The organism is Acrocarpospora corrugata (assembly GCF_009687845.1).
Lineage (GTDB): Bacteria > Actinomycetota > Actinomycetes > Streptosporangiales > Streptosporangiaceae > Acrocarpospora > Acrocarpospora corrugata.
Window position 1 is genome coordinate 113338 of record NZ_BLAD01000036.1, and the last position, 230686, is coordinate 344023.

Annotated in this window: 203 protein-coding genes, 1 other RNA gene and 1 pseudogene (2 of these 205 running past the window's edge); 101 read left to right on the forward strand and 104 right to left on the reverse strand. The window is 69.8% G+C overall.

The genetic code is table 11. The features are described 5' to 3' along the window. Positions 1-68: the 5' end (the start) of a sigma-70 family RNA polymerase sigma factor gene (locus tag Acor_RS02305; RefSeq protein WP_218034092.1), read on the reverse strand. The gene continues 484 nt to the left of window position 1, outside the view; the window shows 68 of its 552 coding nt (coding positions 1-68); it begins with the start codon at positions 66-68; the stop codon falls past the left edge of the window. Between the two features lie 107 nt (positions 69-175). Between Acor_RS02305 and Acor_RS02310 the strand changes: the two genes are divergently transcribed. From Acor_RS02310 to Acor_RS02335, 6 genes are all read left to right on the forward strand, one after another. Continuing rightward, positions 176-1774 (forward strand): isovaleryl-CoA dehydrogenase, encoded by a 1599-nt coding sequence (locus Acor_RS02310; protein WP_155334817.1) that lies wholly within the window; start codon positions 176-178, stop codon positions 1772-1774. A gap of 372 nt (positions 1775-2146) precedes the next feature. Beyond that, positions 2147-3268 carry an agmatinase family protein gene (locus tag Acor_RS02315; RefSeq protein WP_218034093.1) on the forward strand — a complete coding sequence of 374 codons (1122 nt, stop codon included), beginning with the start codon at positions 2147-2149 and terminating at the stop codon, positions 3266-3268. After that, positions 3268-4260 (forward strand): ABC transporter substrate-binding protein, encoded by a 993-nt coding sequence (locus Acor_RS02320; protein ID WP_155334818.1) that lies wholly within the window; start codon positions 3268-3270, stop codon positions 4258-4260. Before Acor_RS02315 ends, Acor_RS02320 begins: the two co-directional genes overlap by 1 nt. 37 nt (positions 4261-4297) lie before the next feature. Next, the gene (locus Acor_RS02325; RefSeq protein ID WP_218034094.1) at positions 4298-5110 is read left to right on the forward strand and encodes an ABC transporter permease; all 813 of its coding nucleotides are present in this window, start codon (positions 4298-4300) and stop codon (positions 5108-5110) included. Beyond that, positions 5107-5886, forward strand: coding sequence for an ABC transporter ATP-binding protein (locus tag Acor_RS02330; RefSeq protein WP_155334820.1), 780 nt, complete (start codon positions 5107-5109; stop codon positions 5884-5886). The genes Acor_RS02325 and Acor_RS02330 overlap by 4 nt, the downstream gene beginning before the upstream one ends. 66 nt (positions 5887-5952) lie before the next feature. After that, positions 5953-6381: an OsmC family protein gene (locus Acor_RS02335; RefSeq protein ID WP_155334821.1), complete on the forward strand. Its 429-nt coding sequence runs from the start codon at positions 5953-5955 to the stop codon at positions 6379-6381. Positions 6382-6428: 47 nt separating this feature from the next. On the opposite strand, the gene Acor_RS02340 is transcribed toward Acor_RS02335, so the two are convergent. Both Acor_RS02340 and Acor_RS02345 read right to left on the reverse strand, forming a co-directional pair. Next, a complete protein-coding gene (locus Acor_RS02340) occupies positions 6429-7517 on the reverse strand; it encodes an ATP-dependent DNA ligase (protein ID WP_155334822.1) in 1089 nt (362 codons plus the stop codon). 14 nt (positions 7518-7531) lie between these two features. Further along, positions 7532-8257 carry a pyrimidine reductase family protein gene (locus Acor_RS02345; RefSeq protein WP_246238364.1) on the reverse strand — a complete coding sequence of 242 codons (726 nt, stop codon included), beginning with the start codon at positions 8255-8257 and terminating at the stop codon, positions 7532-7534. Between the two features lie 149 nt (positions 8258-8406). Here Acor_RS02345 and Acor_RS02350 point away from each other — a divergent pair, with 149 nt between their 5' ends. After that, positions 8407-8808: a hypothetical protein gene (locus Acor_RS02350; protein ID WP_155334823.1), complete on the forward strand. Its 402-nt coding sequence runs from the start codon at positions 8407-8409 to the stop codon at positions 8806-8808. Here the strand turns inward: Acor_RS02350 and glgX are convergent. Then, positions 8805-10919, reverse strand: a complete 2115-nt coding sequence (glgX, locus tag Acor_RS02355) for a glycogen debranching protein GlgX (RefSeq protein WP_155334824.1) — start codon at positions 10917-10919, stop codon at positions 8805-8807. The genes Acor_RS02350 and glgX overlap by 4 nt on opposite strands. A 110-nt stretch (positions 10920-11029) precedes the next feature. Between glgX and Acor_RS02360 the strand changes: the two genes are divergently transcribed. Both Acor_RS02360 and Acor_RS02365 read left to right on the forward strand, forming a co-directional pair. After that, on the forward strand, positions 11030-11671 hold the full coding sequence (locus Acor_RS02360; RefSeq protein WP_155334825.1) for a hypothetical protein: 642 nt from the start codon (positions 11030-11032) through the stop codon (positions 11669-11671). Between the two features lie 129 nt (positions 11672-11800). After that, entirely contained in the window at positions 11801-13240 is a 1440-nt protein-coding gene (locus Acor_RS02365; protein WP_155334826.1) for an aldehyde dehydrogenase family protein, read from the forward strand. A 17-nt stretch (positions 13241-13257) separates the two neighbouring features. Here the strand turns inward: Acor_RS02365 and ligD are convergent, their stop codons facing one another. After that, on the reverse strand, positions 13258-14259 hold the full coding sequence (gene ligD, locus Acor_RS02370) for a non-homologous end-joining DNA ligase (protein ID WP_155334827.1): 1002 nt from the start codon (positions 14257-14259) through the stop codon (positions 13258-13260). A gap of 93 nt (positions 14260-14352) precedes the next feature. Between ligD and msrB the strand changes: the two genes are divergently transcribed. Continuing rightward, complete coding sequence (gene msrB / locus Acor_RS02375; protein WP_155334828.1) at positions 14353-14751, forward strand: peptide-methionine (R)-S-oxide reductase MsrB; 399 nt, start codon at positions 14353-14355, stop codon at positions 14749-14751. Here msrB and Acor_RS02380 read toward each other — a convergent pair. The 3 genes from Acor_RS02380 to hemG form a co-directional block, all read right to left on the reverse strand. Further along, the gene (locus Acor_RS02380; protein WP_155334829.1) at positions 14748-15290 is read right to left on the reverse strand and encodes a hypothetical protein; all 543 of its coding nucleotides are present in this window, start codon (positions 15288-15290) and stop codon (positions 14748-14750) included. The genes msrB and Acor_RS02380 overlap by 4 nt on opposite strands. 109 nt (positions 15291-15399) lie before the next feature. Further along, positions 15400-16101 carry a hydrogen peroxide-dependent heme synthase gene (hemQ, locus tag Acor_RS02385; RefSeq protein ID WP_155334830.1) on the reverse strand — a complete coding sequence of 234 codons (702 nt, stop codon included), beginning with the start codon at positions 16099-16101 and terminating at the stop codon, positions 15400-15402. Then, positions 16067-17509 carry a protoporphyrinogen oxidase gene (gene hemG / locus Acor_RS02390; RefSeq protein ID WP_155335003.1) on the reverse strand — a complete coding sequence of 481 codons (1443 nt, stop codon included), beginning with the start codon at positions 17507-17509 and terminating at the stop codon, positions 16067-16069. Before hemG ends, hemQ begins: the two co-directional genes overlap by 35 nt. A gap of 120 nt (positions 17510-17629) precedes the next feature. On the opposite strand from hemG, the gene Acor_RS02395 reads away from it, so the two are divergent. Continuing rightward, complete coding sequence (locus Acor_RS02395; RefSeq protein ID WP_155334831.1) at positions 17630-18673, forward strand: DUF4349 domain-containing protein; 1044 nt, start codon at positions 17630-17632, stop codon at positions 18671-18673. Between the two features lie 34 nt (positions 18674-18707). On the opposite strand, the gene hemE is transcribed toward Acor_RS02395, so the two are convergent. Further along, positions 18708-19745, reverse strand: a complete 1038-nt coding sequence (gene hemE / locus Acor_RS02400) for a uroporphyrinogen decarboxylase (RefSeq protein WP_155334832.1) — start codon at positions 19743-19745, stop codon at positions 18708-18710. Positions 19746-20222: 477 nt separating this feature from the next. On the opposite strand from hemE, the gene Acor_RS02405 reads away from it, so the two are divergent. Next, positions 20223-20813: a DUF3000 domain-containing protein gene (locus Acor_RS02405; protein WP_155334833.1), complete on the forward strand. Its 591-nt coding sequence runs from the start codon at positions 20223-20225 to the stop codon at positions 20811-20813. Positions 20814-21019: 206 nt separating this feature from the next. After that, on the forward strand, positions 21020-22246 hold the full coding sequence (locus Acor_RS02410) for an HRDC domain-containing protein (RefSeq protein WP_155334834.1): 1227 nt from the start codon (positions 21020-21022) through the stop codon (positions 22244-22246). Here Acor_RS02410 and Acor_RS02415 read toward each other — a convergent pair whose 3' ends face one another. Continuing rightward, positions 22247-23794: an alpha-amylase family glycosyl hydrolase gene (locus Acor_RS02415; RefSeq protein ID WP_174876093.1), complete on the reverse strand. Its 1548-nt coding sequence runs from the start codon at positions 23792-23794 to the stop codon at positions 22247-22249. 130 nt (positions 23795-23924) lie between these two features. Here Acor_RS02415 and Acor_RS02420 point away from each other — a divergent pair, with 130 nt between their 5' ends. The 3 genes from Acor_RS02420 to Acor_RS02430 are packed head-to-tail and all read left to right on the forward strand — an operon-like array spanning position 23925 to position 27048. Next, positions 23925-25070 carry a Gfo/Idh/MocA family protein gene (locus Acor_RS02420; RefSeq protein ID WP_155334836.1) on the forward strand — a complete coding sequence of 382 codons (1146 nt, stop codon included), beginning with the start codon at positions 23925-23927 and terminating at the stop codon, positions 25068-25070. Further along, the gene (locus Acor_RS02425; protein ID WP_155334837.1) at positions 25067-26227 is read left to right on the forward strand and encodes a dihydrodipicolinate synthase family protein; all 1161 of its coding nucleotides are present in this window, start codon (positions 25067-25069) and stop codon (positions 26225-26227) included. Before Acor_RS02420 ends, Acor_RS02425 begins: the two co-directional genes overlap by 4 nt. Then, complete coding sequence (locus Acor_RS02430; RefSeq protein ID WP_155334838.1) at positions 26224-27048, forward strand: sugar phosphate isomerase/epimerase family protein; 825 nt, start codon at positions 26224-26226, stop codon at positions 27046-27048. The genes Acor_RS02425 and Acor_RS02430 overlap by 4 nt, the downstream gene beginning before the upstream one ends. On the opposite strand, the gene Acor_RS02435 is transcribed toward Acor_RS02430, so the two are convergent. Both Acor_RS02435 and Acor_RS02440 read right to left on the reverse strand, forming a co-directional pair. Beyond that, complete coding sequence (locus Acor_RS02435) at positions 27027-27803, reverse strand: sugar phosphate isomerase/epimerase family protein (protein WP_155335004.1); 777 nt, start codon at positions 27801-27803, stop codon at positions 27027-27029. The two genes, Acor_RS02430 and Acor_RS02435, sit on opposite strands and share 22 nt — an antisense overlap. After that, positions 27800-28792, reverse strand: a complete 993-nt coding sequence (locus tag Acor_RS02440) for a LacI family DNA-binding transcriptional regulator (RefSeq protein WP_155334839.1) — start codon at positions 28790-28792, stop codon at positions 27800-27802. Before Acor_RS02440 ends, Acor_RS02435 begins: the two co-directional genes overlap by 4 nt. A gap of 82 nt (positions 28793-28874) precedes the next feature. On the opposite strand from Acor_RS02440, the gene Acor_RS02445 reads away from it, so the two are divergent. Continuing rightward, positions 28875-29474, forward strand: a complete 600-nt coding sequence (locus tag Acor_RS02445) for a LysE family translocator (protein ID WP_170316759.1) — start codon at positions 28875-28877, stop codon at positions 29472-29474. Here Acor_RS02445 and Acor_RS02450 read toward each other — a convergent pair. Together Acor_RS02450 and dxs are read right to left on the reverse strand one after the other, a co-directional pair. After that, positions 29452-30918 (reverse strand): amino acid permease, encoded by a 1467-nt coding sequence (locus tag Acor_RS02450; protein ID WP_155334841.1) that lies wholly within the window; start codon positions 30916-30918, stop codon positions 29452-29454. The genes Acor_RS02445 and Acor_RS02450 overlap by 23 nt on opposite strands. 94 nt (positions 30919-31012) lie before the next feature. Further along, the gene (gene dxs, locus Acor_RS02455; protein ID WP_155334842.1) at positions 31013-32893 is read right to left on the reverse strand and encodes a 1-deoxy-D-xylulose-5-phosphate synthase; all 1881 of its coding nucleotides are present in this window, start codon (positions 32891-32893) and stop codon (positions 31013-31015) included. Positions 32894-33016: 123 nt separating this feature from the next. Here dxs and Acor_RS02460 point away from each other — a divergent pair, with 123 nt between their 5' ends. After that, complete coding sequence (locus tag Acor_RS02460; RefSeq protein WP_155334843.1) at positions 33017-33778, forward strand: neutral zinc metallopeptidase; 762 nt, start codon at positions 33017-33019, stop codon at positions 33776-33778. Here Acor_RS02460 and Acor_RS02465 read toward each other — a convergent pair. Genes Acor_RS02465 through Acor_RS02475 form a run of 3 tightly spaced genes read right to left on the reverse strand, consistent with a single transcriptional unit; the run spans position 33764 to position 38275 of the window. Next, positions 33764-35923: a hypothetical protein gene (locus tag Acor_RS02465; RefSeq protein ID WP_155334844.1), complete on the reverse strand. Its 2160-nt coding sequence runs from the start codon at positions 35921-35923 to the stop codon at positions 33764-33766. The genes Acor_RS02460 and Acor_RS02465 overlap by 15 nt on opposite strands. Next, positions 35920-36918 carry a hypothetical protein gene (locus tag Acor_RS02470; RefSeq protein ID WP_155334845.1) on the reverse strand — a complete coding sequence of 333 codons (999 nt, stop codon included), beginning with the start codon at positions 36916-36918 and terminating at the stop codon, positions 35920-35922. The genes Acor_RS02465 and Acor_RS02470 overlap by 4 nt, the downstream gene beginning before the upstream one ends. A 28-nt stretch (positions 36919-36946) precedes the next feature. Further along, the gene (locus Acor_RS02475) at positions 36947-38275 is read right to left on the reverse strand and encodes a hypothetical protein (RefSeq protein WP_155334846.1); all 1329 of its coding nucleotides are present in this window, start codon (positions 38273-38275) and stop codon (positions 36947-36949) included. A 295-nt stretch (positions 38276-38570) separates the two neighbouring features. Here Acor_RS02475 and Acor_RS02480 point away from each other — a divergent pair, with 295 nt between their 5' ends. From Acor_RS02480 to Acor_RS02490, 3 genes are all read left to right on the forward strand, one after another. Then, the gene (locus tag Acor_RS02480) at positions 38571-39977 is read left to right on the forward strand and encodes a DUF4407 domain-containing protein (protein WP_155334847.1); all 1407 of its coding nucleotides are present in this window, start codon (positions 38571-38573) and stop codon (positions 39975-39977) included. 7 nt (positions 39978-39984) lie between these two features. Then, positions 39985-41448 (forward strand): protein kinase domain-containing protein, encoded by a 1464-nt coding sequence (locus Acor_RS02485; protein WP_155334848.1) that lies wholly within the window; start codon positions 39985-39987, stop codon positions 41446-41448. Positions 41449-41547: 99 nt separating this feature from the next. Next, positions 41548-42372, forward strand: coding sequence for a neutral zinc metallopeptidase (locus tag Acor_RS02490; protein ID WP_155334849.1), 825 nt, complete (start codon positions 41548-41550; stop codon positions 42370-42372). Here Acor_RS02490 and Acor_RS02495 read toward each other — a convergent pair. From Acor_RS02495 to Acor_RS02520, 6 genes are all read right to left on the reverse strand, one after another. Continuing rightward, the gene (locus Acor_RS02495) at positions 42369-43577 is read right to left on the reverse strand and encodes an ROK family transcriptional regulator (protein WP_155334850.1); all 1209 of its coding nucleotides are present in this window, start codon (positions 43575-43577) and stop codon (positions 42369-42371) included. The genes Acor_RS02490 and Acor_RS02495 overlap by 4 nt on opposite strands. A 46-nt stretch (positions 43578-43623) precedes the next feature. After that, positions 43624-44868 (reverse strand): sugar ABC transporter permease, encoded by a 1245-nt coding sequence (locus Acor_RS02500; RefSeq protein WP_155334851.1) that lies wholly within the window; start codon positions 44866-44868, stop codon positions 43624-43626. After that, on the reverse strand, positions 44865-45641 hold the full coding sequence (locus tag Acor_RS02505) for an ATP-binding cassette domain-containing protein (protein WP_155334852.1): 777 nt from the start codon (positions 45639-45641) through the stop codon (positions 44865-44867). The genes Acor_RS02500 and Acor_RS02505 overlap by 4 nt, the downstream gene beginning before the upstream one ends. A gap of 70 nt (positions 45642-45711) precedes the next feature. Beyond that, positions 45712-46833, reverse strand: coding sequence for a sugar ABC transporter substrate-binding protein (locus Acor_RS02510; RefSeq protein WP_155334853.1), 1122 nt, complete (start codon positions 46831-46833; stop codon positions 45712-45714). 288 nt (positions 46834-47121) lie between these two features. Next, entirely contained in the window at positions 47122-49908 is a 2787-nt protein-coding gene (locus Acor_RS02515; protein WP_155334854.1) for an aconitate hydratase, read from the reverse strand. A gap of 136 nt (positions 49909-50044) precedes the next feature. Then, positions 50045-50770: a metal-dependent hydrolase gene (locus tag Acor_RS02520; RefSeq protein ID WP_155334855.1), complete on the reverse strand. Its 726-nt coding sequence runs from the start codon at positions 50768-50770 to the stop codon at positions 50045-50047. A 285-nt stretch (positions 50771-51055) separates the two neighbouring features. Between Acor_RS02520 and Acor_RS02525 the strand changes: the two genes are divergently transcribed. The 3 genes from Acor_RS02525 (at position 51056) to Acor_RS02535 (ending at position 52990) form a co-directional block, all read left to right on the forward strand. Beyond that, positions 51056-51745 (forward strand): PadR family transcriptional regulator, encoded by a 690-nt coding sequence (locus Acor_RS02525; protein WP_155334856.1) that lies wholly within the window; start codon positions 51056-51058, stop codon positions 51743-51745. A 6-nt stretch (positions 51746-51751) separates the two neighbouring features. Further along, positions 51752-52270: a DUF1707 SHOCT-like domain-containing protein gene (locus Acor_RS02530; protein ID WP_155334857.1), complete on the forward strand. Its 519-nt coding sequence runs from the start codon at positions 51752-51754 to the stop codon at positions 52268-52270. Between the two features lie 135 nt (positions 52271-52405). Beyond that, a complete protein-coding gene (locus tag Acor_RS02535) occupies positions 52406-52990 on the forward strand; it encodes a DUF6879 family protein (protein WP_155334858.1) in 585 nt (194 codons plus the stop codon). On the opposite strand, the gene Acor_RS02540 is transcribed toward Acor_RS02535, so the two are convergent. From Acor_RS02540 to Acor_RS02555, 4 genes are all read right to left on the reverse strand, one after another. Further along, positions 52973-54379, reverse strand: a complete 1407-nt coding sequence (locus tag Acor_RS02540) for a sugar porter family MFS transporter (RefSeq protein ID WP_155334859.1) — start codon at positions 54377-54379, stop codon at positions 52973-52975. The two genes, Acor_RS02535 and Acor_RS02540, sit on opposite strands and share 18 nt — an antisense overlap. A gap of 293 nt (positions 54380-54672) precedes the next feature. Next, positions 54673-57180: a polynucleotide kinase-phosphatase gene (locus tag Acor_RS02545; RefSeq protein WP_155334860.1), complete on the reverse strand. Its 2508-nt coding sequence runs from the start codon at positions 57178-57180 to the stop codon at positions 54673-54675. Beyond that, on the reverse strand, positions 57164-58651 hold the full coding sequence (locus Acor_RS02550; protein ID WP_155334861.1) for a 3' terminal RNA ribose 2'-O-methyltransferase Hen1: 1488 nt from the start codon (positions 58649-58651) through the stop codon (positions 57164-57166). The genes Acor_RS02545 and Acor_RS02550 overlap by 17 nt, the downstream gene beginning before the upstream one ends. A gap of 39 nt (positions 58652-58690) precedes the next feature. Beyond that, entirely contained in the window at positions 58691-59602 is a 912-nt protein-coding gene (locus Acor_RS02555) for an LLM class F420-dependent oxidoreductase (protein ID WP_155334862.1), read from the reverse strand. An 86-nt stretch (positions 59603-59688) separates the two neighbouring features. Here Acor_RS02555 and Acor_RS02560 point away from each other — a divergent pair, with 86 nt between their 5' ends. After that, complete coding sequence (locus Acor_RS02560) at positions 59689-60744, forward strand: glycoside hydrolase family 18 protein (RefSeq protein WP_155334863.1); 1056 nt, start codon at positions 59689-59691, stop codon at positions 60742-60744. A 100-nt stretch (positions 60745-60844) separates the two neighbouring features. Here the strand turns inward: Acor_RS02560 and Acor_RS02565 are convergent, their stop codons facing one another. The 3 genes from Acor_RS02565 to Acor_RS02575 all read right to left on the reverse strand — a co-directional run bounded on the left by Acor_RS02565 (position 60845) and on the right by Acor_RS02575 (position 64832). Continuing rightward, complete coding sequence (locus tag Acor_RS02565) at positions 60845-61210, reverse strand: hypothetical protein (RefSeq protein ID WP_155334864.1); 366 nt, start codon at positions 61208-61210, stop codon at positions 60845-60847. A 342-nt stretch (positions 61211-61552) separates the two neighbouring features. Continuing rightward, positions 61553-62797 (reverse strand): class I SAM-dependent RNA methyltransferase, encoded by a 1245-nt coding sequence (locus Acor_RS02570; RefSeq protein WP_155334865.1) that lies wholly within the window; start codon positions 62795-62797, stop codon positions 61553-61555. Positions 62798-62804: 7 nt separating this feature from the next. Next, a complete protein-coding gene (locus tag Acor_RS02575) occupies positions 62805-64832 on the reverse strand; it encodes an APC family permease (protein WP_425542257.1) in 2028 nt (675 codons plus the stop codon). A gap of 107 nt (positions 64833-64939) precedes the next feature. On the opposite strand from Acor_RS02575, the gene Acor_RS02580 reads away from it, so the two are divergent. Together Acor_RS02580 and Acor_RS02585 are read left to right on the forward strand one after the other, a co-directional pair. Beyond that, positions 64940-65605: a potassium channel family protein gene (locus Acor_RS02580; protein WP_155334867.1), complete on the forward strand. Its 666-nt coding sequence runs from the start codon at positions 64940-64942 to the stop codon at positions 65603-65605. Then, complete coding sequence (locus Acor_RS02585; RefSeq protein ID WP_155334868.1) at positions 65605-66264, forward strand: potassium channel family protein; 660 nt, start codon at positions 65605-65607, stop codon at positions 66262-66264. The genes Acor_RS02580 and Acor_RS02585 overlap by 1 nt, the downstream gene beginning before the upstream one ends. A gap of 9 nt (positions 66265-66273) precedes the next feature. Here the strand turns inward: Acor_RS02585 and Acor_RS02590 are convergent, their stop codons facing one another. From Acor_RS02590 to valS, 6 genes are read right to left on the reverse strand one after another with little or no spacing between them, the layout of a single operon-like run. Continuing rightward, entirely contained in the window at positions 66274-66972 is a 699-nt protein-coding gene (locus Acor_RS02590) for a DUF3159 domain-containing protein (protein ID WP_246238365.1), read from the reverse strand. Between the two features lie 41 nt (positions 66973-67013). Continuing rightward, complete coding sequence (locus tag Acor_RS02595) at positions 67014-67415, reverse strand: OB-fold nucleic acid binding domain-containing protein (protein ID WP_155334870.1); 402 nt, start codon at positions 67413-67415, stop codon at positions 67014-67016. Between the two features lie 48 nt (positions 67416-67463). Next, positions 67464-68135, reverse strand: coding sequence for a DUF3710 domain-containing protein (locus Acor_RS02600; RefSeq protein ID WP_155334871.1), 672 nt, complete (start codon positions 68133-68135; stop codon positions 67464-67466). 28 nt (positions 68136-68163) lie between these two features. Next, positions 68164-68601: a dUTP diphosphatase gene (gene dut, locus Acor_RS02605; protein ID WP_155334872.1), complete on the reverse strand. Its 438-nt coding sequence runs from the start codon at positions 68599-68601 to the stop codon at positions 68164-68166. Positions 68602-68612: 11 nt separating this feature from the next. Next, complete coding sequence (locus tag Acor_RS02610; protein WP_246238366.1) at positions 68613-69809, reverse strand: AI-2E family transporter; 1197 nt, start codon at positions 69807-69809, stop codon at positions 68613-68615. Positions 69810-69849: 40 nt separating this feature from the next. Beyond that, positions 69850-72366: a valine--tRNA ligase gene (gene valS / locus Acor_RS02615; RefSeq protein ID WP_155334873.1), complete on the reverse strand. Its 2517-nt coding sequence runs from the start codon at positions 72364-72366 to the stop codon at positions 69850-69852. Positions 72367-72435: 69 nt separating this feature from the next. Between valS and Acor_RS02620 the strand changes: the two genes are divergently transcribed. Continuing rightward, positions 72436-72735, forward strand: a complete 300-nt coding sequence (locus Acor_RS02620) for a DUF4235 domain-containing protein (RefSeq protein ID WP_155334874.1) — start codon at positions 72436-72438, stop codon at positions 72733-72735. On the opposite strand, the gene Acor_RS02625 is transcribed toward Acor_RS02620, so the two are convergent. The 5 genes from Acor_RS02625 to Acor_RS02645 all read right to left on the reverse strand — a co-directional run bounded on the left by Acor_RS02625 (position 72736) and on the right by Acor_RS02645 (position 77648). Continuing rightward, on the reverse strand, positions 72736-74112 hold the full coding sequence (locus tag Acor_RS02625; protein WP_155334875.1) for an alpha,alpha-trehalose-phosphate synthase (UDP-forming): 1377 nt from the start codon (positions 74110-74112) through the stop codon (positions 72736-72738). A 165-nt stretch (positions 74113-74277) separates the two neighbouring features. Beyond that, on the reverse strand, positions 74278-75060 hold the full coding sequence (locus Acor_RS02630) for a hypothetical protein (RefSeq protein WP_155334876.1): 783 nt from the start codon (positions 75058-75060) through the stop codon (positions 74278-74280). 19 nt (positions 75061-75079) lie between these two features. After that, positions 75080-75379, reverse strand: a complete 300-nt coding sequence (locus Acor_RS02635; protein WP_030505490.1) for a DUF4193 domain-containing protein — start codon at positions 75377-75379, stop codon at positions 75080-75082. A 269-nt stretch (positions 75380-75648) separates the two neighbouring features. Then, a complete protein-coding gene (locus Acor_RS02640; RefSeq protein ID WP_155335006.1) occupies positions 75649-76947 on the reverse strand; it encodes a sensor histidine kinase in 1299 nt (432 codons plus the stop codon). 47 nt (positions 76948-76994) lie between these two features. Beyond that, positions 76995-77648, reverse strand: coding sequence for a response regulator transcription factor (locus tag Acor_RS02645; RefSeq protein ID WP_155334877.1), 654 nt, complete (start codon positions 77646-77648; stop codon positions 76995-76997). Positions 77649-77847: 199 nt separating this feature from the next. Between Acor_RS02645 and Acor_RS41950 the strand changes: the two genes are divergently transcribed. Continuing rightward, on the forward strand, positions 77848-78012 hold the full coding sequence (locus tag Acor_RS41950) for a hypothetical protein (protein ID WP_170316760.1): 165 nt from the start codon (positions 77848-77850) through the stop codon (positions 78010-78012). Positions 78013-78042: 30 nt separating this feature from the next. Here Acor_RS41950 and Acor_RS02650 read toward each other — a convergent pair whose 3' ends face one another. Both Acor_RS02650 and Acor_RS02655 read right to left on the reverse strand, forming a co-directional pair. Continuing rightward, positions 78043-78849 carry an inositol monophosphatase family protein gene (locus Acor_RS02650; protein WP_155334878.1) on the reverse strand — a complete coding sequence of 269 codons (807 nt, stop codon included), beginning with the start codon at positions 78847-78849 and terminating at the stop codon, positions 78043-78045. Positions 78850-78859: 10 nt separating this feature from the next. After that, positions 78860-80830 (reverse strand): S9 family peptidase, encoded by a 1971-nt coding sequence (locus tag Acor_RS02655; RefSeq protein ID WP_155334879.1) that lies wholly within the window; start codon positions 80828-80830, stop codon positions 78860-78862. A gap of 70 nt (positions 80831-80900) precedes the next feature. Here Acor_RS02655 and Acor_RS02660 point away from each other — a divergent pair, with 70 nt between their 5' ends. Continuing rightward, entirely contained in the window at positions 80901-81875 is a 975-nt protein-coding gene (locus tag Acor_RS02660; RefSeq protein ID WP_155334880.1) for a ferrochelatase, read from the forward strand. Here Acor_RS02660 and Acor_RS02665 read toward each other — a convergent pair. Next, positions 81832-82989, reverse strand: coding sequence for a lytic transglycosylase domain-containing protein (locus tag Acor_RS02665; protein WP_246238368.1), 1158 nt, complete (start codon positions 82987-82989; stop codon positions 81832-81834). The two genes, Acor_RS02660 and Acor_RS02665, sit on opposite strands and share 44 nt — an antisense overlap. Positions 82990-83168: 179 nt before the next feature. On the opposite strand from Acor_RS02665, the gene Acor_RS02670 reads away from it, so the two are divergent. From Acor_RS02670 to sepH, 3 genes are all read left to right on the forward strand, one after another. Next, entirely contained in the window at positions 83169-84368 is a 1200-nt protein-coding gene (locus Acor_RS02670) for an MFS transporter (protein WP_155334881.1), read from the forward strand. A gap of 15 nt (positions 84369-84383) precedes the next feature. Beyond that, positions 84384-85658, forward strand: coding sequence for a D-arabinono-1,4-lactone oxidase (locus tag Acor_RS02675; protein ID WP_155334882.1), 1275 nt, complete (start codon positions 84384-84386; stop codon positions 85656-85658). Between the two features lie 269 nt (positions 85659-85927). After that, positions 85928-87808, forward strand: coding sequence for a septation protein SepH (sepH, locus tag Acor_RS02680; RefSeq protein ID WP_155334883.1), 1881 nt, complete (start codon positions 85928-85930; stop codon positions 87806-87808). A gap of 33 nt (positions 87809-87841) precedes the next feature. Here the strand turns inward: sepH and Acor_RS02685 are convergent, their stop codons facing one another. After that, positions 87842-89239, reverse strand: coding sequence for a PH domain-containing protein (locus tag Acor_RS02685; RefSeq protein ID WP_246238369.1), 1398 nt, complete (start codon positions 89237-89239; stop codon positions 87842-87844). A 195-nt stretch (positions 89240-89434) separates the two neighbouring features. Between Acor_RS02685 and Acor_RS41955 the strand changes: the two genes are divergently transcribed. Continuing rightward, positions 89435-89683, forward strand: a complete 249-nt coding sequence (locus Acor_RS41955; RefSeq protein ID WP_170316757.1) for a hypothetical protein — start codon at positions 89435-89437, stop codon at positions 89681-89683. A gap of 41 nt (positions 89684-89724) precedes the next feature. Here the strand turns inward: Acor_RS41955 and Acor_RS02690 are convergent, their stop codons facing one another. Beyond that, on the reverse strand, positions 89725-90201 hold the full coding sequence (locus Acor_RS02690; protein ID WP_246238370.1) for a PH domain-containing protein: 477 nt from the start codon (positions 90199-90201) through the stop codon (positions 89725-89727). A 1200-nt stretch (positions 90202-91401) separates the two neighbouring features. On the opposite strand from Acor_RS02690, the gene Acor_RS02695 reads away from it, so the two are divergent. From Acor_RS02695 to Acor_RS02745, 11 genes are all read left to right on the forward strand, one after another. Then, entirely contained in the window at positions 91402-91959 is a 558-nt protein-coding gene (locus Acor_RS02695; protein ID WP_155334884.1) for a YbhB/YbcL family Raf kinase inhibitor-like protein, read from the forward strand. Between the two features lie 183 nt (positions 91960-92142). Next, a complete protein-coding gene (locus Acor_RS02700) occupies positions 92143-93696 on the forward strand; it encodes a hypothetical protein (RefSeq protein WP_155334885.1) in 1554 nt (517 codons plus the stop codon). Between the two features lie 51 nt (positions 93697-93747). Next, positions 93748-95940, forward strand: a complete 2193-nt coding sequence (locus Acor_RS02705) for a SulP family inorganic anion transporter (RefSeq protein WP_155334886.1) — start codon at positions 93748-93750, stop codon at positions 95938-95940. A 47-nt stretch (positions 95941-95987) separates the two neighbouring features. After that, positions 95988-97001 carry an NAD-dependent epimerase/dehydratase family protein gene (locus tag Acor_RS02710; RefSeq protein ID WP_155334887.1) on the forward strand — a complete coding sequence of 338 codons (1014 nt, stop codon included), beginning with the start codon at positions 95988-95990 and terminating at the stop codon, positions 96999-97001. A gap of 206 nt (positions 97002-97207) precedes the next feature. Then, positions 97208-98971: a hypothetical protein gene (locus Acor_RS02715; RefSeq protein WP_155334888.1), complete on the forward strand. Its 1764-nt coding sequence runs from the start codon at positions 97208-97210 to the stop codon at positions 98969-98971. 240 nt (positions 98972-99211) lie between these two features. Then, a complete protein-coding gene (locus tag Acor_RS02720) occupies positions 99212-99301 on the forward strand; it encodes a potassium-transporting ATPase subunit F (protein WP_155334889.1) in 90 nt (29 codons plus the stop codon). Next, the gene (gene kdpA, locus Acor_RS02725) at positions 99301-100962 is read left to right on the forward strand and encodes a potassium-transporting ATPase subunit KdpA (protein WP_155334890.1); all 1662 of its coding nucleotides are present in this window, start codon (positions 99301-99303) and stop codon (positions 100960-100962) included. Before Acor_RS02720 ends, kdpA begins: the two co-directional genes overlap by 1 nt. Continuing rightward, positions 100962-103079, forward strand: coding sequence for a potassium-transporting ATPase subunit KdpB (kdpB, locus tag Acor_RS02730; RefSeq protein WP_155334891.1), 2118 nt, complete (start codon positions 100962-100964; stop codon positions 103077-103079). Before kdpA ends, kdpB begins: the two co-directional genes overlap by 1 nt. Next, positions 103079-103915 (forward strand): potassium-transporting ATPase subunit C, encoded by an 837-nt coding sequence (locus Acor_RS02735; RefSeq protein ID WP_155334892.1) that lies wholly within the window; start codon positions 103079-103081, stop codon positions 103913-103915. Before kdpB ends, Acor_RS02735 begins: the two co-directional genes overlap by 1 nt. A gap of 4 nt (positions 103916-103919) precedes the next feature. Further along, the gene (locus Acor_RS02740) at positions 103920-106451 is read left to right on the forward strand and encodes a sensor histidine kinase (RefSeq protein WP_155334893.1); all 2532 of its coding nucleotides are present in this window, start codon (positions 103920-103922) and stop codon (positions 106449-106451) included. Next, positions 106451-107119, forward strand: coding sequence for a response regulator (locus Acor_RS02745; protein WP_155334894.1), 669 nt, complete (start codon positions 106451-106453; stop codon positions 107117-107119). The genes Acor_RS02740 and Acor_RS02745 overlap by 1 nt, the downstream gene beginning before the upstream one ends. Before the next feature lie 139 nt (positions 107120-107258). On the opposite strand, the gene Acor_RS02750 is transcribed toward Acor_RS02745, so the two are convergent. After that, positions 107259-107447, reverse strand: a complete 189-nt coding sequence (locus Acor_RS02750) for a hypothetical protein (RefSeq protein ID WP_155334895.1) — start codon at positions 107445-107447, stop codon at positions 107259-107261. Then, positions 107447-107719: an SAV_915 family protein gene (locus tag Acor_RS02755; RefSeq protein WP_174876094.1), complete on the reverse strand. Its 273-nt coding sequence runs from the start codon at positions 107717-107719 to the stop codon at positions 107447-107449. The genes Acor_RS02750 and Acor_RS02755 overlap by 1 nt, the downstream gene beginning before the upstream one ends. A 252-nt stretch (positions 107720-107971) precedes the next feature. Here Acor_RS02755 and Acor_RS02760 point away from each other — a divergent pair, with 252 nt between their 5' ends. The 3 genes from Acor_RS02760 to Acor_RS02770 all read left to right on the forward strand — a co-directional run bounded on the left by Acor_RS02760 (position 107972) and on the right by Acor_RS02770 (position 110002). Beyond that, positions 107972-108400, forward strand: a complete 429-nt coding sequence (locus Acor_RS02760; RefSeq protein WP_155334896.1) for a hypothetical protein — start codon at positions 107972-107974, stop codon at positions 108398-108400. Between the two features lie 129 nt (positions 108401-108529). After that, a complete protein-coding gene (locus Acor_RS02765; protein ID WP_155334897.1) occupies positions 108530-109165 on the forward strand; it encodes a hypothetical protein in 636 nt (211 codons plus the stop codon). A 228-nt stretch (positions 109166-109393) separates the two neighbouring features. After that, the gene (locus tag Acor_RS02770) at positions 109394-110002 is read left to right on the forward strand and encodes a hypothetical protein (RefSeq protein ID WP_155334898.1); all 609 of its coding nucleotides are present in this window, start codon (positions 109394-109396) and stop codon (positions 110000-110002) included. On the opposite strand, the gene Acor_RS02775 is transcribed toward Acor_RS02770, so the two are convergent. The 3 genes from Acor_RS02775 to Acor_RS02785 all read right to left on the reverse strand — a co-directional run bounded on the left by Acor_RS02775 (position 109980) and on the right by Acor_RS02785 (position 111775). Continuing rightward, positions 109980-110672, reverse strand: coding sequence for a hypothetical protein (locus tag Acor_RS02775; RefSeq protein WP_155334899.1), 693 nt, complete (start codon positions 110670-110672; stop codon positions 109980-109982). The two genes, Acor_RS02770 and Acor_RS02775, sit on opposite strands and share 23 nt — an antisense overlap. Before the next feature lie 5 nt (positions 110673-110677). Beyond that, the gene (locus Acor_RS02780; protein ID WP_155334900.1) at positions 110678-110962 is read right to left on the reverse strand and encodes a hypothetical protein; all 285 of its coding nucleotides are present in this window, start codon (positions 110960-110962) and stop codon (positions 110678-110680) included. 327 nt (positions 110963-111289) lie between these two features. After that, on the reverse strand, positions 111290-111775 hold the full coding sequence (locus tag Acor_RS02785) for an alpha/beta fold hydrolase (protein WP_155334901.1): 486 nt from the start codon (positions 111773-111775) through the stop codon (positions 111290-111292). 47 nt (positions 111776-111822) lie between these two features. Between Acor_RS02785 and Acor_RS02790 the strand changes: the two genes are divergently transcribed. After that, positions 111823-112434 carry a TetR/AcrR family transcriptional regulator gene (locus Acor_RS02790; RefSeq protein WP_155334902.1) on the forward strand — a complete coding sequence of 204 codons (612 nt, stop codon included), beginning with the start codon at positions 111823-111825 and terminating at the stop codon, positions 112432-112434. 115 nt (positions 112435-112549) lie between these two features. Then, positions 112550-113272 carry a TetR/AcrR family transcriptional regulator gene (locus Acor_RS02795; protein ID WP_218034096.1) on the forward strand — a complete coding sequence of 241 codons (723 nt, stop codon included), beginning with the start codon at positions 112550-112552 and terminating at the stop codon, positions 113270-113272. On the opposite strand, the pseudogene Acor_RS43045 reads toward Acor_RS02795, so the two are convergent. The 3 genes and pseudogenes from Acor_RS43045 to Acor_RS02805 form a co-directional block, all read right to left on the reverse strand. Then, positions 113259-113531: pseudogene (locus tag Acor_RS43045) on the reverse strand (hypothetical protein); the annotation flags it as partial. The gene Acor_RS02795 and the pseudogene Acor_RS43045 sit on opposite strands and share 14 nt — an antisense overlap. A 106-nt stretch (positions 113532-113637) precedes the next feature. After that, on the reverse strand, positions 113638-114267 hold the full coding sequence (locus Acor_RS43050) for an LD-carboxypeptidase (protein WP_218034097.1): 630 nt from the start codon (positions 114265-114267) through the stop codon (positions 113638-113640). Positions 114268-114330: 63 nt separating this feature from the next. Continuing rightward, a complete protein-coding gene (locus Acor_RS02805; RefSeq protein ID WP_155334903.1) occupies positions 114331-115446 on the reverse strand; it encodes an epoxide hydrolase family protein in 1116 nt (371 codons plus the stop codon). A gap of 63 nt (positions 115447-115509) precedes the next feature. Between Acor_RS02805 and Acor_RS02810 the strand changes: the two genes are divergently transcribed. After that, on the forward strand, positions 115510-116481 hold the full coding sequence (locus Acor_RS02810; protein ID WP_155335010.1) for a helix-turn-helix transcriptional regulator: 972 nt from the start codon (positions 115510-115512) through the stop codon (positions 116479-116481). A 181-nt stretch (positions 116482-116662) separates the two neighbouring features. Next, a complete protein-coding gene (locus Acor_RS43960) occupies positions 116663-117094 on the forward strand; it encodes an NUDIX hydrolase (RefSeq protein WP_340163124.1) in 432 nt (143 codons plus the stop codon). A 73-nt stretch (positions 117095-117167) separates the two neighbouring features. Here Acor_RS43960 and Acor_RS02820 read toward each other — a convergent pair whose 3' ends face one another. Together Acor_RS02820 and Acor_RS02825 are read right to left on the reverse strand one after the other, a co-directional pair. Then, a complete protein-coding gene (locus Acor_RS02820) occupies positions 117168-118148 on the reverse strand; it encodes an NAD-dependent epimerase/dehydratase family protein (RefSeq protein WP_155334904.1) in 981 nt (326 codons plus the stop codon). Beyond that, a complete protein-coding gene (locus Acor_RS02825) occupies positions 118145-118636 on the reverse strand; it encodes a cupin domain-containing protein (protein WP_155334905.1) in 492 nt (163 codons plus the stop codon). The genes Acor_RS02820 and Acor_RS02825 overlap by 4 nt, the downstream gene beginning before the upstream one ends. 54 nt (positions 118637-118690) lie before the next feature. Here Acor_RS02825 and Acor_RS02830 point away from each other — a divergent pair, with 54 nt between their 5' ends. Next, entirely contained in the window at positions 118691-119353 is a 663-nt protein-coding gene (locus tag Acor_RS02830; protein ID WP_155334906.1) for a TetR/AcrR family transcriptional regulator, read from the forward strand. Between the two features lie 46 nt (positions 119354-119399). Here the strand turns inward: Acor_RS02830 and Acor_RS02835 are convergent, their stop codons facing one another. From Acor_RS02835 to Acor_RS02850, 4 genes are all read right to left on the reverse strand, one after another. After that, the gene (locus tag Acor_RS02835; protein WP_155334907.1) at positions 119400-120212 is read right to left on the reverse strand and encodes a cytochrome c oxidase assembly protein; all 813 of its coding nucleotides are present in this window, start codon (positions 120210-120212) and stop codon (positions 119400-119402) included. After that, the gene (locus Acor_RS02840) at positions 120212-120760 is read right to left on the reverse strand and encodes a DUF2243 domain-containing protein (RefSeq protein WP_246238371.1); all 549 of its coding nucleotides are present in this window, start codon (positions 120758-120760) and stop codon (positions 120212-120214) included. Before Acor_RS02840 ends, Acor_RS02835 begins: the two co-directional genes overlap by 1 nt. Before the next feature lie 508 nt (positions 120761-121268). Continuing rightward, positions 121269-121616 (reverse strand): helix-turn-helix domain-containing protein, encoded by a 348-nt coding sequence (locus Acor_RS02845; RefSeq protein ID WP_155334908.1) that lies wholly within the window; start codon positions 121614-121616, stop codon positions 121269-121271. 2 nt (positions 121617-121618) lie between these two features. Continuing rightward, positions 121619-121981: a type II toxin-antitoxin system RelE/ParE family toxin gene (locus Acor_RS02850; RefSeq protein WP_155334909.1), complete on the reverse strand. Its 363-nt coding sequence runs from the start codon at positions 121979-121981 to the stop codon at positions 121619-121621. Between the two features lie 330 nt (positions 121982-122311). On the opposite strand from Acor_RS02850, the gene Acor_RS46105 reads away from it, so the two are divergent. Further along, a complete protein-coding gene (locus tag Acor_RS46105; protein ID WP_422664784.1) occupies positions 122312-122533 on the forward strand; it encodes a tyrosine-type recombinase/integrase in 222 nt (73 codons plus the stop codon). A gap of 80 nt (positions 122534-122613) precedes the next feature. Here the strand turns inward: Acor_RS46105 and rnpB are convergent. Then, an RNA gene (gene rnpB, locus Acor_RS02860) (RNase P RNA component class A) lies at positions 122614-122999 on the reverse strand. Between the two features lie 139 nt (positions 123000-123138). Here rnpB and Acor_RS02865 point away from each other — a divergent pair. Beyond that, positions 123139-123732 (forward strand): GNAT family N-acetyltransferase, encoded by a 594-nt coding sequence (locus Acor_RS02865; RefSeq protein ID WP_155334911.1) that lies wholly within the window; start codon positions 123139-123141, stop codon positions 123730-123732. A 301-nt stretch (positions 123733-124033) separates the two neighbouring features. Here the strand turns inward: Acor_RS02865 and Acor_RS02870 are convergent, their stop codons facing one another. The 4 genes from Acor_RS02870 to Acor_RS02885 all read right to left on the reverse strand — a co-directional run bounded on the left by Acor_RS02870 (position 124034) and on the right by Acor_RS02885 (position 128060). Beyond that, complete coding sequence (locus tag Acor_RS02870; protein ID WP_170316761.1) at positions 124034-125017, reverse strand: DUF3800 domain-containing protein; 984 nt, start codon at positions 125015-125017, stop codon at positions 124034-124036. A gap of 108 nt (positions 125018-125125) precedes the next feature. Next, a complete protein-coding gene (locus tag Acor_RS02875; RefSeq protein WP_246238372.1) occupies positions 125126-126490 on the reverse strand; it encodes a bifunctional RNase H/acid phosphatase in 1365 nt (454 codons plus the stop codon). Continuing rightward, positions 126487-127227 carry a zinc ribbon domain-containing protein gene (locus tag Acor_RS02880; protein ID WP_155334913.1) on the reverse strand — a complete coding sequence of 247 codons (741 nt, stop codon included), beginning with the start codon at positions 127225-127227 and terminating at the stop codon, positions 126487-126489. Before Acor_RS02880 ends, Acor_RS02875 begins: the two co-directional genes overlap by 4 nt. Before the next feature lie 2 nt (positions 127228-127229). Continuing rightward, complete coding sequence (locus tag Acor_RS02885) at positions 127230-128060, reverse strand: Nif3-like dinuclear metal center hexameric protein (RefSeq protein WP_246238373.1); 831 nt, start codon at positions 128058-128060, stop codon at positions 127230-127232. A 78-nt stretch (positions 128061-128138) separates the two neighbouring features. Here Acor_RS02885 and Acor_RS02890 point away from each other — a divergent pair, with 78 nt between their 5' ends. The 5 genes from Acor_RS02890 to menC are packed head-to-tail and all read left to right on the forward strand — an operon-like array spanning position 128139 to position 133699. Beyond that, positions 128139-129572 carry a flavin-containing monooxygenase gene (locus Acor_RS02890; protein ID WP_155334914.1) on the forward strand — a complete coding sequence of 478 codons (1434 nt, stop codon included), beginning with the start codon at positions 128139-128141 and terminating at the stop codon, positions 129570-129572. 33 nt (positions 129573-129605) lie between these two features. Continuing rightward, positions 129606-130643, forward strand: a complete 1038-nt coding sequence (locus Acor_RS02895; protein WP_155334915.1) for a dipeptidase — start codon at positions 129606-129608, stop codon at positions 130641-130643. Then, on the forward strand, positions 130640-131767 hold the full coding sequence (locus Acor_RS02900) for a M20/M25/M40 family metallo-hydrolase (protein WP_246238374.1): 1128 nt from the start codon (positions 130640-130642) through the stop codon (positions 131765-131767). Before Acor_RS02895 ends, Acor_RS02900 begins: the two co-directional genes overlap by 4 nt. After that, on the forward strand, positions 131764-132585 hold the full coding sequence (locus Acor_RS02905; RefSeq protein WP_155334916.1) for a GNAT family N-acetyltransferase: 822 nt from the start codon (positions 131764-131766) through the stop codon (positions 132583-132585). Before Acor_RS02900 ends, Acor_RS02905 begins: the two co-directional genes overlap by 4 nt. Positions 132586-132595: 10 nt before the next feature. Next, positions 132596-133699 carry an o-succinylbenzoate synthase gene (gene menC / locus Acor_RS02910; RefSeq protein ID WP_155334917.1) on the forward strand — a complete coding sequence of 368 codons (1104 nt, stop codon included), beginning with the start codon at positions 132596-132598 and terminating at the stop codon, positions 133697-133699. Here menC and Acor_RS02915 read toward each other — a convergent pair. Genes Acor_RS02915 through Acor_RS02925 form a run of 3 tightly spaced genes read right to left on the reverse strand, consistent with a single transcriptional unit; the run spans position 133676 to position 137261 of the window. After that, positions 133676-135136 (reverse strand): AMP-binding protein, encoded by a 1461-nt coding sequence (locus Acor_RS02915; protein ID WP_155334918.1) that lies wholly within the window; start codon positions 135134-135136, stop codon positions 133676-133678. The two genes, menC and Acor_RS02915, sit on opposite strands and share 24 nt — an antisense overlap. Then, a complete protein-coding gene (locus Acor_RS02920) occupies positions 135136-136119 on the reverse strand; it encodes an acyl-CoA dehydrogenase family protein (RefSeq protein ID WP_155334919.1) in 984 nt (327 codons plus the stop codon). Before Acor_RS02920 ends, Acor_RS02915 begins: the two co-directional genes overlap by 1 nt. After that, a complete protein-coding gene (locus Acor_RS02925; protein WP_155334920.1) occupies positions 136116-137261 on the reverse strand; it encodes an acyl-CoA dehydrogenase family protein in 1146 nt (381 codons plus the stop codon). Before Acor_RS02925 ends, Acor_RS02920 begins: the two co-directional genes overlap by 4 nt. 137 nt (positions 137262-137398) lie before the next feature. Here Acor_RS02925 and Acor_RS02930 point away from each other — a divergent pair, with 137 nt between their 5' ends. The 3 genes from Acor_RS02930 (at position 137399) to Acor_RS02940 (ending at position 140299) form a co-directional block, all read left to right on the forward strand. Continuing rightward, entirely contained in the window at positions 137399-138742 is a 1344-nt protein-coding gene (locus Acor_RS02930; RefSeq protein WP_246238375.1) for a sensor histidine kinase, read from the forward strand. 30 nt (positions 138743-138772) lie between these two features. Then, positions 138773-139354 carry a TetR/AcrR family transcriptional regulator gene (locus Acor_RS02935; protein WP_155334921.1) on the forward strand — a complete coding sequence of 194 codons (582 nt, stop codon included), beginning with the start codon at positions 138773-138775 and terminating at the stop codon, positions 139352-139354. A gap of 108 nt (positions 139355-139462) precedes the next feature. Next, a complete protein-coding gene (locus tag Acor_RS02940; RefSeq protein ID WP_170316763.1) occupies positions 139463-140299 on the forward strand; it encodes a hypothetical protein in 837 nt (278 codons plus the stop codon). Here Acor_RS02940 and Acor_RS02945 read toward each other — a convergent pair. Both Acor_RS02945 and Acor_RS02950 read right to left on the reverse strand, forming a co-directional pair. Then, entirely contained in the window at positions 140294-141817 is a 1524-nt protein-coding gene (locus Acor_RS02945; RefSeq protein WP_246238376.1) for a thiamine pyrophosphate-dependent enzyme, read from the reverse strand. The genes Acor_RS02940 and Acor_RS02945 overlap by 6 nt on opposite strands. A 173-nt stretch (positions 141818-141990) precedes the next feature. Beyond that, positions 141991-142956 (reverse strand): NAD(P)-dependent oxidoreductase, encoded by a 966-nt coding sequence (locus Acor_RS02950; RefSeq protein WP_155334923.1) that lies wholly within the window; start codon positions 142954-142956, stop codon positions 141991-141993. A 207-nt stretch (positions 142957-143163) separates the two neighbouring features. Here Acor_RS02950 and Acor_RS02955 point away from each other — a divergent pair, with 207 nt between their 5' ends. From Acor_RS02955 to Acor_RS02975, 5 genes are read left to right on the forward strand one after another with little or no spacing between them, the layout of a single operon-like run. Continuing rightward, entirely contained in the window at positions 143164-145002 is a 1839-nt protein-coding gene (locus tag Acor_RS02955) for an SCO2524 family protein (RefSeq protein ID WP_155334924.1), read from the forward strand. A 2-nt stretch (positions 145003-145004) separates the two neighbouring features. After that, on the forward strand, positions 145005-145919 hold the full coding sequence (locus Acor_RS02960) for an SCO2523 family variant P-loop protein (RefSeq protein WP_155334925.1): 915 nt from the start codon (positions 145005-145007) through the stop codon (positions 145917-145919). After that, the gene (locus tag Acor_RS02965; RefSeq protein WP_170316764.1) at positions 145916-146860 is read left to right on the forward strand and encodes an SCO2522 family protein; all 945 of its coding nucleotides are present in this window, start codon (positions 145916-145918) and stop codon (positions 146858-146860) included. Before Acor_RS02960 ends, Acor_RS02965 begins: the two co-directional genes overlap by 4 nt. Before the next feature lie 29 nt (positions 146861-146889). Then, complete coding sequence (locus tag Acor_RS02970; protein WP_155334927.1) at positions 146890-147807, forward strand: SCO2521 family protein; 918 nt, start codon at positions 146890-146892, stop codon at positions 147805-147807. A 3-nt stretch (positions 147808-147810) separates the two neighbouring features. Further along, positions 147811-148764 carry a phosphatidylserine/phosphatidylglycerophosphate/cardiolipin synthase family protein gene (locus Acor_RS02975; protein ID WP_155334928.1) on the forward strand — a complete coding sequence of 318 codons (954 nt, stop codon included), beginning with the start codon at positions 147811-147813 and terminating at the stop codon, positions 148762-148764. On the opposite strand, the gene Acor_RS02980 is transcribed toward Acor_RS02975, so the two are convergent. The 7 genes from Acor_RS02980 to Acor_RS03010 all read right to left on the reverse strand — a co-directional run bounded on the left by Acor_RS02980 (position 148724) and on the right by Acor_RS03010 (position 158028). Next, positions 148724-149917 carry an NAD(P)/FAD-dependent oxidoreductase gene (locus tag Acor_RS02980; RefSeq protein ID WP_170316765.1) on the reverse strand — a complete coding sequence of 398 codons (1194 nt, stop codon included), beginning with the start codon at positions 149915-149917 and terminating at the stop codon, positions 148724-148726. The two genes, Acor_RS02975 and Acor_RS02980, sit on opposite strands and share 41 nt — an antisense overlap. 133 nt (positions 149918-150050) lie before the next feature. Further along, positions 150051-152036 carry an acetate--CoA ligase family protein gene (locus tag Acor_RS02985; RefSeq protein ID WP_170316766.1) on the reverse strand — a complete coding sequence of 662 codons (1986 nt, stop codon included), beginning with the start codon at positions 152034-152036 and terminating at the stop codon, positions 150051-150053. Beyond that, entirely contained in the window at positions 152033-153187 is a 1155-nt protein-coding gene (locus tag Acor_RS02990; RefSeq protein WP_155334931.1) for a Glu/Leu/Phe/Val dehydrogenase dimerization domain-containing protein, read from the reverse strand. The genes Acor_RS02985 and Acor_RS02990 overlap by 4 nt, the downstream gene beginning before the upstream one ends. Beyond that, the gene (locus Acor_RS02995; RefSeq protein ID WP_155334932.1) at positions 153184-154746 is read right to left on the reverse strand and encodes a thiamine pyrophosphate-binding protein; all 1563 of its coding nucleotides are present in this window, start codon (positions 154744-154746) and stop codon (positions 153184-153186) included. Before Acor_RS02995 ends, Acor_RS02990 begins: the two co-directional genes overlap by 4 nt. Then, positions 154743-155909: an acyl-CoA dehydrogenase family protein gene (locus Acor_RS03000; protein WP_155334933.1), complete on the reverse strand. Its 1167-nt coding sequence runs from the start codon at positions 155907-155909 to the stop codon at positions 154743-154745. The genes Acor_RS02995 and Acor_RS03000 overlap by 4 nt, the downstream gene beginning before the upstream one ends. Then, on the reverse strand, positions 155876-156811 hold the full coding sequence (locus Acor_RS03005) for a DMT family transporter (RefSeq protein ID WP_155334934.1): 936 nt from the start codon (positions 156809-156811) through the stop codon (positions 155876-155878). The genes Acor_RS03000 and Acor_RS03005 overlap by 34 nt, the downstream gene beginning before the upstream one ends. Continuing rightward, a complete protein-coding gene (locus Acor_RS03010; protein WP_155334935.1) occupies positions 156808-158028 on the reverse strand; it encodes a metal-dependent hydrolase family protein in 1221 nt (406 codons plus the stop codon). The genes Acor_RS03005 and Acor_RS03010 overlap by 4 nt, the downstream gene beginning before the upstream one ends. Positions 158029-158124: 96 nt before the next feature. On the opposite strand from Acor_RS03010, the gene Acor_RS03015 reads away from it, so the two are divergent. After that, entirely contained in the window at positions 158125-159954 is a 1830-nt protein-coding gene (locus Acor_RS03015; protein WP_155334936.1) for a S9 family peptidase, read from the forward strand. 42 nt (positions 159955-159996) lie between these two features. Further along, on the forward strand, positions 159997-160770 hold the full coding sequence (locus tag Acor_RS03020; RefSeq protein ID WP_155334937.1) for an SDR family NAD(P)-dependent oxidoreductase: 774 nt from the start codon (positions 159997-159999) through the stop codon (positions 160768-160770). On the opposite strand, the gene Acor_RS03025 is transcribed toward Acor_RS03020, so the two are convergent. From Acor_RS03025 to Acor_RS03035, 3 genes are all read right to left on the reverse strand, one after another. After that, on the reverse strand, positions 160767-162317 hold the full coding sequence (locus tag Acor_RS03025) for a glycoside hydrolase family 43 protein (protein WP_155334938.1): 1551 nt from the start codon (positions 162315-162317) through the stop codon (positions 160767-160769). The two genes, Acor_RS03020 and Acor_RS03025, sit on opposite strands and share 4 nt — an antisense overlap. Before the next feature lie 78 nt (positions 162318-162395). Next, a complete protein-coding gene (locus tag Acor_RS03030; RefSeq protein ID WP_155334939.1) occupies positions 162396-165338 on the reverse strand; it encodes an endo-1,4-beta-xylanase in 2943 nt (980 codons plus the stop codon). 40 nt (positions 165339-165378) lie between these two features. Continuing rightward, positions 165379-166758: a glycoside hydrolase family 5 protein gene (locus Acor_RS03035; RefSeq protein ID WP_155334940.1), complete on the reverse strand. Its 1380-nt coding sequence runs from the start codon at positions 166756-166758 to the stop codon at positions 165379-165381. Positions 166759-166919: 161 nt separating this feature from the next. Here Acor_RS03035 and Acor_RS03040 point away from each other — a divergent pair, with 161 nt between their 5' ends. Next, a complete protein-coding gene (locus Acor_RS03040; RefSeq protein WP_155334941.1) occupies positions 166920-167954 on the forward strand; it encodes a LacI family DNA-binding transcriptional regulator in 1035 nt (344 codons plus the stop codon). Here the strand turns inward: Acor_RS03040 and Acor_RS03045 are convergent. The 3 genes from Acor_RS03045 to Acor_RS03055 form a co-directional block, all read right to left on the reverse strand. Then, positions 167929-168780, reverse strand: coding sequence for a carbohydrate ABC transporter permease (locus Acor_RS03045; RefSeq protein WP_155334942.1), 852 nt, complete (start codon positions 168778-168780; stop codon positions 167929-167931). The two genes, Acor_RS03040 and Acor_RS03045, sit on opposite strands and share 26 nt — an antisense overlap. Continuing rightward, positions 168777-169667 carry a carbohydrate ABC transporter permease gene (locus Acor_RS03050; RefSeq protein WP_246238377.1) on the reverse strand — a complete coding sequence of 297 codons (891 nt, stop codon included), beginning with the start codon at positions 169665-169667 and terminating at the stop codon, positions 168777-168779. The genes Acor_RS03045 and Acor_RS03050 overlap by 4 nt, the downstream gene beginning before the upstream one ends. 148 nt (positions 169668-169815) lie before the next feature. Beyond that, entirely contained in the window at positions 169816-171111 is a 1296-nt protein-coding gene (locus Acor_RS03055; RefSeq protein ID WP_155334944.1) for an extracellular solute-binding protein, read from the reverse strand. Between the two features lie 279 nt (positions 171112-171390). Here Acor_RS03055 and Acor_RS03060 point away from each other — a divergent pair, with 279 nt between their 5' ends. From Acor_RS03060 to Acor_RS03080, 5 genes are all read left to right on the forward strand, one after another. Next, a complete protein-coding gene (locus Acor_RS03060; protein ID WP_155334945.1) occupies positions 171391-173109 on the forward strand; it encodes an alpha/beta fold hydrolase in 1719 nt (572 codons plus the stop codon). A 215-nt stretch (positions 173110-173324) separates the two neighbouring features. After that, entirely contained in the window at positions 173325-174623 is a 1299-nt protein-coding gene (locus Acor_RS03065) for a glycoside hydrolase family 30 protein (protein ID WP_246238378.1), read from the forward strand. Positions 174624-174711: 88 nt separating this feature from the next. Continuing rightward, entirely contained in the window at positions 174712-175743 is a 1032-nt protein-coding gene (locus Acor_RS03070) for a Gfo/Idh/MocA family protein (RefSeq protein ID WP_155334947.1), read from the forward strand. Between the two features lie 50 nt (positions 175744-175793). Next, the gene (locus tag Acor_RS03075; RefSeq protein WP_246238379.1) at positions 175794-176567 is read left to right on the forward strand and encodes a DUF6807 domain-containing protein; all 774 of its coding nucleotides are present in this window, start codon (positions 175794-175796) and stop codon (positions 176565-176567) included. Beyond that, positions 176555-177196, forward strand: a complete 642-nt coding sequence (locus Acor_RS03080) for a cupin domain-containing protein (RefSeq protein WP_155334949.1) — start codon at positions 176555-176557, stop codon at positions 177194-177196. The genes Acor_RS03075 and Acor_RS03080 overlap by 13 nt, the downstream gene beginning before the upstream one ends. Here the strand turns inward: Acor_RS03080 and Acor_RS03085 are convergent. After that, entirely contained in the window at positions 177193-178248 is a 1056-nt protein-coding gene (locus Acor_RS03085; RefSeq protein WP_308805619.1) for an MFS transporter, read from the reverse strand. The genes Acor_RS03080 and Acor_RS03085 overlap by 4 nt on opposite strands. 406 nt (positions 178249-178654) lie before the next feature. On the opposite strand from Acor_RS03085, the gene Acor_RS03090 reads away from it, so the two are divergent. The 3 genes from Acor_RS03090 (at position 178655) to Acor_RS03100 (ending at position 181267) form a co-directional block, all read left to right on the forward strand. Next, the gene (locus Acor_RS03090; protein WP_170316767.1) at positions 178655-179203 is read left to right on the forward strand and encodes a copper resistance CopC family protein; all 549 of its coding nucleotides are present in this window, start codon (positions 178655-178657) and stop codon (positions 179201-179203) included. Positions 179204-179385: 182 nt separating this feature from the next. Beyond that, complete coding sequence (locus tag Acor_RS03095) at positions 179386-180387, forward strand: copper resistance D family protein (protein WP_246238380.1); 1002 nt, start codon at positions 179386-179388, stop codon at positions 180385-180387. 217 nt (positions 180388-180604) lie between these two features. Further along, complete coding sequence (locus Acor_RS03100; protein ID WP_246238381.1) at positions 180605-181267, forward strand: pyridoxine/pyridoxamine 5'-phosphate oxidase; 663 nt, start codon at positions 180605-180607, stop codon at positions 181265-181267. On the opposite strand, the gene Acor_RS03105 is transcribed toward Acor_RS03100, so the two are convergent. The 4 genes from Acor_RS03105 to Acor_RS03120 form a co-directional block, all read right to left on the reverse strand. Beyond that, positions 181249-181734, reverse strand: a complete 486-nt coding sequence (locus Acor_RS03105) for a nucleoside 2-deoxyribosyltransferase domain-containing protein (protein ID WP_155334953.1) — start codon at positions 181732-181734, stop codon at positions 181249-181251. The two genes, Acor_RS03100 and Acor_RS03105, sit on opposite strands and share 19 nt — an antisense overlap. Continuing rightward, entirely contained in the window at positions 181731-182066 is a 336-nt protein-coding gene (locus Acor_RS03110; RefSeq protein WP_155334954.1) for an HIT family protein, read from the reverse strand. Before Acor_RS03110 ends, Acor_RS03105 begins: the two co-directional genes overlap by 4 nt. 57 nt (positions 182067-182123) lie before the next feature. Next, positions 182124-183167: a hypothetical protein gene (locus Acor_RS03115; protein ID WP_246238382.1), complete on the reverse strand. Its 1044-nt coding sequence runs from the start codon at positions 183165-183167 to the stop codon at positions 182124-182126. Between the two features lie 210 nt (positions 183168-183377). Then, the gene (locus Acor_RS03120; RefSeq protein ID WP_155334955.1) at positions 183378-186482 is read right to left on the reverse strand and encodes a DEAD/DEAH box helicase; all 3105 of its coding nucleotides are present in this window, start codon (positions 186480-186482) and stop codon (positions 183378-183380) included. A 197-nt stretch (positions 186483-186679) separates the two neighbouring features. Between Acor_RS03120 and Acor_RS03125 the strand changes: the two genes are divergently transcribed. The 5 genes from Acor_RS03125 (at position 186680) to Acor_RS03145 (ending at position 195570) form a co-directional block, all read left to right on the forward strand. Beyond that, positions 186680-189061: a glycoside hydrolase family 3 protein gene (locus tag Acor_RS03125; RefSeq protein ID WP_155334956.1), complete on the forward strand. Its 2382-nt coding sequence runs from the start codon at positions 186680-186682 to the stop codon at positions 189059-189061. A 68-nt stretch (positions 189062-189129) separates the two neighbouring features. After that, a complete protein-coding gene (locus Acor_RS45325) occupies positions 189130-191766 on the forward strand; it encodes an alpha/beta fold hydrolase (RefSeq protein WP_281353139.1) in 2637 nt (878 codons plus the stop codon). Beyond that, positions 191763-192611: an ABC transporter permease gene (locus Acor_RS03135; RefSeq protein ID WP_155334957.1), complete on the forward strand. Its 849-nt coding sequence runs from the start codon at positions 191763-191765 to the stop codon at positions 192609-192611. Before Acor_RS45325 ends, Acor_RS03135 begins: the two co-directional genes overlap by 4 nt. Before the next feature lie 389 nt (positions 192612-193000). Then, complete coding sequence (locus tag Acor_RS03140; RefSeq protein WP_155334958.1) at positions 193001-194329, forward strand: cytochrome P450; 1329 nt, start codon at positions 193001-193003, stop codon at positions 194327-194329. 119 nt (positions 194330-194448) lie between these two features. Beyond that, complete coding sequence (locus Acor_RS03145) at positions 194449-195570, forward strand: terpene synthase family protein (RefSeq protein WP_155334959.1); 1122 nt, start codon at positions 194449-194451, stop codon at positions 195568-195570. Here the strand turns inward: Acor_RS03145 and Acor_RS41960 are convergent. Next, a complete protein-coding gene (locus tag Acor_RS41960) occupies positions 195567-195737 on the reverse strand; it encodes a hypothetical protein (RefSeq protein WP_170316768.1) in 171 nt (56 codons plus the stop codon). The genes Acor_RS03145 and Acor_RS41960 overlap by 4 nt on opposite strands. A gap of 281 nt (positions 195738-196018) precedes the next feature. Between Acor_RS41960 and Acor_RS03150 the strand changes: the two genes are divergently transcribed. After that, on the forward strand, positions 196019-198046 hold the full coding sequence (locus Acor_RS03150) for an ATP-binding protein (protein ID WP_246238383.1): 2028 nt from the start codon (positions 196019-196021) through the stop codon (positions 198044-198046). Here the strand turns inward: Acor_RS03150 and Acor_RS03155 are convergent. Next, positions 198043-198432, reverse strand: coding sequence for an ankyrin repeat domain-containing protein (locus Acor_RS03155; RefSeq protein ID WP_155334961.1), 390 nt, complete (start codon positions 198430-198432; stop codon positions 198043-198045). The two genes, Acor_RS03150 and Acor_RS03155, sit on opposite strands and share 4 nt — an antisense overlap. An 88-nt stretch (positions 198433-198520) precedes the next feature. Between Acor_RS03155 and Acor_RS03160 the strand changes: the two genes are divergently transcribed. Together Acor_RS03160 and Acor_RS03165 are read left to right on the forward strand one after the other, a co-directional pair. Continuing rightward, a complete protein-coding gene (locus Acor_RS03160) occupies positions 198521-199426 on the forward strand; it encodes a proteasome assembly chaperone family protein (protein ID WP_155334962.1) in 906 nt (301 codons plus the stop codon). A gap of 14 nt (positions 199427-199440) precedes the next feature. Beyond that, on the forward strand, positions 199441-200484 hold the full coding sequence (locus Acor_RS03165; RefSeq protein ID WP_155334963.1) for a Gfo/Idh/MocA family oxidoreductase: 1044 nt from the start codon (positions 199441-199443) through the stop codon (positions 200482-200484). Here Acor_RS03165 and Acor_RS03170 read toward each other — a convergent pair. Beyond that, positions 200461-201264 (reverse strand): tyrosine-protein phosphatase, encoded by an 804-nt coding sequence (locus Acor_RS03170; RefSeq protein WP_155334964.1) that lies wholly within the window; start codon positions 201262-201264, stop codon positions 200461-200463. The two genes, Acor_RS03165 and Acor_RS03170, sit on opposite strands and share 24 nt — an antisense overlap. 141 nt (positions 201265-201405) lie before the next feature. On the opposite strand from Acor_RS03170, the gene Acor_RS03175 reads away from it, so the two are divergent. Beyond that, positions 201406-202272: a hypothetical protein gene (locus tag Acor_RS03175; RefSeq protein WP_155334965.1), complete on the forward strand. Its 867-nt coding sequence runs from the start codon at positions 201406-201408 to the stop codon at positions 202270-202272. On the opposite strand, the gene Acor_RS03180 is transcribed toward Acor_RS03175, so the two are convergent. Then, complete coding sequence (locus Acor_RS03180) at positions 202253-204823, reverse strand: ATP-binding protein (RefSeq protein WP_155334966.1); 2571 nt, start codon at positions 204821-204823, stop codon at positions 202253-202255. The genes Acor_RS03175 and Acor_RS03180 overlap by 20 nt on opposite strands. 188 nt (positions 204824-205011) lie before the next feature. On the opposite strand from Acor_RS03180, the gene Acor_RS03185 reads away from it, so the two are divergent. The 3 genes from Acor_RS03185 (at position 205012) to Acor_RS03195 (ending at position 209570) form a co-directional block, all read left to right on the forward strand. Beyond that, a complete protein-coding gene (locus Acor_RS03185; RefSeq protein ID WP_170316769.1) occupies positions 205012-206157 on the forward strand; it encodes an SGNH/GDSL hydrolase family protein in 1146 nt (381 codons plus the stop codon). Between the two features lie 64 nt (positions 206158-206221). Next, complete coding sequence (locus Acor_RS03190; protein ID WP_155334968.1) at positions 206222-207754, forward strand: choice-of-anchor I family protein; 1533 nt, start codon at positions 206222-206224, stop codon at positions 207752-207754. 70 nt (positions 207755-207824) lie between these two features. Next, positions 207825-209570, forward strand: coding sequence for a serine/threonine protein kinase (locus Acor_RS03195; RefSeq protein ID WP_155334969.1), 1746 nt, complete (start codon positions 207825-207827; stop codon positions 209568-209570). A gap of 14 nt (positions 209571-209584) precedes the next feature. On the opposite strand, the gene Acor_RS03200 is transcribed toward Acor_RS03195, so the two are convergent. The 9 genes from Acor_RS03200 to Acor_RS03240 form a co-directional block, all read right to left on the reverse strand. Beyond that, entirely contained in the window at positions 209585-211948 is a 2364-nt protein-coding gene (locus Acor_RS03200) for an ATP-binding protein (RefSeq protein ID WP_155334970.1), read from the reverse strand. Between the two features lie 133 nt (positions 211949-212081). Beyond that, positions 212082-212735, reverse strand: a complete 654-nt coding sequence (locus tag Acor_RS03205; protein WP_246238384.1) for an HAD family hydrolase — start codon at positions 212733-212735, stop codon at positions 212082-212084. Positions 212736-212758: 23 nt separating this feature from the next. Further along, positions 212759-216595: an ATP-dependent RNA helicase HrpA gene (gene hrpA / locus Acor_RS03210; RefSeq protein WP_155334971.1), complete on the reverse strand. Its 3837-nt coding sequence runs from the start codon at positions 216593-216595 to the stop codon at positions 212759-212761. A gap of 63 nt (positions 216596-216658) precedes the next feature. Continuing rightward, entirely contained in the window at positions 216659-217129 is a 471-nt protein-coding gene (locus Acor_RS03215; RefSeq protein ID WP_170316770.1) for a winged helix-turn-helix domain-containing protein, read from the reverse strand. A 159-nt stretch (positions 217130-217288) separates the two neighbouring features. After that, the gene (locus tag Acor_RS03220) at positions 217289-217984 is read right to left on the reverse strand and encodes a hypothetical protein (protein ID WP_155334973.1); all 696 of its coding nucleotides are present in this window, start codon (positions 217982-217984) and stop codon (positions 217289-217291) included. Beyond that, positions 217977-218516, reverse strand: coding sequence for a SigE family RNA polymerase sigma factor (locus tag Acor_RS03225; protein WP_246238385.1), 540 nt, complete (start codon positions 218514-218516; stop codon positions 217977-217979). Before Acor_RS03225 ends, Acor_RS03220 begins: the two co-directional genes overlap by 8 nt. Before the next feature lie 265 nt (positions 218517-218781). Beyond that, positions 218782-219081, reverse strand: a complete 300-nt coding sequence (locus tag Acor_RS03230; RefSeq protein ID WP_308805621.1) for a phosphotriesterase family protein — start codon at positions 219079-219081, stop codon at positions 218782-218784. 103 nt (positions 219082-219184) lie between these two features. Further along, positions 219185-219718: a hypothetical protein gene (locus Acor_RS03235; RefSeq protein ID WP_155334975.1), complete on the reverse strand. Its 534-nt coding sequence runs from the start codon at positions 219716-219718 to the stop codon at positions 219185-219187. 163 nt (positions 219719-219881) lie between these two features. Beyond that, the gene (locus tag Acor_RS03240) at positions 219882-220595 is read right to left on the reverse strand and encodes a TetR/AcrR family transcriptional regulator (RefSeq protein WP_218034099.1); all 714 of its coding nucleotides are present in this window, start codon (positions 220593-220595) and stop codon (positions 219882-219884) included. Positions 220596-220736: 141 nt separating this feature from the next. Between Acor_RS03240 and Acor_RS03245 the strand changes: the two genes are divergently transcribed. The 3 genes from Acor_RS03245 (at position 220737) to Acor_RS03255 (ending at position 222873) form a co-directional block, all read left to right on the forward strand. Next, positions 220737-221453 (forward strand): SDR family NAD(P)-dependent oxidoreductase, encoded by a 717-nt coding sequence (locus Acor_RS03245; RefSeq protein ID WP_155334976.1) that lies wholly within the window; start codon positions 220737-220739, stop codon positions 221451-221453. A gap of 28 nt (positions 221454-221481) precedes the next feature. Next, positions 221482-221721, forward strand: coding sequence for a tautomerase family protein (locus tag Acor_RS03250; RefSeq protein WP_155334977.1), 240 nt, complete (start codon positions 221482-221484; stop codon positions 221719-221721). A gap of 126 nt (positions 221722-221847) precedes the next feature. Further along, positions 221848-222873: a nitronate monooxygenase gene (locus tag Acor_RS03255; protein WP_155334978.1), complete on the forward strand. Its 1026-nt coding sequence runs from the start codon at positions 221848-221850 to the stop codon at positions 222871-222873. Positions 222874-222878: 5 nt separating this feature from the next. Here Acor_RS03255 and Acor_RS03260 read toward each other — a convergent pair whose 3' ends face one another. After that, positions 222879-223247: a MerR family transcriptional regulator gene (locus Acor_RS03260; RefSeq protein WP_155334979.1), complete on the reverse strand. Its 369-nt coding sequence runs from the start codon at positions 223245-223247 to the stop codon at positions 222879-222881. Positions 223248-223368: 121 nt separating this feature from the next. Between Acor_RS03260 and Acor_RS03265 the strand changes: the two genes are divergently transcribed. Then, positions 223369-224079, forward strand: coding sequence for an SDR family oxidoreductase (locus Acor_RS03265; RefSeq protein WP_155334980.1), 711 nt, complete (start codon positions 223369-223371; stop codon positions 224077-224079). A 12-nt stretch (positions 224080-224091) separates the two neighbouring features. Here the strand turns inward: Acor_RS03265 and Acor_RS03270 are convergent, their stop codons facing one another. Beyond that, the gene (locus tag Acor_RS03270; RefSeq protein ID WP_155334981.1) at positions 224092-224715 is read right to left on the reverse strand and encodes a DUF4386 family protein; all 624 of its coding nucleotides are present in this window, start codon (positions 224713-224715) and stop codon (positions 224092-224094) included. Between the two features lie 133 nt (positions 224716-224848). Here Acor_RS03270 and Acor_RS03275 point away from each other — a divergent pair, with 133 nt between their 5' ends. Further along, positions 224849-225415, forward strand: a complete 567-nt coding sequence (locus tag Acor_RS03275; RefSeq protein WP_155334982.1) for a TetR/AcrR family transcriptional regulator — start codon at positions 224849-224851, stop codon at positions 225413-225415. A 10-nt stretch (positions 225416-225425) separates the two neighbouring features. On the opposite strand, the gene ppgK is transcribed toward Acor_RS03275, so the two are convergent. Next, entirely contained in the window at positions 225426-226148 is a 723-nt protein-coding gene (ppgK, locus tag Acor_RS03280; RefSeq protein ID WP_155334983.1) for a polyphosphate--glucose phosphotransferase, read from the reverse strand. Between the two features lie 164 nt (positions 226149-226312). Here ppgK and Acor_RS03285 point away from each other — a divergent pair, with 164 nt between their 5' ends. The 5 genes from Acor_RS03285 to Acor_RS03305 form a co-directional block, all read left to right on the forward strand. Next, a complete protein-coding gene (locus Acor_RS03285; RefSeq protein ID WP_155334984.1) occupies positions 226313-227530 on the forward strand; it encodes an ROK family transcriptional regulator in 1218 nt (405 codons plus the stop codon). Next, positions 227527-228417: a carbohydrate ABC transporter permease gene (locus Acor_RS03290; protein WP_155334985.1), complete on the forward strand. Its 891-nt coding sequence runs from the start codon at positions 227527-227529 to the stop codon at positions 228415-228417. Before Acor_RS03285 ends, Acor_RS03290 begins: the two co-directional genes overlap by 4 nt. Further along, on the forward strand, positions 228410-229216 hold the full coding sequence (locus tag Acor_RS03295) for a carbohydrate ABC transporter permease (protein WP_155334986.1): 807 nt from the start codon (positions 228410-228412) through the stop codon (positions 229214-229216). The genes Acor_RS03290 and Acor_RS03295 overlap by 8 nt, the downstream gene beginning before the upstream one ends. A 20-nt stretch (positions 229217-229236) precedes the next feature. After that, positions 229237-230508: an ABC transporter substrate-binding protein gene (locus Acor_RS03300; protein ID WP_155334987.1), complete on the forward strand. Its 1272-nt coding sequence runs from the start codon at positions 229237-229239 to the stop codon at positions 230506-230508. Between the two features lie 9 nt (positions 230509-230517). Then, positions 230518-230686, forward strand: part of the annotated coding region (locus Acor_RS03305; protein ID WP_155334988.1) for a glycoside hydrolase family 15 protein (this coding region is incomplete at its 3' end). 703 nt of the annotated region lie beyond the right edge of the window; 169 of its 872 annotated nt are in view.

Here is a 230686-nt window from a genome sequence, read left to right on the forward strand (position 1 = left end):
AGAGCCGTCTCGTCGCCACCTACGACGCGCTGGTGGAGCAGACGGTCGTCGACAACCGGTGCCTCCACTGGCACCTCCCCTGATGAGCATCGGTTCGTCCGCGCGACCCGAGCATCGCATTATTCGCATGAGATGTTGAGATGGATGACGACATTTCCGATTTTGGAGTGATCAAGTGTCTCATGAAGTGATCAATCAGCCGCCGCCGCTGGTCGGGCACGACCTCTCCGCTGATCCGATGCTTCTGTCGGCGCTCGAACGGGAGGGCGCCGGGTGGGCCGCGGGGGAACTGCGGCAGCTCGGCGTGCTCGGGGGGACGGCGCGGGCGCAGGAGTGGGGACGGCTGGCCAACGAGCATCCGCCCGTGTTGCGGACGCACGACCGGTACGGGCACCGGATCGACGAGGTGGAGTTCCACCCCGCGTGGCATGAGCTGATGACCGTCGCGGTCGAGAACGGGCTGCACGCCGCCCCGTGGACGTCGGCCCGGCCGGGGGCGCATGTGGCGCGGGCCGCCAAGTTCTACGTGTGGTCCCAGGTCGAGGCCGGGCACGGGTGCCCGATCTCCATGACGTACGCGTCGGTGGCGGCGCTGCGGCATTCGCCGGGGCTGGCCGCCGTCTGGGAGCCGTTGCTGGCGTCGCGTTCCTACGATTTCGGGCTTCGTCCCGCTGCGGAGAAGCGCGGCGTGCTCGCCGGGATGGCGATGACCGAGAAGCAGGGCGGCTCCGACGTCCGCGCCGGCACCACCCGCGCGGAACCCCTCGCCGACGGAACCTTCGCCTTGACCGGCCACAAATGGTTCAACTCCGCCCCCATGTGCGACGCGTTCCTGGTCCTCGCCCAGGCCCCCGGCGGCCTGTCCTGCTTCCTGCTCCCCCGCGTCCTCCCGGACGGATCGCGCAACGCGATGCACCTGATGCGCCTGAAGGACAAACTCGGCAACCGCTCCAACGCCTCCGCCGAAGTCGAGTACACCGACGCCATCGCCCACCTGGTCGGCGAGGAGGGCCGAGGCGTCCGGACCATCATCGAAATGGTCAACATGACCCGCCTGGACTGCGTGATCGGCTCCGCCGCCGGCATGCGCCTCGGCGTCACCCAGGCCCTCCACCACACCGGACACCGCCACGCCTTCGGCCGCCCCCTCCGCGACCAGCCGCTCATGCGCAACGTCCTGGCCGACCTCATCCTCGAATCCGAGGCCGCCACCCTCCTGATGATGCGCCTGGCCGGCGCCACCGACCGCGCCGTCGCCGGCTCCGCCCCCGAAGGCCTCTTCCGCCGTACGGCCCTGGCCGTCGCCAAGTACTGGATCTGCAAACGCGCCCCAGGCCACGCCGCCGAAGCCCTCGAATGCCTGGGCGGCAACGGCTACGTCGAAGACTCCGGCATGCCGCGCCTCTTCCGCGAATCCCCCCTGAACGGCATCTGGGAGGGTTCAGGCAATGTCGCCGCCCTCGACCTGATGCGCGTCCTCACCCGCCAGCCCGAAGCCGTCGAAGCCTTCTTCACCGAAGTCTCCCTGGCCGACGACCCCCGCATCACCACCACCCTCACCGAACTCCAGAAATCCCTCACCACCGCCACCGACCCCGACGCCCGCCGCATCGCCCAGCAAATGGCCCTCCTCCTCCAGGCCTCCCTGCTGGTACGCCACGCCCCCGAACCCATCGCCGACGCCTTCTGCGCCTCCCGCCTCTCCGGAAACCACGGCGGCGCCTACGGAACCCTGCGAAACGCAGATCTGAACGCGATCATCGAAACGGCTTGACTCAATCAAAAACGTAACCATCCCGCGCGGAGGGTTCGGAAACTCCGGCGGTAACGCCGCTTCGGGCACGTGAACACGGCGGCGGCGTCTATGTAGATCCGATCTACATAGATTCAATCCACCCTTCGCCAGTTCGAGTCATCGGACCGCTACGTGAGGGAAACACGGGGGAAACAGGGCGGCGCTGTCATGAAGGGGACTCACCTCGATGGGTGGGGCGCATCTAGGGTTCCGCTTCGACCGGGTGGCCGGGGGCTGGTCCGAGAGGTGCAGGCGGGCGTCGGAGGGCGGCCGTTCCACGGCGGGAGAAAAGCCCGGGAGACAGTCATTTCGGCTGCCTCTCTGCTGAGGCTTTCCCGATGAGGAGTGCCCGTGGGACATCTTCACCACAATTACGGCCCGGAGGCGCGGTACGCGGTCGAGCGTGAGGCGTCGCTGCCGACGACCATGCATGAGCGGGAGATCGCGCGCGGTCTCGAGTACGGCCTGCAGGGTGCCGATTCGATCGTGGATCGGAGCATCCCGACGTTCTCCCGGGGGGAGTTGCCGCACTTCGCGGGCATCAACACCTTCCTCAAAGCGCCATATGTCGAAGATGTCAGGAAATGTGGCGAATACGATGTCGCCATTCTGGGTGCGCCCTTCGATGGGGGCACCACCTATCGGTCGGGGACTCGTTTCGGGCCGCAGGGGATTCGGAAGATATCCGCGTTGTACGGTCCGTACAGCTTCGAGCTGGGGGTTGACCTGCGGGAATCCATCACCATGTGTGATTTGGGGGACATTTTCACCATCCCGGCCAACATCGAGAAGACCTTCGACCAGATCTCGAAGGGCGTCTCGCATGTGTACGGCTCGGGCGCCTTCCCCGTCATCCTCGGCGGCGACCACTCCATCGGCTACCCGACCGTCCGGGGCATCGCCGAACACCATTCCGGAAATGTCGGGATCATTCATTTCGATCGGCACGTCGACACCCAGGAAACCGACCTGGATGAGCGCATGCACACCACCCCGTGGTTCCACGCCACCGATATCCCCAACGTCCCCGCGAAGAACCTGGTGCAGATCGGGATCGGCGGGTGGCAGGCGCCGCGGCCGGGGGTGAAGGTCGGGCGCGAGCGCGGAACCACGATCATGACGGTCACCGACTGCGTGGAGATGGGCATCGACCGCGCGGCCGAGCGGGCGCTGGAGGTGGCCTGGGACGGCGCGGAGGCGGTCTGGCTGTCCTTCGACGTGGACTGCCTGGACGCCGCGTTCGTGCCGGGGACCGGGTGGCCCGAACCGGGCGGGTTCCTGCCGCGTGAGGTGCTCAAGTTCATCCAGCTCATCGCCGACGCCCGGCCGCTGGCCGGCATCGAGGTGGTGGAGTGCTCACCGCCCTACGACAACGCCGATATCACCTCTCTAATCGCCACCCGCGTGATCTGCGACACCCTCGGTTGCCTGGTCCGCGCGGGTCACCTCCCCAAGAAGAAGGGAGCGGCGTGATGTTCCGTCGCTTACTACCCGCCCTGGCCGCCCTCGCCCTGTTCGGTACGGCGTGCGCCGGCGAACCCGAAGCCACCACCCCCTCCTCCGCCCCGGCCGCCGCGACGAAGATCACCCTGGGCTTCAGCGCCTGGCCGGGCTGGTTCCCCTGGCAGGTGGCCGCCGAGCAGGGCCTGTTCGAGAAGAACGGCGTCCAGGTCGAGCTGAAGTACTTCGACAGCTACACCGACTCGCTGAACGCGCTGGCCACCGGCACGATCGACGCCAACAGCCAGACGCTGAACGACACCCTGGCCTCGGTCGCGGGCGGCGCCAAGCAGAGCATCGTGCTGGTGAACGACAACTCCACCGGCAACGACCAGATCATCGCGGCCCCCGAGATCAAGACCCTGGCCGACCTCAAGGGGAAGACCGTCGCGGCCGAGCAGGGGACGGTGGATCACTACCTGCTGCTGCTCGCGCTGCGCAAGGCGGGGCTGACCGAGGCGGATGTCCAGTTCACCCCGATGCTGACCGACGCCGCCGCGGCGGCGTTCGTGGCGGGCCAGGTGGACGCGGTGGGCGCGTTCGCGCCGTTCACCTCGACCGCCCTGCAGCGCGAGGGCAGCCAGGCCATCGCCACCTCGGCCGACTTCCCCGGCGCGATCCCGGACCATCTGGTGGTCACCCGGGATCTGCTCGGCCGGGACGAGAAGTCGGTGCAGGCGCTGGTCTCGACCTGGTTCGACACGATCGAGTGGATCGCGGCGAACCGGCCGAAGGCGCTGGAGATCATGGCCAAGCGCGGCGGGGTGAGCGTGGCCGACTACGAGACGTACGACAAGGGCACGACGATCTTCACGCTGGAGCAGAACCGGCAGGCGTTCAGCACCGATCTGCCCGCCCAGGCCAAGCTGATCTCCGACTTCCTGGTGTCCACCAAGCTGGTGGACAGCGCGCCGCCGCTGGAGGGCCTGTTCGAGCCCAAGTTCGTCCAGGCGGTCCAGCCATGACCGTCCCCCACAGGTCACGAAAATGGTGAGCACGCGGATGGCTCCGCCCGTACTCCCCCAGGCCCCGGCACGGCGCGTCAAGCTGCTCAAGACCGAAGTCTCCCGGCGGACCGCCTGGATTCTGCGGGCGGCGTCGATTCTGGTGCCGCTCGCGGGCTGGTGGGCGCTGAGCGTCAGCGGTGTCGTCGAGGACACCTTCCTGCCGTCGCCGCCCGCCGTCTGGTCGGCGGGGATGGCCATGGTGGAGAGCGGCGACCTGCCCAATGACCTGCTGGCCAGCCTGGGCCGGATCGGGGCGGGCTTCGGGCTGGCCGTGCTCATCGCGGTGCCGCTCGGCTTCGCGATGGGCACGCTGGGCTGGGCGCAGCCGCTGCTGGAGCCGGTGATCGGCATCCTGCGCTACCTGCCCGCCTCGGCGTTCATCCCGCTGCTGATCATCTGGCTCGGCATCGGCGAGGTCTCCAAGATCGCCCTGCTGGTGCTGGGGGTGGTCTTCTTCAACACGCTGATGACCGCCGACGCGGTCCGCCAGGTCCCGGCCCGGCTGCTGGAGGTGTCTGCCATCCTCGGCGCCGGCCGGGCCCGGGTGGCCGCCCGGGTCGTCTTCCCGTACGCGCTGCCGGGCATTCTCGACGCGATGCGGGTGAACGCGGCGGCGGCCTGGAACTTCGTGGTGGTGGCCGAGCTGATCGCGGCGACCTCCGGGCTCGGCTACCGGATCACCCGGGCGCAGCGGTTCCTGCAGACCGACCGGATCTTCGCCATCCTGATCGTGATCGGGCTGATCGGCCTGACCATCGACATCACCCTCCGGCTGCTCAGGTCCCGGGTCGGCAGGTGGGCGCAGTGAGCCTGCGACTGATCGACGTGAGCCGCGAGTACGTCGCCGGGAAACCGGTTCTTTCCGGGATCGATCTGGCCATCGAGCCGGGCGAGTTCGTCACCGTCGTCGGAGCCAGCGGTTCGGGGAAGTCCACGCTGCTCTGCCTGATCGCCGGGCTGGCCCGCCCGACGACCGGCCAGGTGCTGCTGGACGGCCAGGAGGTGCTGGGGCCCGGCCCGGATCGGGGCATGGCGTTCCAGACGGCGTCGCTGTATCCGTGGCGGAGCGTCGCACGGAATGTCGCCTTCGGGCTGGAGGCGATGGGCGTGCCCCGCGACGTACGGGACGAGCGGGTGCGCTGGCTGCTGGACGAGGTCGGCCTGACCGCGTTCGCCGGCACCCTGCCCGGCAAGCTGTCCGGCGGCCAGCAGCAGCGCGTGTCGATCGCGCGGGCGCTGGCCTGCCAGCCGCGCGTGCTCCTGCTGGACGAGCCCTTCGGCGCGCTCGACGTCCAGACGAAGGAGGACATGCAGCTGTTCATCCGGCAGATCTGGCAGGACGTCGGCACCACGGTCGTCATGGTCACCCATGACGTCGAGGAGGCGGTCTTCCTGGGCCAGCGCGTCCTGGTGCTGTCCAGCGACCCCGGCAGGATCAGCCAGGACATCCAGGTCGACCTGCCAGAACCGCGCACGCTGACGGTGCGCCGCAGCGCCGAGTTCCTCGCGTTGCGGGCCCGGGTGGAGGACCTGGTCAGGGCCGAGCACCGGGCGCACCAAGCCCTCAACGGGCATGCCGGTTAGTCATAGCCGACGGCTACGGCACTAGGGTCGCTGGTGACAGTCTCTGAACTGAAAGGGATATCGACCATGGCGACCACGCGTACCGCGACGACCCAGTGGAAGGGCGCGCTTCTCGACGGCTCCGGCACGGTATCGCTCGACACCTCGGGGGTCGGCACCTTCGATGTGACGTGGGCTTCCCGTTCCCAGGAGGCGAACGGCAAGACCAGCCCGGAGGAGCTGATCGCGGCTGCTCACTCGTCCTGCTTCTCGATGGCGCTGTCGCACGGACTGGCTCAGGCGGGGACCCCGCCCCAGTCCGTCGAGACCAAGGCGGACGTGACGTTCCAGCCGGGTGAGGGCATCACCGGCATCGTCCTGTCCGTCCGGGCGCACGTCCCGGGCATCACCGCCGAGGAGTTCCAGGCCGCCGCCGAGACGGCGAAGGCGAACTGCCCGGTCAGCAAGGCCCTCACCGGGACCGACATCAGCCTGAACGCCGAGCTGCTCAGCTGAACCCCCTGAACTGATCCGGCCCTCGCCGCACAACGGCGAGGGCCGTTTCATCGGGCCAGGATGTCGTCCAGGTCGTAGGCGATCGGCTTCTCCAGCTGCTCGTAGGTGCACGACCGCGGCGTGCGATCCGTCCGCCAGCGCCGGAACTGAGCGGTGTGCCGGAACCGCTCCCCCTCCATGTGGTCGTAGGCGACCTCGATCACCAGCTCCGGCCGCAACGGGATGAACGACAGGTCCTTCTTGGCGTTCCAGCGGGACACCGCGCCCGGCAGCCGCTGCCCTTCGGGGCCGCCGCCGGGGCCGTTGATCGCCCAGGCCGCCCACTCGCCCCACGGATGTTCGGACATGTCCGTCACCCGGTAGGGCGCCAGTTCGGCCACCAGCTCCTCGCGCCGCTTCATCGGGAAGGACGCGGACACCCCGACGTGGTGCAGCCGACCGTCGTCGCCATACAGCCCCAGCAGCAGCGACCCCACGATCGGCCCGGACTTGTGCTCCCGGTATCCGGCGATCACGCAGTCGGCCGTGCGCTCGTGCTTGACCTTGAACATCGTCCGCTTGTCCGGCTCGTACGCCGACCCGCCCGGCTTCACGATGATCCCGTCCAGACCGGCGCCCTCGAACATCTCGAACCACTCGCCGGCCCGCTCCTCGACGGTGGTGATCGGCGTGAGCCGCACCGAATCACCGGCCTTCGCGGTGATCTCCTCCAGCCGGGCGCGGCGCTCGGCGAACGGGGCGGCCATCAGGTTCTCGTCGCCCACGGCCAGCAGGTCGAAGGCGATGAAGGAGGCCGGAGTCTGCTCGGCGAGGAGTTTGACCCGGGACGCGGCGGGGTGGATGCGCTGCTGGAGTGCGTCGAAGTCGAGGGTCTGCCCGCGCATGACGACGATCTCCCCGTCCACCACGCAACGGTCGGGGAGTTCACGCCGGACCGCCTCGACCACTTCCGGGAAGTAGCGGGTGAACGGGCGCTCGTTGCGGCTGCCCAGATAGACCTCGTCGCCGTCGCGGAACACGATGCACCGGAAGCCATCCCATTTGGGCTCGTAGAACAGCGAACCGTTCTGGGGTGGCATGCCTTTGACCGCTTTGGCGAGCATCGGCGCGACCGGCGGCAGCACTGGCAACGTCAAATCCGAAATTTCCGTCATAATGCGCCCTCCCGGACATAGCGGCAGAAAAGGAAGCCATCTTCCTCCAGCACGTGCGCCAGGTCCAGCGGGTGCTGGGAGGCGCCGCCGTTGAAGATCCGGGCCGCGTCGCCGCCGATCAGCATCGGGCTGACGGTCAGGCACAGCTCGTCGACCAGACCGGCCGCCGACAGCTGGGCGTTCACCCGGGGGCCGCCCTCGCACAGGACCCGGCCGAGCCCGCGGGCGCGCAGTTCCAGGGTGACCCTGGTCAGGTCCACCCGCTCCGCGCCGGCCACCACGACCTCGGCGGACTTGGCCGCCTCCCGGCGGCGCTCCTTGGGCGCGGCCTCGGTGGTGAACACGATCGTCCGCGCGGCCGGATCTGCGTCGGTGAACAGCGGGCCGCCCAGATCGAGGTCGAGCCTGCGGGTGACGACCGCGATCGGCGGCGCGGCCGGCCGGCCGGCCCGGAGCACGCGCCAGGACTCACGCGGATCGACCGGGCCGTAGCCCTCCACCCGCACGGTCGCCGCGCCCGCCAGGATCACGTCGGCCAGGCCGCGGAGCAACCCGAAGACGCGCTTGTCCCCCGCGCCGGACAGCCCGCCGGAGACGCCCTTCAACCAGGCCCCGCCGTCGGCGCTGGACACCATGTTGAGGCGCAGCCACGTGGCCCGGGGATAGCCATACGCGGCGACGAGATCCGGTTCCTCACTCGGGTGAGGAAGTATCTGACGCACGTTTCTACAGTGGCACAGCGCACCGACACTCTGGGAGTCCGACTACCCGAGTAACGGTTGCGTCTCTCTTAGTGCCTGAATGTCAAGATCGGTGTTGGATCGAGACAGATGTGACCGATGGGTGGGGAGACTTGTCGGAGGGGGCATTCGTGCCGCTTGTCGCTTTGGCGGCGTGGCTGCTGGCCGCGCTCGTCGGAATCTATTTGCTGTTCAGCTGGCTCAAAGGTGGCGGCCTGCGCCAGCAGGCGACGAAGGTCACCCGTTTTCCGATCACGTTGATCTTCAGCCATCCGGTGCTGGCGGTGGCCGGCCTCGGGCTGTGGGGCGGGTTTCTGATCACCGGGGCGCACTGGCTGGCCTGGCTGGCCTTCGTCGCGGTCACCGTGGTCGCGCTGCTCGGATTCACCATGTTCACCCGCTGGCTCGGCGACGGCCGGCACGCCCGGGGGGCCGAACGGCGGTTCCCTGCGCTGGCCGTGCTGCTGCACGGGGCGGCCGGGGTTTCGGCGTTCGTGCTGGTCCTGCTGACGGCGACGCGGGTCACCCGTTAAACGGCGCGCAGGATCCGGAGTGATCGCCCGATGACCTGGACCTCGGAGCCGTAGGTCCAGGCCGCGTCGGGGAAGGGGTCGTCGCTGACCCGCTCCTCGGCGGTGTCGACCATGACCTGCCAGCTGACGCCGTACTCGGCGCCGGGCAGGGTGAAGGTGACCGATTCGTGGTGGGCGTTGATCAGGAGCAGGAAGGACTGGTCGCTGATCTTCTCCCCGCGCGGGCCGGGTTCGGTGATCGCGTCGCCGTTGACGAACACGCCGATCGACTTCGCGTAGCCGGCGTGCCAGTCGCCGTGGTTCATCTCCCGGCCGGCCGGAGTGAGCCAGACAATGTCCCGCATGCCTTCTGAGTCCCTGCGGCCGGAGAAGAAGCGGCGGCGGCGGAAGACCGGGTGGTCGCGCCGGAACGCGGCGATGGCCTTGACGAAGTCGAGCAGGTCGCTCTCGGTCCTGGTCAGCGTCCAGTCCACCCAGGAGATCTCGTTGTCCTGGCAGTAGGCGTTGTTGTTGCCGTGCTGCGTTCGGCCGAACTCATCGCCCGCGACCAGCATCGGCACGCCCTGGGAGGCGAACAGGGTGGCCAGGAAGTTGCGCCGCTGGCGGCGGCGGAGCCGGACGATCTCCGGATCCTCGACCGGGCCTTCCGCGCCGCAGTTCCAGGAGCGGTTGTCGTCGGATCCGTCCCGGTTGTGCTCGGTGTTGGCCTCGTTGTGCTTGTGGTCGTACGACACGAGGTCGTTGAGGGTGAAACCGTCGTGGGCGGTGACGAAGTTGATCGAGGCGATCGGACGGCGGCCGCCGGTGGCGTACAGGTCGCTGGAGCCGGTGAGGCGCGAGGCGAACTCCGGCATGGTGGCCGAGGCACCACGCCAGTAGTCCCGGACGGTGTCCCGATATTTGCCGTTCCATTCCGTCCAGAGCGGGGGGAAATTTCCGACTTGGTAGCCGCCCGGCCCGACGTCCCACGGCTCCGCGATCAGCTTCACCTGGGAGATCACCGGGTCCTGCTGGATCAGGTCGAAGAAGGCCGACAGCCGGTCCACGTCGTGCAGTTCCCGGGCCAGCGCGGCGGCCAGGTCGAAGCGGAAACCGTCCACGTGCATCTCCAGGACCCAGTAGCGGAGCGAGTCCATGATCAGCTGGAGCGCGTGCGGGGAGCGCACGTTGAGCGAGTTCCCGCAGCCGGTGTAGTCCAGGTGGTAACGCTTGTCCGCGTCCAGCAGCCGGTAGTAGGCGGCGTTGTCGATGCCGCGGAACCCGATCGTGGGGCCCATGTGGTCGCCCTCGGCGGTGTGGTTGTAGACCACGTCCAGGATGACCTCGATGCCCGCTTCGTGGAGCGCGCGCACCATGCCCTTGAACTCCAGCACCTGCTCACCGCGCTGGCCGGCGCTGGAGTAGGTGTTGTGGGGGGCGAGAAAGGCCATCGTGTTGTAGCCCCAATAGTTGGTCAGCCCGCGCGCCACCAGGAAGTGCTCCGGGACGTACTGGTGCACCGGCATCAGCTCGACGGCGGTCACCCCGATCGACAGCAGATGCTCGATCACCGCCGGATGGGCGAGCCCCGCGTAGGTCCCGCGTTCCCGCTCGGGCACCTGGGGGTGGCGCATGGTGAGACCCTTCACGTGGGCCTCGTAAATCACCGTTTCGTGGTACGGCGTGCGCGGCGGGCGGTCGTTCCCCCAGTCGAAGAACGGGTTGACCACGATGTTCTTCGGCATGAAGGGGCCGGAATCGTCGCTGTTCAGCCGTCCCGGGTCGGCGAGATAGTAGGAGAAGAGTGCCTCGTTCCAGCGCACCTCGCCCTCGATCGCCTTCGCGTACGGGTCGAGCAGCAGTTTGGATGGATTGCAGCGGTGGCCGCGGCGGGGGTCGTAGGGGCCGTGGACGCGGTAGCCGTACCGCTGACCGGGCATGATGCCCGGCAGGTAGCCGTGCCAGACGAAGCCATCCATCTCCGGCAGGTCGATCCGGGTCTCGATCTGGTCGTCGTCGTAGAGGCAGAGCTCGACCCGGTCGGCGATCTCGGAGAACACCGAAAATCCCGTGCCCACCCCATCCCAGGTGGCGCCGAGTGGGTACGGCTCTCCAGGCCAGATGTCGCGCATGTATCCCCATTGTCCACTGATGAGCCCCCTTCTGCACCCCGTCAATTTCCCGGTCGATAGTCTGTTTTGGCAGTCCGTATCGTGGAGCATCGGGGGAGCTCATGAGGTACGTGGGGTTTCTTACCCTATTGTCGGGCATCGCGCTGACGACCGGATGCACCCACGAACCCGCCCTGGCCCTCGCGGCCGCAGCCCAGTCAGTGACCCCCGAGGGCTGGTGCAAGACCCATGGCGGCATCGTGCAGTCCTACGTCACGAAGAATCCGGAAGCTCCGACCGTGGAGCTGCCCATGTGCGTCTTCCGCAGCCCCGACGGCACCCAGATCCTCATCGGCGCGTCCACATTGGCCGCCGAGGAGGCCACCTTGGCAGCGGTGGCCTACGTCAACCGCCCGCCGATGCCCAACGCCGGCAGCGCCCCCAACCCCGCCGTCGCCTACTGCGAGTCCCTGGGCGGCAAATCAGACCCCGCAGGCTGGACCCCCACCAACCGCCCCACCGCCACCCCAGTCCCGCTCTGCTTCTTCACCGACAAGTCGGTCATCGACGCCTGGGGCCTGGCCGCCCGCGCCTCCAGCACCCCACGCGGCCCCGACCTGACCCCCAAATTCCGCTACCAGACACCCACGCCGGGCCTCTCAGCCGCGCCCCGAAACACCCCGCCCCCCGCCACTCCTTCAAACGCGGACCGGACGGCACCAAAGATCACCGAACCCCCGGTTTCGGACGCGCGCCCGCTTCCCCTTCCCTAGCCGCACCCCGGGCTCCTTCAAACGCGGTTCCTCCCGGACCGAGCAGCACCCGGATTGCCACCTCCGCCGGTTTCGACGATAGTCAAGCAAGCGTACGCTTGGTGGACTGTTTCGATGGTGGAGGCGGGTATGCGGGAGTACCGGAATCTGGTCGGTGGCGAGCTCGTCGATGCCGTCGAGGGGCGGTTACTGGATTCCGTGAACCCGGCGACCGGGGAGGTTTGGGCGCGGGTGCCCGCCAGCGGGGCCGCCGACGCGGAGGCCGCGGTGGCGGCGGCGCGGGCGGCGCTGCCGGGGTGGGCCGGGATGCCGGCGTTGGGGCGGGCGCATTTCCTGCGGAAGGTCGCGGCGGTTTTCGCGGAGCACGCGGAAGAGCTCGCCCGGGTGGAGACGACCGACAATGGCCGGATAATTCGGGATACGTTGAAACGTGATTTGCCGGGGATGACCTATCTCTGGCAGATCGCGGCAGGTCAGGTGATCGACGCGGTCAAAGGGGATACGGTCATTCTCGGGCCGGACACCTGGGGGTTCACGCGGCGCGAGCCCTACGGCGTGGTAGTGGGAATCATCCCCTGGAATTCCCCTATTTCCACCTTCTCGGCGAAGGCCGCTTACGCCCTGGCTGCCGGAAACACGGTCATCATCAAACCCGCGGAACAGGCGTGCGCGGGCGTCCTCCGCCTGGGCGAACTACTCGCGGACGTGCTGCCACCCGGAGTCCTGAACATCGTGAGCGGCCTGGGCGAGGACGTCGGCGACGCCCTGGTCCGCCACCGCGGCGTCAACAAGATCAGCCTCACCGGTTCCACCCAGACAGGCCAGATCATCACCCGAGCCTCAGCCGACTCCCTGAAGCCCCTGACCTTCGAACTCGGCGGCAAATCCCCAAATATCGTCTTCGCGGACGCTGACTTGGACGCAGCCGCCGCAGGCGTCACCATCAACTCGATCTACACCGGCAACGCCGGCCAGGTCTGCGTCGCAGGCTCGCGGATCCTGATCCAGCGACCGATCTGGACCGAGATGATCGAACGAATCGCCTCCACCGCAGCCCAGATCAGACTCGGTGACCCCCTGGACATGGCCACCACGATGGGCCCCATCGTCTCGTCCGGACAGTACGAACGTGTCCTCGGCTACCTCGAAATCGCCGAGAAGGAAGGCGCCGAACTCCTGTTCGGCGGCCGATTCGGAGCCGAAGTAGTGCCCTCACTCCCCGCCGGCTACTGGGTAGAACCAACCCTCTACACCACCACCGACAACCGCCTGAAAATCTGCCAGGAAGAAATCTTCGGCCCCGTCGCCGTCGCCATCCCCTTCGACACCGACGACGAAGCCCTCACCATCGCCAACGACTCCGACTACGGCCTCGCCTCCGGCGTATGGACCCAGAACCTGGCTCGAGCCCACCGCTTCGTCCGCGACCTCAACAGCGGCTGCGTCTGGGTGAACACCTTCCGCCAAATGCCCGCCGGCCTCCCCTTCGGCGGCCTCAAGGACAGCGGCTACGGCCACGACGGCGTCCTCGAATACACCCGGGAAAAGGCCGCGATCATCCAGACCTGACCTCCGCCCAAGGGCCCCTACTCGTCGTCGTGCCGCGCCTTGGATGGTTGCACGCGTTTCGGTTCGCCTGGCATCTTCGGATAGTTCGGCGGATACGGCATGTCGCCGCGGTCGTCCTCCTCATACCGGCGCAGCAGTTCCTCCAGGGAGAACGACTGGTCGTCGATGGTCTGGTGGACGTCGCCGAGTTTGGCGAAGCGTTCCGGCATGGTGCGGATGTCGAAGTCGCGGGGGTCGCAGTCGGACAGTTCGTCCCAGGTGACCGGGGCCGAGACCGTGGCCTCCGGTTTGGCGCGGACCGAGTAGGCGCTGGCGATCGTGCGGTCGCGGGCGTTCTGGTTGAAGTCGATGAAGACGCGTTCGCCGCGTTCCTCCTTCCACCAGGCGGTGGTGGCCAGGTCGGGGACCCGGCGTTCGACCTCCCGGGCGAAGGTGATCGCCGCGTATCTGACCTCGGTGAACGTCCAGCGCGGCTCAAGACGGATGGCGACGTGGATGCCGCGGTTTCCCGACGTCTTCGGGAAGCCGGTCATGCCGAGGTCGTCGAGCACGCTCTTGGCCGCGAAGGCGACCTTCCTGGCCTGGTCGAAGCCGGTGCCGGGCTGCGGGTCGATGTCGATGCGGAGCTCGTCGGGATGGTCGAGGGTGCCGCGCCGGGAGTGCCACGGGTGGAAGTCGATCGTCCCCAGGTTGGCGCACCAGGCGATGCCCGCGACTTCGGTGGGGCAGAACGCGTCAGCCGTACGCCCGCTGGGGAAACGGACGTTCACCGTTTCGATCCAGTCAGGGTGTTTGGGCATGCGTTTCTGGTAGATCGCCTCGGTTTCGATGCCATCGGGATGGCGTTTGATGTAGGTCGGGCGTTCGCGCACCGCCCGCAGCACGCCGTCGCCGACGCTCACGTAGTACTCCACCAACTCGCGCTTGGTCGCGCCGATGCCTGGGAAGTAGACCTTGTCCGGGTTGCTGACCTTGACGGTCCGGCCCCCGACGTCGAGTTCTATGTACGGCGATGCCATAACTGGACACTACCCAGTCCCACCGACAGACCGGGAAGCTTCTCGAACGGGTTCATGTTGACGTTGGTAACCCGACGAACAAGGCTGGTGAGCATGGACAAGGTGGTCAAGAGCGACGCCGAGTGGCGCGTGCAGCTGTCCCCGGAGGAGTTCCGGGTGCTGCGGCAGGCGGGCACCGAGCGGCCGTTCACCGGGGAGTACGTCGACACCAAGACCGTCGGCGTCTACAACTGCCGGGCCTGCGGGGCAGAGCTGTTCCGCTCGGACACCAAGTTCGAGTCGCACTGCGGCTGGCCCTCTTTCTTCGAGCCGAGCGAGTCCGACGCGGTCACCCTGATCGAGGATCGCACGCTCGGCATGACCCGGGTGGAGGTGCGCTGCGCGGCCTGTGACTCGCACTTGGGTCACGTCTTCCACGGGGAGGGCTACCCGACCCCGACCGACGACCGATACTGCATCAACTCGGTCAGCCTGACCCTCAAGCCCGTCTAGGCGTCCGGTTCCGGGTGGGTGACCCGGCAGTCGCGGTCCTCCGGGCCGAGGATGTTGGCGAGGACGGGATTCCCGTTCTCGCCGAACTCGGCCTGGACGAAGACGACGGGATCGTGTTCGCCGATGGACTCCAGGTAGAGCAGACCGCGCTCGCAGAGCCGGAGCGCGGTCCTGGAGTTGTTCGCACCCTCCGGCAGATCCGTATATATCCGCAGATAGCGCCCGGTGGTACGGATATCCGTTACCCGGCCGTTCGTACGGTCGGCCCAGCGCTTGTTGAAATAGGCGACAGCGGAATCGTCGCTGTGTTCCGTCTTCCCGGAGGCCGGCTTCTCGGCACCGCTCGCCACATGAAGCTCCCCCGAGGACGTCGGCGTCACGGACGCGGCCACCGGACGAGGCGGCGGATCGGATCGCAGCAGCGGAACCCCCACCGCGACACCGCCCAGCCCCAGGCAGACCGCCCCGACGCCGATCTCGGCGAGCCGCGACCTCGGCCGCCGCCGCCGTCCTCTGGAACGTGCCAGCCGAGCAGACATCGCCCCTCGCAATGACATGGGATTTCGTTTGAGTATCGCAAGAAAGGCGAGATCACGACCGGCAAACATGCGGAACGGGCATGCCCACCGGACATGCCCGACAACGGCGTTACGGCAGCGCGGCCACCAGTTCACTGACCGGCTTACGCGTGCCCGTGTAGAACGGGATCTCGATCCGGGTGTGCCTGCGGGCCTCCGCGCCGCGCAGATGCCGCATCAGGTCGACGATCCGGTGGAGTTCGTCGGCCTCGAAGGCGAGCATCCACTCGTAGTCGTTCAGCGCGAAGCAGGCGACCGTGTTGGCCCGCACGTCCGGATAGTCGCGGGCCATCTTGCCGTGCTCGGCGAGCATGGCCCGGCGCTCGGAGTCCTCCAGCAGATACCAGTCCAGCGACCGGACGAACGGATACACCGACACGAAGTTCTTCGGCTCCTCATCGGCGAGGAAGGCCGGAATGTGTGACTTGTTGAACTCGGCCGGCCGGTGCAGCGCCATCGCCGACCAGACCGGCTCGCTGGCCCGCCCCAGCCCGGTACGGCGGAACCGCCCGTACACCTCCTGCAGATCCTCCGCCGACGGCGCGTGCCACCACAGCATGAAGTCGGCGTCGGCCCGGAACCCGCCCACGTCGTAGACGCCCCGGGTGACCACGTCCTTCTGCTCGGACTGGGCCAGCAGCTCCGCCACCTCCTCGGCGACCGCGTCCCGGTTGCCGGGCAGGGCGTCGCGCAGCCGGAAGACCGACCACATGGTGTAGCGGATCACATTGTTCAGGTCACGCGCTCTTGGTCGCGGGGTGGCTTCCGTCATGACGCCATTCTCCCCCCGGATCCAGGTGCTCCAGAATCCGGGATGCTGCTCTCCTCGCCGTACCGACACAGGCGGGGATGCCGAGGCCGTCGTAGGCGGCGCCGCAGACGGCCAGGCCGGGCCGGGCGTCGACGGCGGCGCGGGCGCGGGCGATCCGATCGAGGTGGCCGACGTCGTACTGCGGCAGCCCGCCGCCCCACCGGCTGACCCGCGAGTCGATCGGCGGGCCCTGCACGCCCGCGGTGTGGGCGAGTTCGGCCGCGGCGAGGGCGACCAGGCCGGCGTCGTCGCGCTGGAGCACGTGCTCCTCGCCGACGCGGCCGATCGAGCAGCGGACCAGCACCAGTCCGGAGCCGGCCAGGTGCGGCCATTTGGTGGTGCTGAAGGTGACGGCCTTGACCGCGCGGCCCTCGATCGGCGGAACGAGGTAGCCGCTGCCCTCCGGCAGGGCGGCGAAGGCGTCCCGGGGGTAGGCGAGGGTGACGATGGCCATGCTCGCGTACTCGATCGCGGCCAGTTCCGCGGACGCGCCGGGCACGTCCCGGCTGAGCAGCCGCGCCGCCGCCGGGGCCGGGACGGCGACGATGACCGCGTCTGCGTCGACCAGTTCCTCCGCTCTGGTCGGCCCGGTCAGGAGCCGCCAGCCCGTGCTGGTACGGCTGAGCCCGCGCACCATAACCCCGGTCCTGACCTGGGCGCCCGAGGCCGCCGCCAGCGCGGGTGGCAGGCTGCCGAGGCCGCCCTTGAGCGTGGTGAACACGGGACCGGCGTCCTTCGGGCCGGCGGCCACGATGTTCTTGGCCGCTTGGAGCAGTGATCGTTCCGTCCGGGCCGCCGCCGCGACGGCCGGCATGGTCGCGGCCAGGGACAGCCGGTCGGCGCGGCCCGCGTAGACCCCGCCGAGCAGCGGTTCGACCAGCCGGTCGACGATCTCGTCGCCCATCCGGGCGGTGATGTACTCGGCAACCGATATGTCTCCGTCAACCAGGGTGGGCGGCAGCACCTGATCCATCGGTACCCGGGCCAAACCGCCTGGCGACAGCAGGCCCGATTTCGCCAGCGCGGCCAGATCGGACGGCACGCCCATGACCTGCCCGGACGGCATCGGGCGCAGTTCGCCCCTGGACAGAATCGACGACCGCGTGGTGCCGGGATCCACCAATTGATCCGCCAGCCCGATCGCCGCGACCAGTTCCCTGCCTTCCGGCCGCCGCGCCAGCATGGCCTCGGCCCCGGCGTCGATCAGCACCCCCGCGACCTCGGACGCGGTCAGTTTCCCGCCGATCCGGGGCGCCCCCTCCAGAACCGTGATCCGCAACCCCGGTCCGGCCTGCGCCCGCAGGAACCACGCCGCGGCCAGCCCGGCGACCCCCGCCCCCACGATCACGACGTGCTTGTCCATCCCCATGCCGTTCAACGCTACCCGCAGCCCCCGCCGGTCCCCCACCTAGATCCTGCGGACTCTGCCGTGACAGCATCGTGACGATCCGTTTCAAACCGGCTGCCGACTCGAAGCGTCTTCAAGGACATGAAGAAAATGCGGCCCACGCCCGGCAGGGCGGCACGAGGCCTGGGATATCTGCTGGTTCCGCTGACGGTGTCCGCGTTCCTGGCCGCCGGGTGCGGGGGCGCCGAGATGGGGGGCAGCACCGCCGCTCCCGCGATGTCATCGGAGAACGAGGCGGCGATGGGCGGGGTCGCGCAGGACTCCGCCGCCGCCAAGATGGCACCGTCGCAGGCGCCCGAGGGCGAGTCCGCCGACCAGTCGCGGCGGGCCGTCGGCAACAGCGGGCCGGTGCAGCCGATCAACATCCAGACGGTGGATCGGTCGATCATCTACACGGCCGAGCTGACCGTGCAGGCCAAGGACGTGGGCAAGGCGAGTGACAGCGCCAAGCAGCTCGTGCTCGGCGCGGGCGGTTACGTCTCGGACGAGAAGAGCAACGCCTTCAGCGGCAGCAACAGCGAAGCCATGATCACGTTCAAGATCCCGCCGGCGCGTTACGCGGAGGTGCTGGTCAAGCTCGGCACCGATCTCGGCGAGCGGCGCTCCCTGCACCAGGGCGCCCAGGACGTCACCGGCGAGGTGGCCGACGTGGCGGCCCGGGTCAAGTCGGCGGAGTCCGCGCTGGACCAGTTCCGGCTGCTGCTCACCAAGGCCGACAAGATCGGCGAGATCCTGGAGATCGAGCGGGAGATCCAGAACCGCACCGCCGAGCTGGAGTCCCTCCAGGCCCGGCAGAAGGCCCTCGCCGAGCAGACCGGCATGGCCACGGTGACCCTCACCCTGGTCGGCCCCAGCGTCGTGATCGAGACGCCGCAGGAGGAGCCGAGCGGCTTCTTCGGCGGCCTTGAGGTCGGCTGGAACGCCCTGGTGAAGGCGGTCGAGATCGGCCTCACCCTGCTCGGCACGCTGCTCCCGTGGCTGATCCTGATCGTCCTGATGTGGGTGATCGTCCAGCAGATCCTCCGCCGGGTACGGCCACGGCAGACGGCCCCCGCCGTCACCGTCCAGGAGAAGGCCCCGGAACCGAAGGACGACGCCCCGGTGGGCAGCACGTCCGAAAGCTGATCGGAAAGGGCTGCCCCAAGCGGGCAGCCCTTTCTCAGCGCCGGCTGGTGCTGTGGATGTGCTCGGTCAGCCGGGCCAGCTGGTCCGGGTCGGTGGCGGGCAGCACGCCGTGGCCGAGATTGAAGATGTGGCCCTCGGCGACCCGCCCGGTCTCCAGGATGGTGGTGGCCCGCTCGGCGACGACCTCCCAGGGCGCGAGCAGGATCGCGGGGTCGAGGTTCCCCTGCAACGCCTTGCCCGCGCCGACCCGCAGGGCCGCCTCGTCCAGCGGCACCCGCCAGTCGACGCCCACGACGTCCGCCCCCGCCTCGCCCATGATGCCGAGCAGTTCCCCGGTCCCCACCCCGAAGTGGATCCTCGGCACGTCCAGATCGGCCAGCCCCGCGAAGATCCGGCTGGTGTACGGCAGCACGAAGGTGCGGTAGTCGTGGGGAGCCACCGCCCCCACCCAGGAGTCGAACAACTGGAGCGCGGACGCGCCCGCTTCGGCCTGGATGCGCAGGAAGCCCAGAGTGATGGTGGTGAGCCGGTCCATCAATTCGTGCCAGAGGCCGGGATCGCCGTACATCATGGCCTTGGTGCGGTCGTGGTTCTTGGACGGGCCGCCCTCGATGAGGTAGGAGGCCAGCGTGAACGGGCCGCCGGCGAAGCCGATCAGCGGCACCCGGTCCAGCTCCTTGACCAGCGCGCCGATGGCCTCGGTCACATAGGGCACGTCATCCGGCTCGATCGGCCGCAGCCGGGTGGCCGCAGCCGCGTCCCTGATCGGGTCGGCCACGACCGGGCCGACGCCGGGCTTGATGTCGAGATCCACGCCGATGGCCTTGAGCGGCACCACGATGTCACTGAAGAAGATCGCCGCGTCCACCCCGTAACGGCGGACCGGCTGCAAGGTGATCTCAACGACCAGGTCCGGGGTGGCGCACGCGGCCAGCATCTCCGTCCCGGCCCGCAGCGCCCGGTATTCGGGCAGCGACCGCCCCGCCTGGCGCATGTACCAGACCGGCGTGTACGGAACGGGCCGGCGGCGGCACGCCAGCAGAAACGCGGACTCGGCAAGCTGGGCATTCACCCGTCAAGGGTGCCATGCCCAGCACCCGGTCGGTGCGGCAACCCCAAGCCGATCATGGAATCGGGCAATCCCGGAGACGTCCCTCCCCAACAGACCGGTACGGCTCGGCAAAGTGTTCGCCAATCGCACCTCGTGCATCGATTCCATTACCACTTTCGAGACACGCCGAGCGCGATGCGGGGAAATGTCGGCGGGACATGTCAACGTCGGACCGAGTTCACGGGTTCCGACGAAAGGGCGATGACTTCGATGTGGAGTTCCCCCGAACACCGCACTGAGCGCTGTGCCGCCTGCGCCGCCGAGCGCGCGTTCGAACAGCCGCCCTGCCAAGACGGACACGAGATCTGCGGTGAGTGGTCCTGTGTGGACTGCGGCAGCGCCCTGTTGCTGGCCCAGGCGGCGGCTTGATCATCAAATATGGCCACCACGACCTCCCCTCTGCTTCGCGCGCTCCCGAATCCGGCCTACTCTTCGGTCATGACCTTCGGTGATTCACCGGCGCCGCCGGCCGCCTTCCGGCGCGCGCTGGAGACGTTGCGCCCCGCCGAGGTCCGCCCAGAGATCGAACTGGAGGACATTCCGGCTCCGCAGCGGCTGGCGCCGTACTCGGGCGCGGTCGGCGCGTCCGTCTACCGGGACGACGACGAACTGGCCATCGGCCGCCTGATCATGCTGTTCGACCCGGACGGCCAGCGCGGCTGGGAAGGCCCGTTCCGGCTGGTGGCCTATGTGCGGGCGGACATGGAGCCGGAGATCACTTCCGACCCGCTGCTCGGCCCGGTCGCCTGGAGCTGGCTGACCGAGGCGCTGGAGGCGCACGGGGCCGCGTTCGCGGCGGCCGGCGGCACGGTGACCCGGGCGGTGTCCGAGGGATTCGGTAACAAGGACAACGATCCCGTCACAACCGAGCTGGAACTACGTGCGTCCTGGTCCCCGCTGGACGAAGATCTGTCCGCCCACGTGGCCGCGTGGTGCGACTTGATGTGCCTGGCGGCGGGAATCCCCCCGCTGCCGCCCGATGTCGCGGCGCTGAAGCCGCGACGTGACATTCATCCGAAAGTGCATTGATCGGAAAGTGCTCTGACGGCTCTTTCTCCGCCCTACCGAGAGGAGGCTCGGTTGATCGTCTCGGCCGCCGCCTCCCCATGCGGTCGCGGCATGCCATAGCTTGAGACATCGACCTACCCGGAGCACACCGTGCCGGACCGTTCCAAACTACTCGAACCCGCGAATTGCCGCCATGAGGGACGAGGTAGCCACACCGAGGGTGTTCAGTGAGCGATGAGAAAGACGTCCAGCCGCTGCTGGAGCCCCGGGAGGGCATCCCGGCCGTAGTGGAGAGCGACGCGGCGCTGGCCGCGACCGTGCGGACGTTCGCGGCCGGGACCGGGCCGGTCGCGGTGGACGCCGAGCGGGCGTCCGGCTATCGCTACAGCGGCCGCGCGTACCTGGTGCAGCTGCGCCGGGTGGGCGCGGGCAGCGCGCTGATCGACCCGATCGAATGCCCGGATCTGACCGGCCTGGACGCCGCGCTCGACGGCGCCGAAGTGGTGCTGCACGCGGCCACCCAGGACCTGCCGTGCCTGGCCGAGCTGGGCTTCCGGCCGAAGCTGCTGTTCGACACCGAACTGGCCGGGCGGCTGCTCGGCTACGAGCGGGTCGGGCTGGGCACCATGGTGGAGGTCGTGCTCGGGCTCGGCCTGGTGAAGGGGCACAGCGCGGCGGACTGGTCGACCCGGCCGCTGCCGGAGGACTGGCTGCGCTACGCCGTCCTGGACGTCGAGGTGCTGATCGAGCTGCGCGACGTGCTCCACGCCGAACTGGTGGAGAGCGGGAAGCTGCCCTGGGCGATGGAGGAGTTCGCGGCGATCCTGGCCGCGCCGACCGCGCCGCTGCGCAGCGACCCGTGGCGGCGGACCAGCGGGATACACCGCGTCAGGACGCTGCGCGGCCTGGCCGTGGTCCGCGAGCTGTGGACGCTGCGGGACGAGCTGGCCAGGGACTCCGACCTGGCGCCGGGCCGGGTGCTGCCGGATTCGGCGATCGTGCAGGCCGCGCTGGACCTGCCGCGCACCACCAAGGCGCTCACCGAGATCGCGCCGTTCACCGGCCGGAGCGCGCGGCGGCATCTGCGCGAGTGGCTGAACGCGGTGACCCGGGGCCGGATCATGGCCGAGGACGAGCTGCCGCAGCCGATCGGCCCCGGCGACGGGCCGCCCCCGGCGAACCGGTGGGCGGACCGGGATCCGGCCGCCGCGAAACGGCTGCACGCGGCCCGGACGGTGGTGGCCGCGCTGGCCGACGAGCACCGCATGCCGACCGAGAACCTGCTCCAGCCGGACGCGGTCCGCCGGCTCACCTGGGAGCCGCCGGAGTCCGTGGACGAGGACGTGATCGCCGAACGGCTGCGCGAGCTGGGGGCCAGGGAGTGGCAGGTCGGCCTGGCCGCCCTGCCGCTCGCCAAGGCCCTGCAGCGGCTGGAGACGAAGGGCGAGGTCTGATCAGCTGAGCCGCAGCCACACCGCGGTGTCCTGGGGCAGGACGCCGCCGGCGATCGTGCCACTGGCCAGCAGCACCGACGCGTGCACGGGCAGCGGCACCGCTTCCCGGCCCAGGTTGACCAGGCAGGCGAAGCCGTCGCCCCGGGTGAAGGCCAGGTCGTAGCCGGCCAGCCAGGCGAACTCGCCGCCGGGGCGGGCGGCGATGGCCGCGCGGTAGAGCTCCAGCGTGGAGGCCGGGTCGGCGAGCTGGGCCTCGACGGTCAGCTCCGCCCAGCCGTCCGGCTGGGGCAGCCAGGCGGCCGGGCCTTCGCCGAATCCGTACGGCTGAGCCGTGCCGGACCAGGGCAGCGGGACGCGGCAGCCGTCCCGGCCGAGGCGGGCGCCGCCGGTGCGGTGGAATACCGGGTCGTCGCGGTCGGCGGCGGGGATGTCGAGGAACTCCGGCAGGCCGAGCTCCTCGCCCTGGTAGACGTAGGCGGAGCCGGGCAGGGCGAGCAGCAGGAGGGCGGCGGCGCGGGCCCTGCGGGTGCCGAGTGCGACGTCGACGTCCGCGTCCGAGCGGGCGGGGGCGGGCGCGCCGTACCGGCTGACCGGGCGCATCACGTCGTGGTTGCTGATCACCCAGGGGGCGACCACGTCGGAGCCCTCGGCCAGGGTGATCGAGGCGGTGATCGTCTGGCGGAGCGCGGCGGCGTCCCAGGCGGACTGGAACAGGAAGAAGTTGAACGCCTGCGGCATGCCACCGGGGACGAAGTAGGGCTCCAGGTGGATGATCTCGTCACCCCAGAACTCCCCCACCGCCGTGCGGCTGCCGGGGAACACGTCCGCCGGGTAGGAGTCCAGGATGGCCCGCCAGGTGGCGTAGTGGGCGACCAGCTCCGGCCGGTGGAACCAAGGGGACGGGCGGTCGGACGGAGTTGGGTCCGGCACGTCGGGCAGTTCGGGGTCCTTGAACAGGCCATGCGCCACGTCCACCCGCAGCCCGGCGACGCCCCGGTCCAGCCAGAACCGCAGGACCTTCTCGAACATGGCGGGCACGGCCGGGTTCGCCCAGTTCCAGTCGGGCTGGGAGGAGTCGAACAGGTGCAGGTACCACTGCCCGTCGGGGGTCTGGGTCCAGGCCGGGCCGCCGAAGATGGACTGCCAGTTGTTGGGGGCGTCGCGGAAGATGAACAGCTCGCGTTCCGGGCTGCCCGGTCCGGCGGCGAGCGCGGCCTGGAAGGCCGGGTGCGCGGTCGAGCAGTGGTTGGGCACGATGTCGACGATCACCCGGATGCCGTGCCCGGCCGCCGCCGCGAGGAAGGCGTCGAAGTCGGCCAGGGTGCCGAACCTGGGGTCCACGTCGCAGTAGTCGGCGACGTCGTACCCGCCGTCGGCGAGCGGCGAGGGGTAGAACGGCGAGAACCAGACGGCGTCCACCCCGAGCTCCGCCAGGTACGGCAGGCGGGCCAGCGCTCCGGCGAAGTCACCGGTGCCGTCGCCGTTCCCGTCAGCGAAGCTGCGGGGGTAGATCTGGTAGACGACGGCATCACGCCACCATTGCGTCACGGGTTCTCCCTGTTCGTACGTTCTTCGCAAAGTTAATCAGCAGATCGGCACCGGAAAGCGCTTGCCCACCGAGCGATGGCCTCATATCCTCAGGAAAGCGCTTTCCACCCTTTGAGCAGGAGATATCGCGATGAGCGATCACGTCCTCGGCGTCGTGATGAACGGCGTCACCGGCCGGATGGGCTACCGCCAGCACCTGGTCAGATCCGTGCTGGCCATCAACGAGCAGGGCGGCGTCACCCTGCCAGACGGCGGCCGGGTCCGGCTCCGGCCGGTGCTGGTCGGGCGGAACGCCGCCAAACTCGCCGAACTGGCCGACCGGCACGGCGTCGCCGACCACACCACCGACCTGGACGCCGCGCTGGCCGACCCGGCGAACACGATCTACTTCGACGCGCAGGTCACCCAGGCGCGGGTGGCGGCCACGCTGAAGGCGATCGCGGCCGGGAAACACGTGTACACCGAGAAGCCGACGGCCGAGTCGGTGACCGAGGCGATCCGGCTGGCCCAGGCCGCCGAGGACGCCGGGGTGCGCAACGGGGTCGTCCAGGACAAACTCTTCCTGCCGGGCCTGCTCAAGCTGAAGCGGCTGATCGACGGCGGCTTCTTCGGCCAGATCCTGTCCGTGCGCGGCGAGTTCGGCTACTGGGTGTTCGAGGGCGACTGGCAGGCCGCGCAGCGCCCGTCCTGGAACTACCGGTCCGAGGACGGCGGCGGCATCGTGCTGGACATGTTCCCGCACTGGGCGTATGTGCTGGAGAACCTGTTCGGCCCGGTCGTCTCGGTGTACGCCCAGGTGAGCACGCACATCCCGGAACGCTGGGACGAGAGCGGCCAGCGGTACAAGGCGACCGCCGACGACGCCGCCTACGGGGTGTTCGAGCTGGCCGGGGGCGTGATCGCGCAGATCAACTCGTCCTGGGCGGTCCGGGTGAACCGCGACGAACTGGTGGAGTTCCAGGTGGACGGCACACACGGCAGCGCGGTCGCCGGGCTGCGCGGCTGCCGGGTCCAGCACCGGAGCGCGACCCCGAAGCCGGTGTGGAATCCGGATGTGCCGGCCACCGCGCGGTTCCGGGACGGCTGGCAGGAGGTGCCGGACAACGCCGAGTTCGACAACGGATTCAAGGTGCAGTGGGAGCAGTTCATCCGGCATGTGGTGGCGGGGACGCCGTTCCCGTACACACTGCGCTCCGGGGCCAGGGGTGTGCAGATCGCCGAGCTGGGGCTGCGCTCGCACGCGGAGGGCCGGCGGCTGCCGGTGACCGGCCTGTGAGCGCGTCGATCGAGCTGCCCGGCGGGACCTACCGGCTGCGGGAGCCGGTGTCGTGGCCGCGACCGTCAGGTCCGCCGGCCGGGCGGGTGGGGTACGCCGCCGCGCACGTGGTCGCCGATCCGCTCGGCGACAACACCCCCGGCGCTCCGGCCGCCATCGACTGGGCGGCCACGCTCCGGTTCCGGCGGCACCTGTGGTCCTGCGGGCTGCGGGTGGCCGACGCGATGGACACCGCGCAGCGCAACAACGGCCTGGACTGGGCGGCGACCCGGGAGCTGATCCGGCTGAGCTCGGCCGAGGCCCGCGACTTCGGCGACCCCGCCGACCTGATCGCCTGCGGCGCGGGCACCGACCACGTGCCCGGCGCGGGTACGCCCCGGGCCATCGAGTCGGCGTACCAGGAGCAGGTCAGGACCGTCCAGGAGAGCGGCGCGACCGTGATCCTGATGGCCAGCCGCCAGCTGGCCGCGATCGCCCGCGCGGCGGACGACTACCACGCGGTCTACGGCAAGCTGCTGGCCGAGGTCGAGCGGCCGGCCATCCTGCACTGGCTGGGCGAGATGTTCGACCCGAACCTGGCGGGCTACTGGGGCTCCCGCGACGTCGAGACGGCCACCGCGTCCTTCCTGGAACTGATCCACGCGAACGCCTCGAAGATCGAGGGCGTGAAGGTGTCACTGCTGGACGAGTCGCACGAGGTACGGCTTCGCGCGGCCCTCCCCGAAGGGGTGCGGCTCTACACCGGCGACGATTTCAACTATCTGTCGCTGATCAAGTCGGGCTCGCACGCGCTGCTCGGCATCTTCGACGCGATCGCCCCCGCCGCCGCTGCCGCCTTCCAGGCCCTGGACGCGGCCGAGAGCGCGGCGGAACCCGCGGACTGGCTGGCCGAGTACGACCGCATCCTCGCGCCGACCGTCCCGCTCTCCCGCAAGATCTTCGAAGCTCCGACATTTCACTACAAGACCGGGATCGTCTTCCTGGCCTGGCTCAACGGGCACCAGGACGCCTTCACGATGGTGAACGGCGCCCAGTCGGCCCGGTCACTGCCGCACCTGGCCGAGGTGTTCCGCCTCGCCGACCAGGCCGGGCTGCTGGCCGATCCCGACCTCGCCGTGCGCCGGATGCGCGCGCTCCTGGCGGTGCACGGCCTGTGAACCAGCTCTCGCTGAACCAGTGGACGACCAGGCGATGGACGGTCGCCGAGGCCGTGGACGGTTGCGTGCGGCACGGCATCGAGGCCATCGGCCTGTGGCGGCAGAACGTCGCCGAGCAGGGGCTGAACGAGACGGTGAAGCTCGTCCGGGGAGCGGGACTGAGAGTGTCCTCGCTGTGCCGTGGCGGGTTCCTGACCGGGCCCGAGCCGCTGGCCGACAACCGGCGGGCCATCGACGAGGCCGCGGCGCTGGAGGCGTCGTGCCTGGTCATGGTGGTGGGCGGGCTGCCCGGGGTGGTGCCGGGCGAGCCGCTGGGGGTGTTCTCCCGGGACTTGGCGGGGGCGCGGGCGCTGGTCGCCGAAGGGCTGGCCGAGCTGGCGCCGTACGCGGCGGATCGGGGGGTGCGGCTGGCGCTGGAGCCCCTGCACCCGATGTACTGCGCCGACCGGGCGGTGCTGTCCACGCTCGGGCAGGCCCTCGACTTCGCGGAGCCGTACCCGCCCGAGGTGGTCGGGGTGGTCGTGGACACCTTCCATCTCTGGTGGGATCCGGGGGTGTTCGACCAGATCGCGCGGGCCGGTGCGCGGATCGCCAGTTATCAGGTGTGCGACTTCCTGTGCCCGCTGCCGGCGGACGTGCTGCTCGGGCGGGGCATGATGGGCGACGGCGTGATCGACTTCGCCCCGCTCAACCGGGCGGTGGCCGAGGCCGGGTACCGGGGCGAAATCGAGGTGGAGATCTTCAACGCCGACGTCTGGGCCGCCGACCCCGACACGGTCCTGACCACGATGAAATCCCGCTACGCGGACTTGATCGCGTAGCGGGACACCCACTCCCGCGCCCCCGGCAGCACTTGGTCGACCGGTTCGACGTCCGGATACCAGGTGCGCTCCCATTCCAGGGAGACCCAGCCGCCGAACCCCCGCAGCAGCTCACCGCAGGTGTCCAGCGGCACGGAACCGGCCCACAGGGGACGCGGCGTGGTGTCCGTGGAAGACACGGCGTCCTTGATCTGTACGTACGACAGGTGGCCGTTCAGCGCCGCGCAGGTGTCGGCGGGGGTTTCGCCGTGCCGCCAGGGATGCACCACGTCCCAGATGGCGCCGGTGACATCGCCGAGGTCCACGACGTCCAGCAGCCGCCCGACCGCCGCCCCGGTCGGCAGCGCGTCGTGCGTCTCCACGAGCACCCGGACGCCGCGCTCCCGGCAGAGCCCGGCGACGGCCAGGATCCGCCGCCCGGCGGCCTCGGCGTCGGTTCCGCCGGGAAACACCCGGACCCCGGACGCACCCAGGTCGGCGGCGAGTTCCAGATCGGCGCGCAGCCCGGCGATCACCACTTCGTCCGGCCCTGCCTCCGCGATCCTGATATATCCGGCGACAGCCGCGACCTCCAGCCCCCGCCCGCGAATCGCCTCCCGGACCGCGACCCGTTCGCCCGCGTCCAGCCCGGCGAACACCCCCGTATCCGGATGCAGCCGAAGCTCCAGCCCTTCACACCCGAACCGCGCCGCCGTCTCGATCGCCGCCGCCAGGTCCTCCCCCGGCAGGCCCAGCGTGCTGACCGCCAGCCTCATCGCGCGCACACGCTTTCCCGCAGCACGACCTCTCCCTCCACCGCCACGACCCTGGGCTCCGACGCCGTGGTCAGCGCCAGTTCGACCGCGCGGGACCCCATCTCGGCGAGCGGCAGCCGTACCGTCGACAGCGCCGGCACGAGATCGCGCAACGTCGGGATGTCGTCGAAGCCCGCCACCGACACGTCGTCCGGCACGCGGACGCCGCGTTCCCTGAAGGCCGCGAGCGCGCCCACCGCCATCACGTCGTTGACCGCGAACACGCAGGTCACCTCGGGCAGGACCGAGGCCGCCGCGGCGTGGCCGCCGTCCCGGTCGAAGGGGCCGTGCACGATCTGCGGGTCCGGCAGGCCGAGTTCGGCGAGCGCGGCGCAGAACCCGGTGCGGCGGTCGGCGGCGGTGAGCAGCTGCGCCGGCCCGGCCAGCACCGCGAACCTGAGGTGCCCGAGCGCGGCCAGCTCCCTGGCCAGCCGCCCCGCGCCCGTGTGGTTGCCCGGCGCGATCGTGTCCACCCCGAGCAGATCCTGCCCGACACTGGCCACCCGCCCGCCCTGCGCCCGGTACCGGTCGAGTTCGGCCCGCAGCCGCCCGGTCAGCACCGGATCCGCCACCCGCGACCCCGCGATCAGCACCGCCTTGGCCCGCTGCGCGTTCAGCGTCGCCACATAGGCGATCTCCCGCTCCGGATCCCGGTGGGTGGCGCCGACCATGACCACGTGCCCGTCGGCGTCGGCCGCCCGCATCGCCCCGTCCGCGATCGCCGCGAAATACGGATCGACCAGGTCGTGCACCACCAGCCCGATCACGTTGCCGGCTCCTCTGGCCAGTGTCTGCGCGGCCACGTTGGTGCGGTATCCGAGCTCGGCCGCCGCCTTCTCCACCCGCGCCCGCATGGCCGCCCCGACCTGGCGGGTGCTCCCGTTGAGTACCCGCGAGGCCGTCGCCAGCGACACCCCGGCCTGCCTCGCGACGTCTTCCAGCGTGACCACAGGACCTCCACGGAAAGCGATTTCCCAGTATGCCAGGCCCGGCCTGCCCGCTACCCTCCCGAATGGACAAAACGGAGGTTACGTGCGCGAACTGCTGCTTGGGCTCGGGCTGGGTCTGGGCGCCGGGCTCTCACCGGGGGCCCTGCTCGGCCTGGTGATCACGGCCAGCCTGCGGGGCGGCTTCCCGGCGGGGCTGCGGATCGCGTGTGTGCCGCTCCTGTCCGACCTGCCGGTCGTGCTGATCACCATCACGGCCGTGGGCGCGCTGCCGGAGGCGTTCCTGCGCGGGCTCTCGCTGGCCGGCGGGGCCTATGTGGTGTATCTCGGCCTGCACGGGCTCCGCGACGCCAGGACCGCCGAGCCCCCCGAGCCCGGCGGCGAGGCGTCCGCGCAGGTGTTCAAGGGGGTCGTGGTCAACATGCTCAACCCGCACCCCTGGCTGTTCTGGGCCGCCGTCGGCGCGCCGATCTTCGTCGCGGCCTGGGACGCCGGGCCCGGCCGCGCGCTCGCCTTCGTGTTCGGCTTCTACCTGGTCCTGGTCGGCTCCAAGGCGGTGCTGGCCGGACTGATCGGCGCAGGCAGGCACCGGGTGGGCGTGCGCGGCTACCGCCTGCTGCTGGCCGCCAGCAGCCTGCTGCTCGCCGGAGCCGGGCTGGTGCTCATCGCCTCCGGGCTGGCCTGAACCCGACCCGGCTGTGCCGGGTGCTGTAGAGGTAGTAGACGACGACGCCGAGCAGCATCCAGACGATGAAGCGCAGCCAGGTCTCCACGGCCAGGTGCAGCATCAGGTAGACGCAGGCCAGCACCGACGCCGCCGGCAGCCACGGCACCAGCGGCGCCCGGAACGAGCGCGGCAGATCCGGCCGGGTCCGCCGCAGGACCACCACACCCACCGACACCACCACGAACGCGAACAGCGTCCCGATGTTCACCATCTCCGCCAGCGTGCTCAACGGGATGAACCCCGCCAGAATCGCCGTGACTCCCCCGATGATCATTGAGATCTTGTACGGCGTCCGGAACCGGTGATGCACCACCGCCAGCCCGCGCGGCAGCAGCCCGTCCCGGCTCATCGCGAAGAACACCCGGCTCTGCCCGAGCATCAGAATCAGGATCACCGTGGTCAGCCCCGAGATCCCGCCCACGCTGATCACCCCCGCCAGCCACGGCTGCCCGACCTCCTTGAACGCGTCCGCCAGCGGCGCGCTCTCGGTCAGCCGCGCGTACGGCCGCATGCCCACCACCACCAGCGACACCGCCACATACAGGATCGTGCAGACGGCGAGCGAGGCCACGATGCCGATCGGCAGATCCCGGTGCGGGCGGCGGGTCTCCTCCGCGGCTGTGGCGACCACGTCGAAGCCGATGTAGGCGAAGAAGACCACGGCCGCCGCGGTGAAGATCCCGGCCACCCCGAACACGGTGGGCGTCACCCCGAACAGCACCTGGACCAGCGGCGCGGCCAGCCCGGACGCGCCCTCGGTGGCCCTGGCCGGCGGGACGAACGGCGTGTAGTTGGCGCCGCTGACGAAGAACAGCCCGGCGAAGACGACCAGCAGGATCACAGCCACCTTGACGGTCACCATGACCAGGTTGAACCGGGCCGACATCTTGACGCCGGCGATCAGCAGCCAGGTCAGCAGCAGCACGACGAGCACGGCCAGATAGTTGAACGACCAGCCGCCGACCGACAGCACCGGCACGGTGACGCCGAGACTCTCCAGCACCGACACGACGTAGCCGGACCAGCCCACCGCCACCACGGCCGCGCCCAGCGCCATCTCCAGCATCAGGTCCCACCCGATGATCCAGGCCGGGAACTCGCCGATCGTCGCGTAGGCGAACGTGTACGCCGAACCCGCCACCGGCAGCGTCGAGGCGAACTCGGCGTAGCAGAGCGCGGCCAGCCCGCACACCACGGCCGCCACCACGAACGACAGCGCGACCGAGGGCCCCGCGTAGTTCTTGGCCGCGATCCCGGTCAGCGTGAAGATGCCGGTCCCGACGATGACGCCGATGCCGAACACGGTCAGATCCAGCGCGCTGAGCGTCCGCTGGAGACGATGCTCACCCTCATCCGCATCCGCGATGGACTGTTCGACCGATTTGGTGCGGAAGATGGCCATCCAGCGCCTCCCTGATCATGCCCGTCCCTGGACACTTCCCGGCCAAGCGCTTAAGAATCGGCGCGTTAGGCAAAGGAAGTGCCCCGGGCGGGGATCAGGTGAGTGCGGGACTGCGCTTCGCGATCCCCTCGGTGATCTGCCTGGCCAGGTCCTGCCCGGTCAGCCCGAACTCGGTCAGCAGCTTCTGCCGCTTGGCCTGGTCCAGGAAACGCTGCGGAATCCCGTAGGTCCGGACCGGCACGTCCACGTCCGCGTCGCGCAGCGCGCGGGCCACCGCGTCGCCGCTCGCGCCGACCCGGCCGTTGTCCTCGACCACCACCACCAGCTTGTACGCCGCCGCCGCCCCGACCAGCTCAGGATCCAGCGGCTTCACCCAGCGCGGGTCCACCACGGTGGCGCCGATGCCCTGCGCGGCCAGCAGCGACGCCGCCTCCAGGCAGACCTCCGCCATCGGGCCCACCGAGACCATCAGCACGTCCTTCTCGGCGGGGGCGGCGCGCAGCACGTCCATCCCGCCGAGCGCGGCCACCGGCTCGAACTCGCGGACCACCGCGCCCTTCGGGTAGCGGATGACCGACGGGCCGTCGCCGATGTCCAGGCACTCGCGGAGCAGTTCGCGCAGCCGGGAGGCGTCCCGCGGCACCGCCACCGCCAGCCCCGGCACGACCTGCAGGATGGACAGGTCCCACATGCCGTTGTGGCTGGGGCCGTCGTCGCCGGTCACGCCGGCCCGGTCCAGCACCACGGTGACCGGCAGCCGGTGCAGCGCCACGTCCATCAGCAGCTGGTCGAAGGCCCGGTTCAGGAAGGTGGAGTAGACCGCGACCACCGGGTGCAGGCCGCCCAGCGCCAGCCCGGCCGCCGAGGTGAGCGCGTGCTGCTCGGCGATGCCGACGTCGAAGATCCGGTCGGGGTAGGCGTCGGCGAACTCGGCCAGGCCGGTCGGGTGCAGCATGGCCGCGGTGATCGCCACCACGTCCGCCCGCTCGGCGCCGATCCGCACCATCTCCTCGGTGAACACGTTGGTCCACCCGTACGCCTTCGGGGTCTCCTCGCCGGTGACCACGTCGAAGGGCTGCGGCGCGTGGAAGCAGTCCTCCTCGTGGTTCTCCGCCGGGGTGTAGCCGTGGCCCTTGGTGGTGAGCACGTGCACGATGACCGGCCCGCCGAAGCTCTTGGCCTTGCGCAGGGCGGTCTCCACGGCCTGCTCGTTGTGGCCGTCGATCGGGCCGACATACTTCAGGCCGAGGTCCTCGAACATCGCCTGCGGGGCGATGATGTCCTTGATGCCCTTCTTGATGCCGTGCAGCGTGTCGTACAGCACCGGGACGTTGCCGAAGCGGTCCTTCACGAACTCCAGGACCTGCTCGTAGTTCTGGGTGACCCGGAGCTTGGCCAGGTGGGTGGCGAGGCCGCCGATCGTCGGCGAGTAGGAGCGGCCGTTGTCGTTGACCACGATGACCAGCGGCAGGTCCTTGTTGGCGGCGATGTTGTTGAGCGCCTCCCAGGCCATGCCGCCGGTGAGCGCGCCGTCGCCGATCACCGCCACCACGGTGCGGTCGGCCTGGCCGCGCAGCTTGATCGCCTTGGCCAGGCCGTCGCCGTAGGACAGGGCCGTGGAGGCGTGCGAGTTCTCCACCAGGTCGTGCTCGGACTCGGCCTGGCTGGGGTAGCCGGACAGGCCGCCCTCCTGGCGGAGCGTGCCGAACCGCCCGGCCCGGCCGGTCAGCATCTTGTGCACGTAGGACTGGTGGCCGGTGTCGAAGACGATCGGGTCCTGCGGGGAGTCGAAGACGCGGTGCAGGGCGATGGTCAGCTCGACCACCCCCAGGTTGGGACCGAGATGCCCACCGGCTCCCGAGCCCGCCACGGACGAGACCAGCAGGTCGCGGATCTCCGCCGCGAGCTCTGGCAGATCCCGTGGGTCCAGTCGCTTGAGGTCGTGCGGTCCGCTCACGGACTCCAGTAGCCCCACTGCTCACCCTCCGCTTCGGCGTCGATCAGGGACGAGTCTAGTTCGCCGTTCTCCTTACGCCTCCCCTACCTTGCCGGGAATCGCTTTGCCCGCCCTTGACTTGTCCCGTACGCTCCAGGTTTCGTGCGTATTCTGACTTTGCTGATCAGTGGCCTGCTCGGTGCCACTCTCCTCGCCGGACCGGCTCAGGCCGCGCCGGTTCCCACCGGCAAGGCCGCGCTCACCCAGAACCCGCTGTACAAGACGGGCGAGTTCGACTGGACCGAGTGCGTCGAACTGGACCGGCGGCCGGACGACCTCAACTCCTACCAGCTGTACCTGGATCACCTGCTCGACTGCCTGGACCGCTCCTGGTCGGAGGAGTTCGCGCAGGCCGGGCTGAAGTTCAGCAAGCCGAAAGTCCGCTACATCACCAAGAGTGTGGCCACCGGCTGCGGCAAGTACCCCATCAACTACGCGGCCGGTCTGTACTGCCCGGTCAACAAGACGATGTGGGTGGCCATCAGCAAGTGGCAGCTCGCCGACCCCGACGAGTTCACCCTGTTCAACGTGATCGCGCACGAGTACGGGCACTACGCCCAGGATCGGGCCGGCATCCTGCCGGCCGCCATGCGCCTGCAGAAGAAGGCCCCCAAGGCCAGGCAGTACGCGATCCAGCGCCAGGTCGAACTCCAGGCCGAGTGCTTCGCGTCCGCGTTCATCGGCAGCGTCTGGCACTCGCTCGGCCGTGAGGAGTTCGACTTCCAGGACCTGATGGACCTGACCTACGGCGACGTGCTGCACGGCAAGACCAAGAACATCCGCTACTGGATGAAGCGGGGCTGGGACGGCAACGGCCCGAAGGTGTGCAACACCTTCACCGCGCCGGCGTCACGGGTCTCCTGAGTCTGAGTCCTTCTTCTTCGAATCCTTCTTGTCGCTGGGCTTCCCCGACGGTGTGACGCCGTCGGGGGAGTCCTGGGCGCTGAAGGTCGCCGCCGGCGTGTACTGCGGCTGCGAGGTCTGGGTCTCCACCGGCGGCGTCACGGCGGGATCGCCTCGGTCGCCGAACAGGATCACCAGCGCGACCGTCACGGCGAACAGGATCAGCACGATCAGGACGAACACCGTCCAGCCCGACAGGGTGTGCGGCAGCCACCCGCGAAGCCTCCCGCCCAGGCGCCGGGCTCGGCCCTCGCCGGGTTCCCTGTCCTCCTGTAAACTCATGATCGGGTTGAGCGGCGGCCCGCCGGACGTCTTGCCGAAGGAGTGAACCGGGGAGGTCGTCCGGCGAATCGGCGGGCTCTCCGGACTCACCACGACAGGCTCGGGCGCACGCATCGCCGCCTCCAGCCGGGCCACCTCCGCCTTGGCCAGCCCTTCCGCGCGGAGATAGTCGCTCACGGCGGCGCGGACCGCCTCGCCCGAGTCCTGACCGGCCAGATCCAGGGCGGCGGCCAGCAGCGGGCCCTGGCCGGGCTTGAGCGGGAACCGCACGATCCCGGTGAAGTCCCGGACGCCGAGGGCGGGGCCGTACGCCGCGGACAGGAGCTTTCTGAGCTTGTCCTGCTGGAGTTCTGGCCGGTGCGGGAGGGCGACGGCGAGGGGAGCGGCCAGGTGACCGACATCCCGCAGCGCGGGAGCCAGATCCGTGTCCGAACGGCTCTCACCGCGCCGGACCAGCTCCTCGTGCACGGCCAGGACCACCTGTGCGTCGATCGGCTGCCGCCCGGCCGCCCTGACCACCTCGGGTGTCGGCGGCTTGTCCAGGGCGCGGAAAAGATCGGCGCCACCGAGCCTGCTGGCCAGGTAGAGGGAGACGGCGAGCTCGTGGGCCGGCATGGCGTAGAGGGTGTGCAGCAACCGGCGGGACGGGACCTCGATCTGGCCGATCACGTGCTGCAGCCCGGCCATGGTGAGGGCCGGGCCGTAGGCGACGTCGAGGACCACCTTGCGCGGCTCTTTCAGCCGGACGTCCGTCTGGCACAGCTGGACGAGCAGCCCGCTCTCCTTGACGATCTCCTGGAAGGCGGCCCGCTCCCCCGCGGCGAAGTCGTTGTCCGCGGCCTCCCGCAGGAACGCGACGGGATTCTCCAGGTGAGCGAGCTCGCCGCCGGTCAGGTGCTCCGCGCACTCGCGCAGCGCCTGCTCCACCGAGGACCGGTGGATCGGCCGCCGGCGGGTTCCCGGCCGCACCTCGAACTCCGCCAGGCGGGTCAGCGCCCCATCGCGGCCCTGCGCGTTGAAGGCGCGCTGCTCGGGGTCGGCGGCCAGCCAGTCGATCAGCTCGGTCAGGTGGGGGGCGCTCCCGGCGAGATGCTCGTAGTAGCTGTGCGCCGCATGGAAGCGCCCGGGAATCGCCGCCTTCTCCCCCCAGACCACCGACCTGGCCCCGGCGGGCGCGGCGTCGGCGAAGGAGAGCCGGATGGTGTGGTTGACGGCGACGCTGGTCCAGGTGGAGGCCCGCAGCTTGACCCGCAGGCCGTACGGCAGCAGGGCCGCCACCACGTCCAGGAAGCGCAGCCGCTGCTCGGCCGAGAGCGGGTCGCCGACGATGCAGACGTGCTGGTCGGACAGGAGCAGCGCGGCCACGCTCATCGCGGTGCGATCGACCCGCAGCGCCAGCTCGGCGGGGTTCAGGATCGGGACGGCGACGTCCAGCAGCTCGCCGTCGCCGGGGTAGGCGGGATCGGTCAGGCACTGGTCGAGCGCCCGGTAGAGCCCTTCGTAGGACACCCGGTGCTCGGCCAGCTGCCGGTAGGGCACGCTGAAGTAGCGGGTCGCCGCGATCCCCCTGCCGCTCCGGTCGGCCTGGTCCGACCAGCGCCGGATGATCAGCATGAGCCGGGCGTTGTCGCCGGCCCCGACCCAGCCGAGGGTGATCTGCGGCAGCTGGCGGGGGGTGCCGGTCACGTACTCGGCTCTGACCTCGGCGAAGCTGGCGCGGTTGAGGGGGCCGCGGCTGCACGCGATCAGGCCGTACTCGTCGTTGCTGCCGGGCTGCTTTCCCTCCACCGCCCATTCGACCCGCAGGCGCACGTCGCGGCTCATCGGCCGTTCCCGGGTTTCAGCTGATCAGCGTAGATCTGCTCGGCCAGCCAGGTGACCGGTTCGCGGACGTTGATGGGCCTGGCCTGGCCGCGGATCTCGAATTCGGTGGAAGGCTCCCGGCCGTTCGTGCCGTCCTGCGGTTTCCGAACCATATTCTGGTAATCGCGGGGATTGAAACCGCGCGTGCCCGGCTTGAGATAGAAGCCGATCGACGAGGTCACGAAGAACTTGATGCGGTCGGGCCGGAAATACTGCTCCAGCGCGCCCATGACGAATTCCGCGCTGCCGCTGGCCGAAATGTCGCAGAGATTGTGGAACAGCGTCTGCGCGTTCTCGTCGTCCACCGCCGGGAAACCGTGCGGATCGTCCGGATCCGTGGTGACGAGATTCAGCTTCTCGGCGGTCTCCAGCACCCGCCGGTCGTCGAATTTGGTGATGCAGACGGCCAGATAGTGCGGGAGCCGCCCGTCGGACGGGGCGTCCTCGGCGAGCATCCTGCTGGCCAGCTGGATCAGCGCGCCGTGCAGGTACTCGAAGGCGTTCCCGTCCTCGAATTCGCGGATCGGGTCGAAGAGGTAGACGATGCCCCGGCTCCGCTGCAGGTTCTCCAGCAGCTTCGCGTGATCGGCGGGCCGTTCCTTGTCGGTGTACACCCCGCCCGGCGGATCGATCAGGTTGAGGCCGACCCGGGGCGCCGGCATCGTCCTGGCCTTGCCGTTGAACCGCCCGGCGAACCGTTTCTGCAGCTGGACCGGGTCGCCGAGGAGCAGCCACCTGAACCGTTCTATGTCGATGGTGGCCGGCGGGAACTCCCGCCGGGCCAGCGCCGCGGACTTGTCCCGCAGGATCTCGATCGACGCAGGATCGGTGCCGACCAGCCGCCAGGGCCCGCGCCGCTGCAGCAGGGCGAAACTGAGGGCGGCCAGCAACGTGGTCTTGCCGCTTCCTGGGGCTCCCCACATGGCGATGTGGTCGGAGTCCTCCTGCTCGGACATCTGTTTCTTCACTCCACTCGGTTGATGATCACATCAGGGGAAAGTTGATCCGCTGGTCCCGCGCGGCCAGGCCCAGCGCGGTGCCGAACGCCGGGATGTCGACTGAGGACAGGTCGGCCAGCGCGGCCCGCCCCAGGCGGAACCACTCGGGACCGGCCTGGTCGGCCGGACGGTCGCAGATCACGCCGAGCGTCGCGCCGGGGCGGCTCTCGAACCGGAGCGCCAGCTCCTCCCAGTCGTGCTCGTCGGGGCACGGCAGGATGTGCGAACGGGCGTACGGCGGATGCGGCGGACGCCCGCCGACGATGAGCAGCGCGGTGTGGTCGCCGCCGTGCTCACGCCCGAGCCCGTCGAGCACCTCGGCGAGCATGTCCTCCACCTGGGCGCCGTCCGGATAGCCCGGCCGGACGGTCAGATCGAGCCGGAGCCGGGTCAGCGCGTCCAGGGACCTGGCGGGGTCCGCCGCCCATTCGAGCACCCTGACCGGCTCCTGCTTGGCCTTGAACTCGTAGGCGTGCGCGCCGTAGGTCAGGAGCGAGACCCGGAGCCGCCCGGGGAGCCGCCCGGCCGCCTCCTTCACCATCTGCTCGGCCCGGTCCAGCCGGTCCCCCACCGTGTACGCCTCACCGCACGTCTCGATCGCGCAGATCAGATGGGACGGCGACGCGTGCGGCCGCCAGTGACCGGGGACCGACGCGATCAGGTCGGACCAGTCCCGCCGGTCGGGGGCGAGCCCGCTCAGGCCGGTCAGGCGCACCCGCCCGGGGGCGCGCAGTTCCGCGGTCAGCTCGTGCGCGCCCGGCGGAAGCGCGGCGGCGTGCAGCGAGAGCAGGTCAGGGGTCTTGCCCTCCCAGGCCACCACGGCGAACGCGACGCCGGCCGGGTCGCTGAACTCGCAGTGGAACGGCACCCCGACGGTGTCCCCGCGCCTGGAGCCGATCGGGAACAGCGGGTGGCCGGCGAACTCCAGCCGGCCGGAGCCCGGCGCGCGGGTCAGCACGACCAGGTCGTAGGAGAGGGTCAGCGGGTCCTCGGCCATGGCCCGGCGCAGCAGCGCCGTCAGGTCGGCCCCCGGCGCGGTGCCGGCGGCGGCGTCCGGGCGGGCTTCGCGCAGCCAGGCCAGGGCCTGGTCGGTCGCGCCACCGGCGTGGGTGACGACCAGGAGGGCGGGGCCGCCGCCGGTGGCCGCGAGCATGTCGAGGATCGCGTTCCTGGCCGGTTCCGGGTCGGCCGCCCAGCCGTACTCGCCGCCAGGGCCGGGCCAGGGCCGCACCGGCTCGACCCAGCAGCGGGGAATGCCCGCCTCGTCGCGGCTCAGCTGGTAGACGACCAGCCCCGCCGCACCCAGCTCCAGCACAGCCAAACGCCCAGAAGTGACGATTCCGGCAATCGACCCAGCAAGTGCGTTACGCAGCAATTCATCGCCAGAATCAGCCAAAGTGGCCCCTACCGCCCTTTAACGACATTTCATATATGAGCGAATTTGACATCCAGCCCCCGCCGAATGATCACATTGCACGAAATAGCAAACTATGACCTGCTACATAATACTTTTCGGAGCCATGTTATGATGCCTCAGTTTTCGGGAAATCCGTAACGGTACGAACAGCTAAATCGGGCGGCGCCTGATCAACCAGAACGGACATTCTGGAATGGATCGCATTAAAAGGTTCCTGGTTGCCCTGTCCGGCGCCCGCCCGGAAGTCCTTCGGCGCTGCCCCACGGAACAGGGCAAATTCGAGGGCATCGGCGGCGCCGTGCTCACCACCGCCGTCCTCGCCGTCATCTCCATGACATTCGCGCTTTCCACCGCCCTCGACGTCCCGCTGCCGCTGGCCATTCCCGCCGCCCTCATCTGGGGCACCGCGATTCTGGGCCTGGACCGCTGGCTGGTCAGCACGATGCGCTCGGACGGCGGGCGCAAGTGGGGCATCGCGCTCCCCCGCATCCTGATGGCCGTGCTCATCGGCTTCGTCGTGTCGACCCCGCTGGTGCTCCAGATCTTCGACTCCGAGATCGAGGCCAGGATCGTCCAGATCAAGCAGGCGCGGGCCAACGAGTTCGCCCGCCAGCAGCAGCAGGACACGATCGGCCAGGACATCACCGCCCTGCGCAAGCAGGTGTCGAACCTCAACAACGTGATCAGCTCGGACGGCGACGTCGCCATCGACCCCGCCTCCGACCGCAAGTTCAAGACCCTCACCAAGGAGCGGGACGAGCAGCAGAAACTCGCCGACAGCAAGTACGCCGAGTGGCAGTGCCAGCTGTACGGCGGCCCAGCCTGCGTCAAGAAGGGCAACGGCCCGCTCGCCCGGGCCAGCGAGACCACCTACCGCAAGGCGCAGAGCGGCGTCGACAAGCTCAACCGGCAGCTGGAGAACCGCAAGAAGCAGCTCAGCACCACCGACGCGGAGAACAAGGAGGCCCGGCTGGCCCAGGCCAAGGCCGACCTGCCGAAGGTCCAGACCGAGCTGGACGCGGCCGTCGCCCGCCAGGCCGACCTGCAGCGGCTGGCCGACGCCCAGACCCGGGCCAACGGCGGCCTGCTGCTGCGGCTCCAGGCGCTGAACGAGGTGTCCGGCCAGGACTTCACCATGCGGGCCGCGCACATCCTGCTGTTCCTGCTGTTCCTGCTGATCGAGTGCCTGCCGGTGGTGGTCAAGCTGATGATGCGGCCGGGCAACTACGAGCGCATTCTCGGCATGGCCGCGGAGCAGGAGTTCCGCGAGGCCAAGCAGAGCTTCGCCCGGCGGCCCGGCGTGACCGGCGGGAACTTCGACATCGCGGAGCTCTGGCGGCGGCCGGAGACCGCCGCGCCGCCGGGGCCCGGCCACACGGTTCCGGAGACTCCACTACCGGAGCCCCCCGAGCCCGAGCCGCGCCCTGATCCTTCGCGCCCTGATCCTTCGCGCCCTGATCCTTTCGGCGTGACCCGTGACCACCGGTCGCTGGACGACGAGTCCATCCGCGAGATGCGGGACCGGCGGGGCCTGCGGGCGCACGTGCCGGACGGCTCCGACCGGACCAGCGGCTTCGAGCTGTTCCCCGAGGACGACTGAACCCCCCATGAGCTTCGAGAACGACGTGCTGATCGGCGGCGGGCGGTACCGGCCGATGACTCCCCTCGGGGAGGGCGGGATGGGCATCGTCTGGCTGGCCGAGGACCTCACACTGCGCCGCCAGGTGGCGATCAAGCGCCTGCGGCCCGAGCACACCACGAAGGAGCAGGAGGACCGGCGGAAGCGGGCGCTGCGGGAGGCCAAGATCCTCTCCTCCGTCGACCATCCGGCCATCGTCCAGATCTACGACGTGTTCCAGGAGGACGATCACCCCTGCATCGTCATGAACTACATCGACGGGGACTCGCTCCAGGAGCTGCTGGAGCAGGGCCGGCTGCCGGGCGAGCGGGAGCTGGCCTCGATCGGCCTGCGCGTGCTGGGCGCGCTGGACGCGGCGCACCGGGCCAAGGTGCTGCACCGGGACGTCAAGCCGGCCAACATCATGATCACCGACGCGGGGGACGTCTACCTGGTCGACTTCGGCATCGCGCACATGATCGGCGAGACCAAGCTGACCCGGACGAACAGCTTCATCGGCACGCCCGAGTTCCTGGCTCCTGAGCGGCTGGAGGGCCACGAGCCGGGACCGCAGGCGGATCTGTGGTCGCTGGGGGTGACGCTCTACCTCATGCGGGAGGGCCGCTCGCCGTTCCGCCGGGGCGACAACGCGCCCGCCACGATGCTGGCCATCCTGCGCGACGATCCGCCCCCGGCGCGGCCGGGCCGGCTCGCCGACACCACGGCCAAGTTGCTGGTCAAGGACCCGGGCCGGCGGCTGGACGCCCGGGGCCTGGCCGCCGAGCTGAAGTCGATCCTGGACGGCACGGGACCGTCCCGGCGGGAGTCCACCCGCCCGGTGGACCTGGGGTCGCTGCCGGCGGCCCAGGCCGCGCGGCAGGTCGCCGGGCTGCCGGCGGAACTGGCCGGGTCACTGGTGGCGCGGCTGCCGGCCGAGGCGGCGCGGGAACTGCTGCTCGCCGCCGAGCCGCAGGCGATCGCGAGAATCCTGCTGGCGCTGCCGCCGGGCCAGGCGGGACCGTTGCTGGCGCGGCTGCCGGCCAAGTCGGCGGGCCCGGTGCTGAACCTGATGGCCGCCGATCCCGGGCGGGCCGCCGCCGTCCTGGCCGTGCTGCCCCCGGCGCGGGTCGGCCGGAGTCTCAGTTACACGGCCGAGCGGCACGCCGCCGAACTCCTGGCCGCGCTGCCGCCTGAGGACGCCGCCACCGTCATCCGGCGGGTGGACCGCCGGGCCACCGGCGGGATCATCACGGCGCTGGCCGGGACCGCGCTGGCCGTCCGGCTGGTCGGGACGATGCCGATCGACGAGGCGTGTGACGTGCTGCGGTTCGTGCCGCCCCCGATCACGGCCGCGATCGTCAGGGCCCAGCCGCCCGATCACGCGGAGAAGCTGCTCAACGGCTTGAGCCCGGCCATCCGCCGCCCGGTGGAACGGCACCTCCAGGCACCCTGAACCCCACCGACCACAAGGGCATATCTGCCACTATCAGCCTATTCTTGTCTATTTGCGTAACTTTACTCGCATTCTGGCCTGCAATAGGGTCCTAAAACCATGCGAACACCCCTCATCGCAGTTGGCCTCGGCCTCAGTGCCGCCCTCCTGGTCGCGGGTACGGCGCAGGCCCAGGTGGCGCCGGATCGGGCCCCGGTGGCCGCCCCCGCGTCGGTCACGACGGCCGTCGCGGCGCCCTTCCCCACCGTGCTGTCGAAGAACAAGATCTACCGTTCCGGAAGCGTCGACACGATCGACTGCGCTCCCGCCGAGCCGCGCCCGGGTAGTGCGGCGGCGGTCAAGACGTACCTGCTGAAGGTGTATCGCTGCGTCAACCAGATGTGGGCGCGGCAGTTCAAGGCGGTCGGCTGGGCCTACCGGGTGCCCAAGATCGTCATCAGGACCAGCGGCTACACGACCCCGTGCGGCAAGCTCACCAAGACCTACCCGGCGCACTACTGCTCGCAGCAGCAGACGATCTACTGGGTGCTCCAGCGGCAGGACGTCAAGCAGCCGTTCCCGCTGGTGCTGGCCAAGACCATGGCGCACGAGATCGGGCACCACGTGCAGCAGCGGGCGGGCATCCTGAACCCGTACTACAACCTGGCCTGGAAGGCGCGGACCAAGACGGCCAAGAACCTGCTCAGCCACCGGGTCGAGCAGCAGGCCGAGTGCTTCGCCGGGGTGTTCATGGGCGGCGCGCAGGACTCGCTGCCGGTGGACTTCGAGGAATGGGACCAGATCAACACCTGGGCCAAGGAGAACGCCACCGACACCATGCACGGCAAGGGCGCCAACCAGGTCTACTGGCTGGAGCGCGGTTTCGACTCCGGTTCCCCGGCGGCCTGCAACACCTGGGTCGTCTCGAACGCCCGCGTGGCCTAGGTGGCGATCCTGGCCAGCACTTCCAAGGGGTCGGCGAGCACCTGGGCGAAAGCCAGCTCGGCGGCCCCGACGATGGTGGCGTCGTCCACCAGGGCCGAGGTGCGCAGCCGCAGCGACTCGCGCAGCGCCGACAGGGTGCAGGTGTTGAGGCGGCTGCGGACCTGGGCGGCCGAGCCGAGGTAGATCTCCCGCAGGGTGCCCCCGAAGATCACGACTTCGGGGTTGAAGATGTTGATCAGATTGGCCACCCCGAAGCCCAGCCAGTCGCCGACCCGGTGCAGCGCGTCCTGGGCGATGATGTCGCCCTTGTCGGCGGCCTCGACCACGGCGCGGATGCCGTCCCTGCCCCGCTCGCCGCGGGCCAGCCGGCCGGCGTGCTCCAGCAGGGCCCGCTCGCCGACCTCGGCCTCCAGGCAGCCGCGGGAGCCGCAGCCGCACGGGCGGCCGTCGGGGTTGACGACCGTGTGGCCGACCTCGCCGCCGTATCCGGCGACGCCGCCGAGCAGCTGGCCGTTGACGATGATGCCGCCGCCGATGCCGACGTCGCCGTGCAGGTAGATGAGGTCGCGGCTGCCGACGCCGATGCCCCTGGTGTGCTCGGCCAGCGCGCCCAGGTTGGCGTCGTTGCCGACCGAGACCGGCAGGCCGATGGCCAGCTTGCGGGAGAGCACCTCGCCGAAGGGCGCGTCTTCTAAGCCGATGTTGGGGGCGAACCTGACCACGCCATCGGATTTGCGCACCGCGCCGCAGAGGGCGGCGGCGGCGCCGACGCAGACCGTGTCGGGGCGGATCTTGCGCTGCATCTGCCGGGCGAACCCGGCCAGCGTCTCCACCACCTCGGTCATGTCGAAGGAACCGCGCGACCTGACGGCCTCGCGGCGGTCCAGGATCACGCCGCCGAGACCGATCCGGGCCGCCACGATCCGGTCCACGCCCACGTCGAAGGCGAGCACGTAGAACCGGGCCGACTCGGGACGCACCACCAGGGACGGGCGACCGGCCCGCCCGGTGTCCCTGGGCAGCTCCTCGCGGACCAGGCCGGCCGCGGTCAGGTCGGCCGTGAGCGCCATGATGGTGCTCCGGTTGAGTCCCATCCGGTTGGTCAGCTCGGCCCGCGACGTGGGGCCGCCCAGGTGCACGTGGCGTAGCAGCGTGCCCAGGTTGTGACGGCGGATCTCCTCCTGCGAGGGACCTGCGCGCAACATTCGTTCTGCCTCTGGTGCCGTTCGGGGGTCAGGTGTCGGGCTCACCCTATCGACGGCCGGAAGCGGACGCCCGCTTGCGGGACAGCGCGTCCACACCGGCCGACAGGAGCAGCACCGCGCCGGTGACCACGTACTTGACGCTGGCGCTGTAGCCCATCAGGCCCATGCCGTTGATGACCACCGCGACCACCGCGCCACCGAGCAGCGCGTCCAGCACCCGGCCCTTGCCGCCGAACAGGCTGGTGCCGCCGATGACGGCCGCGCCGACCGCGAACAGCAGCACGGTGCTGCCGCCCGTGTTCGGGTCCACCGAGTTGGCCCGGGAGGCGGCGATGATGCCGCCGATGGAGGCCATGAACGAACAGATCACGAAGGCGGAGATGCGGATCCGGTCCACGTTGATACCGGCCCGCCTGGCCGCTTCCGCGTTCCCGCCGACCGCGTACACGTGCCGCCCGTAGGCGGTGCGGTGCAGCGCGAACGTCCACACGATGAGCAGCACCAGGATCACCGGCACCACGATCGGCACGCCGCTCAGCGAGATGAGCGCAGGGTTACGGCTGCGCTCCAGGTTGAGCACGTAGACCGCGACGCCGGAGACGACCGCCAGCGCGCCGACCCGGACCGCGATCACGGCGAAGGAGTCGGCCAGCAGGCCGCGCCCGAGCCGCCGCCGCATCTGGGTAAGCTGAATGCCCGCGTAGATGAGCACGCCGACGACCAGCACCGCCCAGCCGAGCAGCGGAGGCAGGTTGCTGTTGGCGACGGCCAGGATGGTCTCGTCCCGGATCGAGATGTTGGTGCCCTCGTCCAGCAGGATCAGCGCCACGCCCTGGAACGCCAGGAAGGCGGCCAGCGTGACCACGAACGAGGGGATGCCCAGCTTGGCGACCAGGACCCCGAGCACCAGGCCGATCAGCACGCCGGTCACCATCGCGGCCAGCACCGACAGGTACCAGGGCCAGCCCTCGTTGGTGAGCAGCACCGCCATCACGGCCGCGCAGACGCCGCTGGCGAAGCCGGCGGACAGGTCTATCTCGCCCAGCAGCAGGACGAAGACCAGGCCCATCGCGATGACCGTGACGCCGGCGCCCTGGGTGAACAGGTTGGCGAAGTTGATCGGCGACAGGAACGACGGGCTCAGCGACGCGAACACCGCGCACAGGACGACCAGGCCGATCACCGCGGGCAGCGCGCCCAGGTCACCCCCGCGCACCCGCTCGAAATAGTCCCGGACCTGCGATCCGATGGCGGGGGAGCCGGTCTTCTGCGGGCTGGTTGTCGTCGTCATGCGCTTGCTCCGTTGCCGGTTGCCAGGCCGAGCTCCCCGCTGCGCCCCGCCGTGATGAGTTCCACGATCTGGGAGTGCGTGACCTCGGAGGTCTTGACCTGGGCGGCCATCCGGCCGAGGTAAAGGGCCGCGATCCGGTCGGACACGGCGAAGACGTCATTCATGTTGTGCGAGATGAGTACCACGGCGAGGCCGTTGTCGGCCAGCCTGCGGACCAGTTCGAGCACCTGCGCGGTCTGCGCCACGCCGAGGGCGGCGGTCGGCTCGTCCAGGATGACGACCTTGCTGTTCCACAGCACGGCCTTGGCGATGGCGACGGTCTGGCGCTGGCCGCCGGACAGGCTGGAGACGTGCTGGCGGAGGGATTTCACGGTCCGCACCGACAGGCCGGCCAGCGTCTTGGCGGCCATCTCCTCCATCGTGTCCTCGTCCAGCACCAGGCCGCTCTTGCGCTCCCGGCCGAGGAACATGTTCTGCACGATGTCGAGGTTGTCGCAGAGCGCGAGGTCCTGGTAGACGATCTCGACGCCCATCGCGGCGGCGTCCCTGGGCCCGCTGACGTGGACCTTCTCGCCCGCGAAGAAATACTCCCCCGAGTCCATCGGGTGGATTCCGCCGATGCACTTCACCAGCGTGGACTTACCGGCGCCGTTATCGCCGACAAGTGCGGTCACCTCTCCGGGATACACCGAAAAAGCGACATCGTGAAGGACCTGCACGGGGCCGAAGCTCTTGTCTATTCCGCGCAGTTCCAGGACGGGTGCCTGGGACATGGGCTCTCCTGGTTCCACAGTGGTACGGCTTGCGCCTTGAGAGGCGCAAGCCGTACCAGACGGAATGAAACTAGCTGATTCCGGCTTCGGTGCACTTGTCGGCGAAGTCGGCGGTGCAGAGTTCTTCCTTGGTCACGAAGCCGTCGGCGACGACGTCCTTGACGCTGTCGAAGAAGATGGGCTTGGGCACCAGGAGCACGGCGGGGACGTCCGCGCCGGTCTCGGTGTCCTTGACGGTGCCGCTGGCGGCGGGCTTCTGGCCCTGGGCCAGGCCGATGGCGAGCTCGGCGGTGGCGTCGGCCTCCTGCTTGACGGCCTTGTAGACGGTCATGCACTGGTCACCGGCGAGGATGTTCTGCAGACCCTGCACGGTGGCGTCCTGGCCGGTCACCGGGACCTTGCCGTTGAGCTTGTTCTTCTTCAGCACCGAGATGGCGGCGTTGCCGAGACCGTCGTTGGCGGCCAGCACACCGGCGATCTTCGGCTCCTTGGTCAGCTGCTGCTCGAAGATCGTGCCGGCCTGGGCGTTGTCCCAGTCCGGAACGGCGTCGGCCGGACCGGCGACGTACTCACCGGCGTCGTACTTCGGCTTGAGGACGCTCTCGTAGCCCTCCTTGAACAGGGTGGCGTTGTTGTCGGTCGGCGAACCGTGCAGCTCGGCCACGACCGGCTTGTCGGCCTTCAGGTCGGTGAGGCACTTGACCAGGCCCTCGCCCTGCAGCTTGCCGACGGCGGTGTTGTCGAAGCTGACGTAGTAGTCGGCGTTGCCGCCGAGGGTGAGGCGGTCGTAGTCGATGGTCGCGACGCCCTGCGCCTTGGCCTTGTCCAGGACGGCCTTGCCGGTGCCGCTGTCCAGGTTGACGATCGCCAGCACGGTGACGCCACCGGTGATCATCTGGTCGGCGATGGTCTGGAACGCGGTCTTGTCGCCCTGCGCGTTCTGGATGTCGTAGGCCACGCCGGCGGCCTTGAAGGCCTCTTCGAGGTACTTGCGGTCGGCGGTCTCCCAGCGAGCGGAGGACTTGCTGTCCGGGAGGATGACGCCGATCTTGCCGGGCTTCGACGCGGCGGCCGACGAGGCGGCGGGCGCGGCGCTGCTCGACGCGCCGGTGTCACCGCTCTCGCCCCCGCACGCGGTGAGGCCGAGGGAAAGTGCCGCGACCGCGGCGATGCTGAGGATCCCCTTGCGCATGATGCGTGGGTCCTTTCTCTGGCTGGGGGTCTATGGGGGGTGGGAGTCCATCACCGAAGTGGTGAATGTTGTTTGGGACAACGTAAGCCAGGACCAAAGGGGGAGGTAGACACAGGACGGTAACGTTTGTTGTCTGCGGTAACAATGAAGAAACATTGGACAAATCCACCTACGTCCAGCGAGGACACCGGTTGATCACCTGCCGGACCCCTGGAGGTCACCTGCTCAGGAATGCGGAAAACCGCCCGTCGTGGTGCGACGGGCGGCTCTCTGTGGGCCTGGTAGGGGCTAGCTCCTGGCGAGCAGGGACCGCAGCACGTACTGCATGATGCCGCCGTGGCGGTAGTAGTCGGCCTCTCCCGGGGTGTCGATGCGAACGACCGCCTGGAAGGTGGTCTCGCCCGCGGTGACGGTGACCGTGCTCGGGGTCATGCCCTTGTTGAGCTCCTCGACGCCGGTGATGTCGAAGGTCTCCTCGCCGGTCAGGCCGAGGGACTCGGCGGTCTCGCCGTCGGGGAACTGGAGCGGGAGCACGCCCATGCCGATCAGGTTCGAGCGGTGGATCCGCTCGTAGGACTCGGCGATGACCGCGCGGACGCCGAGCAGGGCGGTGCCCTTGGCGGCCCAGTCCCTGGACGAGCCCGACCCGTACTCCTTGCCCGCCAGGACCACCAGCGGGGTGCCCGCGGCCTGGTAGTTCTGGGCGGCGTCGTAGATGAACGCCTGCGGGCCGCCCCAGACGGTGAAGTCGCGGGTGTAGCCGCCCTCGACGCCGTCCAGCAGGGTGTTGCGCAGCCGGATGTTGGCGAAGGTGCCGCGGATCATGACCTCGTGGTTGCCGCGGCGGGAGCCGTAGGAGTTGAAGTCCTTGACCTCGACGCCGTTCTCGCGCAGGTAGTCCGCGGCCGGGGTGCCGGCCTTGATCGAACCGGCCGGGGAGATGTGGTCGGTGGTGACCGAGTCGCCCAGCTTGGCCAGCACGCGCGCGCCGGAGATGTCCGTCACGGGCTCCGGGGTGGCCGGCATGCCCTCGAAGTAGGGCGGCTTCCGGACATAGGTGGAGGCCGGATCCCACTCGAAGGTGTTGCCGGTCGGGATGGGCAGCGAGCGCCAGTTCTCGTCGCCCTTGAACACGTCCGCGTAGTCGCGCAGGAACATGTCCTGGCCGATCGAGTCGGCCACCACCCGGGAGACCTCCTCCGGCTCGGGCCAGATGTCCTTGAGGAAGACCGGCTGCCCGTCCGCGCCCATGCCCAGCGGCTCGTTGTTGAGGTCGATGTCCATCGTGCCGGCCAGCGCGTACGCGACGACCAGCGGCGGCGAGGCCAGGTAGTTCATCTTGACGTCGGGGTTGATCCGGCCCTCGAAGTTCCGGTTCCCCGACAGCACGGCGGTGACCGCCAGGTCGTTGGCCTGGATGGCCGCCGAGATCTCCTCCGGCAGCGGCCCGGAGTTGCCGATGCAGGTGGTGCAGCCATACCCGACCAGGTTGAAACCGATCTTGTCCAGGTACGGCTGGAGCCCGGAGCGCTCGAAGTAGCCGGTGACCACCTGGGAGCCCGGCGCGAGCGAGGTCTTCACCCACGGCCTGCGGGTCAGGCCCCTGTCGACGGCGTTCCTGGCCAGCAGGGCGGCGCCGAGCATCACGTACGGATTGGAGGTGTTGGTGCACGAGGTGATCGCGGCGATCGTCACCACGCCGTGGTCGATCTCGAACGAGGTCCCGTCCGCCAGGGTGACCGGCACCTTCCGGTGCGGCCGCTTGCCGTTGAGCCCGGCCGGGTGCGGCTGGTCGCCGTTGCCGTCGTGCGAGATCGCCGGGGAGTCGGAGGCCGGGAAGGACTCGTCGGACGACTCGTCCACCGGGCCCAGCGCGTCCTGCGGCAGCACGTCGGGGACGAAGTCCTTGACGGCGGAGCGCCAGGCGCGCTTGGCGTCGGTGATCGCGATCCGGTCCTGCGGGCGCTTCGGCCCGGCGATGGACGGCACCACGGTGGCCAGGTCGAGCTCGATGTACTCGGAGAAGACCGGCTCGGCCGCGGCCGGGTCCAGCCAGAGGCCCTGCTCCTTGGCATACGCCTCGACCAGCGCGACCTGCTCGGCCGACCGGCCGGTGAGGGTCAGGTAGTCGATGGTCTGCCCGTCGATCGGGAAGATCGCGCAGGTGGAGCCGAACTCGGGGCTCATGTTGCCGATGGTGGCCCGGTTGGCCAGCGGCACGCTGGACACGCCCTCGCCGTAGAACTCCACGAACTTGCCGACCACGCCGTGCTTGCGCAGGATCTCGGTGATGGTCAGCACCAGGTCGGTGGCGGTGGCCCCGGCGGGCAGCTTGCCGGTCAGCTTGAAGCCGACCACCCGCGGGATGAGCATCGAGATCGGCTGGCCGAGCATGGCGGCCTCGGCCTCGATGCCGCCGACGCCCCAGCCGAGCACGCCGATGCCGTTCTCCATCGTGGTGTGCGAGTCGGTCCCGACGCAGGTGTCGGGGTACGCCTTGCCGTCCCTGATCATCACGACCCGGGCCAGGTGCTCGATGTTGACCTGGTGCACGATGCCGGTGCCGGGCGGCACCACCTTGAACTCGTCGAAGGCGGTCTGCCCCCAGCGCAGGAACTGGTAGCGCTCGTGGTTGCGCTCGTACTCCCGGGTGACGTTGCGCCCGAAGGCGTCCGGGCTGCCGAAGTAGTCGACGATCACCGAGTGGTCGATGACCATCTCGGCCGGCGCCAGCGGGTTGATCTTGGCGGGGTCGCCGCCCAGGTCGCGCACGGCCTCCCGCATGGTGGCCAGGTCGACCACGCACGGCACACCGGTGAAGTCCTGCATGATCACGCGGGCCGGGGTGAACTGGATCTCCACACTCGGCGCGGCCGACGGATCCCACTGCCCGAGGGCATTGATGTGGTCGGCGGTGATGTTCGCGCCGTCCTCGGTGCGCAGCAGGTTCTCCAGCAGGATCTTCAGGCTGTACGGGAGGCGCTGCGACCCCTCGACGGCGGCCAGCCGGTAGATCTCGTACGACGCGTCGCCGACGCGCAGCGTGTCACGGCTGCCGAAGCTGTTCGCGGACACGAAGTCTCGCCTCCCCAAGGGTTCTGGTCCTAAGTCGCTCTCGCATCCTCCCGCACCGCCCGGCCACGCCGGTCAGTCAGGTATGCCTAACCCGAGAGCGAATAATGTCTCGACACCAAGATATCTCGACATCAAGCTACCCGCTGGTAACACCCAGGCGTAAGAACAACAAAACCACGACGGCGACCGACAGCACCGGGGCCAGGATGTTCTGCTCGAACCGCTTCCCGGTCTTGAACCCGATGTCGTACGGCAGCAGCCACTTGCCCGGAATCGGCCACAGCACCGGGCACCCGCGCTCGGTCAGGCAGTCCCCCAGCACATGGACGAGACATCCGATCCCGATGGCGAACCCCAGCCAGGCATACTGCACCCCCAGCGTGAGGAAGGTGGCGAACAGCCCGGCCGTCAGCCCGATGTTGACCAGCGCCGAGGTGAACTTCTTCCCCGGCACCCCGATCCCGATGGCCCGCAGCGCCAGCCCGATGGCCAGGACCACGATGACGTCCCGCCCGATCGGATAGTTCTGCGCCAGGAAGTGCGCCCCCACGCCCAGGCCCAGCGCGAACAGCAGCGAGTGGGTGGCGTGCCGGTGCCCCCCGCTGATCACGTTCACCGCCTTGCTCAGCGCCCAGGTGACCGGCCCGAACGTCTGGGCGATGGTGGCGCTCGGATGATCGAGGTCGGGCAGCATCGCCGCGCCCGCGCAGATCAGCGCCCCCGCCACCAACTCGGCCGGCGTCAGCGCCGACCCCACCACCGTCGCCAGCTCGGGGGCGACAACCGTCGGCAACGCGACAAGCCCCGGGGCGACACCCAGCCAGACCACGGCTCCGCTGAGCGCATGCGAATGCCCCATCATGCGTAGATCACGACCCCGGATGCTACGGCAAAGGTCCGACAAAATTGCGGACCACGGGCGGCGTGTCAGCACGCGAAGACGGGGTTGTTCCGCTCCAAGAGCACCCCCCAGCCCTCTCAGAGCAGAACAACCCCGTCTGTGAGTTGTAACGGCCTGGTATCGGTGGATGTTCCCGAGCCATCCCATCAATTTTTAGTGACCTACGTCACGATGTTGCCAGAAAGAATGTTCGCGATATATCTTTGAGGCATCGAGAGAGGTCGAGTAGAACAGTTGGGGGAAGTCATGACTTCTGCACACACCATGGGCGGGCCCTGGGGGCAGCCCCACGAAATCCATCGCCATCTGCGCGAGGCGGCACAGCTGCTCAGCGCCGCGTGGCACGACGGTCCCGGCGGGCCGCGCGAGCAGCGGCACCGCGGCCACCGGCACGGCTGGGGCGGCCCCGGATTCGGTCCCGGCGGCCCGTTCGGGCCCGGATTCCTGTTCGGCGGCGGGCGCGGCTTCGGCCGGGGACAGCGCAAGGCCAAGCGCGGCGACGTGCGGGCCGCCATCCTGGCCCTGCTGGCCGAGGAGCCGCGCAACGGCTACCAGATCATCCAGGAGATCGCCGAGCGCAGCCAGGGCGGCTGGAAGCCGAGCCCCGGCGCGGTCTACCCGGCGCTCCAGCAGCTCACCGACGAGGGCCTGGTCCTCGCCCAGGAGATCGACGGGCGCAAGACCTTCCGGCTCACCGAGGCCGGGCAGGCCTACATCGCCGAGCACGCGCACGAGGTCCGCGCGCCGTGGGAGGAGATGACGCCGGACATCGGCGAGGACGTGCACGAGCTGTTCGACCTGTCCAGGCAGGCCGCCTCCGCGCTGTTCCAGATCGCCCAGGGCGGCTCGGACAGCCAGATCCGGCAGGCCAAGCAGATCCTGGCCGAGACCAGGCGCAAGCTCTACCAGGTGCTGGCCGACGGCGACGAGGAGTGATCGGCGATGCCCGCTGGATTCGACCGGCCCCCGTCCAGGAGTGACCTCCGGATCGGGGATCGGGAACGGGACCAGGTGACCTCGGCCCTGCACGACGCGTTCGCGCAGGGCCGGATCACCCGCGAGGAGCTTGACGAGCGGCTGGAGACGACGCTCACCGCCCGGACCGCCGGCGATCTGCGCACGGTGCTGGCCGATCTGGTCAGCGCGGACGATCCGGTCAATCCGGTGAGTCCGCTGCCGGGCCCGCCGTACCCCTACCGGGGGGATCTGGCGACCTGGGGGCATCACTACGCGATGGCGCGGCGGCACGCCGACCGGCGGGCCGAGCGCCGGGCGCACCATGCGCACTGGGCGGGGCGGCGGCGGTCGGGGCCGCCGCCGCTGGTGCCCGCGATCCTGGTGTTCCTGCTGATCGCCGGCGCGGTGACGGGTTCGCTGTTCATCGTGCTCAAGGTGGCCATGTTCGTGCTGATCGGATCGGTCGTCTTCGGGATCGTGCGGCACCGGCACGCCCGCCGCTAATTCAAGAAATAACGTCGTATATCGGGATTTGGGTCTTGACGCGTTATTGCCGTCATTCAACGATCAATCCGGCGCGGACAACTGCATAGCTGCCGAGGAGGCCCGTCGGTGCGAGAGACATGCCGGAGCGATGACGTGTTCACGCGGATTCGCCAGGCCGGCGGGCTGACCATGGACCGGGGCGAGTACAGCGCCGACTTCTACGGCGTGTACCGGGAGATGGAGGGCGTGCTCTGGAAGCTGGAGCGCGCCCAGTACTTTCACGAGCCCTACTCCAAGAGCTGGGTGGCCTGGGCGGAGGGCGACTGGGACCGTTCCCTGGCCCTGATCGAGGCCGCCTCAGCCGAGTACGAGGCCGACCTGTCCCCCCGGGTGGAGCTGCGCCGGCTCCGCATCGTCGAACGTCCGCTGAGCCCGTACCTGGCCTGGGAACTGCGGGTGCTGGCGGCCCGCGCGACCGCCGGCGAGAAGGCCCGGGTCCTGGACGCGGACGCCGTACGCCACCTGGAGCGGGACCGGCCACTGCCCGAACTGCTGATCCCCGCCGGCGACCTGATGTACGAGATCCTCTACGACCGCGGCGGTTCCCACGTCGGCGGACGCCGGATCCACGACCGCGAACTCATCGAACCCTGCCTGACCCTCCTCACCGACCTGTACGGCCAGGCCGAGGAACTCCCCGCCTACCTGGACAGGGAACCCCTACCCCATCTCCTCTAGCGCCCGCCCCTTCGTCTCCCTGACCAGGAACAACACGAACAACAACGAAAGCACCGCGAAACCGGCGTACGCCAGGTACGTCAGCGCCAGATTCCACTCGGACAACGCCGGGAAAGTCACCGTGACCAGCCAGTTCGCCAGCCACTGCGCCGCGGCGGCGACGGACAGCGCGGCGGCCCTGAGCCGGTTCGGGAAGATCTCCCCCAGCAGCACCCAGACCACCACCCCCCACGACAGCGCGAAGAACAGCACGAAGCAGTTGGCCGCGACCAGCGCCACCGCGCCCTGGAACCCGGGCAGCGTCACGGCGCCCTCGACCAGCCTCCCGGCGCTGAACGCCCAGGCCGCGACCGCCAGCGACACCGCCATCCCGGCCGAGCCGACCAGCAGCAGCGGGCGGCGGCCGAGCCGGTCCACCAGCGCGATCGCGACCAGCGTGCCGACCAGGTTGATGATCGAGCTGGAGAAGCTGATCAGCAGCGAGTCGGCCTGGTTGATCCCGACCGACTGCCACAGCACCGACGAGTAGTAGAAGATCACGTTGATGCCGACCAGCTGCTGGAAGACCGACAGGATGACGCCGATCCAGACGATCGGCAGCAGCCCGAACCGGGGCCCGCGCAGGTCGGACAGGCGCGGCCGGCGCTCGCCGCGGAGCACGGCCGAGATCTCCGCCACCCGAGCGTCCAGGTCGACGTGCGCGCCCTCGACCTGGCGCAGCACCTCGCGCACCCGCTCATCCCGGCCGGCCGCGATCAGGAACCGCGGCGACTCGGGGATGACCAGCGCGAACGCCAGGTACGCCAGCGCGGGCGCCAGGCAGGCCCCGAGCATCCACTGCCACGCCTGCAGCGGGCCCAGGGCGTTGTTCACCTCGCCCCCCGCCCACTGCGCGATCCCGTAGTTGACCAGCTGGGACACCGCGATGCCGAGCACGATGGCGAGCTGCTGGAAGGAGCCGAGCCGCCCCCGGTAGGCGGGCGGCGCGACCTCGGCGATGTAGGCGGGACCGATCACCGACGCCATCCCGATCGCGATCCCGGCCAGCACCCGCCAGAGCGCCAGGTCCCAGATCGCGAACGGCAGCATCTGCCCGACCGAGCTGATCGCGAACAGCGCCGCGGCCACCTGCATGGTCCTGATCCGGCCCCACCGGTCGGCCAGCCGCCCGGCGAACCAGGCGCCGGCGGCCGAGCCGAGTAGGGCGATCGCGACCACGAACCCGATCGTGACCGGGCCGACGCGGAAGTGGCGCTGGATGCCGACCACCGCGCCGTTGATCACCGCGCTGTCGTAGCCGAACAGGAAGCCGCCGATGGCCGCCGCCGCGGTGATGAACACCACCCGCCCGAGGTGTTCCTGCTTCGCTCCCGCCGGCGATCTCCCCATGCCCTGGGTGCCTGCCCCGGAAAACCGGGCTTAGTCGATCCGGATGCGGCTCCTATGGCAGACCGCGCAGATCTGGACGTGGACGCGCCCGATCTGTTCGGCATCCTGCCAGTCGTGCCGAAAGTGGAACCACCGCCGGCGCCGCCGCCACCAATCACCGCCCGTTTGGTTCATGAGTGATCGCACGCTCACGCTCTGTTGCCTCACTCGATCGTAAGGCCAATTCCGGGCAGAGTCTCGCGTCGGAGTTGCCGATTTCTTGGCCGAATATTGCGCGCGATCAATATGGCTGGTCAGAGCCGGGGATCGACCGGTTCCGACTCCATCGCCAGCACGCCGAACACGGCCTCGTGCACCCGCCAGAGCGGCTCCCCGTCCGCCAGCCGGGACAGCGCCTCCAGGCCCAGCGCGTGCTCGCGCAGCGCCATCGAGCGCTTCCTGCCGAGGAAGCGCCGCCGCAGCACGTCCAGCGACTCGGTGTAGTCCGGGCCGTAGATGATCCGCAGGTACTCCTGGCCGCGCACCTTGACGCCCGGCTGCACCCGTCCCTCCGGCCGCTCCACCGGCTTGACCACCATGCCCTCGCCGCCGGCCGCCGTCATCGCCTCCCACCAGGCCACGGCGGCGTCCCTGGACTCCGCCGAGTCGAGCGAGACGTAGACGCGCCTGGTCGGCCCGATCAGCGGCGAGTCCAGCCGGGCCAGCAGGTCCAGATGCCAGTCATGCGGCTGGTGTACGGCCGTCGCCCGCCCCTCGGCGGCGAGGATCTGGAACGGCGCGAACCGGACGCCGTCCAGGCCGGAGACCGGCCAGCAGTAACGCGCATAGGCGTCCCTGAACCGGGCAGCGTTGTCCTGACGGCGTCGGGCGCGGTCCAATGTCGAGCCCACATCCAGTCCGCGCCCGGCCGCCGCTTCCAGCGCCGCGACCACCTCGGGCAGCGCCGCCCCGGCCGCCGCCCCGACCGAGGCGTACTGGCCGCGGATCAGGCTCTCCGCCTTCGCCGACCAGGGCAGCAGCTCGCCGTCCAGGACCAGCCAGTCGGTGCCGAGCTCGGCCCAGAGCGGCTCGGCCGCCGCGCGCAGGCCGTCCACCAGCTCACCCATCAGCGCGCCGAAGAACGGGCGGCCGGTCCGGGTGTACACCATGCCGGCGCCGCCGTCGGCGACCCCGAAGCGCTTCTCGGCCGCCTCCGGCGTCCTGGCCAGCACGGCCACGGCCCGGGAGCCCATGTGCTTCTCCTCGCACACCACCCGGGTGACGCCGGCGGCGGCGAACTCCTCGAACGCCTCCGCCGGGTGCTCCAGGTAGCCGTCCAGCCGGGAGGTCTCCGGCGGGGCCATCGTCGGCGGCAGGTAGACCAGCCAGCGCGGGTCCACCGCGAACCTGCTCATGATCTCCAGCGCGGCGGCGGCGTTCTCCTCCCTGATCCGGATGGTGCCGCCGAACCGGGTCTCCACGAACCGGTTCCCGCGCACGTCGCCGATGTCGAGGGCGGCCGGGTCGCGCTGCGGGGGGCCCGCCAGCGGGCGGGCGGGCTCGTACCAGACCTGCTCGGCCGGGACCGAGACCAGCTCGCGCTCGGGGTAGCGGAGCGCGGTCAGCCGGCCGCCGAAGACGACGCCGGTGTCCAGGCAGATCGTGTTGTTGACCCATTCCGGCTCGACGGTGGGGGTGTGGCCGTAGACGACCATGGCGCGGCCCCGGTACTCCTCGGCCCAGGGGTAGCGGATGGGCAGGCCGTACTCGTCGGTCTCGCCGGTGGTGTCGCCGTAGAGGGCGAAGGCGCGGACCCGGCCGGAGGCGCGGCCGTGGTAGGGCTCCTTCAGCCCGGCGTGCGCGACCACCAGTCTGCCCTCGTCGAGCTGGTAGTGGCTGATCAGGCCGTCCATGAACGCCGTCGCGGCGGTCACGAACTCCGGGTCGGCCTCGCCCAGCTGGGCCAGCGACTCGGCCAGGCCGTGCGCGACCCTGACCTTGCGGCCGTTGAGCGCGCGCACCAGCTTCTGCTCGTGGTTGCCGCAGACGCACAGCGCGGTCCCGGCCTCGACCATGCCCATCACCCGGCGCAGCACGCCCGGCGTGTCGGGCCCCCGGTCCACGAGATCGCCGACGAACACGGCGGTACGGCCCTGCGGGTGCCGGCCGTCCTGGTACCCGAGAGTGGAGAGCAGGGTCTCCAGCTCCGACGAGCAGCCGTGCACGTCGCCGATGATGTCGAAAGGCCCGGTCCGGTGCCGGAGGTCGGTCCAGGCGGGTTCGAGGGTGATCGTCACATTGTCGATCTCGGCGCCGCGCAGCACGTGCACCCGGCGGAAGCCGTCCCGGGAGATCTTGCCGAGCGAGCGGCGCAGGTCCTTGTGCTGGCGGGTGATCACGTGCGGGCCGAAGTCCCGGTCCGGGCGGGTCGCGTTCCGCTCGACCGCCAGCTCGGCCGGCACGTCCAGCACGATCGCGTCGACCAGCACGTTGTGCGCCTTGGCCAGCGCCACCAGCTGCTGGCGGGCCTGGTACTGCACGCTGGTGGCGTCGACCACGGTGAGCAGGCCGCGCCTGAGCCGGGTGCCGACGATGTGGTGCAGCATCTCGAACGCGTCCGGGGTGGCCGACTGGTCGTTCTCGTCGTCGGCGACCAGGCCGCGGCAGAAGTCGGAGGAGATCACCTGGGTGGGGCCGAAGTGCCTGCGGGCGAAGGTGGACTTGCCGCTGCCGGAGACGCCGACCAGCACGATCAGCGCCATGGCGGGCACGCCGATCTCGCGGGCCACCGGGGGTACCGGCTGCTCAGGCTGCTCGGACATCGTCGTCTCCTGCGGTGAAGATCGCCATCTGGGTGGGCGAGCCGAGTTCGGGGTCGTCGTCGCCGACCGGGCGGTAGGCGACGCGGTAGCCGTACCGGGCGGCGACGGCGGACGCCCAGTCCCGGAACTCGGCGCGGGTCCACTCGAAGCGGTGGTCGGGGTGGCGCATGCCGGTGAGGGTCTCGTAGCGCACGTTGTATTCGGCGTTCGGGGTGGTGACGATCACGTGGCCCGGTTTGGCCGCGCCGAAGACGACGCGTTCGAGCGCGGGCAGGCGGGGTGGGTCCAGGTGCTCGACGACCTCCATCAGGACGGCCGCGTCGAAGCCGGCGAAACGGATGTCGGTGTAGGTGAGGGAGCCCTGGAACAGGTCCAGCCGGTCGCGTCTGGCCTCCGGCATGCGGTCCAGTTTGAGTTTGCGCGCGGCCAGGGTGAGGGCGTGCGCGGAGACGTCGACTCCGGCGATCTTCGTGATGGCGCGGTTCGCGAGCAGCGCGCCGACCAGCTGTCCCGAGCCGCAGCCGAGATCGATCACGGTGCGGGCCCCGACGTCGTCCAGCGCGGCGAGAACGGCCTCCCGCCGGAGGAGGTTCAAGGGCGTCGGGCGCGGGGACGCCGCTGCCGCCTCCCCCGCGAGCCGCTCGCCGGTCGGGTCGCCGGTCAGTGGCTCCGCCTCCGTCGACGCCTCGGGGGTCTCCTCCTCGATCGGGGGCTCCAGTGCGTCTTCGAGGTCGTCGCCGATTTCGGCCAGGCGGGCGAGCGCCTCCCTGGTCAGCGCCGTGCGCCGGGTGAGGTAGCGGCGGGTGATCAGCGCTCGGGCGGGGTGCGCGGCCAGCCAGCCCTCGCCCGCGCGGATGAGCTTGTCGACCTCGTCGCTGGCCACCCAGTAGTGCTTGGCGTCGTCCAGCACGGGCAGCAGCACGTACAGGTGGTTGAGCGCGTCCGCGAGGCGGACTTCGCCGCGCAGCGTCAGCCGTACATATCGGGAATCTCCCCACTCGGGGAAACTTTCGTCCAGCGGTACGGCCACCGCCTCGACCTGCCATCCGAGCGGCTCGAAGAAGCGGTGGGCCAGTTCGGCCCCGCCCCGGCACGGCAGCGCGGGCAGGAAGATCTCCAGCGGGATCGCCCGCTCGGCCAGTTCCTGGCGCGCGGCGCAGCGGCCCGCCCGCGCCGTCCTGAACACCTCGGCCAGGGCCGAGGCCAGCAGCGACGAGGCGGCGTACGGCCGGTCGTTGACGTACTGCCCGAGCGAGAAGTCGGGTGAGGACGCGCCGCGCGAGCGCACCAGCCGGATCGGGTCGACGTCCAGCAGGAGCGCCGCCGTGCACCGTTCGTCGCCCGCCTCCGGATAGAAGACCTGGGCCGTCCCGAAGGAATGGGAGAACTCCTGCACCTTGTCCGGATGCTTGTGCAGGAGGAACCCAAGATCGGTGGCCGGGCGGTGAGTGGTGGAAATCGTCAGCAGCACGAGCAAAGTTTGCCGTATTTGTCCGGCAAGCTCGCTGGATTAAACGTGCGGCATGATCTCCGCCGCGATCAGCTCCAGGTGGTCGAGGTCGGCCAGATCCATGACCTGCAGGTAGAGATGCTCCGCGCCCAGCTCGCGGAACTGGTGGATCTTGTCGAGGACTTCGGCCGGGGTGCCCGCCAGGCCGGTCTTGCGCAGTTCGGCGGGATCCTCGTCGATGGCCTCCGCCCTCCTGGCCACCTCGGCCTCGTCCGCGCCCACGCAGACGGTCTGCGCCGCGGACAGGATGATCGACCGCCCGGTCAGGTCGCAGGCCGCGCGGACCCGGTGGAAGGCCTCGCCGGTCTCCTCCACGCCGTGGAACGGGATGTTGTACTCGGTCGCGAACGCCGCCGCCAGCCGGGGCGTGCGCCGCGCTCCCGCGCCGCCGATGATGATCGGCAGCGGGCGCTGGACCGGCTTCGGCAGCGCAGGGGAATCGGTCAGCCGATAGTGCTTCCCGGCGTAGGAGAACGGGCTCTCCGCGCCCCACAGCCCGGTCACGATGTCGAGTTGCTCCTCCAGCATCTCGAACCGCTGCCCGATCGGCGGGAACGGGATCCCGTACGCCGCGTGCTCGGCGTCGAACCAGCCGACGCCCAGGCCCAGCTCGATCCTGCCTCCGCTCATCTGGTCGGCCTGGGCCACACTGACCGCCAGCGGGCCCGGCAGGCGGAACGTCACCGGGGTCACCAGCGTGCCGAGCCGGATCCGCGAGGTCTCCCGCGCCAGCGCGCCCAGGGTCACCCAGGCGTCCGTGGAGCCGGGCCCGGGAGCGCCCGCGCCGATCCGCAGGTAGTGGTCGGAGCGGAAGAACGCGTCGAAGCCGAGCCGCTCGGCGGCCTGCGCGACCGCCAGCAGATCGTCGTAGGTGGCGCCCTGCTGGGGTTCGGTGAAGATCCTCAACTTCATCGTCCCATTATCCCCACCCGGCTCCCGCGCGGTTGCTAGGGTTCAACTCCCGTGTGCGGAATGTAGTCGGAAGACAACGCTCGGTGGTGAAAGTGGAGACGGCACGGCATGCCCGACCGGCGGGGACCCCGCCTCGGTCCGTCCTCGTCCTGGCCTCGCTCACCCTGGTCAACGGCACGGCGGCGGCCCTCTGGCTGCTCCCTGGACGCCCACTGAGCTCGCTGTCCGCGCCGCTCACCCCGCCGATCGCGGCTCAGCCCGCCGTCGTGGTGAGCGACCCGCCCGGTGGCGGGGTGCGGCGGCCGGCCTACGTGGCGTTCGTGGACGCGGTCCGCGACCCCGAGTTCAACCTGCCCGCGGCGGCCCGCAGGACCGGGGTGACCTCCTACACGCTCGGGCACATCAGCGCGGGCCAGGACAGCTGCGTGCCGACGTGGGGCGGGCAGTCGACGCCCCCGAATCCGCTGGTGCGCGGCCTCGACCGGCTCAGGGCCGAAGGCGGCGACGCGGGGCTCGCCTTCGGCGGGCCGGAGGGCCGGGAGCTCTCGGCCACCTGCGCCGACCCGGACCTGCTGCTGCCGGCCTACCGCCGGGTCATCGCCGCCTACCAGCCCGCCTCGCTGGACTTCGAGATCCACGACTCCGCCGACCCCGCCACCGCCGCCCGCCGCGCGACGGCCATCGCCAGGCTCCAGCGCGAGTTCAAGGCCGAGGGCCGGACCCTGCCGGTGACGTTCACCCTGCCCGCCTCCGCCCAGGGCCTCTCCCCCGAAGACCGCACGATGCTCCAGCGGACCCGCCAGGCCGGCGCCGAGATCAGCACGGTCAACCTGCTGGTCCCGTTCGAGCCCGGCGCCACGACCAACCTCCGCCGCCTCTACCAGGCCGCGAAGAGCGCCCACGGCCAGCTCGCCTGGGCCCTCGGCACCCGCGACCGCGCGAGCTGGCGCCGGCTCGGCCTCACTCCACTCCTGGCCGGCCCGCAGGACCTCTCCATCCAGGACGCCCGCCGCCTGGTCGCCTTCCAGGCCCGCACCCACCTGGCCTGGCTCTCCGTGCGCGGCGCGACCCCCACCGACGAGGTCTCCCGCACCCTCGGCTCAACCACCCCGACGAACCCGAAGCTGGCCCAGCTCAACTAGCCACGCCTACCCCTGCCGCCCGCGACGAGTCAGCCCCCGATCGGGTCTCGGCCTGCGAGTTCAAAGCCGCTGAATAGCCTGCCGGTGACACGGCCCAGGATCAGCCGTTGATCAGTTCGGCTGCTTCCGCCTCGGCGCGCAGGCGCAGAATGTATTCGGCGACTTCGACGGGGACCAGTGCCGCTACTCGTTCTCCCTGGTCGTCCCGGACGAAGGTGATGGCTCCGCGCTCGCGCGCCTCGCCCACGATGGTCGGCAGGTGCATGGTCGCCTGGTCCAGGTCGAGATCGTCCATGGCGTGCACCACTCTCTCGTCCTCCCGCCGGGTCAGCGGGGCCCGCCGCGCGGCCGTCTGCGCGGACAGCCGGCGGTATCGGTCCTCGCGGACCCCTTCGGCTTCCCGTCCCCAGCGCCTGCTCCGGGCAGCCCGATCGACGTGATCCCACATCCGCTCGTGCGCGTCCATGCCACCCATTGTCCCGCACCATGCTGGAACGCCAGGACCAGGCACGCGACGTCGTTACTTGACCACCTCAGCAGTCCCGGCAGTCCCAGGAGCCTCGTCCGGGCCTTCGCCGTCGCCCCCCGGACGCGCCGCGGAATTCCCCTCGATCATGTCGATGAAGTCCGGCGTGGTCGGCATTCCGGACGACGACGCCTCCAGCGGAAAGATCCCCTTGACCAGATAAACGATCTGGACCCAGGTGTCGATCTCTCTTTCGTTCCCCGTGACGCCCTCCTCTACGAAGAGTGCGTCACATTCCGTTCCATTTCCGCGATCAAGGTCCTACACCCGGCAAATCCTGATTCAGTCTTGGCCGACCGACTGGGTCAGGAGCGCCACGCACTCCACATGATGCGTCATCGGATATTGATCAAAAGCGCGGAGTTCGGCCAGCTCATAGCCCAGTTCGGCGAACCAGTTCAGGTCGCGCGAGAGGGTCGCCGGGTCGCAGGAGACGTACACGATCCTGGTGGGGGTCAGGGACGCGATGCGGGCCACCACAGGGCGGCCCAGGCCGGCGCGGGGCGGGTCGCAGACGACCAGGTCGGCTTGGGCGATGTCGAGGCGGTCCAGGGCCTCTTCCACCTTGCCGCGCTCGGTCTGGGCCTGCGGGAGGTCGCGGAGGTTGTGGCGGGCGTCCTGGACGGCGGGGGGCTCTGATTCGATGCCGAGGACGGCGCCGGTGGGGCCGACGGCTTCGGCCAGGGCGGCGGCGAACAGGCCGACGCCGCAGTACAGGTCCAGGGCCCACTCGCCGGGCTTGGGCTGGGCGAAGTCCAGGACGGCGCCCTGCAGCGTGGCAGCGGCGGCCGGGTGGACCTGCCAGAAGCCGCTGGCCGAGACGCGGTAGTCGCGGTCGCCGACGTGCTCGACCAGGGTGCCCTTGCCTCGCAGGACGCGGGTGCCGCGGCGGCCCTCGTCCAGCATGACGGAGGCGTCCAGGTCGGGGATGCGCACGTCGCGGTGGGGCTTCGGGGTCACGATGACCGCGCGGTCCCCGCCGGTGGCGGCGATGAACTCGACGGTGGCCGCGCCTCGCCAGCCCTCGGTGGAGACCCGCAGGTCCTCGATGTCGGGGTGGGCGATCAGGCAGGCGTCCACCCGCTCGATCTCGTGCGAGCGGTGCCGGCGCAGCCCGAGGCGGCCGTCGCGGTCGGCGGCGAACTGCACGCGGGTGCGCCAGCCGAGGCCGCCCGGCGTGCCGGGCACCTCCTCCACGACCACGTCGCGGGTGATCCCGGCCAGGCGCTGCAGCTGCTCGGCGATGACCTCGGCCTTGAAGCGGCGCTGCGCGGCCGGCGCGGCGTGCTGCCAGTCGCAGCCGCCGCAGCGGCCGGGGCCGCTGAACGGGCAGGGCGGCGTGACCCGGTCGGGCGAGGGCTCCAGGATCTCGACGGCGTCGGCGCGCAGGAAGCGGGTGGTCTCCTCGGTCACCCGGGCCAGGACCCGCTCCCCGGGCAGCGCGTGCCGGACGAACACCACCCGGCCCTCGTGCCGGGACACACACCAACCACCGTTCGCGACCGGGCCAACTGTCAGTTCGAGCATCCCTCAATCATGCCTTGGGCTGACGGTCGTCACGCCCGTACGGCCTGCGCACCTGCCCCGGGGCGGACGGCTCGGGCCGCCCCTGCAGCCGGTCCGCGGACTCCAGCTGCCACGGCACGCTGGTCACCATCACGCCCGGCTTGAACAACAGCCGCCCCTTCAGCCGCAACGCGCTCTGGTTGTGCAGCAGATGCTCCCACCAGCGCCCGACCACGTACTCGGGGATGTAGACCGTCACCACGTCCCGCGGCGACCGGCGCCGCAGCGACCGCACATAGTCCAGGATCGGCCGGGTGATCTCCCGGTACGGCGAGTCGAGGATCTTCAACGGCACCGGGATCCCGCGCCGGTCCCACTCCTCGCGCAATCGCGCCGACTCGTCCGGATCCACCCCCACGCTGACCGCCTCCAGCGTGGAAGGCCGGGTGGCCCGCGCGTACGCCAGCGCCCGCAGCGTCGGCTTGTGCACCTTGGACACCAGCACGATGGCGTGGTTGCGGGCCGGCAGCATGGAGGTGTCCAGGTCGCCCTCCGGCGCGGCCAGCTCGGCGGCCACCGCGTCGTAGTGGTGCCTGATGGCCTTCATCATCAGGAACAGCACCGGCATCGCGATGCAGACGATGTACGCGCCGTGCGTGAACTTGGTCACCAGCACCACGACCAGGACCACCCCGGTCATCATCCCGCCGAACCCGTTGATCATCCGGGACCGCATCATGTGCATCCGCAGTTTGGCGTCGGTCTCGGTGCGCAGCAGCCGGGTCCAGTGCCGGACCATGCCGATCTGGCTGAGCGTGAACGACACGAACACACCCACGATGTACAGGTTGAGCAGGCGGCTCACGTCCGCGTCGAAGGCCCAGATGAGCAGGCAGGCCGCGGTCGCCAGGATGACGATGCCGTTGCTGAAGGCCAGCCGGTCCCCCCGGGTGTGCAGCTGGCGGGGCAGGTAGCGGTCCTGGGCGAGGATCGAGCCGAGCACAGGGAAGCCGTTGAACGCGGTGTTGGCGGCCAGGAACAGGATCAGCGCGGTGACCGCGGAGACGAGCACGAACAGCACTGTGTCGGCCCCGAACACGGCGGACGCGACCTGGGAGATGATCGGTTCCTGGTAGTAGTCCGGGCCGACCGGCTGACCGCCGGGGGTGAGCAGGCTGTGCGCGACCTCGGCGGGGTCGGCCACGGTGACCCCGGACTTGAGGCCGAGGAAGATGATGCCGCTGAACATGATGACGGCGACCAGGCCCATCATGAGCAGGGTGGTCGCCGCGTTCCTGCTCTTCGGCTTGCGGAAGGCGGGCACGCCGTTGCTGATCGCCTCGACCCCGGTCAGCGCCGCGCAGCCGGACGCGAAGGCCCGCAGCACCAGGAAGACCAGGGCGAACCCGGCCAGGTCCACCTGTTCCGGCCGCACGTCGAAGCCCTCGGTGGGCGCGTGCAGGTCATGCCCGAGCACGAACATCCGGATCAGGCCCCAGCCGATCATGCAGACGACCGCGGCCATGAAGGTGTACGTCGGGATGGCGAAGGCGATCCCTGACTCGCGGATGCCGCGCAGGTTCATCAGGGTGAGGACGATCACGATGGTGATGGCCACCCCGGGCTTGTTCTCGCCCACGAACGGGATGGTCGCGCCCACGTAGTCGACGCCGTTGGCCACCGACACGGCGACGGTCAGCACGTAGTCCACCAGCAGCGCGCTGGCCACGGTCAGCCCCGCGTTGGGCCCCAGGTTGACGGTGGCCACCTCGTAGTCGCCGCCCCCGCTCGGGTAGGCGTGCACGTTCTGCCGGTAGGAGGCGACCACGGTGAGCATGATGACCACGACGGCCACCGCCACCCACGGGCTGAACGAGTAGGCGCTCACGCCCGCGATGGACAGGATGACCAGGATCTCCTGCGGTGCGTACGCGACGGAGGAGAGCGCGTCACTGGCGAAGACGGGCAGGGCGATGCGCTTGGGGAGCAGCTGACCGTGCAGCTCGGTGCTCCGCAATGCGCGCCCGACCAGCAGGCGCTTGGTAAGATCCGTCACTTTTGACACGTCTGACGATGCTAGCCGTCCCGGGCCCGCCCAGCGCACGCGGCACTCCTTCTGCGCGCCATACTGGGCACACAGACGTCTCGACACCGGCGGGGAGCATGCACATCGTGATCATGGGGTGCGGGCGGGTGGGGTCGACGCTCGCACACATCCTTGAGGACAACGGCCATTCGGTCGCGATCATCGACCGGGATCCGCAGGCGTTCCGGCGGCTGCGCTCCGGGTTCCGGGGCCGCCGGGTGACGGGCATGGGCTTCGACCGCGACGTGCTGGAGGAGGCCGGGATCGAGTCGGCCGCCGCGTATGTGGCGGTCAGCAGCGGCGACAACTCCAACATCATCTCGGCCCGGGTGGCCAGGGAGACCTTCGGCGTGGACAACGTCGTGGCCCGCATCTACGACCCGCGCCGCGCCGAGGTCTACCAGCGGCTCGGCATCCCGACCGTGGCGACGGTCCGGTGGACCGCCGACCAGATCCTGCGCCGGGTGCTGCCGGAGGGCGCGGAGCCGCTCTGGCGGGACCCGACCGGCACCGTGGTGCTGGCCGAGGTGACCTTCAACCCGGCCTGGATCGGCACCGCGGTCCGCGGCGTGGAGACGGCCACCGGCGCCCGGCTGGCCTTCATCAACCGGATGGGCGAGGCCCTGGTGCCCAAGCCCGACACGGTGGTCCAGGAGGGCGACATCCTGCACGTGGTCACCGCCGGGAACGAGATGGAGCGGGTCAACAAGGTGCTGTCCGGCGTTCCCGACGAGGAGATCTGATGCGCGTCACGATCGCGGGGGCGGGCGCCGTCGGGCGGTCCATCGCGGCCGAGCTGCTGGAGAACGGCCACGAGGTCCTGCTCATCGACATCGACCCGAAGGCCATCAAGATCGACAGTGTGCCGCGGGCGGAGTGGCTGCTGGCCGACGCCTGCGAGATCACCGCGCTGGACGAGGCCGGGCTCAACGCCTGCCACGTGGTGATCGCGGCCTCCGGCGACGACAAGGTCAACCTGGTCGTCTCGCTGCTGGCCAAGACGGAGTACGGGGTGCCCCGGGTGGTCGCCCGGATCAACCACCCGAAGAACGAGTGGCTGTTCAACGAGTCCTGGGGGGTGGACGTGGCCGTCTCGACGCCGCGCCTGCTCAGCGCCCTGGTCGAGGAGGCGGTCAGCGTCGGCGACCTGGTCCGCCTGATGACGTTCCGTCAGGGCCAGGCCAACCTGGTCGAGCTCACCCTGCCCGAGGACGCGCCGGTGGTCGGCCAGCGGGCCGGTTCTGTGCCGTGGCCGACCGACTCGGTCCTGGTGGCGATCCTGCGCGAGGGCCGGGTCCTGGTGCCGTCGGCGGACGACCCCCTGGAGGCCGGCGACGAACTGCTGTTCGTCGCCAGCCAGGAGGTCGAGGAGGAGCTAGGCCAGCTGCTCTCGCCGCACTAACTGACAGCGCTAACTGACAGCGGGCCGCATGGCCGTGCGGCCACGGGCGAGCACCCAGCCGACCGTGGCCAGCGCGGCCAGGTAGACCGGCCAGCCGAGCGCGATCTTGGCGATGCCGAGCCAGACCACCTGCCCGGCCAGGTACAGCGGGATCTGCACGGTCAGCTTGATCAGGCCGGGCAGCACCATGATCCAGGAGACCTTGGTGCACAGCTTCACGATGCCCTTGTCCCGGTGCCAGGCGAGCGGATCCTCCGGGTTGGTCGCGCCGAGCATGAAGCCCATGAACGGCCAGCGCACCAGGATCGAGAAGATCATGATGGCCTCGACGACCGCGATCCACAGCATGCCGGGCAGGAACGCGTCCTCGGCCTTGCCGCTGCGGAGCGCGAAGAACGCGCCGATGCCGATGCCGAACAGGCTGTTCAGCACGAACTGCGGGGTGGACCGCTGCACGATCCTGGCCACCAGCAGGACGGCGGCGATGCCGCCGCTGAGGATGAGCGAGAGCTGCAGCTGCTCGGTGGTGATCCAGGCCAGGGTGAAGGTGATCGTGGGCACGGCGGCCTCGACCGTGCCACGCTTGCCGCCGAACGCCTTGGCCAGCTGGGCCCGGACGGCCGCCTCGACCGTGTCGTAGACCGGTGCGGCCGGGGTGGGTTGCGGTGCCGTCGCCGTCACGGGCACGGCCTCATCGGCGGTACTCACTCGTCGTTCCCCGTTTCCTCTTAATCCGGAAATTTCCGGTTTCATCCGGCTGGGCGCAGCTCGTATCGCGGATTGAACATGACCTTGCGGCCGTCCTGCAGGCTCACCAAGCCCTCGGCGCGGACCACCCGGCCAGGTTCGATCCCGGCGATCTTCCGGCGGCCGAGCCAGACCAGGTCGATCACGTCCGACCCGTCGTAAAGCTCGGCTTCCAGTGCGGGCGCGCCGCCGCGCGGGCGGAGCGTCACCGTACGCAGCGTACCGGCCACGCAGAAACGCTGCCGCTCGCCGCAGGAGGCGATCGGGGTCGCGCCGTGCCGGTCCAGGTCGGATCGGAGTTCGGCGGCCTCGAGTTCGGCCTGGCTGCTGGTCAGTCGGCGAAAGAAGCCGCGCAGGCCGCCCCGATGCGGTCCGCCCTTATTTGGGGGCTCCTGAGTTGTCATGATTTATCAGCCTAGGCGATGCCTACCGCCGGGGGCCAACGGCGGTGGTCAGCGGATTTCGGTGATCTCCGGGCCCCGCTCGAACGGGTTGTAGTACTCCGGTTCCGGCTCCTGCTCCATGGCCTGCCGCGCCTCGGCGGGCAGCCGCAGCGCGATCGCCTCCTTGGGGGCCATCGGCTCCTCGCCCCGGACCACCACGATGTCCTTGATCACGTTCTCCAGCATCTCGGCGGCGGCCGGGTCGATCGCCGCCCGGCCGCTGACGACCGCGCGCAGGAACCAGCGCGGCCCGTCGATGCCGAGATAGCGGACCGGCTGCGGGGACTCGCCCGGCTGCTGCGGGACCTTGGCCGCCAGCTCGACCCCGAACGGGCCCTCCTGCTCGGTCACGGTGCCGCCGGCCACGCCGACCTCGCGGGTCAGCTCGGCCCTGACCTCGTCCCAGATGCCGCTGCGCTTGGGCGCGGCGAACGCGTGCACCTGCAGGGCGCTCTCCTCGACCAGCACCAGGGCGCCGATGATCTGGTCACCTGCCACCTGGAGCTGGACCTCGAAGCCGGCCCCGATGGGCAGCAGCAGGCCGCCCAGGTCGACCCGCTCGGCGGTGGGAAAGCCCTCGTCGGCATCCCACGGACCGGACTCGCGGACCGGACTCGCCGGTTCCGTCTCGGGCGGGGCCGCTGCCACGGTCTCGGCGGCGCCGCGTCGGCGTCGGAACACGTCTTCCACACTCCTTGACGTTGATTTGTTAGCGGCCGGTGGAGCCGAAGCCCCCGGCGCCGCGCGCCGAGCCGGGCAGTCGTTCCACTTCGTGGAAGGCCGCCTTCTCGACCCGCTGGATGACCAGCTGGGCCACCCGGTCGCCACGCCGCAGCCGGACCGCTTCCTTGCTGTCGGTGTTCAGCAGCGTGACCCGGATCTCACCCCGGTAGCCGGCGTCGACCGTGCCAGGCGCGTTCACCAGGGTGACCCCGAACCGGGCCGCCAGGCCCGAGCGCGGGTGCACGAAGGCCGCGTAACCGTCGGGCAGCGCGATCGCCACTCCGGTGCCGACCATGGCCCGCTCGCCGGGGAGCAGTTCGACGTCCTCGGCCGCGTACAGGTCCGCGCCCGCGTCGCCCGGATGCGCGTACGACGGGAGCGGCAGCTCGGGGTCGAGCCGGTGAATCAGCACCTCGACACTCATGAATCGAAACCCTACCCGCTCGAGGTCGCCGGCACCGCGTCTCCCGCGCCTGGTGGGGGCGGTGTTTCTGGCGGCGTCACCGGTGGTTCACCGGCGGCGGGCGGCAGCGCCGGCGGGTCGCCCCTGCGCAGTTCGGGCAGCGCCCGGTAGATCACGGCGGTCACCGGGACCGCCACCGCCGCCCCGGCGATCCCGCCGAGCACGCCCCCGATGGCCAGCGCCAGAATGATCGCCAGCGGATGGAACTCCAGCGCCCGCCCCACGATGAGCGGCTGGAGCACGTGGTTCTCCAGCTGCTGCTCGACCACCAGGACGCCGACGAAGATCAGCGCGTACACCCAGCCCTGCGAGCCGAAGACGACCAGGGTGGCGACCGCCCCGGCGAAGAAGATGCCCACGATCGGGATGAAGCTGGCCAGGAAGATCAGTACGGCCAGCGGCGCCCACAGCGGCACCCGCATCCCCGCCAGCACCACCCCGATGATCACCCCGTGCACGGCGGCCACCGCGACCGTGCCCAGCACGTAGTGGGACAGCGTCCGCCAGGCCGCCCGCCCGGCCCGGTCCACCCGGGGCGCCGCGGAGCCGAACGCCCGCAGGAACCAGGCCCAGATCCGGTCCCCGTCCTTGAGCAGGAAGAAGGTGATGAACAGCAGCAGCACGATGGAGGCGAGCACCTCGATGATCGCGGTCGCGCCGGTCAGCACGGTGCTGGTGATCTGGCCGCGCTGCTGGTCCAGCTGCCGGGTCAGCTCCTCCACGAAGTCGGCGATCTGCGCCTCCTTCAGGTGGAACGGCCCGGTGATCAGCCAGTTCTGCGCGTCCCTGGTGGTCTGCTGGATCTGCGCGACCAGGCCGGGGAACTCCTCGTTGGCGCGGACGCCGACCAGGAAGCCCACCCCGATGATGAACGCGAACGCGACCAGCATGGTGATCCAGGTCGCGTAGATCGGCCGCATCCCGGCCGCGCGCAGCCGGTTGGTCAGCGGGAAGAGCAGGGCGGTCAGCAGGAATGCGATGGCCACCGGCAGCGCGACGAAGCTCAGCCTGGCGATGATCATCGCGATCAGGTAGATGAACGCGCCGAGCACGATCACCCGCCAGGCCCACGCGGCCAGGGTGTTCAGGATGGGCGGGACGCCAGGTCCACGCCGGTGCGGCCGGTCGAGCCCTCGCTCTGAAATATGACGCTCCTTCTCCGAGATCACCTATCCACACTGGCACGCGCTGCCCGAGATCGCGCACCCATTAACCGATGACCGTGCGGACCGCGAGCGGCTCCTCCCCCGGTTCGAGCACGAACTCCTCCACGTTCCCGGCCGCGCAGAGATCGTCCTGGGCCGGCCGGACCAGGTCGGCCCCGGCGCCGCTGACCTCCAGCCGGGAGACCTCGGCGCGCATCGAGAGCTTGGCCGCCGACTTGGCCTTGCGCACCTGGCGCAGCACCTCGGCGACGGTCTCCAGCACGGCGGGGTCGCCGTCCAGCCCGGCCGGGACCGGCCAGGCGGCGCGGTGCACCGAGCCGGACCGCCACCAGGACCAGACCTCCTCGGTGACGAACGGCAGGAACGGCGCGAACAGCCGCAGCAGCACGTCCAGCGCGTGCCGCAGGGCGGCCACCGCGGAGGCGTCCCCGTCGTAGGCGCGGGCCTTGACGAGTTCCAGGTAGTCGTCGCAGAACTGCCAGAAGAACCGTTCGGTGCGTTCCAGCGCGCGGGTGTAGTCGTAGGCCTCGAACGCCGCGGTGGCCTCGCCGATCAGCGTGTCCAGCCCGGCCAGCATGGACAGGTCGATCGGCGCCTCGATCGGGCCGTCCTGCTCGCCGAAGCCGAGGATGAACTTGGCCGCGTTCAGGATCTTGATGGCCAGCCGCCGGCCGATCTTGATCTGGCCGGTGTCGAAGGCGGTGTCGGTGCCAGGACGCCCGTTGGCGGCCCAGTAGCGCATGGCGTCGGAGCCGTACTCCTCCAGCAGGCCGAGCGGGGTGAGCACGTTGCCCTTGGTCTTGGACATCTTCTTGCGGTCCGGGTCCAGGATCCAGCCGGAGATGGCGGCGTGCGCCCAGGGCAGCACGTTGTGCTCCTGGTGGCCCCGGACCACGGTGGAGAACAGCCAGGTACGGATGATCTCGTGCGCCTGCGGCCGCAGGTCCATCGGGAACACCCGCTGGAACAGGTCGTCGTCCCGCTCCCACCCCGCCGCGATCTGCGGCGACAGGGACGAGGTCGCCCAGGTGTCCATCACGTCAGGATCCCCCGCGAACCCGTACGGCTGCCCGCGCCGCGCCTCGCTGAACCCGGGCGGCGCGTCGCTGGACGGATCCACCGGCAGCATGCTCTCCGGCGGCACGATCGGCGCCTCGTGGATGGGCATGCCCTCGGAGTCGAGCTGGTACCAGACCGGGATCGGCACCCCGAAGAAACGCTGCCGGGAGATCAGCCAGTCCCCGTTGAGGCCGCTCACCCAGTTGTCGTAGCGGACCCGCATGTGCGGCGGGTGCCAGGTCAGCTCCTTGCCCCGGTCGAGCAGCTCCCAGCGCAGCTTCTCGTCCCTGCCGCCGTTGCGCACGTACCACTGCCGAGTGGTGACGATCTCCAGCGGCCGGTCGCCCTTCTCGTAGAACTTGACCGGGCGCAGCACCCCGCGCGGCTCCCCGTCCAGGTCGCCGGAGTCGCGCAGCATCTGCACCAGCCGCTCCCGCGCGCTGTGCGCGGTCTTCCCGGCCAGCTCCTTGTACGGCTCGGCCGGCACCCCCTCCGGCGGCTCGGGCAGCAGCCGCCCGTCCCAGCCGACGATGGCCCGGGTGGGCAGGTCCAGCTCGCGCCACCAGGTCACGTCGGCGGTGTCGCCGAACGTGCAGATCATCGCGATGCCGGAGCCCTTGTCCGGTTCGGCCAGGTGGTGGGCGAGCACCGGCACCTCGACCCCGAACACCGGGGTGCGCACGCTGCTGCCGAACAGCGGCCGGTACCGCTCGTCGTCCGGGTGGGCGACCAGCGCCACGCAGGCCGGGATCAGCTCGGGCCGGGTGGTCTCGATCCAGACCCGGTCGGCGAAGCCCTGCGCCTGCTGCTCGGGCGTCAGGTGGAAGCCGATCCGGTGGAAGGCGCCGGGCCAGTCCCGGTCCTCCAGCTCGGCCTGGGCGACGGCGGTGCGGAAGGTGACGTCCCAGAGCGTGGGCGCCTCCGCCAGATACGCCTCACCCCTGGCCAGGTTGCGGAGGAACGCCCGCTGGGAGGCCGCCCGCGCGTTGCCGTCGATGGTCGCGTAGGTCAGCGACCAGTCCACCGACAGCCCGAGCCGCCGCCACAGCTCCTCGAACGCCTTCTCGTCCTCGATGGTGAGCCGCTCGCACAGCTCGATGAAGTTCCGCCGCGAGATCGGCGCCTGCTGCTTGCCTGGCTTGTCCGGCGGCGCGAACCCCGGCTCGTACGGCACCGAGGGATCGCAGCGCACCCCGAAGTGGTTCTGCACCCGGCGCTCGGTGGGCAGCCCGTTGTCGTCCCACCCCATCGGGTAGAACACCTCACGCCCGCGCATCCGCATGAAGCGGGCGATCGTGTCCGTGTGGGTATACGAGAAGACGTGACCGACATGCAGGGAGCCGGAGACGGTGGGCGGCGGGGTGTCGATCGAGTAGATCTGCTCGCGGGTCTTGGTCCGGTCGAAGCGGTAGACTCCGTCGTTCTCCCAGCGGCCTACCCATACCGTCTCCAGCCCATCAAGGGTGGGACGTTCTGGTGGCATGGATCGCTGAGTCGTCATGCCACCTCATGGTATGGCGTCGACTCGGCTGTCGTGGGTACAGGCTAGGGTCGTTACCGAGGAGGAATCATGGCGGGTAAGGAAGAGAAGCCGGACATCCAATGGCGGATCGTGGGCGGTCTGGTCGGGCTGGCCGTCGGCTTCGCCTCCAAGAAGGTGCTCTCCTTCGCGTGGGAGAAGGCCACCGGCAAGAAGCCGCCGGCCAACACCGATTCGCCCGACGTGAGCCTGGGCGAGGCGCTGGCCTACGCGGTCGTGATGGGGCTGGGCATGGAGGTGGCCAGGATCGTGACGACCCGGGCCGCGGCCAGGAAGTGGCACAACTGGAAAGCCGCAGCCCAGGATATCCAGGACGAACTCAAGGACTAGCTAGCTCTCCAGCGCCGTCAGGAACTCGTTCGCCCATCGATCCACGTCGTGGGTGGCGACCCGGCGGCGCATCGAGCGCATCCGGCGTCCCAGCTCGTGCGGGGGCGCCTGCATGGCGGTCATCATCGAGCGCTTCATGCCGTCGATGTCGTAGGGGTTGACCAGGTAGGCCTGGCGCAGTTCGTCGGCGGCGCCGGCGAACTCGCTGAGCACCAGCGCGCCGCGCAGGTCGTGCCGGCAGGCCACGTACTCCTTGGCGACCAGGTTCATGCCGTCCCGGAGCGGGGTGACCATCATCACGTCGGCGGCGGAGTAGAGGGCGGCCAGTTCGTCCCGGCCGAAGGACTGGTGCATGTAGGTGATGGGGGCGCGGCCGATCTCGCCGTACTCGCCGTTGATCCGGCCGACCTGGAGTTCGATGTCGTTGCGCAGCCGGATGTACTCCTCGACGCGCTCCCTGGTCGGCGTCGCGACCTGGACGAACACCGCCTCGCCCGGCTTCAGCCTGCCCTCGGCGAACAGCTCGCCGTAGGCCTTGAGGCGGGCCCTGATGCCCTTGGTGTAGTCCAGCCGGTCGACGCCCAGCAGCACGTGCTCGGGGTCGCCCAGTTCGGCCCTGATCTCCTTGGCCCTGGCCATCACGTGAGATTCGCGGACCAGCTGGTCGAGCTCCCCGAAGTCCACCGAGATCGGGTACGCCTCGGCCCGCACGGTCCGGCCGTCGTCCAGCTGGATGTCGTTCTTGACCGCGGAGACGCCCAGCATCTTCCGGCACAGCCGGACGAAGTTGGACGCGCCACCCGGGCGCTGGAAGCCCACCAGGTCGGCGCCCAGCAGCCCCTCCAGCAGCTCGCGCCGCCACGGCAGTTGCTGGAACAGCTCCCCGGGCGGGAACGGGATGTGCAGGAAAAAGCCGATCTTCACGTCGGGGCGGAGCTTGCGCAGCATGCTGGGCACCAGCTGGAGCTGGTAGTCCTGCACCCACACCACGGCGCCGGGCGCGGCGGCGTCGGCCGCGGCCCGGGCGAAACGATCGTTGACCGCCTTGTACGCGTCCCAGAGCACCCGGGAGTAGATCGGCGGAGCCACCACGTCGTGGTAGAGCGGCCACAGGGTCGCGTTCGAGAACCCCTCGTAGTAGAACTCGACTTCCATCGAGGACAGCGGCACCGGGATCAGGTGCATGCCGTCATGGTCGAACGGCTTGAGCTCCTCGCCCGCCGCTCCGGTCCAGCCGAGCCAGGCCCCGTCACGGCGCTGCATGACGGGCGCGATCGCGGTCACCAGACCGCCGGGACTACGGCGCCATGATTTTTCGCCCACTCGGTCGACCGGCAACCGGTTCGCGACGATCAGGAACGAGCTGGTGCCACGCATGAGCCCTCCAGTGAACCATCGCCTTGGGACCACCATACGTAAGGTCCCCGGAACGGCACATACCCCCCACGAAGTGCACAATTCACGACCAAAGCTGTGAGAATGATCTCCCGCAGGTCGGCAGCCATGGCTGAGAGGTTTAGACCTTTTGGTTACAGTTTGATATCAAACCTCGGGGGCAGGTGGCAGTGCGCGCTGCCGGCGCAGATCAGCCCGTACGGCCTGGGAGAGTCGTTTGGTCGCGGCCCGGTTCAACGCGCCGCCCGCGACGGCCCCGGTGAGGAAGGGGCCCAGAGTGGTGAGATGCCGCCCGAGCGTGCGCATCAGGCGGTTGCGCAGCGACGCCTTCGCCGCCGCGCCGAGCGCCAGCGTCACCGACGCCGGGCTGAGCGGGTCGACCCCGCGCTGTTTCGACCAGGCCACCGCGAACTGGGCGGCCCGCTGGCCCCCGCTGCCCTGGACCTGGATTCCGTAGGCTTCGTGCAGTTCCGCCAGCAGCTTGACCTCGATGGCCGCCACCACCAGGGTTTCCGCGACCAGCTGCGCCGGAGCGGAGAGCAGCAGTGGAGGGGCGGCGAACTCGGCCGCCGCGAGGGCGCCCCCGACCGCGCCGACGGCCGTCGTGGCCTTCACCGCGGTACGGACCAAGTCGTCGGCCAACTGCTCGCCGGTCAGGCCGTAATGATGCTCCTGCAGGGTCACGAGATCTCGGATCGGCAGCCTGGGCGCGATGCTCATGAACACATCGGCCAGCCAGCGCCCCCGCCCGACCCCGGACGCGCCCGCCTTCCTGGCGGAGACGACCAGCGCCTTGCTGAGACGGCCGAGCAGCCGTCGCCGCTCGGCCCCGTCCGTCTCCGCTGGGGACCCGTCCTGTGAGACGAGCTTGCCGACGAGCTCGGCTACCTCGTCCGGTCTTTCCTTCGATCGATCCGCTTCAGAAGCCATCAACGGACCCTTCCCTCAATCAGGCGGCACACTCGCGGCAGACCTGTTGCCCGTTCTTTTCCGAAGCCAGCTGGCTTCGGTGGTGCACCAGGAAGCACCGGGAACAGGTGAACTCGTCGGCCTGACGAGGAATCACCCGGAGCGAGAGCTCCTCGTTGGAAAGGTCAGCCCCCGGCAGCTCAAGCGACTCGGCCAGGTCGGTCTCGTCGATGTCGATGCTGCCCGACGACTTGTCGCTGCGCCGCGCCTGGAGTTCCTGAAGGCTGTCCTCATTCAGGTCGTCATCTGTCTTGCGCGGGCTGTCGTAGTCGGTAGCCATGTGCGTACTCCATCCCCCTCATCTATCTGTCTGCGCGGTGTCGCGCGTGCTAACGCTCGGAAGGCCAATCTTGTGCCCGCATCTTCCAGGAGATTTTGCAATCGGTACCCCGGAAGCGCCGACACTGAACCTTCCGACACGCGGACGGCCCCCGCCGACAAGGCTCCAGTTAGCCAAATATGGCGAAACCACAGCATTGGCGGGATGACCCACCGCGTTCGACGGCACATCCAACCACATGTACGGGGCTGATGTGCAGCAGGGTCGTATCAGCGCGCCGACGGAGTTGTCACGGGCGGTCCACCCATGAGTCGCACCGTCACCACGAGGCCGCCGCCGTCCCGGGGGACAGCGGTCACCGTCCCCCCATGCGCCCGGACAATCGCCCGCACGATGGACAAACCAAGCCCCGCGCCCTTGGCCGACTCGACCCGATCGGCGTGCAACCGCCGGAAGGGTTCGAAAATACTGTCCACCTCGTACGCGGGGACATACGGTCCCGTGTTCGCGACCTGAACAACCGCGCCCCCCTCGACAATTCCCGAACGCACCCAGACCTTTCCATCGCCCCCGTTGTACTTGATCCCGTTCTCCACCAGATTCGACACGCAGCGCTCCAGCAGCACCGGATCGCCCAGCGTGCTGGCCGGATGCAGGTCGTGGTCGATCTGCACGTCCTCCTGGGCGGCCTGGTTCGCCAGCTGCTCGATCGCCGTCTTGGCGACCTCGGTGACGTCCACCGGCTTGCGCACCGACAGCGCCCGCTCGCTGCGGGCCAGCAGCAGCAGCCCCTCGATCAGGCGCTCGTTGCGGGCGTTGGTGCCCAGCAGGGTCCTGCCCAGCACCCGCAGGTCGTCAGAGGCCTCCGGGTCCGACAGGGCCACCTCCAGCACGGTCCTGTTGATCGCCAGCGGGGTGCGCAGCTCGTGCGAGGCGTTGTCGACGAACCGGCGCTGCGCGTCGAAGGCGGTGTTCAGCCGGGTCAGCATGGCGTCGAAGGTGTCGGCCAGCTCCTTCAGCTCGTCGTCGGGGCCGTGCAGGTCGATCCGCTCGTGCGCCAGCGAGGTGCCGGACAGCTTCCTGGCGGTCGCGGTCATCTGCATGATCGGTTTCAACGCCCGGTCGGCCACCACGTAGCCGAGCATCACGGCCAGGATCCCGATGCCGAGCAGCGCCAGCAGCCCCCGGGTGATCAGCCCGCTCAGCACCGTGGTGGTCACCGTCCCGTTCCTGACGGTGATCTCCTCGTTCCAGTAGTCGATCAGCTGCTGCGGGATGCCCTGCGGCACGCTCAGCCGGACCCGCAGCGCGCTGTCCAGCACCGGGCGGACCAGGATGTACATCACGACCAGCAGCAGCGCCCCCGCGACGAAGAAGAGCGTGCTGTAGGTGATGGTGAGCCGCCACCGGATGCTCATCCGGTCCGGCAGCGCCTTGAGGCGCTCTCCGAGGCCGGGCGACGGCACCGGATGCGGGGCGAGCGGCGGCGGCCCGTCCCACGCGGGCGGCCCGCTGGGCGGCGGCGGGACCTGACTGCGGTACGGCCCCGTGCCCATCGCGGACACCATCCGCTGCGCCCGCTGGGGTGCGGTCTCGGTCAGGTCTCGCGGCTCGGTCACAGCTTGTACCCCACCCCGGGCACGGTCTCGATGACCTGGGGCTCACCGAGCTTCTTGCGCAGCGTCATCATGGTCACCCTGACCACGTTGGTGAACGGGTCGATGTGCTCGTCCCACGCCTTGTCCAGCAGGTCCTCCTGGCTGACCACGGCGCCCTCGGCGCGCAGCAGCTCCTCCAGGACCGCGAACTCCTTCTTGGTCAGCGCGACCTCGGCGCCGTCCCTGGTGACCAGGCGTTTACCCGGATCCAGCCGGACGCCGGAGCGTTCGAGCACCGGCGGCAGCGCGGGCGCGGAGCGGCGGCCGAGCGCGCGGACCCGGGCGATCAGCTCCAGGAACGCGAACGGCTTGGACAGGTAGTCGTCGGCGCCCAGGTCCAGGCCCTCGACCCGGTCGTCCACGTCCCCGGCCGCGGTCAGCATGATGATCCTGGTCGCGGTCCGGTCGGCCACCAGCCGCCTGGCCACCTCGTCCCCGTGCACCTTGGGCAGGTCGCGGTCCAGCACGACCACGTCGTAGTCGATATAGCTGGTCTTCTCCAGCGCCTCCGCGCCGTCGTAGGCCACGTCCACGGCCATCGCCTCACGGCGCAGCCCGGTCGCGATCGCGTCGGCGAGCACCCGCTCGTCCTCGACCACCAGTACTCGCATCGACATCCTCCTCGTGACCGCTCCCGACGCCTCATTCTCCCGCGTCCACCGGTAAGCCCACGGTAAGCGTGACTCAGTGCACAAAATCTCCTGGTTTAGTGTTACCCGCCTCGTGGGTAAAGGAGGCACACACACCCCTCTGTCCGATGCCGGGGAAGGCCACGTCCTCCCCAGGTGGACCGTTGAGAAAGTAGGTGAGATGGGCGAGTTCACGACCACGATCGAAACCCGGCTCGACCAGGCCTATAAGGGACTTCAGGAGGCCAGGACCAGCGGCGACGATTTTCTCGCCGACACCCTCACCGCCGAGATCGAAGATCTCCGGAGGCTGGCCGACGACCACGGCATCCCGCTTCCGCGCTGACCGGCGACAGTTGTCCTCGCCCCCATCGGCCTACCGGCCGGTGGGGGCGTCGCGTTCCGGGTCCAGTGGCGCGAGCAGGCCGGTCAGCTCCTCGAACAGCCCAGGCGCCGCGCAGACGGTCAGCTCCGGGCTGTGCGGCCTGCCGGCCAGGCCGCCGATCCGCGCTCCCGCCTCGACCGCGATCAACCCGCCCGCGGCGTAGTCCCAGTACTGAGTGCCGCGCTCGTAGTAGGCGTCCACCCGGCCTGACGCGACCGAGCAGAGGTCGACCGCGCACGAGCCGCCGCGCCGGATGTCGCGCACCCGGGGCAGCACCTGGGTGAGGACCTCGGCCTGGACGATCCGCCGGGACGCCGCGTAGCCGAAGCCGGTGGCGACCAGGGCTCTGTCCAGCGGCACGCCGGTGTTGCAGTGCAGCCGCTCCCCCGCCAGCCAGGCGCCGCCGCCCTTGGTGGCGGTGTAGAGCTCGCCCATCGGGACGGCGTTGACGACGCCGGCGACGATCTCCCCGGCCACTTCGACGCCGATGCTGATGGCCCAGGCGGGCAGGCCGTACAGGAAGTTGACGGTGCCGTCGATGGGGTCGACGACCCAGCGGACCCGGCCCTGACCTGGGACGTCGCCGCCTTCCTCGCCGAGGATGGCGTCGGCGGGCCTGGCCGCCTTGATCCTGGCCCGGATCAGGTCCTCGGTCTCGCGGTCGAGGGCGGTGACGACGTCGGTGGGGCTGGACTTGGTGTCGATGACCTCCGGCCTGGCCGGGCGTTTGGCCAGCAGGAGGTCACCGGCCTCGACGGCGATGTCGGTGGCCAGGGCGAGCAGATCGTCGGGGCTCATGCCGTCCAGGCTAGCGAGTCGGCCACTCCGGGCCGAGATCGATGAGGCCGGAGACGGCGGGCGGATCGAAGGCGGGCTCCAGGTGGCGGTAGACGAAGGTGAGGACGGTGTCGTACCAGGCGATGACGTTGCCCGGCTTGAGGATCCAGTGGCCCTCGTCGGGGAAGTAGAGGAAGCGGGATTCGGCGTCGGTGCGGCGCAGGTCCCACCAGAGGCGCAGGGCCTCGCCGATCGGCACCCGGTAGTCCTTGTCGCCGTGGATCACCAGCAGCGGGGTGGTGATCTTGTCGAGGGACAGGTGCGGGGAGAGCCGCTGGTAGGCCGGGCCGCCGGGCTCGCCCCACTCGCGCTGCCAGTACATGGCGGCGTCGGTGGTGCCGGCGAACTGCTCCATGTCCCAGGCGGAGGCGTGGGTGACGATCGCCCTGAAGCGGTCGGTGTGCCCGGCGACCCAGTTGGCCATGTAGCCGCCGAAGGAGCCGCCCATCGCGGCGGTCCTGCCGTGGTCGATCTCGGGCCGCTCGACCGCGGCGTCGGTGATCGCCATCAGGTCGCCGAAGGTGGCGGGGCCCCAGTTGGCCCAGCCGCGGTCGATCATCGCCTGGCCGTACCCGGTGGACATGCAGGGGTCGGGGAGCAGGACGGCGTAGCCGTGCGCGGCCATGATCCACGGGTTCCACCGCCAGGACCAGTCGTTCCAGCTGCCGACCGGACCGCCGTGGATCCAGAGCAGGAACGGCGCCGGCTTGTCGGCGGAGGCGCCCTCGGGCAGGACCAGCCAGGCGCGGAGCTCGGTGCCGTCCTCGGCCGTCGCGAAGACCTCGGTGAGGGTGCCGGGGAGTTCCATCGCGGGGGCCGGGGCTGGCAGGTACTCCACCGTGCCGTCCCTGGTGACCCTGACGGGGGCGGGCGCGGCGTCCACGGCGCTGCGCAGCGCGTAGAGGCTGCCGTCGGGGGCGGGGTTGAGCTGCGTGTACGCGCCGTCGTCGGCGGTCAGCCTGATCGGGTCGCCGCCGTCCAGCGGGAGCTGGAAGATCGGGCGGCGGCCGCGGTGGTCGGCGGTGACGTAGACGCAGTCCTGACCCCAGGCGACGTCCATCGGGAAGAGCTCGCCGCCGAGCGGCCGGCCTTCGCCGGTGGCCAGGTCGATCACCCACAGCTCCCAGGCCGCCGACCGGTCGACCGCGCCGTGCCGCTCCCGCAGGCAGGCCACCCGGCCGCCGTCGGGCGAGATCCGGACCGGGCCGGTGAAGTCGTGGTGCTCGTCGGCGGCCAGCACCCGGCGCTCGCCGCCGAGCGCGACCAGCTCCGACCGGGAGTTGCCCGCGCCGGTGGAGACCCGCCAGGTGGTGACGACGGTGGAACCGTCCGGGGAGACGTCGAAAGCGCCCTGGTCGAGGGCGCGGCCGGGTTCCGGGGTGAGGTCGGTGCCGTCGAGCCGGAACAGCCGGGTCTGGGCCGGGCCGAGGTCGTGGTCCCAGTACCTGACCGGGTAGTCGTCGTGCAGGATCGCGGTGACCCCGGCGTCCTTGCGCGCCTTGCGGCGGCCGGCCTCGGTCTCCAGGTCCCCGGGGAGCACCTGGGCGGCGTACACGATCGAGTCGCCGCCCGCCCGCGCCTCGCCGATCCCGCCGGGCCTGGACGCCAGGCGGCGCGGCTCGCCGCGCTCGGGCAGCAGCCACAGGGCGGGCACCTCGGGGTCGGCGTCCTTCTCGGCCGGGTCCGGGCGGCGGGACACGAACAGCAGCCCGCCGTCCGGCGTGAACTCCGCGCCCGCCTCCCCCTTCGCCGACCGGGTCAGCCGGTACGGCTCCGCGTCCGCCGCCAGCGGGATCTCCCACAACGCCGTGCCGTAGGTCTTCCCGTCCGGATCGAGGGACTGAACCACCGCCACCAGCCGGGTCGCGTCGGGAGAGAGCCGGAGCGCCGTCACCCGCGGGACCGCCACATACCGGCGGACATCCTGGAAGATCGAGGTCATTGTCCGAACCTACCCCCGGACGAGCACACGCCGAGAAGAGACCGGCCTGATCGCGGCCTAGGCTGAACGCATGGGGAATTATGACGCGCTGGTCGTGGTGTCGTTCGGCGGCCCCGAGCGGCCCGAGGACGTGCTGCCGTTTCTCGAGAACGTCGTCCGCGGCCGGGGGGTGCCGCGCGAACGGCTGCTGGCGGTGGAGGCGCACTACCAGCGCTTCGGCGGGGTCAGCCCGATCAACCAGCAGTGCCGGGAGCTGGTCGCCGCGCTGGAGGGCGTCGTGGACGTGCCGGTGTACTGGGGGAACCGGAACTGGCATCCGTACCTGACGGACACCGTCCGCCAGATGGCGGCCGACGGGGTGCGGCGGGCCGCCGCGTTCGCGACGGCTGCGACGAGTTCGTATTCGAGCTGCCGGCAGTACATCGAGGACATCGCGCGGGCCACCCGGGAGGTCCAGGACGCGCCGCGGCTGGTCAAACTGCCGCACTTCTACGACCACCCCGGGTTCATCGCGGCCATGACGGACCGCACCCGGGCCGCGCTGGACGAGGTGGGGGAAGACGCGCGGCTGGTGTTCACCGCGCACAGCGTCCCGCTGTCGATGGCCGCCAAGTCCGGGCCGCGGGGCGGAGCCTACGAGGCCGAACTGCGGGCGGCCTCCGCGCTGGTCGCGCAGGCGTGCGGGACGGGGGACTTCGACCTGGTGTGGCAGAGCCGCAGCGGGCCGCCGCAGGTGCCCTGGCTGGAGCCGGACGTCTGCGACCACCTGGAGGAACTCCACGCCCAGGGGACCGAGGCCGTCGTCCTGGTGCCGATCGGGTTCGTCTCCGACCACATGGAGGTCCGCTACGACCTCGATCTGGAGGCGGCGGCCAAGGCGGCCGAGCTGGGCCTGCGGCTGGCCAGGGCGGGCACGGCGGGCACCCATCCCCGGTTCGTGTCCATGATCAAGGAGCTGATGGACGGGCCCGAGCCGGTCCCGTGCCCGGTGGACTGCTGCGTCATTGGTTCGGGTAGGCCAGCGCGTACGCCTCCGACAGGCTGAGCACCTTGTCGACGTAGGACCAGGAATGGTTGTAGTGCCAGACGGCCTTCCTGAGCTGCTCGCCGCCCTGGCCCGCCTTGTTGGCGCACAGGTAGTTGGCGGCGGACGGCACCGCGTCGTAGGCGCTCCAGATGTCGGAGACGCCGTCCCCGTCCCCGTCCAGGCCATACGCCTTCCAGGTCGCGGGCATGAACTGCATCGGGCCGAGCGCGCCGGCCGAGGACGGGCCGTTGTTGCGGCCGTGGCTGCTCTCGACCTGGCCGATCGCGGCCAGCACGGTCCACGACAGGCCGGGACAGACCCCCGCGCCGCGCTGGTAGAGCTCCAGGTAGCTGTCGGGGCGGCCGACCAGGACGCTCCTGGCGGCGACCTGGGTCTGCCGGGGGCTGGGTTCCGGGCCGACCGACACCACCTGGGCGTGGCCGCCGAGCAGGTCCAGGACCCGCTGCCGGTTCACGTGCTCGCCGTGCAGCAGGACCACGACGCCGGTGGCGAAGCCCAGGCGGGCGCCGAGCTCCTTGCCGATCAGGCCGTCCACGCCGGGGAAGCCGAGCGCGGCCGAGGCCGCCACCCGGAGCCTGGGGCCGCCGTCGAGCTGGTATTCGGCGCCGAGGACCATGTTGAGCCGCTTCACCACGGCGCTGTCTGCGACGATCTCGCCGCGCGCCAGCGCGCTCCACACGGCGGGGTGGTCGGCCACCGCCTTGGGGGTCCAGGAGCGGAACTGGGCGGGGTCCACGGCCAGCAGCTGCAGGCCGGTCCCGGCCACCCGGACGGTGCCGCCGTCCACGACGGCGACCTTCTGCACGTTCTTGACCTTCGCCAGGCTGTGCAGGATCTGCTCGGGGACGGTCGCGGCGGCGATGGCGAGCAGTCCTGGCGGGGTCACCTGGACGCCGGGGCCGCCGACGACCGGCGGGGCCGACGGCAGAGTGCGGTCGGGGACCAGCGCCTGCCGGGGGGAGCCCATCGCCGATTCCGTGGCGCCTGCTGTGTCATCGCGGACCAGCAGGAGCACGCTGCCCGCCGAGACGGTCACCGTGATCAGCACGGCCAGCCCGGCTACCAACACCCGAAGCGGCGTGAGCCAGGAGAGATGGGACACCTGGTTCACCGTAGTAGCTTATAGGCCGAAAACTCACTTGCCTTCCGCCCTGTCTGTGCGCAAGGGTCGGTAAGGGTCTTTCTAGAGGAACACAGCTGTCCGCGTGCCACTCCCATGGCCGCAGCCGATCCCGGTCGGCGTGCCCGGACGCAGTACATCGTGCCCAGGGCGCGCGAGAGGGGTTTGTCATGGTCGGGCCATATCGAGGGCTGTTCAGCACGCCTGGGGTCAAGTCGTTCGTGCTGGCGGGATTCGTGGGACGCATCCCGATCTCGATGCTCGGCATCGGCATCACGCTGCTGGTCCACTCCATCACCGGGTCGTACGCGACCGCCGGAGCCGTCTCCGCCATCGTGTCGCTCGCGTTCGCCGTCGCCGCGCCGCTCTCCGGCCGCCTGGTGGACCGGTTCGGGCAGGCCAGGATCCTGGTGCCGTTCGTCTTCGTGCACGGAATCGCGCTGTCGGGGCTGATGCTGCTCGCGCACGCGCACGCGCCCCTCTGGACGCTCTTCGTCTCCGGCGCGATCGCCGGCGTCTCGGCCACCTCGCTCGGCTCGATGGTCCGGGCCCGCTGGTCCTACCTGCTGTCCGACTCCGGCAAGCTGCATGCGGCGTTCTCGTTCGAGTCGGTCGCCGACGAAGTGATCTTCGTGACCGGCCCGGCGTTCACCGCCGTGGTGGCCACCAGCGTCAACGTGTACGCCGGGCTGATCGTGGCGGTCGTCCTGACCGTGCTCGGCACGCTGGCGTTCGCGCTGCTCAAGAGGACCGAACCGCCCGCCGTCCGGCACCGGCAGGAGCGCGGCTCCCCGATCGCCATCCCCGGGGTGGCGCTGCTGTCCGGGGTGCTGCTGGCCATGGGCGCGGTCTTCGGCTCGGTCGACATCGTCACCGTCGCCTTCGCCGAGGAGCAGGGCAGCAAGGCCGCCGCCGGGTTCCTGCTGGCCGCCTTCTCCGGCGGCAGCATGGTCTCCGGGCTCTGGTACGGCGCCCGCGCCTGGAAGATCACCCTGCGCAGCCGGCTGGTCCGCGGCCTCTTCGTGTTCGTGGCCGGGCTGACGCCGGTGCTGCTCATGCACAGCCTGGGGGCGATGGCGGTCGCGCTGTTCTTCGCCGGGCTGGCCATCTCGCCGACACTGATCACCAGCTTCTCGCTGATCGAGCGGCTGGTCCCGGCCGGGCAGCTGACCGAGGGCATGTCCTGGCTGTCCACCTCGGTCGGGCTCGGCGTGGCGGTCGGGGCGTGGGCGGGCGGGCATCTCACCGACAGCTTCGGGGCGTCCAACGCGTACGGGTTCGCGTACGCGTGCGCGCTGCTGGCGGCGCTGGTCGGGGTGGCCGGTTCGACCTGGTTGCGGACGCCGGTGGCTTCGGAGAGCCGGTCATGAGTACCGTTCATCTTCATGCGCTTCGTTAACTGGGCGGGGAATCAGGCGGTCGTGCCCGCCGAGGTCCGGACTCCGGCGTCGGCGGGGGAGGTGGCGCAAGCCGTACGGGACGGGGCGAAAGCCGGGCGGAGCGTGCGGATGGTCGGGACCGGGCACTCGTTCACCGGCGTGGCGCTGACCGACGGGCTGCTGCTGCGGCCGAACGCGCTGACCGGCATCCTCGCCTACGGCGGCGACTGGGTGCGGGTGGCCGCCGGGACCCCGCTGCACGTGCTCAACGAGGAGCTGGACCGGCGCGGTCTCGCGCTGGCCAACATGGGCGACGTCACCGCGCAGACCGTGGCCGGCGCCATCCAGACCGGCACCCACGGCACCGGGCGGGACGTCGGCGGGCTGGCCGACCAGGTGATCGAGCTGGAACTGGTGCTCGCCGACGGATCGATCACCTCGGTCCGGGACGGCGACCTGTTCGACGCGGCCCGGGTCGGGCTGGGCGCGCTCGGCGTGCTCACCTCGGTCACCTTCCGGGTGGAGCCGTCCTTCCTGCTGCGCAGCAGCCGGGATCCGATGTCGTTCAGCGGGATCCTGGACGATCTCGACACGCTGACCGCCGAGAACGAGCATCTCGACTTCTTCTGGCTGCCGCATACCGATACCTGCCTGGTCAAGAGGAACAACCGGTCGCCGGGGCCGGCCGCGCCGCCGAGCGCGATCAAGCGCTGGCTGGACAACGTGTTCCTGGAGAACACGCTGTTCGGGGTGGCCTGCGCGGCGGGGGCGCGGTTTCCGGGGGCGATCCCGTGGCTCAACGAGGTGTCGGCGCGGCTGCTGAGTCCCTCGGTGTCGGTGGACACCTCGTACAAGATCTTCACGAGTGTGCGGGAGGTGCGGTTCCTGGAGATGGAGTACGCGATCCCGCGCGAGCATCTCGGCCAGGCGCTGCGGGAGACCAGGGACCTGGTGGAGCGGGCGGGCTGGCGGATCGGGTTCCCGATCGAGGTGCGGGTGACGCCGCCGTCGGACGCGTGGCTGTCCACCGCCCACGGGCGCGAGTCCGCCTACGTGGCCTGCCATGTCTACCGGTCGACGCCGAACCCCGAGTACTTCGCCGGGGTCGAGGAGATCATGATGCGGCTGGGCGGGCGCCCGCACTGGGGCAAGCTGCACAACCGCGACGCCGCCTCGCTGGCGACGGCCTACCCGAGGTTCGCCGACTTCGCGAAACTGCGCGCCGAACTGGATCCTGACCGGATCTTCGGCAACGCCTACCTGGACGTCGTGCTCCCCTGAACCCCCTTCGTTCCGCAGGGGAAGATGTCAATTGGCCCAAGTCCACCGCGACGGGCGGCGTCATTGTGAAGAATCGGGGAAGGACCCTGATGGCTTGCCGCTTGTAGAAAGGTCAACCCCGACAAATGTGACCGGCGTCACATCGACTCCCACACCCCTGGGGAAGGCGATGTTCGGACATGCCGGGTACGGTGCTGGAAGGCAACCGGCTCACGCGAGACACTCAAGGGTCCGGGGGAAGATTTCAGCTCGACGACGAAGGGACTCGCATGCAGGAGCTCCGTCTCGTCGCGGTGAGTGAGGACGGCACCTACCTCGTTCTGGCCACGGCCGGAAGGGGCACCCGGTTCACGCTGCCCGTCGACGATCGGCTCCGCGCTGCGGTTCGCGGCAACTTCTCCCGTCTCGGCCAGTACGAGATCGAAGTGGAGAGCCCGTTGCGTCCCAAAGAGATCCAGGCGCGGATCCGTGCCGGTGAGACCGCGGAAGAGATCGCGGCCACCGCCGGCATACCCGTCGAACGGGTGCGCTGGTTCGAGGGCCCCGTGCTCCAGGAGCGCGAGTACGTGGCCCAGCAGGCGCAGCGCGTCGCGGTCCGGCTACCCGGCGAGAACACCCCACGCCCCACCCTCGGCGAACTCGTCGCCGAACGCCTCACCCGCCGCGGCGTGCCCGCCGACGAGATCGACTGGGACTCCTGCAAGCGGGACGACAACCTGTGGCGGATCAAGCTCGGCTTCGTGTGGAACGGTCACACCAGGCACGCCGAGTGGCTCTTCGACCCGCGCCGGCGGCACATCACGCCCTACGACGACGAGGCGATGCGCCTGTCCGCCGCCGAATACATCGACCCCCCGCAGGAGGAGGCGACGGTCCGGCCGTTCGTGCCCCGCCTGGCCGGGAAACTGGCGCCTGTTCCCGCCTTCGAACACCGGTTCGAGCCGGAGCCGTACGCGGAGCCCGGCGGCTTCACCGAGCCCTCCTACCAGGAGACCGCCTACCTCCCCGCGCCACCACAACGCCCCACCTACGCAGAACCCACCCCCCTGCCCGTCCCCGCGCCTCTTCCCGCGCCGGTACGGCCTGCGGCGTTCCACCCGGAACCCCCGATCCAGCCGGAGCCGGTCCACCGGGAGCCTCCGCCCCGGCCGATCCCGGTGCGCGTCCCCGACCTGGTCGCCGAACAGCCGATGCGAGAGCCCGCGGCCCACATGAGGCCGCTTGAGAGCCCGTCGGTCACCCCGGCACGCACGGAAACCGAGCCCGCTCCCCTCACGGAACCAGTCCCCGCCGAACAGCGAATGGGCGCGACCACTCCTCCCAAGCCCACCGAACCCGCTGTTCAGCCCGCCCCCCAAGCCCGCACCGAGCCCGCGGCCAGCCTGGCCGACGGGCCTGTCGCGGCGCGCACCCCAGAGCCGACCCCCGCGCCGGCCATTCAGCCTGCCGCCCAGCACCCGACCACACCGGCCGCCGTTCAGCCCGGCACCGAACGTCCGGCCGAGCCGGTCGCCCAGCCCAGTGACATGCGTACTGCCGAGTCTCTCGCGCAGCCTGCCCTTCAACCCGTCACCGAGCACCCGGCCGCACAGCCTGCCGTTGAACCTGCCGCCGAGCACCCGGCCGAGCGGGCCACCCAGCCTGCCGTCCAGCCCACGGCCGAACCCCCGGCCGCGCAGCCTGCCGTCCAGCGCACCGCCGAAAGCCCGGCCGCGCAGCCTGTTGCCGCTCAGCCCGGACCCGAACACCCGGCCGCGCACGTTGCCCAGCCCAGTGACGTGGGGGCTGCCGAGCCGGTGGCAGTCGAGGTGGCGCCGGAGGCCAAGCCGGTCGTCGTTGTCGAGCCGGAAGAGAGCAAGCCCGCCGTCGCTGCCGCGATCATGGACGCGAAGCCGCTCGTCCCCGCTCCCGTCGCGCCACCGGTGGAAGAGCCGGTGGCCGTGCCCGCAGCCAGAGTTCCGGACGAAACACCCGCCACCGAACCCGCCGCCGCCAAAAACGGCACCCAGCCCACGGGCAAGGACCCAAAGCCAGAACCACCCACAACGGTCCCACCGAAGCCGGCCCCACCCCGCCGCAAGTCACGCGGCCGCCGCGCCTCGGTCCCAAGCTGGGACGAAATCATGTTCGGCGCCCGCAAGCCGGACTAAACACGGGCAGTTTTGCCGCGCTGGACGGCTGGATCAGGAACGGATGACGAACTGGTCCAGCCACTCCGGGGTGACCTCGGCGGCGAACTCCACGCCTTGGCGTTCGCCGGTGTCGAGCGCGGCGTAACCACCCCGGCCCGCGCCGACGCCCGCGATCACCGTCAGCAGCCCGGCCGAACGCTGGAACCACGTCTGCTTGAACGTCCACCCGACCACGGCCCGGCGCTCGACGATCGCCTGCGTACGCCGAAGCGAACCGGACCGCACCGACAGGCGCGTCCCGTCATACCCGTGACCCAGCGACCCATAACGGTCAAGCCCGAGCGGAATGCCCACCAGCGCGAGCACGAATCCGATCATCGCGACAACACCCCAGCCGAGCACGGCCGCCCCCGCGGCCACCAGCAGCCACGGAAAAATGGCCCGGAACAGCCGTCGCCTACGCGCCTGCGCCGGATGCGCACGCAGCGCCGCAACGGACTGACTCCGTATCCCGGACTGACCTGGCGTGCCCGACTGACCTGATGTCCCGGATTGGCTTGGGGTGCCGAACGGGCCGATGGCCTCGGTGGCGATAGCCAGGGCGGCGGCCTTGGGTGAGACGGGCAGGAGTTGGCCGCGGGTCTGCGAGTCGCCGAGGCCGGTCACCACTGCCCACATTCTGACCAGCTTGGCCGCCCGCTCCAGTGGGCTCTCGGCCAGCTCGTAGCCGCGGATCCGGCGGCGCTCCAGCGACACCACCCGCCGGTTGATCAGACCGCGCTCGGCGACCAGATAGCCGTCGCGCGATCGCAGCGTGAAGTCCCAGTTGAAGATCGCGTACATGACGCCGCCGACGAACGGCATCGCCAGCACCAGCACCGCCACACCGATGATCAGGTACTGCGGCCGATCCCACAGCCACTCCCCCACCGCCCAGGCGTCCCGGCCGCTGATCCCGAACTCATCGCCCCACTGGAACAGCAACCCGATCGCACCCGCGACCAGCGCGAACGGCGTCAGCAGATACGCCCCCGACAGCGGCCCATACCTGAGCCACGACCGGGGAACCCTGACGTAGTAATGCTCCTCGACCGGCTCCGACCCAACCGATTCCCCCGCGGACACGGACGCCTCCGAGGTCACGACCGCACCACCCCGCCGGGCCAGCAGAACAGCCCGCAGCCGCTCGGCCTCCTCAACGGTGACCCCGTTGAGCTCACCCTCCTGCTTGTCACCCCCGGCCCCGGTATCCAGCTTGAGCACGGCCAGCCCCAACAGCCGATGCAACGCCGGCGTACTCACATCCACCCCGCGAATCCGCTCCAACGGAATGGTCCGCACCGACCGACTGACGAACGCCCTCGTCAACTCCAGCCGATCCCCCGCGATCGTGTACGTGAACGTGACCCACCTGATCACCGCGAACACCACCGACCCAGCCACCCCCATAGCCGCAAACCCAAACGACCGAGGCGAAAACCCACCCGCAACCAGCACCCCACCCAACGGCAACAACAGCGACGGCAACATCCGCACCGGATCAATCAACAACACCTTCGGACTAAGCCGCGACGCCACCGCCACCCCGCCCTGCCCAGGGACAGTCCCGTCCTCAGAGACACCCGCCCTCTCCGGGACGGTCACGTGCTCCGGGCCGTCGGCCCGCTCGGAGCCGATGGCCCGCTCGGGAACATCAGCCCGCTCAGAAGCGGTCACGCGCTCAGAAGCAACTGCCCGCTCGCGGCCAGTCACGTGCTCGGGGACGTCGGCCTGCTCAGGGTCGGTCGTGCGCTCAGGAGCATCGGCCTGCTCAAAAGCGGTCTCGTCTTCGGGTGCGTCGGTCTGCTCAGTAATGGGGGTCCGTTCCGGGGTGGGTCCGGCCGCGTCGTCTGAAGGTGTGCCGCCAGGGGGTGAATTGGGGGGGTCGGGGGGTGTCACGTTGCGTCGTCCCTGAGTTGTTGGGCTCGGTGGGACAGGTCCTCGGCCAGGCGGGCGGCCACTGCGTAGTCGAGGCCCTTGATGGTGGAGGAACCGGCGTAGGACGCGGTTCTGATCTCTACGGTGGCCAGGCCGAGGGCGCGTTCGAACCAGCCCTGCGCTTTGTCTACGGTCTGGATCCGGCTTACGGGGACGAACACCCATTCACGGCTCAGCCAGCCGGAGCGCGCGTACACCACATCAGCGGACAACTCCCAGCGATGTACCGCGAAACGCAGCGGCGGCTCGATGATCACCGGGGGCAGCAGGACCACGGCGACGGCCACCGGGACCAGCCAGGGGCGGTCGGTCAGCCAGGCGGGCAGCCAGGTCCAGCTACCGATCCAGAGGGACAGCAGGGCCGCGCCACCCACCATGAAGACGAACCCGACAACCCCTTCGATGAACCACAGCGTGAGCGCGCGCCGCGACACCTGATGAGCGGGAGCCCGCAGCGCGTCTCCCGGCGCTACCGATGGAACCGGTGGAATCGACGGCGATGAGGCAGGTGGACCGACGGAATCGCTCACTCGTCCACCCTAAGTCGTGCCGACGCCGACTCGACCGCCGCGAACTCACCACACCCGGACAGCAATGAAGCCAGTCAACCGCCGCATGGCCCCTCCATGGCAGCACCACCACACGGACCGCCACCACACGGGCAGCACCACCCCACAACAGCACCACCCCACGACGCCACCGCCGTGGCAGCACACCGCACGGCAACGCCACCGCGGTGGCAGCGCACCGCACGGCAGCGCCGCCGCCATGGCAGCACCCGAATCAGTCTCGGTTTCGGTCCCAGTCGTGATCCCCGTCTCCTGTCGCGACCGGGGCTGGGATGGATGCGGCCGCCGCGCTCGCCCGAAAATCTGCCGGCGCCTTGCCCGTGAGGGTCATGCCGCCACGTATTTAAGGAGGCGAGCGCCGGTATACAGGTCCTTAGCTGACCTGTTCCCACGATATCTCGACTAATTCCCTTACTGCGGGAATCTTGCTCCACTATTAGCGCAAACCGCTGCTAAACGGCGACACCCACGCCTCCCGGACAAAACCGTGGCTCATGCATGAGCTTTAGCGAACAAGTGCAGCACTAAACGAGAGTCTATCCATTCTACCCGACATATCGAGATTTATCATTTCGAATGCCGGGTCCCGGAACCCCGTCCCGTAGGGGTTGCCGAGCATGCGCTTGTGCGAGGCCCTTCGCCCAGCGTGAGCCAGGGATCAAATGCCCCGGCCACGCGCAAGCCGTACCAGAATCGAAGGGATTCGAGCGGATCGGAAATCCGAGAAAGTCTGCCGAAATAATGGGAGACAATAATCCGGTGCCCGAGGTGCCAGGCACGGCCCGCCAGGCACGTCACCTTCGGGTGACATGTCGCTTATGTACACCACTTCCTCAATAAATCGGGAAAAGGTGACGTTCTTCGTGTCGTGGCCTGCCAGTGGCGTCGCCGACACGGCTCCAGGGCATCCACGCACGCAGCCGGACAGGCCCCCAGAGACCGGACAGCGACCCCCGCCACCACCCCACCCCGGACCTCGATCAGCCCGATTCGGTGCGTTCTTCGCGCGACGGATCATCGCGATCGGGTCAGCGCACCACCAGGATCCGCGTAGCATCATCCGGCATGGGGTCGCCTTCCAAACCAGCACGCGCCCGGCGTGCCGCCGCTCTACCGGCGGTCGCCGTCGTGGTCTGGGCGGGAACCTCGGGATGCGGGATCGTGGGCGGAGGGTCGCCCGCGAACCTCGACGTGATCAGCGTGTCGAGCCCGCAGTTCCGGGACGGTGACCCACTGCCGTACGGCTACTCCTGCAACGGTTTGGTCGGCAATCCGCCGCTCCGCTGGTCAGGGACGTCGGGCGCAAAGTCGGTGGCCCTGGTGGTCGACGACAACGACTCGAACAACGGAGCGGAGGTGCACTGGGTCGTGTTCAACATCGATCCGGACACCACCGAGCTCGGCGAGAACACGGTGCCCCGCGGATCACGGCAGGGCACTACAACTAGTGGCAAAGTCGGATATGTGCCACCTTGCCGGCCCGCTGACAGTTACCGTTTCACTGTCTATGCCCTCGACGCGAAACTTGATCTTCCGGCGGGAGCCCCCCTCTCGGAGACTCTGGAACGCATCGCGGCGCACACCATCGCACGTGGACGGCTCACAGCGACCAACATCCAGTGACATGCTGAACACCGGAGGTAATAGTGCCGAACCAATCTTCGCCTAGGGTGTGACAACGGTCATTGTGGTCGAGCAGAATCGGATCCAATTGCTGAGCGCAGGTGAACGAAGGGGGCAGGTCGCGTCGATGGCCGCGCGATCTCACCGGCGCCGCTGGAAGGCCATGGCCTTGAGGGTGGTGCTATGACTGCGGTCATTTTGGGCCTCGTCGCCGTCGTGCTATTGGTGCTGGTAGTGGTGGCACTGGGCATGCGGTCGATGAACCGCAGGGAGAGCGCGCTCTCTTCCGAGCGGATCAAGGCGATGGCCGAAGGGACGGGACCGAAGAGCCGTCGGCCTGCGGAGGAGACGTTCTTCGAGAGCTTCCCTGAGGGTTTTGACGCCTTTGAGGAGCCTGCCAAACGGGCCGCCGGCAAACAGCCCGGTGCCGCGCCGCGTCCGGCGCCGCGCCCTGGTGGACGTCAGGCCGCGCGCCCCGGGCAGCGTGGCGGCAAGCCGCCCGCCAAGCCGGGCAGCAAGCAGCCCGCCCCCGCCGCCACCGCCCCCCGCGGCAAACGCGGCGTGGACGAGTGGGGCGCCGACGACGACTACGACGACGACTACTGGAGCCGGGTCCGCGCCGACGACGGCGCCTTCGGCGGAACGATCAAACAGCGGATGGCCACCCCGCGTCCGCTGGAGGCCGAGCAGCCCTTCCTCACCGCCGACCCCAACGCCTCCACCGTGCAGGCGCCGCTCCCGCAACGCCCGGCCGGCGGCGTCGCGCCCGGCATCGCCGCCGCCGGCCTCCCCGCCCAGCCGCCGAGCTTCGGCACGCCGGCCAGCTCGCCCGGTCTGGCCGACCTGGTCGAGCCGCTGCGGGTCACCCCCTCCTCCGCGATCGCCGAGGAGAAGACGATGACCTTCTCGGCCCCGACGCCCGACCCGCTGAACTCCTACACCGGCTCGCCCACCGGCCCGCTGGCCATGCCCGAGCCGATGCGTTCCACCGGCCCGTTCGAGCCCACCCCGGCCACCGGCCCGTTCCTGTCCGGGCCGACCACCGGCTCGTTCGAGTCGGCCAGGGTCGCCGCGTACGAGCCGCCCAGGACCAGTGGCTCGTTCGACACGGTCGGGCCCGGCACCGGATCGTTCCCGGCGACCGGCATGTTCGAGGTGCCGCGCGGCGCCTTCGAGGCCCCTCGCGCCCCCAGTGGCTCGTTCCCCACGGTCGAGCCCGCCTACCAGGAGCCGTCCGCCTGGTCCCAGCCCGCCTACCCGCCCACGCCACCGCCCACGCCACCGGCCGCGCCCCAGCCGCCGCAGGCCTCCTGGCCGGTCGTGCGGGACGTGCTGGACGATCCGGAGCCGCCGCGCCGCGACGACTCCTGGTCCACCTCGGGCAACTACCAGCTGCCCGCCCCGACCTACGACGCCGGTTACGGCGGCGGCTACCAGCAGGAACCGCCACCCGCTTCGTACTCCTCGTACGAGGTGAGCGCGGGCTGGGCGACCATCGACGACTCCGACTCGGTGACCGGGCCCAACCAGGCTCCGCCCGTGTCGCCGTACGATTCGGTCAGTTACGACACCCCGTCAGGCCAGGACCGCAGGTACGACTACGACGCCACCCAGAACCCGGCCGCCGGCTGGCCGTCCTACGAAGAGCCGTACGGCACCGAGTCGACCACCCAGACCGGCTCCCGGCGCGGCAACCACCGCGGTCCTGAGCCCGACTATCCCGACTATTACCGCTGATTTTCCCCGCTCTTTCTCAGCCTTCGGCGGAGTGTGCCGTACAGTCGCGGCATGACCGGGGGTAGTGGTTCAGTCACACTGAGTAATAGCAGGCGCGGCGGCCTCGAATCGGTGCTGCGCCATGACGTGCCGGCGTCGCTGGTCGTCTTTCTGGTCGCGGTGCCGCTCTCGCTCGGCATCTCGGTGGCGTCCGGGGCGCCGCTGGCCGCCGGGCTGGTGGCCGCGGTGGTGGGCGGCATCGTGGCGGGCGCGCTGGGCGGTTCCGTCGTCCAGGTGAGCGGCCCGGCCGCGGGCCTGTCACTGGTGGTGGCCGAGCTCGTCCAGGTGTACGGCTGGCGCGCCACCTGCATGATCACGCTGATGGCGGGCGTGCTCCAGCTGCTGCTCGGCGTGTTCAAGGTGGCCAGGGCGGCCCTCGGGGTCTCCCCCGCCGTGGTGCACGGCATGCTGGCCGGGGTCGGCGTGGTGATCGCGCTGGCCCAGCTGCACATCGTGCTCGGCGGGCAGCCACAGCGCTCGGCGCTGGAGAACCTGCTCGAACTGCCGGAGCAGATCATCAACAACCACGCGGACGGCGTGCTGGCCGGGCTGCTCACCATCGCCGTGCTGATCGTCTGGACCCGGCTGCCGAAGCTGAAGCTGGTGCCCGCGCCGCTGGCCGCGCTGGTGATCACGTCGCTGTCCGCGGTGGCGATCGGGTGGGATCTCACCGTGGTGGACCTGACCGGCGGGTTCGGCTCGGCCGGTGGGCCGCTGCTGCCGCAGGGCGACTGGCACGCGGTGGTGGGGGCGGTGGTGCTGGTCGCCGTGCTCGCGGGCGTGGAGTCGCTGCTCACCTGTGTGGCGGCGGACCGGATGCACGACGGCCCGCGCGCCGACCTGGACCGGGAGCTGACCGCACAGGGCGCGGCCAACCTGATCTCGGGCGCGCTGGGCGGGCTGCCGGTCTCCGGCGTCGTGGTGCGTACTACCACCAACGTCCGGGCGGGGGCGCGCAGCCGCTGGGCGGCGGTGCTGCACGGGGTGTGGGTGCTGCTGGCCACGCTGGCGTTCGCGTCGATCATCGGGCTGATCCCGCTGGAGGCGCTGGCCGCGCTGCTGCTGTTCATCGGCGTCAAGATGGTGAACCTGGGCAACGCCAAGGACCTGCGCGGGCACGGCGAGATGCCGATCTACTTCGTCACCATGGGCGCGGTGGTGGTGATCGGGCTGGCCGAGGGCATCGTGATCGGCCTCGCGGTCGCCGCGGTCATCTCGCTGCGGCGGCTGACCTGGGTGTCGGTGGAGGTGCAGCAGCACGCGGGGCGGTGGCGGGTGGTAGTGACCGGCTCGCTGACCTTCCTCGGCGTGCCCCGGATGACCGACGCGCTGCGGACCATCCCGGCGGGCGCGCCGGTCGACCTGGACCTGCACGTGGACTTCATGGACCACGCCGCGTTCGAGACGCTGCACGCGTGGCGGCTGGAACATGAGCGGACCGGCGGCACGGTCGACATCGACGAGCTGCACGACGACTGGTATTCGGCGGCGGCCAGCGGCACCCGGGTGTTCCCGGCCAAGTCTCCGCCGCAGCTGGATCGGTGGTACCTGCCATGGGCGTACCGGCGGGGGGCGGCCGACCCGGTGAGCGAGGACCTGCGGACCGGGACGCGCGAGTACCATCGGCGGACCGCGCCGCTGGTGCAGCCGCTGCTGACCCGGCTGGCGCGCAAGCAGACGCCGTCGCATCTCTTCATCACCTGCGCGGACTCGCGCATCGTGCCGTCGCTGATCACCGCGAGCGGTCCAGGCGACCTGTTCACCCTGCGGAACATCGGCAACCTGGTGCCCCGGTACGGCGCCGCCCCCGTGGACGATTCGGTCGCGGCGGCGGTCGAGTACGCGGTGATGGTGCTCGGGGTGCGGACGATCACGGTGTGCGGCCATTCGGGCTGCGGCGCGATGGTGGCCCTGCTCGGGGACGTGCCGGAGCTGCCCTCGGTGCAGCGCTGGCTGCGGCACGGGCGGCAGTCGCTGGACCGGTTCGCGGCCGAGTCCGCCGGCGAGGAGACCGGGCGCCTGGATCTGCTGTGCCGGACGAACGTGATCCAGCAGCTGGACAATCTGCGCACCTATCCGATGGTGGAGGCGCTGGAGCAGGCCGGGAAGCTGGAACTGACCGGGATGTACTTCGACATCGGGACGGCGCGGGTGCACGCGCTCGCCGACGAGGAGCCGCTGCGCCCGGTCCCGGAGCTCCGCTGAGCGTGAAACCGTGACGACTTGGCGGAAATAGCGCGAATGATGGCGGCATGAGAATTCTGGTGATCGGTGGGTCGGTGTTCCTCGGGCGGGCGATCGTCGAGGAGGCGCTGCGCCGCGGACATGAGGTGACCACCTTCAACCGCGGCGTCAGCCGCCCCGACCTGCCCGGCGTGACCGCGGTCCACGGCGACCGCGAGATCGCCGCCGACCTGGACCGTCTCGCCGCCACCGGCTCCTGGGACCGGATCATCGACGTGTGCGGCTTCACGCCGAGCGTCGTCCTGGACGGGGTGCGGCGGCTGAACGGCCACGCCCCCCACTACACCTTCATCTCCAGCATCTCCGCCTACCCGGAGTGGCCCGGCGTCACCGAGATGGACGAGAGCCACCCCCGCCACGAATGCCCGCCCGACGCCACCGAAGGCGAGTACGGCGTGCTGAAGGCCGGCTGCGAGCGCGCCGTCGAGGAGTTCTTCGACGGCGACGCGCTGATCGTCAACCCCGGCCTGATCCTCGGCCCGCACGAGAACGTCGGGCGCCTGCCCTGGTGGCTCACCCGCATCGAACGCGGCGGACGTGTCCTGGCCCCCGGCGACCCCACCCTCGACATGCAGGTCATCGACGCCAGGGACATCGCCATCTTCACCCTCGACCAGGCCGAGCTCTCCGCCACCGGCCGCTATTTCACCAGCGGCGTCCCCGCCAACACCACCTTCGGCGGCTGGCTGAACCTGTGCGCCGAGGCCACCGGCTCCGACGCCGAACTCGTCTGGGTCGACGACCGTTTCCTCCTCGACCACGACGTCCAGCAGTGGACCGAACTCCCCCTCTGGATGGTCGCCAGCCCCGAGTCATCCGGCGCCTGGACGACGTCCTCCGCCAAAGCCGCCGCGGCGGGCCTGGTCTGCCGCCCGGTCCGGGAGACCGTGCTGGACACCTGGTCCTGGCTCCGCGACATCCCGGTCCCGGACCGCAGCTTCCGCAACCGCATGCTGAGCCACGGCATCGACCCGGAGAAGGAGGCGACCATTCTCGCCGCCTGGGACGCCCGCTCGAACTAACCTGGCGGACATCCGCCCCTGGAACGCCCGGCCCGACGGCCATTTCCGCCGCCTGTCACGCTCGGTCCGACTAAGCCCGGCGGACATTTGCCGTCGAATCGGACGGTTTCCGAGCATCCCCGCCCTCGATCGGACGCGGCCTCTAGGATTCACGAGCCGCGTTCGCGTGACTACATCACGTGATCCGATCCGGGGAGGGGACGCTCGTGGGCAGGTCGATCAAGGGGAACTCCGCCCTGGCCCGGCCCTACCGCGACCTGGTCTGGCTGGCCTATCTGACGCTGCCGCCCGACGGCGGCGAACGGCGGCTGCTCCTGGCTCACCAGCTGGCCGCCCGCGCCCTGCTCCGCCGCCCCGACGACCTGCCCGCCGCCCGCCTGCTGGTGCTGACCCGCGCCCTGCGCCACCGCTTCCGGCCGTGGCTGGGGGTGGCCAGGCGGCTGGAGGTCGTCCCCGCCGTCGTACGCAGCGACGAGCACGCGTTCACCACCGCCCTCGAATCCCTGCCCGCACCGGCCAGGGCCGCGTACGCGATGACCCGCCTGGAGGGCCTCCCCCCTGAGGAGACCCGCCGCATCCTGGGCCAGGCCGCGGTCCAGGAGCCGTCCATCGCGCTGGCGCTGGTCGACGCCCTCGAAGACGAGCACGGTCCCGCCGGGCCGCATCGTCCCGCCGCCGATCCGACGCTGGCCCGCGTCTACGGCCGGGCCGTGCCGCGCTGGCTGACCGCGCTGGGGACCGTCGCGGTGCTGCTGGCGGCGGCGAGCATTCCGTACTGGCTGGACTCGGGCGCGCCCGCCAAGAGCGCGACCGCGACGCTCACGCTACGCCGCGTCCCCGCCGGGACCTGGACCACCACGACGACGCTGGACGTCCGCGCCTGGCATCCCCGCGGCGCCCTGATCGACGACCGCCGGCTCACCACCCGCGCCCTGCGCGCCTGGCAGGGTTCGGTACGGCCGGAGGCCCTCTACGGGATCTCCCCCGCCCCGCCCACCAGCGACCCGCAACTCCTGTACGCGGACCTGGTCGACGGCGGCACGATCGTGCTGATGCGCGATCCCGGGCGGATCGCGCGTTACGCCGAAAGCCGCGGCGTCGCCTCGCTGGAGATCTTTCCCGAGCCGCGGGCCAAGCCGGACGGCTCAAGCCCGCTGAAACTGTCCGGTTCCCGGTATCTGCTGCCGCCGTGGGTGGAGGAGATCTCGACCGCCGTGCTCAGCCGGCTCGGGGCCCAGTGGAAGGCGATCGCCGTCTCGGACGGGGTGACCGCGCCGATCCCGCCCGTCCAGACCGGAGCCTGCTGGCGGGGGCCGGTGCTGCGGCTACGGGCGCCCAAGGTCGCGCACGGCCTGCCGTACACGATGATCGATTTCGGCAGGCTCGCGCTGGCCAACGTCTACCACCAGCCACCGCCCCCCGCCGAGATCGACCGCTACGGCCCGCCGGAGATCGACACCAGCCTGCCCGCCTTCACCGCCTGGGCCTACCTCGGCTGCTCCCTCCCGTTCCCGCCGACCGAGGTGCAAGCCGCCACCGCCTGGGAGTTCTGGTCCGGCCCCCTCCCCGAACAGGCCACCGGCCGCTGGCTCTGCACCCGCTTCACCAACACCGACGGCACCAACACCACCCGCGCCACCCTGCTCGCCAACGCCGAAGGCCGGACCACCGTCCTGCCGACCGGCGAACGCACCAACACCTGGGACTGCAGCCGCCTAGAACGCGACATCACCTCCGGCACCTGGTGGAAGGCCCCCTCCGGCCGCTGGTACTACCTGGCCGCCGGCAGCCGCCAGATCACCCAACTGTCCATCGCCGGCCTCGGCGTCACAGACTCAACCCTCCCGGCCACATTCGCCGCCCTCCCGGGCCCACTCGGCGGCACCACCCCACGCAGCGAAATCACCCTCAAGGCCACCACATCCGAAGGAACGATCCCCCCGGTTTTCCAGCAGACGTACGAGCCTTAGCGGCGAAATGTCCGGCTGTGTAGGGATCGCGATAAAACTCGGCGTCGTGGCGTATGGAAGGCGTCAAGACAGGCAAAAGCTCCCGTTTTGCGGTCTTTGCTAGTGCTTGGTCATCCGTTCGGGTGGCTGGAGTGAGCAAGACCGGATTTGAGGAGTGGGGATGGCTGACGTCATCTTCGTCGTCCTGACGATCGCGATTTTCGTGGTCTTCGGGCTGGCTGTGAAGGTGGTGGAACGGCTTTGAGCGCCGTCAACGCCATCGGCCTGATCGGCGCCGTACTGCTCGTGATCTTCATGGTCGCGGCGCTGCTGTTTCCGGAGCGGTTCTGATGAGCCAGACCGCGGCCGGAATCATTTTCATCGCGTCCCTGATCCTCGCCATAGCGCTGGTGCACAAGCCGCTGGGCGACTATATGGCCCGCGTCTACACGGGCCTGCGCCACAACCGGGTGGAGCGTCTCGTCTACCGGCTGGTCGGCGTGCGCCCGGACGCCGAGCAGCGCTGGGGCGTGTACGCCCGCAGCCTGCTCGCCTTCTCCCTCATCTCGATCCTGGTGGTGTACGGCCTGCAGCGCCTGCAGGACAAACTGTTCCTCTCGCTGGGCTTCGCCCCGGTCCCCGACCACGTCGCCTGGAACACCGCGATCAGCTTCGTCACCAACACCAACTGGCAGGCCTACTCGGGTGAGAGCACCATGGGCCACCTGGTGCAGATGGCCGGCCTGGCGGTGCAGAACTTCGTCTCCGCGGCGGTCGGCATGGCGGTCGCGGTGGCCCTGATCCGCGGCTTCGCCCGGCGCGGCAGCGAGACGGTCGGCAACTTCTGGGTCGACCTGGTCCGCGGCAGCCTGCGCATCCTGCTGCCGATCGCGTTCGTCGGCGCGCTGGTCCTGGTGGCCGGCGGCCTGGTGCAGAACTTCACCGGCCCGCACGAGATCACCACCCTGACCGGCGGAGTGCAGAACCTGACCGGCGGCCCGGTGGCCGGCCAGGAGGCCATCAAGGAACTCGGCACCAACGGCGGCGGCTTCTACAACACCAACTCCTCACACCCGTTCGAGAACGCGACGACCTGGACCAACTGGTTCGAGATCTTCCTGATCCTGGTCATCCCGTTCGCGCTGCCGCGCGCGTTCGGCCGGATGGTCGGCCAGCTCCGCCAGGGTTACGCGATCGTCGCCGTGATGGCCACCCTCGCCGTGCTGAGCGTCGTCCTGCTGAACGTCTTCGAGCTGGCCGGGAACGCCACCGTCCCGCAGGCGATCGGCGCGGCCATGGAGGGCAAGGAGGTCAGGTTCGGGGCCTCCAACTCGGCCACCTTCGCGGCGGCGACCACACTGACCTCGACCGGCGCCGTCAACTCCTTCCACGACTCCTTCACCCCGCTGGGCGGCATGATGACGCTGCTCAACATGATGCTCGGCGAGGTCGCCCCCGGCGGCGTCGGCGCGGGCCTGTACGGCATGCTCATCCTGGCGGTCATCACCGTCTTCGTCGCCGGCCTGATGGTCGGCCGTACCCCCGAGTACCTGGGCAAGCGGATCGGCGCCAGGGAGATGAAACTGGCCTCTCTGTACTTCCTGGTCACCCCCGTCCTGGTCCTCACCGGCACCGCCGTCGCGATGGCCAACGAGGCCGGCCTGGCGGCCATGCTGAACAACGGCCCGCACGGCTTCTCCGAGATCCTCTACGCCTTCACCAGCGCCTCCAACAACAACGGCTCCGCCTTCGGCGGCGTCACCGTCAACACCCCCTGGTACGACGTCGCCCTCGGCCTCTGCATGGTCCTCGGCCGGTTCCTGCCGATCATCTTCGTACTCGCGCTGGCCGGTTCCCTGGCCGCCCAGAAACCGGTCCCGGCTTCGGCGGGCACCCTGCCCACCCACCGGCCGCAGTTCGTCGGCCTGGTCGTCGGCGTCACGATCATCGTGGTCGCGCTGACCTTCCTCCCCGCCCTGGCGCTCGGCCCGCTCGCAGAAGGAATCCACTGATGTCCGCCCAGACGCTCGAAGCACCGCAGGCGCCGCGCCGGGTCGGAGGCGGCCTCCTCGACCCCAGGCAACTGCTCGCCTCCCTCCCCGACGCGGCGCGCAAGCTCAACCCGGCGACCCTCTGGCGCAACCCGGTCATGTTCATCGTGGAGGTCGGCGCGGCCGCCACCACGATCCTGGCGTTCACCGATCCATCCTTCTTCGCCTGGGCGATCGCGGTCTGGCTCTGGCTGACCACGCTGTTCGCCAACCTGGCCGAAGCGGTCGCGGAAGGCCGGGGCAAGGCGCAGGCCGCGACCCTGCGCGCCGCCAAACGCGACACCACCGCCCGCAGGCTCCGGGCCAGGACCGGGTTCGACTGGGACCAGGTCGGCGCCACCGAGCTGCGGCAGGGCGACTTCGTCGTGGTCGAGGCCGGGGAGATCATCCCCGGCGACGGCGACGTGGTCGAGGGCATCGCCAGCGTCGACGAGTCGGCCATCACCGGCGAGTCGGCCCCCGTGATCCGCGAGTCGGGCGGCGACCGCTCGGCGGTCACGGGCGGCACCAAGGTCCTGTCGGACCGGATCGTCGTCCAGATCACCCAGAAGCCCGGGGAGAGCTTCATCGACCGGATGATCGCCCTGGTCGAGGGCGCCAACCGGCAGAAGACCCCCAACGAGATCGCCCTCAACATCCTGCTCGCCGCGCTGACCATCATCTTCCTGGTCACCACGATCACCATGCAGCCGATGGCCATCTACGCCAAGGCCGTCAACCCCGGCGTGGCCGACTCGCTCGCGCTCACGGCGGACGGCGTCAGCGGAGTCGTACTGATCTCGCTGCTGGTCTGCCTGATCCCGACCACGATCGGCGCGCTGCTATCCGCGATCGGCATCGCCGGCATGGACCGCCTGGTCCAGCGGAACGTGCTGGCGATGTCCGGCCGCGCCGTGGAGGCCGCCGGCGACGTCAGCACCCTGCTGCTGGACAAGACCGGCACCATCACCCTCGGCAACCGGCAGGCCGCCGACTTCATGCCGGCCCCCGGCGCCAACCACGGCGAACTGGCCGCCGCCGCCCAGCTGGCCAGCCTCGCCGACGAGACCCCCGAGGGCCGCTCCATCGTCGTGTACGCCAAGGAGACCTACGGCCTGCGCGAACGCGCCCCCGGCGAACTGACCCACGCGCACTGGGTGCCCTTCACCGCCCAGACCCGGATGTCCGGCGTCGACGTGGACGGCCGCCAGGTGCGCAAGGGCGCCGCCACCGCCGTGATGAAATGGATCCGCGAGCACGGCGGCCACCCGACTGAGCAGGTCGGCCACCTGGTCGACGGCGTCTCGGCCTCCGGCGGCACCCCCCTCGTGGTGGGCGAGGTCGCGGACGGCAAAGCCCGGGTGCTCGGCGTCATCCACCTCAAGGACGTCGTCAAGCAGGGCATGCGGGAACGCTTCGACGAGATGCGCCGGATGGGCATCAGAACCGTGATGATCACCGGCGACAACCCGCTGACCGCCAAGGCCATCGCCGACGAGGCCGGTGTCGACGACTTCCTGGCCGAGGCCACCCCCGAGGACAAACTCGCGCTGATCAAGAAGGAGCAGGAGGGCGGCCGGCTGGTCGCGATGACCGGCGACGGCACCAACGACGCCCCCGCGCTCGCCCAAGCCGACGTCGGCGTGGCCATGAACACCGGGACCAGCGCCGCCAAAGAGGCCGGCAACATGGTCGACCTCGACTCCAACCCCACCAAACTCATCGAGATCGTCGAAATCGGCAAGCAGCTGCTCATCACCAGAGGCGCGCTGACCACCTTCTCGATCGCCAACGACATCGCCAAGTATTTCGCGATCATCCCGGCCATGTTCGCGGCGGTTTACCCGGGCCTGGACGCGCTCAACGTCATGCGCCTGGCCAGCCCCCAGTCCGCGATCCTGGCCGCGGTCATCTTCAACGCGATCGTGATCGTCGCGCTCATCCCGCTGGCCCTGCGCGGCGTACGCTACCGGCCCTCCAGCGCCTCCAAGCTGCTCTCCCGCAACCTCTACCTGTACGGCGTGGGCGGCATCGTCGCCCCGTTCGCCGGGATCAAGCTCATCGACCTGCTCATCCAGTTCCTTCCGGGGATGTCGTAATGGAACGTCTGCCAGGCTGGCTCCGCCAGCATCTCGCCGCGCTGCGCGCGGTGGCCGTCCTCACCCTGATCCTCGGGGCCCTCTACCCGCTCGCCGTCACCGGGGTGGCACAGGCCCTGTTCAACGGCAACGCCAACGGCTCACTGATCGAGAAGGACGGCCGGACCGTCGGCAGCTCGATCATCGGCCAGCTCTTCACCGACGGGGACGGCAACGCGATCCCCCGCTACTTCCAGAGCCGGCCGTCCGCCGCGGGCGACGGGTACGACCCGCTGTCCACCTCCGCCAGCAACCTCGGGCCCGAGGATGTCGTCGACACCCTCGCCACCGACGGCGACGAGGGCCGGCAGAGCCTGCTCACCCTGGTCTGCGCCCGGAGCAAGGCCGCCGGGGAACTGGAGGGCGTGTCCGGCGCACGCCCGTACTGCACCAGCGACGGGGTCGGCGCGGTGCTCAAGGTCTTTCCCGATCGGGCGGTGAGCGTCAACCAGGCGTGCCCGGCCGCGCCCTTCGTCACCGTCTACCAGGGACTACCGGTCCAGTGCGCCACGCCGGGCGAGGACTACGCGGCCGGACGCACCGTCCCGGTCCGCGGCGACGCCCCCGCCCCTGCGGTGCCCGGCGACGCGGTCACGGCCAGCGGCTCCGGCCTGGATCCGCACGTCTCCGTCGCCTACGCGCGGTTGCAGGCTCCCCGGGTGGCGAAGGAACGCGGCCTCCCGCTCGACCAGGTGCTCACCCTCGTCGGCGAGCACACCACCAACCGGGCGCTCGGCTTCATGGGCCAGCCCGCGGTCAACGTCCTGGAACTCAACCTGGCGCTCGACGGAGGCTGATCGCATGCCACGCGGCCGGCTGCGCGTCTACCTCGGGTCGGCGCCCGGGGTCGGCAAGACCTACGCGATGCTGAGCGAGGGCCGCCGGACGGTCGAGCGTGGCAAGGACGTGGTCGTGGGTCTCGTCGAGACCCACGACCGTCCCAGGACCGCCGAACTCCTCGACGACCTGGAGCTCATCCCCCGCCGGACGATGACCCACCGCGACACCCGCTTCACCGAACTGGACGTCGACGCCGTCATCGCCCGCGCCCCGGCGATCGCGCTGATCGACGAACTGGCCCACACCAACGTGCCTGGCTCCCGCAACGTGAAGCGCTGGCAGGACATCGAGGAGATCCTGGACGCCGGGATCGACGTCATCTCGACCGTCAACATCCAGCATCTGGAATCGGTGAACGACGTCGTCCAGGCCATCACGGGGGTGCCGCAGCGGGAGACCGTACCCGACGAGGTGGTGCGCCGCGCCGACCAGGTCGAACTCGTCGACATGGCCCCCGAGGCGCTGCGCCGCCGGATGGCCCACGGCAACGTGTACGCCCCCGAGAAGGTCGACGCCGCCCTGTCGAACTATTTCAGGGTCGGCAATCTGACCGCGTTGCGGGAACTCGCCCTGCTCTGGGTCGCCGGAAAAGTCGACGAACAACTCGACCGCTACCGCGCAGAACACGGCATCGCCGGAACCTGGGAAGCCCGCGAACGGGTCGTGGTCGCCCTCACTGGCGGCCCGGAAGGAGACGTCCTGGTCCGGCGCGCGGCCAGGATCGCCGCCAGGTCCAAAGGGGCCGACCTGCTCGCCGTCCACGTCACCCGGGCTGACGGGCTGGCCGGTGGCGACCCGGCCAGCCTGCTCCGGCAGCGCACTCTGGTCGAGGACATGGGCGGCAGCTATCACCAGGTGGTCGGCCACGACATCCCGCAGGCGCTGCTGGACTTCGCCGGCGGCGTCAACGCCACCCAGCTCGTGCTCGGATCCTCCCGCAGGGGACGGCTGGCGCAGGTCTTCTCCCGCGGCGTCGGCGTGGAGACGACCGCACGCTCCGGCACGATCGACGTGCACATGGTCACCCATCCCGGCGCCCGGAGAGGCTGGGCCAGGGGGAATCCGCGCGCGGCGCTGACCAGGGCGCGCCGGATCGGCGGCTGGGCGCTGGCCCTGCTCGGCCTGCCCGCGCTGAGCGCGCTGCTGCACCCGATCCGGGACGCGCTGGCGCTGCCGAGCGAGATCCTGCTGTTCCTGCTGCTGGTCGTGTCGGTCGCGCTGGTCGGCGGCATGTGGCCGGCCGTCACCGCGGCCGTGTTCGGGTTCCTGCTGCTCAACTACTTCTTCACTCCACCGGTGAATCAGTTCACGGTCGCCGATCCGGAGAACCTGCTGGCCCTGTGTGTGTACGTGCTAGTGGCGATCATGGTCAGCATGGTGGTGGACGTGGCGGCCCGCCGTACCAGGGAGGCGGCCCGCGCCGCCGCCGACGCGGAAGTCCTGTCCACCCTCGCCGGGCACGTGCTGCGCGGCGACGCCGCGCTGCCGTCCCTGCTCGGACGCCTGCGGGAGATGTTCGGCCTGAGTTCGGTCACCCTGCTGGAACGGGTGGAGTCCTCCTCCCCCGACGACTGGTCGGACCCGGCCGCGTGGCGGATCGTCGTCACCTCCGGCGGGGAGCCCGCCACCTGCCCGAGCGTCGCGGAGACCGACGTGATCATCGAGGAGGGCCTGGTCCTGGCCGCGCGCGGGCGGCTGCTCGACGCCGCCGACCGGCGGATCCTGGAGGCGTTCGCGGCCGAGGCCGCCGTCGCGCTCCGGCAGGAGCGGCTGGCCGAGAAGGCGCGGCAGGCCGGGCCGCTGGCCGAAGCCGACCGGATGCGCACCGCCCTGCTCGCCGCCGTCTCCCACGATTTGCGCACCCCGTTAGCCTCCGCCAAAGCAGCCGTGGAGAGCCTCGGCAACACCGCCATCCACTGGTCGCAGGAAGACCACGCCGAACTGCTCGCCACCGCGGAGGAATCCCTGGCCAAGCTCGACCGGCTGATCGCCAACCTGCTCGACATGAGCCGCCTACAGGCAGGCGTCCTCGGCGTCTCGGTGCAGCGGGTGGCCCTGGACGAGGTGGTCCCCCGCGCGATCGACGACCTCGGCCCCCTCAGCGGGCGGATCCGGGCGGAGGTGTCCATCGAACTCCCCGAGATCATGGCCGATCCGCCGCTCCTCGAACGGGTGCTCGTCAACCTCATGTCCAACGCCGTCCGCTACAGCCCGCCCGGCGCGCCCGTGCTGGTCACCGCCAGCTGGCACGACGAGCAGGTCGAGATCCGCGTCATCGACCGCGGTCCCGGCATCCCGCCCGACGCGCACGAACGCGTCTTCCTGCCGTTCCAGCGCCTCGGCGACCGCGACAACCACACCGGCGTCGGACTCGGCCTGGCCCTGTCCCGCGGTCTGACCGAGGCCATGGGCGGCACCCTCAGCCCCGACGAGACACCCGGAGGAGGCCTCACCTTGATCCTCGCCCTGCCCATCGCCGCGCGGGTGACGTGATGACCCGCATTCTGATCGTCGACGACGACCCGCAGATCACCCGGGCGCTCCGGATCAACCTGGTCGCGCGCGCGTACCAGGTGGCCATCGCCGGAGACGGCGGCGCCGCCCTCCGCGAAGCCGCCGACTGGCATCCCGACCTGGTCCTGCTCGACCTTGGCCTACCCGACATCGACGGCGTGGACGTCATCCACGGCCTGCGCGGCTGGAGCTCGGTCCCGATCGTGGTCCTGTCCGGCCGGGCCGGCAACCAGGACAAGATCGAAGCCCTGGACGCCGGCGCCGACGACTACATCACGAAGCCGTTCAACATTGAGGAACTGCTGGCCCGCGTCCGTGCCGTCACCCGCAGGGTGCATCAGGAGGACGTCGAACTGTCCGGCGTCCAGATCGGCGACCACACGGTCGACCTCACCCGGAAGTCCATTTCCGGCGAGGTACGGCTGACGCCGACCGAGTGGCACATCCTCGAAATCCTGCTGCGAAATCCCGGCAAACTGGTCAGCCAGCGGCAGTTGCTGACGGAGGTGTGGGGTGAGAAGTATCTGAAGGAGACCCATTACCTGCGGCAGTACCTCGTGCAGTTGCGGCGCAAGCTCGAACGCGATCCCTCTCATCCCGCCCACCTGGTCACCGAGCCGGGCATGGGTTACCGGTTCAAACCCTGAACACGAGAGAGCCGCGCCGACCCCGGCGCGGCTCTCTCGTGTCGTCGTAGGTTCCGCCATCGGCACGCCACGATCATGTGGCCGGGCTGGGCGTCCCCACCGTGACCGGCCGGGGCAGGGCTTGGCTGGAGCGGCAGCGCTACCGCGGATCAGCCTCGGCCACGACGTAGGCGGAGGTTCGGAATCGAGCGGTGGTCTCGGTCACCGGCGCCGCGGAGATGCTCACCTGGGCCGGTGCGCTCCATCGGCTGCTGTCGGTGCTTTCGTTCTGGCTGCTGTCGGTGGTTTCGTTCTGGGCGGCGGCGAGTTCCTGGGTGAGGGCGCACATCACGCGGCTCCGATCATGGACTGCGGGGCGCTGGTTCCGGCCGGGTCGACCACGATGCCGCAGGCGCGGCCGGGTTCGTCGATGTCGATCAGGCGGCGCAGCGCGGGCTCGCTCAGTTCGGTCCACGCCTGCCCGGCTCCGAGCACTTTGGCCAGGAGCACCGGGGAGGTGAAGGCGACGGCCGTACGCGCGCCGGACGGAGTCCGGAACAGGCGCAGGGTTTGAGTGATTCCGCCTCGCCGTACCGGGACGAACAACGGTGGTTCCGACATCGAGCCCCTCCTTGAAAAGACCAACGCAAACAACCCTAGACATGCGTGAGCGACGAAATAAGCGTCTCTACGGGATTTAGACGACGTGCCGTGATTTATGTACACGATCCCGACGCTTGAGTCTGTGACCAGGGGGTCGATCGCATCAAGATGGCGTCAAACCGTGTCAGAAAGACGTAGAGAATCCGTATCAATCCCCCACTTCGCCACTATCTGGAGTGCAATGGAATCGCGAAGGAGGTGCTCATGCTCATGAGAAACGCGAGGCCACCGCTGGGGATCCTCGTTCCCGCCGGATTCGTGTTCGCCGTCGTCGCCTGCGCTGCGACCGCGCTGATCTTTCCCGCTGGCGCCCGGATCCCCATCCTGGCCGCCGCCGTCGCAGCCTACGCCCTCTGGGCACGCCACCTCACAGCGGCCCTGGCGACGGCGGCGACGACCTGGTCCCTGGCCACCGGCTTCCTGGTCAACACCCTGGGCGAACTGACCTTCACCCGAGCCGACCTCACCCATCTGGCCGCCTTCGGCGCAGCCGGTCTGATCGGGGTGCTCCTGAGCTCGTTCCGCCATCTGCGACCGGTGCCGTACATGTTTGCCGAACGGGTTCCACTCCCCGTACCCGAACAGTCGAATCGACCGAAGGAAGCGCTGGCGAAACGGCCGCAGACCGTTGGCGGATGAGTTTCTGCTTGCGAACGGGAGCTGGTAACGACGTGGAGATTTCCCTGCCGTAGTGGCATAACACTCGCATATCGGACTTCCGCTGTTACGTTAATCGGGCAGCGCAAGTCGATATCCCGGGCGGAGATCATGTCCATGGCCCGCCGCCCCTATGCCGGACCACGCCTCATCCGGTTCCTGGCGGCCATGACCGTCGCGGTAGGTGTGGTCTCCGCCCTGTGGGGCGTCGCGTACGCGATCAACGGTGCCACTCAGGCCGCCGGCCCTGTCACCGTTCCCGTCACCTTGAAGCAGCCGCTCCTCCATCCTGACATCACCGTCGAAGCTCCTCAGGTACGCCTGCCGGAGGGCGCGTCCCTGCAGCCGGCCACCGGCATGATGGACCTGCTCGCGTGGGACTCCACCGTTCTGGAGCAGTTACTCTCTCGCGGCGGCGCCGCGGTCACGGGCGTCTGCCTGGCGGCGGCCGCCGTACTGCTCCGAAGGCTGCTGTTGTCGGTTCTCGAAAAAGAGCCCTTCCGCCAGGGCAACCCCGCACGCATCGCCGGGCTCGCCGGTCTGGTGGTCCTCGCTGGGATCGCCGGACACGTGCTCGTGCAGTTTGCGGCATCCCTGGTGCTAACCAGACTGAAGCTCACCGACTGCTTGCACCTGAAAGACGTGACACCACGTTCCGCACCCGGGTTCCACTCTGTTCCGCCAAAGACCCTCGCCGAGGACGATCCGTACGGGCGTGGACGCCAGCGGGCAACGGCGGCGCACTGATCCGCGTGGACCCGACCGCAGTCACGCACCCGGAAAAGAACCAGGACCACACCGACGACCACCATCCGGTGACCGCCTTATCGACCACAGCCACGGTGAACCGCCACCCAACCGCCACGCCACGGGCCCAAGAAGCTCTACCTCGGGTACCGAATAGCGCCGATGGAGGAGCCATCGGCCGCCGGAGTTCCACGACGGTCCCTCGACGGAACGGCGTGGAACCCGTGCATGGAACACAACGTCACGTCTAATAACGTTCATCGCGATCGGAAGCCGACCCTGCAATGGCTCGTGTTCACCGCACCAAGAGAGAAATCGACGCTGGCGTCCACGGTATGCCTTCAGCCGGACACAAGATCTCTCCAAGTCGCGTCGCTTACCGTCCCGACCATGCGAAAGACACATCTCATCGGCGGAACCCTGGCCTTCGTGATCAGCGCAGCCATCCCGGCCCCGGCGCAAGCATCCGCCACCTCCCCCATCCACTGGGGCCCCGTCAAGTCGTCGGCAGGACACTCCGGCCACGCCAAAGCCGACATCTGGATCACCGACTTCACCACCGAACCATTCGCCGTATACGGCAAGCTCTACGACCGCGACACCCACCGCAGCCACTGCGCCTATATCCGCGCGCGCTTCCACTACGTGGGCGGCGGCGCCGGATGGAGCCAACCCCGCTCAACCTGCTCAGCCAAAAGCTCCTTCCGACTCACCTCAGCCGGAAAAACCAACCAGGTGGACGTAAAGGTCTGCCTCTACAACCTCAGCCCCCGCAAAACCTTCAAGTGCCACACCGACGCCATCAAACCCGAAATCATCGCGAACTGGCCCCAGTGACTAACAACGGCCGCGCAGCGTAGCCGGGAACCCGGCCCAGGATCATCGCGGTCAGGTTGGCCGGAGCCGAGCCGGTGATGCGGATCGCCGCGTAGGTTTCGTTGCCGTCATCGGCGCGGATCTGAATGCCGAGCCGGAAGCCGGGGAAGTCGGCGGCATGTTCGTGGCCGTCGTGCAGGGAACCACGTGCGAGATCGCGAATCGTGAAGTTGAGGCGCACCGCGAATCTGGTGGCCGCTTCGAGCCGGTAGCGGTCGTGGTCGTCGCGGGTGGGCAGGAGGTGCCCGCTGTAGGTATCGGTGGTCAGGGCTTGGTCGTGCGCGGCGTTGTAACGGGCACGGGCCGATTTGCCGCCGGCCCCCAGAGCCGCGTAGAAATCATCGCTGGAGCCCTCTTCACGGGTGCCTGCGGCGACTATCCACGTCGGGACCTCAGCGTCCGGATCGTCGTCCATCCAAACGGCTCCGCGCCAGCGTTGGACCTTCACCTTGAACAGCACCACATCATCGATGGCTCGGATGCGCTCGTGCGCAGTGTCGGGATCGGCGTACTGGTCGGATGCCTTGTCCAGGAGAGGGTGACTGATCGTGTTCAAGGGAATCTGCGCGGAGGGGAGTGACAGCTTCAGGTCATCGCGGAGGACGCGCAGTGTGGGACGAACGCGGTGCATGGGCGTCATTCCTCCCAGTCGCCAGTGCCACCGAGCTCGTTTACGCGTTCCGGCGACAGGCCGGTGAGCAGGGAGACACTGGAAGACAGAGAGCCGTCCAGAACCTTCATCGACTCGATCATCCCTCGGCGGATTTGTTCGCGCTGCTGGTCCAGGTAGACGCGAACAGCGACGGCGACCAAGTCTTTCTTGGTCATCCCGAGGAAGTGGGCTCCCTGGGAGATCAGCTCATCGGTGGCCGGGTCGACTTTCAATGGTGATTGCCGCTTTGCCGGGTGGGGCGTCGTCATGGCTACCTCCTGAGCTCATAGTACCTAGGTACCTCACGCCGGTACATGAAGGCGTCACGGGTGATGCCCTTGAGTAGAACATCTTCGACCCGGTGTGATGCCGTACGGCCATTGACCCGCTCCGCACGGCAGTCGGTTGCCTTCGTCATCTATCGATCTCGCGTACGCGAACCCGTTCGGCCGCGAGCAGAGTCGGAAACGGTCACGTCGCCTCGATCGGCGCGTGTCCCGCAACGGGGCAAACGTGATCAGCTACGGCACCAGTTCAGGAAGAACTCCGTGAGGACCGGTGCGAGTACCTCGGGGGCCACCCCGTGCCACTCGCCTTTAAGCTGCCGATGCTCGCCGTTGGGCAGTTCGGCGGCGACCCTCGCCGCCCAGCCGGGTAGCCGGTCGTCGCTCGCCTCGCTGTTGATGACCAGTGCCGGTGCGGCGATGGCGGGCAGTTGTTCCCGGGTCACGATCGCAGTGATCGCCGTGTGTGATCGGCACACCCTGCCCCGCGGCGTACAGCCCCAGCACGGCGCCGGAGGAAAAACCCTCCACGAACGCGGAGCCGCCCGCAGCGTCGATCACCGCGGCCAGGTCCTCCACCTCCCGTTCCACCGCGTACGGCAGCGTGTCGGTGCTCTCCCCGCGCCCCCGCCGGTCATAGGTGATCACGGTGAACGAGGGGGCGAGCATCTCCGCGAGCGCGCCCATCGGCCCGAAACCCCGGTACCCTCCGGCGGCGTCCACCAGCACGAGCGCGGGCCCGTGCCCGACTTGGTCGTACCCGATCGTGGTTCCGTCTTTCGACCTCACGGTGGCCATGGCGACTTCCCTTCGATGAGTACTGGACAGTCTAGTACTGTAGAAACATGAGCAGCCAGCCTCGTTTCGCACCCAAACACCTCGCGATCATGGACGCGGCCCGCACCCTGTTCCTGCGCAACGGCTACGGCGGCACCAGCATGGACGAGATCGCCGCGCTGGCCGCGGTCTCCAAGCAGACCGTCTACAAGAACTTCGCGGACAAGGAACGCCTGTTCATCGAGATCATCACCGCCGACATCGCCCAGGCGGAGGCACAGACCCAGGCCAACGTGCACGCCCTGGCCACCAGCGACGACATCGCCACCGACCTGCGCGACTTCGCCCGCAGGCACATCGCCATCGTGCTCCAGCCGCACCTGATGCAGATGCGCCGCGTCATCATCGCGGTCGCCGACCGTTTCCCCGACCTGGCCGCCATCTGGTACGCCTCCGGCCCCGAACGCTCCCACACCACTCTCGCCGGGCAGTTCCAGGAACTCACCCTCCGGGGCCGCCTCAACACCCCCGACCCACTGCTGGCGGCCCAGCACTTCAACTGGCTGATCCTCTCCATCCCGCTCAACCAGCTGATGTTCAGCGCGGTCACGTTCACCCCGGCCGAACTGGCACACTACGCCGACGAGGGCGTCCGGGTATTTCTCGCCGCGTACGCCTGAACGGGGCAGCGATCGGTAGGCTCCGCTGCCTACTTGACATCTCCGCTTCAGGTACCGGTAGGTACCATCTATCTGGAGGCACGGTACTACTCGGTACCGAGCCAAAGGGAAGCGAATGCCTGCAGCGGCGATGTCGAAACCGGACGGCGAGAGGCCGGCTCGCCAGCGCATCCTCGAAGCGGCCTTCTCTGCGTTCATGGAGGCCGGCTACACCGAGACCAGCACACTTGAGATCGCCAAGCGCGCGCGGGTCTCGAAGCGGGAGCTGTATGCCCTGGTCGGCAACAAACAGGAAATGCTCGTGGCCTGCATCCGCGAGCGAGCCGAACGACTGCAGGCACCCGCCGAACTATCCGAACCCCGCGACCGCCAGAGCCTGGAGCACGCGCTCGTCGCCTTCGGCACGCAACTCCTGTCCGGAACCGCGAATTCCGCGGTCATCGCCGTCTTCCGGCTGGCGATCGCCGAAGCAGTGCGCGCACCCGAGGTCGCCCGCGCGCTGGACTCCTTCGGGCGCCAGAGCAGCCGCGACGTCCTGACGGCGATCATGGTCAAGGCCAAGGAACACGGCTTGCTCAGCAGCCCCGCGCCGGAGATGGCCGAGCAGTTCGCCGGCCTGCTCTGGGGCGACCTGATGATCAGCCTGCTCCTCCGTACCGCCGACTCACCGGACCCGAGGAGATCACCCGGCGAGCCCGCAGCGCGGCCAGCGCCTTCCTGCGAGTCCACCCGGACACGAAGGCCGAAACACCTTCTCGGCGAGCAGGGACATGAGGATGCCGACAACGAGTTCGGCGCAGCCGCAGGCCGCCGCGCTGGTCAGGTCAAGTCTGTGTGAGCTCATTGCGGTCCCCGCCGTACCGCAGCCGGCCGTGAGCGCCGTTGACGATGGGCAGGTACGGCGGCACGTGACCGCAGTCGACGTCAGCGATGATCGGTACGGCGAGGGGGCCGAGGGCGTCGAGCACCGCTTCGTGCTGGGTGAGGGAGGCGATGCCCGGAGCCCGGGTGCGGCCGACGAGCACCGCGTTGGCTCCGGTGAAGAATCCGGCGAGCCGCATTCCGTGCAGGTTCCGGCAGATGGCCGCCGCGTTGTCCCCGGCCGCCTCGCGTACACGAGCAGCCCTTCAGGCGGGGCGAAGGCCGCCATGTCGCCGTAAGGCGTTCCGGTGAGGTTGCACAGGGTTTCGATGCAGCCTCCGATCAACCTCCCCTCGACCCGCACGTCGCCGTCACCGTCCAGTCGCGTCCGCCGCCCCGGCGTGTCGAGTGTGAACTCCCGCACCTCGGGGGACGTCGCGTAGTCGTCCCATCCCTGTGCCCGGTAGCGGTTCGGCGAGGTCTGGGTGAAGGTCGCGCGCCCTGCGCCATCGTCACGATGTCCAGCCAGGTCAACAGCCCTTCGGGCGCACGGTACGGCGTGTCCATCAAATTGTTCCCGTGCACGGTCGCGATCCCGGTCAGCAGCGTCAGCGGCGTCAGCGGCGTCAGCGGCGTGATGATCGTCGACATGTCGGAGAACCCGACGACCCAGGTGGGATCGGCCTCGCGAAGCGCGTCCCAGTCGAGCAGCGGCAGCAGGTCGATCACGGTCTCCCCACCCCACGGCGGTACGACGGCCCTGATCCGGGGATCGGTGAGCATCTCCATCAGCTCGCGCGCCCGTTCGGCCGCCGGAGCGCTGACGTGCGATGAGCCGTCCATGCACGCTCCGACGACCACCTCGTACCCGCGCTCCTCCACCGTGCGGATCCCCGCCCGAAGGCGGTCGCGCAGGTTCTCCTCCACTCCGCTGGAGGGAGCGGTGACCCCGACACGGTCACCGGGACGCAATGGGCGGGGTATCGCGTATTCATATTCATGATCCTTGCGCAGCCCGCCGGGCTCCCGGACCAATCAGCGCAGACGGGCGTAGAAGGCGCGCAGGTCCTCGGTCAGCACGTCCGGCACGATGTGGGCGGCATAGTGACCGCCCCGGTCGTACGACTTCCAGTGCACGATGTTCTTGTGATCGCGATCGGCGAACGTGCGCATGGAGACGAAGTCGCCGCCGAACATCGCGAGGCCGGTCGGGACAGTGGTGGGCGCCTCGGGGTGCTCGGCGTGCGCGTCCTCGTAGTAGAAGCGGGTGGCCGACGTCGCGGTGCCGGTCAGCCAGTAGAGCATCGTGTTGGTCAGGATGAAGTCGGCGTCCACGTCCACGGTGTCGCCGAACAGCTGTGCGTTCCAGCCCAGCAGCCCGACCGGCGAGTCGAAGATCCCGTACGACAACGTCTGCGGCTGCTGCGAGAGCAGGGTATTGAACGACATCTTGTTGTCGTAGAACCACTGCAGCACTTCCAGCGCCTTCCGGTCCTCCGGGGTGATCTTCTCGAACTCGGCCGGATCGCCGGACGGGAAAGAGAAGATCTGGGTGACGTGCACTCCGACGACGTGCTCAGGATCGAACCGCCCGACCTCGGGCGAGACGAACGAGCCGCCGTCGTTGCCGGCGGCGCCGTAGCGGTCGTAGCCCAGCCGCCGCATCAGCCCCGCCCACGCCCTGGCGGTCCGGTACCGGTTCCAGCCCTTCTCCTTGGTCGGGCCGGAGAACCCGAAGCCGGGCAGTGACGGGATCACCACGTGGAACGCCTGAGTGGGGTCCTCCGGGTCGGTGAGGGACTCGATGACCTTCAGGTATTCCACGATCGAGCCCGGCCAGCCGTGCGTGAGGATCAGCGGCAGGGCGTTCTCGTGCCGCGAGCGTACGTGCAGGAAGTGGATGTTCTGCCCGTCGATCTCGGTGGTGAACTGCGGATACCGGTTGATCTCGGCCTCGTGGGCGCGCCAGTCGTACCCGTCGCGCCAGTACTCGGCGAGTTTGCGCACGTACTGCACCGGAACGCCGTAGTCCCAGCCCGCGTCCGGGATCTCGTCCGGCCAAAGGGTCCGGTCGAGCCGGCTGCGAAGGTCGTCCAGCTGAGCCTGCGGAATGTCGATGCGGAAGGGCTTGACCTCGGTGTTTTCGCTCATGACAGGAACACTACGGAGCCTTCCGGTCAGCTTCTGTCCTAAAGTCCTGGCATGCTGGAAAGCATGTTGGAGACCTCGGCACGGCTGCTACGCCTGCTGTCGTTGTTGCAGTCCAGACGGGACTGGTCCGGCGCGAACCTCGCGGAACGGCTGGACGTGAGCGAGCGGACCGTGCGCCGCGACGTCGAACGGCTGCGCGACCTCGGCTATCCGGTGAACGCCACCCGGGGCACCGACGGTGGCTATCGTCTGGGCGCCGGCACCGCCATGCCGCCGCTCCTGCTCGACGACGACGAAGCCGTCGCCGTGGCGGTCGGAATGCGCACCGCTGCCGCCGGCGGCAGCGTGGCCGGAATCGAGGAGACCTCGGTACGCGCGCTCGCCAAGCTGGAACAGGTGCTGCCCTCCCGGTTGCGCTACCGGGTCAACGCGCTGCAGACCTACACCGAACCCGTGCCCGCGTACCGGGCCGGCCCGACGGTCGACCCGAGCGTGCTGACCGCGCTCGCCGCCGTCTGCCGCGACCAGGAGCGGCTGCGGTTCGACTACCGCGCCCACGACGGATCCACCGGTGTCCGTACCGTCGAACCGCACCGGCTGGTGTCGTGGGGCCGCCGCTGGTATCTGGTCGCGTGGGACGTCGACCGCCAGGACTGGCGCACCTTCCGGGTAGACCGCGTCGAACCACGCGTACCCACCGGCCCGCGCTTCCCCCCTCGCGACCCACCCGAGGGCGGCGCGGCCGCGTACGTCGCACAGGGGGTCTCGGCCGCCGCCTGGCGCTACCGATCCCGGGTCGTCGTCCACGCGCCCGCCGAGGTCGTGACCGAGCGCATCAACCCCGCCGTCGGCGTGGTGGAGGCCGTGGACGAGCACACCTGCGTGCTGAACACCGGCGCGGACACCCTCACCACACTCGCCGTCTACCTCGGCATGCTCGACCTGGACTTCGAGGTCACCGAACCCCCAGAACTCATCGCCCACATCCGCGACCTCACCGCCCGCTACGCCCGCTCCACCCCGCCCCGTCCGTAACCTCTACGCTGTGCCCGGCGGCCGCCATCGATGATCATGTGGCAACCGTCTCCATGCTCACAGACACGCCGAGCACAAACGGAGGGGCGATATTCGATGGCCCGGCTGCCGCGGGATCTGCCCATCGTGGAGCGCGACGTCGTGCGGCTGGTCGTGCGAGACGCTTCTCGACCGGATCCTGCTGTTCCACACCCACGAGATCACCGCTCCAGAACTCGGCCAGTGGTGGGAACTGCCTGGCGGCGGCATCGACCCCGGCGAGAACTACCGCCAAGCCGCCCTACGCGAACTACGCGAAGAGACAGGCATCACGATCGACGACGAGCAGATCGGGGCGCCGACCTGGACCCGCGATGGCTCATTCCGCCACCGCGACGTCCGCCATCTCCAGCACGAGGTCGTCGTCGAGATCCGGCTGGCCGGGTCAGGACCCGACATCGACGACCGCGACCGGCTGGACTACGAGAAAGAGGACTACTTCGACTTCCGCTGGTGGCCGATCGCCGAGGTGGTCGCCAGCACCGACCAGTTCTATCCCCGCGAGCTTCCCCACCTGCTGACCCGATTCCTCGACGGCGAGACGATCGACGAGCCGCTGGAGATCTGGACGTGACCATCAGCAAGCCCCGACGGCTACACCATCTAAATATCGAGCCCGGGGCTGTTGTATTGGCTCGACTACGCCTTCAACTTCGTGGTGCGACAGCGCGCATGCGGGCGAGGCCTTCTGCGCGGGTGGTGACGGGACGGTAGCCGAGTTCGGTACGTGCCTTGCGATCGGTGATGACGAAGGGGCGGCCGTTGAACTCGACGAGCAGGCGGGTGATCGGGGGCTCACCGGGCCGAAGCAGCAGCCGATGAATGAACTCCATGGTGTTCGCCGCGACCCGCGCCAGCGGGTACGGGATACCGCGAGCCGGGGGCGGCAGTTCCCGAGTGCGCAGCAGGGCAGTGAGGAACTCGCCGATGGTGCTGGTCTCGTCGTCGAACACGTAGTAGGCCTCGCCTCCTGCGCCGTGGTCCAGGGCGGCGAGGACGCCGCGGATGGTGTTGTCCCGGTGTGAGGTGACAACGGGATGCCGGCCACCGTCGATGAGCACCATTTTGCCGTCGAGCGCGGCGGCGGCGATCTGCTCGAACATCGGGTCGCCGTCGCCCCACACCCAGCCGGGCCGGATCACGCACGTGGTGAAACCGGGCGCGTTGGCGCGGCGCACCTCCTGGTCGCTGATCGTCTTGGTGGTCAGGTACGGCGAGTAGCGCGGCTGGCGCAGTGGCCATGACTCGTCCGCGTCGAGGATCGGACGCCGGCCGCCGACGAGGCAACCGGCCGCGCCGAGGTGGACGAACCGGCGTACCCCGGCGGATCGTGCGGCGGCCAGCAGGCTGCGGGTGCCGGCGACGTTGTCGCGGTGGAAGTCGGCGGGACGTCCGCCGTGCATCCGCGCGGCAGCGTGGATCACCGCGTCACAGCCGGCCATCGCGTGCGCCAGTGCGTCCTGGCCGGACAGGTCGGCACGTACCGGGAGGGCGCCGAGCGCGGCGACACGGTCGGCCGCCCGGTCGCTGCGGGCCAGCGCGATGGTGCGGTGGCCGGCGGCGCTCAGCGCGGGGAGCAGCGCGGCGCCGATGAACCCGGATCCGCCGGTGACGAAGATCGTGCTCATCGGCGGCCGATCCCGTACCGGTTGTTCAGCTCGGGGATCTGGTCCCAGTGCTGGACGAGGCCGTACTCGGCGCTCAGCTCGTCGAACGCCGCTCGTCCTTGGTCCGTGTCCAGACCGTACCCGGCGAGGATGTCGCCCACCCGGTCGTAGAAGCCGTCGAAGGTCGCGGGCGTGTGCATCTCGATGATTCGCGCCGGCGTTCCGGACGCGTTCCAGAAGGCGTGCCGGATGCCACGCGGCCGCACCACGTAGGATCCCTCGGCCGCCACCTGCACGTCGTCACCGATCAGGTACGTCAGTTCACCCGAGAGCAGGTACGAACACTCGTCCTCCCGGGAGTGGGTGTGCGGAAAGATCACCACATCAGGGTCGATCACCGCCTCCACGACGAACAGCCCAGCGAGGTGGCGTTGGCGCACCTTCACCGCCATGCCGAGCGCGGGAACCGCATCGCCCTCGCCAGCGGAGATCACCGCCGCAACACTCATCGCCAACCTCCCGAATACTTCACTAGTGGTTCCACTAGTGAAGCCACTAGTGAGTTGTCCAGTATTGTTGGCCGGAAGATGGGCGAGGTCAAGACCGGACGACAACAACGTCAGGAAAAGGCGGCGCAGACCCGGGCGCGGATGATCGATTCCGCCTACCGGCTGTTCACTCAGCGGGGCTACCCGGGAACGACGATGGCCGACATCGCCGCGGAGGCGGGCGTCGCCGTACAAACCCTGTACTTCACCTTCCGGACCAAGGCCGAACTGCTGCAGAACGTCTACGAACGAGCGGTCATCGGCGACGCCGACGCACCGCCGGAGCTCCAGCCCTGGTACGCGGCCATGATCGCCGCCCCGGAACTCGACGAAGCCCTGCGCATCCTCATCGACGCCGTCGCGGACGTGCTGGCCCGCACCGCCCCCCTGGACGACTACGTCAAGGCCGCCTCCCACGACCCGGAACCCGCCCGCATCCGCGCCCACAACGAACGCCTACGCCGCGAATCCTGGACCCAGTTCATCGGCCATCTCTCCACGAAGGCACAACTACGGCCTGAACTGACCCAACAGCAGGCTACCGACATCCTGCTCATGCTCATGGGCCCCGCCAGCTACCAAACCCTCGTCGGCGAGTACGGCTGGACACCCGAACAATGGCGCACCTGGTGCCACCAGACCACTTCCACCATGCTCTTCACGAACTACCCGGCTTGACACCGCGTGGGTCGGCGGCCAGCCGGTCGCCCGTCATCGAATGACGTCACTTCGCGAGAGGAGACTTCGCGAGAGGAGACAAGGGGCGAACGGAGACTCGGGCGAGAGGGCGCGCGGGCCGCCAGGTGCTTACCAGGGCGAAAACCAGCAGCAGTTCGGCGAAGTCTCCGCCGTAGTACATGAGTTCGGCCGCGCCGTGCAGTTCCGGCGCGGGCACCGGCACGTCGACGATGAGCCCGGCGTACATCAGCTGGGACAGGGTGGCGTGTACGGCGACCGCCACCGCCATCACCACCAGGCGAAGCGGCACCGAGGGGCGGCGCGGCGCCGGATCGGGGCCGGCGATCACCCAGGCGAACAGGTAACCGGACAGGAAGAAGTGCGCGTGCACCAGGTGGTGCGCCGGGGTGGCCGAAGTGAGGCGATACAGCGGCGTGCAGTAGAGCACGACCATGCCGCCCACACTCAGAACCAGCGCACTCCACGGATTGGCCAGCAGATGAACGGCGCGGCTGCGCAGCACGGCACCGATACGGCGCCCATGGACCGGCGGCAGCGAGCGCAGGAGCAGGGTGATCGGTGCGCCCAGCACCAGTGCCAGGGGTGCGAGCATTCCGATCAGCAGGTGCTGAAGCATGTGCCCGCGAAAGTCGGCTTCGGCCAGCGCGGCGACCGGCCCGGCCAATCCGGCGGCGAGCAGCGCCAACCCCGTGCTGAAACTCGCCGTCCGCCATCGGCTCCATCCCCTGGGCTCACGACGGCGACGCGCTGCCAGCAGCAGGTACGCTCCCGCAACCGCGGCCATGAGAGCGAGTGGCAGCCAGCCGGGCAGCCCGCCGTGATGGTGGTCGTGGTGCATCAGCGACCTTCTCCGGCCAGGGTGGTTTCACGGCACAGGTCGATGGCGGGAGCACCCCTCTGGATCAGCCATCCGCCGGCCACCAGCAGCGCACCCAACGCCAGGAAGCCAAGGTCCCACCAGAGCTCGTAGGGGCCGGCGAGCACATGGTGGATGGCCAGGACGTGATGATCGATGACGCCTTCGACGAGGTTGAACGCCCCCCAGCCGACCAGGATCCAGCCCCACAGTGCCCGCGATCGCCACACCCGGCCGCGCGAGGTGGTGACACGCGAATACAACAGGCCGAGACCGATCAGGACCGACAGCCAGGTGAAAGCGTGGAAGAACCCGTCCCACAACGTGTTCATCCGCAGCCCAGAAAGGGTGTCGGCCGGGTAGTACTTCACCCCGATGTTGTCGCTGTCGGTGCTGGAGAGCATGTGATGCCACTGCAGAATCTGATGCAGCATGATGCCGTCGACGAAGCCGCCCAGCCCAACGCCCAAGATCGTGCCGGGCGCGGCGATCCACCGCCACCCCCGGGCCGCCTGAGCCGATCCGGTCACGCTTGTCCCCTCCCACGCTGAGCATCGTTCCCATCCAGCGCCAGGATCGAGTGAAACGAATCTCGCCGCCTGTCTGATGGTCGCCGTCGGCGAGCATCGCGGTCCCGTCAACGGAGCTCACTATCTCGGTGAACCCACAGCGCTATTTCGACGAATCGCGGCCGGGTACGTTCCTTGGCCTCGTGATGACTAGGTGCCGACGTTATGGCACGTGGAAGGGCCTCCCACCTGCCCAGAGTTCGACTGCCCTGGCCGACAGGAGGCCCCTATGAGGTGTGGCGAGAATCGATCGCAACCCAGATGATCCACAAAATCAGTCTGGTCACCGCGATAACGGTACGGACCAACTGGTCCCGATCTCGCTCGTTTACCCCGCGACGGCCCTGGCGTTCTCGATTTCGGTGGCGCGTCAGTCACCCCGGACAGTGTGGTGGGATCAAGGCGAGCTTGACCGCTTTAGCCAATTTTTGCGCTTTTATGCAGAGTTCCTGCCCAGGCTATCCAGCGGTCAGGCGGCATCCAGCGACTTCTGGCTGACCGGCAAACGCACCGTTCGGTCGCCGAAGTCGACGACCAACTCCAAGCGGGCTCCGAGTGCCTCCACGTAGCGGGCGATGACCTCTAGGGACGCGACCTCGCCGTGCTCGATCTGTGAGACGCGGGAAACGCTGACGCCCATGGTGGTCGCGACGTCCTTTTGTCCGAGTCCAAGATGCTTGCGTGCCTCAGCAAGCTGATGGCCACGCGCCTCGGCGAGGAGCCTTCTGGCGCCTTCGTCGATCACGGAAGGAGAGACCCCGGCCTCGTGTAGTTCCCGCTCAAGGTCGGCCCAGTCCCCCGGCGTCCTCTTCGGCATGGTCACTCCTCTTCGTCGCTGGTGTAGTCGATGTAGAGCTGTATGGCCAGGGGGATGTTCTCCTTGTACCACCGTTCCCAGTTCCCGGCTTTATCGCCGCCTAGCAACAGCAGCGCCGCCCGGGTGGGATCGAAGGCGAAGATGATCCTGATCTCCGAACGCCCGCGTGATCCCGGACGCAGTTCCTTCAGATGGTGCAGGGAGCTTCCTTTGAGCCGGTCGACGAGCGGTCTGCCCAGCGTCGGCCCCTCCTCCCGGAGAGCGGCTACCGCCTGAGCGACTTGAATCGCCGAATCAAGATCCTCCTTGATGAGTTCACTGAACCAGGCGGCATACTCGTCTGTGACCTTCACCGTCCACGACACGAGGGTCCTCCCGAATTCAAGGCTAGCCTTAACTTTGGCAGCAGGCTACTGCCAACCAATCGAGACGTCATGAGATTGAACAACTACACTTGGTGACCGCCCAGACAACGGTGCCACCAGTCGAGCCCGATCGGGTGGGTCGACTGCTGGATGGCACGGGTGATGTGATCCACAACGGGTGGCTGGATGCCGGGCTGTGTCGGCTTGGGGAGAGCAGGACCGTGCACGCAGCGGGCCGAGCTATCGCCCTGAGCGCGAGTTCTGCCGGGTCAGCAGATCCGGGCGCTACCTGAGGCGGTCGCCTTCTGCGGGATGATCGGCGCTCACATCATGGCGGCAGGTGTCCCTGCGGACATGACCTTTCACGATCTGCGACACACCTTCGCTAGTACGGCCCTCGCCGAAGGCGTACCGATCTCGGAAGTCTCCCGGTGGCCTGGCCACGAGTCGATCGCCACCACGGTTGACCTCTACGGCCATCTGGTCCCCGAGGTATCCGAGCGAGCGCGAACCCGCGCTGAACAACGCCCTCGTCACCGCAGTCCGCACTAAAAGATGTGCCCTGAATGCGCCCTCCCGGCTATTTGACCTTACCGGGAGAACGCATTCATGCAGGTCAGAGGCTTCTAAGGCGGACGAGTCGGCCTGTAGGCCGGGTTTTGTTGGTCGAAACCTGACGGCCATCCATCTAGGGCCACGATTGCTCGTGGTCTCAAGCGGTCTACCCGCGCGGCGTCGGGCGGGCAGCCCTCGAATGTCGCGCGCGGAATGCCCGGGGGCGTTCCTTCTTGACCTTGCTCCGGGTGGGGTTTACCTAGCCGCCCACGTCGCCGTGGGCGCTGGTGGTCTCTTACACCACCGTTTCACCCTTACCCCCTCGGATGAGGGGGCGGTTTGTTTTCTGTGGCACTGTCCCGCGGGTCGCCCCGGGTCGGCGTTACCGACCACCCTGCCCTGTGGAGCCCGGACCTTCCTCGGCGGGGTGCGAAGACCCCGACGCGGCCGTCCGGCCGGCTCGTCCGCCGTGTCACCAGCCTAGTGGCGTCTCAAGTGAGCACCAACCATCCAGCAAGCGGGTGCGGGTCAAATGTCACAGACAGCGGTCCGCACGGGCCGTACAAATCGAGGGGTACTGCCGAGTAGCGCTGGGGGAAATCATGATGAACAAGCATCCGGGGGACGGGCGTCCGCCGAGGGGGCCGCGGCCGATCAGGGGGACGCAGCCGTCGGGGCGGGTTCTGCGGACCGAGGTCGGGGAGGTTGAGCTGGTCACCCGGCCGATGACGGTGGGGGACGCGGGGGCGGTCCGGGAGATGCATGAGCGGTGCTCGCCGGAGAGTCTGCGGTTTCGGTACTTCGGGCCGATGCCGCGGCTGAGTGATCGGGTGATCGGGTTGTTCACGAATCCGGCGAAGGGGGTGACGTTCGTTACCGAGGTTGTGGGGGGCGAGCGGGTGGTGGCGATGAGCAATCTGATGGATCTCGCCGCCGGTGAGGCCGAGTTGGCGTTTCTGGTCGAGGATGAGTGGCAGGGGCGGGGGCTTGGCCGGGTCCTGTTGCGGCATCTGTTGAATGTCGCGCCCAGTCGGCGGATCAGTGAACTGACCGCCAGTGTGTACGCGACGAACTACCGCATGCTCGCGCTGTTCAAGGAGGCGGGAGCCGTGGTGCCCAGGCCGGCGGGGGCGGTTCTGGATCTGCGGGTGCCTCTCGACGGCGATCCGCTGTGCGCGTATGAGCCGTGTCGTTGACATTCTGAGAATGCGCATTCATGAGCGTGCTGAGAACGCTCATGAATGAGCCTGCTGAGAACGCGTCAGTTCCATCGTTGGACACACGCGAGCAGGCTCGGGATGCGCGAATCGGTCCTATCAGCCCAGCAGGGGCGGCCGGAGCGCGCTGCTCTGGACACGCGAATCGGTCGGGAGTCACGCGAGCGCGCTCGGGACGCGCGCATCAGTGCTATCAGCCCAGTAGGGCGGTCGGGACCACGCTGCTCTGGACAAGGCGAATCACCAGCAAGGATGGCCGGAATCGCTCGAGACGCGCGTATCAGTCGGCCAGGCCCAGCAGGGTGCGGGTTCGGGGGTCTCCCCAGATTGAGGTGGTGGCCACGTAGGGCTGGAGCATTCGGGTGAGTTCTGGGTCGCCTTGGTTGTGGAGTTCGTCTTGGGTGATTTTCCGGGCTATGCCGGCGAGGTAGTCGGCGACTTGGACGCGGGGGTCGGTGCGGGAGTCGACGAGGCGCATGGCGATCAGGCGGAGGCCTGAGGGGCGTGGGGGTTTGTCGAAGATCTGTTTGAGGGCGGTGATGCGGTCTTCGGTGAGTGCGGTTTGTTCGTCGTGGATGAGAGAGATGAGTTTTCCGCCCTGACCCCAGTGAGATATCGCGTGGACGATGGCGGGGATCAGGGGGTTCAGCGAAAGTGGGCTGGGGTTGCCGGGGGTTCGCGAGAGGAGGGCTTCCACCTGGGGGCGGGCTTGGCGGAGTTGGTGCATGATCTTGGATGGGCCGGTGGGTGGGGTGGTGCCGGCCAGGGTGTCGAGGAGATCGAAGAACTCGTCGGGGAGTGTTCTGCCGCGCTGTAGGTCGTTGAATGAGGTAAGGAACGCGAGCCATTGGTCGTGGCCGAAGGCTGATTCACCGTCGCGGTACAGGGTTTCGGCTATCAGCTGGCTTGGCGCGTTGAGTAATTCGCCGACCTTGATCAAGGCGAGATACTTCTTCTCCGTCAGATGTACGTTGGCGTGTCCATGGATGGGTCCTGACGGGCCGAGCAGCCAGCGGAGGACCGGGCGATGTTTCTCCCGGAGGAGATGGTTCGCCTTGTACTCCTGAGCCGGGGAGCCTATTCGGTACCGCGTTTCCTGGACGCAAGCCTCAGCGGATTCCATGGTCAGACCGACGCTCGCGTGCGCGAACACGTCGGTGTTTCCGCCGATGAGCTTCTCGCCCTCCGAGCCCGACTCGTCGCAGGCGATCTCGATGAGGCGCTCGCCTGAGGCCTGCACCGCTGCGCTGGCTCGTTCGCGCACGTTTCCGCCCGGAGGTCGTGCTCGCGCCGATGGAGGTGGCCGATCAGCGCCCTGTCGCGTTCGACCCTAGTCGTCGTTCCGCGCTCGAACGGAGGCCGCCCGGTCTTTCTAGCTCAGGTGGGCTGTGTCGTTGAAGGCGCGCAGCACGGCCGGGCCGTCCTCGTAGTAGTCGATGATCGACAGGCAGGCGAGGTCGAGATGCATGCGGTAGAGCGCCTCCGGCGGGGCGTTCAGCGCGTACCGGACGAGCAGTTTGATCGGCGTCACGTGGGACACCATCAGGACCGTTTTGCCCTGGTAGTCGGCCAAGATGCGGTCCCGGGCCCGCTGCACTCGTTGTCCCGCGTCGGCGAAGCTCTCGCCGCCCGGCGGGGCGACGGCGGGATCGGCGAGCCAGGCGGCCAGGTCATCCGGCCAGCGTTCCTGGATCTCGGCGAACGTCATTCCTTCCCAGGTGCCGAAATCGGCTTCCCTGAGACCTTTGTCCACACGGACCGGCAGCCCGACCCGGGCCCCGACCGCTTCGGCCGTCTGCCGCGCCCGGGTCAGCGGCGAACTCACGATCGCGTCGATCCGGTACGGCTCCCGCGCCAACCGCATCGCGGCCGCCTCCGCCTGCGCCTCCCCCGTGGGCGTGAGCGAAGGATCACCCAGCCCGGAGAAGCGCTTCTCCACCGACAGCGGCGTCTGCCCATGCCTCAGCAGCAGCAACGACGTCGCCACCCGCGACGCCTTCCCCCAGCCGAGCCCACTCCGCCCCGCCGGCCGGCTGGCGTCCCCGACCCAACCGTCACCCGACGCGGCCGCACCATTCGTCTGAGTCCGGACACCCGCGGAACGGGAACGATCATTATCCGACTCGGCTCCCGCCGAACGACCGCGGGTTGAAGCCGAGGTCGATGGGCCGGAGCTCCCTGCCTGACCGCCGGTTGAAGCCGAAGCCGATCGCCCAGTGCCACCTGACGGACCCGAACCCCCAGGGCTGAAAGTCGTCGAGTGGGACACGGTCGTGCTGACCGAGCTCCCGCCGGACGACAGCGTCGTGGACTGCCACGTCTCCCCCCGGGCCGCCGCGTCCATGGCCTCGTTCGCGAGGCGGTCGGCGTAGCTGTTGCGTTCGCGGGGGATCCACTTCCAGGTGACGCGGAGGCGGCGGGCCAGGCCCTGGGCTTCGAGGGCGAGTGGCCGCAGCCCCTCGTTCTTGATCTTCCAGCGGCCGGCCATCTGCTCGATGACGAGCTTGGAGTCCATCCGGGCCTCGACCGTACGCCCCTCGCCGCCGAGGTCGAGCACGGCCGACAGCGCGGCGATGAGCCCCCGATACTCGGCCACGTTGTTGGTCGCGATCCCGATCGACTCGGCCGCCTCGGCGACGACGTCACCGGCCGCGTTGCGCACCACGGCGCCGTACCCGGCGGGGCCGGGGTTGCCCCGGGAGCCTCCGTCGGCTTCGCAGATGTAGTCGGCGGTCACAGTCCAGACTCGGGGGTGCGGACGAGGATGCGGCGGCATTCCTCGCAGCGGACGACCTCGTCGGGCGCGGCGATCCTGATCTGGTTGAGGTCGGCGATGGACATGGTGGTGCGGCAGCCCTGGCATCGTCCGCCCTGGAGCATGGCGGCGCCGACGCCGGAGGCCTCGCGCAGCTTCTCGTAGAGGGCGAGCAGGTCGCCGGGGATCTCGGTGGCGAGGGCGGTGCGGCGGTCGCGGACCTCGCCGGCCTCCTTGTCGATGTCGGCGAAGGCCTCGTCGCGGCGGGCTTCGGCGACCGAGAGGGTGCCGGTGAGTTCCTCGCGTTCTGCGCGCAGGTCGGCCGTCTTGGTGTCGGCGGCCTCGCGGCGTTCCATGATCTCCAGCACGACCTCTTCCAGGTCGCCCTGGCGCCGGTGCAGTGAGGTGATCTCGGACTGCAGGCTGGCCAGGTCCTTGGGTGAGGAGACCTGGCCGGAGTCGAGGCGTTTGCGGTCGCGTTCGGCGCGCTGCCGGACCGCGTCCACGTCGGATTCGGCCTTGGCCTGGTCGCGGGCGAGGTCGGTGGCCTCGGTCTCGGCGGTGATGATCTGGGTGACGATCTGGGCGAGCTTCTTGGACTGTTCTTCGATGCCGGCAAGTTCGGGGAGCGTGCGGCGGCGGTGCCGGAGCCGATCCAGAGCCGCATCGCGCTCAGCCAGGTCGAGGAGACGCTTCTGTGCTTCCGGTGCAGCCTTCATCCCTATCCTCGCTGTGCTGTTGTGGTCCAGGCGTCCGTGACCGTGTCGGAGACGCGCGCCTCAACACTAATACCCTTCGCCGCCAGGCCGGACGCCAGCCGCTCGGCCGCTTCGGCCAGCCACGGCCACTCGGTGGCCCAGTGGGCGGCGTCGATGAGGGCGGGGCCTTCGGCCTCGGCGTACTCGCTGGCGGGGTGGTGCCGGAGGTCGGCGGTCAGGAAGACGTCGACGCCGGCGGCGCGGGCCGTGCCGAGCAGGGAGTCGCCGGCGCCGCCGCTGACGGCGACGACCTTGACCAGGCGGTCCAGGTCGCCGGCGACGCGCAGGCCGGCGGCGGTGCGGGGCAGGCCCTGGGCGGCGAGGGCGGCGAACTTGGCCAGGGTCATGGAGACGGGCAGCACGCCGACCCGGCCGAGCCCGAGGCGCGGGTCGTGCGCCATCGGGCTGAGCGGCCGGTACGGCGGATACAACCCGACGGCACGGGCCAGCGCGTCGGAGACGCCGGGGTCGGCGACGTCGGCGTTGGTGTGCGCGGTGTAGAGGGCGCAGCCAGCCCGGATCAGGCGGTGCACCAGGCGGCCCTTGGGGGTGGTGGCGGCGACCGAGGTGGTGCCCCGCAGGTAGAGCGGGTGGTGGGTGACGATCAGGTCGGCGCCCCAGTCGAGGGCTTCGTCGGCGACCGCGGCCACCGGATCCACCGCGAACAGGATCTTGCGGACCGGCTGGCCGGGATCCCCGCAGACGAGGCCGACCGCGTCCCATGATTCGGCCCACTTCGGGTCGTAGGACTCCTCCAGCGCGTCGATCACTGCCGCCAAGGTCGTCTCAGTCACCCCAGGAGGGTACCGGTCCCTTGGTGTGCGGACGGTCGAAGGTCTACCGTAAGTGGATCCTGACAGGAGGGAGGTCGGATGCGCGTCGCGATCATCGGTGCCGGTTTCGGTGGGTTGTGCATGGCCATCCGGCTGGAGCGGGCGGGCATCCGGGATTACACGATCTTCGAGAAGTCCGGCGGCGTGGGCGGGACCTGGCACGACAACACCTATCCGGGGGCGGGCTGCGACATCCCCTCCCATCTCTACTCCTTCTCCTTCGCCAAGTACGCCGACTGGTCCCGCCGCTACCCGGCCCAGCCGGAGATCCTGGCCTACCTGGACCAGTGCGCCGACCGGTACGGCCTCCGCCCCCACCTGCGCCTGAACACCGAGGTCACCGCCCTGACCTACCAGGACGGGCGCTGGCGGGTGAGCACGGCGGCGAACCCGGAGGGCGAGATCTTCGACGTGGCCGTCTCGGCGGTCGGCCAGCTCAACCGCCCCCGCATACCCGAAATTTCGGGAAAATTTGATGGGCCGAGTTTTCACTCCGCCCGCTGGCAGCACCACGACCTCACCGGCAGGCGCGTCGCCGTCATCGGCGCCGGCTCCTCGGCCGCCCAGCTCATCCCCGAAGTCGCCGCGACCGCCGCGCACGTGGACGTCTTCCTGCGTACCCCCAACTGGGTCCTCCCGAAGGCCGACGCCGAGTTCGGCCCGCTGCTGCGCACCGCGTTCCGGTTCGTGCCGCCACTCCAGCGGGCGTACCGGTCCTGGCTCTACCACTACGCCGAAACCGCCTTCTTCCCCGCGTTCGCCGGAGGCTGGAGTTCCGGCCTGCTCCGCAGCCGCGCCCTCGCCCACCTCAAGGCGGCCGTCCCCGACCCCGAGCTGCGCGGGAAGCTGACCCCGGACTACCCGGTGGGCTGCAAACGCGTCATCATCGACAGCCGCTTCTACCCGGCACTCACCCGCCCCAACGTCTCCGTGATCACCGATGGCATCGACCGCCTGACCGGAACCGGCCTGCGCACCGCGGACGGCGCCGAGCATCCCGCCGACGCGATCGTCTACGCGACCGGCTTCGAGACCACCGGCTTCCTGCTGCCCGTGCGCGTCACCGGCCGCGACGGCCAGGATCTCCACCAGCAGTGGGAGGAGGGCGCGGAGGCGTACCTGGGGATGGCGGTTCCGCACTTCCCCAACCTGTTCCTCCTGTACGGTCCCAACACCAACCTCGGCCACAGCTCCATCGTGTTCATGATCGAATGCCAGACCCGCTACATCATGGGCTGCCTCGGCCTGATCGGATCCCGTGGCCCGATGGAGGTGCGCGCGGAGGCGATGGACCGCTGGCGGCGGGCGCTGGATGAGGCGATGCGCGCGATGGTGTGGCAGGCGGGCTGTGCCAGCTGGTACAAAACAGCGTCCGGCCGGGTGACCAACAACTGGCCGCGACCCATGTCCATGTACCGGCGGATCACCCGCAGACCCGACCCGGCGGCCTACCGATTCGCCCCGGCGGGGTAACGTCCGGTACACGACCCCGGTGAAGGAGCTGAGGTGGCCGCTGACCTGCATCGCGACGCCGTCGTCGCGGACGCGCACAACGACCTGCTGATGGCCGTGTCGGCCCGGCCGCCGGACCAGTGGGCCGCGTTCTTCCGGGAACGCTGGCTGCCCCAGCTGACCGGCGGCGGCGTGGACCTCCAGGTCCTGCCGGTGTTCATCGACGACCAGTACCGCCCGGAGGGTTCGCTCCGGCAGACCCTGCGCATGATCGAGTGCGCGCACACCCTCGCCGAGGGCAATCCCGACGCGGTACGGCTCTGCCTGGACGGCCCCCAGATCGACCGGGCCCTGGCCGACGGCCGGATCGCCCTGGTCCTGGCCCTGGAGAGCATGCCCGGCCTGGACGACAGCGTCGAACTGATCCCCACCCTGCACCGGCTGGGCGTCCGGGTCGCCTCGATCGCCCACTGGGGCCGCACCCCGCTCGCCGACGGCAGCGGCCAGGACGCCACCGGCTCCCGCCTGACCAGCGCGGGCGTCGAGGCGCTGGCGGCCATGGAGCGGCTCGGCATCCTCTTCGACCTCTCCCACCTCGGCGCCTCCGGCGTCGGGCACGTGCTCGAACTGGCCACCCGGCCGGTGCTGGCCACCCACTCCTCCGCCCGCGCCCTCCGCGACCACCACCGCAACCTCACCGACGACCAGCTCCGCGGCGTGGCCGCGACCGGCGGCGTCGTCTGCGTGAACTTCCTGGCCGCCTTCCTCACCGAGGACGCGGCGAGCGTCACCATCGACCATCTGGTGGACCACATCGAGCACGTCGTCGCCGTCGCCGGCATCGACCACGTCGGCCTGGGCCCGGACTTCATCCGCGAGGTCATGGCCGACCTCACTCCCCCGTGCTGCGAGGCCTACTCCTTCTCCGGCCTGGACGTGCTGGCCGCCATCCCCGACCTGGACGGGCCGCTCGGCCTGCCGCTGGTGACCGAGGCGCTGGCCAAGCACGGCTTCGCCGAGGAGGAGATCCGCAAGATCGTCGGCGGTAACCTGCACCGGCTGTTCCAGGCCGAACTCGGGGTGGGCCGGTGACGGGTGGGCCGGTGGATCTCGCCGCGATGCTCGCCGACCTGGCCGAACTGGTCTGCTGCGAGTCCTTCTCCAGCGACCACGAGGCGCTGGCCCGCAGCGCGAAGACGGTCGCGGCGGTCGGCCGCCGCTCGCTCGGCGTCGAGCCGGAGACCCTGGTCATCGACGGCGTCCCGCACCTGCGCTGGGTGTTCGGCGAGCCGAGGGTGCTGCTGCTCGGCCACCATGACACCGTCTGGCCGACCGGGACGATCCACCAGATTCCGTGGAGCGTGACCGACGGCGTCGCCCGCGGCCCCGGCGTCTTCGACATGAAGGCCGGGCTGGTCCAGATCTTCCACGCGCTGGCCGCGCTGCCCTCCCCCGAGGGTGTCGCCGTGCTGGTCGTGGGCGACGAGGAGCTCGGCTCCCCCACCTCGCAGCCGCTGATCGAGGACACCGCCCGCGGCCTGGCCGCCACCTTCGTGACCGAGGCCGGCGGCGAGAACGGCGCGCTCAAGGTCGCCCGCAAGGGCATCTCCCGGTATGAACTGGTCGTCCACGGCCGGGCCGCGCACGCCGGCCTGGAACCGGAGAAGGGCGTCAACGCCGGCGTCGAGCTGGCCCACCAGATCCTGGCCATCACCGAGATCGCCAGCGCGGTCGAGTCGTCCTCGGAGGCGGGCCTGCTGTCCGTGACGCCGACCCTGGCCGCCGCCGGGACCAGCACGAACACCATCCCGGCCGTGGCCAGGGTGGCGGTGGACGTGCGGGTGCCCGACGTGGCCTCGCAGCGGCGGGTGGACGAGCTGATGCGCGCGCTCACCCCGAAGATCCCCGGCACCCGCCTGGAAGTCGTGGGCGGCCCGAACCGGCCCCCGTTCGACCAGGCGGCCTCGATGGACCTGTTCGCGCTGGCGGTCCGCCTGGCCGATGAGCTCGGCCTGCCGCCGCTGGCGGGCATCTCGGTGGGCGGCGGCTCGGACGGCAACTTCACCGCCAGCGTGGGCTGCCCCACCCTGGACGGCCTGGGCGCGGTCGGGGGCGGCGCGCACGCCGCCGACGAGCACGTCCTGGTGGACCGTCTGCCGGAGCGGGTCCGGCTGCTGACGGCGCTGATCGAATCGGTACGGGAAGGCTCGCGATGACCCCCTCAGAACTCGCCTTCCGCACCGCCGTCGCGGCGGCCGAGCAGGCCGGGGTGGAGATCCGCGAGCTGGAGGAGATCCCCGACCTGGAGCGCGTCTTCCACCTGTACTACGACATCTGGCATCCCGACCCGCTGAACGCCCCGGTCAGCGTCGAGATGATGCGTGCCTTCTCGCACACCGGCAACTACGTCACGGGCGCCTACGACGGGGATCTGCTGGTCGGCGCGTCCGTCGCGTTCCGGGCCGCGCCGCCGGCCGAGCGGCTGCACTCGCACGTCACCGGCGCGGTCAAGAAGGGCGCGGGGTTCGCGCTCAAGCTGCACCAGCGGGCCTGGGCGCTCGCCGCCGGTTTCCACCAGGTGACCTGGACGTTCGATCCGCTGCTGCGCCGGAACGCGTACTTCAACCTGGCCAAGCTGGGCGCGATGCCGTACGAGTACCTGTACGACTTCTACGGCGCGATGCCGGACGAGGTCAACGCCGGGGACGAGTCGGACCGGGTGCTGGTGTGCTGGAGGCTTTATGATCCGCATGTGGCCGAGGCGGCGGCCGGACGGCCGTACCGGCCAGAGGTGCCGGCGGACGCGGAGCCGGGGCTGATCGACGAGCAGGGCCGGCCGGTGGTCCGGCGGACGACCAGCCAGGTGGTGCTGGTGCAGCTGCCGGAGGACATCGAGGCGATCAGGCGGGCCGATCCCGGGCTGGCCAAGGCTTGGCGGCAGGCGTTGCGTGAGGTGCTGGCGGGGCTGATGGACGGGGAGTCCGCGCTGGTCAAAGGGTTCGCGCGTGGGGGATACGTAGTGGAGCGACCATGAAGATCAGACCATGAAGATCACCGGGGTGGAGCTGCGGCGGATCGCGATGCCGCTGGTGGCGCCGTTCCGCACGTCGTTCGGGACCGAGCACGCCCGCGAGGTGCTGCTGGTCCGGGTGGTCACGCCGGAGGCGGAGGGCTGGGCCGAGTGCGTGGCGATGGCCGAGCCGCTCTACTCCTCGGAGTACGCGGACGGCGCGGCCGACGTGATGCGCAGGTTCATGGTGCCGGCGCTGACCGCCAGGCCGCACGTGGACGCGTACGCGGTGGGCCGGGTGCTGGAGCCGATCAAGGGCCACCGGATGGCCAAGGCCGCGCTGGAGACCGCCGTCCTGGACGCCCAGCTGCGGGCGGCCGGGGAGTCGTTCGCGACGTTCCTGGGCGCGTCGGCGGACCGGGTGCCGTGCGGCGTCTCGGTCGGGATCATGGACTCGATCCCGGAGCTGCTCGGCGTGGTGGACGGCTACCTGGCCGAGGGCTACCGGCGGATCAAGCTGAAGATCGAGCCGGGCTGGGACGTGGAGCCGGTCCGGGCGGTCCGGGAGCGGTTCGGCGACATTCTGCTCCAGGTGGACGCGAACGCGGCCTACTCGCTGCTGGACGCGCCGCAGCTGGCCAAGCTGGACGCGTTCGGGCTGCTGCTGATCGAGCAGCCGCTGGCCGACGACGACCTGGTGCAGCACGCCGCGCTGGCCAAGCGGCTGACGACGCCGATCTGCCTGGACGAGTCGATCGAGTCGGCCGCGCACGCCGCCGCCGCGATCTCGCTGGGCGCGTGCTCGATCGTGAACATCAAGCCGGGCCGGGTCGGCGGCTACCTGGAGGCGCGCCGGATCCACGACCTGTGCCGGGCGCACGGGATCGCGGTGTGGTGCGGCGGCATGCTGGAGACCGGCATCGGCCGGGCCGCCAACCTGGCGCTGGCCGCGCTGCCCGGTTTCACCCTGCCGGGGGACACTTCCGCCTCGCGGCGCTACTACGCCACGGACATCACGCCGCCGTTCGAGCTGCGGGACGGGCATCTGGACGTGCCGACCGGGCCCGGCATCGGGGTGGAGCCGCTCGGGCACGTGCTGGACGCGATCACCACCTCAGTGGAGTGGCTGCCGAGCTAGGTAGTCGGCTTTCACCTTCGAGCGGGACAGCTTGCCGGTCGGGGTTCTGGGCAGTTCGTCGCGGAACTCGATGGCGCGAGGGTGCTTGAAGCGGGCCAGCCGGGGCCGCAGGTGTTCGAGGAGTTCGTCGGCGGTGACATCGCGGGAGCGCAGGACGAGGGCGACGGCGCGGTGTCCCCATTCCTCGTCGGGTACGCCGATGACGGCGACGTCGGCGACGGCGGGGTGTTCCAGCAGGGCGGCTTCGATCTCGGCGGGGTAGATGTTCACGCCGCCGGAGATGATCAGGTCGGTTCTGCGGTCGCAGATGAAGAGGTAGCCGTCCTCGTCCAGGTAGGCGATGTCGCCGGGGGCGTACCAGTCGTCGCGCATGCTGGCGGCGGTCTTGGCGGGGTCCTTGCGGTAGCGGAAGGTGCTCATGGCGGACTTGACGTAGACCAGGCCGGGGGCGCCGGGTGGGAGTTCGGCGCCGTTCTCGTCGAGGATGCGGGCCTCGAAGGTGGGGACCGGGCGGCCGACGGTGCCGGGTCTGGCCAGCCACTCGGCGGGTTTGACGGCGAAGGCGATGGCCGATTCGGTGGAGCCGTAGTACTCGTACAGGACCGGGCCCCACCAGTCCATGATCCCCTTCTTGACGGCGATCGGGCAGGCGGCGCCGGTGTGGATCACCTGCCGCAGGCTGGACAGGTCGTAATTTTTCCGGGTATCGGCGGGTAGTTGGAGCATGCGGTGGAACATGGTGGGGACCATGAGCGCGTTGTCCACCCGATAGCGGTCGATCAGTTCCAGGATGGTGATCGGCTCGAACCGGGGGGCGATGACGATGGTGTGGCCCATGTTCAGGGCGAAGATCACGTGGGCGCAGGGGGCCGAGTGGTACATGGGTGAGGTCACCAGGTGCACCGCGTCGCCCGGTTTGAGGTCGCACACCTCGCCGAGGAACCAGGCGTAGAGCGGCATGGTCTCTTCGGGGGCGTTGCCGGACAGCGGGCGCTGGACCCCCTTCGGGAACCCCGTCGTGCCCGATGTGTACCACATGACCACCCCGTTGGAGCGATCGTCCGGATTTTTCGCGACCTGGGCGTCGGCTAGCGCGGACACCTCCCCGGGGCTGGAGGCGACGATCTTGGCGTCGCAGTCGGCCACGATGTAGTCGATCTCGGGGACCGTGAGGTGCCAGTTGATCGGGACGTAGTACATCCCGATCTGGCCGGTCGCCAGCAGCATGGTCACCGCGTCGATCCCGTTCGGCAGCACTCCGGCGACCACGTCGCCGACCCCCAGGCCGCGGGCTCGCAGGCCGTGCGAGACCGCGTTCACCCGGGCCAGCAGGGCGCCGTACGAGGTCTCGGAGCCGTCCGCGTCGACCACCGCCGGGCGTTCCGGGTGGGCCTGGGCGATGGCGTAGAAGCTGGGCGTCGCGTCGAAATCGAACATCACAACTCCAGGAGGTCGGCCAGCTTGGCTCGGTGGATCCGGGACGGCCCGAGCAGCACTTCGTCGCTCTTGGCACGCTTGTAGTAGATGTGCGCGTCATGTTCCCAGGTGAAACCGATGCCGCCGTGCAGCAGCAGGCTGTCCTTGGCGGCCTGGAAGCAGGCCCTGCCGAGGTACGCCTGAGAGAGCGCGGCGGCGGTGGGCAGCTCGTCCGGGGCTTCGTCGGCGGTCCAGGCGGCGTACCTGACGATGGACTCGGCCTGTTCCAGGGCGCAGTGCAGGTCGGCCAGTTTGTGCTTGACGCCCTGGTAGGAGCCGATGGCCCGGCCGAAGGCGACCCGCACCTTGCCGTACTCGACGATCGCGGCCAGCGCGGCCCGGATCACGCCGAGCTGCTCGGCGGCGAGCGCCACCGCGATGAGGTCCAGCGCCCGCGCGGGCAGCGCGCCGAGCGCGACCGCGGGCTCGCCACCGAAACTGATCCGGGCCTGTGACCTGGTGATGTCCAGGGCGTCGACCGGGCTGACCGTGCCCTGGGCGGTGAACACCCCCTCGGCGGTGATGACCAGGACGAGGTCGGCTTCCGCGCCGTTGAGGAAGAGCGCCTCGCCGGTGAGGGTACCGTCGGTTGCGGTGATCCCGCCGCCCCAGAGGGGACCGACCGTGGCGGGGACGCCGGAGGCGATGGCGGTCAGATGTTCCTTCTCGCCCAGTTCGCGGAGGACGATCGCAGCGAACACGGTCGACAGGAAGGGTCCCGGCAGCAGGGCCGCGCCCGCTTCCTCCAGGACCACGGCCAGGTCCGCGTAGCCGGCCCCGGAGCCGCCGCAGTCCTCGGGGACGATCAGCCCGCCGAGGCCGAGTTCGCCGTTGAGCCGTTCGTAGACGGCCTGGACGTACCCGTCCCGAGGGCTCACCGTCGAGAGGAATGCCTTGGCCACGGAGCCGAGTTCGCGCTGTTCATCGGAGAGTAGGAGGTTCACGAGTTCACCTTCAGGTCCTTGAACGGCACGTTCTTGTCCACCCGGGGCTCCGGCGGCAGGTTGAGCACCCGGTCGCCGATGATGTTGCGCATGATCTCGTTGGTGCCGCCGCCCAGCGACATGGCCGGGGCCAGCGCGATCGCGTCCGCCAGCGGATGGCCGTCGGCCACCGCCTCCGGACCGATCAGCGAAACCGCCAAATCTGCGCTGAAGGTGGTGAGCTCGGCCAGCAGCAGCTTGGCCGCGCTGCCCCGCGCCCCCGGGAAGATCCCCGCCTTGGTCTCCTGGGACAGCCGCTGGTTGAACAGGGCGAGCGCGCGGGAGCGCAGGTAGAGCTCGACCAGCTGGTCACGGACGAGCGGGTCACCGGTGTCCACGGCCGAGCTGAGCGCCTCGAAGCTGGTCGGGTTGTCGCGCTGGCCGCTCATCCCCACGCCACTGGAGATGGACAGGCGCTCGTGCAGCAGCGTGGTGACCGCCACGCTCCAGCCCTCGTCCACCGCGCCGACCCGGTTCTCGTCCGGGATGTGCACGTCGTCGAAGAAGATCTCGTTGAAGTGCGCCCGGCCGGTCATGTCCCGCAGCGGCCGTACGGTCACCCCCGGGCCGCGCATGTCGACCACGAACATGGTCAGCCCCTTGTGCTTGGGCGCGTCCGCGTTCGTACGGGTGAGCAGCAGCCCCCGGTCGGCGTGCTGGGCCACGCTCGTCCACACCTTCTGCCCGTTGACCAGCCAGCCGCCCTCGACCTGCTCGGCCCTGGTCTGCAACCCGGCCACGTCGGAACCCGCGCCCGGCTCGGAGAAGAGCTGGCACCAGATCTCCTCCCCCCGGAGCAGCTTCCGGAGGAACCGCCCTTTCTGCTCGGGGGTACCCCGATCCAGCAGGGTCGGCCCGCACATCCCGAGCCCGATCGAGAACACGTACGTGGGCAGGGAGAAGTCGCGGGCCGCCGCCGCGAACGCCCGCTCCTCGGCCTGGGTGAGGCCCTGCCCGCCCCACTCGGCCGGCCAGGTGATCCCCGAATACCCGGCGTCGTGCAGCCGGGCCATGAACGTCTTGGCGGCGTCGACGCCGTCGGCCGCGGGAGTGTTCCCCGCCAGCCAGGCCCGCGCCGCGGACCGGTATTCGGCAAGATCCATTTCCACTCCAATCAGTGCTTACTTACTCTAACCAGCGCCAGAGCATTGCTCTAGGCGGCACGTTTGCCCATTTTTGACTCTCGGGAGTGTCCATCCCGCCACGACGTGTGATCACCTGGATGCTCGGGGGGAATCGGTTGAGCACATGGCACAGCTGGTCGGTAAGGACCCGGCTGACACTGATCGCCTGCGCCGTGATGGCGCTGATCTGCTGTGCCGTCAGCGTCAGCGCGCTCATCGGCGTGCGCGATCTCGCGTACAACTACAACACCAACCGGGTGGTCCGGGCCGTGCTGAAGACCGTGCACCTGGTCAAGCGGGATACGATTTACGGCGTCATCCCGGACCAGGACGTCACCGGCATCCAGGTCATCAGACCCGACGGATCGGTGGCCGCCTCCACCGCCAACCTCTACGGCAAGCCGCCGATGGCGGTCTTCCTGCCCGACGAGTCCATCGTCCGGGCCGACCAGCTGGTCTGCGACAGCCCCGACTTCCCCGACAGCTGCATGATCGTGGTCGCGTTCCGGGTCTACCAGCCCGACGGCGACTGGATCATCTACGCCGCCGACCCCACCGTGCCCTGGTATGTGGATCCGCAGTTACTGGCCGCCCTCATCGGCGGCACCCTGCTGGTGCTCACCATCACCGGCTACGGCGCGTCCTGGACGATCGGCCGCGCCCTCTCCTCCGTGGACGCGATCAGCGCGGAACTCGCCAGCATCACCGCCTCCGACCTCGGCCACCGGGTGCCGGTCCCCAAGTTCCGGGACGAGGTACGGCGGATGGCCGAGACCGTCAACGGGACACTCGACCGGCTGGAACAGGCCGTCGAGCAGCAGCGGCGGTTCGCCTCCGACGCCTCGCACGACCTGCGCAGCCCGCTCACCGCGATGCGCGCCGAGGTGGAGGGCGCGCTGCTGCACCCGGAGGACGCCGACTGGCCGTCCACCGGCGAGGCCCTGCTGGGCAGCCTGGACCGGCTCCAGGCGCTGGTCACCGACCTGCTCCAGGTGGCCAGGCTGGACGCGCGGGCGCCGGGCCGCACCGACCCGATCGACCTGGGGCGGCTGGCCGACACCGAGGCGAACCGGCGCCGGCGCCGGGTGAACGTGCTCACCAGCCTGCAACCCCGCGTGATCGTCCGCGGCGACCGGCTCAGGCTGGCCCGCCTGATCACCAACCTGATCGACAACGCCGAGCGGCACGCCGCCTCCGAGATCTCGATCCGCGTGTCGGACTCCGACGACACCGCCGTGCTGGAGGTGGTCGACGACGGAGCCGGCATCGCGCCGGACAAACGCGATCTGGTGTTCCAGCGGTTCACCCGGCTGGACGCCGCCCGCAGCCGCGACTCCGGCGGCACCGGCCTCGGCCTGGCCATCGCCCGGCAGATCGCCGAGACCCACCACGGCACCCTGACCATCGAGGACAGCAATCGCGGCGCTCGATTCGTGTTGCGAATCCCCATCGCACGCTAGGGTTTTGATGTGGGACGGGGAATTAGCCGCATGCGCCGGGAGGACCTGCTCCGCGTGGCGTGCGAGGTGATCGCGGCACAGGGCTTCGGGCACACGCGCACGGTCGACATCGCGCAGGCGGCCGGCGTGAGCCAGGCGCTGCTCTTCTACCACTTCGAGACCAAGGACAAACTGTTCGCCCAGGCCTTCGGCTACGCCGCGGAACGCGACCTGGACAATCTGACCGCCCTGCTGGACTCGGCCGGCGGCCCGATGGACAAACTCCGGGCCATGCTCAAGCTCTACTCCCCCACCGGCAAGTCCAAATCCTGGGCGCTCTGGATCGACGCCTGGTCGGAGTCGATGCGCAACCCGGCCCTGGAGGACGTGTCCCGGGCGCTGGACCTGCGCTGGAAGGACGCGCTGGCGTCGATCCTGCGGGCGGGGGCGGACGAGGGCGTCTTCAAGTGCCCCGACCCGGAGGGCGCGGCCTGGCGGCTGATGTCCCTGATCGACGGCCTGACCGTTCAGGTCACCGTGCACCGCCGAATGATCACCCGTACCCGCCTCTTCGAACTGGTAAGAGCCGCCGCCGCCACCGAGCTGGGCCTGGAACCCGACCAATTGCTTTGATTCGGCCCGCTCCTAATTACCGCGATTCTTCAAATCTTTCTGCGGAATTACGCCGTCTGCCACAATAGAAACAAATCGCATCAGTCACCTCCCCGGGCAGGCAGCGAAATGTTTCAACGGTTGTGGCGGCCTATTACCCTGGCCGTCTTCAGCGCGATCGCCGGGGCCGTGCTGGGCGGGATGGCGGACGTCCTGCTCCAGACCGAGTCCCAGATTCTGGGTGCCATCGGCATCGTGGTCTCGCTCATGGCCGTCGGTCTCTTCGCCATGCTGCTCGCCCACGACAAGTCCGCGCACACGCTGGCCGGCCAGCTCACCGCCCTGAAGCAGGATCTGTCGCTGCAGATCGAGATGGTCTCCCAGCAGTACGGCCTGAGCGTGGACCGGGTGATGCTCGCCGAGATCGCCCAGCTGGGCCGGATGGAGGATGACAGGACCGCCCAGCGTTTCCTGTCCGCCCAGAAGGAACTGCTGGTGCTGGACGTGCTCTCCGAGGGCGGGCACTGGCCCACGTCCGCGCTTCCCGAAGAATATTCGCGTACGTTCTTCGATTCGCTGGTGGCGCACGTGGAGGAGGATTCATCGTCGCTGGTGTACAAGCGGATCATCCAGGTGGAGGACATGGCGGAGCCGTTCCGGCACGCGACCACCGAGTCCGTCAGGGAACACTGCCAGGAAATGGTGCGGTTACGCCGGGAGAAGGGGCCGCGAGTCGCGCTTTTCGTGGCGGCGAAGCGAATGCCGTTAAAGTTCATCATCATTGATGAGACCACGCTGATTCTGCAGCTGCTGGAGTACGACGACGAGAAGCGGAATCTGCGGATCTGGCAGGAGCTGGCGGTCTCCGATCCGCGCGGCGACCTGGTGTCGGCGTTCCGGCTGATCTGGACCGACATCGAGCAGCGGTCCCGGCTGGTGGAGCAGCCGCTGGACGCGCGGCTATGACTCGCGGACGACGATCAGCGTGGGCAGTGGGTGCTCCAGGGCCTCCACCAGGGCCTTGAACAGTTCCTCCGGGGTGTCGGCGCGGCAGGCCGCGACGCCGTAGGCGGCGGCCAGCTGGAGCAGGTCGGGGCCCGGCAGGTCGACCGCGACGGGGGTCATGTCCTGCCGCAGCATCTCGTCGCGGATCTCGCCGTAGCCTCCGTTGTCGGAGACCACGATGGGCAGGCTGAGCTGCTCGGCCACGGCGGTGGCCAGCTCCTGGAGGCAGAACTGGAGGGCGCCGTCGCCGGTCAGCACGACGACCGGGCGGCCGGGGCAGGCCAGTTTGGCGCCGATCGCCGCGGGCAGCGCGTAGCCGAGCGTGCCGTAACCGGCGGGAAACAGGAAACGCGCCGGCGGGTCGAGCGCCAGGCTGAGCAGGGCGCCGTGGTAGACCATCATCGAGTTGTCGCCCACCACGATCGGGTCCGGCGGCATCGCCCGGCCGAGCGCGTCCAGGGTGCCCTCCCAGCGGCGGGACAGCTCGGCCAGCTCCCTGGCCAGGTCGGGGCCCGGCGCGCGGGCGGCGTCCGGCGGCCGGATCCGGTCGAGCAGGCCGGCCAGCGCGCGGCCGGCGTCGGCCACCACCGGGACGTCCGCGACGTGATCGCCGTGCATCTGCCCCGGATCGACGTCCACCCGGATCAGCCGCCCGCCCAGGGCGAAGTCCTCCACCCACAGATCGGCAGGGCCCAGCTCGGTGCCGACCGCCAGCACCACGTCACAGCCGGCCAGCCAGCTCCGGGCGCCCGCCAGGTGCAGCACCGTGCCGAGCGCCAGCGGGTGGCTCTCCGGCACGACCCCCTTGCCGTTGACCGTGGTCACGATCCGCGCCCCGACCCGCTCGGCCAGCCGCAGCGCCAGCGCCCCCGCCTCCTGTCCTGGCGGGCACTGCACGCCCCCGCCCAGCACGATCCCGGGCCGGGCCGCGCCGCGCAGCAGCAGCGCCGCCGCGTCCAGCGCGGCGGGATCGGGCTCCCGCGCCACGATCCGGTACGGCTCGGCGAACGTCACCGACCCCTCGGCGGCCAGCAGATCATGCGGGATCTCGATGTGCACCGGCCGCGGCCGGCCCTCGGCGAAGAACCCGAACGCCCTGGCCACCGCCGCCGGGATCTCCCGGACCGAGCTCACCCGATGGCTCCACGCGCACAGCGCCCGCAGCGCGCCCGACTGGTCCTTGCTCTCGTGCAGGTAACCCCGCCCCAGCCGGGGATGGTCGGTGGGCACCCCCGGCGAGATCAGCAACATCGGAATCGAGTCCGAGTACGCCTGCGCCAGCGCCGTCGCCGCGTTGATCACGCCCGGCCCGGTCGTGGTCAGCACCACGCCGGGGCGGCCGGTGGCGCGCGCGTATCCGTCGGCCGCGTACCCGGCGCCCTGCTCGTGCCGGGGGGTGACCAGCCGGACGCCGCGCGCGGCGAGTTCGGCGTAGATCGATACGTTGTGCGTGCCGGGAATGCCGAAGACGAGTTCCACCCCATGGAGAGACAGAGCCTCGACGAGTACACTCGCCCCCGTCGCCGTCACATCCACCCCAATCCAGATACGCCCTGGGCTTCTCGGGAAAATGGCTGGTTCAGCTCTATCGTATATTTATGCGACGGTGACCTGACAAGGTCACATTGTTTTTGGCAAACCGAAACGCACGCTTAGTGACCGACCGCCACGTTCTCGTCCGGCGCGTTGTCCAGTGCCTTGAGCACCGACTGCACCGCCTGTTCCACCATTGCCGCCATTGACTGCCTGGTGTGCGCGGCGACGTGCGCGGTCCACAGCAGCCGGGGCCCGAACTCGGCCCTCAACGCGTCGTTCACCGATTCGTCACGATAATGCCCGTCAATCGCCGCGACCGCGATTGTGCCGTCCCGGAGCGCATTCGCCAGCGCCACCGGCTCGACCAGGACGGCCCTGGCGGTATTGATAAGAATTGACCCTTTTCGCATCTGGGCGAATACCGACGCGTCAATGATATTCAGCGTGCTCTGGCTCTCCGGCAGCAGCACCACCAGAATGTCCGACCAGGCGGCCAGCTCGTGCAGGCCGAGGTAGGTCAGGCCCAGCCCGCCCTCGGCCAGCTTCCTGGTGCGGCTGTGATAGGCGACCCGGCAGCCGACCGCGGTCAGCAGCTCGGCCACCCGGGTGCCGATCGAGCCGAGCCCGACGATGCCGACGCGCTGGGCGGACAGCTCGCTGGGCATCGGCGTGGCGGCCGTCCACTGCGGCGGATGCCGTTCGTCCAGCCGGTCCCGGATCCCGAGGTTGGCGTAGATGATCTGACCCAGGGTGAAGACCGCGACCGCGTCGGGCCGCCGCGCCGGCGTCCAGGTGACCCGCAGGCCGTGCTCCTTGGCGGCGTCCACGTCGACGAAGCTCTCGTATCCGATGCCCATGAAGGCCACGATCTTCAGCAGCTCGGCCGTGCTGAGCGCCTCGCCGGAGGCATACTCCTCGCCGCCGTGCAGATAGGCGACCGCGTCCCGGAGCTCGGCCTTGAGCTCGGCGGGAGAAAGGAGTTTCGGCCGGGCGACAATATTGTTTCCGGCCTCTTCCAATGGGCCCAGCAACGTCAGGTCGATTCCCGAACCCGTGACAAGAATCTTCCCCGTATAGGCCATGATGTGTCTTTCGCGTACATTTGTCGGATTTGACGAACGGGCTCCTCTGTTCTAAGGATACGCCGGTCGGAGAGCCAGTGTACGACCTCGCCGAAGCCTTCGCCGCCGCCGAATTCCAGGTATTGTCCATGAGGTAGAAGCATTTTCACTGTGCACGAATGAAAAGCCGCCGCCCGGGGGCCGCGGCACGTCGTACAGGGGGACCGCGTGAAACTCCAACCCCGTCAGCAACTCCTCGAGATCTGGGAAGCCGCCGCCCGGGCCTCGTTCCAGGGCAAGGAGTGGCGCTGGGGCGGCCGGCAGGGCGCCAACTCCATTTCCGACGCCGAGCAGCTGCTCTGTTTCATGTATCCGGCCTCGGAGTTGCCCGAATTCCGGCTGGACACTCCGGACGCCACCTCCGACGACGTGCTGGCCGCGCTGGCCGCGATCGGGGACAGCGTCGAGATCCCGAAACGGATGCTCGCGCTGCTTGAGGCGTACCTGACCGCCTACACCGATCCGGACGGGCGGCCCCTCTTCGGCGGGGACACCTACTTCCTGCCGGCCGATTCGGGCGACGCGGTCACCGACGAGCAGCGCAAGCTCGACGTGGTCGACTCCTACTCCATGAGCGTCACGCTGATGCTCGGCACCCTGGGCTTCCTCAAGGTGTTCCGGCGGAGCGTCACCCGGCAGGACCTGCGGAGCAAGATCCGCGACCTGGAGAACCGGGCCAACACCCGGCTCTCCGCCGCGATGGTCGGCCTGCTGCGCAGCTTCACCGTCAACGTCTTCGAGCCGCACTCCTCCCAGGGCCAGGCGCTGCTGCGCACCGCCAACCAGTCCAAGGTGCACGAGCGGCGCGTCCAGGACGATCTGCAGAGCGCGCTGGAGGAGGTCAGGGCGGGGCTGCGCGACCTGACCATCGGCTCCGGGTCGCAGGTCGACCTGGACAACCCCAACCTGCTCTTCGAGTGCGGCTGGGCGTGGGGGGTGGTGAAGGACGCCCCCGAGGTGGTCACCGACCTGAAGGTGGGCGAGCAGGTCAAGGGTGTGGCGCCCGAGATCCCCTACCTCTACTTCACCGTGAACGCGCTGGTCGGCGTCGTGGACCTGTGGTCGGAGCGGACCCGCGTGCTCGGCCTGCTCGACGACGACCAGCAGCAGCTGGCCAACGCGCTGCAGCGCCGCTGGGACATCACCCAGAACTACTGGCGGACCGTGGCCACCTTCGGCAAGGGCCGCTGGCCGCTGGAGGACATCCCGTGGCGGACCACCGACGGCAAGGAGTCCGACTACTACAGCCTCGGCGTCACCGCCATGGTGGTGCAGTACCTGGTCCGCACCCGGGCCGGTGACGTCGACCTCGGCCGGGTGGCCGGCGTGCTGGAGGAGCTGGCCAGAAGCGCCCGGATCACCCGCCGCCCGGTGGAGACCGACGCGAGCGCGATCGCGCTGCACTCCCCCGGCGTCAAGGTCACCCTGCTCGGCACCGAGGAGCTGGGCCCGCAGCTGATCTGGCAGGTCTCCGACTTCGCCATCACGCTGCTCAAACGGACCATCTGGGTGGCGTCGATCACCCAGAGCAACCGGACCAGGGAACGCCTGCACAGCCTGGCCGACCAGATCTGGGCGCACATCCAGAGCCGCCGCTTCACCCAGCTGCCGCTCAAGGGCCTGTGGGACAACCCGGCGAACGCCTTCGACGACGTCATCGAGGAGGCCGACTCGGTCTCCTGGTACTTCACCGAGCGCATCGTCGAGTTCATGGTCACCCTGGCCCTCACCTCGCGCGAACCGCCGCTGCGCAGCCAGCAGCTGGTCGACCTGGCCGGCGAACTGCTGGCCGAGGCCGAGCACCTGCTCAACCGGGAGCAGGTGATCCGGCCGGTCCGGACCCGGATGGGCGCGCCGTCCAACATCACCACCATCGCCACCCGGCTGAACCGGGCCAGAGCGATCATGGGCGAGCGCCCGGCCAGCGCGGTCGCCCTGATCAGCAACGCCCTGCTCGAACTCGACCAGCTCGCCGCGGCCCGTGAGAACGCCTCGGAGGCGATGTAGCGATGCTTGTGTTCGCCATCTCCGACAAGGGTGGCACCGGACGGTCGGTGACCAGCAGCAACATCGTCTACCGGCGGGCGCTGCAGGGACAGGACGTCTGTTATCTCGACTTCGACTTCGGCTCCCCCACCGTCGGCGCGATCTTCCGGGTCAGCACCGCTTCGCGCGGCACCACCAGGGGCGGCATGCACCGCTACCTGCAGGGCGAGATCACCGAACCCAGCCGGATCGACGTGTGGACCGAGTCCGACCGGGACACCATCCGCGCCAAGCCCGCCGGAGCCGGCCAGATGGTCCTGCTCCCCGGCGACCAGGGCGGCGGCGAGTTCGCCACCTTCGACGCCGAGATGCTCAAACGCTGCGTCCGCCTGTTCGCCAAGCTGCACGAGCAGTTCGACCTGATCATGGTGGATCTGAGCGCGGGCCGCTCCTTCGCCGCCCACCTGGCGCTGGCCGCCACCGCCCAGCTGCCCAAGATCCCGGCCCGCTGGCTGGTCTTCCACCGCTGGACCCGGCAGCACATCATCGCGGCCAACGGCCTGGTCAAGGGCGAGCACGGGCTGCTCGACGTGGGCCGGGAGTATGGCCACGACCCCGGCGCGCTGACCGACCGGATCAGGTTCGTCCGCACCGCGGTGCTGGAACTCGGCTCCGGCGACTTCGCCCACCTGCGCCCGGCCCAGCGCTCCTGGCTGAACGAGATCGACCGGGAGCTGCGCGAGCTGGCCACCAGGAACGGCGTCGGCCTCACCACCATGCTCGGCAAGGTGCCGCTCGACCCGGTCCTGCAGTGGCGGGAGCAGCTGATCTCCGACGAGGACGTGGCGGGCACCGAGATCGCCAACGCGGAGACCGTGTTCGCCTTCGACGACCTGGCCAAGAAGATCGTCGACGACACCGCGTGGGAGGGTCTGTGACGTCCTTCAGCGAGGTGACGGCCGAACGCCAGATCAAGTCGGGGCCGCTGTCGCACGTCTCGGTGGAGCTGGGCCACCTCTACATGGAGGACTTCCAGGCCGGCCCCGACCGGCTCAGGCAGCAGTTCGCCATGGTCGCGCCCTGGCTGGAGACGGTCCGCCGCAGCTGGCAGAACCGCACCCCGGGCGGCCGGGCCCGGATCAGCACCTGCTTCCTGATCGACGACTACTTCAGCCGGTTCAGCACGCCCGACGAGCTGGTCCCGATGATCCTGGACGCCGCCGCCGAGAACGACCTGGTCATCGACTACCTGGCCAGGGAGTCTGCGTGCGCGGAGGCGGACGGCGTGAAGCTGGCCAAGCTGGTGGAGGACCGGCTGGTGCCCGACCCGCCGCCCGGCACCCACAGCTGGCGCCCGCCGCCGCACGAGACCGGCTGGCTGGCCAACGGCACCCGGTCGCCGGTGGCCGGGGCCGGCCAGGCGATGAAACCGCAGATCCGGTGGGAGCCGCCCACCCAGAACGCCAAGCGCGGCCACTCCATCTTCGTGGACGTCGAACTCTGGAACGACGACAACCGCGGGCGCACCTGGTCGTGCCCGTTCCTGGCCGCGGTGTGGCAGCTGCTCCGGCTCGGGCTGCTGCGCAACGAAGGGCGGCTGCCGGTGCAGCCGGTGCAGGTCGACGGGGGATTCCCCCGGGACTGGGACGAGCTGCCGCCGGTGGTGAAGTTGAACAAGTCGGCTACGCCGTTCAGCGCGTACACGACCATGTCCGTTCTGTCGACCCGGTTCCTGCAGGTGGAGCTGGCTGTGCGCACGATTCTCAGCCAGGTCTCGGTGGACGAGGAAGTCCTCAAGCAGGTTCTCAGCCGGAGCACCGACGAGGATCTCCGGCTCGAAGAAGAGCTCGTCGACCGAATCTCCTACGTCTTTCTCTGAGCCGTCCTGGTCTCGGGGTCGGGGGCGACATGCTGATCATGGGGGAAGTCCGTACCGGGCTGCTGCAGAACTCGGCGGAGATCGAGGAACGGGATCACCAGACGGTGCTCGGGCTGCTCGCCGGCGAGCGGGTCCGGATGTCCCGGCGGCCGATCGTGTACGCGGTCTCGCCCGACCTGCTCACCGGTGTGGACTGCCGGCTGCCGTCGGCGTCCAACGCCAGGATCCGCGGCGTCGGCACCCTGGTCTCCCGCGCCACGATCACCGGCGGCCGGATCCTGCAGGGTTCCTCGTACGTCCGGGTGGTGCGCGGCGAGGTCAATCACCGGCTGCCGTGGTCCCACTACCTGGCCAGGCCCGGCGTGGTCGAGGTGCTGGGCAAGGTGTCCGCGCCCGACCTGGCCGGCGGGTTCCTGGCCTTCGGGCCGCCCGGGGAGCAGCTGGATCTCGGCTCGGTCAGCGACCGGTTCATGGACGTGGTCCAGGAGTCCGCTCTGCTCGACCTGCGCGCGCCCTTCCGCAGTGACCGCACCCGGCTCCGCTGGGTGGCCGAGACCGGTGAGCCGGGTGTGCACTTCATCCTCGGTGAGAGCACCGGGCGCACGCTCCGCCTCACCCATCACGGCGAGTTCTCCCCGGCCGTGGTGGACCTGTGCGAGGACCTGGCGCTGCACGACTGGCTACTGACCGCCCTGCTGACGATCGTCCAGCGGGCCCGCATCGGCGGCGCGTCCCGCCCCGAGGTCTCGGCCCGGCTCGCGCCGGCCGTCGACACGCTGCTGCACCTGTGGATGCCCGGCGCGAGGATCCACCCGTCGCTCGCCCCGCTGTGGGAGAACCTGGAGCGCACGCCCGGCTTCTCCCGGCAGTGGCAGTCCCTCGTCGAGCGGGTACGCGACCAGCTCGCGGTCAACACCCTGGCCCTCCTGCGCGAGACAAACGGATGATTCATGGCCGATAAGAAGCCGAAGTTCGATGTCGAAACCCTCAATCCCTCGTTTGTGAAGATCCTCATCAGCTTCGTCTTCGGCGGCATCGTCTGGGGACTCTCCGAGCTGTTCCAGAACGGCGACATGAACACCGGCCAGATGTGGAGCATCCTCATCTCGCTGTTCGCGGCCTCGGTGGCGTTCGTGGTGCAGCACCTGATCACCGTGGAGAAACAGAACGACGCGACCCGGCACGAGTTACGCGAAGGGCTGTCCAGGATCGACGAGGCCACCGAGCTGTTCGGCCTGGTCGAGCAGTCGGCCGTGCAGATCGACCTGGTCACCCAGCTGGTCCGCAACGCCACCGGCGTGGACAAGGAGATGCCGACGCTGGTGCAGCGGTTCGCGCAGACCGAGATCGAGCGGATCTCCACTCTGCTGCGCGAGCTCGGCGAGGGCGACGTCACCTACGAGGGCGAGGACCGGGACTGGCTGCTCGGCCTGGCCCGCAACGTGGAGCGCAGCATCGACGCGCTCAGCCTGGCGGTGGTGGACCAGGGGCCCGGCGAGTTCGACGGCGGATTCTGGATCACCGACGCCGGCCAGCGGTATCTGGAGATCCAGCGGGAGCGGGCCAAGGCGGGGGTGCGGATCCGCCGGATCTTCTACGTCGACACCCAGGAGCGGCTCAAGTCCGAGACGTTCCAGCAGATCAGCAGGATGCACGTGACGGCCGGCGTGGACGTGCGGGTGCTCACGGCGGGCCAGCTCACCTCGGCGCTCGGCGTGGACGACTTCATCGTCTTCGACGGCGTGGTCAGCTACGAGATCATGGCGTCCAACACGCTGTCGGTGGGCGAGCTGGTCACCCACACGTTCGTACGGACGCTGCTGATCCTGGAGCGGCCCCGGGTGCGGCAGCGGATCGAACGGTTCAGAGAGCTGTGGGAGCTGGCGACAGAGCTGCCGCCGTGAAGTCCCGCTCCGGGCTGCAGATCCGCAGCCGCTCCCGCACCTCCGGGTCGGCCGTACGGTCGTGGACCAGGTCGGCCACCAGTTCCGCCGTCACCGGGGCCAGGGTCACGCCGAGGCCGGAGTGGCCGGTCGCGGCGATCAGCCGCCGGTGCTCGTCCAGGTAGCCGATGATCGGGACGTGGTCCGGACTGGCCGGGCGCAGGCCGCCCCAGTGGCGTTCCAGCCGCCAGTCCGCGGTAGCCGGCATCAGCGTGCCGATCCAGGAACGGATCGACTGCAGGCCCTTGGCGGTGGGCGTGGCGTCGTAGACGTGCTCCTCGTAGGTGACGCCGACGGCCACCCGGCCGTCGTGGCGGGGCACCAGGTAGGGGTAGCCGCGTTCCTCGCCGTCCTGGATCTCGGCGAAGACGTGGTGGTTGAGCGGGTAGCCGGTGAAGCCGGGCGGGCGGAGGTCGAACGCCTCACCCTTGATCGGGAAGATCAGCTCGGCGAGTGCGGGGAGCAGCTTGCCGCTCTGGTAGCCGGCGGCGACCACGACGGTGCCGGCCTGGATCACCGTGCCGTCCTGGAGCTCGACCTCTGCGCAGGCGGGGCCGGAGTCGACGCGGACCACCCGGGTGCTGAGCTTGAGCGTGACCGGGGAGCGGGCCAGGGTGCGGCGCAGCGCGACCATCAGCTCGCGCGGGTCCAGGGCGAGCTCCTCGTGCAGCAGGAACGCGCCGACCACCCGGTCGCTGAGCAGCGGCTCCAGGTCGCGGGCTTCCGCGGCGGTCAGCTGGCGGACCTCGAAGGGGGCCTCCAGCCAGCGCGGCAGCACCTCGCTGAGCAGCCGGTCCAGCTCCTCGCGGTCCAGGGCCACCTGGATGTCGCCGCCGCCGAGCACGTGCACCTCGACGCCGGAGACCTTCCTGAGCCGGTCCAGCCACGGCTCGTACAGGTCGCGGCTGCGGCGGATGACGCTGCTCAGGGGGCCGAGGCAGGCGGTCTCGGTCTGGGTGAGGATGCCGCCCATGGCGGCGTCGGACGCGCCGAGACCCAGGTCTTCCGCGGCGTCCACCAGGATCACGCGCCGGCCCTGGGCACCGAGCTCATAGGCGATCGCACTGCCGATCACTCCGCCACCGACGATGGCGACGTCGCAAATCTCAGGCACAAGCGTCTCCATGCGTTACCCGGTTGGTTTCAGATTAAGCGCAGCCCGGCCTCAGGTACACAGAGAGACGCAGAGACGCATGAACGCGCTGCCGCCCTGACAGTATCGCGAAACACCCTCCCCAGCCGACTCTTTACCGGCCGCCGAGTGTTGCAAGAAGATCAAGGGCGAGCGTTTCCCCGGGCCTGGCGAGCAGGGGGTTGACCTCCAGTTCGGTGAGGTCCGGACGGGCCGCGAGGACCCGCCCGACGGCCACCACCGCGCGGGCCACCGAGTCCAGGTCGCACGGCGGCGCGCCACGCCAGCCGTCCAGCAGCCTGGCCGCCTTCGTCCGGCCGAGCAGCCGCAGCGCGCCGGCGTGGTCGAGCGGGCCGAGCGCGGTCGCGGTGTCGGCGACCAGTTCGGCGAGCACGCCGCCGCTGCCCACGGTCACCAGCACCCCCAGGTGCCGATCCCGGCGGGCCCCGACGATCAGCTCAATCCCGCTCGCGGCCTGCCGCTCCACCCAGAACCCGTCCAGGTCCAGCCGCCCGGCCATCTCCGCCGCCCCGGCCTGTACGGCTTGCGCCGACGTGAGCCCGAGCACGACTCCCCCGACCTCGGTCTTGTGGGCGGGCCCGACCGCCTTGAGCACCACGGTCCCGCCGAGCCCTGCGGCCAGTGCCGCGGCCTCCTCGGGGGTGGCCGCGAAGCCGCCGTCGGGGAACACGACGCCTTCTGCGGCCAGGATCGACCGGAGGTCGGCGGGTTCGCCGCCGGGGGGCGAATGGATCTGTTCGGGGCGGATTCCGTCGTCGGCGCGGCAGTACGCGGCGAGTGCGCCGATCGGGTCGTCGACGCGGTCGAAGACGGGGACGCCGCCGTCGCGGAGCACGTCCGCCGCCGGGCCGTCGGTCCGCATCGCGTGCACCAGGCACGGCACGCCGAGCAGTTCGCGGGCGGCAGCCTCCTCGGCGTCACGCAACGCCGGACTATCCGCCGCGTATGCACCGAAATATCCCGTTAAAAGAACTACGTCCACCTCTGTGGCGACGACTTGTGCCACGCGCGGATAAATCCTTAGATCGGCTTCTCCGGCTCCGGCCAGATCGATCGGATTGGACAGGCCCGCGTCCTCGGGCAGCAGTCTCGCGAGCGTTTCGACGGTTCCCGGGGTAAGCGCGGGCACCTCGATTCCGGCGCGTTCCGCGAACTCGGCCGCGAGGGCCCCCTGCCCGCCGCTGTCGGCCACGACCGCGAGCCGGGGCCGCGCGGGCAGAGCGCCCGTCAGGCAGATCCGGGCGGCGTGCACGGCCTGCGCCGGGGTGTGCACCCTGATGACGCCGGCCGCGTCGCAGAGCGCGTCCACGGCGGTGTCGGGGGTGGCCAGCGCGCCGGTGTGCGAGTCGACCGCGCGCCCGCCCGCCGCTGAGCCGCCCACGGCCAGCAGTATGATCCGCTTGCCGAGGGCCCTGGCCTGGTCGGCGAGGGTGATGAGGGACCGGCCGAGGGAGAGGTCCTCCAGGTAGACGATGACGACGCGGGTGTGCGGCGCGGTGATCACCGGGTCGAGCAGGTCGGCGGTGGTGAGGTCGGCCTGCGCGCCGACAGAGACGAACCGGGACAGTCCGAGCCCGGCGCGGGTGGCCAGGTAGCCGATTTCGAGGCCGACCGAACCGCTCTGGGACACCACGCCGATCGGGCCCGGGGTCAGGGATCCCCAGGTGAGGGCGAGTCCGGCCGCGCCGTCGTACACGCCCATACAGGTGGGGCCGAGCAGGCGGGCTCCGGCGGCGCGGACCCGCGCGGCCAGGACGGCGTGGCCGCCGGGATAGGCCCGGTCGACTCCGGCCGTGATGCCGACGAGGTAGCGCGCGTCCGCGGCGAGGGCGTCTTCGACGACAGCTGCGAAGGAGGCGGGCGGCGTGACGATCGCGACCAGTTCCGGAGATTCCGGGAGATCGGCCAGCCGCCGGTGGGAGCGGCGGCCCTGGACCCGGTCGGCGCGGCCGTTGACGAGATACACCTCCCGCCGGGCGGCTCCGCGCAGGGCGCCCTTGGCCAGCCAGTAGCCCCACTTCGCCGGGTCGTCAGAAGCGCCGACCACCGCCACGGACCGCGGGTCGAACAGGCCGTTCACCGGGGTTCCATGTTGCGCTCGCTGAGGGCGTGGGCGATCTCGCGGGGCGGCCTGCCGGTACTTGCGGCCTCGGTGAGGACCTCGGTGACAACACGCCGCATCCAGGAGCGGATCTTGGCGAAGGCCGCGTCGGCGTCGGCGGGGATGTCGCCGAACAGCGTCCACCACCACCAGGAGTTGGTGGCGGAGTTGGCCACGACGTCCGGCACGACCAGCACGCCGTGGTCCCGCAGCAGCGCCTCGCCCTCCGGCGTCACCGGGGAGTTGGCCGCTTCCACGATCAGGCTCGCCGTCACCCGGGACGCCTCCGCGACGCCGATCGCGTACGACACCGCCGCCGGGACGAGCACGTCGCAGTCCAGGTCGAGCCAGGCGTCTCTGGGCAGTTTCTCGTCGGTGGCGCGCAGCCGGGAACGGTCGATGCGGCCGTGTTCGTCGCGGGTGAGCAGCAGCGTCTCCACGTCCAGGCCGTCCGGGTTGGCGACCAGGCCCTCGGTGTCGGCGATGCCGACCACCTGGACGCCGGCGCGGGCCAGGAAGCGCGCGGTCGAGCCGCCCATGGATCCGAACCCCTGGATCACGGCCGTCGCGGGACGGTCGGGGAGCACCAGGTCGAGGGCGGTCAGCGCCGCCTCGGCCACCCCGCAGCCGCCGGCCAGGTCGCCCAGCCCGATCCCGTCCACGGTCACCGCGAAAGCCTGGTCGAGGCCGCGCAGCGCGGCGTCAGGATCGGCGAGCAGCGGCAGCACCGCGTCGATCGAGGTGCGCAGCCCCGCCTCGTGGCAGGCCGCCTCGATGGACTCCTGCCGCAACCCCAGATCCTCCCCGGTCGCCCAGTACGTCTGGAGCAGCGGCTTCATCGCGCCGATGTAGCGCCGCAGCATCCCGTCCGCGCCGGGGTCGAGCGGATCGCAGTCGATCCCGCCCTTCGCCCCGCCCAGCGGCTGGTAACGCAGGCCCGGCTCGTACGCCAGCGCCTCCTTGCGGCTCATCCCCAGCGCGAGATCGGCGACCTCGGCCAGCGTCACCCCGGACCGCATCCGCAGCCCCCCGCTGCTCACCCCCCGGCCCAGCCGGTCGATCACCAGGTAGCCCGGCCGCCCGGTCACCTCGTCGGTCCAGGTCACCTTCAGGTACGGCTCGCGCGTCATCGCGCCTCCCTCAAAACGATCACGGTGGGCCCGGACGCGCGCAGCGCCTTCCCGACCGCCTCACTCAGCTGTTCAGGCGTGTCCACGGCGACCCCGCAGGCTCCGTACGCGTCGGCGACGGCGGCGAAGTCGGGGGTGTGCAGGTCGACCGCGACGGGCGCCATGCCGCGGGCCAGCATCTCCGCCCTGATCTCGCCGTAGCCGCCGTTGACGGAGATCACGATGGGGATCGGGAGGCCGAGTTCGACCGCGGTGGCCAGTTCCTGGACGCTGAACTGGAACGCGCCGTCCCCGGCGAGCACCGCGACCGGCGTGTCCGGGCGGGCGACCTTGGCGCCGATGGCGGCGGGGAGCGCGAAGCCGAGGGTGCCGAAGCCGGTCGGGTAGAGGAACCGGCCGGGCGGGTCGATGGGCAGCGCGCCGAGCGCGCCGTAGTAGCAGAACATCGAGTTGTCGGCGGCGACGATCGCGTCGGCGGGGAGCGCGTCCCTGATGGCTTTGAGTTCCGGCGCCCAGCGCGACGCGAGCCGGGCCAGGTCCGGCTCCAGGGGCGGGCGTTCCGGTGGGGTCGGGCGGGCGGTCACCTGGGCGAGCAGTGCGTCCAGGGCCGAAGTCGCGTCGGCGACGATCGGGATCGTGGCGGGGTGGTCGCCGTGCATCTGGGCCGGGTCGACGTCGATTCTGATCAGCCGGCCGGTCAGGCGGAAGTCGTCGGCCCACAGGTCAGAGGGGGCCAGTTCGGTGCCGACGGCGAGGACGACGTCGCGGCCGGCGAGCCAGGTCTGGACGGACGGCAGGTGCAGGGTCGCGCCGAGGGCGAGGGGGTGCGACTCGGGGACGGCGGCCTTGCCGTTGGCGGTGGTGACGATCGGCGCGCCGAGGCGTTCTGCCAGGGTCAGGGCGAGGGTTCCGGCGCGGGAGTGGTGCACGCCGCCGCCGAGGACGATCGCGGGGCGGCGGGCCGTACCGAGCAGGGTGGCGGCTGAGGTGACGGCGGCGGGGTCGGGGGCGCGGGGCGGAACCGTGAGCGGAGAGGCCGGGGGGACGTCGGTGGGGAGGTCGAGGAGGTCGACCGGGATTTCCAGGTGGATCGGGCGGGGGCGGCCCTCGGTGAAGGCGGTGAAGGCGCGGGCGAGGGCGGCGGGGAGCTCGCCGGGGGAGGTGACGCGGTGGCTCCAGGCGCAGAGGGAGTCCAGGGCGCGGGACTGATCCTTGGCCTCGTGCAGGTAGCCGCGGCCGAGGCGGGGGTGGGCGAGCGGGACTCCTGGCGAGATCAGCAGGATCGGCGAGGAGTCGGAGTAGGCCTGGGCGAGCGCGGTGGCGGCGTTGAGCACAGCGGGGCCGGTCGTGGTGAGGACGACGCCGGGGCGGCCGGTGGCGCGGGCGTAACCGTCGGCGGCGTAGCCCGCGCCCTGCTCGTGACGGGTGGTGACGCAGTGCACGCCGGCTTCGGTCAGGGCCTGGTAGATGGCGAGGTTGTGGGTGCCGGGGATGCCGAAGACGGTGTCGACGCCGTGGGCGGTGAGGGTGAGCGCCAGCGCCTGTGCGGCGGTGGTCATGCGCGGGCCAGGGCGCGGGAGATGATCAGTCGCTGGATGTCGGAGGTGCCTTCCTCAAGCTCCTCCAGCTTGGCGTCGCGCATCCACTTCTCGACCAGGAACTCACGCGAGTAGCCCCAGCCGCCGTGGGTCTGCACGGCCGCCCAGGTGCACCACATGGCGTTCTCCGACGCGGTCAGCTTCGCTATTGCCGCCTCCTCGGTGACGCTCACCCCGGTGTCGTACAGCTCCGCCGCCCGCATAGCCACGAGTCGCGAAATATCAGTCTTCGTGGCCATATCGGCGAGGCGGAACGCCACCGACTGATGCTCGATAATCTTCACGCCGAACTGCTCGCGATCCTTCGCATACGCCATGGCGGCATCGAAAGCGGCCCGGGACAACCCGGTACAAGCCGAAGCGATCAGGATCCGGGACGCGTCGAACGTCCGCATCAACCCGTAGAACCCCTGACCTTCCTCCCCCAGCCGGTTCTCCACCGGCACCCGGACACCGTCCAGGAACAGCTCCGCGCACGCGATCCCGCGCTGGCCCATCTTCGGCATCGGCTTGCCGATGGTCAGCCCCGGCGTCCCCCGCTCCACCACGAACGCCGTGACACCCTTCGACCGCGTCCCCGGGGCGACCGTCGCGAAGACCACGAAATAGTCCGCGAACGGCGCGTTGGAGATCCACGACTTCTGACCGGTCAGCAGGTAGTGGTCACCGTCCCTGACCGCCCTGGTGGTGATCGCGGCCGCGTCCGAGCCGACCCCCGGCTCGGTCGTCGCCAGCGCCGTGAGCGGCGGAGTCGCCGAACACAGCGGGGTCAGGAACCGTTTCCGCTGCTCCTCGTTGCCGAGTTCAAGCACCGGCGCCGCGAAGAACCCGTTGGAGGTGACCAGGTTCCCGATCGCGATGTCGCCGTGGCACAGCTCCTCCTGCACCAGGCACTGGGTGACCAGATCGGCCACCCCGCCGCCGCCGTACTCCTCGGGGATCATGAACGAGGTGAGCCCGATCTCGGCGGCCTTGGCCCAGATCTCCCGGGGCAGCTCGTGATCGGCCTCGTCCACCTGGCGGGCGCGCGGCCGGATCTCGGCGGCGGCGAAGTCGCGGGCCAGCCTGACGGCGTCGGCCTGCTCCTCGGTCAGAGGCAGGGCGGTACGGGGGACGCGGGGCATGTCGCCTCCTCAGGAAGCCAATCGGGGACGGTCGCCTCGCGCCGGGGCCAGGCGACCAGGATCATCGCGGCGATCACGCAACCGCCGCCGACGAGGACGGGCCAGGTGACCGTTTCGTCGTAGAGGGCGAACGCGAAGCCGGTGGCCCACAGCGGTTCCGCCGAGATGACGACGGCGGCCGCGGTGGGCGGGACGTGCGCCTGCGCCCAGGTCTGGGCCAGGAAGGTGAAGGCGCCGGCGATGGTGGCCAGGTAGAGCACGCCGAGCCAGTCGCCGGTGGTGGCGGGCAGGGCCACGCCGCCGGGCGCGGCGGCCACGCCCATGATCACGGTCAGGGTGAGGATCTGGATGATCGACAGCGGGTAGGCCTCGGCCGGGGTGGACCAGCGGCCGAGCGCGACGATGTGCACCGCGTACAGGACGGCGGAGAGCAGGGTGAGCGCGACCGGGCCCGCTTCGATGACGCCGCCGGTGCCGCCGCCGCTGAGCAGCGTGAACGCCGCCATTCCGGCGGTGGCCAGGACCACGGCCAGCCAGGTCCTGCGCTCCGGGACCGCTCGGGTCCAGACCCAGGCCAGCAGCGGGGTCAGCACGAGGTAGGACCCGGTGACGAAGCCGGAGACCGAGGACGGCAGTTCGATCAGCGCGAACGTCTGCACCACGAGGGCGGCGCCGTACACCAGGCCGAGGGCGACGCCCGTCAGCCAGGTACGGCCGGCCAGCCCGACCAGCGCCTTCGGCCGGATCGCCACCAGCACGGCGGCCGCGATCGCGAAGCGCACCACGAACAGGTCGGCCACGGGCAGCCGCAGCAGCAGGTCCTTGGTCAGCGGGAAGGTGGAACCCCAGATAGCGGTGACGCTGACCAGTGCGGCGATGCCGGCCAGATACGAGCGGTTCACCCGAGCTCGTTCTTGACGACCGTGCCGCCCTTCATCACGAAGGGCACGTCCTGAAATTTCGTGATGTCTAGGGCTCCGGGGATGGCGATCAGGTCGGCGTACCTGCCGGGGGCGAGGGAGCCCACCCGGTCCTCCCAGCCCATGCACTCGGCGCTGGTCAGGGTGGCGGCGCGGAGGGCGGCCACGGGGGTCATGCCGTACTCGACCATGGTGGCCAGCTGGCGGCCCTGGAGGCCGTGCGGGAAACCCCCCGCGTCGGTGCCGAACCCGATCTTGACCCCGGCTTTCACGGCCTTGGCGAAGGCGACCCGCTGGGCTTCGGCGGTCTCGTCGTTCTTGCGGAGCTGTTCGGCGTCGTAGCCCTGGGACGGGCCGGTCTCGCTGATCCAGTCGGCCCACCAGATGTCGGCGGACAGGTAGGTGCCGTGCGCGGCCATCAGCTCCACGCCCTCGTCGTCGAGGAAGCAGGCGTGCTCGATCGAGCGGACGCCGGCCCGGATCGCGCGTTTGATGCCTTCCGCGCCGTGGGCGTGGGCGGCGACGTGGCGGCCGTACCAGGCGGCCTCCTCGACGGCGGCGCGGATCTGGGGTTCGGTGAGCTCGGGGGCGCCGGGGACGGTGCCGTTGGCGAGCACCGCGCCGGTGGCGATCAGCTTGATCAGGTCGGCGCCGTTGTAGATGATCTCGCGGACGCGTTCCCTGATGTCGTCCACACCGGAGGTCTGGCCGAACCGGAACTCACGCGGCAGTTCGATGTCGGGCGCGAGGCCGGTGACCATGCCGCCGCCGCCCTTGACCGTGATGTACGCCCCGGCAACGGCCATCCGCGGCCCGGGGATGTGCCCGGCGTCGATCGCGTCCCGGAGGGCGACGTCGAGGAAGGCCCGGAAGGTGCCGACGTCGCGGACGGTGGTGAAACCGGCCATCAGGGTGTCGCGGGCGTTCGGCACCCCGGCCAGGGTCTGCTGGGCGGCGCTGAACTTGAGCTCCTGCGCGTAGTCGCCGCAGGCCGCCACCCCGACCAGATGGGTGTGCAGGTCGATCAGGCCGGGCGCGACGGTGACGTCGCCCAGGTCGATCAGCTCGCCGTCGAAGGGCGCGCCCGCGGGCCGGACCTCGGCCACCCGCTCCCCGTCGATCACGATCAGCTGATCGTCGAGCACCCGCCCCGCGGCCACGTCCACCAGCCGCGCACACCGCAGCGCCTTGTCCGTCATCGGAGCCCCTTTCCTGATTCGCCACTCAAACACAGCACTCTTTACCTTGGCAATAGTCATTCACTACGCTCCAACTCTGAGCGAAGGGGTATGCGAATGCGCCCGCAGGATCTGGCGGCCGATCGGCTGCTGACAGAGTTGGACGTCGCACCGGACGGGTCGGCCGTGGCCGTCGTCGAACGGCGCGTGCTACGCGGCAAGGAACACCATCGGCTGCTGACCGTGCCGATTCCCGGGACCGGTTCGACCGTGATCGCGCCGGAGGCGTCGCTGCCGCGCTTCTCCCCGGACGGGCGCACGCTGGCCTACCTGTTCAAAGATCAGCTCCATACCCGCCCGTCGTCCGGCGGCCCGGCGACCAAGGTCACTTCGTTCCCGCGCGGTGTCACGGACTACGCCTGGCACGGCTCGTCCTTCATCGTGCTCGCCCCCGATCCGGATTCCCCGATCATGAGCGGGAAGTCGACCGCCCGGGTGATCCGCCGCCTCGACTGGCGCGAGGACGGCCACGGCCTGCGCCTGCACCCCACCCACCTGCACCTGGTCGGGCCCGACGGGACCACGACCCGCCTGACCTCCGGCGAATGGTGGGCGTCCGCCCTCCGCGTCGCGCCCTGCGGGACGAAGGCGGGCTTCATCGCCGATCCCGGGCCGGACGCGGACATCGACCCGAATCCGCAGGTGTACGAGGTTCCGCTGGCCGGCGGCCCGATCACCCCGGCCGGCCGGGTCGCGGGCCCGGTCACCCGGTTCTCCTACGACCCGGACGGAAGCGTCGTCTGCGTCGCCGCGCCGTCGCGCCGCCCGACCGACTTCGAGAACGAACAGCTCTGGCACACACACCCGGCTATTTCCCCCGTCTCGCTGACCGGCCACCTCGACCGTTTCTCCGGCCAGGCCCCGACCACGGACGAACGCCTCACGGTCACCTGCGACAACGGCCGGGAACTCGCCCAGCGGGTGACCGGCGACGGGATCGTGGACCTGACGCCCGCCCGGCTCGACCCCGTCGTGCACGCGCTGGCCGAGGGCGGCGGCGTGGTGTGCGCGATCGCCACCCTCAGCGGCGCGGCCCGCCCCGACCTGTACCGGCTACGCCCGGACGCCGACCCGGAACTCCTGCTCCGCTCAGGCGCGGTCTTCCTGTCCGCCTTCGATCGCCCGGTTCAGCGGGAACTCGAAATCGAGGGAATCCAGGTCTTCCTCACCGGCCCGCCCGCCGACCGGCCGCTCCCGGTCGTCCTCATGATCCACGGCGGCCCCGCCTGGGCCTGGCCGGTCGAGCCCGACGCCGACGCCTTACTCCTGGCCGCCGCCGGCTTCCTGGTCGTCCGCCCCAATATTCGCGGCTCCTTCCACCGCGGGTACGCCTTCGGCGCCGCCCTCGGCGCGGACTGGGGCGAACCCGACGCGGAGGACTGCCACACCGTCCTGGACGCCCTGGTCGCCCGCGGCCTCGCCGACCCCGCCAGGATCGGCTGCTACGGCAACTCCTACGGCGGCTTCCTGACCAACTGGCTGGTCGGCACCTCCGGCCGTTTCGCGGCGGCGGTCAGCCAGAACGGCGTCACCAACCAGGTCTCCGGCTTCGCCGCCTGCGATCTCGGCGCGATCTACGACGTGGACTCCGGGCTCGGCGAGGTGTGGACCCCCGAAGGCGTCGACCACCTCTGGAAGATCTCCCCCCTGCGCCACGTCGCGAACATCACCGCCCCCCTGCTGATCCTCCAGGGCGAGCAGGACTACCGCTGCCCGCCGTCCGACGCCGAGCAGCTGTTCGTCGCCCTGCGCCGCCTCGGCCGGACGGTCGAGTACGTGCTCTACCCCGACTCCGACCACTCCCTGGCCCACACCGCCCGCCTGGACCGCCGGATCGACCGGAGCGAGCGAATGATCTCCTGGTTCCGGACACATCTATTGGATTGACGTTACAATTGGCTCTTCTCTGGGCTCTCCGGGAGGAGCACGATGAAAACCGCAGTCGTCACCGGCGGCGCGTCGGGCATCGGCCGGGCCGTGGCGCGTGAACTCCTGGCCAGGGGCGTGCACGTGACCATCGCCGACATCGCCGATCCGGAGCCGGCGGCCAAGGAGCTCGGCTGCGCGCACGTCCAGGTGGACGTGACCGACGCGCGGGCGGTGCGGGACCTGATGACCGGGGTGAAGGCCGGGCACGGCCGCCTGGACTTCGTGTTCAACAACGCCGGGATCGCGGTCTGCGGCCGGGCCGACGAGATGACCCTCGACCACTGGAACCGGGCCATCGACGTCAACCTGCGCGGCGTCGTCCACGGCGTGCACGCGGCCTACCCCATCATGATCGACCAGGGTTACGGCCACCTGGTCAACACCGCCTCCGTGGCCGGGCTGACCCCCGCCCCCCAGCTCCTCCCCTACACCGCCACCAAGCACGCCGTCGTCGGCCTCTCCCTGGCCCTGCGCGCCGAAGCCGCCCGCCACGGCGTCCGGGTCACCGCCGTCTGCCCCGGCTTCACCGACACGCCCCTGCTCGACAACGCCAACCCGGGCCTGCCCGCCACCTCCACCAGCAGCAACGCGCGCGCGGCCGCCGTCGGAGTGGTGGGCCGCCTCTACTCGGTAGACGCGCTGGCCCGGGACATCCTGCGCGGCGTGTCCCGCAACCAGGCCCTCGTCGTCACCCCGGCCACCGCCCGCGCGGCCTGGCGGTTCGCCCGCCTGTTCCCGGCCTGGGCCGTCCGGATCGCCGCCAGAGCGGTCTAGCCGACCGAGCGGTACTCGAACCAGTCGAAGGTAGCCGTGCTGGTGCCGGGGGCGCCGTTGGAGGTGGCGTACAGGGCGAGCATCGCGCCGATGAAGCCGCCGGCGGTGGTGGAGCTGAGGATGCGGCCGTCCAGGACGGCCAGGTCCCGCCAGCGGCCCGGTTCGGTGGCGTAGCGGAAGGCGTAGTCCTGGCCGTGGGCTTCGACGCCGAGCCAGAGTTTTCCGGCGGGCAGGTCGGCGCTCGCCGCGAGGGTGTCCGTGCCCCCCTCCCTGCGGATCAGCTCCAGGCCGCGGGCCGAGCGCAGGAACCTGATCTGGAAGGCGTCGTTCTGGATCAGCGCCAGACCGGCCTCCTCGGCTCCGGACGGGGCGAAGTCCAGGACGGTGCGGGCCGCGAAGTCGATGTGCTGCTGCCTTCGGGCGATCAGGCTGGGATTGGCCTGTCCGGTCGGCGATTCCGGGCGCGCGCGGAGTCGCAGGCCCGCGCCGGGCAGTTCCCAGTACTGCTCGCGCGGGGTGCGGAGGTGGTTCCAGACCGGCGAGAGCCGTCCGCCGTCGAAATGGTCACAGGCGGGTTCGGCGGGCCAGCGGTGCGGGGGCAGGGCGGGGCCGGGCATCTCGGGCTGGACCAGGTCGTAGACCGGCCAGCCGTCCTCCCAGCGCACGCTGGTGAGGAAGGTCTCCCGGCCCAGGTTGTAACCACTCTCGGCGCGTACCGCCGCCATGGTGGCGGGGCCGTAGGGCGGGCCGCCGTACGGACGGGTGGCGAGCAGCACCGACCACCAGTCGCCGTCCTGGGTCTGGACCAGGTCGGGGTGGCCGGTGCTGGTGATCGGGTGGCGCAGGCCCAGGTGGCGGTGGGTGAGGACGGGGTTGCGGGAGTTGGGTGCGTAGGGCCCGGTGACCTGGTCGGCGCGGGCCACCATGACGGCGTGGTCCTCGGCGGTGCCGCCCTCGGAGGTGAGCAGGTAGTAGTGGCCGTCGATCAGGTAGATGTGCGGGCCTTCGGCCCAGATGCCGCCGCGCTGGACCGGCTCCCAGATGACGGACTCCTCGCCGACAAGCTTCATCGAGGGCAGGTCGAGTTCGCGGAGCCAGATCTCGGTGTCGCCGTTGAACCGCGGAAAGACCTTCTCGCGGCTGCCGCACATCCACGCGCGGCCGTCGTCGTCGAAGAAGAGCGACGGGTCGAAGCCGCGGGCCTCGGGGAACCAGATCGGGTCGCTCCACGGGCCGGCCGGGTCGGTGGCGGTGACCAGGAAGTTGCCCGGCTCGTCCATCAGCGTGGTGATCATGTAGAAGACGCCGTCGTGGTGGCGGATGGTGGGGGCGTAGATGCCGCCCGACGGGCGTACGCCGTCCAGGTCCAGCTGGGAGGGGCGGTCGAGCACGTGCCCGAGCTGCCGCCAGTGCACCAGGTCCCGGCTGTGGAAGATCGGTACGCCGGGAAACCACTCGAACGAGGACGTGACGAGGTAGTAGTCATCGCCCACCCGGCACACCGACGGATCCGGGTGGAAGCCCGGAATGACTGGGTTCGAGAACATGGGTCTCCCTGGCATAGCTGCCGGGCCCCGCACGCTGCGGAAGGTTGGGGCCCGGCAACTGCTCTTATTTGAACATGTTTACTTGGCTAGTTGCAGAACACCCCAGCGAGAGGTGTTCAGATAGCTCTGACCGGTCGGGTCGTTCCAGGTCACAGCCGCCGTACGGGCGGGCCCGGTGGCGTCGTTGACCTGGACGTCGAAGCCGAGCAGTGCGTCCTTGGCCAGCGTGACCGTCGGCAGCTTGATCGCCGCCTCCACCACGTAGCCGGTCGGCGTCAGCGTGACCGCGCTGGTCAGGTTGTCGCGGATGCCGAAGGCGTCGAAGGTGCCGCCGATGCTCTGGTGGTTGGTGAAGCTGATCCGGTACTGGCCGTCGTCATCGTCGTAACCCTTGGTCTTGTTGTTCTGCGGGTCCACGAAGATCTCGACCGAGTCCTCCTCGTACGCGTTGGGTGACTCCTCGCTCAGCACCGGGTCGGTGACCCGCGCCAGCACGTACAGGGTGCCGTTGTTCCAGAGCGCCTTCACCTTGGCGGTCGCCCCTGAGGTGCTCTGCACCCAGGTTCCGGTGGTGACGTCCTTGGCCTTGCTCCAGACCGAATCCACGGTCCCGTCGATCACCGGCGTGCCCTTCGGCGCGCAGGTCGTCTTGATCGCGGGCAGGAAAGTTATCGTGCCATTCCATGAAATTTCAGGACCGGCGGCGTCGTCGACGACCACCTTGACGCTCGTCGCCGTACCGGACGGGAGCTTGGCCTCCACCCGGTAGCCGGTGTCGGTCTTCTTGGTGTGCGCCTTGAATCCGTGCGCGTGCGTGCCGCCGCGCTGGATCGGGTAGGCCGTGCCGCCCACCGTGAAGGTCACCGTGTCGGTCTTGTTGTTGGTCGCGTCGACGACCTCGCCGAGCACGTACAGCCCGCCGGTGGTGCTGCGCACCTGGAATCCGGCCGACAGGTTGCCGGTCCTGGCGATCGGCGCGTCGGGCAGGTAGTCCCACTCGACGTCCCGCTTGCCGTCCACCTCAATACTCCCGGCCGGCGCGTTCAGCTGGCGGGTCAGCGGCGGCAGGTGCGAGGGGTCGGCGATCCCCCAGAAAGCGGGCTTGGCCTGGAGCTCGTCGTCGAACGGCAGCGGCGGGTTGAGCCGGGTGATCGGGAACGACGACAGCCAGGTCGCGTCGTCGGCGACCCCCCAGATCGTCACCGAGGACAGCTTCGCCGCCTGCCGGCGGAACACGTCGAAGATCTCCTTGTAGCGGTGCCCCTGCTCGGCCAGCACGGCCGCGGGAACGGTGGTGTAGCTGTTCACGAAGTCGGTGTAGACGCTCACGTCCAGCTCGGTGACCTGCTGCTCGACGCCCAGCTGGGCGAAGCGCAGAATGCTGTCCTCGATCCAGGAGGCGGGCGCCTGCTCGATGTTGACGTGCAGCTGGTGGCCGACCGCGTCGATCGGCACGCCCTCCTGGCGCAGCTGCTTGACCACCTTGAACATGGCCTCACGCTTGCGCGGGAACTCGGTGTTGTAGTCGTTGAAGACGAGCGTCGCGTCCGGATCCACCTCGCGGGCCACCCGGAAGGCGGTCCTGATGTAGTCCAGCCCGGCGATGTTGAACCACGGCGAGCGGCGCAGGCCGTCCGGCTGGTTCTCGTCGATGACCTCGTTGACCACGTCCCAGGTGCCGATCCGGCCCTTGTAGCGGCCCATCACGGCCCGGATGTGGTTCTCGATCCGCTGCAGCAGGATCGCCTTGGTGGCGCCCTCGAACACCCAGGCGGGCGTCTGGCTGTGCCACACCAGGGTGTGGCCGCGGAACTGCAGGTCGTTGTCGGTGGCGAAGTCGACCAGCGCGTCGCCTTCGGCGAAGGTGTAGACGCCCTCGGCCGGCTCGGTGGCGTCCCACTTGAGCGCGTTGCCCGGGGTGACGCTGTCGTAGTGCTTGTTGATCAACTTGGCGTGCTCGCCCAGCGTGGCGCCCCGGTAGAAGGCCGCGCCGAGGGTGAACGGCACGGTGTCCTTCAGCGACGGGATGTCGGTCTGGATAGGCTTGGGCGCGACGTAGGTCATCACGAAATCGTCCAGGTCGAACGGCAGCGTGCCGGTGTCCGACTCGACGTAGACGCTGAGGAAGTCGATGTCATAGGCCAGCGTGTACGTCCCCGCCAGCTTCGTCCACGTCCCCGGGGTGACCGGGACCGGCGCGGCCACGCGCTCGTAGCTGGGCGTGCCGCTAAGCCGCCGTTCGACGGACAGGCCCAGGTTCTGCGCGGTCGCGGAGCGCACCCAGACCTCCAGGGCGTACTTGGAGCCCTTGGCCATCTTGCCGAGGATGTTGCGGGCCGGGCCGTCCCAGGAGGCGGAGCGGTTGGTGACGGCCAGGCCGTAGGAGCCGGCGTGGGCGGCGCCGGCGGCGGCCGCCAGGGTGGCCGAGCCGCGGGCGGCCCAGCCCTGCGCCGTGCCGGTCTCGAAGTCGGTGGCCAGGCCCGACTGGGTCGGGTCTGCGTCGGAGGTGATGACCACGTCGTCCAGGTAGAACGCGCCGGTCGCCTCCGAGCTCTCGAAGTACATGTTCAGCGTCGAGTCCACCGAGAACGTGTACGCCCCGGAGATCTCGACCCAGGCCGCGTCGGTGACCGTGGCCGCGCCGATCCGCTCGTAGGTGGTGGAGCCCCCCGAGGGCGTCCGCTCCATGGTGAGCGCGATCGTCGAGGACGGCTGGCCCGGCAGGGCCCGCGCCCACGCGGTCACGTTGTAGGTGACGCCCTTGTCGAACGGCGGCGTGATGGAGGCGCCGTTCCAGGTCGCGGTCCTGCCGGTGACCGACAGGGAACGCGATCCCGCGTGCGCGGCGTCCGCCGTGGTGGCGACCACGACGCCCGCACCGCGGGGCGCCCACCCCCCGGCGCTGGTCTCGAAGTCGTAGCCGGCGATGGTGACGGGGGCGGCCGCCGCCGGGACTGCGGCGAGCAGCCCGGCTAACAGGCCTAAGCAGGCGGAGAAAACCCAGGTTCGGGCCGTGCGCATGGGGGGGCTCCTGGTCAGGGGGGTTGGGGTGAAACGAAACTCAGGGGGTGCGCGCGATGCTCTCGGTGAGCAGGTCGATCAGCGGCTGGCGGCGGACGCAGTTGGCCAGCGCGAAGGAGTCGGCCAGCGCGATCAGCTCGGTGTCGGAGCAGCCGCGCAGCAGCTCGGCGTACTCGGGGACGAGCGCCTGCGCGATGAGGATGTGCCTGACCAGGTCGTCGATCTGGTAGCGGGCGCCCCACGGGTAGGGGTCCCAGGACGGGAACTCGGTGTCCATCAGCCGGTGCAGTGGCGCGAGCTCGCTGGCCGACTCCTCCATGGTCGAGCCCCACCGGTCGGCCCCGAGCCGGTGCTTCTTGGCGATGAAGTCCCCGAACCTGGCCATGTACGGCCCCGCCGCCCCGGCCAGCCCCTGCAGCCCGACGTCCTTGTAGGTCCAGATCGACCACCCGGCCGCGTGCGCGTCGAAGATCTCCAGCTGGTCCCGCAGGATCTGGTAGCGCTGCTCGTCGACCGCCGGGTCCCCGGTGTACACGGGCCCGAACTCGCCCACCCAGATCGGCGTCCCGGTCTCCCGCTGGAACGCGGTGCGCTTCTCGAAGCTCTGCTCCAGCTGGTCCCGGTCCACCCACTCGCCCCGGGTGTAGCCCGGGTAGGGCCCGCCGTGCGCGAACCCGGCCAGCGCGTAGTCGTGGCAGACGAAAACCGTGTTCTCGTACACCTCACGGAAGATCGAGAAGTCGGTGGAGTAGGTGTTGCCGTCCAGGAACAGCACGTGCCCGGGGTCCACCGCGCGGATCGCCTTGACCAGCCGGTCGTAGAACGGGCCGATCGCCTGGCCGCGCACGTCGCCCGGCTCGTTGACCGGGTTGTAGCCGGCCACCCACGGGTTGTCCTTGTACCGGTCGGCCATGGCCTCCCACAGGTGCACGGCGCGGTCCTGGAAGCCCCGGTGCTGCCAGAAGGCGGCCACGTGCGTGGGGTTGTCGCTGTGCCAGTGCTGGTTCTGCGAGCCGGGCAGCGCGTGCAGGTCGATCACGCTGTAGATCTCACGCTCGGCCAGCAGCGCGACGACGCGGTCCAGGTGCCTGAAGCCGTTCTCGATCAGCTCGAACGGCTGGTCGTCGGACTCGAAGTGGTGGTAGTTCACCGGGATGCGCACGCAGTTGGCGCCCATGTCGCGGAGCAGGTCCGCGTCGGCCGCGTCGAAGAACGAGGTCAGCAGCCGGTCGAAGAATAATTCGTAGCGCTCGTCGCCCAGCACGTCCCGGACGGCGATCCGCATCGCCGACTCGTTGGCCGGGTAGCCGGTGATGAAGTTCTCCATGTTCAGCCAACCGCCGAGGCCGACGCCGCGAAGTCGCACCGGCCGTCCGGATGAGTCGGTGAGGTGGGATCCGGTCACGCGCAAGTCGGGCATCGATGCTCCTGGGCTCTGAAAGTTTCGGATATCAACCGAATATTTCGCAAATCGCAGAATAGATAGCAGGCAGGTAACACGTCAACAGCTGGTGGAGCGCTTCCATATGCCTATCCGACCTGGGGAAGCGGGACCGAAAGTTTTCGGCTATGATCCGTTCCATGCCATCGAAAAGGCGGGTGACGATCGCCGTTATCGCCGAGGAGGCCGGGGTTTCCGTCCCCACGGTTTCCAAGGTCATCAACGGCCGCCCCGAAGTCGCCCCGGAGACGCGCCAGCGGGTTGAGCGTCTCCTGCACAAACACGGATATCAGCGCCGGGTCAGCCCCGGTGACGGCCCGGTCGGCCTGATCGACCTGGTGTTCGCCGAGATCGAGAGCCCATGGGCGATGGAGATCGTGCGCGGCGCCGAGACGGCCGCACGCGAAGCCGAGGCCAGCGTGGTCATCTCGGTCCTGCACACCCACGCCGGTCCCGGCCGGGACTGGCTGGAGCGCATCGCCGCGCGCAGGACCGACGGCGTCGTCATCGTCGCCTCGAAACTGTCGACCGGTCTGCAGGGCCAGCTGAGCGCCCGTTCCATGCCGTTCGTGGTGGTCGACCCCGAGGGTGAGCCCGCCAACGGCGTCGCCTCGGTGGGGGCCACCAACTGGCACGGCGGCCTGTCGGCCACCCGGCACCTGCTGGAGCTCGGCCACCGCCGGATCGGGATGATCGGCGGGCCCGGCGACATGCTCTGCAGCCGGGCCAGGATAGACGGTTACCGGGCCGCCCTGGAGACCGCCGGAGTGCCGGTCCTGCCGGAGCTCATCCGGAACGGCGACTTCCTGGTGGACTCCGGCCACGACCAGGGTCACGCGCTGCTGTCCCTGCCCGATCCGCCCACCGCGATCTTCGCCGGCAGCGACATGCAGGCGTTCGGCGTGTTCGAGGCCGCCCGCCAGCGGGGCCTGCGGGTGCCGACGGACCTGAGCGTGGTGGGCTTCGACGACCTGCCGCTGGCCCGGTCGGCCTGGCCGCCGCTCACCACCGTCCGTCAGCCCCTGCAGGAGATGGCCGACCTGGCCACCCGGATGGTGCTGGCGATGGGCCGCGGTGATTCCGCCGAAGCCAGGCGGGTGGAGCTGGCGACCGACCTGGTGGTCCGCGAAAGCACCGCGCAGCCATCGACTATCCCTTCACCGAGCCCGTGGTGAGACCACCGATGAGCTGGCGCTCGGCCACCGCGTAGAAGGCCAGCGCCGGCACCATGGCCAGGACCACGTAGGCCAGCACCTTGGCCGTGTCGGTGGAGTACTGCCCCTGGAACTGCTGGACGCCGACCGGCAGCGTCCACAGTCCCGGATCGTTGAAGACGACCAGGGGCAGGAAGAAGTTGTTCCAGCTCCCCACGATCGCCAGCACCGAGACGGTGGCCAGGGCCGGCTTGGCCATCGGCAACAGGATGCGCCAGAAGAACCCGAACGGGGTGCAGCCGTCCAGGATGGCCGCCTCCTCGATCTCCCCCGGGATGGACCGGAAGAACTGCCGCAGGATGATGATCGTCAGCGACAGGCCGAAGGCGGCCTGCGGCAGGATCACCCCGAGCGGGTTGTTCAGGATGCCGAAGAAGCGCAGCAGGATGAACAGCGGCAGGATCGCCACCGCGAACGGGAACATCAGCCCGGCCGCGAAGACGGTGAACAGGAACTCCCGGCCGCGGAAGGCGAACCTGGCGAACACGAACGCCGCCAGCGCGGACACCCCGACCGTGATGAACGCGGTGGCCAGCGCGATGAACGAGCTGTTCCACACCTGGAGCCAGAAATCGCCCGAGCCCAGCACGTCGGTGTAGTTGGAGGGCACCCATGGGGAGGGCAGGCCGATCGGGTTCGTGGACAGCTGCTGGTTGTTCTTGAAGCCGCCGAGCACGCCGTACAGGATCGGCAGCAGGATGAAGATGCCGATCACGATTACCACGGTGTGCAGGGCGATCGGCCTGATGACCTGGATCGCGGGTTTGTCCCGCGCGTGCAGGCTCATCGTTTGCCTCGCATGTTAGTGATCGCTCCTTCAGTGTCGCGGCGCATGACGAATCGCTGGTACCCGATCGCGAACACGAGGCTGAGCAGGAACATCACGACGCTGATGGCACTGGCGTAGCCGACCTGGAACCGCTTGAAGCCGAACTCGTACATGGTCACGCCCATCGTCTCGGAGGCGTGCACGGGGCCGCCGCCGGTGAGCACGTAGACCATGTCGAAGAGCTGGATGGTGCCGATCACCGACAGGAAGATGGTGATCCGGATGGTGGGGCCCATGAGCGGCAGCGTGACGTGCCGGAACACCTTCCACGTGGTGGCGCCGTCGATCTGGGCCGCCTCGAGCAGCTCATTGGGGATGGACTGCCGGCCGGCCAAGTAAAGGATCATGTGGAACCCGAAGTACTTCCAGGTCATCACGATGAACAGCGAGTACATGACGGTGGACGGCTCGGACAGGAAGGTGGACTCCAGCTCCTCCAGCCCGATCAGGCCCAGCAGTTCGTTGGCCAGGCCGCGCTCGGGCGAGAGGATCATGGTGAACAGCACGGCCGTGATGACCTCGGACAGCACGTACGGCATGAAGAAGATCAGCCGGTAGACCGCGCGCCCGCGCATCCGCTGGTTCAGCAGCAGCGCGATGGCCAGGGCCAGCGGCAACTGGATGAGCACCGAGAAAACGATCAGGACCAGGCCCCGGGAGAGGTCGCCCAGGAAGATCTCGTCGCCCAGCAGCCGGGTGAAGTTGTCCAGCCCGATGAAATTCGTCGGGAACAGCCCGAAGCCGTTCCACTTGAAGACACTGGAGTAGGTGGCCAGCGCGATCGGTGCCAGCACCAGCAGCGCGAACAGCACGATGGCCGGGAGTAGGAACAGGACAATCGTCACCCACGCCTGACGCCGACGAGCGGCGGGCGAACCGCCCGCCGCCGGCCGGGTGGGGGGTGACGAGGCGGCCGCACGACGCGACCGCGCTGGGGGAGGGGCCGGAGGCGACTTCACGCCCTCCGGCCCTTTCGTCGTAGCCACTACGCCATTACTCCGACTGAGCAGTCTCGGTAATGGCCTTCACGATCTCCTCGGGGCTCTTGGTGCCCGCGATCAGCTCCGCCACGCTGTCGTTGACCTGCTGGCCGACGGCCGGCGGGTAAGCCTGGTCGAGGTAGAGCTGGAAGTCGGTCGCCTGAGCCAGCGTCTCGGCCACCATCTTGCCGGTCCGGCTGCTCACCGCGTCCTCGGTGCCCTTGATGACCGGCAGGATCGCGCCGGTGCCGATCTCCTTGCGGTGGTTCTCCGGGGACAGGATGAACTTGAGGAAGTCCACCGCCGCCGGCGGCGCGTCCGCGCCGACCGCGAACCCGCCGCCGCCGCCGAACGCGTCGGTGGCCGACCCCTTACCGCCCTCGACCATCGGGAACGGGAAGAAGCCGAGGTCCTCGCCCAGGTCCTTGGAGGTGTCCTTCTGGACGGTGGGCGCCCACTGGCCCATCAGCTCCATGGCGGCCTTGCTGTTGCCCATGGTCGCGGCCTGGCCGTCGGGGGTGTCGTAGTTGGCGCCGAGGAACCCGTTCTGGAACGGCTTGAGGTCGGAGAGCTCCTTGAGCTTCTGACCGGCCGTGATGAAGTCGGGGTTCTCGAACGACTTGCTGGCCGCCGCCTGCTTGAGCGCGTCCAGGCCGGCGACGCGCATCGCCAGGTAGGCCCAGTAGTAGTGGCCCGGCCACTTGGCCTTGCCGGCCAGCGACAGCGGCGTGATGCCGGCCGCCTTCAGCTTCTTGACGTCCTCGATGAACTCGGTCCAGGTCGCCGGCGGCGCGGTGATCCCGGCCTTCGTGAACAGCGCCTTGTTGTACCAGAAGCCGACCATGCCGATGTCGTACGGGACACCATAGGTCTTGCCGTCCAGCTTGTACGCCGCCGCCGCGGCCGGGGTGATGGTGTCGGCCCAGGGGGCGATGTCCGCGGTGATGTCCTTGGCGATGCCCGCGTCGGCCTGCTGCTGGAGCACCCCGCCGCCCCAGGTCTGATAGATGTCAGGGGATTCGCCGGACTGGGCGACGGTCGTCATCTTGGCCTTGAACGCCTCATTCTCCAGCGGCGTGACCTTGATGGTGACGTTCGGGTGCGCGGCCATGTACTCCTTGGCCATGGCGTCCCACACCGGAGCCATCGGCTCGATGTTCTGGATGTGCCACCACTCAACGGTGACCTTCTCTTCCGCCGCCGCCGCGCTGCCACTGGCAGCGGGTGCCTCACTCTCACCAGAGCCGCAGCCCGCTAAGAGCAACGCGCTCGCTGCCAGCGTGACCACTCCGCGTCGAGTAAACGACATATTGGTGGTTCCCTTCCGTCTAATTCGCGGTGAGCGAGGGGGTCGGGGGCCGCACGCCACCACGGATCGTGTCTTGAAACTTTCGATATTTAGCCGATAGTTTCCATCGATGGCGCTGAGGTTACATCGGCTTTACCACCGGATCAACGGTCGTTGTGGAGCTGTTACTCGGCCAGGAACGCTAGGGTTCTGCCGTGATCGCCGGAAATCTCGTACGTCGACACGAGATCTCCGATCAGTACGGATTTGGGCAGTGAGGCGAAACCGGTGCGCCAGTGGATGACGCTCTTGACCGTGGCCCTCGCGGTCGTCGGTTCCGTTGGGCTGCCCGGCCCGGCCCACGCCGCCGGCACGATCGAGGAACGCCCCTGCCCGGTCCCCGTGCCGGCCGACACGACCTGCGGGTTCCTGCTCGTCCCCGAACGCAGGGACGTCCTGGGCACCAGCACCATCAAGGTGGGCTTCGCCGTCCGCCGGGGCCTCTCTGACAAGAACGATCCGGTGGTCTTCGCCGGGGGCGGTCCCGGCGTCGCCGCCACCCCAATGATCGGAGCACTGGCCGAGCTCGCTCCCGGGCGGGAGATCGTGGTGATCGAACAGCGCGGCGGGCGTCTCTCCGAGCCCCGGCTGCCCTGCCCCGAGATCGCCACCGGAATCGTGGCCGGTCTGAAAGCTTCGCGCGCGGACGAGGTCTCGGTGGCCGCCGCGACCTGCCGGGCCCGGCTCAGCGCCGACCTGAAGGGCTACCGGACCCAGGAGATCGCCGCCGACATCGTGGAGTTGCGGCGCGCGCTCGGCTACCCGGCCTGGAACCTGTTCGGGGTCAGCTACTCGACCCGCCCGATGCTGCTGGCCGCCGCGATGGACCCGGCGGGCGTCCGCAGCGTGATCCTGGACTCCTATCTGCCCGAGTCCACCGCCTGGTACGACCAGGCGGTCCCGTCGCTGCGCGCCTCGATCGCCAAACTCGGCGTCACCGCCCGGTTCGACGCCATGATCGCCCAGCTGAACCGGCGCCCCGCCACCATGCGGCTGCGCGATCCGGTCACCCAGGAGCGGGTCGAGGTCCGGCTGGCCGGCAACGACGTGGCCACCCTGATCGGCGAGGCGCTCCGCGACACCGACGTGGTGCCGATCGTGCCCGCGCTGGTGGACGGCATCGCGCGCGGCGACTACACGCTGATCCAGCCGATGGTGGATCAGGCGGGCAACGCGCTCAACAGCTACGAGTGGGGCCAGTACTACGCGGTGCAGTGCCAGGACGAGGCGCCGAGCAACACCTTCGCGGACCGGAGCCTGATCACGGTGGCGGCCGACGCCACGGTGTGCGGGCAGTGGCGGCTGCCCGGCACCCGGCCGGACGAGGCGACCACCCCCGCGCCGGTGCTGGTGCTCGGCGGCGAGTACGACCCCACGACGCCCCCGGAGGCGGCCAGGGCCGCCGTGCAGGCGATGCCGAACGCGCGGTTCGCGGAGTTCGCCGGGATCGGCCACGGCGTGTTCCTGTCCAGTCAGTGCGGCCGGGAGACCGTGGCGGCCTTCCTGGACGACCCCGAGGCAAAAGCGCCCTGTGACTCAGGACAGCGCCCCTACCGCAATCTGAAGCCGGGCGAGCTGCATCTGACCACGACCGGGTACACCGTGCAGGGCGCGCCCTGGCTGCTCGCGCCGCTGGGCCTGTTCCTGCTGACCGCGGCCGTGCAGCTGCTGGGCGGCGTGCTGACCGTGCGCCGCGGCGGCGGCTACACCGCGCTGGCCGGGCTGGCCGGCCTGGCCTTCGGCGGCCTGGCCGCCGTCAGCCTGAGCGCGATGGCGGGCGGCCCGGCCGCGCTCGGCATCGGGGTGCCGCCGGCGATCGTCTGGTACGGCCTGCTCGCCGTCGCCTCGGCCGCGCTGTCGGTGGTGGCCGCCTTCCGGCTCCGCGCGCCCGCGATCAGCATCCTGCCGGCGGCGGTCGGGCTGATCTTCATCGCCTGGCTCTACGGCTGGGCGCTCTGAGCCGACCGTCCAGCGCGGCACGGGTTGACGCGCTTGACCGGCAACATCTACGTTACGTGACACGAAAAGTCTCGGTAATCTTGTGAAACTTTCGGAAAGCGGGTCTCCGCATGTCGCGACGGCACAAGGCACTACTCGCTCCTGTCCTGGCCTTACCCCTGGCGGGCCTGACCCCCGCCATTGCGGAAAGCGCTTCCCATGGGACCAGGATCGATGTGGACCACCGAACGGTTCATCAGAAGATCGACGGCTTCGGCATCTCGCAGGCGTTCCGCCGGATGGAGCTGATCGAGCAGCTTCCGGCCAACCAGCAGCGCGAGATCCTCGATCTGTGGCTCAGCAAGGAGAAGGGCGCGGGCGCCAGCATCCTGCGGCTGGGCATCGGCTCCTCGGCGACCGGCAGCCCGTACGACCTGATGGAATCGATCCAGCCGGTGGATCCCGGCGGCCCCAACGCCACACCGAACTATGTCTGGGATGGCAAGGACGGCGGCCAGGTCTGGCTCGCCAAGGAGGCCAAGCGGTACGGCGTGAAGCGTTTCTACGCCGACGCGTGGAGCGCGCCCGGCTACATGAAGGACAACGGGTCCGACAGCAACGGTGGCAGCCTGTGCGGCCTGGCCGGGGTGACCTGCGCCAGCGGCGACTGGCGGACGGCCTACGCCAAGTACCTGGTGCAGTACGCGAAGTTCTACAAGCAGGAGGGCATCAAGATCACCGATATCGGGTTCACCAACGAGCCCGACTGGACGGCCGTCTACGCCTCGATGCGGTTCACCCCCGCGCAGGCCACCGAGATGGTCCGGGTGATGGGCCCGTACGCCCGCCAGGCCGGGCTCAACCTGGTCTGCTGTGACTCCTTCGGCTGGAACGAGTCCAAGGCGTACACGGCGGCGATCGAGGCCGACCCGGTGGCGCGGCGGTACGTGGACGTGCACGCGGGCCACACCTACGCCAGCCCGGTGGACGCGCCGCTGCCGACCAACCGGCCGGTGTGGATGTCGGAGTGGAACCCGAACGGCGACACCTGGAACGTGAACTGGGACGACGGGAGCGGCTGGGACGGCTTCACCATCGCCTCCGCCATCCACGACGCGATGACGCTGGGCAACGCCTCCGCGTACGTCTACTGGTTCGGCGCCTCGCGCGGCGCGACCCGGGCGCTGCTCCAGGTGGACGTGCCCAACCAGACCTACTCGGTGTCCAAGCGGCTGTGGGCGCTGGCCGCGTACAGCAGGTTCATCCGGCCGGACGCGGTGCGGCTCGGGATCAGCGCCACCGATCCGGCGCTGCGGGTGTCCGCGTTCCGCAACAAGGACGGCTCCGAGGTGGTCGAGATCCTCAACACCGCGACCACCGCGGTGAGCACCACGCTCAGCACGAAGTCCGGCAAGGCCACCCTCTACCTGACCGATGGTGGAAACTCGCTGGCTCCGACCGTCCTGCCCGGCCGGCACGGCCACCGCTCGGTGACCCTGCAGCCGCGTTCGCTCACGACCGTCGTCGTGAGATAACCAAAGACCCCGGGAGGGTGCCCCTGGGAGCGTGGGCGCCCTTCCGGTTCCAATTTGCCGACGAGTCCGGCTGCTCGGGGAGATCAGGATGATTCGGGTAGCGATCGTGGGCACGGGAGGCATCGCCGCCGCGTGCCACCTGCCCGCGCTGCGCACGCAGGCGCATCGGGCTGAGATCGTGGCGGCGGTGGACGTGGACGCCGGGCGGGTGAAGGCGTTCTGCGCCGAGCACGGCATCGCCGGCGCGTACACCTCGGTGGAGGTGATGCTGGCCGAGGAGCGGCCCAACCTGGTGCACATCTGCACTCCCCCGCATCTGCACGCCGAGCAGGCGGTGGAGTGCCTGCGCGCGGGGGCCTGGGTGTGGATCGAGAAGCCGGTGTGCCGCTCGCTGGCCGAGTACGACCTGATCGCGGCGGCGGAACTGGACGCGTTCGCGTCGGTCGTGTCGCAGCACCGGTTCGGTTCCGGGGCGCGGCATCTGCGGGAGATCGCGCCGGAGCTCGGGCGGGCGCTGGTGGCGCTGTGCGTGACCGCCTGGTATCGGGATGACGCCTATTTCGAGGTGCCGTGGCGCGGGAGGTTCGAGACCGAGGGCGGCGGGCCCACGATGGGCCACGGCATCCACCAGATGGATCTGCTCCTCTCGGTGCTCGGCGACTGGACTGAAGTCCGGGCGATGGCAGGGACCCTGGACCGGCGGATCGAGACCGAGGACGTGTCGATGGCGGTCGTGCGGTTCGCCTCGGGGGCGATGGCGTCGGTGGTCAACAGCGTGCTCTCGCCCCGGGAGGAGAGCTACCTGCGGTTCGACTTCAGCTCGGCGACGGTCGAGCTCCGGCATCTGTACGGCTACCGCAACGCCGACTGGACCTCGGGGTCGCCGTTGTGGAATCCGCCGGAGGATGTGCCCAGTTCGCATGAGGCGCAGCTGGCGCAGTTGCTGGACGCTTTCGAGCGGGGAGACGCGCCGCCGATGAGCGGGCCCGAGGGGCGGCAGTCGCTGGAGTTGATCTCCGGTCTGTACGCGTCGGCGTTCACCGGGAAACCGGTGCTTCGTTCGGAGCTCACCGTGGACCATCCCTTTTATCACCGGTTGGACGGAGGCAAGTGGAGCTGACCTTCTCCGAGCGGGGGGTTGAGGTCCTTCGCTACACCTATAAACCAGACATGCCGGTTTTCGAGTCGCCGAAGCCATTTTTTCATCCGATAAGGACGTTGGCCGGGGATGTCGTGAGTGCGTACCGGCCGCATGATCATCGTTGGCATAAGGGATTGCAGCTGACGGTGTCGGATTTATCCGGCGAGAACTTCTGGGGGGGCGGGAGCTATGTGCGTTCCGCGGGCGGATACGTGGACCTGCCCAACAACGGGACCATGCGGCATGAGGAGTTCCTTGCGCCGGGCGTCGAGCGGCTGACCTGGCATACCCAGGCGGGTGAGCACTGGGCGGATGAGGAGCGCCGGTTCGCCGTGCGGGACGTGCGGGAGGATTCCTGGGCGCTGGAGTTCGGCACCGCGATCACCAATGTGCGCGGCGAGGCCCTCGTTTTCGGGAGCCCGACGACGAATGGGCGGCCTATGGCCGGATATTGCGGATTATTTTGGCGTGGGCCGCGTTCCTTCGAGCACGGCGAGGTGATCGCCTCCCATGGCGAAGGCCCGGAGATGATGGGACGGCCGTCCGATTGGCTGGCTTATGTCGGGCGGCATGACGAGGTGGATCGGAGTTCGACCCTGCTGTTCATGAGCGCCCAGCCCACCGACTGGTTCGTGCGGACGACGCCGTTCGCGGCGGTCAATCCGTCGATCGCGTTCGACCGGGAACGCGAACTGCCGCCGGGTGAGACGCTTTCCCTGCGCTATCGCGTGGTCGTCGCCACCGGCGCGTGGGATCGGGCCCGGCTGAAGGCGTATGTGGGGGAACATCCGTGTTCGGAGTAGGCGTCTCGGATCTGACCGTCTATGACTGGCCGACCGCGGATGGGCTCTGCGGGGGTTCGCCGCATCTGCATACCTTGTGCGCGGAGGCGTACGTCGTGGTGGGGGGCTCCGGGGCCGTACAGACCCTGACCTGGAGCGGTTTCCAGGAGACGCCGCTGGAACCGGGCGCGGTCGTCTGGTTCACGCCCGGCACGGTGCACCGCCTGATCAACGGCGGCGACCTGCGGATCATCGTCCTGATGCAGAACAGCGGCCTCCCCGAAGCCGGCGACGCCGTCTTCACCTTCCCGCCGCACATCCTCGCCGATCCCTCTCTGTACGGCCAGGCCGCCGCGGGCGACGTCCGCACCCGTCGTGACCTGGCCGTCGAAGGCTTCCTCGCGCTGCGTGACCACGGGTCCTTCGACGAGTTCGCCGAGCACGCCGCCCGGATCGTCGGCTCCCGGCTGGACGCCTTCGAGCAGCGCTGGCGGGAAGGGCCGCTGCGGGCCGCCCTGACCACCGGCGCCCAGCTGACCCAGCTGCGGGACGGCGATCTCAGCCACCTGCGGGACGGCGCGGTCACCCGCCTGACCCCCATCGCCAAACCCGGCATGTGCGGACATCTCCAGGCCTATCCGCCGGGCTAGCGGGTAGCGAGAGGGTATGACCAGAGCTTCAGTGACGTTGTGGGCGGTGACCGTACTGACCGCTCTGGCCGGGGCCGCGTGCGACCAGACCGCCCCGCCGACGCGGGGTCACGGCACGGACTTGATCTTCCAGACCAGCGCCGGCCCCCAGCAGCACCAGCGCGGCCGAGGTGAGATAGAGCACCGGATACCCGCCCAGGCCCGCCACGATGGGACCGGCCACGACCGGCCCGAGCACCTGCGGGCCCGAGTTCGCGATGTTGATCATCGCTGGCCTGCTGGCCGGGGAAGAGCCGCTCGTAGCCGACCGCGTCGGTCAGGAAGTACAGCAGGTAGAGGGTGGCCATCGCGTTGCCGAGCTGCATCAGGAAGCGGGTGATCCAGGCCCAGGCGAAGTCGGGGTGGCGGCGCGGGTTGATCCAGAACGGGCTTCTGGCCGGTTTGGCGGTGAGTACGGGATCAGGGGTGCCGAGGACGAAGGGCAGCGCGCAGAGCGGGATCAGCAGGCCGATCAGGACATGGCCGGAACTCACCGTGGTGGCGACCATCGTCACCAGGACCACCGCGAGCACGATGCCGAGGGACTGCGGGATGCCCACCCAGCCGGAGACCTCGCCGCGCTGGTGGACCGGGACGCGGTCGGGGACGCCCGCGGTGAGGGCGGCCTGCATGGCGTTGAGGGCGAGCTGGGCCAGGCACCAGCCGAGGGCGATGCCGGCCACGGTGTGCTGGGTGGCCAGGAAGAGGAAGGCCGCGCCCGCGGTGATCGCGCCGAGGAGGGTCCACGGGTGGCGTCTGCCGTACCGGCTGGTGGTGCGGTCGGAGAGGGCGCCCGCGATCGGGTTGGAGATCATCGTGACGGCGGCGCCGAGCCCGGTCACCCAGGCCGGCGCGGCCTCCTTGCCGCCGGGGGCGACCTGCGCCACCTGTTCCGGCAGCAGCACCTGAAGCGGGCCGAAATACCCCATCCAGAGAGCCAGGTTGGCGAGGGAGATGGTCGCGATCCAGCGCGGTCCCACCCGCTGGACCGGTTCGCCGAGGGCGGCGACCACGGGCACTCCAAGAGATGAGTCGTGCTCGGATGGTAGTGCCGCCTGATCAAATGCTCAACAGTCACTTAAATCGGACTTAAGAGGCTAACTATCAGGAAACTTTCTTAAAAGAAACCATTGACGGGCCTGATCAGACGACTTAGGTTCGCGATCAATCCCCTGGGGCGGGGTGGGACCAACAGTTCTGTCGCGAGTCGCCCGAATGTGCGATCTGCGACTGTCGCCCTTCGGCGGTGGCACATGCGCCGCCGCCGGAGGCTGCCCCCGGACCCCCGGGCCGCGTGAGAAAGGTGACGCTCACGCGGCCCGGGCTTTTCCATTCCGGAACCGGACAGATCGCCCAGCTGACTCGCCAGATGGCACGATGGCTTCCGTACCACCAACGCCAAGGGAAGGTCATCCAAAGGTGAGGCGTCTAATCACGGTCCTGCTGCTAACCGGCGTCGCCGTAATCACGGCCCCGCCGGCCGCCCAGGCCCACAACGTCCTCCTGGGCAGCGACCCCGGCAAGGGCGCCACGCTCACCGCGCCCCCCACGGAGATCCGCCTCACCTTCGACCAGCCCGTGCGCGCCGAGTTCGCGAAGATCGCCCTCACCGACGCCGCCGGCGCGCACTACGAATCCGGCACGCTGACCGTCGAGAAGAACGACGTGATCGCCCCGGTGAGCGCCCTCACCACCGCGGGCACCTACACGATCGGCTACCAGATCCTCTCCAACGACGGCCACCCGGTAACCGGCAACATCACCTTCACCTTCACCTACGCCACCGGCGCCCAACCGGCCGCCGCCGCGACGGCCCCCACCATCGCGCCCGCCGCCCCCGCCGGAGCCATCCTCCCCGCCGGCGGCGGCAGCTGGGTCTGGGGCCTCCTCGCCGCCACAGCCGCCCTCCTCGCCCTCACCGTCCGCGTCCTGGCCCGCCACGACCGCAACCTGCGCGGCACCGCATGACCACCACCCCCGACCACACTTTGCGCAGCGCGTCCCCCGAGACCGACGTCCCGCAAGCCGGAGCCGACCTCCCATCGCTTGACGAGTCCAGAAGCGACCTCCCATCGCCCGATAAGTCCACAGATGACCTGCCGTCGCTCGACGCATCAGCGCGAACCGGGGACGCAGGCTCGGACCGGCGCGTGGCCGACACCGAATCCCGTCGGCCGATCCCCTTGGCGGCGGTCGCCGTCGCGGGTGTTTTCGCCGTCGTCATCGCCACCTGGCTGACCGCCCCCGACGAGGCTCCCGGCATCGCCGTCCCCGGCGTCGTCGTCGACTACGGCCTGCCCATCGTCCGCCTGCTCCTGGACGTGGCCGCGCTGTCCACCGTCGGCCTGAGCCTGCTCCCCAAACTGCTGGGCTTCGACGATCCGGACCGCACCGAGCCGATCGCCGCGCGAGCCCGCCACTGGGCCGTCGTCTCCGCCCTCACCTGGTGCGCCGCCGCCCTGCTGGCCACCCTGCTGAGCGCCGCCGAGGTCATGCCCGGCCAGATCCCCGACGTGGCCTACTACGTGGAGACGATCGGCTCCGGCCAGGGCCTGGTCGTCAGCGCCTCCGCCGCCCTGGTCAGCGCCGCCATCGGAACCCTGGCCATCCGCTTCGGCGAGAAGGTCCCCGCCGAACTCCGCATCCTCCTGGCCATGTTCGGCCTGCTCCCCCTCCCCGTCACCGGCCACGCCTCCAACTGGTACTGGCACGACCTCAGCATGGTCTCCATGGAGCTCCACGTCATCGGCGCCTCAGCCTGGACCGGCGGCCTCCTCGCCATCACCCTCTTCCTGGCCCGCAACCGCGACCTCCTCGCCACCACCCTCCCCCGCTTCTCCCGCCTGGCCACCATCAGCCTGCTCCTGGTCGGCCTCTCCGGCCTCTTCAACGGCATCGTCGAACTCCTCCTCACCCCCACCACCCCCTTCCCCGACTCCCTCTTCACCACCGGCTACGGCCAACTCCTCCTCGCCAAAACCGCCTTCGCCGCCACCATCGCCCTCCTCGCCGCCAACATCCGCTGGCGCCTCCTCCCCGCCATCACCCGCGCCCACCCCACCGCCTTCGCCACCTGGGCCACCGTCGAACTCACCATCATGGGCCTGGCCTACGGCGTCGCCGTGGCCCTGACCCGCGCCCCCGTCGCCTGACGGGCGGGCCAGGCACGCGGTATCGCCGTAGCTCAGACCCGCGCCCCCACTGCCTGACACCCGAGCCAGGCATGCGGAGTCACCGTGGCCAGACCCGTGCCCCGCCGTCCGACGGGCGGGCCGGGCACGCATGCATGCGGCGTCGCCGTCGCCCCGACCCGCGCCCCTGCGGGGTGCCAGGCGTGGCACGCTTGGGGGAACTGACGGGGGGTTTTCGGTGGGCGACGGCTTGGTGCGGGAGCTGCTGCGTGGTTTGCCGGTGTTTGCGGTGGAGCTGCCGGAGTTTGAGGTGGATGCCGCGCCGGAGGATCCCGTGCGGCTGTTCGGGCAGTGGCTCATGTCGGCGATCGAGGTCGGGCAGCCTGAGCCGCACGCGATGGCGCTCGGCACCGCCGATGAGCGGGGGCGGCCGTCGTCACGGGTTCTGATCTGCAAGGACGTCGATTCTGATGGTCGCTGGTACTTCGCGTCCGACCGGAACAGCCGCAAGGGCCGCGAGCTGGCCGCCAATCCGTTTGCGGCGATGGCGTTCTACTGGCCGAGGCAGGGGCGGCAGATTCGTATCCGCGGGTCGGTGCACGCCCTTGACGCCGAGGCCAGTGCGGCCGACTTTCGGGCCCGCTCGGAGGGGTCGCGGGCCGAGGCGCTCACCGGGCGACAGTCACAGATTCTGAACGACCCGGCGGAGTTGGAAGCCGCCCTCAGAGCCGCTCGGGAACGGCTTGCCGCGGACCCGGAGTTGGTCGCTCCCGGGTGGACCTTGTATGCGGTGACCGCTGACGAGGTGGAGTTCTGGCAAGGTGACCGCGACCGCCGTCATATCCGCCTGCGATACGTGCGTGACGGCCGCTCCTGGGCTCGTCAACGACTCTGGCCCTGACCTCCGATGCTGGCGAGGGCTGCTGCGACGGTGTCCGGCAGCGTTTGCCGTACGGGCACGGAGTAGTGGTTGGCCAGGTGGATCAGGTAGCGGTTACGTTCTGGGTTGGGGCAGTCCGGGGGGCAGCCGAGGACGGCCTTGCCGGTGGTGACGTCGTGGCCGAATTCGACGTTGGTGGTGAAGCCGGGGAGGGTGGCGAGGTCACGGGGGATCCAGAAGAGGATCGCGGTGGCGGACTCGCGGGCCCTGGTCTCCCAGCTGAACTGGTCGTCGTAGTCGGCGGCGCGGATGGCGTCGCGGGACTCGGGGATGAGGATGGCGAGGTCGCCAGGCCAGGAGCGTTGAATGAGCGTGATCGCCGCCGGGCGCCAGGAGCGGACGGCGGGGCTGCGCGGGGTCGGGCCGGCCAGGAAGATCGATGGGCCGGTGGGGAGGGGTTCGCGGGCCCAGATCTCGGTGATCGTCATGGTTGAGGGTTCCACGGAAGCGGGAGGCGGTCGCCTTCGGTGCGTGGGACGACGTGCAGGTGCAGGTGGAAGACCGACTGCGTGGCGGCGGTGCCGCGGGAGGTGATGATGTTGGCCGCCGGGTGGTCGGCGGCCAGTTCGGCGGCGCGGAGCATCGTCCTGGCGGAGACTTCGGGGTCCTCGGCGACGTCGGCGACGTGCGCGTGCGGGATGAGCAGGACGTGGCCCGGCGTGACCGGGCCGATCGGGGTGATGGCGATCGTCTCCGGCCAGGCGCGGACGATGGTGGCGGGGGCGCGCCTGGCGATGATGTCGCAGAACACGCAGGTCATCAGCCATCCATGGGGATCGCCTCAACTCCAGGGCGGCCTGGAGCCGAGGCGGGAGCGTCAGTGGACTTCGGCCGGGGCGGCGTCGGGGGCACGCAGCTGGAATCGGCTGGACAGGAGTTCGACCACGAGCCAGCTGGCGAACAGGAGCCCGGCGGCCAGCGGCCAGGAGCCGGGGCCGTACGGAGGGGCCTCCAGCAGGAGGTCCTGGAGGTAGAGGCCGCCGTACACGCCCGCGGTGATCAGGGCGGTGCCGAGCAGGGGACGGATGTAGGTGGGCAGCGGGATGAGGAAGGCCAGGTCGACGGCGACGGCCGCGACCAGCAGGAAGTACGGGATGGCGGAGCCGGGGAAGCCGCCGACGACCAGCAGCGGCCAGATCAGCGTGCGGTAGGCGAGGTAGCCGACCGCGATCGCGGTGGCGGTGCCGGCGCGGCCGACCATGATGCGCGCCATGATGAGGATGATCATGCCGACGACGCCCGCGTACACCGAGTAGACGGAGTCGGGGACGGGCAGCGAGAAGTTCTGGATGGCGACCAGGTCGATCGGGCGGCCCAGCGACTCGGCGGCGAACTTGAGCAGCTCCGGCTCGGCTTCCGGCTGGCCGCGGACCCAGGCGGCCAGGCCGAGCACGCCGTACTCCTGGTGCTGGCTGGGGAAGATCGCGTTTTCCAGGAAGAAGCCGAACAGGGCGGTGAGCACCACCGTGCGGGTACGGCCGGCGGGCGCGCCCACGAACCAGCCGCGGATCACTCCGGCGATCATGAAGGCCGTGCCGATGAACAGCAGCGCGTGGGAAGGGCTCCAGGCGGTGATGTCCAGGCCGTTCACACGGTGGTTGATCAAGTCGAGGGGCACGGCGATGAGGAAGAGGCCGGTCCCCCACTGGATCAGCCGGGAGGCGGTGCGGTCCACGCCGTAGCCGGTGTACCAGTGCACGATCGTCAGGGCGACGGCGAGCGCGGTGCCGATCGTGTTGAGCATGTGCGGCGGAGCGAGGTCGTCCCGGATCCACCGGAAGTGCCACGACACATCCCAGGATGCGCCGAGCACCTTGAAAACGAACGCCACCAGCCAGCCGAGGTAGAGGACACGGAACAACTCCGCAGGAGTTTCCCGCCCCGCCGTCCCTCTTGTCCAGTATGGGAGAGCCCACCCAATGATCCGGGAGGGGGCCTGCTTGAGCGACATTCCAGAGTTCACGCGCGAAATGATGCCGTTGTCTTTACCTGTGGCGCAATCATGCCTGCGGATTCGTGGCCCGATCGGATGCTAAGCGGTCCCTCGCGGAGGCCGGTGGGGGGTGAGAGGTCACAGCGTCGTATGCCGCAGCTCCTGCGCCACAGTCGTGAAATATCGTTGCTTGGCCCATTCATCGCGGTTGCCGATCAGGTAGAGGCGGCGTTTGGCCCGGCTCACGGCGACGTTGAGCAGGTTGGGGTTCCGGGCCGCCCACTGTTTCGCGCCGGGGCTGCGCGGATCGCCGCCGAGCACGAGAATGACCACGTCAGCCTCTTTGCCCTGAGCCGTGTGCACAGTTCCGGCTTCGATTCCCCGGTAAGCCCGCGTCACCTTGCTGAGTGATCGCACCACCGTCCGGAATGGGCTGATCACGAAGATGTCCGCCGGAGCGACGCCCTCCCGCGTGAGCCGGGTCAGGATCCGTTCGAGCACGACCCCCTCCGCCGGAATCCAGTGGCCCTCCGATTCGGTGGCGACCACGTCCAGCCACATGCTCTCCGGGAGGGCGAGCGGCGCGCCGGCGGACTTTCCGTACACCATGAGGCCGTCGTAGGCGATGGCGTTGGAGATCGTGAACATCGGCTGGTCGCAGCGGCGGTGCACCCGCAACGGCGCGCCCACCCAGATCGGGCCGCTCTCCCCGGGAAGGTAGGTGCCGTAGCCGGTGACGGCGTCGGCCAGCTGCTGAACCGAAGTCCGCGCCGGAAGCCACTTCTCCCCGGCGACGCCGAAGGTCCCGCGAAGAGCCTGCTGCGCGGTGAACGGGAGGGTCACGATCGGTTCCAGCTGAAGAGGGTCGCCGACGGCCACGACGCGGCGGGAACGCCAGATCGCGCCCGCCGCGAGCTGCGGCGCGGCCTGCCCTGCCTCGTCGATGAGCAGCCAGCCCAGGGACTCCCGTCCGAGATGGGAGAACATGCGATCGAACGAGGCGAATGTGGTGGAGACCACGGGGACGAGGAAGAACAGGCTCTGCCAGGCCGCCAGGACCGCCTCCGGTGGAGCGTCCCTGGGTGCCTCTCCTGTCAGGACGTCCATGGCCGCCTGGAGGTTGTTGCGCATCACGGTCGGGTGGGCGCGGAGGAACGCCTGGTGGAGCCGGAGCGCGTGCAGGAACAGGTCGCTCCGCGCCGCGTTCCATTGGGGGTCGGTCCAGAGCGTGCGCAGCTCCCGCCGCTCCTCCCCCGCCCACCATGCCTCGGTGGGTAGAAATTCACCCAAGTTCGCCCGATGCGGCTCAACCTTCGCACGAAGTTCGGCGATGCGCTCCCGCGCCGAGGCGAGCGACCCCCGCCGGGTGACCAGCTCATCGGTCACCCGGGCCACGCCCGACCGTAGCTCGTCCTCCCGCGCCCGCGCGGCCCCGAGCCGCCCTTGCGCGTCCTGGAGGGCCGCGACCAGAACCTGGTCCTCCGCCAGCCACTGCCGCGACGCCTTCCCCAGTGTGAAAATCGCGGTGACCAGCGTCGGCTGGAGTTCGCGGTGCGCGAGCCTGGCCCGCTCCCGGGCCTGGACCTCCCGGCGCACGCTCTCGGCGTGCCCCTCCCGTTCGGCGAGTTCCGCCCGCAGCTTCGTGAACCGGGTCTCACCGGCGGCGATCTCAGCGGCGAGCTGATCGACCCGGGCCGGGAGATCGTCCAGTTCCCCGAGCATGGCGCAGACGTCCTGCCGGCTCCGCCGCAGCGCGCGGACCCGCTCGTGCGCCGCCTGGAACGCCTTGACAGCCGGACGCCACGCTCCCGCCTGGTCGTGATTCCACTCTTTGAGCGTCTCCCGCAGGCCGGGCTTCTCCTTCGTGCCCCACCACATCCTGGACACGAACTCGGTCCTGAAGGACTTCCTCCCCAGCCGCGCCGCGACCAGCCCCCAGGCGGGCGCGTCGAGCACCCTGGTCGCGAGCTCGGCGAAATAGTCCGCGCCGTCCCGCCAGGGCGGGTCAAGCGCGTGCCGCCCCGGGATCTCGGTCGTGACGTTGGCGACCGCGCCGTTGTTGGCGGAGGCGACGACCATCTCGAATCCGGTCAGGTCGGCACGCCAGGTGTGGATCACCCGGACGTACTCGCCGGTCGCCCAGGTGTGCTTGCCGGTGAAGGCCGCGGCGGGGGACGGCAGCGCGGCCAGCCGGATGGCGCGCTCGACGACGTTCGCGGCGACGAGGTCGCGCAGCATGGTGGTCTTGCCGGTGCCGGGCGGGCCGTTGACCGCGAACAGCCCGGCCGAGGAAGCGAGCCTGCTCATGATCGTGTTGACGGCGAACTGCTGGCTCAGCGCCAGCGGCCGATCGGCCGCGGCGGGCCAGCGGCCGAGTGGCACCAGGTCGGGGATGACCTGGCGGTAGATCGCCTGATTGTCGGCGCGGAGGTCGACGCGGGCGGGCTCGCGGGTGGAGAGGTACTCGGCCAGGGCCGGGCCGTACCCGCCGGAGCGCACCGCCGCCGCGACCCGGGTGAGGTCGGGGACGATGAAGCTGTTGAGGAACTCGGAGCCTTCCTCCGTGTTGTACGCCCGGGTCCTGCCGACCTGCACACTCTTGACCAGCAGCCCCGCCGGAGCGAGGATCCGGGTCACGCCCAGCCGCTCGGCGGCGATTTGCACCAGGCCGGCGAGCTCGTCCTGGCCCAGCGGACGCCCGACGTGGATTCCCTTCCTGGCCAGTTCCGCCGCCACCCCGTCGCCCTGGTGCGCGGCGGTCACACGCTGGAACGCCGCCGCCAGGCCAACGGATGCCTCCTCGAACCCGGTCAGCCACTTCGGGGACTTCGGCCCGGGGTCCGCGGTACGGCCCGCCGCCCAGGCGCCGCTGGAGAACTCGGCCGAGCCGAACAGCGGGCGGCCGTCGTCGGTGACGACGAGGGCGAACAGCGCGCTGGTTCCCGGCGGCCTGCTGTCGTGACTTTCCGGGTCCGCCCCGAAAACCTGTTCCAGCAGGGTACGCACCCGAGTCAGCTCGAACACTCCGCCGAATAGGAGATGCCGCCACGTTCTGTCCGGATTCAGCCGCCGCCTCTTCAGGGGATGCCCTTCCTCCCAGGGCAGCGGTTCGCCGGGAGTGACCGAAAAGACGGGCGCGACGGCGTCCCGGGGATCGACCTTGGGAATCGTCTGCGGGCTGAACAGCTCGCAGGCACGCCAGAACTCGATGATTTGCGAACGGCCGGCGTTTGAGGGGGTCACAGAACTCCCGAGCAGCTGATTGACAGGAACTCACGGGCCCGACCGGGCCCGGCACTGCGAACGCGATCACACCTTAGCCGCGGCCAGCGATCATGTCGCTACGTCACGCGATATTTCACTCACTAAACGCTTTGCCCGAAAAATCCAGTTCTCGTGGGACTTGGTGTTGTATTTGATTCGTGACGGAAGGAGTGGCGATGGACGAAGTGACTCAGGCGCTCGGGAAGCTCGATCTCGACACGAAGGCGGGGCTGCTCGCGGGAGCCGACATGTGGACGCTGCCCGCCATTCCGGAGATCGGGCTGGACGCGCTGGTGATGTCCGACGGGCCGATCGGCGTCCGCGGGATGGAGTGGACGGCCACCGATCCGTCCATCGCGTTGCCGAGTCCGACCGCGCTGGCCGCGACCTGGGATGTGGCGCTGGCCCGGCGGGTGGGCGGGCTGCTGGCGCAGGAGGCGCGGCGCAAGGGCGTGCACGTGCTGCTCGCGCCGACGGTGAACCTGCACAGGTCGCCGCTCGGCGGGCGGCATTTCGAGTGTTACTCGGAGGATCCGCTGCTGAGCGGGGAGATCGCGGCCGGCTACGTGATCGGGGTTCAGGAGCGGGGAGTCGCGGTCACGGTCAAGCATTTCGTCGCCAACGACTCCGAGACCGAGCGGTTGACGGTGAACGTCCTGGTCGGAGAGCGCGCGCTGCGTGAGCTGTATCTGGCGCCGTTCGAGATCGTGAACCTCAAAGCCGGTCCGTACGGCGTGATGGCCGCCTACAACCGGGTCAACGGCCCGACCATGACCGAACACGACGAACTGCAGAACCGGGTGCTGCGGGACGAATGGGGTTTCGACGGCTTCATCGTCTCGGACTGGACCGCGGCCCACGACACCGTACGGGCGGCCAACGGCGGCCTCGACGTGGCCATGCCCGGCCCCAAGACCGTGTACGGCCCAGCACTCGCCGACGCCGTACGAGCGGGAGAGGTCACCGAGGAGGTCCTGGACGAGCACGTCCTGCGGGTCCTCACGGTGGCCGCCAGGACGGGCGCGCTGCGGACCGGCGCAACGCGCCCCGAATTCGAGGACGTGGACGGGGAAGCGCTGGCCCGCGAAGTGGCCGCGCGGTCGTTCACACTCCTCAGGAACGAGGGCGTTCTCCCGCTCCCGGCAGGAACCTCGATCGCGCTGATCGGCGGCCTCGCCAAGGACGCCCGGGTGATGGGCGGCGGCAGCGCGCAGGTCTACTCCGACCATGTGGTGTCACCCCTGGACGGCCTCAAAGCCGCCGGTCTGGACGTGACGTTCGCCCGGGGCGCCGACCCCAGCCCCAACCTCAACCCGGCCCGCGACGGCTTCGCCATCACCTCCACCGCCAGGGCCGCGGACGGCCACGTGCTCGGCACGTTCCCGCAGGTCGACGGCATGCTGACGTGGATCGGCAAGACCCCCGTCCCGTACGACGAGCTGCACACGGTCGAGATCGGCGGCACCTTCACCCCGGACGTGGACGGCGCGCACGAGTTCGCGATCGACGGCCTCGGCGCCTTCCGCCTGGAGATCGACGGCGAACTCCTGCACGAGGGCGTGATCAAGCCCCCGCCCGACCGAGCCCCCGACGCGATCTTCATCCCCACCCAGAAGATCTTCACGGTGGAGCTCACCGCCGGGCGGCCCGTGGACGTGCTCCTCCTGCACACCGTCTACAAGGGCCTGTTCGGCGGGATGCCGCTGGCCTACGTCGGCTTCGGTCTCGCGCACCGGGAGCCGAGGCCGGACGCCGACGAACTGCTCGCCCGGGCGGAGGCCGCCGCCCGCGCGGCCGACGTCGCCGTGGTCGTGGTCGGCACGTCGAAGGAGGTCGAGAGCGAGGGCTTCGACCGGCACTCCCTGCGCCTCCCGGAACGCCAGGACGAACTCGTCGCCCGGGTCGTCGCCGCCAACCCGAAGACGATCGTGGTGGTGAACGCCGGCGCCCCCGTCGAGATGCCCTGGCGGAACGACGTCGCCGCGACGCTGCTCACCTGGTTCCCCGGCCAGGAGGGCGGCCACGCCCTGGCCGACGTCCTGACCGGCGCGGCCGAACCCGGCGGCCGGCTGCCGACGACGTGGCCGGTGGCGATGGCCGACTGCCCGGTCATCGACGTGACCCCGCGCGACGGCGAGATCGGCTACGACGAGGGCGTCTTCATCGGCTATCGGGCCTGGGACCGCACCGGCGCAGAACCCGCCTACGCCTTCGGCCACGGCCTCGGCTACACGACCTGGATCTACGAGTCGATCAGCTACACGGACGGCACCCTGACCGTCGGCCTCCGCAACACCGGCACCCGCTCCGGCCGGGAGGTCGTCCAGGCGTACCTCGCACCCGTAGCCGCCGACGAATCCCGCCCGGCACGCTGGCTGGCCGGATTCGCCGTGGCCGAGGCCGGCCCCGGAACGACCGTCGAAGTGACCATCGAGATCCCCCGCAGAGCCGCCGAAATCTGGACCGACTCCGGCTGGCAGCTGGTCGGCGGCGACTACCTCCTCACCGCCGCCCACTCCCTGACCGACCCTCGCCTCATCCTTCCCATCACTTTCTGATCCGTTCCCCAACCCCAGCCGCCGGGCGGTCTCAGCCGGCTCTCAGCGGTTCTCAGTAAGCTCACGGCATGACGTTCCCTGGTGGGCGGCGGGCCATGACCGCCGTGATCGCTGTTGTGATCCTCGCGGTGGCGGCGATCACCTGGGCGGTCTGGCCCGCCGACCCGCCCCCGCGCGGCCAGGACCTGACGATCGACGTGCTCGACGGCCCCGCCGGCGACCAGCGCGTCAAGCTGGACGCGACCTTCTTCACGCCCGCCTCCGGCGGCAAGGCCCCCGCGGTCCTGCTCGGCCACGGCTTCGGCGGCAGCAAGACCAGCGTCCGCGACCAGGCCCAGCGCCTCGCCCAGCACGGGTACGCGGTCCTGACCTGGTCGGCCCGCGGCTTCGGCCGCTCGACCGGCGAGATCGCCCTCAACTCCCCCGACTACGAGGTCAAGGACGTCAAACAGCTGGTCGACTGGCTGGCCACCCGCCCCGAGGTACGGCTGGACGCCGCCGGCGACCCCCGCGTCGGCATGGCCGGCGGCTCGTACGGCGGCGCGATCGCCCTGATGACTGCCGCCTACGACACCAGAATCGACGCCATCGCCCCCCAGATCACCTGGTACGACCTGGCCGACGCCCTGTTCCCCAACGCCACAGGACAGGGCCCGGCGACCGGCGTCTTCAAGAAGATGTGGGCCGGCATCTTCTTCAGCGCGGGCGGCACCCGCCTCTCGGGCCTGAGCGGCGGCGGAGGCGCCGGCGGCGCCGCAGCCGCCCTGACCGGCCTCACCGGAGGAACGGGCGGCACCCCCTCGGGAACGGCCGGGCCGGGCGCGACACCTCTGACGCCGCAGCAGATCCAGTGCGGCCGCTTTCTCCCCCAGATCTGCGACATCTACCAGGAGATCGCCGAGAAGGGCCGCGCCACGCCGCAGGCGATCGAGCTGCTGCGCCGCTCCAGCCCCGTCTCCGTGCCCGGAAAAATCCGGATCCCCACCCTGATCATCCAGGGCCAGCGCGATTCCCTCTTCCCGCTCTCCCACGCCGACGCCAACGCCCGCGCGATCGCCGCCGCCGGCGCCCCCGTCGAGGTCTCCTGGATCAACGGCGGCCACGACGGCGGCGACAGCGAGGCCGACTGGGTCTTCGACCGCACCTCCGCCTGGTTCGACAAGTGGCTCAGGGACGCGACGACCCCCGGCCACCCACAGGTCGCGCAGGCAGCCTCGGTCGCCACCGGCGAGGCCTTCACCGTCTCCCGGGACGGCGGACGCGACCCCGGCACCCGCCGCAACACGATCGTGCACGCCGGCGGCGACCGTTACCCCGGCCTCACCGGCACCGCCACCACGAAGATCGCCCTCACCGGCCCGGACCAGGAGGTGGCCAACCCGCCGGGCGGCTCCCCCGCGTCGATCTCGTCGATCCCCGGTTTCGGCAGCCTCCTCGGCAACTCCTCCGGCCTCGGCGCGGCCCTCGACCTCCCTGGCCAGGCCGCCACCTTCGAGTCGGCCCCGCTCACCGCCCCCCTCCACCTCACCGGCTCCCCCACCGCCCAGATCCGGGTGTACGGCCAGGGCGAGGTCACCCTCTTCGCCAAGCTCTACGACGCCTCGACCGGCCAGCTCGCCGTACTGCCCGGGAACCTGACCGCGCCGGTGCGGGTGAACGCCACCCCGGCCGGAACCAGCGCCACCATCGCGCTCCCGGCCGTGGACCGGCAGTTCGACACCGGCCGCACGCTGCGCCTGGTGCTGACCACCACCGACATGGCCTACGCGACCCCGGCCGCCCCGGCCGTCTACCGCGTCGGGCTGGCCTCCCCCGAACTGGTGGTGCCCACCGACGGCGGGCTGTCGGCGCCGGCGACGGGCCCGGCCTGGTGGACCTGGGCGATGCCGCTGGCGGCGATCCTGGTCGCCGCGATCCTGGTGTTCATCGGCCGGGTGCGCCGCGCGGACACCGCCCAGGACCCGGCCCTCGCCGAGGTCCCCCTCCAGATCACCGGCCTCACCAAGCGTTACCGCAACGGCGAGAAGGCCGTGAACGAGCTGTCGTTCACGGTGGAGAAGGGCCAGGTGCTCGGCCTGCTCGGCCCGAACGGCGCGGGCAAGACGACCACCATGCGGATGCTGATGGGCCTCATCCACCCGGACGCCGGCGAGATCAAGATCTTCGGCAGCCGGGTCGTGCCCGGCGCTCCGGTCCTGTCCAGGCTGGGTTCTTTCGTCGAGGGGCCCGGGTTCCTGCCGCACCTGTCCGGCCTTGACAACCTGGAGCTCTACTGGCGGGCCACCGGCCGCCCGGCCGCCGACGCACACATGGCCGAGGCGCTGGAGATCGCCGGGCTCGGCAACGCCGTCGAGCGCGCGGTCCGCACCTACTCCCAGGGCATGCGGCAGCGGCTGGCCATCGCGCAGGCCATGCTCGGCCTCCCGGACCTGCTGGTCCTGGACGAGCCGACGAACGGCCTGGACCCGCCCCAGATCGCCGAGATGCGCAAGGTCCTGCGCGCGTACGCCGCCGGGGACCGGACCGTGATCGTCTCCAGCCACCTGCTGGGCGAGGTCGAGCAGACCTGCAGCCACGTCGTCGTCATGCACCGCGGCCGGCTGATCTCCAACGGCCCGGTCGCCGAGCTGCTCAGCCGGGGCGATCTCAACGGCAGCACCCGCCTGGAGGACGTGTTCCTCGACCTGATCGGAGAGAACGCGTGAGCACCGGAGCGACCGGCTACGCCCCGCGGCACACACTGCCGCTCCGGGTGGAGATCATCAGGCAGTTCAAGCGGCGGCGCACGCTGGCCATGTTCGGCATCCTGCTGGCGCTGCCGTGGATCCTGGTGATCGCCTTCCAGTTCGGGCCGGGCAACAACAACGGCCAGAACAGCCTGCGGCTGTCGGATCTGGCGACGGCGGGCGGGCTGAACTTCGCCGCGTTCGCGCTGTCGGTGTCGGCCAGCTTCCTGCTGGTGGTCGCGGTCGCGCTGTTCTGCGGCGACACGGTGGCCAGCGAGGCCAACTGGTCGTCGCTGCGGTATCTGCTGGCCGCGCCGATCCCGCGGGACCGGCTGCTGCGGCAGAAGCTGATCGTCGCGCTCGGCTACTCGGCGGCGGCGGTGACCGTGGTCCCGGTGATGGCGCTGCTGGCCGGGACGATCGTGTTCGGCTGGAACGACATCACCGTGCCCGGCACCGGGGAGATCATCCCGGCCGGCGACGTGCTGCCCAAGTTCGCCATCGTGATCGGATACGCGATGGTCAGCAACCTGGTCGTCGCCGCGGTGGCGTTCCTGCTGTCGGTGAGCACCGACTCGCCGCTGGGCGCGGTCGGCGGCGCGGTCGGCCTGGTGATCGTGAGCACCATCCTGCAGGCGGTGGAGGCGCTGGGCGGCCTGCGCGAGTTCCTGCCGACGTTCTGGAACACCGCCTGGCTGGACGCGCTCGCCCCCGTCCCCGACTACAGCGGCATGATCAAGGGCGTCGCGGTGGCGGTCACGTACGCGGCCGTGCTGATCGCCTTCGCGTTTCGGCGATTCCGCCATAAGGACGTCGTTTCATAATATTTCCGGACGTACTAAATTACTTCACGACAAAAAATCATTCGGCCTAGCAATGTAGCTTGTCAGTGATGAAACGCTGACAGGAGCGACTGTATGGGCACGGTAACTCCCATGTGTTTTCAGATGCGTCGGATCTGGCCTACTCCGGACTCCTGCCCGCATTGACAGAGCAAACATTTCATGTCGGAATGAATGGGACTTATTTCGTGAAGAGGAACCAGCGGGCATGCCGATCGCATGCGCTCGCTATCGGGGGCGCCACCTTTGGGCATGGCCATTGGTCGAACGACAGTTGAACCACCCGGTTCCACCGTCGAACCACTACGTCCGGTCGAACCCCAGATCCGCAGACGTACGACCCTGCCGAGCCGAGACAAGGGAACGTGCCAATGCCTCAGCTAACGCCCGCCGCGCCCGGCGGCCTCCCCCTGCTCGGGCACATTCCCGCACTGGTGGGACGCCGTCTCGCCTTCCTTGAGGAGATGCGCCACCACGGCAAGGTGGTTCGCATCCGGCTGGGCCGTACGCCGGCGTTCGTGATCACCGACGCCCGGATCGCCCGCGAGGTGGTCAGCGACGGCGGGACCACGTTCGCCAGGGGCCGGTTCTTCCGCAAGCTGCGCCCGCTGCTCGGCGACGGGCTCGGCACCTCCGACGGCCCGTTCCACATGCGGCAGCGGCGCATGGTCCAGCCCGCCTTCCACCACACCCGCCCGGGGTACGACGTCGACACCCTGCGCGGGGTGATCGAGGCGTGGACCGGCTCGTGGCGGGCCGGGATGACGCTGGACATCGCCAGGGAGATGGACCGGCTCGGGGTGGCGCTGATCACCAAAAGCCTGTTCTCGTCCGACACGGCGGCGGGCGAGGTCGAGGACGTGCAGGAGTCGATCGCCGACTTCATGGTGGGCGTCGGCATGCGCGCGGTGGTCCCCAGCGACCTGCTGGAGCGGCTGCCGATCCGGGCCAACCGGCGCTTCAACGCGGCCAGGGACCGGCTGGAGCGCGCGATCACCAAGGTGATCGCCGACTACCACGCCGACGAGCGCGACCACCACGACATCCTGTCCATGCTGATCGCGGCCCGGGACACCGAGGGCCTGCCGATGTCGGACCAGGAGCTGCGCGACGAGGTGCTCTCGCTGGTGGTGGCCGGCGGCGACACCACCGGGCACGTGCTGGGCTGGGTCTTCCACGAGCTCGGGCAGCATCCGGAGGTCGAGCGGCGGCTCCTGGAGGAGCTGGACCAGGTCCTGGCCGGCCGCACGGTCACCGCCGACGACCTGCCCAAGCTCGGGTACGCCGAGCAGGTGGTCAACGAGACGCTGCGGCTGCGCAGCCCCGGCTGGCTGGTGATGCGCCGCACCACCAGGGCCCTGGAGCTCGGCGGCGTGCCCATCCCCGCGGGCGCCGAGCTGCTGGTCAGCCTGTCCGCGCTGCTCCGGGACCCGGCCGTGTACGCGGATCCGATGCGCTTCGACCCCGGCCGCTGGGCGCCCGACCGCGCCAAGGAGCTGCCCAGGGACCTGTTCCTGCCGTTCGGCGCGGGCACCAGGAAGTGCGCGGGCGAGCCGCTGGCCCGGATCTCGATGGCGCTGGTGCTGGCCACGCTGCCGGCCCGGTTCCGGCTGCGGCCGGTGCCCGGCCACCGGGTCAGGGAGATGGCGTTGGGGACGATGTCCGCCGACAAGATTCCCATGACGCTGGAGTCCCGATAATCGGCCCTGACATAAGCCGATAAATCCGGATAACTCCCTTACAACATATTCCGCGTGGTGTGCGCGTTTCGTGTTTCCTCGCGGCGTTTCATCTCCCCCTCACCGCAAAGGATGCTGCCGTGGACTCCACGCCCCTTTCCCAGATGGATGTGCCCTCGTTCTACTGCCCGTTCCCGTACGCGATCTCGCCCGAGGCCGCCGAGATCGACCGGCGGACCGTCCAGTGGATGGACGACTTCGGGCTGCACCGCAGCCGTACCCAGCGCGACTACCTGGCCACCCAGAAGGTCGGCTACTTCGCCTCGCTGACCATGCCGCACGGCTCGGGCGAGGGCCTCCAGGTCGCCAGCGACCAGCTGTTCTGGCTGTTCACCTTCGACGATATGTACTGCGACGAACGCGAGGACGAGTCCTCCCTGGACGAGCTGGTCCAGTTACTCGGCAAGCTCGCCCGCATCCTGGAGGCCCCCACCGCCCGGATGCTCCCCGGCAACCCGTGGGCGGAGGGCCTGCGCGACATCCGCCGCCGCCTGGACCTCTACGCCACCCCCGTGCAGACCGCCCGCTGGGTGGAGGAACTGCGGAAATACCTGTTCGGCCTGATCTGGGAGGCCGTCAACCGCTCGGCCAACCGCATCCCCCGGGTCAACGACTACGTCGCGATGTGGCTGAACGTCACCGCCACCGCCCCCAGCCTGATGTTCATCGACATCAGCGCCGGCTACGAGGTCTCGGCGGCCGAGATGTCCACGGCCCGGGTGCGCGCCCTCACCGAGATGGCCAACGCCCTGGTCGGCTGGGACAACGACATCATCTCCTTCAACAAGGAGGCCTTCCGCAAGGAACGGTACGGCTACGCCGAACTCCAGAACCTGGTCAGCGTGCTGGCCCACCAGAACGACTGCTCGATCGACGACGCCCTGACCACCGCCGTGGCCATGCGCGACCGGGTGATGTCCCTGTTCCTGCGCCTCAGCGACGAAGTCAAGACCGACGCCGGCTCAGAACTCACCCGCTACGTCCACGGCCTGGGCGAATGGGTCCGCGGCTACCTGGAATGGAGCATGATCACCGACCGGTACGGCGACCCGCGCAACCCGGACGACGAAGCGTCGGGCGAGCGCATCGCGATGCCCCGCACCTGGAAGGAGGAGCCGATGGACGACAGCCTCGACCCGCTCCCGGTGACCGCCATCAACTGGTGGTGGGACCAGCTCGACCAGCCGCACCAACAGATCTAGCCCCAGTGCGGCGGGCGATCCTCGATCAAACGGGCGTCGTCATCATCGCCGCCCCGCCACTCGCCCCACCCGTGATCGGTGTCGTCCGAAGTCTGGTCGGGCAGCACCGGCAGGCCGTCGTCGAAGAGGTCCACCGGACGCATGTCATCCGGCTGCTGCTCTGTCATGACGCCAATAATATCGACTCTCCCCCGGGCGGAATTCCCCCGGGGGAGAAACGTCGGGACCACTCAACCAAACATCTATCGTCGCGCAAGGGTACGATGCGGGAACAGGAAAGAGCCCGAGACGGGCGTGTAATTGCATAGGTTCAGGTGCAGGCCGGACGCAACAACCCCCGTGAGGCGGCATGGCAACGCCAGCAGGATGGCGGCGAGAGGGCAATCTTCCCGCGGAACTCACCAGTTTCGTGGGCCGGAATCGACTCCTCACCACCATCAGACAACGTTTGCAGACTTCCCGCCTGGTCACGGTGACCGGAATCGGCGGTGTCGGCAAATCACGCACCGCGTTGCGGATCGCGCATCTGGTCCGCCAGCAGTTCAAGGACGGGATCTGGTATGTCGATCTCGCCCGGCTGCAGGACCCGGGCATGGTGCACCACACCATCAGCACCGCCTTCGGCATCGCCGACACCTCCGACCGGGTCGGCTCGGACGCGCTCGGCGACTGGCTGTCGGAACGTGAGCTGCTGCTGGTCCTGGACACCTGCGAGCACCTGATCGAAGCCTGCGCCCAGCTGGTCCAGGATCTGCTGGCGCGGGCGCCGAAGCTGCGGATCATCGCGACCAGCCGGCGCTCGCTCAACACCCAGGGCGAGTCCACGGTGGCCATCCCGCCGCTGATCGTGCCCGGCGACGACCCGGCGGAGAGTCCGTACCACAACGAGTCGGTGGAGCTGTTCCGGCAGCGGGCCTCGGCGGTGGTGCCGGACTTCGTGGTGGACGAGCACAACGTGAACAGCGTGGCGCAGCTGTGCGTGCGGCTGGACGGCATCCCGCTGGCGATCGAGCTGGCCGCGGTCCGGCTCAGGGCGCTCTCGGTGGACCAGATCCTCGGCCTGCTCACCGACCGGTTCAGCCTGCTGGCGGGCGCCAGCAGGACCGCGCTGCCCCGGCACCAGACGCTCCGGGCCGCGATCGGCTGGAGCCACGAGCTGTGCGAGCCGGCGGAGCGGCTGCTGTGGGCCAGGCTCGCCGTGTTCGCGGGCGACTTCGAACTGGACGCGGCCCGCTACGTCTGCGCGGGCGACAGCCTGGCCGCCGACCGGATCCTGGAAGTGATCACCGGCCTGGTCGACAAGTCGGTGCTGCTCAGCTACGGCACGGTCTCCGGCCAGCGCTACCGGCTGATCGACACGCTCCGCCAGTACGGCGAGGACTGGCTGGACAAACTCGGCGAGACCGACGCGCTCAAGCAGCGGCACCGGGACTACTACCTGCAGCTGGCAGAACGCGGCGAGCACGCCTGGTCGGGCCCCAGGCAGGTGCACTGGTTCGTCCGGATGCGCCAGGAGCACGACAACATCCGGGTCGCGGTCGACTACTGCCTGAAGACCCCCGGTCAGGTCAGGATCGGCCTGGAGCTGCTGTCCTCGCTCTGGTTCATGTGGGTGGCCTGCGGCTTCGTCCGGGAGGGCCGCCACTACCTGGAGCGCGCGATCAAGGAGTCCACCCAGCCGAGCAAGGAACGGTGCAAGGCGCTCTGGGTGCTCTCCTACATCCGCAGCGCGCAGGGCGACATCAGCGGCGCGGTGGAGGCGGCCGACCAGTGCAGCACCGAGGCCGTCCAGGTGGGCGACTCCACCTCGGTGATCCTGGCCACCAAGATGCAGGGCACGGCCGCGTTCCTGCAGGGCGACCTGAAGAAGGCGACCGCGCTGCTCGGGGTGGCCATCGAGTTCCACCGCGGCGGCCGGGAGCTCAACCCTGGCCTGCTGCCCGCGATCGGCGAGCTGGCCCTGGTGCTGACCGCGCAGAACGACCTGTTCGAGGCGGAGACGCTGCTGCAGGACTGCCTGAAGGTCTGCAAGGAGCGCGGCGAGCTGTGGCTGCGCTCGTACGCGACCTGGATCCTGTCGATCGTCCAGCTGAACACCGACCGGCTGGCCGAGGCGGTGGTGAGCGCCAAGGACGCGCTGCGCATCAAGCGGCACTTCCACGACGTGCCGGGCGTGCTGCTGGTGCTGGAGACGGTGGCGCGGTTAGCCGTGGCGCAGGAGCGGTTCGCGCACGCGACCTACCTGCTGGGCGCGTCCGAGACGAACTGGAACACCTTCGGCCTGGCCCAGATGGGTTCGCCGTTCCTGTCCCAGGAATACGAGAAGTGCCGCAAGGAGTGCCTGGAGAACCTCGGGAGCACCCGGTTCAACGAGTTGTTCGCCGAAGGCGCACGGCTGAGCCTGGAGGACACCATCGCCACCGCGCTCGGCGAGATGGAACTCCCGGAAGACGTCCAGCAGGACCCGCCGCGTTAACCGAACAGTTCGAGCAGGTCGTCGTGGCCGAACAGGCGGGCGGTGTCCACCGCCGAGGGCGTGCCCGCCCGCGGGTCGGCCCCGGCGGCCAGCAGCGCCCGCACCACGGCGGGCTCCTTCTTGAAGACCGCGCCCGCCAGCGGCGTCTGCCCGCGGTCGTTGGCCCGATCGGGATCGGCGCCGCGCTCGGTCAAAGCCTGGACCGTTACAGCGTGACCGTGGTAGGACGCCAGCATGAGCAACGTGTCGCCCTTGTCGTTGGTCAGATCGACCGGCACTCCGGCGTCCACATATGCCGCCAGCGCGGCGGTCTCGCCCGCCCGGGCGAGATCGAACAGCTTGGTGGCGAACGCTTCCAGTTCCGGATCCGGCTGCATGCGCCTCATTGTCCACCGATAGGGTCCCCGAAAACGCCCGGAATCGTTTGGGCGGGTCGTAGGTTCTTCTGGTAGGACCTGAAGAAAGGCTGACACCGTGTTCGACCCGACGGATCTCTACCGGCTCGACGGCGACGTCCCCGAGCTGACCGATCCGGTGCTGCTCTACCATTTCGAGGGCTTTGTAGACGCCGGGGCGGCGGGACGACTCGCCCTGGGGCATCTGCTCGCCGAACTGGAGCACCGGGTCGTCGCGACCTTTGACATCGATCGGCTGCTGGACTATCGGTCCAGGCGGCCGGCGATGGTCTTCGACACCGACCGCTGGACCGAGGTGGACATGCCGGAGCTGGCGGTCTACCTGGTGCACGACGTGACCGGCACCCCGTTCCTGATCATGACGGGGCCGGAGCCGGACCGGGAGTGGGAGCTGTTCACCGAGGCGGTGGGCATGCTGGCGACCCGCCTGAAGATCGGCAAGCTGGTGACGGCGCACGGCATCCCGATGGGCGTGCCGCACACCCGCCCGCTCGGCCTGACCGCGCACGGCAGCCGCCCCGACCTGATCAACGGCCAGACCAGCCCGTTCGGCCGGGTCCAGGTGCCGGGCAGCGCGGCCTCGCTGCTGGAGTTCCGGCTCGGCGGCAAGGGTCACGACGCGCTGGGTTACGCCGTGCACGTGCCGCACTATCTGGCCCAGGCCGAGTACCCGCAGGCCGCGGTGGCCGCCCTGGAGGCGATCACGCGGGGCACCGGGCTGGTGTTCCCGATGGACGCGCTGCGCGAGGCGGCCGGGAAGACCACGGCCGAGATCGAGGAGCAGATCCAGGCGTCGGCCGAGCTGTCCGGCGCGATCGAGGGCCTGGAGCAGCAGTACGACGCGTTCCAGTCGGGCGCCGACAAGGAGAACCTGATGGCCGAGTCGACGCCGATGCCGACCGGCGACGAACTGGCCGCCCAGTTCGAGGCGTTCCTGGCCGAGCGCGACGACCGGGAGATCTGACTATCTTTGCCGGCATGGATGAGATCAAGGTCGGCCTCGCCGGTTTCGGCCCCGCGGGCAGCTTCTTCCACGCGCCACTGATCGCGGCGACGCCGGGCCTGCGCCTGGCCGCCGTGGTCACCCGTGACCCGGCCAAGGCCGACCGGGTCAGTGCCCTCGGCGCGGCCGTGGTCGGTTGCGCGGAGGAGCTGTGGGAACGCTCCGACCTGATCGTGATCGCCTCCCCCAACCGGACGCATGTGCCGCTGGCGACGGCCGCCCTGACCGCGGGCCTGCCGGTGGTGGTGGACAAGCCACTGGCGGGCACCGCCGCCGAGGCGGCCGGCCTGATCCGGCTGGCCCGGGAGAAGGAGCTCCCGCTCACCGTGTTCCAGAACCGGCGCTGGGACGGCGACTTCCTGACCATCCGGCGGCTGGGCGCGGAGCTGGGCGAGATCCGCAGGTTCGAGTCGCGGTTCGAGCGGTGGCGGCCGGTGCCGAAGGGCGGCTGGCGCGAGCGCGGCGGCCCGGACGAGATCGGCGGTTTGCTGTACGACCTGGGCAGCCACCTGGTGGACCAGGCGCTGGAACTTCTCGGCCCGGTGACGGCCGTGTACGCGGAGACCGACGTGCGGCGGGCGGAGGTCGAGGCGGAGGACGACGTGTTCCTCTCGCTCACCCACCTGAACGGCGCGCGGTCGCAGCTGTGGATGAGCGCGGTGGCCGGGCAGCTGGGGCCGAGGTTCCGGGTGGTGGGCGCGGAGCGTACCTATGTGAAGTGGGGCCTGGACCGGCAGGAGGACCGGCTGCGCGCCGGGGATTCGCCCGGCCTGCCCGAATTCGGGGAGGAGCCCGAGGAGACGTGGGGCACGCTCGGCGTCGAGGGCGACACCCGGAAGGTCCGCACCGAGCCGGGGGCGTACGCCGATTTCTACCGGGGTGTGGTGGCGATGGTCCGCGAGAAGGCGGCTCCGCCGGTGGACCCCGCGGGTGTGGTGGCGGCGCTGGCCGTGCTGGAGGCCGCCAAGGTGGCGGCCTCCGAGCAGCGGGTGGTGTCAGTCCCGCAGCCGGGCGCGTAACGCGGCCGTGTCGGCGGCGGTCCAGCCGTGCTGCTCCAGCCATCCCATCGGGCCGCCGAAGCGGTCCTCCAGGGTGGTCAGGAACAGCTCCATGTACTCGGGCCGGGGCACGTGCTGGTCGGCCGGCTTGGAGTCCAGGTCCACCCGGTAGGTCTCGCTGGAGCGCAGCCGCTCCAGGATCGCCGCGATCCGGTCGCCGGTGGCGGCGTAGTCGGCGACGATGGCCTCCCGGGTGACGCCCGCGACCGCCTGCGCGAGCGCGCAGACCACGCCGGTGCGGTCCTTGCCGGCCGCGCAGTGCACCACGGCCAGGCCGTCGTCGCCGGCCAGCGCGCGCAGCGAGGCGACCACCGAGTCCGGCCGGTCCCGCAGGTAGCTGTAGTAGTAGCCGGTGACCCGGAGCTCGTCGTCGTTCCTGGGCGCGTTCGCCCACGGGAGCGCCCGTTCGTCGACCGTGTCGGGGCTCGCGTCGGCGCTCGCGTCGGTGAACCGGCCGCCCTCGGCGAAGAGGGTGTGATGGTGGAACCCGATCTCCGACATTTCGGACAACGGCCCGGGGCCTTCCAGCCGTACCTCGGTATTGGACCTGAGGTCCACCACATGCCGGAGTTTGAGAGTGCCGACGAGGAGCTCGATGTCGGCAGGGGTCAGACCCTGCAGGTTGTCGGCCCGCAGAATGCGGCCGAATCGGGTGGTGCCGCCGTCCGTGGTCGGCAGCCCGCCGAGATCACGGACATTGACCGCGCCTTCCAGAACTATCCATCGCTCATGTTCGTTCATCGCTTATGAGCCTATCTGTCGGGATAAGACGTCGGAGTGGCGGCAGAATGAATGTCTTCTAGTTCTTTCGCAATCCCTTGCGATCAACTCATATTTCGCTCAGGCGGTGGCAGTACAGCGCATCATCCCCCAGGAGGTCCCATGGCCGACCCACCCCACCTCGCCGTCGATCCCAGCGTGCCCTTCCCGGTCGCCGCGCTGCTGCGCACGCACCATCCGCTGCTCCTGGAGGTGCGCCGGGGGCGCGTCCCGGACAAGGGCGGCGCGGACCGGCCGCTGGCGATCTTCACTGGCACGGTCCTGCTGGTGACCGCAGTGGTCGGCGGGCCGGTCGCGCTGCTGTCCATGCTCGGCGTGATCGGCGTCTGCGGGCTGCTCTGGTGGCTGGCCGGGGACCCCGAGCAGCGCGACCTCCAGCGCAGACTCCGGTCCGCGTACGCGCACGCGGACCGGTTCGTGCTCCCCGAGGACCTCGACGAGCAGTGCGGGAGCCTGCTCGCCCGAGCCCAGCGCGCGGTCCGCGCCGTGCTCTCCTCGGCCGTGCACCGGGAGGGCCTGCTGGACACCATCGACAACGACCAGACGCTGCCGGAGGAGGTCTGGCAGGTGGCCGTCCGCCTCGCCGACCTGTCGGCGCGCCGGGCCGCGCACTTCAAGATCGTGGGCGCCGACCCGCACCCGCTGATCGCGGAGGCGGTCCGGCCCTACGATCTGGCGATCGAGACGGCCACCGCCTCGCTGACCGCCCGGGTGGCCGCCCTGGAGGCGTACGCGGAGCAGGCCGTGGAGGCCGATCGGTGCTTCGAGGCGCGGCGCAAGCTGGCCGAGCTGGAGGAGCTCACCCCGGAGTACGAGCGGCTGCTGGCCGAGACCGCGCCGGACACGCTCGCGGTGTCGCAGATCGCCCGGATGTCCACCCACGCGGCGGCCGTCGAACAGGTCTTCCGGGCCAGCATCGCGGAGGCGCGGAAGGCGGGCACCCACCTGCTCAGTGTGACGGCGGCCTAGGCGTCTCGGCTCGCGCCAGGACCTCCCTGGCGTGCCGGGCGCCGGCCTCGTTGCCCAAGTTCAGGTAGATGTCCAGGGCCCGCCTGGCGGGCTCCCGCGCCTCCTCCCTGCGGTCGGCGCGCAGCAGGATCTCGGCCTCCCCGCCGAGGCTGCGCGCCTGCCACCACCGGTCCCCCAGCTCCTCGAAGTCCTGTACGGCCCGGCGCACCGCCGCCACCGCCTCCGGCACCCGGCCCAGCCGTTCCAGCGCCCGGCCCTCGGAGATCTCGGTCCGGGCCACGCCCCACGAGTCGCCCAGCCGGGTCAGCATCTCCTTGGCGTCGCGGACGTTGGCGTACTCGGTGAGCCGGTTCTGCGGGTCGCCGATCTCGCCGGCCGCGCGCAGGCTGCGGGCCTGCTCCCACTCCTCCTGCCGCTCCTGGAACGACTTGATCGCGAAGCGGAGGGCGTTGCCGGCCAGGATGTACTGCCGTTCCGCGGCCAGGTCCTCGCCCGCCGCCAGCAGCGAGCGCGCCCTGGCGGCCAGCACCTCGCCGAGGGCGCGCTGGGTCTGGGCCTCGGAGTAGCGGTTGGCGTCGGCCTGGAAGGTGGCCAGGGATTCCTCCAGCAGGGCGGCGGCCTCGCCGTAGCCGCCCTGGGCGAGGCGGAGTTCGGCGAGGTTGCGCTGGGTGCGCGCGGTCCACCAGCGGTCGCCCTCGGCCTTGAAGGCGTCGATCGACTCGACCAGGTGGTCCTGGCCGCGGTCCAAGTGCCCGGTGCCGAACAGGGTCATGCCGATGGCGCGCATGGCGCGGGCCGCCCACCAGTGTTCACCCTGGCCGGACAGCAGGACCAGGGCCCGGCGCGCGTCGTCGAGCGCGCCCTCGGGGCGGCCGAGGCCGCCTGCCACGGCCGAGCGTTCCAGCAGGGCGATGCCGACCGCGCGGGGGTCGCCCATCCGCCCGGCGGCCTCGTAGAGGATGTCGGCGACCTCCTCCCAGTCCGACCAGTACGCCCGGAGCGAGTGACAGAGCGAGCAGAAGGCCCGGCCCATGCCCCAGGCCAGGTCCCACATCCCCTCGTTCCTGGCCTGGTGGATGGCGGCGAGCAGGGCCATCCGCTCGGAGGTGAACCAGGCGGCGGAGCTGATCTCGCGGCGGGTGTGGTCCAGGCGCGGCCAGGTGATCTCGATGGGGGTGATCGTGTCGGGGGTGCTCCGGCGCGGGGCCCTGGAGGTCCAGTCCTGGGGCCAGCGGGCGGTGGCGGCGGCTTCGGCGCGGCGGCGGAAGCCGTACAGGACGCGTTCGATGGCGGCGCGGCGCTGGTCGGCGTCCAGGCGCTGCTCGCGGGCGAACAGGCGGACCAGGTCGTGCAGGCGGTAGCGCATGCCGCCGGTGGGGTCGTGGCCGGTGCATTCGGCCAGCTGGCTGGTGACCAGCGTCTCCAGCTGGTCGGCGCCGTCGGTCTCGGAGGTGTCGAGCAAGTCGCCGGCCACCCATTCCTGCACGTCGGGGGCGGTCAGCTGGGCGAGCAGCCGGAGCAGGCGGCGCTGCAGGTCGGTGCACTCCTCGTAGCTGAGGTGCAGGCTGGCGCGGACGCTGCCGTCCAGCTGGCGGCCGATCTCCAGCTGGTCTAGGCGGCGGCGTTCGTCCTCCAGGCGGTGCGCCAGGTCCCGCAGCGACCAGTGCGGGCGGGTGGCGAGTCGGCCGCCGCAGATGCTGATGGCCAGCGGGAGCCGGTCGCAGAGGCGGACGATCGTCTGGGCGGACTCCAGGTCGGCGACCACCCGGTCCCCGCCCGCCAGCCGGGCCAGCAGTTCGACGCCCTGGGCCTCGGTGAAGACGTGCAGCTGGGTGTCGTAGGTGTTGCGGAGCAGCAGCGGCTTGCGGGAGGTGACGATCACCGCGCACGTGGACTCGGTCGGGATGAGGTCCCTGACCTGATCCCCATCCCCAGCGTTGTCCAGAAATATCAGCAGACGGCGGTCCTTGGTCCAGGTCCACCAGAGTTTCTGCAGCTCGCGCAGGCCGCCGGGGTCGGTGGTCAGCCGGACGCCGAGTGAGCGCAGGAACCCGACCAGGACCTCCTCGGGGCGGACCACGTCGTCGCCGCCGCGCAGGTCGAAGTAGAGCTGCCCGTCCGGGAAGGCGTCGATCACGTCGTGCCCGAACCGGGCGGCCAGCGCGGACTTGCCCACCCCGCCCTGGCCGTAGATGGACACCACGAAAGGGGAGTCCCCCGCCCTGGCGTCGAACCGGTCACGCAGGTCGGCGAGGGCGTCGCCGCGGCCGGTGAAGTGGGCGATGACCGGCGGCAGCTCGGCCGCGACCGGGCCGCCGGCCGGGCCGATGCCGGGGCGGCGCTTGGCGGGCACGGCGGTGGCCCAGGCCAGCACCCCGGCCAGCAGCGCGGCGGCGCCGGTGACGCCGAGGCTCACCGCCACCGGCAGGTCCCAGATGTTGGTGGCGGCGGCCAGCGCACTGGCCACCGCGGCGACCGCCCCGATCGCGGCCGGTGCGGCCAGCGCCCGTCGTCCGGAGGGCTGCTCGTCGGGCGGGGACGGTACGGACATCCGTGTCCTCAGGGTGTCAGGGAGCCTGGCAAAGAGGATTCAAGCACGTCTGCCCGAATGGCAGCGTTCCAGAAGACAAATGGCCGTAATGTATCCCATCGCGACTTAATCTCACCTGGCTTTCGGAGGCGATAGTGCGACCGGCCCACCGGTTGTTGATGACGGCGTTGATGCTGGCAGCGGCCTTGATGTCGACTTCGGTGCCGATGTCGCCCGCGCGGGCGGCCTCGGGACAGCACCTGGTCGGGACCTGGACCGCGCCCAGCGACCGGCTGCCGACCGCGATCGGCGACCAGACGATCCGGATGGTGGTCCGCACCAGCATCGGCGGCAGCGGCTTACGCATCCGGCTGTCCAACGTCTTCGGCCGTACCTCGGTCACCTTCCACGGCGTCTACCTGGGGTTACAGGCGTACGGGGCGGAGCTGGTGAGCAAGTCCAACCGGCCGGTCACCTTCAACGGGAAGAAGGCGATCAGGCTCAAGCCGGGGCAGGCGGTCTGGAGCGACCCGGTGGTCAAGAAGATCTCGCCGCGGCAGAGCGTCGTGGTGAGCATGTACGTGCCCAGCAACCTGGCGCAGGTGACGGGCCACGAACGGGCCTACACCACCACGTTCCTCTCCGACCCCGGCGACTACGCGAAGGGCGAGTCGGCCGACAAGTTCACCTACACCAGCACCCAGTGGTACTTCCTGGACCGGGTGGCGGTGACCACGGCGAAGTCGGTGCGGTCGGTGGTCGCGCTGGGCGACTCGCTGACCGACGGCGCGGGGCAGGAGATCGACGCGAACCGGCGGTGGACCGACTATCTGAACCATCGGATCTCGGCGCTGCCGGCCGCCAAGCGGGTTTCGGTGCTCAACGCGGGCATGGCGGGCAACCGGGTGCTGCACACGGGGGTCGGGCCGAGCGCGCTCAGCCGGTTCCACCGGGACGTGCTCTCCCAGCCGGGGGTGAAGACGGTCGTGGTGTTCTGCGGCATCAACGACATCTCCAAGGGCGAGGTGACCTCGGCCAAGGCGCTGGTCGACGCGTACAAGAAGATGATCAAGCTGGCGCACGCCAGGAAGCTGCGGATCCTGGGCGGCACGCTGACGCCGTTCGCCGGATACCAGAGCTGGACGCCGGAGCGGGAGGCGATCCGGCAGCAGGTGAACCGCTGGATCAGGACCAGCAGGGCGTTCGACGGGGTGCTCGACTTCGACAAGGCGCTGCGCGACACCGAGATGCCCGACCAGCTGCGCGCCGCCTACGACCACGGCGACCATCTGCACCTCAGCGACGCCGGGCGGCGCAAGCTGGCCTACACCGTCTCACTGAAGCAGATCCTCTGACGGTTCACTTCCCGGCCACCTGAAGGTCAGCAACGCGTCACGACATTTCGGGACGATGCAGGTCATGCGCATCCTCGCCGCCACCAGTGGGCTGATCTTAACCACCACGTTGCTGTCCGTGCCCGCCCAGGCCACGACCCACGGCATCGAACTGAAGTTCCTCGGCCGTTTCGCCACCGGCGCCGTCGGCGTCGGCGCGTCCGAGATCACCGCGTACGACCCGGTCACCCGCCGCGTCTTCGTGGTGAACGCGCAGGACGGCACGGTCGACGTGCTGGACATCCGCGACCCGCGGCGCCCGAAGAAGGTGAACACCCTGGTCACCCCCGGGGCCAACAGCGTGGCCGTGAAGAAGGGCATCGTGGCCGTGGCCCAGCAGGCGGCGGTGAAGACCGACCCGGGCACTGTGAGCTTCTTCATGGCGTCGACCGGGCACAAGCTGCGTGAGGCGCGGGTGGGCGCGCTGCCCGACATGGTGACGTTCACCCCGGACGGGGACACAGTGGTGGTGGCCAACGAGGGCGAGCCGTCCTCGTACTGCGCGGACGGGGTGGACCCAGAAGGCTCGGTCAGCATCGTGAACGTGAAGCGCGGCACGGTGAAGACCGCGAGCTTCCGCGCCTACAACGGCAAGGAGGACCTGCTCCGGGCCAAGGGCGTGCGGATCTACGGTCCGAACGCGACCGCCGCGCAGGACTTCGAGCCCGAGTACATCGCCACCGACAAGAGCGGCCGCACCGCCTGGGTCTCGCTCCAGGAGAACAACGCGATCGCGATCGTCGACCTGAAGCACGCCCGGGTCAAGGAGATCGTGCCGCTCGGCCTGAAGGACCACTCCAAGCCCGGGGCCGGGATCGACGCGTCCGACAAGGACGGCAAGATCGACATTCGGCCGCGGCCGGTGCTGGGCATGTACCAGCCGGACGCGCTGGCCTCCTTCGAGTCGCGCGGCCGCACCTACCTGGTGGCCGCCAACGAGGGCGACGCGCGCGAGTACGACTGCTTCGCCGAGGAGGTCCGGGTCGCGGACCTGACGCTGGCCCGGCTCGACGCCGAGGTGCTCAAGAAGGACGCCGAGCTCGGGCGTCTGACCGTGACCTCGACCTCGCCCAAGAACGCCGCGGGGGACACCACCGAGCTGCACGCCCTCGGCGCCCGGTCGATCTCGATCAGGTCCGCCGCCGGGGCGCTGGTGTGGGACTCGGGCGACCAGCTGGAGAAGCTGGTCGCGCGGAAGCTGCCGGCCCAGTTCAACGCCGACCAGGAGAACGACAGCTTCGACAGCCGCAGCGACAACAAGGGCCCCGAGCCGGAGGGCGTCGCGATCGGCACCGTCAAGGGCAGGACGTACGCGTTCGCCGGTCTTGAGCGGGTCGGCGGCATCGTCGCCTACGACCTCGGCAACCCGAGCCGGCCGAGCCTGGCCGGCTACGTGAGCAGCCGCGACTTCACCGGCGACGTCGAGGCGGGCACCGCCGGCGACGTCGGCCCCGAGGGTGTGCTGTTCATCCCCGCCGCGCAGAGCCCGACCTTCCGGCCGCTGCTGGTGGTCGGTCACGAGATCAGCGGAACCACGGCCATTTACGAAGTCCGCTGAAAATAAGTGAACCTGCCCGTCACTGCGGGCAGGTTCACTTATTTGTACGGATCCCAATACGGTATGACGTATGGTCGCACCCCTGACCCCCGAGGACCCCCGCACCCTGGGCGAGTACGCGCTGTCCGGCCGGCTTGGCGAAGGCGGGCAGGGGGTCGTCTATCTGGGGGAAGCCCCCGACGGGGTGCCTGTCGCCGTGAAAGTCCTGAAAAGCGGCTTCGATCCGAGTGTGCGGCAGCGGCTGGCCCGCGAACTCGACGCGATCCGCGGCGTCGCCTCGTTCTGCACCGCCCGGGTGATCACCGCCGAGGTGAACGGCCGCGAACCCTACGTGGTCAGCGAGTTCATCGACGGCCCCTCCCTGCACGAGCGAGTCGCCGCCTCAGGCCCGTTACGCGGCGGCGAACTGGAACGCCTGGCGGTCGGTACGGCTACCGCGCTCACCGCCATCCACGGCGCCGGGATCGTGCACCGCGACTTCAAACCCGGGAACGTCCTGCTCGGCCCCGACGGCCCCCGGGTGGTGGACTTCGGCATCGCCCGGCAGAGCGAGAGCGCCACCATGACGGCCGGGCCGATCGGCACCCCCGCCTACCTGTCCCCCGAGCAGATCGCCGGACACCAGGCCAGCCCCGCCTCCGACGTGTTCGCCTGGGGCGCCACCATGGTCTTCGCCGCCACCGGCCGCCCCGCCTTCGGCGCCGACAGCGTCGCCTCGGTCCTGCACCGCATCATGACCATCACCCCCGACACCACCGGCGTCCCCGGCCCTCTGCGCGCCATCGTCGACCGCTGCGTCGACAAGGACCCCACCCGCCGCCCCACCTCCCGCGACCTGCTCCTCACCCTGGTCGGCTCCACCCCCGACCCCCTCCACGCCGGCGCCGCCGCAGCCCAGCCCGCACCTTCTCCGTCCTCCGGCCAGCAGTCCTGGCCAGGCCAGGCCCAACCGCCGTGGCCCGGCCAGACGACCCCACCCCCGAACTCCTGGCCCGGCCAGAATCCTTCACCCGGCCAAGCCCCGAACTCCTGGCCCGGCCAGAACCCATCGCCCGGCCAAGCCCCGAACTCCTGGCCCGGCCAGAACCCATCGCCCGGCCAGCCTCCCAATTCCTGGCCCGGACAGAACCCGTCAGCCGGCCAGGCCCCGGGCTCCTGGCCGGGGCAGAATCCGGCCGGGGGGCAGCAGTGGGCGACGGGACCGGGCGCGCCGCCGTCCACCTCCCCCTCCGGTTCCTCCGGCCGAAGCAGCAACCGCGGACTGGTGATCGCCCTGCTCGTCGCGCTGGTCGCGATCGTCGGCACGGCCGTCGTCGTGGTCCCCCGCATCCTCGCCGGATCCGGCGACTCCACCTGGTCCTCGATCGCCACCGACCAATCGGACGCCCCGACCGAGGACCAAACGGACGACCAGACCGAAGGCTCAGAGGAGCAGACCGACGAGCCAACGGAAGAGCAGACCGAGGACCCCACGCCCACCCCCGAGGAGAACAGCGGCACGACCATTCCGGAGGAATACGCCGGGTCCTGGGCCGGCCGCATCGTGCCCGAACCTGAGGGCGTCATGAGCGAACACGACATCCGCATCGAACTGTCCTCCGGCGAAACCGACGGCAACTGGTACGAGGACGGCTGCTCGGGCGTCCTGACCGTGGAATCGGTCGAGTCCGACCACGCGGTCTTCCGCCTCCACGACAGCGGCGACTGCGTCCCTGGCAAGGTCACCCTCACCCCCAACGGGGAACAGCTCAGCTACCAGTGGAACGACGACCTCGGCGTGGTCACCTACAAGGGCGACCTCGCGAAGGAGGGCTGACCCAGCCCCACCAGCTAGTGGACCGCGAAGACGATCTCCTCCAGCCTGGCGGTCTCCCCGCGCAGTACAGCGTGCGGCAGGTCGTCGCACCATTCCGTCACTAAGCGTGCGGCTTCGTCCGGTGGCCCCGCGGCGGGGGCGACGGTAATTTCCCCGTCTTCAATGTTTAAGTATGTCCGGGTGGCTTCGATCTCCCCGGACGGCCCGAGGTCTTCGAACATCGCCAGTGCCCGCTCGAAATAGGGGCGCGCCTGCGATACCTCGCCCGTGCCGAGGTACGCGACACCCACCTGCCGGAGGGCCCCAGCCTCTCGACGGGGGTCGTGGAGCGAGGCGAACAGGGCCGCCGCCTCCTTGGCCCAGTGGACGGCCGACTCGTGATGGCCACGGTTGACGTAGGCCACGCTGAGGTTCAGGAAGATTGTCGCCTTGGCCGGCCGGTTGTCGGTCTCCTTCGCCGTCTGGAGAGCCGAGCACAGCTGCCAGACGATGTAGGAGGGTGTCGTGGCCGGACGCCAGTCGAGACTGGCGAGCGCGAGGTTGATACGGGCGAACATGATTTCGTGGGGGCTGCCCAGAAGTTGGAGGAGAGCGATGGCCTTGTCCAGCGTCTCAACAGCTTCACTGAAACGTTTCTGCATCCGCAGGGCGTCACCCAGGGAGCTCCACGCGTGAGCCTGGCCACGCTGGTCGCCGCGTCTCACGCAGATGGACAGATCGGCTCGGTGGCATGATTCGGCTTTCTCGTACTCGCCCACGTTGAAGTAGGCCAGACCGAGATTGTGCAGAAAGAGTCCCTCCATGGCAGTCTGTCCGGCCTGCCTGGCGAGTTCATGAGCGTGCGAGAGGTGAACGACCGCGGCCTCGTAGTGGTGCGCGATGCGGTAGGCGTTACCGAGGTTCGAGGCGGCGTTGGCCTGCGGTACGCGTCCCAGCCTGGTCGCGGCGTCCAGGGCCAGCGTCTGGGTGGTGATGCCGTCGTCCGCGAGATGGCGGAACTCGAAGTAGCCACTGAGCCGGGAGGCCAGCAGGTACGACGTCTGCCATCGGCCGCGATCATGCTCGGCGACGACGGCGGCGAGCAGATTGGAGTACTCGGCGTCCAGCCAGGCCACGGCCTGTTCGCGGGAGCGGAACAGGCTCCCCTTCCCGCCGAGCCAGGTCGCCGCGGAGCCGACGGTTTCCAGGTAGTAGTCCATCAACCGGTCGGCGGCGGCGGCCCTATCGGGTCCGCTCTCCTGCTCGGCCAGACGTTCGCCGGCGTATTCGCGCATCAGGTCGTGGAAGCGGTATCTCTCGTCCGCCGTACCGTCCTCGATCAGGTGCGCGCCGCGCAGCCGGTTCAGGAGTCTGCGGACCCGCGACCCCGTGCGGTCGGCGAGCGTGGCCGCGGCGTCGACCCCCCATTCGCCGCCGGGGCTGAGCGCCATCAACCGGAACAGTCGCGCCTGTTCCGGGGTGAGGTGCCGGTAGGAAAGGTCGAAGGCCGCCCGGACCGCGATCTCGGTGTCCGCGTCGGCGTAGGACATCTCCTCCAGCCGGGAGTCGGTGTCGGTCAGATCGGCGACCATCCCGGCCAGCGGCCGGGCCGGGGTGTCGGTCAGCAAGGCGGCGATGATCCGCAACGCCAGGGGCAGACCCCCGCACAATCTGGCGATCCCGGCCGCGTCGGCGGGCTGGTCCCTGACGCGGGTGTCGCCGGACCGGAGCATCTCCACGGCTCGCTGGAGGAGCAGGACCGCGTCCGGGGCGGCCAGGACGTTCAGGTCCAGGCGATGCGCGTCAAACATGCTCAGCATGTGGCGGGAGGTGATGATCGCCGCGTTGTCACCGTCGGTGGGCAGGAGTGGCCCAGCCTGCCCGTGGGAGGAGGCATTGTCGATCACTACCAGAACACGTCGGCCTTGCCGTGCACGGTCGGTCAGCACCGAGGCGAACAGCCGGGCCCGATCCCCGGCATCGGGCGGGACACGCTCACCGGGAATGCCCAGGGCGCCGAGCCAGCCACCCAGCACCCGGCCGGGATCGAGGCGCCTGACGGTGTCGTAGCCCAGAAGGTCGGCGTACAGCACTCCGCCGGGAAACCAGTCCTGGTCCAGGGCCGCGCGGGCGGCTTGGACCGCCAGCTCGGTCTTGCCGACTCCGGCCATTCCGACCACGGCCGTCACCGCGGTTGCGTGCGCGTCGGAAGGAGGAGCCAGCCGGGCCAGCAACGTCCGCAGTTCGGCGTCATGCCCGGTGAAAGCCTTCGATCCTTTCGGCAGGGCGGACATCGCCGGGGTCACCCGGGGCGGCAACTGCACGGTGATATCGCGACCTTGGACCACCGCAGAGTAGAACTGTCCCCCGGCGATCTCGTTGTGCATCCGGTCGGCCACCACGTCACCTCGACAATTCCGCAGCGCTTCCTGACATTTCCCCCATCGTCCCCCAATCCCAAGATCGAAAAGGGCTGACCGGAGATCACAGCGCCGAGGATTCCGCGCAGGGCGGTCGCCTACCGAGGCGACCTCACGAAGGAGGGCTGAGCAGCCCCGCCAGCTCGCCCAGCCCGTCGATCACGAAGTCACAGCCGGCGGCCTCCGGCCGATCGGCGTGCAGGTACCCCCACGGCCCCCGCCGGAGCAGTGCGGTCCGCATCCCCGCCCGCCCGGCCGGCAGCACATCGTTGTCCAGCCGATCCCCCACATAGAGGATCTCTCCCGGCACCCGCCCCGCCGCCTCGGCGACCCTCGCGAAGAACCCCGGCTGCGGCTTCGACACCCCCCATCCATCCGAGGTGTAGATCGCGTCCACCGGCAGCTCCATGGCCACCAGCGCGTCATACGCCTGCACCGGCTGGTTCCCCGCGACGATCACCTGAAAGCCCAGCTTCCTGAGCTCCGCCAGACTCTCCCGCACATCCGGATACAGATCCTCACCGTCAAAGTTCTCCCTCAACCCATCCGGATCCTCGCGCCGCCACGCCGCCATCTCGGCCCGCACATCCAACCCCGGCCGAACCACCTCAAAAGCATCCCGATGCGACCGATCGAGCGCCGCCATCCCCCCCAGCACCCCCATGAACGTCAACCGGCTGACCCCCAGCCGATCCGCCCACCGCGACCAGATCCGCGTCTCATCGATCAACGTCTCACCCACATCGAACACAATGGCCCGAATCACCACGTGCCTCCCTCAGATAGCAGCTACAGCTGTTCCATCGCTTTTCTGATGCGTTTCTCGGAGACCGGGACCGGGGTGCCCAGTTGCTGGGCGAAGAAGCTGACGCGGAGTTCTTCGATCATCCAGCGGATGTCCTGGACGGCGGGAGCCGTACGGCGGGATGGGGGGAGTTTGTCCACGAGGTCGCGGTAGTCGTCTTCGAGGTCCTGGACTTTGAACATCCATTCGCGGTCGCGGTGGGGGTCGTCGGGGAGTTTCTCCAGGCGGCGTTCGATGGCTCTGAGGTAGCGCGGAAGGTCCTGGAGGCGGGTGGTGCCGGTGGCGGTGACGAAGCCGGGGAAGATGAGGTGGGCGAGTTGGTCCTTGATGTCGGCCACGGCGTCGGCGGGGCCTTTGGTGGCGTTCTGGACGGTGTGCCAGAGGGCCAGGACGCGTTCCACCTTCGTGACCACGTCGTAGGTCGTCGCGTACAGGTCGGCTCGGACGTGGTCGTGCAGTCGGGTGAAGGATTCCTCGTCCCAGGCGGGGCCGCCCATGTCCTTGATGAGCTTGTCGGCGGCGCAGGCGGCGCAGTCGTCGAAGAGGGCGGTGGCGCCGCCGTGCGGACTTCGGCTGAGAGCGAGTTTCTGGGTGGTGGTGAGACCGCGCAGGATGGATTTGGCCGGGCTGAGCGTGCTCAGCAGGAGCAGCCGCCGGGTGCCCGCCCACATGGCGCGCTCCTGCTCGGCGACCGTCTCGAACATCCGGACCGCGACCGTCTCGCCACGATCGACCAGCGCCGGATACGCCCGCAGCCGGCCCTGTTCGAACACCTTCGGCAGAGTTCCGATGCTCCAGCCGGTCAGCCCTTCGCGCTCCAGACCGGTGGCCGCCTCGGAGAGCGTGGCCCGCAGTTTGGGCGCGAGCCGCCGCTTCAGCGCGTCCAGATCCTTGTCCTCGGCGACCGGCTGTTTCCGCTCGTCCACCACCCGGTACGTCACCCGCAGGTGGTCGGGCACCTGGTCGAGACTCCACGCCTCCCGCGGAATCACCACCCCGGTCATCCGGTGCAGCTCACGCTCCAGCGCGTCCAGGATCGGCTCACTCCCGGGCGTCACCTTCGCCAGCACGGCTTTCGCGAAGTTCGGCGCGGGCACGAAGTTGCGCCGCAGGTGTTTGGGCAGCGACCGGATCAGCGCGGTGATCAGGTCCTCCCGCAGGCCGGGGATCTGCCAGTCGAAGCCCGCGCCGTTGACCTGGTTGAGCACCTGGAGCGGCACGTGCACGGTGACGCCGTCGGCTTCGGTGCCGGGCTCGAACTGGTAGCTCAGCTTCATCCGCTGGCCGCTCTGCCGGATCGCGTCCGGGTAGTCGCGGGCGCTGACGTCGGCGTTCTCGTTGACCAGCATGTCCGGCGAGAAGGTGAGAATGGTCTTGTCGGGGGTCTTCTTCCACCAGCTGTCGAAATGCCGCCCGGAGACCACGTCGGCGGGGATGCGCTGGTCGTAGAAGTCGAAAAGGGTCTCGTCGTCGACCAGGATGTCCCGGCGGCGGGCCTTCTCCTCCAGTTCCTCGACTTCCTGGAGGAGTTTGCGGTTCTCGTGGAAGAACGGGTGGTGGGTTCGCCAGTCGCCTTCCACCAGCGCGTGCCGGATGAACAGCTCGCGGGACAGTTCCGGATCGATCCGGCCGTAGTTGACTTTTCGTTCGGTGACGATCGGCACGCCGTACAAGGTGACCTTCTCCAGGGCCACCACGGCGGCCTGGTCCTTCTCCCAGTGCGGCTCGCTGTAGGTGCGTTTGACCAGGTGCTGGGCGAGCGGCTCCACCCAGTCTGGCTCGATCTTGGCGTTGACCCGGGCCCACAGCCGGGACGTCTCCACCAGTTCCGCCGACATCACCCACTGCGGCTGTTTCCGGGCCAGCGCCGAGCCGGGGAAGATGGCGAAGCGGGCGTTGCGGGCGCCGACATACTCGGTGAGCGGGCGGCGTTGTCCCGGTTGTTCCTTCTTCGCCACGTCCTTGACGCCGATGTGCGACAGCAGCCCGGCCAGCAGGGACAGGTGCACCCGCTGCGGGTCGGCGTCGGCGCTGTTCAGCGTGACTCCGAGGGTCTTGGCCACCTGCCGCAGCTGGCTGTCGATATCCTGCCATTCGCGGACCCGCAGGTGGTTGAGGAACTCGGCCTTGCAGAGCCGCCGGAACGCGCTGGAGGACAGCTCGCTCTGCTTCTCCTTCAGGTACTTCCACAGGTTGAGATAGCTGAGGAAGTCGGACTCCTTGTCGGCGAACCTGCGGTGTTTCTCGTCGGCGGCCTGCTGTTTGTCGGCCGGGCGCTCGCGCGGGTCCTGGATCGACAGCGCCGCCGTGATGATCATCACTTCGCGTACGCAGCCGTTCAGGTCGGCCTCCAGCACCATTCTGGCCAGCCTCGGGTCCACCGGCAGCTGCGCCAGCTTCCGCCCCAGCGGCGTCAGCCCGCCCTGCGCGTCCAGCGCCCCCAGCTCGTGCAGCAGGTTGACGCCGTCCTTCACCTGCCTGCTGTCCGGCGGCTCCACGAACGGGAAGGCCGAGATGTCCCCCAGCCCCAGCGAGGTCATCTGCAGGATGACACTGGCCAGGTTGGTACGGAGAATCTCCGGATCCGTGAACTCCGACCGCCCGATGAAGTCCTCTTCGGCATAAAGCCGGATACAAACCCCATCCGAGGTCCGCCCGCAGCGCCCCTTCCGCTGATTGGCCGACGCCTGCGAGATCGGCTCGATCGGCAGCCGCTGCACCTTCAGCCGATGGCTGTACCGCGAGATGCGCGCGTTCCCCGGGTCGATCACGTACTTGATCCCCGGCACCGTCAGCGAGGTCTCCGCCACGTTGGTGGCCAGCACGATCCGCCGCCCGGTGTGCCGCTGGAACACCCGATGCTGCTCCCCCGCCGACAGCCGCGCGAACAGCGGCAGCACCTCCTCGCGGCGGCCCTTCAACGCGTCCGCGGTGTCGCGGATCTCCCGCTCCCCGCTGAGGAAGACCAGGATGTCCCCCGGCCCTTCCCTGTTCAGCTCGTCGACCGCGTCCACGATCGCCTGCGTCTGGTCGTCCTGATCCTCGTCGATCGGCCGGTACCGCACCTCCACCGGATACGTCCGCCCGCTCACCTCCACGATCGGCGCGCCTCCGAAATGCTGGGAGAACCGCTCAGGGTCGATCGTCGCCGAGGTGATGATGATCTTGAGATCGGGGCGTTTGGGCAGCAGCTGCTTGACGTACCCGAGGATGAAGTCGATGTTGAGGCTGCGTTCGTGCGCCTCGTCGATGATCAGCGTGTCGTACTGGGACAGGAACCGGTCGTTCTGCATCTCGGCCAGCAGGATGCCGTCGGTCATCAGCTTGACCAGCGTGCCGTCGCTCGAATGGTCGGTGAACCTGACCTTGTAGCCGACCGCCTCGCCGAGCGGGATGTCCAGCTCCTCGGCGATCCGCTCGGCCACCGTCCTGGCCGCGATCCGGCGCGGCTGGGTGTGCCCGATCAGGCCGTGCACGCCCCGGCCCAGCTCCAGGCAGATCTTCGGCAGCTGGGTGGTCTTCCCCGATCCCGTCTCGCCCGCCACGATCACGACCTGGTGGTCCCTGATCGCCGCGAGGATGTCGTCCTTGCGCTGGCTGACCGGCAGCTGGTCGGGGTAGCTGAGCGCGGGCACGGCGGCACGCCGGACGGCCACCCGCTGCTCCGCGACGTCGAGTTCACCGGAGATCTGCGCGGCGATGGCCTGCCGGGCCTTCGGGTCGCGGACTTTGCGCATGCCGTCGAGGCGGCGGCCCAGCCTGCGCTGATCGCGCAGCATCAGGTCGGGCAGGCGGCCCTGGAGGTCGGAGAGCGTATTCATTCCGTCCTCAAGAATAGGCAACCCGCCCCTGGCCTCCGCCAACGGTTTTTCGAGCGGCGCGTTTCAGCGGGGCGGCTGCTGATATTTGTAACCAACGTTGCGAACGGTGACGATCCGGCCGGCGTGCCGTCCGAGTTTCCGCCGGAGGCGGAGAATGTGCACGTCGATCGTGCGGGCGCTGTCGTCGCCGTACCGGTCCCAGACGCCGGCCATGAGCTGTTTGCGGTTGTAGACGCGGCCGGGCGCGGCGGCCAGATAGTCGAGCAGCTCGAACTCGCGGTAGGTCAGCTCGACGACGGTCCCGTCCAGGCGGACGGTCCGGGTGGCGCGGTCTATCACCAGGTCATCGCCGGTGCGCGTCAGCACGGGCGGAGCCGATTCCTGGTCGGCACGAGGGGCCGACACCAGGTGGCTGACGATGACGAGGGCGGTGTCCGTGCCGGGGACGGGGATGACGCCGAGCACCGTGCCTTCCGTGACGACCGGTTCGTTCGGGTGCCGCGGGACGAAGTCGATGACGTTCGCGTGGGACATCAGGGTTCTCCTTGGTTGCCTGGATGATGTGGCCGGCGGGGGTGTGCGGCGGATCAACAGGCGGCGCTGCAGACGCGGAGCAGATCGATGTGGCGACGCTCGGTCAGGGCATCCATGTCTGAATCGTGACATGAATGATTCATATTGTCCAGGTAGGGATTACGGGGAAATCGGCGGCGGGCGGAAGTGGCCTTCGGCGGTCGCGCCCGGAATGGTGACGGTGTAGGTGTCCTTCGTGCCGTCGTGCGCGGCCGTGCGGTTGTACTGCGCCGCGAAGGTCCACTTCCCGGCCCACACCTTGCGGCCCGGTTTCAGGGTGAACTCGAAGACGTAGGCGCCGGGCAGCGTGGTCCGCGTCTCGACGAAGTCCTCGGCCGGCAGGCCCACCCAGGCGCCGGTCACCTCGACGCCCGGCCCCCGGGCCACCCGGATCGTCACCTTCATCGAGGTCACCGCCCTGCCGAGGGTCACGACCAGGTTGTTCTGCGCCCAGAAGTCGCTGCTGTGCGGGTCGAGGCGCCCGTTGGCCGCCAGCGGAGGCCCTTCCAGCGGCTCCGGGGTCGGTGATGCCGGCGGGGGTGAAACACGCTCGGGTGAGCTGATCTCCGGCGTGCCGGAATCTGGAATCGCGATGGCGGGCGCCCGCTCCTGGCCGAGGTTTCCCGCCACCAGCGGGCCGCCGATCACGACCGTCCCGGTGACCAGTGCCGCCACCACCGCGACGGCCAGCCTCGGCCGGGTGGGCGCGTTCGCCCGGGGACCGCGCCGGGCGTCGATCCGCGCCCGGATCCGGTCCCGCGACGGTTCGTGGCATTCCGCCTCGGCCCGCAACGCCGTACGCAGCCAGTCAGCCATGGGGACCGTCCAGCCGTGGTTCTTTCAGCAGCAGCGCGGAGATCCGCATGGAACCGCCGAGCGACTGCTCCAGTTCGGCGACCGCCTTGGACGTCTGGCTCTTGACCGTGCCGACCGAGATTCCGAGCACCTCCGCCGTCTCCCGTTCGGACAGATCAAAAGCATGCCGTAACACCACACAGGCCCGCTTACGCGGAGGTAATCGCCGCAACGCCGCCCGCACGTCCAGGACCGCCGGCACATCCGGCCCGTCCGCCCATTCCGCCGCCCCGGCCTCCATCGCCCCCAGTCTGCGCCGCTCCCGGAGCAGCCGCCGCACCCGGCTGCTGGCCAGCCGGGCCACGATCCCCCGCATGTACGCCAACGGATGCGCCGCGTTCCTGACCCGATCCCACCGCCGCCAGGCCACCACGAACGCGTCCGCCGTCAGATCGTCGGCCTCGTCGGCGTTCCCGGTCAGCAGATAGGCAAGCCGCCCCAGCTCGCGGTGATGGCGCTCGAAGAAGAGGTTGAACTCCTCGTCGGCAATCACGTGATCCCTCACATCCCGGCAGAGCGCCGAGATTAGCACCATATTTCCGGCGATTCACGGCAACCAATCGCCCGGTCTGAGACCACTTCCTTACCGGAGGCCTCAGTTTCCGAGGTTCCCCGCACCCCGCGGCTTCCGCCCCGCCTGACCTGGGGCGGAAGCCATGGGTTCGGGCTTTTCAAAGGGTCGCTGGTATTGCCGGAGACGGTTCAGCCGAAATAGCGCATCGGGTTGGCGACGAGCATCTGGTTCAGGTCCCCGTCGCTCACGCCGGCCTCGCGCAGGGCGGAGAGGCGGCCCTGAACAGCGCCAGCGCTGGACGGCCGGTCTGGCGGTGGCCGTTGGTGTGGACGGTGATCGGCGCGCCCGTCTCCCGGTGGGCGTGGGCGACCGCGCGGCAGACGCGTTCGACGCCGGGCGGCAGGCCGTGCTCGACGGCGCATTTGAGGAAGGCGGCGCGTACTCCCGTGTCGCCGATGCCGTCCCGCAGGTCACGGATGAAGTCCCGGGCCATGGGGTCGGGGCCGCCGTCGTCGAGGAGGGTTTGACCTTGCCGTAGCGTCAACGTTTCTTCACGGCAGGGCGTGCTGGTCGCGGGGAGGGCTCGCGTCCAGCACGGCGTGATTGCGGCTTAGCGCGGTTCACGGGTGGCGGGTGTGTCCGGCCGATCAGTAGTAGCCGGTGATGACCGGGGAGGTGAAGGTGCGTGTCTGGGTGGTGCGGGGGTCGGTGAGCTGGATGCGGCCGAACAATTCGTCTATGTAGCCGTCGAAGTATCCGTCGTCCTCGTTGAGCTGGGCGAAAGTCGCGAGCCTGTCGAACTCGGCCGACAGCCCGGCGTCCCCTGCGGTGCTCCAGGTGACCGGCACCGACATCAGGGTGTTGTCAAAGGCGGGGTCCTGGCCGATGATCTTCGCAATGAGTTCCTCGCCGGGGTGGTCGATGATGGCCTGCGCGTCCGCACGGCTCATGGAGATGTCGATGCCGAGGTGGACGGCGACGTTGCCGTCATCGAGCCGGTCGAGGCTGAAGCAGATGACGTGGCCGGTGCCGCTCTTGCACTTGACCTGGGGCGAGGGCTCGGCCGCGGCGGGCCCGGCCAGGGCGACGGCCGTGACGGCCGCGACCGATACGACGGTCAGTGCCTGGCGGAGGCGGCCTGACCGCGTCCGGCGAATCGGGGTGTGCTGTTCTGTGTCCACGGGGGACTCCTTCAGGAAGAGTTCCGCGCTGGAATGCCGGGCCCGAAGACGTGGGCCCGCCATGTCGCGGAACGATGATGGGTACGGCTGATGCCGATCCCACCCCTATAGGCGTGACACGCCGTTCCAGCCTGTTCCTGGGCCGAAATTGAGCCTCTTGCCGTCAGGAGCCGTCCCGATGGGTGACGATGGCCGTCGCCGCCGCGGTCAAGGCCGCGCCGGCGCGGGCGGGGTCGTCCAAATAGCCCCCGACCATCACTCCGTCGCGCAGCAGCATCAGCTGGTCGGCGACCCTGTCCGGTTCCGGGTGCCCGAGTTCGGCCGCCAGGCGGCTCATCTGGCTGTGGAACCAGCGCCGATGCTCGGTGACGGCCCGCCGTACCGGATGGGCCGGATCGGCGTATTCGGCGGCGGCATTGATGAACGGGCACCCCCGCGCGCCCGGACCGCACGACTCGGCGATCAAGGCAGTCAGCAGGGTGCGCAGCATCTGTGGCGCGTCCCCGGACATGGTCGCCCGCAACGCGGCCACCTGCTCGCGTTCCTTCGCCGAACGCCCGACCAGATACGCGGCGACGAGGTCGTCCTTGGTGGCGAAGTGCCGGTAGAACGTCGCGCGGGTGACCGGCGCCTCGGCAAAGATCCGGTCGATCCCGACGGCGCGGATGCCCTCGCCGTAGAGGAGCCGGTCGGCCGCCGCCAGGATCCGATCTCGTGCCGCCGCCTGGCGGCCGCCGCCAAGTGGCGGCGGTGTCGCCGCGACCACCTGCTCGATCAAGTCGATCTGCGCGTCGAAGATCTCCTGCAACCGGCTCTGCACATCGGCGGCCTGGCTGCTGAGTTCCAGCGCGAGGTTGCCGAACAGGCAGCCGACCACAGCCCCGCTGTTCTCCTGTCCCTCACGCTGGGTGTCTCGGTCTGCTCGAACAGGTCCCGCAACCGGTGCAGCGGCGGACTGCCGCTGCCGAGCAAGGGCCCGGTGGTTTAGATCCACTCAGCGAGTAGGAAAGTGGTAACTATGGGTACCGATCGGGGACAGAAAGTAGCTGTGATCACCGGGGCGTCTCAGGGCATCGGCGCCGGCCTGGTCGAAGCGTTCCGCAAGCTCGGTTACGGGGTCGTCGCCACGTCACGCACCATCACGCCCGCCACCGACCCGGACATGGTGATCGTGCAGGGCGACATCGCGGACGCGGACACGGCCGACCGGGTGGTCGCGGCGGCGCTGAGTCGCTTCGGACGCATCGACACGCTGGTCAACAACGCGGGTGTCTTCATCGCGAAGCCGTTCACCGACTACACCGACGACGACTTCGCCGCGATGATCGGCGTCAACCTCGCCGGGTTCTTCCACCTCACCCGGCGCGCGCTGCGACCCATGCTCGACCAGGGGAACGGTCACATCGTCAACATCACGACCAGCCTCGTCGACAACCCCAGCTCCACCGTGCCGTCCGTGCTCGCCTCACTGACCAAGGGCGGCCTGACCGCCGCCACCAGGTCGATGGCCGTCGAGTACGCGAAGCGGGGCGTGCGCGTGAACGCCGTCTCGCCCGGGATCATCGCCACCCCGATGCACGCCGCCGACGACCACGAGACGCTGGCCGCCCTGCACCCGCTCGGACGCATCGGCGAGACCGGCGACATCGTCGACGGCGTGCTCTATCTCGAATCAGCGCCTTTCGTGACCGGCGAGATCCTGCACATCGACGGCGGCCAGAGCGCCGGCCACTGAACGACCACCACCTGACAGGAGCGGACCGATGCCATTCGTCAAGATTCACATCACCCGTGAGGGCACCGAACCCGGTTTGGACGCCGCCACCGCCGAGCAGAAGGCAGCGCTTATCCACGGCGTGAGCAAGCTGCTCCTCGACGTGCTCGGCAAGCCGATGGAGGCCACCTTCGTCGTCATCGACGAGGTCGAAACGGCGAACTGGGGCTGGGGCGGCCTCCCGGTCGACGAGTTCCGCGCCAAACAGAACGCACCTCACTCCGAATAGGCCGATCCGAGGCGCTTCCCGCCCGCGCGGAAGGAGCCCATCGGAACGCCGCCGCCGAACACACCCGCCTGACGCTTCCCGCCACGCGCGGGAAGCGCCCGGGTGGCCCACCTTCGCGAGGATCACATGCATTCCACCCTGTCCGGACTCGGACTCACCATCCCCCTGCTGGCCGCGCCCATGGCCGGAGGATCGGGCACACCCGCCCTGGTGTCGGCGGCGGCGGGCGCGGGCGGCCTCGGTTTCCTCGCCGCCGGATACAAGCCGCCGCAGGTGCTGGCCGAACAGATCGCCGCCCTGCGCGCCCAGGGCATCCCGTTCGGCGTCAACGTGTTCGCGCCGAACGCGGTCCCGGTCGACCCCGGATCGTACCGGCGGTACGCGGACGCCATCCAGGGCGAGGCCGGCCGCTACGGGCTCCGCATCAGCGGCGACGATCCCGTCGAGGACGACGACAACTGGGCGGACAAGCTCGATGTGCTGCTGGCCGATCCCGTGCCGCTGGTCAGCTTCACCTTCGGCGTACCCGAACAGGCCGTCGTCACCGCACTGCGCAAGGCCGGGACGGTCGTCGCCCAGACCGTCACCTCAGCCGACGAGGCCCGCCAGGCGGCCGAGGCGGGAGCCGACCTGCTCGTGGTCCAGGCTTCAGCCGCCGGCGGGCACTCGGCCACGCTGACCCCGCAGCGCATCCCGCCGCCCACACCCATCGCCGAGCTTCTCGCACAGGTCGGCCAAGCAGTCCAGCTTCCCCTCCTCGCGGCAGGCGGCCTGGCCACTTCGGCCGACGTGGCCGCCGTTCTCCACGCCGGCGCGCAGGCCGCCATGGTCGGCACCGTCCTGCTCCGCACCGATGAAAGCGGAGCGTCCGCGCCCCACCAGGCCGCGCTCGCCGACCCCGCGCGCGAAGCCACCGTCGTCACCCGGGCCTTCACCGGCAGACCCGCGCGATCACTGCGGAACCGCTTCATCGACCGCTACAGCGCGGAGGCCCCGAGCGGATTCCCTGCCCTGCACCACCTCACCAGCCCACTGCGCAAAGCAGCCGCCGACGACCCCGAGATGGTCCCGCTGTGGGCCGGCACCGGCCACCGCCAGGCCCGCTCCGAACCCGCGCACAGCACACTCGCGCGGCTCACCGCACAGCTCTAGTCGCCTCAGTCGTTCATGCGAGTGCAGCCAGGACCTGGCTTCTCCGCTGTGGCGATCACGTCGTCGAGCTTGGCGCGCACGCTCAGGAGTTCTCTGACCTGCTGATCGATGCGGGAACGCTCGGCCGTCAGCCGTTTCAGCAGCGCTGACGTCACCTCGCCGGAATCGATGCTCGGCAGCACCTCGCGGATGGTTCTGCTCGTGAGGCCCGCGGCGTAGAGCTGCTGGAGCAGTCTGACTCGTTCGACCGCGGTGTCCGGATACTGCCGCTGCCCGCCGGAGTTGCGGGTCGAATCCAGCAGATTCTGCTCCTCGTAGTAGCGGAGCGCTCTGACGCTCACCCCCGCTTTGGTGGCGACCTGGCCGATCCGCATCGGGCCTCCTCGTTCGAGCAGCCACAAAGACTTGCACCTGACGTCAGCGTCAGCTTTTAGCGTAGTCGGCGCGGGGGCTCGCCGAGCGTCCGGAGCGTTTCAGGAACGAGAGGTCCCAGGCATGAAGATCGCAAACTCGGTCGCGCTCGTCACCGGCGCAGGGCGTGGAATCGGGCGGCACCTCGCCGCGCAGCTGGTCGAGCGGGGCGCGGCCAAGGTGTACGCAGCCGCCCGCAACCCCGAAAGTGTCGACATCCCCGGTGTTGAGGCGCTGCGCCTGGACATCACCGATCCGGTCTCCGTCGCGGCGGCGGCGAGCACCGCCTCCGACGTGACGCTGCTGGTCAACAACGCCGGCATCATGACCGACGCCAACCTGATCACCGGGGACCTGGCCAAGATCAGGCTGGAGATGGACACCCACTTCTACGGCACCCTGGGCGTGGTCCGTGCCTTCGCCCCCGTCCTCGCGGCCAACGGCGGCGGGGCGATCGCGAACATCCTGTCGGCACTGTCCTGGTTCTCCTACGACGGATCCAACGCCTACGCCGCCGCCAAGGCGGCCGAGTGGAGCCTGACCAACGGCATCCGCCTCGAACTCGCCGGGCAGGGCACCCTGGTGACCGGCGTGCATCTGGGCGCCGCCGACACCGACCTGTCGGCCGGCTACGACGGGGACAAGATCGACCCCGCCGAGGTGGCACGGGCCACGCTCGACGGCATCGAGGCGGACAAACTCGAAGTCCTGGTCGACGAGTGGAGCGCCCTGATCAAAGCCACCCTGGCCAACGACCCCAGCCGGTTCTACGGCCAGCCGGCGCCCACCGCCTGATCCGGCCGCCGATCACTTCGAAACTTTCTGGCCGGCCAGTACGGCCAGGCAGAGGGCCCAGACACTCCAGGCCAGGTAGCCGCCGAAGTTGATCTGGTCGGCGCCGGGGACGTCGAGCGGGACCAGGAGGCCCGCGAGAATCGCCGCCGCCGAGACGCCGCCGAGGATGTCGAACCAGAGGCGGCGTTCCGCGAGGGCGACCAGGACCAGCACTGTCCAGGTCGCGGTGAGCAGGTGGCCGAGGGTCTCCCCCACGCCGGTGCCGAGGTAGGCGTTGAGTGCGGTGAACACGGTCTCGGCCGAAGCCTTGTCGGGTGAGGCGGCCAGGGCGGGCACCAGGAAGGGCCACCGCAGCAGCCCGAGGACCTGGACTAAGCCGGCGAGCACTCCGGCGTACACGGAGAGGGTGGCGGCGGGGCTGTCGGGGAGGCGGCGGCGGAGCAGGACCGCGGCGAGGGCGCCGGCGCCGAAGGCCAGCAGGAGGAACCAGGCCGAGACGGCGGTCTGGTTGGCGGCGAAGCGGGCGAGGACGACGTCCGGGGGTTCGCCCAGAACGTCCGGGTATCCGAAGACGCTGCCCAGCCCGATGAAGGCGATGTTGGCAGCGACTACTCCGGCGACGAGGATCCACCTCATGATTGCTTCTTAACTCTGAACGGTGTTTAATATTAAACACCGTTCAGAGTTTCTGGCAAGAGGCGCGCCGGAGAGGTCGTAGAGTTCCCCCGTGAAACGAGGACCGCGTCGTTCCGTGGAGCCGGAGACGGTCATGGACGCAGCGTTGGAGCTGATGGACGAGGGGGCGCTGACGATGCGGGCGCTGGCCTCGCGGGTGGGGCTGACGCCGGGGGCGCTGTACACGTACTTCCCGGACCGGGCGGCTCTGGTGTCCGCCGTGGCCGACCGGCTGCTCGCCGAAGCCGATCTGACGTTGCTCGACGCGCCGGGCCTGTCGCCGCACGATCGCATCGAGTCCTTCGCGCTGGCCCTGCGCGAGGTGCTGCTCCGGCACCCGGCCGCAGTCCCGGCCATCCTCGGCGCGGCCTTCAGCGGGCCGACCGCGCTGCACGTCGGGGAGAGCCTGCTGCGCGAACTGTCCGACCCGCGGGCGAGTTACACGGTGATGGTCTACGTGCTGGGCGCGATCGCCCTGGAGGCGGCCGAGCTGGAGGGGCCGCCCCCGCCGGAGGAGGAGCGCATCGCCCTGCGCCGGACCTACCTGGTCGTCGACCCGGAGGCGTTCCCGCTCACCCACGCGGCCAACGACGTCATCGCCGCCTACATCTCCACCGACCAGTTCCGCTGGGGGCTGCGGCGGTTGCTGTCCGCACCCTGACCAGCGGGGGTCAGTGTTCGGTGGCGGCCAGGGCGGCTCCGACGATGCCGGCCTCGTTGAGGAGCATGGCCGGGAGGATCGGGGTGTTGATCTCGACGTCGGGGAGGAACTTCTTGGTTTTCTTGCTGACGCCGCCGCCGATGATGATCAGGTTGGGCGAGAGCAGGCGTTCCATCTGGAGCAGATACTCCTCGACCCGGTCGGCCCAGTTGCCCCAGCTGAGCTCCTTCTCGGAGCGGGCCTGGTCGGAGGCGCGGGCCTCGGCGTCCTTACCGCGGATCTCGATGTGGCCGAACTCGGTGTTGGGGACGAGCTTGCCGCCGGTGAACAGGGCGCTGCCGATGCCGGTGCCGAAGGTGAGGAGCAGGACGACGCCCTGGTGACCCTGGCCGGCGCCGAAGGCCATCTCGGCGATGCCGGCGGCGTCGGCGTCGTTGAGCACGTGGGTCTTCTTGCCGAAGAGGGCACGGCCGTCGACGCCGACCCAGGAGCGGTCGACGTTGGCGGCGGTCCTGACCTCGCCGTTGATGATCACGCCGGGGAAGGTGATGCCGATCGGGCCCTTCCACGAGAAGTGTTTGACGATCTGCTGGACCACCTCGGCCACGGCGTCCGGCGTGGACGGCTGCGGGGTCGGGATGCGGTGGCGCTCCTCGACCAGGTCGCCCGTCTTGGTGTCCACCGGCGCGCCCTTGATGCCCGAACCGCCGATGTCGATGCCGAGTACGTTCATGCCTTTCACCGTTACCCCAGCAGGGCCTGGTCACTCCCGCGCTGACGCCACGCCCTCGATGGTCATTTTTCCGGAAATGTCACTGCTTGCGCCCTCTTGACGGGGTTCGTCGGTCAGGAATATCTTCGCATCCGAATTTACTACCAAAGAAAGTCTACCTCCCCATGGCCGTACAGCGGTACAGCACAGACCGAGGCGATCTCACCCGGACGGCGATCCTGGCCCTGCTGGGCACGGTCGGGCCGTTGAGCCGGACCGAGATCGCCCGGCAGCTCGAGCTCAGCCCCGCCACCGTCACCCAGCTCACCCGCGAGCTGATGGGTCACGGGATGCTGGAGGAGCTGGAGCTGGAGCCGTCCAGGGGCGGCCGGCCAGCGCAGAAGCTCGGGCTGATCGGGAGCGCGGGGCGGGCGCTGGGGGTCAAGGTGGCCGCCGACCATCTGGTGATCGTCGACGTACGGCTGGACGGGGAGGTGCTCGGCGTCTGGGATCGGCCGGTGGACACCACGTCGCCGCGGGCGCTGGACGAGCTGGTGGACGCGGTCGCCGACGCGGTGGCGGCGACCGGCGGCGCGGGCGATCCGCCGCTGCTGGGCATCGGCGTCGGGGTGCCGGGCAGCGTGGAGGACCAGGCGGTCGGCACGGTGAACGCGCCGACGCTGGGCTGGCAGGCGACCCCCGTGGGCGAGCGGCTGCGCCGCCGCCTGGACCTGCCGGTGCTGGTCGAGAACGACGTCAACGCGCTGGCCGCGGCGGAACGCCTGTACGGCAGGGGCCGAACGCACCGCGACTTCCTGGTGCTGACCATCGGGCGCGGGGTGGGCGCGGCGATCGTCACCGACGGCCGGGTCTACCGGGGCGCGAGGGGCGGGGCCGGCGAGTTCGGCCATGTGCCGATGCTCGCCTCGGGCCCGGTCTGCGGGTGCGGGAACGAAGGGTGCCTGGAGTCCATGGTGGGGGCGGCCGGGCTCATCGGCGCAGCCCGTACCCGGATGGAGCTGCCCGCCGACGCCACGGTCGCCGACATCGGGCGGTTGGCGGCCGGTGGGGACCCGATCGCGCGGGAGGTGTTCGCCGAGGCGGGGGCCGTGCTCGGGCGGGCCGCGGCCGGGCTGATCAACGTGGTCGATCCGGAGGTGGTGGTGGTGCTCGGGGAGGGGACCGCCGACTGGCCGTACTGGCAGGCGGGCTTCGACCCCGCCCTCCTGGCTCACCTCTATCCGGGGCGGCGGGACATCTCCGTCGAGGTCGAGAGCTGGGATGACACCAGCTGGGCGCAGGGCGCGGCGGCGCTGGTGCTGGCCACGCCGTTCGACGCGGCGGGCGCGGCCGGCGAGCAGGGCCGGCTGGTCCGGGCCAGGCTGATCGGCGCAACGCCATGACCCGGACGAAAGCCTCGATCCGGCTGCGGTACGCGGGCACGGTCGCCCTCTTTCTGCTGCCCAGCGCGATCCCGCTGGCGCTGTTCACGCTGGTGCCGATGGCCGGGTCGCTGTGGACCAGCCTGCACGAGTGGAACCTGATCACCCCGATGCGCTGGGTGGGCCTGGACAACTACGTCGAACTGCTCGGCGAGGAGCGGACCCGGGCGGCGTTCGGGCACACGCTCTACTTCATCGCCGGCTACCTGCCGCTCGTGTACGCCGGCGGCTTCGGCCTGGCCCTGCTGCTCAACCGGGCCATGCGCGGCCGGAACGTGCTGCGGGCGATCTACTTCCTGCCGGTGGTGTCCAGCTGGGTGGTGGTCGCGCTGATGTGGAAGTGGCTGCTCAACCCGGCCAGCGGAATCGTGAACCAGCTGCTCGCGCTGGTCGGCCTGGACGGGCCCGGCTGGTGGACGGATCCCGACTGGGCGATGCCGTCGATCATCCTGGCCTCGGCCTGGAAGGACCTCGGCTTCGTCATGGTCATCCTGCTGGCGGGCCTGCAGGCGATCCCGCAGGAGTACCGGGACGCCGCCAAGGTGGACGGCGCGACCGGCTTCAAGAGCTTCCGCCACATCACCTTCCCGCTCCTGTCCCCCGCCACGTTCTTCGTCGTGGTCATCTCGCTCATCAACGGCTTCCAGGTCTTCGACCAGGTGCACGTGATGACCGGCGGCGGCCCCGCCGGAGCCAGCCAGGTGGTGGTCGAGCAGGTCTACGACCTCACCTTCAGGTACGGCAGGGCGGGCGCCGCCTCGGCGCTCTCCTGGCTGCTGTTCGTGGTCATTCTGCTCGTCACACTGGTCCAGATCCGGGCCCAGCGCCGGTGGGTGAACTATGGGTAAGGTCCTGCGCGCGATCCCGGTGCTGCTCGGCGCGCTGGTGATGCTGTTCCCGTTCGCGTGGACGGTGGTCACCTCGCTCACCCCGGACGGCGCGCTGCTCAGCATCCCGCCCGACTTCGCCCCCGGGGACGCCAGCCTGGACGCCTACCGGCGGCTGCTGGAGGCGATGCCGTTCTGGCGGATCGTGCTCAACAGCGCCTGGATCGCGGTGGCCTCCACCGTGCTCCAGCTGCTCACCAGCTCGATGGCCGCCTACGCCTTCGCCCGGTTGCCGTTCCCCGGCCGGAACGCGCTGTTCGCCGTCTACCTGGCCACCCTGATGGTGCCGATGCAGGTCCTGGTCGTGCCGCTGTTCCTGGAGATGCGCGCGGTCAACCTGGTCGACACCTACTTCGCGCTGCTGGCGCCGACGATCGCGTCCGCGTTCGGGGTGTTCCTGCTGCGGCAGGCGATCGCCCAGGTGCCGCGCGAGTTCGACGAGGCGGCCGTGCTGGACGGCGCCGGGCATCTGCGGGTGTTCGCCTTCGTGATCGTGCCGCTGATCCGGCCGGCGCTGGCCACCTTCGCCATCTTCGGCTTCATCGCCAGCTGGAACAGCTACCTGTGGCCACTGGTGATCATCCGGTCGCCGGAGTTCATGACCATCCCGCTCGGGCTGGCCTCCCTGCACGGCGAGTTCACCACGGAGTGGAACGTCGTGATGGCGGGGTCCGTGGTGAGCGTCGTCCCGATCCTCGTCCTCTATCTGTTCGCCCAGAAACACGTCATCGCCAGCGTCGCGCAATCCGGCCTGAAGTAACCCCCCACGGAGGTACCACCATGAATCGAACCACGAAGGCCGCGGCGGCGTTGCTCACCGCGGTGCTCGCCGCCGCCTGTGCGCAAGGCTCGGCCACCCGGGAGACCGCGGCCGAGGACGGCAAGGTGACGTTGCGCTACTTCACCTTCTCCGCCGCCCCCGACCACGTCGCCGACCTCGACAGCATCGTCGCCGCGTTCGAGCAGCAGAACCCGCGCATCGACGTGGTGGTGGAGACCGCGCCGTTCGCCGACTACTTCACCAAACTGCAGACCAGCATCGCCGGGAACACCGCCCCGGACACCTTCGAGCTCAACTACGAGAACTTCGTCACCTACGCGGACGCGGGCTCCCTGCTCGACCTGGACACCGCCGCGACCGGCGACGACGACTACCAGCCCGGCGTGTACGCGGCCGAGTCGCTGAAGTCGTTCAACCACGGCGGCAAGCAGCTCGCCCTGCCCGCCTCGTTCTCGACGGTGGTGCTCTTCTACAACAAGGCGCTGTTCGACGCGGCCGGACTGCCCGCGCCCACCGCCGACTGGACCTGGGCCGACGAGCAGGCCGCCGCCGCCAAACTGACCGACAAGAAGAAGGGCGTGTACGGCGACTTCCAGCCCGTGCAGTTCTTCGAGTTCTACAAGACCCTCAAACAGGCGGGCGGCGAGTTCCTGTCCGCCGACGGCAAGAAGACCACCTTCGACAGCCCCGCCGGGGTGAAGGCCGCGACCTGGCTGGTGGACAAGGTCGGCAGCGTGATGCCGACGGAAGCCGAGATCGGCGGCACCGCCGACTACGACACCAACCTGTTCAAGTCCGGCAAGCTCGCGATGTGGCACAACGGCATCTGGCAGTTCGCCGGCATGGCCGACGCGCCGTTCGACTGGGACGTCGTGGTCGAGCCCGGCGACCAGACCAAGGCCAGCGCGGTCTTCCACAACGCCGTCGCCGCCTCCGCCACCACCAAACACCCCGCGGAAGCCTGGGCCTGGTCCCGCTTCCTGACCTCCTCCCAGATCATGGCCACCACCCGGATCAAGAACTCGTGGGAGCTCCCGCCCGTCTCCGACCAGTCGGTCCTGGCCGGCTACCTGGACGCCGCCACCAAGCCCGCCAACCGCCAGGCCGTCTTCGACTCACTGAAGTCGATCGCGCTGCCGCCCGTCATCGCCCGCCAGCAGGAGATGCAGGACACCATGACCGAAGAACTCAGCAACGCCGCCGCCGGCCGCAAGTCGGTCCAGCAGGCGCTGACCGACGCCGCCGCCAAGATCGACGGCCTGCTCGGTTAGGACTCGACCGTGACCGTAGGAAGCGACGTGACGCACGCGGACCTGGCCCTCCTGGCAGAGCGCAGCGTCGAACTGATCGACCGGCATCAGTCGCCCTCGGGGGCCTACCCTGCCAGTCCCACCTTCTCCGCCTACCAGGGCTACGCCTGGCTCCGCGACGGCGCCTTCATCGCCGAAG

Bases quoted from the DNA above. Each gene is read 5' to 3' on its own strand.
- Acor_RS03260 (WP_155334979.1), bottom strand. From the start codon at position 223,247: ATGCGGATCGGCCAGGTCGCCACCAAAGCGGGGGTGAGCGTCAGAGCG.
- Acor_RS03190 (WP_155334968.1), top strand. From the start codon at position 206,222: ATGCGCATCCTCGCCGCCACCAGTGGGCTGATCTTAACCACCACGTTG.
- Acor_RS03060 (WP_155334945.1), top strand. From the start codon at position 171,391: ATGACGCTCTTGACCGTGGCCCTCGCGGTCGTCGGTTCCGTTGGGCTG.
- msrB (WP_155334828.1), top strand. From the start codon at position 14,353: ATGGACAAGGTGGTCAAGAGCGACGCCGAGTGGCGCGTGCAGCTGTCC.
- Acor_RS03070 (WP_155334947.1), top strand. From the start codon at position 174,712: ATGATTCGGGTAGCGATCGTGGGCACGGGAGGCATCGCCGCCGCGTGC.
- Acor_RS03275 (WP_155334982.1), top strand. From the start codon at position 224,849: ATGGACGCAGCGTTGGAGCTGATGGACGAGGGGGCGCTGACGATGCGG.
- Acor_RS03270 (WP_155334981.1), bottom strand. From the start codon at position 224,715: ATGAGGTGGATCCTCGTCGCCGGAGTAGTCGCTGCCAACATCGCCTTC.
- Acor_RS02435 (WP_155335004.1), bottom strand. From the start codon at position 27,803: ATGAGGCTGGCGGTCAGCACGCTGGGCCTGCCGGGGGAGGACCTGGCG.
- Acor_RS03075 (WP_246238379.1), top strand. From the start codon at position 175,794: ATGCCGGTTTTCGAGTCGCCGAAGCCATTTTTTCATCCGATAAGGACG.
- Acor_RS02735 (WP_155334892.1), top strand. From the start codon at position 103,079: ATGGAACGTCTGCCAGGCTGGCTCCGCCAGCATCTCGCCGCGCTGCGC.
- Acor_RS02570 (WP_155334865.1), bottom strand. From the start codon at position 62,797: ATGCTCGAACTGACAGTTGGCCCGGTCGCGAACGGTGGTTGGTGTGTG.
- Acor_RS02545 (WP_155334860.1), bottom strand. From the start codon at position 57,180: ATGTCCGAGCAGCCTGAGCAGCCGGTACCCCCGGTGGCCCGCGAGATC.
- Acor_RS03195 (WP_155334969.1), top strand. From the start codon at position 207,825: ATGGTCGCACCCCTGACCCCCGAGGACCCCCGCACCCTGGGCGAGTAC.
- Acor_RS02975 (WP_155334928.1), top strand. From the start codon at position 147,811: ATGGCCGATAAGAAGCCGAAGTTCGATGTCGAAACCCTCAATCCCTCG.
- Acor_RS03220 (WP_155334973.1), bottom strand. From the start codon at position 217,984: ATGGCTGACTGGCTGCGTACGGCGTTGCGGGCCGAGGCGGAATGCCAC.
- Acor_RS02740 (WP_155334893.1), top strand. From the start codon at position 103,920: ATGCCACGCGGCCGGCTGCGCGTCTACCTCGGGTCGGCGCCCGGGGTC.
- Acor_RS03295 (WP_155334986.1), top strand. From the start codon at position 228,410: ATGGGTAAGGTCCTGCGCGCGATCCCGGTGCTGCTCGGCGCGCTGGTG.
- Acor_RS02810 (WP_155335010.1), top strand. From the start codon at position 115,510: ATGTTGGAGACCTCGGCACGGCTGCTACGCCTGCTGTCGTTGTTGCAG.
- Acor_RS02465 (WP_155334844.1), bottom strand. From the start codon at position 35,923: ATGAGCCGCGACGTGCGCCTGCGGGTCGAATGGGCGGTGGAGGGAAAG.
- Acor_RS03000 (WP_155334933.1), bottom strand. From the start codon at position 155,909: ATGCCCCGCGTCCCCCGTACCGCCCTGCCTCTGACCGAGGAGCAGGCC.
- Acor_RS02950 (WP_155334923.1), bottom strand. From the start codon at position 142,956: ATGGCCTATACGGGGAAGATTCTTGTCACGGGTTCGGGAATCGACCTG.
- Acor_RS03140 (WP_155334958.1), top strand. From the start codon at position 193,001: ATGCCTCAGCTAACGCCCGCCGCGCCCGGCGGCCTCCCCCTGCTCGGG.
- Acor_RS02480 (WP_155334847.1), top strand. From the start codon at position 38,571: ATGGATCGCATTAAAAGGTTCCTGGTTGCCCTGTCCGGCGCCCGCCCG.
- Acor_RS02760 (WP_155334896.1), top strand. From the start codon at position 107,972: ATGAGAAACGCGAGGCCACCGCTGGGGATCCTCGTTCCCGCCGGATTC.
- Acor_RS02335 (WP_155334821.1), top strand. From the start codon at position 5,953: ATGGCGACCACGCGTACCGCGACGACCCAGTGGAAGGGCGCGCTTCTC.
- Acor_RS02780 (WP_155334900.1), bottom strand. From the start codon at position 110,962: ATGACGACGCCCCACCCGGCAAAGCGGCAATCACCATTGAAAGTCGAC.
- Acor_RS02705 (WP_155334886.1), top strand. From the start codon at position 93,748: ATGACCGGGGGTAGTGGTTCAGTCACACTGAGTAATAGCAGGCGCGGC.
- Acor_RS02935 (WP_155334921.1), top strand. From the start codon at position 138,773: ATGCGCCGGGAGGACCTGCTCCGCGTGGCGTGCGAGGTGATCGCGGCA.
- Acor_RS02595 (WP_155334870.1), bottom strand. From the start codon at position 67,415: ATGACAACTCAGGAGCCCCCAAATAAGGGCGGACCGCATCGGGGCGGC.
- Acor_RS03215 (WP_170316770.1), bottom strand. From the start codon at position 217,129: ATGTCCCACGCGAACGTCATCGACTTCGTCCCGCGGCACCCGAACGAA.
- Acor_RS02890 (WP_155334914.1), top strand. From the start codon at position 128,139: ATGCGCGTCGCGATCATCGGTGCCGGTTTCGGTGGGTTGTGCATGGCC.
- Acor_RS03015 (WP_155334936.1), top strand. From the start codon at position 158,125: ATGCGCCCGCAGGATCTGGCGGCCGATCGGCTGCTGACAGAGTTGGAC.
- Acor_RS02695 (WP_155334884.1), top strand. From the start codon at position 91,402: ATGGGGTCGCCTTCCAAACCAGCACGCGCCCGGCGTGCCGCCGCTCTA.
- Acor_RS02990 (WP_155334931.1), bottom strand. From the start codon at position 153,187: ATGACGCGCGAGCCGTACCTGAAGGTGACCTGGACCGACGAGGTGACC.
- Acor_RS02580 (WP_155334867.1), top strand. From the start codon at position 64,940: ATGCACATCGTGATCATGGGGTGCGGGCGGGTGGGGTCGACGCTCGCA.
- Acor_RS02495 (WP_155334850.1), bottom strand. From the start codon at position 43,577: ATGTTGCGCGCAGGTCCCTCGCAGGAGGAGATCCGCCGTCACAACCTG.
- Acor_RS02585 (WP_155334868.1), top strand. From the start codon at position 65,605: ATGCGCGTCACGATCGCGGGGGCGGGCGCCGTCGGGCGGTCCATCGCG.
- Acor_RS02405 (WP_155334833.1), top strand. From the start codon at position 20,223: ATGACCTTCGGTGATTCACCGGCGCCGCCGGCCGCCTTCCGGCGCGCG.
- Acor_RS02500 (WP_155334851.1), bottom strand. From the start codon at position 44,868: ATGACGACGACAACCAGCCCGCAGAAGACCGGCTCCCCCGCCATCGGA.
- Acor_RS03175 (WP_155334965.1), top strand. From the start codon at position 201,406: ATGGCCGACCCACCCCACCTCGCCGTCGATCCCAGCGTGCCCTTCCCG.
- Acor_RS02530 (WP_155334857.1), top strand. From the start codon at position 51,752: ATGCCCGCTGGATTCGACCGGCCCCCGTCCAGGAGTGACCTCCGGATC.
- Acor_RS02960 (WP_155334925.1), top strand. From the start codon at position 145,005: ATGCTTGTGTTCGCCATCTCCGACAAGGGTGGCACCGGACGGTCGGTG.
- Acor_RS03035 (WP_155334940.1), bottom strand. From the start codon at position 166,758: ATGCCCGACTTGCGCGTGACCGGATCCCACCTCACCGACTCATCCGGA.
- Acor_RS03285 (WP_155334984.1), top strand. From the start codon at position 226,313: ATGGCCGTACAGCGGTACAGCACAGACCGAGGCGATCTCACCCGGACG.
- Acor_RS02905 (WP_155334916.1), top strand. From the start codon at position 131,764: ATGACCCCCTCAGAACTCGCCTTCCGCACCGCCGTCGCGGCGGCCGAG.
- Acor_RS03180 (WP_155334966.1), bottom strand. From the start codon at position 204,823: ATGTCCGTACCGTCCCCGCCCGACGAGCAGCCCTCCGGACGACGGGCG.
- Acor_RS02670 (WP_155334881.1), top strand. From the start codon at position 83,169: ATGGTCGGGCCATATCGAGGGCTGTTCAGCACGCCTGGGGTCAAGTCG.
- Acor_RS41950 (WP_170316760.1), top strand. From the start codon at position 77,848: ATGGGCGAGTTCACGACCACGATCGAAACCCGGCTCGACCAGGCCTAT.
- Acor_RS02655 (WP_155334879.1), bottom strand. From the start codon at position 80,830: ATGACCTCGATCTTCCAGGATGTCCGCCGGTATGTGGCGGTCCCGCGG.
- sepH (WP_155334883.1), top strand. From the start codon at position 85,928: ATGCAGGAGCTCCGTCTCGTCGCGGTGAGTGAGGACGGCACCTACCTC.
- hemQ (WP_155334830.1), bottom strand. From the start codon at position 16,101: ATGACGGAAGCCACCCCGCGACCAAGAGCGCGTGACCTGAACAATGTG.
- Acor_RS45325 (WP_281353139.1), top strand. From the start codon at position 189,130: ATGACGTTCCCTGGTGGGCGGCGGGCCATGACCGCCGTGATCGCTGTT.
- Acor_RS02365 (WP_155334826.1), top strand. From the start codon at position 11,801: ATGCGGGAGTACCGGAATCTGGTCGGTGGCGAGCTCGTCGATGCCGTC.
- Acor_RS03155 (WP_155334961.1), bottom strand. From the start codon at position 198,432: ATGAGGCGCATGCAGCCGGATCCGGAACTGGAAGCGTTCGCCACCAAG.
- Acor_RS02470 (WP_155334845.1), bottom strand. From the start codon at position 36,918: ATGTCCGAGCAGGAGGACTCCGACCACATCGCCATGTGGGGAGCCCCA.
- Acor_RS03105 (WP_155334953.1), bottom strand. From the start codon at position 181,734: ATGACGATCACCGAGATCTGGGCCCGCGAACCCCTCCCCACCGGCCCA.
- glgX (WP_155334824.1), bottom strand. From the start codon at position 10,919: ATGCGCGACATCTGGCCTGGAGAGCCGTACCCACTCGGCGCCACCTGG.
- Acor_RS02675 (WP_155334882.1), top strand. From the start codon at position 84,384: ATGCGCTTCGTTAACTGGGCGGGGAATCAGGCGGTCGTGCCCGCCGAG.
- kdpA (WP_155334890.1), top strand. From the start codon at position 99,301: ATGAGCCAGACCGCGGCCGGAATCATTTTCATCGCGTCCCTGATCCTC.
- Acor_RS02745 (WP_155334894.1), top strand. From the start codon at position 106,451: ATGACCCGCATTCTGATCGTCGACGACGACCCGCAGATCACCCGGGCG.
- hrpA (WP_155334971.1), bottom strand. From the start codon at position 216,595: ATGAATACGCTCTCCGACCTCCAGGGCCGCCTGCCCGACCTGATGCTG.
- Acor_RS02650 (WP_155334878.1), bottom strand. From the start codon at position 78,849: ATGAGCCCCGACGATCTGCTCGCCCTGGCCACCGACATCGCCGTCGAG.
- Acor_RS02710 (WP_155334887.1), top strand. From the start codon at position 95,988: ATGAGAATTCTGGTGATCGGTGGGTCGGTGTTCCTCGGGCGGGCGATC.
- Acor_RS02790 (WP_155334902.1), top strand. From the start codon at position 111,823: ATGAGCAGCCAGCCTCGTTTCGCACCCAAACACCTCGCGATCATGGAC.
- Acor_RS03110 (WP_155334954.1), bottom strand. From the start codon at position 182,066: ATGACCTGCGTGTTCTGCGACATCATCGCCAGGCGCGCCCCCGCCACC.
- Acor_RS03030 (WP_155334939.1), bottom strand. From the start codon at position 165,338: ATGCGCACGGCCCGAACCTGGGTTTTCTCCGCCTGCTTAGGCCTGTTA.
- Acor_RS02640 (WP_155335006.1), bottom strand. From the start codon at position 76,947: ATGGTGTCCGCGATGGGCACGGGGCCGTACCGCAGTCAGGTCCCGCCG.
- Acor_RS03045 (WP_155334942.1), bottom strand. From the start codon at position 168,780: ATGAGCCTGCACGCGCGGGACAAACCCGCGATCCAGGTCATCAGGCCG.
- Acor_RS02320 (WP_155334818.1), top strand. From the start codon at position 3,268: ATGTTCCGTCGCTTACTACCCGCCCTGGCCGCCCTCGCCCTGTTCGGT.
- Acor_RS02510 (WP_155334853.1), bottom strand. From the start codon at position 46,833: ATGCGCAAGGGGATCCTCAGCATCGCCGCGGTCGCGGCACTTTCCCTC.
- Acor_RS03125 (WP_155334956.1), top strand. From the start codon at position 186,680: ATGGACGAAGTGACTCAGGCGCTCGGGAAGCTCGATCTCGACACGAAG.
- Acor_RS02995 (WP_155334932.1), bottom strand. From the start codon at position 154,746: ATGACCACCGCCGCACAGGCGCTGGCGCTCACCCTCACCGCCCACGGC.
- Acor_RS02820 (WP_155334904.1), bottom strand. From the start codon at position 118,148: ATGAGCACGATCTTCGTCACCGGCGGATCCGGGTTCATCGGCGCCGCG.
- Acor_RS02485 (WP_155334848.1), top strand. From the start codon at position 39,985: ATGAGCTTCGAGAACGACGTGCTGATCGGCGGCGGGCGGTACCGGCCG.
- Acor_RS02565 (WP_155334864.1), bottom strand. From the start codon at position 61,210: ATGGACGCGCACGAGCGGATGTGGGATCACGTCGATCGGGCTGCCCGG.
- Acor_RS02865 (WP_155334911.1), top strand. From the start codon at position 123,139: ATGATGAACAAGCATCCGGGGGACGGGCGTCCGCCGAGGGGGCCGCGG.
- Acor_RS02490 (WP_155334849.1), top strand. From the start codon at position 41,548: ATGCGAACACCCCTCATCGCAGTTGGCCTCGGCCTCAGTGCCGCCCTC.
- Acor_RS02555 (WP_155334862.1), bottom strand. From the start codon at position 59,602: ATGAAGTTGAGGATCTTCACCGAACCCCAGCAGGGCGCCACCTACGAC.
- Acor_RS02970 (WP_155334927.1), top strand. From the start codon at position 146,890: ATGCTGATCATGGGGGAAGTCCGTACCGGGCTGCTGCAGAACTCGGCG.
- Acor_RS02395 (WP_155334831.1), top strand. From the start codon at position 17,630: ATGAAGAAAATGCGGCCCACGCCCGGCAGGGCGGCACGAGGCCTGGGA.
- Acor_RS03055 (WP_155334944.1), bottom strand. From the start codon at position 171,111: ATGTCGTTTACTCGACGCGGAGTGGTCACGCTGGCAGCGAGCGCGTTG.
- Acor_RS02925 (WP_155334920.1), bottom strand. From the start codon at position 137,261: ATGGATCTTGCCGAATACCGGTCCGCGGCGCGGGCCTGGCTGGCGGGG.
- Acor_RS03250 (WP_155334977.1), top strand. From the start codon at position 221,482: ATGCCATTCGTCAAGATTCACATCACCCGTGAGGGCACCGAACCCGGT.
- Acor_RS03040 (WP_155334941.1), top strand. From the start codon at position 166,920: ATGCCATCGAAAAGGCGGGTGACGATCGCCGTTATCGCCGAGGAGGCC.
- Acor_RS03025 (WP_155334938.1), bottom strand. From the start codon at position 162,317: ATGTTCTCGAACCCAGTCATTCCGGGCTTCCACCCGGATCCGTCGGTG.
- Acor_RS03185 (WP_170316769.1), top strand. From the start codon at position 205,012: ATGTCGACTTCGGTGCCGATGTCGCCCGCGCGGGCGGCCTCGGGACAG.
- Acor_RS02940 (WP_170316763.1), top strand. From the start codon at position 139,463: ATGTTTCAACGGTTGTGGCGGCCTATTACCCTGGCCGTCTTCAGCGCG.
- hemG (WP_155335003.1), bottom strand. From the start codon at position 17,509: ATGGGGATGGACAAGCACGTCGTGATCGTGGGGGCGGGGGTCGCCGGG.
- Acor_RS03020 (WP_155334937.1), top strand. From the start codon at position 159,997: ATGAAAACCGCAGTCGTCACCGGCGGCGCGTCGGGCATCGGCCGGGCC.
- Acor_RS02325 (WP_218034094.1), top strand. From the start codon at position 4,298: ATGGCTCCGCCCGTACTCCCCCAGGCCCCGGCACGGCGCGTCAAGCTG.
- Acor_RS02420 (WP_155334836.1), top strand. From the start codon at position 23,925: ATGAGCGATCACGTCCTCGGCGTCGTGATGAACGGCGTCACCGGCCGG.
- Acor_RS02380 (WP_155334829.1), bottom strand. From the start codon at position 15,290: ATGTCTGCTCGGCTGGCACGTTCCAGAGGACGGCGGCGGCGGCCGAGG.
- Acor_RS02625 (WP_155334875.1), bottom strand. From the start codon at position 74,112: ATGCGTGGCACCAGCTCGTTCCTGATCGTCGCGAACCGGTTGCCGGTC.
- Acor_RS02685 (WP_246238369.1), bottom strand. From the start codon at position 89,239: ATGGGGGTGGCTGGGTCGGTGGTGTTCGCGGTGATCAGGTGGGTCACG.
- Acor_RS03245 (WP_155334976.1), top strand. From the start codon at position 220,737: ATGGGTACCGATCGGGGACAGAAAGTAGCTGTGATCACCGGGGCGTCT.
- Acor_RS02505 (WP_155334852.1), bottom strand. From the start codon at position 45,641: ATGTCCCAGGCACCCGTCCTGGAACTGCGCGGAATAGACAAGAGCTTC.
- Acor_RS41960 (WP_170316768.1), bottom strand. From the start codon at position 195,737: ATGACAGAGCAGCAGCCGGATGACATGCGTCCGGTGGACCTCTTCGAC.
- menC (WP_155334917.1), top strand. From the start codon at position 132,596: ATGAAGATCACCGGGGTGGAGCTGCGGCGGATCGCGATGCCGCTGGTG.
- Acor_RS02915 (WP_155334918.1), bottom strand. From the start codon at position 135,136: ATGTTCGATTTCGACGCGACGCCCAGCTTCTACGCCATCGCCCAGGCC.
- Acor_RS02540 (WP_155334859.1), bottom strand. From the start codon at position 54,379: ATGGGGAGATCGCCGGCGGGAGCGAAGCAGGAACACCTCGGGCGGGTG.
- Acor_RS02525 (WP_155334856.1), top strand. From the start codon at position 51,056: ATGACTTCTGCACACACCATGGGCGGGCCCTGGGGGCAGCCCCACGAA.
- Acor_RS02765 (WP_155334897.1), top strand. From the start codon at position 108,530: ATGTCCATGGCCCGCCGCCCCTATGCCGGACCACGCCTCATCCGGTTC.
- Acor_RS03255 (WP_155334978.1), top strand. From the start codon at position 221,848: ATGCATTCCACCCTGTCCGGACTCGGACTCACCATCCCCCTGCTGGCC.
- Acor_RS02785 (WP_155334901.1), bottom strand. From the start codon at position 111,775: ATGGCCACCGTGAGGTCGAAAGACGGAACCACGATCGGGTACGACCAA.
- kdpB (WP_155334891.1), top strand. From the start codon at position 100,962: ATGTCCGCCCAGACGCTCGAAGCACCGCAGGCGCCGCGCCGGGTCGGA.
- Acor_RS02805 (WP_155334903.1), bottom strand. From the start codon at position 115,446: ATGAGCGAAAACACCGAGGTCAAGCCCTTCCGCATCGACATTCCGCAG.
- Acor_RS03300 (WP_155334987.1), top strand. From the start codon at position 229,237: ATGAATCGAACCACGAAGGCCGCGGCGGCGTTGCTCACCGCGGTGCTC.
- Acor_RS02845 (WP_155334908.1), bottom strand. From the start codon at position 121,616: ATGCCGAAGAGGACGCCGGGGGACTGGGCCGACCTTGAGCGGGAACTA.
- Acor_RS03170 (WP_155334964.1), bottom strand. From the start codon at position 201,264: ATGAACGAACATGAGCGATGGATAGTTCTGGAAGGCGCGGTCAATGTC.
- Acor_RS02520 (WP_155334855.1), bottom strand. From the start codon at position 50,770: ATGATGGGGCATTCGCATGCGCTCAGCGGAGCCGTGGTCTGGCTGGGT.
- Acor_RS03265 (WP_155334980.1), top strand. From the start codon at position 223,369: ATGAAGATCGCAAACTCGGTCGCGCTCGTCACCGGCGCAGGGCGTGGA.
- Acor_RS03165 (WP_155334963.1), top strand. From the start codon at position 199,441: ATGGATGAGATCAAGGTCGGCCTCGCCGGTTTCGGCCCCGCGGGCAGC.
- Acor_RS02835 (WP_155334907.1), bottom strand. From the start codon at position 120,212: ATGCACCACGACCACCATCACGGCGGGCTGCCCGGCTGGCTGCCACTC.
- Acor_RS02660 (WP_155334880.1), top strand. From the start codon at position 80,901: ATGGGGAATTATGACGCGCTGGTCGTGGTGTCGTTCGGCGGCCCCGAG.
- Acor_RS02620 (WP_155334874.1), top strand. From the start codon at position 72,436: ATGGCGGGTAAGGAAGAGAAGCCGGACATCCAATGGCGGATCGTGGGC.
- Acor_RS02700 (WP_155334885.1), top strand. From the start codon at position 92,143: ATGACTGCGGTCATTTTGGGCCTCGTCGCCGTCGTGCTATTGGTGCTG.
- Acor_RS02825 (WP_155334905.1), bottom strand. From the start codon at position 118,636: ATGAGTGTTGCGGCGGTGATCTCCGCTGGCGAGGGCGATGCGGTTCCC.
- Acor_RS02755 (WP_174876094.1), bottom strand. From the start codon at position 107,719: ATGTCGGAACCACCGTTGTTCGTCCCGGTACGGCGAGGCGGAATCACT.
- ppgK (WP_155334983.1), bottom strand. From the start codon at position 226,148: ATGAACGTACTCGGCATCGACATCGGCGGTTCGGGCATCAAGGGCGCG.
- Acor_RS02635 (WP_030505490.1), bottom strand. From the start codon at position 75,379: ATGGCTACCGACTACGACAGCCCGCGCAAGACAGATGACGACCTGAAT.
- Acor_RS46105 (WP_422664784.1), top strand. From the start codon at position 122,312: ATGGCGGCAGGTGTCCCTGCGGACATGACCTTTCACGATCTGCGACAC.
- Acor_RS02630 (WP_155334876.1), bottom strand. From the start codon at position 75,060: ATGGCTTCTGAAGCGGATCGATCGAAGGAAAGACCGGACGAGGTAGCC.
- Acor_RS02795 (WP_218034096.1), top strand. From the start codon at position 112,550: ATGCCTGCAGCGGCGATGTCGAAACCGGACGGCGAGAGGCCGGCTCGC.
- dut (WP_155334872.1), bottom strand. From the start codon at position 68,601: ATGAGTGTCGAGGTGCTGATTCACCGGCTCGACCCCGAGCTGCCGCTC.
- Acor_RS02645 (WP_155334877.1), bottom strand. From the start codon at position 77,648: ATGCGAGTACTGGTGGTCGAGGACGAGCGGGTGCTCGCCGACGCGATC.
- valS (WP_155334873.1), bottom strand. From the start codon at position 72,366: ATGACGACTCAGCGATCCATGCCACCAGAACGTCCCACCCTTGATGGG.
- Acor_RS02770 (WP_155334898.1), top strand. From the start codon at position 109,394: ATGGAACACAACGTCACGTCTAATAACGTTCATCGCGATCGGAAGCCG.
- Acor_RS02880 (WP_155334913.1), bottom strand. From the start codon at position 127,227: ATGAAGGCTGCACCGGAAGCACAGAAGCGTCTCCTCGACCTGGCTGAG.
- Acor_RS03290 (WP_155334985.1), top strand. From the start codon at position 227,527: ATGACCCGGACGAAAGCCTCGATCCGGCTGCGGTACGCGGGCACGGTC.
- Acor_RS03010 (WP_155334935.1), bottom strand. From the start codon at position 158,028: ATGACGGACAAGGCGCTGCGGTGTGCGCGGCTGGTGGACGTGGCCGCG.
- ligD (WP_155334827.1), bottom strand. From the start codon at position 14,259: ATGGCATCGCCGTACATAGAACTCGACGTCGGGGGCCGGACCGTCAAG.
- Acor_RS02775 (WP_155334899.1), bottom strand. From the start codon at position 110,672: ATGCACCGCGTTCGTCCCACACTGCGCGTCCTCCGCGATGACCTGAAG.
- Acor_RS02450 (WP_155334841.1), bottom strand. From the start codon at position 30,918: ATGGCCATCTTCCGCACCAAATCGGTCGAACAGTCCATCGCGGATGCG.
- Acor_RS02750 (WP_155334895.1), bottom strand. From the start codon at position 107,447: ATGTGCGCCCTCACCCAGGAACTCGCCGCCGCCCAGAACGAAACCACC.